This is a genomic window from Anaerobacillus sp. MEB173 (assembly GCF_052119505.1).
Classification (GTDB): domain Bacteria; phylum Bacillota; class Bacilli; order Bacillales; family JBJMAU01; genus JBJMAU01.
In genome coordinates this window covers 343,667-574,352 of the sequence record NZ_JBJMAU010000002.1, presented here as the reverse complement: position 1 = coordinate 574,352, position 230,686 = coordinate 343,667, and the positions used below count along the sequence as shown (strand labels likewise).

At 36.8% G+C, this 230,686-nt stretch carries 229 protein-coding genes, 1 other RNA gene, 2 pseudogenes, 2 riboswitches and 2 other annotated features (2 of these 236 cut by a window edge); of the genes and pseudogenes, 180 read left to right on the top strand and 52 right to left on the bottom strand.

Annotated features, from left to right (window positions below):
* The 8 genes from ACJ2A9_RS07395 to ACJ2A9_RS07360 form a co-directional block, all read left to right on the top strand.
* Positions 1 to 228, top strand: the end of a protein-coding gene (locus ACJ2A9_RS07395) for a tripartite tricarboxylate transporter TctB family protein (protein WP_441420971.1). 279 nt of this gene lie to the left of the window's left edge; 228 of the gene's 507 nt are visible here — the last part of the coding sequence; the start codon falls outside the window, past its left edge; its stop codon occupies positions 226 to 228.
* A gap of 63 nt (positions 229 to 291) precedes the next feature.
* A complete protein-coding gene (locus ACJ2A9_RS07390) occupies positions 292 to 1,746 on the top strand; it encodes a tripartite tricarboxylate transporter permease (RefSeq protein WP_441421046.1) in 1,455 nt (484 codons plus the stop codon).
* A 65-nt stretch (positions 1,747 to 1,811) separates the two neighbouring features.
* Positions 1,812 to 2,840, top strand: a complete 1,029-nt coding sequence (locus ACJ2A9_RS07385; protein WP_441420970.1) for a tripartite tricarboxylate transporter substrate binding protein — start codon at positions 1,812 to 1,814, stop codon at positions 2,838 to 2,840.
* A gap of 223 nt (positions 2,841 to 3,063) precedes the next feature.
* Positions 3,064 to 4,002, top strand: a complete 939-nt coding sequence (gene kdgD / locus ACJ2A9_RS07380; RefSeq protein ID WP_441420969.1) for a 5-dehydro-4-deoxyglucarate dehydratase — start codon at positions 3,064 to 3,066, stop codon at positions 4,000 to 4,002.
* 88 nt (positions 4,003 to 4,090) lie between these two features.
* Positions 4,091 to 5,554: an alpha-ketoglutaric semialdehyde dehydrogenase GucD gene (gucD, locus tag ACJ2A9_RS07375; protein WP_441420968.1), complete on the top strand. Its 1,464-nt coding sequence runs from the start codon at positions 4,091 to 4,093 to the stop codon at positions 5,552 to 5,554.
* Between the two features lie 101 nt (positions 5,555 to 5,655).
* Positions 5,656 to 7,014 (top strand): glucarate dehydratase, encoded by a 1,359-nt coding sequence (gudD, locus tag ACJ2A9_RS07370; protein WP_441421045.1) that lies wholly within the window; start codon positions 5,656 to 5,658, stop codon positions 7,012 to 7,014.
* 77 nt (positions 7,015 to 7,091) lie between these two features.
* Entirely contained in the window at positions 7,092 to 8,627 is a 1,536-nt protein-coding gene (gene garD / locus ACJ2A9_RS07365; protein WP_441420967.1) for a galactarate dehydratase, read from the top strand.
* A 95-nt stretch (positions 8,628 to 8,722) separates the two neighbouring features.
* On the top strand, positions 8,723 to 10,054 hold the full coding sequence (locus ACJ2A9_RS07360; protein WP_441420966.1) for a hypothetical protein: 1,332 nt from the start codon (positions 8,723 to 8,725) through the stop codon (positions 10,052 to 10,054).
* A gap of 294 nt (positions 10,055 to 10,348) precedes the next feature.
* On the opposite strand, the gene ACJ2A9_RS07355 is transcribed toward ACJ2A9_RS07360, so the two are convergent.
* Together ACJ2A9_RS07355 and dat are read right to left on the bottom strand one after the other, a co-directional pair.
* Positions 10,349 to 11,590 (bottom strand): dicarboxylate/amino acid:cation symporter, encoded by a 1,242-nt coding sequence (locus ACJ2A9_RS07355; RefSeq protein WP_441420965.1) that lies wholly within the window; start codon positions 11,588 to 11,590, stop codon positions 10,349 to 10,351.
* Positions 11,591 to 11,822: 232 nt separating this feature from the next.
* A complete protein-coding gene (gene dat / locus ACJ2A9_RS07350) occupies positions 11,823 to 12,656 on the bottom strand; it encodes a D-amino-acid transaminase (RefSeq protein WP_441420964.1) in 834 nt (277 codons plus the stop codon).
* A gap of 249 nt (positions 12,657 to 12,905) precedes the next feature.
* On the opposite strand from dat, the gene ACJ2A9_RS07345 reads away from it, so the two are divergent.
* From ACJ2A9_RS07345 to ACJ2A9_RS07335, 3 genes are all read left to right on the top strand, one after another.
* Positions 12,906 to 14,156, top strand: coding sequence for an ATP-binding protein (locus ACJ2A9_RS07345; protein WP_441420963.1), 1,251 nt, complete (start codon positions 12,906 to 12,908; stop codon positions 14,154 to 14,156).
* Between the two features lie 163 nt (positions 14,157 to 14,319).
* Positions 14,320 to 15,918, top strand: a complete 1,599-nt coding sequence (locus ACJ2A9_RS07340) for a spore germination protein (RefSeq protein WP_441420962.1) — start codon at positions 14,320 to 14,322, stop codon at positions 15,916 to 15,918.
* A complete protein-coding gene (locus ACJ2A9_RS07335) occupies positions 15,918 to 17,087 on the top strand; it encodes a Ger(x)C family spore germination protein (RefSeq protein ID WP_441420961.1) in 1,170 nt (389 codons plus the stop codon). The genes ACJ2A9_RS07340 and ACJ2A9_RS07335 overlap by 1 nt, the downstream gene beginning before the upstream one ends.
* A gap of 155 nt (positions 17,088 to 17,242) precedes the next feature.
* Here ACJ2A9_RS07335 and ACJ2A9_RS07330 read toward each other — a convergent pair whose 3' ends face one another.
* Both ACJ2A9_RS07330 and ACJ2A9_RS07325 read right to left on the bottom strand, forming a co-directional pair.
* Positions 17,243 to 18,331 carry a GerAB/ArcD/ProY family transporter gene (locus ACJ2A9_RS07330; RefSeq protein WP_441420960.1) on the bottom strand — a complete coding sequence of 363 codons (1,089 nt, stop codon included), beginning with the start codon at positions 18,329 to 18,331 and terminating at the stop codon, positions 17,243 to 17,245.
* Between the two features lie 129 nt (positions 18,332 to 18,460).
* A complete protein-coding gene (locus ACJ2A9_RS07325; protein ID WP_441420959.1) occupies positions 18,461 to 19,549 on the bottom strand; it encodes a GerAB/ArcD/ProY family transporter in 1,089 nt (362 codons plus the stop codon).
* A 349-nt stretch (positions 19,550 to 19,898) separates the two neighbouring features.
* On the opposite strand from ACJ2A9_RS07325, the gene ACJ2A9_RS07320 reads away from it, so the two are divergent.
* The 21 genes from ACJ2A9_RS07320 to ACJ2A9_RS07220 all read left to right on the top strand — a co-directional run bounded on the left by ACJ2A9_RS07320 (position 19,899) and on the right by ACJ2A9_RS07220 (position 42,070).
* On the top strand, positions 19,899 to 20,651 hold the full coding sequence (locus tag ACJ2A9_RS07320) for a DeoR/GlpR family DNA-binding transcription regulator (RefSeq protein WP_441420958.1): 753 nt from the start codon (positions 19,899 to 19,901) through the stop codon (positions 20,649 to 20,651).
* Positions 20,648 to 21,568 carry a 1-phosphofructokinase gene (pfkB, locus tag ACJ2A9_RS07315; protein WP_441420957.1) on the top strand — a complete coding sequence of 307 codons (921 nt, stop codon included), beginning with the start codon at positions 20,648 to 20,650 and terminating at the stop codon, positions 21,566 to 21,568. The genes ACJ2A9_RS07320 and pfkB overlap by 4 nt, the downstream gene beginning before the upstream one ends.
* A gap of 5 nt (positions 21,569 to 21,573) precedes the next feature.
* Entirely contained in the window at positions 21,574 to 23,454 is a 1,881-nt protein-coding gene (locus tag ACJ2A9_RS07310; protein WP_441420956.1) for a PTS fructose transporter subunit IIABC, read from the top strand.
* A 58-nt stretch (positions 23,455 to 23,512) separates the two neighbouring features.
* A complete protein-coding gene (locus tag ACJ2A9_RS07305) occupies positions 23,513 to 23,779 on the top strand; it encodes a phosphocarrier protein HPr (protein WP_441420955.1) in 267 nt (88 codons plus the stop codon).
* A gap of 4 nt (positions 23,780 to 23,783) precedes the next feature.
* Positions 23,784 to 25,502: a phosphoenolpyruvate--protein phosphotransferase gene (gene ptsP / locus ACJ2A9_RS07300; RefSeq protein WP_441420954.1), complete on the top strand. Its 1,719-nt coding sequence runs from the start codon at positions 23,784 to 23,786 to the stop codon at positions 25,500 to 25,502.
* A gap of 244 nt (positions 25,503 to 25,746) precedes the next feature.
* Entirely contained in the window at positions 25,747 to 26,079 is a 333-nt protein-coding gene (locus ACJ2A9_RS07295) for a hypothetical protein (RefSeq protein WP_441420953.1), read from the top strand.
* Positions 26,080 to 26,298: 219 nt separating this feature from the next.
* Positions 26,299 to 26,436 carry a sporulation histidine kinase inhibitor Sda gene (locus ACJ2A9_RS07290; RefSeq protein WP_441420952.1) on the top strand — a complete coding sequence of 46 codons (138 nt, stop codon included), beginning with the start codon at positions 26,299 to 26,301 and terminating at the stop codon, positions 26,434 to 26,436.
* Between the two features lie 115 nt (positions 26,437 to 26,551).
* Positions 26,552 to 27,034, top strand: coding sequence for a YqeG family HAD IIIA-type phosphatase (locus ACJ2A9_RS07285; protein ID WP_441420951.1), 483 nt, complete (start codon positions 26,552 to 26,554; stop codon positions 27,032 to 27,034).
* Positions 27,035 to 27,222: 188 nt separating this feature from the next.
* Positions 27,223 to 27,885 (top strand): HAD family hydrolase, encoded by a 663-nt coding sequence (locus ACJ2A9_RS07280; protein WP_441420950.1) that lies wholly within the window; start codon positions 27,223 to 27,225, stop codon positions 27,883 to 27,885.
* A 13-nt stretch (positions 27,886 to 27,898) separates the two neighbouring features.
* The gene (gene lhgO, locus ACJ2A9_RS07275; protein ID WP_441420949.1) at positions 27,899 to 29,083 is read left to right on the top strand and encodes an L-2-hydroxyglutarate oxidase; all 1,185 of its coding nucleotides are present in this window, start codon (positions 27,899 to 27,901) and stop codon (positions 29,081 to 29,083) included.
* A 240-nt stretch (positions 29,084 to 29,323) separates the two neighbouring features.
* Complete coding sequence (locus ACJ2A9_RS07270) at positions 29,324 to 30,547, top strand: NupC/NupG family nucleoside CNT transporter (RefSeq protein ID WP_441420948.1); 1,224 nt, start codon at positions 29,324 to 29,326, stop codon at positions 30,545 to 30,547.
* Between the two features lie 150 nt (positions 30,548 to 30,697).
* Complete coding sequence (locus tag ACJ2A9_RS07265; RefSeq protein ID WP_441420947.1) at positions 30,698 to 31,396, top strand: DUF2225 domain-containing protein; 699 nt, start codon at positions 30,698 to 30,700, stop codon at positions 31,394 to 31,396.
* Positions 31,397 to 31,534: 138 nt separating this feature from the next.
* Positions 31,535 to 33,073, top strand: coding sequence for a GNAT family N-acetyltransferase (locus ACJ2A9_RS07260; RefSeq protein ID WP_441420946.1), 1,539 nt, complete (start codon positions 31,535 to 31,537; stop codon positions 33,071 to 33,073).
* Positions 33,074 to 33,192: 119 nt separating this feature from the next.
* On the top strand, positions 33,193 to 33,693 hold the full coding sequence (locus tag ACJ2A9_RS07255; protein WP_441420945.1) for a FixH family protein: 501 nt from the start codon (positions 33,193 to 33,195) through the stop codon (positions 33,691 to 33,693).
* A gap of 128 nt (positions 33,694 to 33,821) precedes the next feature.
* The gene (glpK, locus tag ACJ2A9_RS07250; RefSeq protein ID WP_441420944.1) at positions 33,822 to 35,315 is read left to right on the top strand and encodes a glycerol kinase GlpK; all 1,494 of its coding nucleotides are present in this window, start codon (positions 33,822 to 33,824) and stop codon (positions 35,313 to 35,315) included.
* Between the two features lie 180 nt (positions 35,316 to 35,495).
* Positions 35,496 to 37,154 (top strand): glycerol-3-phosphate dehydrogenase/oxidase, encoded by a 1,659-nt coding sequence (locus ACJ2A9_RS07245; protein WP_441420943.1) that lies wholly within the window; start codon positions 35,496 to 35,498, stop codon positions 37,152 to 37,154.
* A 157-nt stretch (positions 37,155 to 37,311) separates the two neighbouring features.
* Positions 37,312 to 39,048, top strand: a complete 1,737-nt coding sequence (locus ACJ2A9_RS07240) for a phospho-sugar mutase (RefSeq protein WP_441420942.1) — start codon at positions 37,312 to 37,314, stop codon at positions 39,046 to 39,048.
* A 210-nt stretch (positions 39,049 to 39,258) separates the two neighbouring features.
* Entirely contained in the window at positions 39,259 to 39,435 is a 177-nt protein-coding gene (locus ACJ2A9_RS07235; RefSeq protein WP_441420941.1) for an aspartyl-phosphate phosphatase Spo0E family protein, read from the top strand.
* A gap of 173 nt (positions 39,436 to 39,608) precedes the next feature.
* Complete coding sequence (locus ACJ2A9_RS07230) at positions 39,609 to 39,758, top strand: hypothetical protein (RefSeq protein ID WP_441420940.1); 150 nt, start codon at positions 39,609 to 39,611, stop codon at positions 39,756 to 39,758.
* 242 nt (positions 39,759 to 40,000) lie between these two features.
* Positions 40,001 to 41,413, top strand: a complete 1,413-nt coding sequence (locus tag ACJ2A9_RS07225) for a SpoVR family protein (RefSeq protein ID WP_441420939.1) — start codon at positions 40,001 to 40,003, stop codon at positions 41,411 to 41,413.
* Positions 41,414 to 41,593: 180 nt separating this feature from the next.
* Entirely contained in the window at positions 41,594 to 42,070 is a 477-nt protein-coding gene (locus tag ACJ2A9_RS07220) for a hypothetical protein (protein ID WP_441420938.1), read from the top strand.
* 157 nt (positions 42,071 to 42,227) lie between these two features.
* Here the strand turns inward: ACJ2A9_RS07220 and ACJ2A9_RS07215 are convergent, their stop codons facing one another.
* Positions 42,228 to 43,019 (bottom strand): enoyl-CoA hydratase, encoded by a 792-nt coding sequence (locus ACJ2A9_RS07215; RefSeq protein ID WP_441420937.1) that lies wholly within the window; start codon positions 43,017 to 43,019, stop codon positions 42,228 to 42,230.
* A gap of 406 nt (positions 43,020 to 43,425) precedes the next feature.
* Here ACJ2A9_RS07215 and ACJ2A9_RS07210 point away from each other — a divergent pair, with 406 nt between their 5' ends.
* From ACJ2A9_RS07210 to ACJ2A9_RS07160, 11 genes are all read left to right on the top strand, one after another.
* A complete protein-coding gene (locus ACJ2A9_RS07210; protein ID WP_441420936.1) occupies positions 43,426 to 44,568 on the top strand; it encodes an acyl-CoA dehydrogenase in 1,143 nt (380 codons plus the stop codon).
* Between the two features lie 96 nt (positions 44,569 to 44,664).
* Positions 44,665 to 46,314 carry an AMP-binding protein gene (locus ACJ2A9_RS07205; protein ID WP_441420935.1) on the top strand — a complete coding sequence of 550 codons (1,650 nt, stop codon included), beginning with the start codon at positions 44,665 to 44,667 and terminating at the stop codon, positions 46,312 to 46,314.
* Between the two features lie 122 nt (positions 46,315 to 46,436).
* Positions 46,437 to 47,792 (top strand): acetyl-CoA carboxylase biotin carboxylase subunit, encoded by a 1,356-nt coding sequence (locus ACJ2A9_RS07200; protein WP_441420934.1) that lies wholly within the window; start codon positions 46,437 to 46,439, stop codon positions 47,790 to 47,792.
* Between the two features lie 37 nt (positions 47,793 to 47,829).
* Positions 47,830 to 48,042 (top strand): acetyl-CoA carboxylase biotin carboxyl carrier protein subunit, encoded by a 213-nt coding sequence (locus ACJ2A9_RS07195; protein WP_441420933.1) that lies wholly within the window; start codon positions 47,830 to 47,832, stop codon positions 48,040 to 48,042.
* Between the two features lie 33 nt (positions 48,043 to 48,075).
* Positions 48,076 to 48,990: a hydroxymethylglutaryl-CoA lyase gene (locus ACJ2A9_RS07190; RefSeq protein WP_441420932.1), complete on the top strand. Its 915-nt coding sequence runs from the start codon at positions 48,076 to 48,078 to the stop codon at positions 48,988 to 48,990.
* A 30-nt stretch (positions 48,991 to 49,020) separates the two neighbouring features.
* Complete coding sequence (locus tag ACJ2A9_RS07185; protein ID WP_441420931.1) at positions 49,021 to 49,806, top strand: enoyl-CoA hydratase; 786 nt, start codon at positions 49,021 to 49,023, stop codon at positions 49,804 to 49,806.
* A 3-nt stretch (positions 49,807 to 49,809) separates the two neighbouring features.
* The gene (locus tag ACJ2A9_RS07180) at positions 49,810 to 51,396 is read left to right on the top strand and encodes an acyl-CoA carboxylase subunit beta (RefSeq protein WP_441420930.1); all 1,587 of its coding nucleotides are present in this window, start codon (positions 49,810 to 49,812) and stop codon (positions 51,394 to 51,396) included.
* 102 nt (positions 51,397 to 51,498) lie between these two features.
* A complete protein-coding gene (locus tag ACJ2A9_RS07175) occupies positions 51,499 to 52,188 on the top strand; it encodes a CoA transferase subunit A (protein ID WP_441420929.1) in 690 nt (229 codons plus the stop codon).
* 61 nt (positions 52,189 to 52,249) lie between these two features.
* Positions 52,250 to 52,897 carry a CoA transferase subunit B gene (locus ACJ2A9_RS07170; RefSeq protein WP_441420928.1) on the top strand — a complete coding sequence of 216 codons (648 nt, stop codon included), beginning with the start codon at positions 52,250 to 52,252 and terminating at the stop codon, positions 52,895 to 52,897.
* A gap of 206 nt (positions 52,898 to 53,103) precedes the next feature.
* Positions 53,104 to 53,301: a small, acid-soluble spore protein, alpha/beta type gene (locus tag ACJ2A9_RS07165; RefSeq protein ID WP_441420927.1), complete on the top strand. Its 198-nt coding sequence runs from the start codon at positions 53,104 to 53,106 to the stop codon at positions 53,299 to 53,301.
* A gap of 116 nt (positions 53,302 to 53,417) precedes the next feature.
* On the top strand, positions 53,418 to 53,663 hold the full coding sequence (locus tag ACJ2A9_RS07160) for a hypothetical protein (protein WP_441420926.1): 246 nt from the start codon (positions 53,418 to 53,420) through the stop codon (positions 53,661 to 53,663).
* 54 nt (positions 53,664 to 53,717) lie between these two features.
* Here ACJ2A9_RS07160 and ACJ2A9_RS07155 read toward each other — a convergent pair whose 3' ends face one another.
* The 7 genes from ACJ2A9_RS07155 to ACJ2A9_RS07125 all read right to left on the bottom strand — a co-directional run bounded on the left by ACJ2A9_RS07155 (position 53,718) and on the right by ACJ2A9_RS07125 (position 59,946).
* Positions 53,718 to 53,906, bottom strand: coding sequence for a hypothetical protein (locus ACJ2A9_RS07155; protein ID WP_441420925.1), 189 nt, complete (start codon positions 53,904 to 53,906; stop codon positions 53,718 to 53,720).
* Positions 53,907 to 54,003: 97 nt separating this feature from the next.
* Positions 54,004 to 54,219 (bottom strand): DUF5342 family protein, encoded by a 216-nt coding sequence (locus tag ACJ2A9_RS07150; RefSeq protein WP_441420924.1) that lies wholly within the window; start codon positions 54,217 to 54,219, stop codon positions 54,004 to 54,006.
* Positions 54,220 to 54,419: 200 nt separating this feature from the next.
* Positions 54,420 to 54,893, bottom strand: coding sequence for a hypothetical protein (locus ACJ2A9_RS07145; RefSeq protein WP_441420923.1), 474 nt, complete (start codon positions 54,891 to 54,893; stop codon positions 54,420 to 54,422).
* A complete protein-coding gene (locus tag ACJ2A9_RS07140; RefSeq protein WP_441420922.1) occupies positions 54,880 to 56,088 on the bottom strand; it encodes a YheC/YheD family endospore coat-associated protein in 1,209 nt (402 codons plus the stop codon). Before ACJ2A9_RS07140 ends, ACJ2A9_RS07145 begins: the two co-directional genes overlap by 14 nt.
* Positions 56,085 to 57,464 (bottom strand): YheC/YheD family endospore coat-associated protein, encoded by a 1,380-nt coding sequence (locus tag ACJ2A9_RS07135; protein WP_441420921.1) that lies wholly within the window; start codon positions 57,462 to 57,464, stop codon positions 56,085 to 56,087. The genes ACJ2A9_RS07140 and ACJ2A9_RS07135 overlap by 4 nt, the downstream gene beginning before the upstream one ends.
* 6 nt (positions 57,465 to 57,470) lie before the next feature.
* Positions 57,471 to 58,541, bottom strand: coding sequence for a YheC/YheD family endospore coat-associated protein (locus ACJ2A9_RS07130; protein ID WP_441420920.1), 1,071 nt, complete (start codon positions 58,539 to 58,541; stop codon positions 57,471 to 57,473).
* Between the two features lie 40 nt (positions 58,542 to 58,581).
* Positions 58,582 to 59,946 (bottom strand): YheC/YheD family endospore coat-associated protein, encoded by a 1,365-nt coding sequence (locus tag ACJ2A9_RS07125; RefSeq protein ID WP_441420919.1) that lies wholly within the window; start codon positions 59,944 to 59,946, stop codon positions 58,582 to 58,584.
* A 211-nt stretch (positions 59,947 to 60,157) separates the two neighbouring features.
* On the opposite strand from ACJ2A9_RS07125, the gene ACJ2A9_RS07120 reads away from it, so the two are divergent.
* The 7 genes from ACJ2A9_RS07120 to ACJ2A9_RS07090 all read left to right on the top strand — a co-directional run bounded on the left by ACJ2A9_RS07120 (position 60,158) and on the right by ACJ2A9_RS07090 (position 67,369).
* Positions 60,158 to 61,297: a DUF445 domain-containing protein gene (locus ACJ2A9_RS07120; protein ID WP_441420918.1), complete on the top strand. Its 1,140-nt coding sequence runs from the start codon at positions 60,158 to 60,160 to the stop codon at positions 61,295 to 61,297.
* Positions 61,298 to 61,397: 100 nt separating this feature from the next.
* Positions 61,398 to 61,745: a YlbF family regulator gene (locus ACJ2A9_RS07115; protein WP_441420917.1), complete on the top strand. Its 348-nt coding sequence runs from the start codon at positions 61,398 to 61,400 to the stop codon at positions 61,743 to 61,745.
* A 197-nt stretch (positions 61,746 to 61,942) separates the two neighbouring features.
* Positions 61,943 to 63,307, top strand: a complete 1,365-nt coding sequence (locus ACJ2A9_RS07110; protein ID WP_441420916.1) for an FAD-binding oxidoreductase — start codon at positions 61,943 to 61,945, stop codon at positions 63,305 to 63,307.
* A gap of 93 nt (positions 63,308 to 63,400) precedes the next feature.
* Positions 63,401 to 64,249: a Cof-type HAD-IIB family hydrolase gene (locus ACJ2A9_RS07105; protein ID WP_441420915.1), complete on the top strand. Its 849-nt coding sequence runs from the start codon at positions 63,401 to 63,403 to the stop codon at positions 64,247 to 64,249.
* A 213-nt stretch (positions 64,250 to 64,462) separates the two neighbouring features.
* Positions 64,463 to 65,503 carry a TRAP transporter substrate-binding protein DctP gene (gene dctP, locus ACJ2A9_RS07100; protein WP_441420914.1) on the top strand — a complete coding sequence of 347 codons (1,041 nt, stop codon included), beginning with the start codon at positions 64,463 to 64,465 and terminating at the stop codon, positions 65,501 to 65,503.
* An 86-nt stretch (positions 65,504 to 65,589) separates the two neighbouring features.
* Entirely contained in the window at positions 65,590 to 66,066 is a 477-nt protein-coding gene (locus tag ACJ2A9_RS07095; RefSeq protein WP_441420913.1) for a TRAP transporter small permease, read from the top strand.
* Between the two features lie 16 nt (positions 66,067 to 66,082).
* Positions 66,083 to 67,369, top strand: a complete 1,287-nt coding sequence (locus ACJ2A9_RS07090) for a TRAP transporter large permease (RefSeq protein WP_441420912.1) — start codon at positions 66,083 to 66,085, stop codon at positions 67,367 to 67,369.
* A 44-nt stretch (positions 67,370 to 67,413) separates the two neighbouring features.
* Here the strand turns inward: ACJ2A9_RS07090 and ACJ2A9_RS07085 are convergent, their stop codons facing one another.
* Positions 67,414 to 67,599 (bottom strand): YhzD family protein, encoded by a 186-nt coding sequence (locus ACJ2A9_RS07085; protein WP_441420911.1) that lies wholly within the window; start codon positions 67,597 to 67,599, stop codon positions 67,414 to 67,416.
* 162 nt (positions 67,600 to 67,761) lie between these two features.
* On the opposite strand from ACJ2A9_RS07085, the gene ACJ2A9_RS07080 reads away from it, so the two are divergent.
* From ACJ2A9_RS07080 to ACJ2A9_RS07050, 7 genes are all read left to right on the top strand, one after another.
* Entirely contained in the window at positions 67,762 to 68,088 is a 327-nt protein-coding gene (locus ACJ2A9_RS07080) for a hypothetical protein (RefSeq protein WP_441420910.1), read from the top strand.
* A 221-nt stretch (positions 68,089 to 68,309) separates the two neighbouring features.
* Complete coding sequence (locus ACJ2A9_RS07075) at positions 68,310 to 69,548, top strand: metallophosphoesterase family protein (RefSeq protein ID WP_441420909.1); 1,239 nt, start codon at positions 68,310 to 68,312, stop codon at positions 69,546 to 69,548.
* Positions 69,545 to 72,550, top strand: a complete 3,006-nt coding sequence (locus ACJ2A9_RS07070) for an AAA family ATPase (protein WP_441420908.1) — start codon at positions 69,545 to 69,547, stop codon at positions 72,548 to 72,550. Before ACJ2A9_RS07075 ends, ACJ2A9_RS07070 begins: the two co-directional genes overlap by 4 nt.
* A gap of 101 nt (positions 72,551 to 72,651) precedes the next feature.
* Positions 72,652 to 73,332: a response regulator transcription factor gene (locus ACJ2A9_RS07065; RefSeq protein WP_441420907.1), complete on the top strand. Its 681-nt coding sequence runs from the start codon at positions 72,652 to 72,654 to the stop codon at positions 73,330 to 73,332.
* Positions 73,329 to 74,675, top strand: coding sequence for a sensor histidine kinase (locus ACJ2A9_RS07060; RefSeq protein WP_441420906.1), 1,347 nt, complete (start codon positions 73,329 to 73,331; stop codon positions 74,673 to 74,675). The genes ACJ2A9_RS07065 and ACJ2A9_RS07060 overlap by 4 nt, the downstream gene beginning before the upstream one ends.
* A gap of 124 nt (positions 74,676 to 74,799) precedes the next feature.
* A complete protein-coding gene (yhaM, locus tag ACJ2A9_RS07055) occupies positions 74,800 to 75,759 on the top strand; it encodes a 3'-5' exoribonuclease YhaM (RefSeq protein WP_441420905.1) in 960 nt (319 codons plus the stop codon).
* A 267-nt stretch (positions 75,760 to 76,026) separates the two neighbouring features.
* Positions 76,027 to 76,209, top strand: coding sequence for a sporulation YhaL family protein (locus ACJ2A9_RS07050; RefSeq protein WP_441421044.1), 183 nt, complete (start codon positions 76,027 to 76,029; stop codon positions 76,207 to 76,209).
* Positions 76,210 to 76,250: 41 nt separating this feature from the next.
* Here ACJ2A9_RS07050 and ACJ2A9_RS07045 read toward each other — a convergent pair.
* A pseudogene (locus ACJ2A9_RS07045) lies at positions 76,251 to 76,340 on the bottom strand (YjcZ family sporulation protein); the annotation flags it as partial.
* A 141-nt stretch (positions 76,341 to 76,481) separates the two neighbouring features.
* Positions 76,482 to 77,366 carry a peptidylprolyl isomerase gene (locus tag ACJ2A9_RS07040; RefSeq protein ID WP_441420904.1) on the bottom strand — a complete coding sequence of 295 codons (885 nt, stop codon included), beginning with the start codon at positions 77,364 to 77,366 and terminating at the stop codon, positions 76,482 to 76,484.
* 298 nt (positions 77,367 to 77,664) lie between these two features.
* Between ACJ2A9_RS07040 and ACJ2A9_RS07035 the strand changes: the two genes are divergently transcribed.
* Together ACJ2A9_RS07035 and ACJ2A9_RS07030 are read left to right on the top strand one after the other, a co-directional pair.
* Complete coding sequence (locus ACJ2A9_RS07035) at positions 77,665 to 77,748, top strand: YjcZ family sporulation protein (RefSeq protein ID WP_441421043.1); 84 nt, start codon at positions 77,665 to 77,667, stop codon at positions 77,746 to 77,748.
* 47 nt (positions 77,749 to 77,795) lie between these two features.
* Positions 77,796 to 77,882, top strand: coding sequence for a YjcZ family sporulation protein (locus ACJ2A9_RS07030; RefSeq protein ID WP_441421042.1), 87 nt, complete (start codon positions 77,796 to 77,798; stop codon positions 77,880 to 77,882).
* A 41-nt stretch (positions 77,883 to 77,923) separates the two neighbouring features.
* On the opposite strand, the gene ACJ2A9_RS07025 is transcribed toward ACJ2A9_RS07030, so the two are convergent.
* Positions 77,924 to 78,106 carry a hypothetical protein gene (locus ACJ2A9_RS07025; protein ID WP_441420903.1) on the bottom strand — a complete coding sequence of 61 codons (183 nt, stop codon included), beginning with the start codon at positions 78,104 to 78,106 and terminating at the stop codon, positions 77,924 to 77,926.
* Positions 78,107 to 78,280: 174 nt separating this feature from the next.
* On the opposite strand from ACJ2A9_RS07025, the gene ACJ2A9_RS07020 reads away from it, so the two are divergent.
* Together ACJ2A9_RS07020 and ACJ2A9_RS07015 are read left to right on the top strand one after the other, a co-directional pair.
* Positions 78,281 to 78,880: a YpmS family protein gene (locus tag ACJ2A9_RS07020; protein ID WP_441420902.1), complete on the top strand. Its 600-nt coding sequence runs from the start codon at positions 78,281 to 78,283 to the stop codon at positions 78,878 to 78,880.
* A 33-nt stretch (positions 78,881 to 78,913) separates the two neighbouring features.
* Positions 78,914 to 79,741, top strand: coding sequence for a CPBP family intramembrane glutamic endopeptidase (locus tag ACJ2A9_RS07015; RefSeq protein ID WP_441420901.1), 828 nt, complete (start codon positions 78,914 to 78,916; stop codon positions 79,739 to 79,741).
* A gap of 40 nt (positions 79,742 to 79,781) precedes the next feature.
* Here the strand turns inward: ACJ2A9_RS07015 and ACJ2A9_RS07010 are convergent, their stop codons facing one another.
* Positions 79,782 to 80,324, bottom strand: coding sequence for a DUF3267 domain-containing protein (locus ACJ2A9_RS07010; RefSeq protein WP_441420900.1), 543 nt, complete (start codon positions 80,322 to 80,324; stop codon positions 79,782 to 79,784).
* Between the two features lie 261 nt (positions 80,325 to 80,585).
* On the opposite strand from ACJ2A9_RS07010, the gene ACJ2A9_RS07005 reads away from it, so the two are divergent.
* The gene (locus ACJ2A9_RS07005) at positions 80,586 to 82,244 is read left to right on the top strand and encodes a response regulator (RefSeq protein WP_441420899.1); all 1,659 of its coding nucleotides are present in this window, start codon (positions 80,586 to 80,588) and stop codon (positions 82,242 to 82,244) included.
* 60 nt (positions 82,245 to 82,304) lie between these two features.
* Entirely contained in the window at positions 82,305 to 82,652 is a 348-nt protein-coding gene (locus tag ACJ2A9_RS07000; RefSeq protein ID WP_441420898.1) for a DUF1878 family protein, read from the top strand.
* Positions 82,653 to 82,662: 10 nt separating this feature from the next.
* On the opposite strand, the gene ACJ2A9_RS06995 is transcribed toward ACJ2A9_RS07000, so the two are convergent.
* From ACJ2A9_RS06995 to serC, 3 genes are all read right to left on the bottom strand, one after another.
* On the bottom strand, positions 82,663 to 83,238 hold the full coding sequence (locus ACJ2A9_RS06995; RefSeq protein WP_441420897.1) for an HTH-type transcriptional regulator Hpr: 576 nt from the start codon (positions 83,236 to 83,238) through the stop codon (positions 82,663 to 82,665).
* A 151-nt stretch (positions 83,239 to 83,389) separates the two neighbouring features.
* Entirely contained in the window at positions 83,390 to 83,749 is a 360-nt protein-coding gene (locus tag ACJ2A9_RS06990; RefSeq protein ID WP_441420896.1) for a YtxH domain-containing protein, read from the bottom strand.
* 241 nt (positions 83,750 to 83,990) lie between these two features.
* Entirely contained in the window at positions 83,991 to 85,073 is a 1,083-nt protein-coding gene (gene serC, locus ACJ2A9_RS06985; RefSeq protein WP_441420895.1) for a 3-phosphoserine/phosphohydroxythreonine transaminase, read from the bottom strand.
* A 636-nt stretch (positions 85,074 to 85,709) separates the two neighbouring features.
* On the opposite strand from serC, the gene ACJ2A9_RS06980 reads away from it, so the two are divergent.
* From ACJ2A9_RS06980 to ACJ2A9_RS06960, 5 genes are all read left to right on the top strand, one after another.
* On the top strand, positions 85,710 to 87,296 hold the full coding sequence (locus tag ACJ2A9_RS06980) for a fatty acid--CoA ligase (protein WP_441420894.1): 1,587 nt from the start codon (positions 85,710 to 85,712) through the stop codon (positions 87,294 to 87,296).
* Between the two features lie 139 nt (positions 87,297 to 87,435).
* Complete coding sequence (locus ACJ2A9_RS06975; RefSeq protein ID WP_441420893.1) at positions 87,436 to 87,963, top strand: PCYCGC motif-containing (lipo)protein; 528 nt, start codon at positions 87,436 to 87,438, stop codon at positions 87,961 to 87,963.
* Between the two features lie 148 nt (positions 87,964 to 88,111).
* Complete coding sequence (locus ACJ2A9_RS06970) at positions 88,112 to 88,855, top strand: ABC transporter ATP-binding protein (RefSeq protein ID WP_441420892.1); 744 nt, start codon at positions 88,112 to 88,114, stop codon at positions 88,853 to 88,855.
* Positions 88,852 to 90,078, top strand: a complete 1,227-nt coding sequence (locus tag ACJ2A9_RS06965) for an ABC transporter permease (protein WP_441420891.1) — start codon at positions 88,852 to 88,854, stop codon at positions 90,076 to 90,078. The genes ACJ2A9_RS06970 and ACJ2A9_RS06965 overlap by 4 nt, the downstream gene beginning before the upstream one ends.
* A gap of 19 nt (positions 90,079 to 90,097) precedes the next feature.
* A complete protein-coding gene (locus tag ACJ2A9_RS06960) occupies positions 90,098 to 90,835 on the top strand; it encodes an EcsC family protein (RefSeq protein WP_441420890.1) in 738 nt (245 codons plus the stop codon).
* Positions 90,836 to 90,838: 3 nt separating this feature from the next.
* On the opposite strand, the gene ACJ2A9_RS06955 is transcribed toward ACJ2A9_RS06960, so the two are convergent.
* Positions 90,839 to 92,020 (bottom strand): M20 family metallopeptidase, encoded by a 1,182-nt coding sequence (locus tag ACJ2A9_RS06955; protein WP_441420889.1) that lies wholly within the window; start codon positions 92,018 to 92,020, stop codon positions 90,839 to 90,841.
* 27 nt (positions 92,021 to 92,047) lie between these two features.
* Positions 92,048 to 92,761, bottom strand: a complete 714-nt coding sequence (locus ACJ2A9_RS06950) for a cytochrome c biogenesis CcdA family protein (RefSeq protein WP_441420888.1) — start codon at positions 92,759 to 92,761, stop codon at positions 92,048 to 92,050.
* Between the two features lie 226 nt (positions 92,762 to 92,987).
* On the opposite strand from ACJ2A9_RS06950, the gene ACJ2A9_RS06945 reads away from it, so the two are divergent.
* Positions 92,988 to 95,138 (top strand): transglycosylase domain-containing protein, encoded by a 2,151-nt coding sequence (locus ACJ2A9_RS06945; RefSeq protein ID WP_441421041.1) that lies wholly within the window; start codon positions 92,988 to 92,990, stop codon positions 95,136 to 95,138.
* Positions 95,139 to 95,212: 74 nt separating this feature from the next.
* The gene (locus ACJ2A9_RS06940; RefSeq protein ID WP_441420887.1) at positions 95,213 to 96,196 is read left to right on the top strand and encodes a 2-hydroxyacid dehydrogenase; all 984 of its coding nucleotides are present in this window, start codon (positions 95,213 to 95,215) and stop codon (positions 96,194 to 96,196) included.
* Between the two features lie 84 nt (positions 96,197 to 96,280).
* Here ACJ2A9_RS06940 and ACJ2A9_RS06935 read toward each other — a convergent pair whose 3' ends face one another.
* Both ACJ2A9_RS06935 and ACJ2A9_RS06930 read right to left on the bottom strand, forming a co-directional pair.
* Positions 96,281 to 97,813, bottom strand: coding sequence for a gluconokinase (locus tag ACJ2A9_RS06935; protein WP_441420886.1), 1,533 nt, complete (start codon positions 97,811 to 97,813; stop codon positions 96,281 to 96,283).
* A 22-nt stretch (positions 97,814 to 97,835) separates the two neighbouring features.
* On the bottom strand, positions 97,836 to 98,693 hold the full coding sequence (locus ACJ2A9_RS06930) for a MurR/RpiR family transcriptional regulator (protein ID WP_441420885.1): 858 nt from the start codon (positions 98,691 to 98,693) through the stop codon (positions 97,836 to 97,838).
* Between the two features lie 263 nt (positions 98,694 to 98,956).
* On the opposite strand from ACJ2A9_RS06930, the gene ACJ2A9_RS06925 reads away from it, so the two are divergent.
* From ACJ2A9_RS06925 to ACJ2A9_RS06910, 4 genes are all read left to right on the top strand, one after another.
* Complete coding sequence (locus ACJ2A9_RS06925; protein ID WP_441420884.1) at positions 98,957 to 100,033, top strand: TRAP transporter substrate-binding protein; 1,077 nt, start codon at positions 98,957 to 98,959, stop codon at positions 100,031 to 100,033.
* A 210-nt stretch (positions 100,034 to 100,243) separates the two neighbouring features.
* Positions 100,244 to 100,768, top strand: coding sequence for a TRAP transporter small permease (locus ACJ2A9_RS06920; protein WP_441420883.1), 525 nt, complete (start codon positions 100,244 to 100,246; stop codon positions 100,766 to 100,768).
* A 12-nt stretch (positions 100,769 to 100,780) separates the two neighbouring features.
* Complete coding sequence (locus ACJ2A9_RS06915; protein WP_441420882.1) at positions 100,781 to 102,064, top strand: TRAP transporter large permease; 1,284 nt, start codon at positions 100,781 to 100,783, stop codon at positions 102,062 to 102,064.
* 50 nt (positions 102,065 to 102,114) lie between these two features.
* Positions 102,115 to 102,375: an HPr family phosphocarrier protein gene (locus ACJ2A9_RS06910; RefSeq protein ID WP_441420881.1), complete on the top strand. Its 261-nt coding sequence runs from the start codon at positions 102,115 to 102,117 to the stop codon at positions 102,373 to 102,375.
* 38 nt (positions 102,376 to 102,413) lie between these two features.
* On the opposite strand, the gene ACJ2A9_RS06905 is transcribed toward ACJ2A9_RS06910, so the two are convergent.
* Positions 102,414 to 103,283, bottom strand: a complete 870-nt coding sequence (locus tag ACJ2A9_RS06905; protein WP_441420880.1) for a 6-phosphofructokinase — start codon at positions 103,281 to 103,283, stop codon at positions 102,414 to 102,416.
* Positions 103,284 to 103,439: 156 nt separating this feature from the next.
* Between ACJ2A9_RS06905 and gnd the strand changes: the two genes are divergently transcribed.
* The 9 genes from gnd to ACJ2A9_RS06860 all read left to right on the top strand — a co-directional run bounded on the left by gnd (position 103,440) and on the right by ACJ2A9_RS06860 (position 112,793).
* Positions 103,440 to 104,336 carry a phosphogluconate dehydrogenase (NAD(+)-dependent, decarboxylating) gene (gene gnd, locus ACJ2A9_RS06900; protein WP_441420879.1) on the top strand — a complete coding sequence of 299 codons (897 nt, stop codon included), beginning with the start codon at positions 103,440 to 103,442 and terminating at the stop codon, positions 104,334 to 104,336.
* A gap of 154 nt (positions 104,337 to 104,490) precedes the next feature.
* Entirely contained in the window at positions 104,491 to 105,639 is a 1,149-nt protein-coding gene (dgoD, locus tag ACJ2A9_RS06895; protein ID WP_441420878.1) for a galactonate dehydratase, read from the top strand.
* Between the two features lie 143 nt (positions 105,640 to 105,782).
* Complete coding sequence (locus ACJ2A9_RS06890) at positions 105,783 to 106,430, top strand: bifunctional 4-hydroxy-2-oxoglutarate aldolase/2-dehydro-3-deoxy-phosphogluconate aldolase (RefSeq protein ID WP_441420877.1); 648 nt, start codon at positions 105,783 to 105,785, stop codon at positions 106,428 to 106,430.
* 43 nt (positions 106,431 to 106,473) lie between these two features.
* Positions 106,474 to 107,379: a dihydrodipicolinate synthase family protein gene (locus tag ACJ2A9_RS06885; protein WP_441420876.1), complete on the top strand. Its 906-nt coding sequence runs from the start codon at positions 106,474 to 106,476 to the stop codon at positions 107,377 to 107,379.
* 149 nt (positions 107,380 to 107,528) lie between these two features.
* The gene (locus tag ACJ2A9_RS06880; RefSeq protein WP_441420875.1) at positions 107,529 to 108,494 is read left to right on the top strand and encodes a DMT family transporter; all 966 of its coding nucleotides are present in this window, start codon (positions 107,529 to 107,531) and stop codon (positions 108,492 to 108,494) included.
* A 134-nt stretch (positions 108,495 to 108,628) separates the two neighbouring features.
* Positions 108,629 to 108,838, top strand: coding sequence for a hypothetical protein (locus ACJ2A9_RS06875; RefSeq protein WP_441420874.1), 210 nt, complete (start codon positions 108,629 to 108,631; stop codon positions 108,836 to 108,838).
* A gap of 34 nt (positions 108,839 to 108,872) precedes the next feature.
* Positions 108,873 to 110,003 (top strand): GerAB/ArcD/ProY family transporter, encoded by a 1,131-nt coding sequence (locus tag ACJ2A9_RS06870; protein ID WP_441420873.1) that lies wholly within the window; start codon positions 108,873 to 108,875, stop codon positions 110,001 to 110,003.
* 1 nt (position 110,004) lies between these two features.
* On the top strand, positions 110,005 to 111,237 hold the full coding sequence (locus ACJ2A9_RS06865; protein WP_441420872.1) for a Ger(x)C family spore germination protein: 1,233 nt from the start codon (positions 110,005 to 110,007) through the stop codon (positions 111,235 to 111,237).
* A 23-nt stretch (positions 111,238 to 111,260) separates the two neighbouring features.
* Positions 111,261 to 112,793: a spore germination protein gene (locus tag ACJ2A9_RS06860; RefSeq protein ID WP_441420871.1), complete on the top strand. Its 1,533-nt coding sequence runs from the start codon at positions 111,261 to 111,263 to the stop codon at positions 112,791 to 112,793.
* Positions 112,794 to 112,825: 32 nt separating this feature from the next.
* Here the strand turns inward: ACJ2A9_RS06860 and ACJ2A9_RS06855 are convergent, their stop codons facing one another.
* The gene (locus ACJ2A9_RS06855) at positions 112,826 to 114,040 is read right to left on the bottom strand and encodes an EAL domain-containing protein (protein ID WP_441420870.1); all 1,215 of its coding nucleotides are present in this window, start codon (positions 114,038 to 114,040) and stop codon (positions 112,826 to 112,828) included.
* 368 nt (positions 114,041 to 114,408) lie between these two features.
* On the opposite strand from ACJ2A9_RS06855, the gene hemE reads away from it, so the two are divergent.
* The 3 genes from hemE to hemY are packed head-to-tail and all read left to right on the top strand — an operon-like array spanning position 114,409 to position 117,833.
* The gene (gene hemE / locus ACJ2A9_RS06850; protein ID WP_441420869.1) at positions 114,409 to 115,446 is read left to right on the top strand and encodes a uroporphyrinogen decarboxylase; all 1,038 of its coding nucleotides are present in this window, start codon (positions 114,409 to 114,411) and stop codon (positions 115,444 to 115,446) included.
* Positions 115,447 to 115,465: 19 nt separating this feature from the next.
* Positions 115,466 to 116,410, top strand: coding sequence for a ferrochelatase (hemH, locus tag ACJ2A9_RS06845; protein WP_441420868.1), 945 nt, complete (start codon positions 115,466 to 115,468; stop codon positions 116,408 to 116,410).
* Position 116,411: 1 nt separating this feature from the next.
* Complete coding sequence (hemY, locus tag ACJ2A9_RS06840; RefSeq protein WP_441420867.1) at positions 116,412 to 117,833, top strand: protoporphyrinogen oxidase; 1,422 nt, start codon at positions 116,412 to 116,414, stop codon at positions 117,831 to 117,833.
* 36 nt (positions 117,834 to 117,869) lie between these two features.
* Here hemY and ACJ2A9_RS06835 read toward each other — a convergent pair whose 3' ends face one another.
* Positions 117,870 to 118,808: a selenium metabolism-associated LysR family transcriptional regulator gene (locus ACJ2A9_RS06835; protein WP_441420866.1), complete on the bottom strand. Its 939-nt coding sequence runs from the start codon at positions 118,806 to 118,808 to the stop codon at positions 117,870 to 117,872.
* A 212-nt stretch (positions 118,809 to 119,020) separates the two neighbouring features.
* Positions 119,021 to 120,202: a YeiH family protein gene (locus ACJ2A9_RS06830; RefSeq protein ID WP_441420865.1), complete on the bottom strand. Its 1,182-nt coding sequence runs from the start codon at positions 120,200 to 120,202 to the stop codon at positions 119,021 to 119,023.
* A 239-nt stretch (positions 120,203 to 120,441) separates the two neighbouring features.
* Between ACJ2A9_RS06830 and ACJ2A9_RS06825 the strand changes: the two genes are divergently transcribed.
* From ACJ2A9_RS06825 to ACJ2A9_RS06760, 14 genes are all read left to right on the top strand, one after another.
* Positions 120,442 to 120,765, top strand: a complete 324-nt coding sequence (locus tag ACJ2A9_RS06825) for a UxaA family hydrolase (RefSeq protein WP_441420864.1) — start codon at positions 120,442 to 120,444, stop codon at positions 120,763 to 120,765.
* 2 nt (positions 120,766 to 120,767) lie between these two features.
* Positions 120,768 to 121,943, top strand: coding sequence for a UxaA family hydrolase (locus ACJ2A9_RS06820; RefSeq protein ID WP_441420863.1), 1,176 nt, complete (start codon positions 120,768 to 120,770; stop codon positions 121,941 to 121,943).
* Between the two features lie 99 nt (positions 121,944 to 122,042).
* Positions 122,043 to 122,990 carry a hydroxyacid dehydrogenase gene (locus ACJ2A9_RS06815; protein ID WP_441420862.1) on the top strand — a complete coding sequence of 316 codons (948 nt, stop codon included), beginning with the start codon at positions 122,043 to 122,045 and terminating at the stop codon, positions 122,988 to 122,990.
* An 18-nt stretch (positions 122,991 to 123,008) separates the two neighbouring features.
* Entirely contained in the window at positions 123,009 to 123,737 is a 729-nt protein-coding gene (locus ACJ2A9_RS06810; RefSeq protein ID WP_441420861.1) for a FadR/GntR family transcriptional regulator, read from the top strand.
* The gene (locus tag ACJ2A9_RS06805) at positions 123,724 to 124,779 is read left to right on the top strand and encodes an Ldh family oxidoreductase (protein WP_441420860.1); all 1,056 of its coding nucleotides are present in this window, start codon (positions 123,724 to 123,726) and stop codon (positions 124,777 to 124,779) included. Before ACJ2A9_RS06810 ends, ACJ2A9_RS06805 begins: the two co-directional genes overlap by 14 nt.
* Before the next feature lie 52 nt (positions 124,780 to 124,831).
* Positions 124,832 to 125,554 carry a succinate dehydrogenase/fumarate reductase iron-sulfur subunit gene (locus tag ACJ2A9_RS06800; RefSeq protein ID WP_441420859.1) on the top strand — a complete coding sequence of 241 codons (723 nt, stop codon included), beginning with the start codon at positions 124,832 to 124,834 and terminating at the stop codon, positions 125,552 to 125,554.
* Positions 125,555 to 125,598: 44 nt separating this feature from the next.
* The gene (locus ACJ2A9_RS06795; protein WP_441420858.1) at positions 125,599 to 125,973 is read left to right on the top strand and encodes a hypothetical protein; all 375 of its coding nucleotides are present in this window, start codon (positions 125,599 to 125,601) and stop codon (positions 125,971 to 125,973) included.
* Positions 125,974 to 126,000: 27 nt separating this feature from the next.
* Complete coding sequence (locus tag ACJ2A9_RS06790; protein ID WP_441420857.1) at positions 126,001 to 127,737, top strand: FAD-binding protein; 1,737 nt, start codon at positions 126,001 to 126,003, stop codon at positions 127,735 to 127,737.
* Between the two features lie 33 nt (positions 127,738 to 127,770).
* Positions 127,771 to 128,691: a fumarate hydratase gene (locus ACJ2A9_RS06785; protein ID WP_441420856.1), complete on the top strand. Its 921-nt coding sequence runs from the start codon at positions 127,771 to 127,773 to the stop codon at positions 128,689 to 128,691.
* Between the two features lie 18 nt (positions 128,692 to 128,709).
* Positions 128,710 to 129,318 carry a FumA C-terminus/TtdB family hydratase beta subunit gene (locus ACJ2A9_RS06780; protein ID WP_441420855.1) on the top strand — a complete coding sequence of 203 codons (609 nt, stop codon included), beginning with the start codon at positions 128,710 to 128,712 and terminating at the stop codon, positions 129,316 to 129,318.
* Between the two features lie 35 nt (positions 129,319 to 129,353).
* On the top strand, positions 129,354 to 130,355 hold the full coding sequence (locus tag ACJ2A9_RS06775) for a tripartite tricarboxylate transporter substrate binding protein (RefSeq protein WP_441420854.1): 1,002 nt from the start codon (positions 129,354 to 129,356) through the stop codon (positions 130,353 to 130,355).
* 135 nt (positions 130,356 to 130,490) lie between these two features.
* Entirely contained in the window at positions 130,491 to 132,008 is a 1,518-nt protein-coding gene (locus ACJ2A9_RS06770; RefSeq protein WP_441420853.1) for a tripartite tricarboxylate transporter permease, read from the top strand.
* A gap of 54 nt (positions 132,009 to 132,062) precedes the next feature.
* On the top strand, positions 132,063 to 132,539 hold the full coding sequence (locus ACJ2A9_RS06765; RefSeq protein ID WP_441420852.1) for a tripartite tricarboxylate transporter TctB family protein: 477 nt from the start codon (positions 132,063 to 132,065) through the stop codon (positions 132,537 to 132,539).
* Positions 132,540 to 132,627: 88 nt separating this feature from the next.
* Positions 132,628 to 133,395: a sulfite exporter TauE/SafE family protein gene (locus ACJ2A9_RS06760; RefSeq protein WP_441420851.1), complete on the top strand. Its 768-nt coding sequence runs from the start codon at positions 132,628 to 132,630 to the stop codon at positions 133,393 to 133,395.
* Between the two features lie 118 nt (positions 133,396 to 133,513).
* Here the strand turns inward: ACJ2A9_RS06760 and ACJ2A9_RS06755 are convergent, their stop codons facing one another.
* The 4 genes from ACJ2A9_RS06755 to ACJ2A9_RS06740 form a co-directional block, all read right to left on the bottom strand.
* Positions 133,514 to 134,512, bottom strand: coding sequence for an aliphatic sulfonate ABC transporter substrate-binding protein (locus ACJ2A9_RS06755; protein ID WP_441420850.1), 999 nt, complete (start codon positions 134,510 to 134,512; stop codon positions 133,514 to 133,516).
* Positions 134,513 to 134,655: 143 nt separating this feature from the next.
* Entirely contained in the window at positions 134,656 to 135,426 is a 771-nt protein-coding gene (locus ACJ2A9_RS06750) for an ABC transporter permease (protein ID WP_441420849.1), read from the bottom strand.
* The gene (locus ACJ2A9_RS06745; protein WP_441420848.1) at positions 135,359 to 136,204 is read right to left on the bottom strand and encodes an ABC transporter ATP-binding protein; all 846 of its coding nucleotides are present in this window, start codon (positions 136,202 to 136,204) and stop codon (positions 135,359 to 135,361) included. Before ACJ2A9_RS06745 ends, ACJ2A9_RS06750 begins: the two co-directional genes overlap by 68 nt.
* A gap of 221 nt (positions 136,205 to 136,425) precedes the next feature.
* Positions 136,426 to 136,680, bottom strand: coding sequence for a hypothetical protein (locus ACJ2A9_RS06740; protein ID WP_441420847.1), 255 nt, complete (start codon positions 136,678 to 136,680; stop codon positions 136,426 to 136,428).
* 275 nt (positions 136,681 to 136,955) lie between these two features.
* Between ACJ2A9_RS06740 and ACJ2A9_RS06735 the strand changes: the two genes are divergently transcribed.
* From ACJ2A9_RS06735 to pheA, 5 genes are all read left to right on the top strand, one after another.
* On the top strand, positions 136,956 to 138,095 hold the full coding sequence (locus ACJ2A9_RS06735; RefSeq protein ID WP_441420846.1) for an ATP-binding protein: 1,140 nt from the start codon (positions 136,956 to 136,958) through the stop codon (positions 138,093 to 138,095).
* Positions 138,096 to 138,233: 138 nt separating this feature from the next.
* A complete protein-coding gene (locus tag ACJ2A9_RS06730; protein WP_441420845.1) occupies positions 138,234 to 138,773 on the top strand; it encodes a Spo0B C-terminal domain-containing protein in 540 nt (179 codons plus the stop codon).
* Between the two features lie 75 nt (positions 138,774 to 138,848).
* Positions 138,849 to 140,132 carry a GTPase ObgE gene (gene obgE, locus ACJ2A9_RS06725; RefSeq protein ID WP_441420844.1) on the top strand — a complete coding sequence of 428 codons (1,284 nt, stop codon included), beginning with the start codon at positions 138,849 to 138,851 and terminating at the stop codon, positions 140,130 to 140,132.
* 136 nt (positions 140,133 to 140,268) lie between these two features.
* A complete protein-coding gene (locus ACJ2A9_RS06720) occupies positions 140,269 to 140,721 on the top strand; it encodes an ACT domain-containing protein (RefSeq protein WP_441420843.1) in 453 nt (150 codons plus the stop codon).
* Between the two features lie 21 nt (positions 140,722 to 140,742).
* On the top strand, positions 140,743 to 141,639 hold the full coding sequence (pheA, locus tag ACJ2A9_RS06715; protein WP_441420842.1) for a prephenate dehydratase: 897 nt from the start codon (positions 140,743 to 140,745) through the stop codon (positions 141,637 to 141,639).
* 170 nt (positions 141,640 to 141,809) lie between these two features.
* On the opposite strand, the gene ACJ2A9_RS06710 is transcribed toward pheA, so the two are convergent.
* Both ACJ2A9_RS06710 and ACJ2A9_RS06705 read right to left on the bottom strand, forming a co-directional pair.
* Entirely contained in the window at positions 141,810 to 142,361 is a 552-nt protein-coding gene (locus ACJ2A9_RS06710) for a transcription repressor NadR (protein WP_441420841.1), read from the bottom strand.
* A 135-nt stretch (positions 142,362 to 142,496) separates the two neighbouring features.
* Entirely contained in the window at positions 142,497 to 143,627 is a 1,131-nt protein-coding gene (locus ACJ2A9_RS06705) for an IscS subfamily cysteine desulfurase (RefSeq protein ID WP_441420840.1), read from the bottom strand.
* 258 nt (positions 143,628 to 143,885) lie between these two features.
* Here ACJ2A9_RS06705 and nadB point away from each other — a divergent pair, with 258 nt between their 5' ends.
* The 12 genes from nadB (at position 143,886) to yajC (ending at position 155,823) form a co-directional block, all read left to right on the top strand.
* On the top strand, positions 143,886 to 145,478 hold the full coding sequence (gene nadB / locus ACJ2A9_RS06700; RefSeq protein WP_441420839.1) for an L-aspartate oxidase: 1,593 nt from the start codon (positions 143,886 to 143,888) through the stop codon (positions 145,476 to 145,478).
* Positions 145,475 to 146,317, top strand: a complete 843-nt coding sequence (gene nadC, locus ACJ2A9_RS06695) for a carboxylating nicotinate-nucleotide diphosphorylase (RefSeq protein WP_441420838.1) — start codon at positions 145,475 to 145,477, stop codon at positions 146,315 to 146,317. Before nadB ends, nadC begins: the two co-directional genes overlap by 4 nt.
* 1 nt (position 146,318) lies before the next feature.
* Positions 146,319 to 147,422, top strand: coding sequence for a quinolinate synthase NadA (nadA, locus tag ACJ2A9_RS06690; RefSeq protein ID WP_441420837.1), 1,104 nt, complete (start codon positions 146,319 to 146,321; stop codon positions 147,420 to 147,422).
* A gap of 367 nt (positions 147,423 to 147,789) precedes the next feature.
* Positions 147,790 to 149,157, top strand: a complete 1,368-nt coding sequence (safA, locus tag ACJ2A9_RS06685) for a SafA/ExsA family spore coat assembly protein (protein WP_441420836.1) — start codon at positions 147,790 to 147,792, stop codon at positions 149,155 to 149,157.
* A 153-nt stretch (positions 149,158 to 149,310) separates the two neighbouring features.
* On the top strand, positions 149,311 to 150,459 hold the full coding sequence (locus ACJ2A9_RS06680; RefSeq protein ID WP_441420835.1) for a YhcN/YlaJ family sporulation lipoprotein: 1,149 nt from the start codon (positions 149,311 to 149,313) through the stop codon (positions 150,457 to 150,459).
* A 176-nt stretch (positions 150,460 to 150,635) separates the two neighbouring features.
* Complete coding sequence (locus tag ACJ2A9_RS06675) at positions 150,636 to 151,205, top strand: BofC C-terminal domain-containing protein (protein ID WP_441420834.1); 570 nt, start codon at positions 150,636 to 150,638, stop codon at positions 151,203 to 151,205.
* Between the two features lie 137 nt (positions 151,206 to 151,342).
* Positions 151,343 to 151,966 carry a Holliday junction branch migration protein RuvA gene (ruvA, locus tag ACJ2A9_RS06670; protein WP_441420833.1) on the top strand — a complete coding sequence of 208 codons (624 nt, stop codon included), beginning with the start codon at positions 151,343 to 151,345 and terminating at the stop codon, positions 151,964 to 151,966.
* Positions 151,967 to 151,990: 24 nt separating this feature from the next.
* Positions 151,991 to 152,992, top strand: coding sequence for a Holliday junction branch migration DNA helicase RuvB (gene ruvB, locus ACJ2A9_RS06665; protein WP_441420832.1), 1,002 nt, complete (start codon positions 151,991 to 151,993; stop codon positions 152,990 to 152,992).
* Positions 152,993 to 152,997: 5 nt separating this feature from the next.
* Positions 152,998 to 153,207, top strand: a complete 210-nt coding sequence (locus ACJ2A9_RS06660) for a DUF2905 domain-containing protein (RefSeq protein ID WP_441421040.1) — start codon at positions 152,998 to 153,000, stop codon at positions 153,205 to 153,207.
* Between the two features lie 93 nt (positions 153,208 to 153,300).
* Entirely contained in the window at positions 153,301 to 154,347 is a 1,047-nt protein-coding gene (queA, locus tag ACJ2A9_RS06655) for a tRNA preQ1(34) S-adenosylmethionine ribosyltransferase-isomerase QueA (RefSeq protein WP_441420831.1), read from the top strand.
* Positions 154,348 to 154,380: 33 nt separating this feature from the next.
* Complete coding sequence (gene tgt / locus ACJ2A9_RS06650; protein ID WP_441420830.1) at positions 154,381 to 155,523, top strand: tRNA guanosine(34) transglycosylase Tgt; 1,143 nt, start codon at positions 154,381 to 154,383, stop codon at positions 155,521 to 155,523.
* Between the two features lie 45 nt (positions 155,524 to 155,568).
* A complete protein-coding gene (yajC, locus tag ACJ2A9_RS06645; RefSeq protein ID WP_441420829.1) occupies positions 155,569 to 155,823 on the top strand; it encodes a preprotein translocase subunit YajC in 255 nt (84 codons plus the stop codon).
* A gap of 44 nt (positions 155,824 to 155,867) precedes the next feature.
* Here the strand turns inward: yajC and ACJ2A9_RS06640 are convergent, their stop codons facing one another.
* Positions 155,868 to 156,257, bottom strand: a complete 390-nt coding sequence (locus ACJ2A9_RS06640) for a TIGR04086 family membrane protein (RefSeq protein ID WP_441420828.1) — start codon at positions 156,255 to 156,257, stop codon at positions 155,868 to 155,870.
* 249 nt (positions 156,258 to 156,506) lie between these two features.
* On the opposite strand from ACJ2A9_RS06640, the gene ACJ2A9_RS06635 reads away from it, so the two are divergent.
* Both ACJ2A9_RS06635 and ACJ2A9_RS06630 read left to right on the top strand, forming a co-directional pair.
* Complete coding sequence (locus tag ACJ2A9_RS06635; protein WP_441420827.1) at positions 156,507 to 157,793, top strand: ArsB/NhaD family transporter; 1,287 nt, start codon at positions 156,507 to 156,509, stop codon at positions 157,791 to 157,793.
* Between the two features lie 122 nt (positions 157,794 to 157,915).
* Positions 157,916 to 158,584 carry a DUF421 domain-containing protein gene (locus ACJ2A9_RS06630; RefSeq protein ID WP_441420826.1) on the top strand — a complete coding sequence of 223 codons (669 nt, stop codon included), beginning with the start codon at positions 157,916 to 157,918 and terminating at the stop codon, positions 158,582 to 158,584.
* 20 nt (positions 158,585 to 158,604) lie between these two features.
* On the opposite strand, the gene spoVB is transcribed toward ACJ2A9_RS06630, so the two are convergent.
* Positions 158,605 to 160,182, bottom strand: coding sequence for a stage V sporulation protein B (gene spoVB / locus ACJ2A9_RS06625; RefSeq protein WP_441420825.1), 1,578 nt, complete (start codon positions 160,180 to 160,182; stop codon positions 158,605 to 158,607).
* 183 nt (positions 160,183 to 160,365) lie between these two features.
* On the opposite strand from spoVB, the gene ACJ2A9_RS06620 reads away from it, so the two are divergent.
* The 14 genes from ACJ2A9_RS06620 to ACJ2A9_RS06555 all read left to right on the top strand — a co-directional run bounded on the left by ACJ2A9_RS06620 (position 160,366) and on the right by ACJ2A9_RS06555 (position 176,336).
* Positions 160,366 to 160,851, top strand: coding sequence for a COG2426 family protein (locus tag ACJ2A9_RS06620; RefSeq protein WP_441420824.1), 486 nt, complete (start codon positions 160,366 to 160,368; stop codon positions 160,849 to 160,851).
* 31 nt (positions 160,852 to 160,882) lie between these two features.
* Complete coding sequence (locus tag ACJ2A9_RS06615; RefSeq protein ID WP_441420823.1) at positions 160,883 to 161,167, top strand: post-transcriptional regulator; 285 nt, start codon at positions 160,883 to 160,885, stop codon at positions 161,165 to 161,167.
* A 127-nt stretch (positions 161,168 to 161,294) separates the two neighbouring features.
* The gene (secD, locus tag ACJ2A9_RS06610) at positions 161,295 to 162,578 is read left to right on the top strand and encodes a protein translocase subunit SecD (RefSeq protein WP_441420822.1); all 1,284 of its coding nucleotides are present in this window, start codon (positions 161,295 to 161,297) and stop codon (positions 162,576 to 162,578) included.
* A complete protein-coding gene (gene secF, locus ACJ2A9_RS06605; protein WP_441420821.1) occupies positions 162,568 to 163,485 on the top strand; it encodes a protein translocase subunit SecF in 918 nt (305 codons plus the stop codon). Before secD ends, secF begins: the two co-directional genes overlap by 11 nt.
* Positions 163,486 to 163,674: 189 nt before the next feature.
* A complete protein-coding gene (locus tag ACJ2A9_RS06600; protein WP_441420820.1) occupies positions 163,675 to 164,574 on the top strand; it encodes a cation diffusion facilitator family transporter in 900 nt (299 codons plus the stop codon).
* Between the two features lie 5 nt (positions 164,575 to 164,579).
* Positions 164,580 to 164,918 carry a LapA family protein gene (locus ACJ2A9_RS06595; RefSeq protein ID WP_441420819.1) on the top strand — a complete coding sequence of 113 codons (339 nt, stop codon included), beginning with the start codon at positions 164,580 to 164,582 and terminating at the stop codon, positions 164,916 to 164,918.
* A gap of 168 nt (positions 164,919 to 165,086) precedes the next feature.
* Entirely contained in the window at positions 165,087 to 167,447 is a 2,361-nt protein-coding gene (gene recJ / locus ACJ2A9_RS06590) for a single-stranded-DNA-specific exonuclease RecJ (RefSeq protein WP_441420818.1), read from the top strand.
* Positions 167,448 to 167,468: 21 nt separating this feature from the next.
* Positions 167,469 to 167,981, top strand: a complete 513-nt coding sequence (locus tag ACJ2A9_RS06585; protein WP_441420817.1) for an adenine phosphoribosyltransferase — start codon at positions 167,469 to 167,471, stop codon at positions 167,979 to 167,981.
* A 240-nt stretch (positions 167,982 to 168,221) separates the two neighbouring features.
* A complete protein-coding gene (locus ACJ2A9_RS06580) occupies positions 168,222 to 170,405 on the top strand; it encodes a RelA/SpoT family protein (RefSeq protein ID WP_441420816.1) in 2,184 nt (727 codons plus the stop codon).
* A gap of 32 nt (positions 170,406 to 170,437) precedes the next feature.
* Positions 170,438 to 170,875, top strand: coding sequence for a D-aminoacyl-tRNA deacylase (gene dtd, locus ACJ2A9_RS06575; RefSeq protein WP_441420815.1), 438 nt, complete (start codon positions 170,438 to 170,440; stop codon positions 170,873 to 170,875).
* Positions 170,876 to 171,062: 187 nt separating this feature from the next.
* A complete protein-coding gene (locus tag ACJ2A9_RS06570) occupies positions 171,063 to 171,239 on the top strand; it encodes an RNA polymerase subunit sigma-70 (protein ID WP_441420814.1) in 177 nt (58 codons plus the stop codon).
* Positions 171,240 to 171,328: 89 nt separating this feature from the next.
* Positions 171,329 to 171,575, top strand: a binding site (T-box leader).
* Between the two features lie 98 nt (positions 171,576 to 171,673).
* Positions 171,674 to 172,942, top strand: a complete 1,269-nt coding sequence (hisS, locus tag ACJ2A9_RS06565) for a histidine--tRNA ligase (RefSeq protein WP_441420813.1) — start codon at positions 171,674 to 171,676, stop codon at positions 172,940 to 172,942.
* 16 nt (positions 172,943 to 172,958) lie between these two features.
* Positions 172,959 to 174,749 (top strand): aspartate--tRNA ligase, encoded by a 1,791-nt coding sequence (gene aspS / locus ACJ2A9_RS06560; protein WP_441420812.1) that lies wholly within the window; start codon positions 172,959 to 172,961, stop codon positions 174,747 to 174,749.
* A 183-nt stretch (positions 174,750 to 174,932) separates the two neighbouring features.
* A riboswitch (SAM riboswitch) is annotated at positions 174,933 to 175,040 on the top strand.
* A 66-nt stretch (positions 175,041 to 175,106) separates the two neighbouring features.
* Positions 175,107 to 176,336, top strand: a complete 1,230-nt coding sequence (locus tag ACJ2A9_RS06555) for a homoserine dehydrogenase (protein ID WP_441420811.1) — start codon at positions 175,107 to 175,109, stop codon at positions 176,334 to 176,336.
* Here ACJ2A9_RS06555 and ACJ2A9_RS06550 read toward each other — a convergent pair.
* Entirely contained in the window at positions 176,333 to 176,614 is a 282-nt protein-coding gene (locus tag ACJ2A9_RS06550) for a hypothetical protein (protein ID WP_441420810.1), read from the bottom strand. The two genes, ACJ2A9_RS06555 and ACJ2A9_RS06550, sit on opposite strands and share 4 nt — an antisense overlap.
* Positions 176,615 to 176,773: 159 nt before the next feature.
* On the opposite strand from ACJ2A9_RS06550, the gene ssrS reads away from it, so the two are divergent.
* A non-coding RNA gene (gene ssrS / locus ACJ2A9_RS06545) (6S RNA) lies at positions 176,774 to 176,958 on the top strand.
* A gap of 135 nt (positions 176,959 to 177,093) precedes the next feature.
* Positions 177,094 to 177,864 (top strand): tRNA threonylcarbamoyladenosine dehydratase, encoded by a 771-nt coding sequence (locus tag ACJ2A9_RS06540; protein WP_441420809.1) that lies wholly within the window; start codon positions 177,094 to 177,096, stop codon positions 177,862 to 177,864.
* Between the two features lie 40 nt (positions 177,865 to 177,904).
* On the opposite strand, the gene ACJ2A9_RS06535 is transcribed toward ACJ2A9_RS06540, so the two are convergent.
* Both ACJ2A9_RS06535 and ACJ2A9_RS06530 read right to left on the bottom strand, forming a co-directional pair.
* Positions 177,905 to 178,579 carry an RsfA family transcriptional regulator gene (locus ACJ2A9_RS06535; protein ID WP_441420808.1) on the bottom strand — a complete coding sequence of 225 codons (675 nt, stop codon included), beginning with the start codon at positions 178,577 to 178,579 and terminating at the stop codon, positions 177,905 to 177,907.
* 210 nt (positions 178,580 to 178,789) lie between these two features.
* On the bottom strand, positions 178,790 to 180,124 hold the full coding sequence (locus tag ACJ2A9_RS06530; RefSeq protein WP_441420807.1) for an AAA family ATPase: 1,335 nt from the start codon (positions 180,122 to 180,124) through the stop codon (positions 178,790 to 178,792).
* 203 nt (positions 180,125 to 180,327) lie between these two features.
* Between ACJ2A9_RS06530 and ACJ2A9_RS06525 the strand changes: the two genes are divergently transcribed.
* The 22 genes from ACJ2A9_RS06525 to ACJ2A9_RS06420 all read left to right on the top strand — a co-directional run bounded on the left by ACJ2A9_RS06525 (position 180,328) and on the right by ACJ2A9_RS06420 (position 201,667).
* Positions 180,328 to 181,023: a YczE/YyaS/YitT family protein gene (locus ACJ2A9_RS06525; RefSeq protein ID WP_441420806.1), complete on the top strand. Its 696-nt coding sequence runs from the start codon at positions 180,328 to 180,330 to the stop codon at positions 181,021 to 181,023.
* The gene (gene cymR, locus ACJ2A9_RS06520; protein WP_441420805.1) at positions 180,956 to 181,375 is read left to right on the top strand and encodes a cysteine metabolism transcriptional regulator CymR; all 420 of its coding nucleotides are present in this window, start codon (positions 180,956 to 180,958) and stop codon (positions 181,373 to 181,375) included. The genes ACJ2A9_RS06525 and cymR overlap by 68 nt, the downstream gene beginning before the upstream one ends.
* Positions 181,376 to 181,523: 148 nt before the next feature.
* Entirely contained in the window at positions 181,524 to 182,666 is a 1,143-nt protein-coding gene (locus tag ACJ2A9_RS06515; RefSeq protein WP_441420804.1) for a cysteine desulfurase family protein, read from the top strand.
* 12 nt (positions 182,667 to 182,678) lie between these two features.
* Positions 182,679 to 183,803: a tRNA 2-thiouridine(34) synthase MnmA gene (mnmA, locus tag ACJ2A9_RS06510; RefSeq protein WP_441420803.1), complete on the top strand. Its 1,125-nt coding sequence runs from the start codon at positions 182,679 to 182,681 to the stop codon at positions 183,801 to 183,803.
* Positions 183,804 to 183,893: 90 nt separating this feature from the next.
* The gene (locus ACJ2A9_RS06505; protein WP_441420802.1) at positions 183,894 to 184,556 is read left to right on the top strand and encodes a tetratricopeptide repeat protein; all 663 of its coding nucleotides are present in this window, start codon (positions 183,894 to 183,896) and stop codon (positions 184,554 to 184,556) included.
* Between the two features lie 14 nt (positions 184,557 to 184,570).
* A complete protein-coding gene (recD2, locus tag ACJ2A9_RS06500) occupies positions 184,571 to 186,847 on the top strand; it encodes an SF1B family DNA helicase RecD2 (RefSeq protein WP_441420801.1) in 2,277 nt (758 codons plus the stop codon).
* 84 nt (positions 186,848 to 186,931) lie between these two features.
* Complete coding sequence (locus tag ACJ2A9_RS06495; protein WP_441420800.1) at positions 186,932 to 187,411, top strand: PRC-barrel domain-containing protein; 480 nt, start codon at positions 186,932 to 186,934, stop codon at positions 187,409 to 187,411.
* Between the two features lie 14 nt (positions 187,412 to 187,425).
* On the top strand, positions 187,426 to 187,614 hold the full coding sequence (locus ACJ2A9_RS06490) for a hypothetical protein (protein WP_441420799.1): 189 nt from the start codon (positions 187,426 to 187,428) through the stop codon (positions 187,612 to 187,614).
* 42 nt (positions 187,615 to 187,656) lie between these two features.
* Positions 187,657 to 187,842, top strand: a complete 186-nt coding sequence (locus ACJ2A9_RS06485) for a DUF3918 family protein (protein ID WP_441420798.1) — start codon at positions 187,657 to 187,659, stop codon at positions 187,840 to 187,842.
* A 191-nt stretch (positions 187,843 to 188,033) separates the two neighbouring features.
* Complete coding sequence (locus ACJ2A9_RS06480; protein ID WP_441420797.1) at positions 188,034 to 189,101, top strand: AI-2E family transporter; 1,068 nt, start codon at positions 188,034 to 188,036, stop codon at positions 189,099 to 189,101.
* 43 nt (positions 189,102 to 189,144) lie between these two features.
* Positions 189,145 to 189,371: a binding site (T-box leader), on the top strand.
* Positions 189,372 to 189,541: 170 nt separating this feature from the next.
* Positions 189,542 to 192,172 (top strand): alanine--tRNA ligase, encoded by a 2,631-nt coding sequence (gene alaS, locus ACJ2A9_RS06475; RefSeq protein WP_441420796.1) that lies wholly within the window; start codon positions 189,542 to 189,544, stop codon positions 192,170 to 192,172.
* Positions 192,173 to 192,378: 206 nt separating this feature from the next.
* Positions 192,379 to 192,648, top strand: a complete 270-nt coding sequence (locus tag ACJ2A9_RS06470) for an IreB family regulatory phosphoprotein (protein WP_441421039.1) — start codon at positions 192,379 to 192,381, stop codon at positions 192,646 to 192,648.
* Positions 192,648 to 193,064, top strand: coding sequence for a Holliday junction resolvase RuvX (gene ruvX, locus ACJ2A9_RS06465; RefSeq protein WP_441420795.1), 417 nt, complete (start codon positions 192,648 to 192,650; stop codon positions 193,062 to 193,064). The genes ACJ2A9_RS06470 and ruvX overlap by 1 nt, the downstream gene beginning before the upstream one ends.
* Before the next feature lie 22 nt (positions 193,065 to 193,086).
* A complete protein-coding gene (locus tag ACJ2A9_RS06460) occupies positions 193,087 to 193,374 on the top strand; it encodes a DUF1292 domain-containing protein (protein WP_441420794.1) in 288 nt (95 codons plus the stop codon).
* 157 nt (positions 193,375 to 193,531) lie between these two features.
* The gene (gene mltG / locus ACJ2A9_RS06455) at positions 193,532 to 194,692 is read left to right on the top strand and encodes an endolytic transglycosylase MltG (RefSeq protein WP_441420793.1); all 1,161 of its coding nucleotides are present in this window, start codon (positions 193,532 to 193,534) and stop codon (positions 194,690 to 194,692) included.
* Positions 194,693 to 194,913: 221 nt separating this feature from the next.
* On the top strand, positions 194,914 to 195,561 hold the full coding sequence (locus ACJ2A9_RS06450; protein ID WP_441420792.1) for an O-methyltransferase: 648 nt from the start codon (positions 194,914 to 194,916) through the stop codon (positions 195,559 to 195,561).
* A 42-nt stretch (positions 195,562 to 195,603) separates the two neighbouring features.
* A complete protein-coding gene (locus ACJ2A9_RS06445) occupies positions 195,604 to 196,539 on the top strand; it encodes a peptidase U32 family protein (RefSeq protein WP_441420791.1) in 936 nt (311 codons plus the stop codon).
* A gap of 12 nt (positions 196,540 to 196,551) precedes the next feature.
* Positions 196,552 to 197,814: a peptidase U32 family protein gene (locus ACJ2A9_RS06440; RefSeq protein ID WP_441420790.1), complete on the top strand. Its 1,263-nt coding sequence runs from the start codon at positions 196,552 to 196,554 to the stop codon at positions 197,812 to 197,814.
* Entirely contained in the window at positions 197,814 to 198,449 is a 636-nt protein-coding gene (udk, locus tag ACJ2A9_RS06435; protein WP_441420789.1) for a uridine kinase, read from the top strand. Before ACJ2A9_RS06440 ends, udk begins: the two co-directional genes overlap by 1 nt.
* 159 nt (positions 198,450 to 198,608) lie before the next feature.
* Positions 198,609 to 199,085 carry a transcription elongation factor GreA gene (gene greA / locus ACJ2A9_RS06430; protein ID WP_441420788.1) on the top strand — a complete coding sequence of 159 codons (477 nt, stop codon included), beginning with the start codon at positions 198,609 to 198,611 and terminating at the stop codon, positions 199,083 to 199,085.
* A gap of 103 nt (positions 199,086 to 199,188) precedes the next feature.
* The gene (locus ACJ2A9_RS06425; protein ID WP_441420787.1) at positions 199,189 to 200,946 is read left to right on the top strand and encodes a peptidoglycan D,D-transpeptidase FtsI family protein; all 1,758 of its coding nucleotides are present in this window, start codon (positions 199,189 to 199,191) and stop codon (positions 200,944 to 200,946) included.
* 103 nt (positions 200,947 to 201,049) lie between these two features.
* Positions 201,050 to 201,667, top strand: coding sequence for a YrrS family protein (locus ACJ2A9_RS06420; protein ID WP_441420786.1), 618 nt, complete (start codon positions 201,050 to 201,052; stop codon positions 201,665 to 201,667).
* Positions 201,668 to 201,717: 50 nt separating this feature from the next.
* Here ACJ2A9_RS06420 and ACJ2A9_RS06415 read toward each other — a convergent pair whose 3' ends face one another.
* Together ACJ2A9_RS06415 and ACJ2A9_RS06410 are read right to left on the bottom strand one after the other, a co-directional pair.
* Positions 201,718 to 202,110 (bottom strand): hypothetical protein, encoded by a 393-nt coding sequence (locus ACJ2A9_RS06415; RefSeq protein WP_441420785.1) that lies wholly within the window; start codon positions 202,108 to 202,110, stop codon positions 201,718 to 201,720.
* A gap of 9 nt (positions 202,111 to 202,119) precedes the next feature.
* Entirely contained in the window at positions 202,120 to 202,329 is a 210-nt protein-coding gene (locus ACJ2A9_RS06410) for a YrzA family protein (RefSeq protein ID WP_441420784.1), read from the bottom strand.
* A gap of 177 nt (positions 202,330 to 202,506) precedes the next feature.
* Here ACJ2A9_RS06410 and mtnN point away from each other — a divergent pair, with 177 nt between their 5' ends.
* The 3 genes from mtnN to ACJ2A9_RS06395 all read left to right on the top strand — a co-directional run bounded on the left by mtnN (position 202,507) and on the right by ACJ2A9_RS06395 (position 204,079).
* The gene (mtnN, locus tag ACJ2A9_RS06405; protein ID WP_441420783.1) at positions 202,507 to 203,208 is read left to right on the top strand and encodes a 5'-methylthioadenosine/S-adenosylhomocysteine nucleosidase; all 702 of its coding nucleotides are present in this window, start codon (positions 202,507 to 202,509) and stop codon (positions 203,206 to 203,208) included.
* Positions 203,201 to 203,671 carry an S-ribosylhomocysteine lyase gene (locus ACJ2A9_RS06400; RefSeq protein ID WP_441420782.1) on the top strand — a complete coding sequence of 157 codons (471 nt, stop codon included), beginning with the start codon at positions 203,201 to 203,203 and terminating at the stop codon, positions 203,669 to 203,671. The genes mtnN and ACJ2A9_RS06400 overlap by 8 nt, the downstream gene beginning before the upstream one ends.
* Before the next feature lie 177 nt (positions 203,672 to 203,848).
* The gene (locus ACJ2A9_RS06395; protein WP_441420781.1) at positions 203,849 to 204,079 is read left to right on the top strand and encodes a YrhC family protein; all 231 of its coding nucleotides are present in this window, start codon (positions 203,849 to 203,851) and stop codon (positions 204,077 to 204,079) included.
* A 71-nt stretch (positions 204,080 to 204,150) separates the two neighbouring features.
* Here ACJ2A9_RS06395 and ACJ2A9_RS06390 read toward each other — a convergent pair whose 3' ends face one another.
* The 3 genes from ACJ2A9_RS06390 to ACJ2A9_RS06380 form a co-directional block, all read right to left on the bottom strand.
* On the bottom strand, positions 204,151 to 204,726 hold the full coding sequence (locus ACJ2A9_RS06390; RefSeq protein ID WP_441420780.1) for a YIP1 family protein: 576 nt from the start codon (positions 204,724 to 204,726) through the stop codon (positions 204,151 to 204,153).
* Between the two features lie 107 nt (positions 204,727 to 204,833).
* A complete protein-coding gene (locus ACJ2A9_RS06385) occupies positions 204,834 to 206,483 on the bottom strand; it encodes a sodium:solute symporter family transporter (RefSeq protein WP_441420779.1) in 1,650 nt (549 codons plus the stop codon).
* A complete protein-coding gene (locus ACJ2A9_RS06380; protein WP_441420778.1) occupies positions 206,484 to 206,762 on the bottom strand; it encodes a hypothetical protein in 279 nt (92 codons plus the stop codon). It lies immediately after the preceding gene.
* 613 nt (positions 206,763 to 207,375) lie between these two features.
* Between ACJ2A9_RS06380 and ACJ2A9_RS06375 the strand changes: the two genes are divergently transcribed.
* Positions 207,376 to 208,872 (top strand): MDR family MFS transporter, encoded by a 1,497-nt coding sequence (locus ACJ2A9_RS06375; protein WP_441420777.1) that lies wholly within the window; start codon positions 207,376 to 207,378, stop codon positions 208,870 to 208,872.
* A 52-nt stretch (positions 208,873 to 208,924) separates the two neighbouring features.
* Here ACJ2A9_RS06375 and ACJ2A9_RS06370 read toward each other — a convergent pair whose 3' ends face one another.
* Positions 208,925 to 209,569: an NUDIX hydrolase gene (locus ACJ2A9_RS06370; RefSeq protein WP_441420776.1), complete on the bottom strand. Its 645-nt coding sequence runs from the start codon at positions 209,567 to 209,569 to the stop codon at positions 208,925 to 208,927.
* A 220-nt stretch (positions 209,570 to 209,789) separates the two neighbouring features.
* On the opposite strand from ACJ2A9_RS06370, the gene trxB reads away from it, so the two are divergent.
* The 3 genes from trxB (at position 209,790) to ACJ2A9_RS06355 (ending at position 211,694) form a co-directional block, all read left to right on the top strand.
* Positions 209,790 to 210,740 (top strand): thioredoxin-disulfide reductase, encoded by a 951-nt coding sequence (gene trxB / locus ACJ2A9_RS06365; RefSeq protein ID WP_441420775.1) that lies wholly within the window; start codon positions 209,790 to 209,792, stop codon positions 210,738 to 210,740.
* A 130-nt stretch (positions 210,741 to 210,870) separates the two neighbouring features.
* On the top strand, positions 210,871 to 211,152 hold the full coding sequence (locus tag ACJ2A9_RS06360) for a HesB-like (seleno)protein (RefSeq protein WP_441420774.1): 282 nt from the start codon (positions 210,871 to 210,873) through the stop codon (positions 211,150 to 211,152).
* Positions 211,153 to 211,274: 122 nt separating this feature from the next.
* A complete protein-coding gene (locus ACJ2A9_RS06355) occupies positions 211,275 to 211,694 on the top strand; it encodes a universal stress protein (protein ID WP_441420773.1) in 420 nt (139 codons plus the stop codon).
* Between the two features lie 76 nt (positions 211,695 to 211,770).
* Here ACJ2A9_RS06355 and mgtE read toward each other — a convergent pair whose 3' ends face one another.
* Positions 211,771 to 213,141 carry a magnesium transporter gene (mgtE, locus tag ACJ2A9_RS06350; RefSeq protein ID WP_441420772.1) on the bottom strand — a complete coding sequence of 457 codons (1,371 nt, stop codon included), beginning with the start codon at positions 213,139 to 213,141 and terminating at the stop codon, positions 211,771 to 211,773.
* A 207-nt stretch (positions 213,142 to 213,348) separates the two neighbouring features.
* Positions 213,349 to 213,515, bottom strand: a riboswitch (M-box (ykoK) riboswitch).
* Positions 213,516 to 213,677: 162 nt separating this feature from the next.
* Positions 213,678 to 213,833, bottom strand: a complete 156-nt coding sequence (locus ACJ2A9_RS06345; RefSeq protein ID WP_441420771.1) for a DUF1540 domain-containing protein — start codon at positions 213,831 to 213,833, stop codon at positions 213,678 to 213,680.
* A gap of 247 nt (positions 213,834 to 214,080) precedes the next feature.
* Here ACJ2A9_RS06345 and ACJ2A9_RS06340 point away from each other — a divergent pair, with 247 nt between their 5' ends.
* The 9 genes and pseudogenes from ACJ2A9_RS06340 to ACJ2A9_RS06300 all read left to right on the top strand — a co-directional run bounded on the left by ACJ2A9_RS06340 (position 214,081) and on the right by ACJ2A9_RS06300 (position 221,736).
* Entirely contained in the window at positions 214,081 to 214,242 is a 162-nt protein-coding gene (locus ACJ2A9_RS06340) for a nitroreductase family protein (RefSeq protein WP_441421038.1), read from the top strand.
* Positions 214,243 to 214,831: 589 nt separating this feature from the next.
* A pseudogene (locus tag ACJ2A9_RS06335) lies at positions 214,832 to 215,283 on the top strand (ABC transporter ATP-binding protein); the annotation flags it as partial.
* A gap of 22 nt (positions 215,284 to 215,305) precedes the next feature.
* Positions 215,306 to 216,568, top strand: coding sequence for an MFS transporter (locus ACJ2A9_RS06330; RefSeq protein WP_441420770.1), 1,263 nt, complete (start codon positions 215,306 to 215,308; stop codon positions 216,566 to 216,568).
* A gap of 99 nt (positions 216,569 to 216,667) precedes the next feature.
* On the top strand, positions 216,668 to 217,249 hold the full coding sequence (locus tag ACJ2A9_RS06325) for a nitroreductase family protein (protein WP_441420769.1): 582 nt from the start codon (positions 216,668 to 216,670) through the stop codon (positions 217,247 to 217,249).
* Between the two features lie 186 nt (positions 217,250 to 217,435).
* On the top strand, positions 217,436 to 217,765 hold the full coding sequence (locus ACJ2A9_RS06320) for a DUF2325 domain-containing protein (protein ID WP_441420768.1): 330 nt from the start codon (positions 217,436 to 217,438) through the stop codon (positions 217,763 to 217,765).
* Positions 217,766 to 217,992: 227 nt separating this feature from the next.
* Positions 217,993 to 218,472, top strand: coding sequence for a flavodoxin (locus tag ACJ2A9_RS06315; RefSeq protein ID WP_441420767.1), 480 nt, complete (start codon positions 217,993 to 217,995; stop codon positions 218,470 to 218,472).
* Between the two features lie 75 nt (positions 218,473 to 218,547).
* Entirely contained in the window at positions 218,548 to 219,612 is a 1,065-nt protein-coding gene (locus tag ACJ2A9_RS06310) for an ABC transporter substrate-binding protein (RefSeq protein ID WP_441420766.1), read from the top strand.
* Positions 219,613 to 219,689: 77 nt separating this feature from the next.
* Positions 219,690 to 220,706, top strand: a complete 1,017-nt coding sequence (locus tag ACJ2A9_RS06305) for a FecCD family ABC transporter permease (protein WP_441420765.1) — start codon at positions 219,690 to 219,692, stop codon at positions 220,704 to 220,706.
* Complete coding sequence (locus ACJ2A9_RS06300) at positions 220,699 to 221,736, top strand: FecCD family ABC transporter permease (RefSeq protein ID WP_441420764.1); 1,038 nt, start codon at positions 220,699 to 220,701, stop codon at positions 221,734 to 221,736. The genes ACJ2A9_RS06305 and ACJ2A9_RS06300 overlap by 8 nt, the downstream gene beginning before the upstream one ends.
* Before the next feature lie 139 nt (positions 221,737 to 221,875).
* Here ACJ2A9_RS06300 and ACJ2A9_RS06295 read toward each other — a convergent pair whose 3' ends face one another.
* The 3 genes from ACJ2A9_RS06295 to ACJ2A9_RS06285 are packed head-to-tail and all read right to left on the bottom strand — an operon-like array spanning position 221,876 to position 224,782.
* Complete coding sequence (locus tag ACJ2A9_RS06295) at positions 221,876 to 222,700, bottom strand: ABC transporter ATP-binding protein (RefSeq protein WP_441420763.1); 825 nt, start codon at positions 222,698 to 222,700, stop codon at positions 221,876 to 221,878.
* Positions 222,701 to 222,719: 19 nt separating this feature from the next.
* Positions 222,720 to 223,775 carry a FecCD family ABC transporter permease gene (locus ACJ2A9_RS06290; protein ID WP_441421037.1) on the bottom strand — a complete coding sequence of 352 codons (1,056 nt, stop codon included), beginning with the start codon at positions 223,773 to 223,775 and terminating at the stop codon, positions 222,720 to 222,722.
* A gap of 5 nt (positions 223,776 to 223,780) precedes the next feature.
* The gene (locus ACJ2A9_RS06285; protein ID WP_441420762.1) at positions 223,781 to 224,782 is read right to left on the bottom strand and encodes a FecCD family ABC transporter permease; all 1,002 of its coding nucleotides are present in this window, start codon (positions 224,780 to 224,782) and stop codon (positions 223,781 to 223,783) included.
* A 214-nt stretch (positions 224,783 to 224,996) separates the two neighbouring features.
* On the opposite strand from ACJ2A9_RS06285, the gene ACJ2A9_RS06280 reads away from it, so the two are divergent.
* From ACJ2A9_RS06280 to ACJ2A9_RS06260, 5 genes are all read left to right on the top strand, one after another.
* Positions 224,997 to 225,992, top strand: a complete 996-nt coding sequence (locus tag ACJ2A9_RS06280; protein ID WP_441420761.1) for an ABC transporter substrate-binding protein — start codon at positions 224,997 to 224,999, stop codon at positions 225,990 to 225,992.
* Positions 225,993 to 226,154: 162 nt separating this feature from the next.
* Entirely contained in the window at positions 226,155 to 226,922 is a 768-nt protein-coding gene (locus ACJ2A9_RS06275; protein ID WP_441420760.1) for an IucA/IucC family C-terminal-domain containing protein, read from the top strand.
* A gap of 115 nt (positions 226,923 to 227,037) precedes the next feature.
* The gene (locus tag ACJ2A9_RS06270) at positions 227,038 to 227,433 is read left to right on the top strand and encodes a 2Fe-2S iron-sulfur cluster-binding protein (RefSeq protein WP_441420759.1); all 396 of its coding nucleotides are present in this window, start codon (positions 227,038 to 227,040) and stop codon (positions 227,431 to 227,433) included.
* 2 nt (positions 227,434 to 227,435) lie between these two features.
* A complete protein-coding gene (locus ACJ2A9_RS06265) occupies positions 227,436 to 227,717 on the top strand; it encodes a DUF1507 family protein (protein WP_441420758.1) in 282 nt (93 codons plus the stop codon).
* Between the two features lie 135 nt (positions 227,718 to 227,852).
* Complete coding sequence (locus ACJ2A9_RS06260) at positions 227,853 to 228,323, top strand: hypothetical protein (RefSeq protein ID WP_441420757.1); 471 nt, start codon at positions 227,853 to 227,855, stop codon at positions 228,321 to 228,323.
* A gap of 51 nt (positions 228,324 to 228,374) precedes the next feature.
* Here the strand turns inward: ACJ2A9_RS06260 and ACJ2A9_RS06255 are convergent, their stop codons facing one another.
* Both ACJ2A9_RS06255 and ACJ2A9_RS06250 read right to left on the bottom strand, forming a co-directional pair.
* Entirely contained in the window at positions 228,375 to 229,217 is an 843-nt protein-coding gene (locus ACJ2A9_RS06255) for a family 1 encapsulin nanocompartment shell protein (protein WP_441420756.1), read from the bottom strand.
* On the bottom strand, positions 229,214 to 229,834 hold the full coding sequence (locus ACJ2A9_RS06250) for an IMEF encapsulin system ferritin-like cargo protein (RefSeq protein WP_441420755.1): 621 nt from the start codon (positions 229,832 to 229,834) through the stop codon (positions 229,214 to 229,216). Before ACJ2A9_RS06250 ends, ACJ2A9_RS06255 begins: the two co-directional genes overlap by 4 nt.
* A gap of 102 nt (positions 229,835 to 229,936) precedes the next feature.
* On the opposite strand from ACJ2A9_RS06250, the gene ACJ2A9_RS06245 reads away from it, so the two are divergent.
* Positions 229,937 to 230,344: a hypothetical protein gene (locus ACJ2A9_RS06245; protein WP_441420754.1), complete on the top strand. Its 408-nt coding sequence runs from the start codon at positions 229,937 to 229,939 to the stop codon at positions 230,342 to 230,344.
* A gap of 151 nt (positions 230,345 to 230,495) precedes the next feature.
* Positions 230,496 to 230,686, top strand: the beginning of a protein-coding gene (locus ACJ2A9_RS06240; RefSeq protein WP_441420753.1) for an ABC transporter substrate-binding protein. Its footprint extends 853 nt past the window's final position; 191 of the gene's 1,044 nt are visible here — the first part of the coding sequence; its start codon is at positions 230,496 to 230,498; its stop codon lies beyond the right edge, outside the window.

Here is a 230,686-nt window from a genome sequence, read left to right as displayed (position 1 = left end):
GTTGTTGCAACGATAGGCTTAATGATTGGGTATGTCTATTTATTACCGACAATCGGTTTTCTGATCATGACAACAGTTTATTTATTTCTTCAAATGATTGTCCTAGCTGATAAGGCTTACAGGAGAATTACTCTATTTATAGTGATCTCGATTATCTCTTCAGCGGCAATTTACTTTTTATTTAAGTCAGTATTCTATTTAAGATTACCAGCTGGGATTTTAGGATAGGGGGGTGTTCTTTTGTTTGAATTGTTTCTTGACGGTTTTGGAGCAGTACTAAACTTCAAAACGATGGGTTTCATACTAATAGGGGTAGCCTTAGGACTTGTGTTTGGGTCAGTCCCAGGGTTAACAGCTACAATGGCGATTGCGATCTGTCTTCCGATGACATTTGGAATGGCACCAATCGATGCGATGTCATTATTAATGGGATTATATATTGGTGGTGTATCAGGAGGTTTAATTCCTGCTATCTTGTTAAACCTTCCAGGAACACCTTCTTCAATAGCTACAACATTTGACGGGTATCCGATGGCCAAAAATGGACAACCTGGCGCAGCATTTGGTTATGCGATTTTGTTCTCATTTTTGGGAGGTCTGCTTAGTATTATCATTTTAATGTTATTGGCTCCGCCATTAGCAAAAGTGGCTCTTAAATTTGGACCATTCGAATACTTTGCAATAACTGTATTTGCGCTAACAATGATTTCAAGCTTAGCAGGGGGATCATTAGTCAAGGGGTTAATAAGTGGAATCATTGGTATTTCACTAGCAATGGTTGGTTCTGCTCCAATCGATGCTTTTCCAAGATTCACATTTGGGATGAATGCTCTTGATGCCGGATTTCAACTGTTACCAGTATTAATTGGTTTGTTTGCAGTATCTGAGATTATTAGAATTTCAGAATCAAAGATAAAAAAAGGAAAATCGATCAATTACGCAATGAAAGGGTTTGGGTTTTCGGTCAAAGACTTTTTTAAGCAAGGGTGGAATGGCCTAAGATCTAGTTTTATCGGAACTGGAATTGGAATTCTTCCAGGTATTGGTGGAGGAACAGCCAACATCATTGCTTATGTAACAGCAAAAAACCGATCAAAGAACCCTGAGTCGTTTGGAAAGGGTAACCCAGATGGGGTTGTTGCTTCAGAATCTGCGAACAATGCCGCAGTTGGTGGTGCACTTGTCCCTTTAATCTCACTTGGAATTCCTGGTGACACAGTTACAGCGTTACTTCTTGGAGGATTAGTTATTCACGGACTAACTCCAGGGCCATTACTTTTCCAAAATAATGGAGATGTTGTTTACGGGATTTTTGCAGCATTAATTATTGCAAACATTGCCATGATTGCATTCCTTTATTGGGGAATGAGAGTGTTTACAAGAGTACTAAGTATTCCTCAGTATATCCTGTTGCCGATTATTATCGTATTGTGTGTCGTTGGGGCGATCGGCGTTAACAACCGTATGTTTGATGCAGGAGCATTATTATTCTTTGGTATCCTTGGCTATATGCTATTAAAGTTTAAGTTTCCAGTTGCACCAATTATTTTAGGATTTATTCTTGGACCACTTTTGGAAACAAATTTACGACGAGGTTTGATGTACACAAAAGGAGAGTTTCTCCCATTTTTAACACAACCAATTGCAGCAGTTTTCTTAAGCCTTGCTGTCTTATCAATTATCTTAAAGATTCGAGACAATTATAAGAAAAAGAAAAAGGCTGATTCTAACACAATAGGTGCGTAAATTCATGAGCCATTTTAATAGGAAGTTTCCTATTAGAATATATAAAAAAACTAGGAGGGTTAATTATGAAAAAGACGTTAAAACCATTACTTTTACTTGTAGCTATGCTGTTCTTAGCAGCAGTTATTGTCGGCTGTTCAAGTGAGCAAGGATCGAGTGAACCAAGCAACGAAGAGGCAAACAATGGAAGTGCTGAGGAAAATGGCGCAAGTTCAGAAGGTTCCGCGGATTACCCTAAAGAGCCTATCACTCTTATTGTTCCAGCTGGAGCGGGTGGAGACACTGATGCAAATGCAAGATTACTAGGTAAGTATCTAGAAGCAGAACTTGGACAACCCGTTGTTATTTCAAACGTAACTGGTGCAGGCGGTACCGTTGGTGCCAGAGAAGTGTTAGATTCTGAAGCAGATGGATATACAGCTTTATTCTTCCATAACTCATTACTATTAAACCGTATTATGGGGTTAGTTGATTTTAGCTATGACACATTTAAATTAGCGGGGATTGCTGTGTTAGATGAAGGAAACACTTTTATGGTAAGTGGTGACTCTCAGTTCGAAGATTTACAAGACATGGTTGAATATGCTCGTGCAAACCCAGGTGAAGTTTCTATCGCTACTGAAGTTGGTGGATTCACACACTTACAATTATTAGCACTTGAAAAAGACCAAGGGATTGAACTTAATATCGTTGACGTTGGTGGAGCATCTGACAAAATTGCTGCTCTACTTGGGGGACATATTGATATCGTTCCAACATCTTTAGGATTAGTTAAAGATTATGTTGAATCTGGTGACATGAGAACATTAGGAATTATGGCGAAAGAAAGAGTAGATCTTATGCCAGATGTACCAACGTTCTTAGAGCAAGGCGTAAATAGTAGTTTTGAGAAGTTCTTCTTCCTTGGATTTAATCCAGATACACCAGATGAGATTGTTGAAGTATTCTCTAATGCAGTTGAAACTGTAGTTAACAATCCTGAGTATGTAGAAGAAGCAGCAAAATTCCTTGTTTCTCCTACGTATATGAATGCAGAAGAATCACTTAACTACATGAAAGAAGCAGAAGAGTATTACATCGAATTAAACCAATAATTAATAAGAAGCTATATGGATGCTCATTACTTGAGCATCCATATATTATGAAATAGAGCAAAAAGTAGTGTACTTGACAATTTAAAATTATCTTAATTTTTTGAGTTGACATCATTGTTTATTTGTCTTACAATTCAGTTATAAGATTTAATTGTAAGACAAATAAACAAATAAAATAAAAAATAATAAAAGCAAACTTTTGAAAAGAAAGGGATTGATGATAATGACAATCGAAAGAAAATCACCTACAGGAATTTTAGGTTTCCCAACAGCTCCTTATGATGAGAGTGGAACGATTGATGAAAAAGCATTAGCAACGAATATTGAGTTTTTAATTAGTGAAGGTCTTACTTCAATTTTTATCGCTTGTGGATCTGGAGAGTTCCATGCAATTAACAGAAAAGAATACCGAACGATGATAGAAGTAGCAATTTCCGTTGCTAAAGGCAAGGTTCCAGTTTATACAGGTGTTGGAGGAAACATTACAGATGCATTGGAATTAGTGAAACTATCTGAAGAATTAGGTGCAGAAGGTTACTTAATTTTACCTCCTTACTTAATCGAAGGTGAGCAAGAAGGATTATATAACTATTACAAAACGATTGTTGAGAGCAGTCATTTAAATGCCATCCTTTACCAAAGAGATAATGCCATTCTTCAATTAAAAACATTACAACGTTTAGTTGATGAATTACCACAAATCGTTGGATTAAAAGATGGACATGGAGATATGGAACTGAATCTTGCGATGACACAAACAATTGGTGATCGACTTGAATGGTTAAATGGAATGCCATTTGCAGAAATTACAATGCCAGCTTATGCAGGAATCGGTTATAATTCATATTCTTCAGCAATGTCTAACTATGTACCACACATCTCAAGAATGTACTACAATGCATTGTTAGAAGGAAATGATCAACTTGTGAAAGAGATTTACACTGAAGTTCTTTTACCAATCAATGAAATTCGTAAGTCGAAAAAAGGATATGCTGTTTCATTAATAAAAGCTGGAATGAAAATCGTAGGATTACCAGTAGAGAATACAGTTCGTCCACCAGTAGTTCCAGTATCTGAGGAAGACTATGCAAAGCTGGAAAACATTGTGAAATCAGCATTAGAAAAATACCCAGCAGAAAATAAAGAAGTTAGTAATTCATAATAGAAAGCTTTACAACATCTGAAAACGTTTACTAGACTTTAAGGCTAATTGTGTCTAAGATTATGATATTTAGGTCAGGAGGATTATAATGACGACAAAAACAGAAGTAAAACAATATTTAAACTACATTAATGGTGAGTGGGTTGCTAGTTCGAATGAAGAAGTAACTGAAAGCATCAGTCCTGCCAATAAAAATGAGATCGTAGGTTATGTTCAAAAGTCTACGAAGGAAGATTTAGATCAAGCTGTTGCAGCAGCAAAAATAGCACAGGTAGCTTGGAGAAAATTATCAGGTGCAGCAAGAGGAGATTTCCTTTATAAAGTTGCTAACATTTTAGAAAGCAAGCTTGATGCAGTTGCAGAAACGATGACACGAGAAATGGGAAAAACTCTTCCAGAAGCAAAAGGAGAAACAGCTCGAGGTGTAGCAATTCTACGTTATTATGCTGGGGAAGGGATGAGAAAGGTTGGGGATGTCATTCCATCAACTGACAGCGATGCGCTAATGTTTACTACGCGCACTCCATTAGGGGTTGTTGGTGTGATCACACCTTGGAACTTCCCAGTGGCGATTCCAATTTGGAAAATAGCTCCTGCTCTTATATACGGAAACACTGTTGTATTGAAGCCAGCTGGTGAAACATCAGTAACGGCGGCGAAAGTCATTGAGTGTTTTGCTGAAGCAGGCTTACCTGCTGGTGTAATTAACATGGTAACTGGTTCTGGATCGGTAATTGGTCAAGGATTAATTGATCACGAAGATATTAATGGTATTACATTTACTGGATCAGACCAAGTTGGGAAAACAGTAGGTCAAGGTGCATTAGCTCGTGGTGCAAAATATCAACTTGAGATGGGGGGTAAGAACCCTGTAATCGTAACTGATGATGCTGATCTTGATCTAGCAGTTGAAGCAACAATTAGTGGTGGTCTACGTTCAACAGGTCAGAAATGTACAGCGACAAGCCGTGTCATTGTTCAAAGTGGTGTCTATGAAGAGTTCAAAGAGAAGCTAGTTGCTAAAGTAAAAGAAATTAAAGTTGGTGATGGCTTACAGGAAGGCACATGGATGGGGCCTTGCGCAAGTGAAAGTCAACTAAATACAGTACTTTCTTACGTTGAAAAAGGACAAGAAGAAGGGGCAACACTTCTATATGGTGGAAAGAAACATGAAGAAGAAGGCCTTGAAAATGGTTTCTATGTACAGCCAGCTGTATTTGATAATGTTACAAACGACATGATCATTGCACAAGAAGAGATCTTTGGTCCAGTACTTGCTTTAATTAAAGTTGACACAGTTGAAGAAGCACTTGATGTTGCCAACGACTCGAAATTTGGCTTAAGTGCATCGATCTTTACAACAAACGTGTCAAATATGCTTTCTTTCATTAAAGATATGGATGCTGGATTAGTTCGTATCAATGCCGAAAGTGCGGGAGTTGAACTTCAAGCACCATTCGGAGGAATGAAGCTTTCTAGCTCAGGTTCCCGTGAACAAGGGGAAGCTGCAAAAGAATTCTTCACTTCAATTAAGACAGTATTTGTAAAATAAGATGAATTAAGTTATCCCTCATTATAACTGGGGGATAACTTTCCTAGTTTCTATTATTATTTCTGAATATAATGACAGAGGTGAATACATTGAATCCACAAATGACAAATGAAACATTAGCAGCAGAGCGCAAATCGAATACACCAGTGATAACAGAAATGCAAGTGATCCCGGTTGCTGGTCATGACAGTATGTTATTTAATTTAAGTGGTGCACACGGTCCTTTCTTTACACGAAATATTGTTATTTTAAAAGACAACGCAGGTAACACAGGTGTTGGTGAAGTTCCAGGCGGAGAAGGCATTCGTAAAACATTAGAGGATGCCAAGTCGTTGGTTGTCGGACAATCAATCGGGACATATAACAACATTCTCAATTCTGTAAGAAAGCAGTTTGCTGATCGAGATGCAGGCGGGCGTGGTTTGCAAACCTTTGATCTTCGTATCACAATCCATGCAGTTACAGCTTTAGAAGCAGCGTTACTGGACCTTGTCGGAAAATTTCTAAATGTACCGGTTGCGGCTTTGCTTGGAGAAGGTCAACAACGAGATGCGGTCGAAATGCTTGGATATTTATTCTATATTGGTGACCGCAACAAAACCGATTTAGCTTATTTAAGTGATTCAAATGCCAAGAATGACTGGTTCCGTTTGCGTCATGAGGAAGCATTAACTCCTGAAGCGGTTGTTCGTTTAGCAGAAGCAGCACATGAGCGCTATGGCTTTAACGACTTTAAGTTAAAAGGCGGAGTATTACGAGGAGAAGAAGAAATCGAAGCAGTGACAGCGATTGCTAAGAGATTCCCTGAAGCAAGAGTCACCCTAGATCCAAATGGAGCATGGTCTTTAGAAGAAGCAATTAGATTGTGTCGTGACAAGCATGATGTTCTAGCTTATGCGGAAGATCCATGTGGTGCTGAAAATGGTTATTCTGCTAGAGAAGTAATGGCAGAATTCCGTAGAGCAACTGGATTACCGACAGCGACAAATATGATTGCGACTGATTGGAGACAAATGGGTCACTCGATCCAATTACAATCTGTTGATATTCCATTGGCTGATCCTCATTTCTGGACAATGCAAGGCTCAGTGCGAGTAGCTCAAATGTGTCATGAATGGGGATTAACATGGGGATCACACTCAAACAACCATTTTGATATTTCATTAGCGATGTTTACTCACGTAGCAGCAGCTGCACCGGGTAAAATTACGGCGATTGATACGCACTGGATTTGGCAGGATGGTCAAAATCTAACGAAAGAACCTTTCCAAATTGTCAATGGTATGGTTGATGTTCCTCAAAAATCAGGATTAGGAATTGAACTGGACATGGATCAAATTGAAAAAGCACATCAGCTTTATAAAAAAGAAGGACTAGGTGCTCGTGATGATTCGATTGCGATGCAATATTATATTCCTGGATGGAAATTTGATAATAAACGTCCATGTCTTGTTAGATAAAGTCGAGGTATCAAAATTGATCAATGGCTCTCCTCTAGGTTGATTAGAGTTATGCTATTATGGAAAGGAGTTTAACTATGTCACTGAATGAAACAGAAAAGGAAATTCCTCTCTACATCAAAGTGAATGAGCAAGATAATGTTGCCATTATTGTAAATTCAGGAGGATTAGAAGAAGGTACAGCTTTTTCTTGTGGACTAGTATTGCAAGAAAAAGTTCCACAAGGGCACAAAGTAGCACTGACTGATTTGGATCAAGGTCAATCAGTCGTGCGTTATGGCGAAATCATTGGTTATGCGGCTACCCCAATAAAAAAGGGTAGTTGGATAACTGAAAATTTAGTAGAGCTGCCGACACCTCCTGAATTGGATGAGTTACCAATTGCAAATAAAGTTCCTAATGAGCAGCAACCTCTTGAAGGCTATACCTTTGAAGGCTATCGAAATGCTGATGGCAGTGTAGGTATAAAGAATATACTCGGAATTACAACAAGTGTTCAATGCGTTGTAGGTGTTCTCGATTATACAGTTAATAAAATTAAGCAGGAACTTTTACCGAAGTATCCAAATGTACATGATGTTGTAGCGATTAATCATACGTATGGTTGTGGTGTGGCGATTAATGCACCTGAGGCAAAAGTTCCGATTCGGACGATTCAAAGTATGGCAACACATCCTAATTTTGGTGGAGAAGTGATGGTCATCGGATTAGGCTGTGAAAAATTATTGCCAGAAAGAATTGCCCCTGATGGAAGCTCAGAAGATATTCTATCTTTACAAGATCAGCAAGGGTTTACAGTAATGGTTCAATCGATTATGGCAATGGCAGAAGAACGATTGAAGAAGTTAAATCAGAGGGAGAGGGTAACATGCCCAGCATCCGATTTAGTGATCGGACTGCAATGCGGTGGGAGCGATGCTTTCTCAGGTGTTACAGCGAATCCTGCTGTAGGCTACGCTGCTGATTTACTTGTCCGTGCTGGAGCAACAGTATTATTTTCAGAGGTGACTGAGGTTCGTGATGCTGTTCATTTATTAACACCACGTGCAGTTAATAAAGAAGTTGGTCAAGCGCTAATTGATGAAATGAAGTGGTATGATAATTACTTACAAAAAGGTGATGCTGACCGAAGTGCCAATCCATCACCTGGCAATAAAAAAGGCGGATTAGCTAACGTCGTCGAGAAGTCACTCGGTTCAATTGCTAAATCTGGAACGAGCCCAATCTTTGGTGTATTATCCCCAGGTGAAAAGGTGAAACAAAAGGGGTTAATTTTTGCAGCTACTCCTGCAAGTGATTTCGTTTGTGGAACATTACAATTCGCTTCAGGAATGCATCTTCAAGTGTTTACAACAGGGCGAGGAACCCCTTATGGTTTAGCGATGGCACCGGTCGTTAAGGTTTCCACTCGGAATTCTTTGGCAGAACAGTGGAATGACTTAATTGACATCAATGCTGGACGAATTGCAACTGGTGAGGCAACGATTGAAGATGTAGGCTGGGAGCTTTTCCATTTTATCTTAGATGTTGCAAGTGGGAAAAAGCAGACATGGTCAGAACATTGGGGATTACACAATGATTTAAGCCTATTCAATCCAGCCCCAATCACATAATAGCCATAAACTTTTCATAATGATTTAAGGTACCGTATCAAATGGTGCCTTTTCCCTTTTTGGTTGAGAGTTAAAATTTGGAGATGAGAATCACGATGCGAAGTTATCTCATTTTATTAATGTGTATTGTGTTTTTAGTTCAATATTTTTTGCAACTGATTTGGTTGGAATATCTTGTTGTTGTTTTGGCATTAATAGCATTTGTAGCTAGTGCAACAAATGCAAACCCGTTCCCGCGAATTGTTGGAATCATCATGCTAGGAACAGGAATTATATTGGAATTTTACAAAGGACCAGGGCTAGCAGGGATTGCTGAAGGGATTATGCTTATCCTTCCTTTGCTTTGTCTTGTCACGTTAGCACCACTGCTTTCACTCCCGTTGAAACAGGGAGGATACTTTGAAGCTGTTGAATCGTTATTACGAAACTTATTACATCATCCAAAAAGGTTATTTGCTGGAATTACAACATCATTATTTGTCTTAAGCCCGATCTTAAGTTTGGGCTCCGTTCGAATTATTAATGAATTTCTAGCTGACTTAAAACTCCCTTCATTTATGTCGGCGAAAAGTTATTTAATTGGTTTTTCAACTGCAGTGATGTGGTCACCCTATTTTGCTTCAGTCTCGTTAGTTCTTTATTATTTAGACATGCCAGTTGGTAATTATATTTTATATGGAATTGGCTTATCCTTTCTTTCTTTATTAATTGGTAATTTTCTATTTGTCCTTTGGGAAAAAAGGCATCCTCTGGGTCAGAATATAAGGCCGGAAATGCCAATAGAGAAAAAGGATCGAAATCGGCTAGTTTTACTTGGAGTATTTGTCATCTCACTGTTGTCGATGTCATTAACGATTGAGTATATAACAAAATGGTCAATGATTGTCATTGTTTCATTAATTTCCATCCTATTACCGTTAGTTTGGGGAACGGTAACGAACAGCTGGAAAGCGCTGTACCCACATTTTAAAGTATATCGTGATCAATCTGTTCCGATGCTGAATAATGAAATTACCCTATTTACGAGTGCAGGTTTATTTGCTCATGCGATTCAAGGGACGAGTTTGGCTAATACAGTTAGTGAGTTTCTAGTAGTTGTAGCGTCTCAATCCTTTTTATTATTCGCATTAGCAGTTATGATAATTGTCTTAGTTTTTACGTATATTGGACTACATCAAATTGCGGTTATTGCGGCTTTAGCAATGCAGTTGAACCCTCAGGATTTAGGGATTAGCACTCTTTCATTAGCGATGCTTTTATTACTTTCTTGGTCGATTTCTGCTTCATTAAGCCCTTTTTCTGGCCTGAATTTGATGGTTAGCAGAATTGTAGGGATTTCTGGAGTACAGGTTGGTCTTCGCGCAAATGGGTTGCATTTATTAATGTTAGCTATTTTAGGAATTGGAATAATCATGTTTATACGATAATGAAAAGGTAGAAGTATGGATATCAATGCTTCTACCTTTTGTTAGTTTGATAGATCATTAGCTAAACGAATAGAAATTAGAACATTTAAACTTTGAGTAAGTTTTATGCTTCTAGACTTTTCTCGTATCATTTTTCAGAAAATTTATAGAGGAAGCGTTTAATAGCCTCTTGGTATTTAGGTTTCAAGGGGATAATCACTTTACAAAACTATTACAACAAGAATTTTTTAAGATAACATAAACGGAAAAGCACTAAGTAAGTAAAGTTTACTTACTCAGTGCTTTTTCTTCAATTTAAGCTGATTTCGTTTGATTCTCTTCATTGCCGTTATTTTTATCTTCCGAACTAGAAATAACAACTGCACATGAAGCATCACCAGTAATATTAACAGCTGTACGTAACATGTCTAAAATACGGTCAACAGCTAGGACTAGGGTAATTCCTTCCACAGGAAGACCAACAGATGTTAGTACCATTGCAAGCATAATTAAGCCTACACCAGGAACTCCTGCCGTTCCGATACTTGCTAATACAGCGGTTAAGATCACAGTAATCAAATCTCCAAATGACAAGTCAATCATATAGACTTGAGCAATAAAAACAGTTGCAACCGCTTGCATAATTGCTGTGCCGTCCATATTAATTGTTGCACCTAACGGTTGGACAAAACTACTTACAGATTTAGAAACTTTTAAATTTTCCTGAGCAGTTTTCATCGATATAGGTAATGTTGCACTACTACTTGACGTACTAAAAGCAACAATCATCGCCGGTGAAAACTTTTTGAAGAATTCAATTGGGTTTTGTTTTGCCAAAAAGGCAACTGCTGAACCGTAAGTGATGAGTGCATGAATAATTAACGCAGCAACGACAGAAATCATATATAAGAACATTGCTTGTAATGCAGGTAAACCAAGTTTACCAATCGCTGATGCAATTAAGGCAAATGCTCCATATGGCGCTAAATACATGACAATTTTTACAAGGTACATCATCACTTCGTTACCTTGTTCGACTAAATTTAAAATTCCTTTAGTTTTATCACCTAGTCTTGCTAAAGCAAATCCAATTAAAACAGCAAATGTAATTATTTGTAACATGGTTCCTTGAGCCATTGAATCAATTGGATTTGTAGGAATAATATTGAGTAGTGTTTCCATCACCGGTGGTGCTTCTTTTGCTTCAAATTGACTAGCTTCAGTTTCGAATGCACCTCCTGCACCTGGTTGAATAACATAGGCAATCGAAAGCCCAATTACAAGGGCTATTGCCGTAGTAATTAAATAATAACTAATTGTTTTTCCGCCAATTCGACCAAGTTTTTTAGGATCACTGATACCTGCAGTTCCTAAAATAATCGAAAATAATACAAGTGGTACCACAAGCATTTTAATAGAATTAAGGAATAAAGTACCCATGGGATCAAAGATATAATAATCAATAATTCCAAAGGCATTTGGCGCAAATAGGTTAAATCCTAAGCCAGTAAAGAGACCTAGAATTAATGCGATAATAATATGTTTTGTTAGTTTCATAACATCCTCCTATCTATATATTTAAATATAATTTTCTAATATAATTAATATTGTGTCAATGGTAACTGCTTACATTTAATAATACTAGTATTTAATGTAAATAATCAAAAAAGAGTGAATTAATTGAGTGATCTGTAAATTCAAAAAATATTATATTGGAATAAATTTAAAAAGATGAAAAATTAAAAACTCCTCTACTGATTTTAGTAATAATTAGTAGAGGAGTTATAGATTAATAAGTATACAGTTTCTTATACTCTTCATAAAGTTTATTTGTTTTTGGACGGTCAATAGGTAGTCGTGCATCGTTAATTTTCTTTACTGGTAATAGTTCCACCGAGGTACTTGTGATAAATACTTCATTAGCACTCTGTAAAAATTGCACATCGAATTCCTGTTCTTTAACATTAATATTCTGTTGCTTGGCAAGCTGGATTACTTTTGCTCTAGTAATTCCATGCAAAATACGGTTAGTTGCAGGGTGAGTATAGAGAATACCATTCTTAAAAACAAATACATTGCTGCTCGAACCTTCTGTGACGATACCATTTCTTACTAATATCGCCTCCCTGCACTGATTAGCGATTGCTTTTTGTTTCGCCATCACATTAGGTAATAAGTTTAACGATTTAATGTAGCAATTGAGCCAGCGGACATCATCGAGTAATAATACATTAATACCTTCTTTTCGCTCTTGGTCATCTACTTTTTTAGCAGAGCGAATCGTCATTGAAAAAGTAGAAGAGATATTTGGAAAATGATGTTGTCTAGGAGCAATGCCTCTCGTAATTTGGAAATAAATCTCTGCTTCTGAAATGTTAGAACGTTTCAAGCCCTCCTCAATAATTTCTATTATTTTTGTTCTGGGAAAGGGGAGTTTTAATTCAATAGCACTTGCACTTCGCTCCAAGCGATCAAGATGTTCTTTAAGCAGAAATGGTTTACCATAATATACACGGATCACTTCATAAACCCCATCACCAAATTGATGTCCTCGTTCTTGAATTGGAATGACATTATCGTTAATATCTACAAAATTATCATTATAAAAGGCCACTTCTTTCATCTTTATCATGCCCTTTCTATTCAACTTATTATTCTTTAGTCCTTACACGTATTATAACTTATCATTTGACCGACAAAAGGGAAAAATATGTGTAATAAGGTAACAGTTAATTCGTAGTTTTGTAAATTCATAGGGCTGTTACTTTTTTTAAAAATTAATTATATTCCTAAAGCTTATTTTTGATGTAAAATGTAAAAATGGTAAAAGATATATCTTAGTATTGTTAGTCTTAGGAAGGGGTACTACAAATTGAAAAATACAAAGATCCTGTTTCTATATATCCTTCTAGGTTTCTTTTGGATGGTAGTGACGGATTATATAGTTGAACAATATGCTTCTATTGAATGGATCATGACGTTTCAAAGAATTAAAGGAGTAATTTACGTACTACTCACTACCTGTTTCTTTTACTTTGTCCTCAAAAAAATTGAGGAATTAAATGATACAAAAGAACAGGAACAAAAGTTATCAACACTTATTAACTCCATGGTTGATTTCGTTAATTTTAAGGATGGCGAGGGCAGATGGCTCGAGATCAATGATTTTGGTTTGAAATTGTTTCAACTAGAGAATGTTGATTACCGTGGGAAAACGGATTCAGAACTAGCTGAATACACATCCTTCTATAAGGAAGCGTTAATCTATTGTGAAAATTCAGATGAAATAGCGTGGCAAAATGGGAAAATTACCCGGTGTGAAGAGGTTATTCCTATGCCGAATGGTACAAGCAAGTTTTTTGATACAATTAAAGTTCCGCTGTTTCATGAAGACGGGAGTAGAAAAGGTTTAGTAGTCATTGGACGTGATATTACCGATCGAGTCCAAGCTGAGGAGCAGCTGAGGAAAAGAGAGAAACTGTCAATTGTCGGTGAGTTAGCCGCGAGTGTGGGGCATGAAATTAGAAATCCGTTAACATCAATTAAAGGTTTTCTACAATTATTACAAAAGAAGGAAAACAATAACAAAACATATTATGACCTGATGTTAAATGAGCTCGAACGAATCGACCATATTGTTGGGGAACTCTTAATGCTCGCAAAACCGCAAAAAATACATTTTTCAACATTCGATGTGAAGGAGATTTTGAAAGATGTAGTTTCATTATTACAAACACAAGCAAATATGAACAACATCATTTTATATTATGATTTTGATGTGAACGAGGAATTTTTCATTAAATGTGAAAAAAATATGTTAAAGCAATTATTCATTAATCTTGTCAAAAATGCGATTGAGGCTTCTAGTGATAAAGGAAAAGTGTGGATAAATCTTAAGAAGAAACCAGAAAAGATCATTATTACCGTTGAGGATGAAGGGACAGGAATTCCTGAGCATTTTCTAAAACGATTGGGTGAACCTTTCTACTCTTCAAAGGAGAAAGGAACGGGATTAGGCTTAACAGTCAGTCACAAAATAGTTGAACAACATAAAGGAAATATCCATTTTCAGAGTCGTGAAGGTGTTGGAACTAAAGTTGAAGTTGAGCTCCCTGTAAATTAAGCAAAACCTAGTCTCTTTTTCTTAGATTTATACTGTAACTAAAAAAATGCTGTTTAATTAAGTGCAGATTATTAATCTGTACTTTTGTTTATTTTCACTAGTATGATTTTCTTGTTTTTACAGATAATATGGAGAATAACGTTTAGCTGAAAGAGGAATATTTGTGATTAAGAAATTCCGAAGTAAAAAAAAAATTCAACCAAATAAATGTGCTAAATCTCAAGGAAATCCCCAATTTGATACGTTCAAAATTGAAAAGGATTTAGTGAAAAATTCAGATCACTTAAAAGGCGTTTTAGGAAAAAGTGCTGATATGAAGTTTAGAGAAATCGAATTATACTTCGGCACCCCTATCAATGTGTTTATTTGCTTTTTAGATGGTCTAGTTAATGAAGACTATATGAATCTACATATAATCAAGCCATTAATGGAACCTAATTTTGCAATTCCTAACAATATAGGATCAGAGGATTTTTTAGCAATTGTTCAAAAGCGAATTTTAAGCACATCAAGTATTAATAAAGAAACATCGATGAATAATGTCATAGAAAGTATTTTATCAGGACAAACAGTTATTTTTATTGATGGCCATGATTCAGCTTTACTTGTAAGTACCCAAGGATTTGAGTCAAGAAATGTAGAAGAACCAGATACTGAATCCAACGTAAGAGGGGCACGGGAAGGATTTAATGAAGTTTTAAAAGTAAATACGTCTTTAATTCGCAGAAAAATTAATAATCCCAACTTAATATTTGAGAGTATGAAAATAGGTAAGCAAACAAAAACAAACATTCGAATCGGATATATCGCTGGAATTGCGAATCCAAAAATAGTAGATGAAGTAAAACAACGAATTCAACGAATTGACACAGATACGATCTTAGAATCTGGTTATATTGAACAGTACATTGAAGATCACCCTTATTCAATTTTTCCAACCATTGCAAATAGTGAAAAGCCTGATAAAGTTGCAGCAAAAATATTAGAAGGCAGAGTTGCGATCTTTTGTGATGGGTCCCCTTTCGTATTAACGGTACCACATTTGTTTGTTGAAACGTTACAAGTTCCGGAAGACTATTATTCGCGTCCCTATTTAGCTTCACTTATGAGGTTTTTTAGAATTTTATCTTTATTTTTAACTGTTGGTACCCCAGCCTTATTTGTTGCAGTAGCTACTTATCATCATGAAATGGTACCATCTCTACTTCTTACAACAATGGCTGCTGCTGAAGAAAAAGTCCCTTTTCCAGTTTTTATAGAAGCTTTACTTATGTCAATTGTTTTCGAGTTACTTAGGGAAGCCGGGGTTCGGATGCCACGGCCCGTTGGTTCTGCGATTAGTATTGTAGGAGCATTAGTGATTGGTGAAGCCGCCGTTCAAGCAGGATTGGTAAGTGCACCAATGGTTATTGTTGTCGCCCTTACAGCAATTACAGGGTTTGTTGTGACTGCTTTAAATGATGCTGTTGTTTTATCTAGGTTTTTCCTTTTATTCCTGGCGGCTACCCTGGGTTTTTATGGTATTTTAATGGGGAGTCTTATCATCGTTGGACATATGTGTTCATTACGTTCTTTTGGTACGCCTTATCTAGCTCCAGTAGCTCCAATAATATTGAATGGGTTTAAAGACTCTTTTGTACGTATGCCGCTATGGACGCTAAACACTAGGCCCCAGTCGGTCGTCTGGAAAAAGTCAACTAGGCAAGGACACACCAACAAACCAAATCCCTCTGATTCGGACGATGGAAGGGGGCAAAGTTGATGCGAATTATCATTGTTATCTTCTGCTTTTTATTTGTTACAGGGTGCTGGGATCGGCAGGAATTAACCGAAATTGGAATCGTTTCTGCAGTAGCAATTGATAAAAATCCCGATACCGGAGAATATGAAATTACAGCTCAATTTTTAAGACCCGCTGCAGAAAGTACGCAAACGCCAAGTCCGGAACGCCCTTTTTTACTCGTGACAACTACGGGAAAAACAATATTTGAAGCGGTTCGAAAGACGAACCAAACTACAGATCGAAGAAGCTTCTTAGCCCATAACAAAGTGATTATTATTAGTGAAGAGGTCGCAAAAGAAGGGCTAGTTCCAGTGTTGGACCCTTTTCAAAGAGGTAAAGAAATAAGAGGCTATGTTTGGCTTTGTATTTCTAAAGGGATAAACGGGAAAGAAATATTAGGAATTAAATCAGATAATATTGCACGAATACCGGCAAACTATTTAAATAGTTTAATTGATAATGTAGAGAACAATGCTGCTACGATTAATATGCTTACTTATTTTAAAGAAGTATTAGGCGAAGGCAAAGACCCTGTTGCAGGGGTTCTAAGTATTGAAAAAACAAAGACAGAGCCTTTTCAACGTGTAAAACTTTCAGGGGGAGCTGTTTTTCAAAAAGATAAATTAAAAGGTTTTTTGAATGAAATGGAAACAGAGGGCTATCATTGGGTGACTGGAAATGGGAATGCGGATACAGGAGTGATAACACTTTCACTTGGCGAAGAGGAAGGCCAATTTGTAACAGTTGAAATCCTAAATGTTAGTGCAAAGACTATACCGGAAGTAAATGGAGAAAATCAAATCTCGTTTACGATTGATATAGATGAAGAGGGTAGACTAACCGACCAGGAAATGATTGGCCAATTTAAAGAACGGAAGGAACAACTAGATTTTTTGAAGGAAGTTGAAGAAGAAAACAGAAAAACGATTGAAGAAGAAATTAATGCAGTTTTAAAAAAAGCACAACAAGATTATCAAGCCGACATCTTTGGCTTTGGAGAGACATTAAGTAAAGAGTATCCTGATGTTTGGAACAAGGTCAAGGACAATTGGGATGAACGTTTTCCAGAAGTTGCGGTTACTGTTAATGTAAATATAGAAATAACAAGTACTGTGCTCTTGCAAGGTCCGATGGAACCAAAATTTTAAAATCAAATTATCGTTTAAACAGGATTGTAACTGCATAATAGAACATGATAACTAAGAGGACTACAATGTAAAGTGATCCCCCTATAAGGAGGATACCAGATAGTAAGTCCTCTTTTATGAGGACCTGAACTGGAGGCATGTTGATTCTACTCCTTTCACAATGAAGACTTTTTTCTTTTTTTCATAAACATAATTGCTATCAGTAAAATTGGAATGAAAGAAAAGATTAAAATAGTGTATATCCCCATCTCCATTCCTATCCACCTTTGATGAATAAATCCCGGAAATCGATAAATCGAAAAAAACGGAAGAAGTAAGCCAAAAATGATCATAATCCATTTTGGACTCTCAATCTTAAACACCCAAGTCATCACCAGTGAAAAGCCCCAAAAGTGAATCGCAGTTTTATAAAACCCTCCAATAAACATAATAAAGACTGCAATACTATCAAGGTTTGTTATAATTTGCGCTATATTGATTGCTAATATCATTTCTAATAAAGGAACTTCTGTATATGAAGCCAATTCAACCCCTAAAGTAGACACGATTAACACTAACGAAATCATTAATAGAAACCCCGATAAACCAACAGCCAGAAAAGCTGTTTTGAGGATCAATTTTTGATTTTCGATATAATGCCAAAACATTAAAAAGACCACCATTTCACCAAATGGAAAAGCGATCACCGTATGTAATTCTCCTAGAATTGGCTTTAGTCCATTACCTAAAATGGGCCTAATTGTACTAAAATCAGCGAGCCCCGCAAATAAAGTTAAAATATAAATGATGACCAGAAAACCCAATAAATAAGGCAAAAAGATTTCGCAGGTTCTTGCAAAAACTTCAAAGCCTAAGCTAAGTATATAAATCATGACTAAGATAAAAAAATATAAAATGACGTATAGAGGAGTAATTTCCAATGCGGTCATATTAATTAAGAAACCAAACTCATAAAAATTATGGCTTGCTTGACTATAAAAATATAAACCATATAGGAATAACAGCGGGGCTGCAACTTTTCTTCCTACTACATCATTAATTATCTCAGAAAAGTTTTGATTAGGATAATATTTGGGAAATTGAGAATAAATCCATACTAACCCCAATCCAACTATAGCTGCTAATAAGATAACGATCCACGCATCTTGTTTCGCTCCTATACCTAAGGCAAATAATGTAGTACTACCAAGTTCAAATACCAAAATCAGTATAAATAATTGAATGTTTGAAATATTACGAGTCATTTCATTATATCCCCTTACAAATTAGAGTCATAATGACAATCCTGCTATAAAACAATCCCTATATAATTACCGTTTAAGAAAAGTAGATAATCGGTATCCATTCTTTGAGTACGAACTAGCTAATTTTAGTTATGAAACGTCACCTTCCATTTTCTTTTTTATGTAAATGATAATTAATAGGACAATCGGGATGAACATAAATAGCGGAATGATGTACGTGGAATTGGAAGACCCTATCCATCTATGATAATTGATACTTGGAAATCGAATCACAGACACTATTGGTAGGAGAATCCCGAAAATTATCATTATCCACTTTGGATTCTTCAAGTTGAACAGCCAACTTATCACTATAGAAAAACCATAAAAGTGCAAGGCTGTTTTATAGAATCCGCCAATAAACATAATAAATACAGCGATACTGTCCAGATTGGTAATGATTTCCGCTATATTAATCGCCAAAATCACTTCTAATAAAGGGATTTCAGAATTCGCAGTAAGTTCTGGCCCAAGCATAGAGAGCATCACAATCAATGAAATCATCAGTAGTAATCCTGATAGAGCTACTGCAAATAATGATGTTTTTCGTAAAAGTTTCTGATTCTCTATATAATGCCAAAACATCAGAAAGACAACCATTTCACCAAATGGGAATCCAACCTCAACGATGGCTTCTGCTAAAACAGGCTTTAAACCATTCCCTAAAACCGGTTGTAGAGCACTTATATCGAATAGACCTGAGAATAAGGTTAAAACATAAATCATTATTAGAAATAATAAGAAATAAGGCAAAAATATTTCCGCGGTTCGTGCTAATACCTCAAACCCTAAAATGAGGATATAAGCCATCACAATGATAAAAACATACAAAATAACTAGTAAGGGTGTTTTTTCTAACGAAGTCATTTTAATCAAAAAGCCAAACTCAAAAAAATTGTAGGTCGTTTGATTGAAAAAATAGAGACTAAAAAGGAAAAGCAAAGGTAAAGCTAATTTTTTTCCTAAAATATTATATAAGATTTCAGCAAAGTTTTGGTACGGATAAATTTTTGGAAATTGAGTATAAAAGAGTAGCAGACATAGTCCGATAAGCGTTTTGAATACCACAACAATCCATGCATCCTGGTTTGCTCCTATCCCTATTGCAAATAAGGTCGTGCTACCTATTTCAAATACTAAAATAAGGATAAATAATTGTATGTTTGAAATACGGGTCATTTTTTTAATATCCCCTAAGATTAAACTACTTACTTGATTCATTCATTCTTACTTGAGGTTTTAATGTTTTATTTTTAATACATACTTTAGCATTTTAGCCATGATTCTTTCGTTTTATAATCCTTTACGAAAGTCGAGTATTATTACTGGATTCATAAAAAAACGATAACACTGAGAGAATAATGATTAATAGTATAAGCATAGTAAAGTCGGAAAAAAGATTCGTGATTACTTTTGAAAATAAAATTGATTGTTTCTGAGTGTTTTTGAAAGAAAATGATTGAAAAATGTAAGTGCTTACGATATGATTATTTATGTTAAATCCTCATGATTATAGGAGGGTATTATTTTGTTGACACCTGAAAGACACCAAATCATTTTAGAATTACTAAAACAAAAGCATGTCGTAAAGATTCAGGAACTTGTTGATGCTACAGCGTCTTCTGAATCAACAATCCGCAGGGATTTAAGTCAGCTAGAAAATGAAAGGAAATTAAAGCGTGTTCATGGCGGTGCTTCGCTTTTGCACCAAAAGGGTGAGGAATTAAGTGTTATTGAAAAATCGGAAATTAACTTAGAAGAGAAGGAGTTAATTGCAAGATATGCTGCTAAGTTAATCTGTGCTGGTGACTGTATCTATCTTGATGCAGGAACGACTTTATACCAAATGATTACTCATATTGATGCAAAGGGTATAAAAGTGGTGACAAATGGGTTAACACACTTAGAAGCGCTTTTGGAACAAAATATTGAAACCTATGTAATTGGTGGCTATGTGAAGCAAAAAACAAGAGCTTTAATTGGAAGAGGAGCCATTGATGGTATAAGCCAGTACCGTTTTGATAAGTGTTTTATAGGTGTTAATGGAATCCATTATGACTATGGTTTTACTACACCTGATCCAGAGGAAGCATTAGTGAAAGAGAAGGCAATGAAATTATCTCAAGAGTCATTCGTTTTAGCAGATGAAACGAAGTTCTATGAGGTGACTTTTGCAAAAATCACGGATATTAATAATGCAACGATAATTACAAATCAAATAGAGAGAGATCTTCATAAAGAGTTTTTTGAAAAGACAACAATAAAGGTCGTGACATCATGATTTACACATGCACATTAAATCCATCAATTGATTATCTCGTAGAAATTGATCAAGTGAGATTGGGGTCATTAAACAGGGCAAATAGCGTTAGATTCTTTCCGGGTGGGAAGGGAATTAATGTTTCACGGGTATTAAAAAGCTTAGGGATCGAAAGTACAGCTTTAGGGTATTTAGGTGGATTCACAGGTGAATTTATTCGAACTGAGCTTAGTAAAGAAGAAATTGCTCATGACTTCATTCAGCTTAATGACACTACGAGGATCAATATTAAATTAAAAACAGAAACTGAAACAGAGATTAATGGACATGGTTCAACGATACCGGTAGATAAACAAGAAGAAATGATTAATAAATTATCAACATTTACAAAGGAAGACTTTGTTGTTCTGGCAGGAAGTTTACCTCCTTCAGTTTCGCCTGCTTTTTATGAAAGGCTTGCAAAATACTGTAGTGAACAAAGTATACCTTTTATTTTAGATACGTCAGGTGAATCATTGGAGAAACTCCTGCAATATCAACCGTTCTTAATAAAACCTAATCACCATGAGTTGGGGGAGTTGTTAGGTGTAGAGATTTCTTCGGCGAATGATGCGATTCGATATGGGCAAGAACTGTTGAAATGCGGTCCACGGAACATCATCGTATCAATGGGTGGTAAAGGAGCTGTATTTATTAACAGTAACATGATTGCTCGTGCGATTGTTCCAAAAGGAGAAGTGAAAAGCACTGTTGGTGCAGGTGATTCTTCAGTTGCGGGATTCATTGCTGAATTTGTTCAAAGCGGGGATTACCTAAAAGCATTTCAGTATGGAGTTGCTTCTGGAAGTGCAACAGCATTTTCTAATGACCTTTGTAAAAAGGAAGATGTAGAGAAGCTTCTTTCAAATATAAACGTTGAAATTATAAGTGAGGAGTAGACATTATGAGAATAACAGAATTGTTAAAAGCAGAAACAGTTATCGTTGATTTGCAATCGTCTACTAAAGCTGATGTCATTAATGAGTTGGTTGAAAAGTTAGATACTGCAGGAAGGTTAAATGATAAAGAAGGTTTTCGAGAAGCGATTTTGGCTCGTGAAGCACAAAGCACAACTGGGATTGGTGAAGGAATTGCCATTCCACATGCCAAAACGAAAGCTGTGAAAACCCCTGCAATTGCATTTGGAAAATCAGCCGCAGGAATTGATTATGAAGCGTTGGATGGGCAACCGAGTCATTTGTTTTTCATGATAGCAGCAAGTGAAGGTGCCAATAATACTCATTTAGAAACGTTATCTCGATTGTCAACGTTTTTAATGGACGAGCAATTTCGAGAAAAGTTAAAAACAGCAACAGACGTTGAGGAGATTATTCGAATTATCGATGATAAGGAGTCAGCTGAAGTAGAGAAAGCTGAAGAAGTGGAGACTGATTCAGAGCAAGGGCTTGTTCTAGCTGTAACTGGATGTCCAACAGGTATTGCACATACGTATATGGCTGCGGATGCCTTAAAAGCGAAAGCGAAGGAAATGGACGTTAATATCAAAGTACAGACAAATGGTTCAACAGGTGTGAAAAATAGATTAACTACGGAAGAAATTGAAAAAGCTACAGCAATCATTGTTGCTGCTGATACGAAAGTAGACATGGATGTGTTTGAAGGAAAGCATGTGATTGAAGTTCCTGTAGCTCAGGCAATTAAGCAGCCTAGAGAGTTAATTGAAAAGGCATTAAAACAAGATGCACCAGTCTATAGAGGGTCTGGTGGCAATAAAGAAAAAGAGCGAGAAGGAAACGCAAGTGGAGAACGAAAGGGCTTTTACAAGCATCTAATGAATGGTGTTTCGAACATGCTGCCATTTGTTGTTGGTGGCGGGATATTAATTGCCATCTCCTTTATTTTTGGAATTGAGGCATTTGATCCAAATAGTCCAGATTATCATCCTATTGCAGCGGCTTTAATGACCATTGGTGGTGGAACTGCGTTCGGGCTGATGATTCCTGTATTAGCCGGTTTTATTGCTTCTAGTATTGCTGACCGTCCAGGATTTGCTCCGGGTATGATTGGAGGAATGCTAGCTGCAAATGGTGATGCCGGATTTCTGGGTGGACTTATTGCAGGTTTCTTAGCAGGGTATATCGTTTTAGGGTTGAAATGGATCTTTAAAGGATTACCACAGTCATTGGAAGGGATTAAACCAGTTCTCCTATTTCCATTGTTTGGTATCCTCATTACTGGATTTATTATGCTGGAAATCATTATTGAACCCGTTCAAGCGATTAACAGAGGTCTTGAATCTTGGTTAGGTGGAATGGGCACAGGAAATTTAGTGTTACTTGGATTAATTTTGGGTGGAATGATGGCCGTCGATATGGGTGGACCGATCAACAAAGCCGCCTTTACATTTGGTATTGCGATGATTGATGCTGGAAATTTTGCACCACATGCAGCGATTATGGCCGGGGGGATGGTTCCTCCATTGGGAATTGCACTTGCAACAACATTCTTCAAGCGAAAATTTACAGAACAAGAACGAGATGCTGGAAAGACAAACTATGTTATGGGAGCAACATTTATTACCGAGGGAGCGATTCCGTTTGCAGCAGCTGACCCTGGAAGAGTAATTCCTTCAATTATTGTTGGATCATCAGTTGCTGGGGCATTAGCGATGTTATTTGGTATTGGGTTACCAGCTCCTCATGGTGGACTATTTGTTATTCCTTTCGTTTACGGAAATCCATTAATGTATATTTTAGCTATTATTGCAGGAGCCATTGTCACAGCCTTAATGCTCGGGTTCTGGAAAAAAGACGTAAAAGAATAAGGTATTACTTTTTTAATAAAACTAAAACCAATCTAACTAGTAAAGGGGTAAAAGAAAAATGGCAGAAAAAACATTTACAATTATTAGTGATTCAGGAATTCATGCTCGACCAGCAACGGTACTTGTCCAATCAGTAGCAAATGTGGCGAGTGATGTAAATATTGAATACAATGGAAAGTCTGTAAATTTAAAGTCAATAATGGGTGTTATGTCACTTGGCGTTCCAAAAGGGGCAGAAATAAAAATTACCGCTTCTGGAAGCGATGAGAATGAAGCGATCTCTAAGGTAGAAGATGTTATTAAAAAGGAAGGTTTAGGAGAATAATATTATGACTGTAACAATTAAAGGGATAGCAGCTTCCAGTGGTATTGCTATTGCTAAGGCATTTCGTCTTGTTCATCCTAATCTTACTGTTGAGAAACAAACAATTGCTGATATTGACAGCGAAATTCAACGGTTAAATGTAGCAATAGACAAATCACAACAAGAATTGGAATTAATAAAGGACCATGCAAATAAAGAACTTGGTGAAGATAAGGCCGCAATTTTTGCGGCACATCTTCTTGTACTCAGTGATCCGGAATTAATTGGCCCGATTAAAGAAAAAATCACCAATGAAAAGCTGAATGCTGAAGCTGCTCTTGATGAGACAGCACAAATGTTTATTACGATGTTTGAACAAATGGATAATGAATATATGCAAGAGCGTGCTGCCGATATTCGTGATGTTACAAAACGGGTGTTAGCGCATTTACTTGGTGTGATAATTCCAAACCCTAGTATGGTTATGGAAGAGGTCATCATAGTATCAGAGGATTTGACTCCATCGGATACAGCTCAATTAAATCGTCAGTATGTTAAAGGTTTTACGACAGATATCGGTGGACGTACGTCACATTCAGCTATCATGGCAAGATCAATGGAAATACCAGCAGTTGTCGGTACAAAAACAGTGACAGAAGAAATTCAAAATGGTGATCTAATCATTGTTGACGGATTGGATGGGCAAATTATTATAAACCCAACAGAACAACAACTTACAGCATATCAACAAAAACAAAGTGAATATGCTGACAAAAGAGCAGAATGGGCAAAGCTCAAAAATGAAGCAACTTCTTCCAGTGATGGAATACATGTCGAATTAGCCGCGAATATTGGGACACCCGATGATGTGCAAGGTGTGTTAGAAAATGGTGGTGAAGGAGTTGGGCTATACCGGACCGAGTTTTTATATATGGGAAGAGATAAGCTCCCAACTGAAGAAGAGCAATTTGCAGCTTACAAGAAAGTCCTGGAACGAATGGAAGGAAAACCGGTTGTTGTTCGGACATTAGATATCGGCGGCGATAAAGAGCTACCTTATTTACAGCTCCCAAAAGAAATGAATCCGTTTTTAGGATTTAGAGCGATCCGCCTTTGTTTAGAAGAACAAGAGATGTTTCGAACTCAATTAAGAGCATTGCTTAGAGCCAGTCAGTTTGGAAATTTAAAAATTATGTTTCCGATGATTGCAACATTAGAGGAGTTTCGCCAAGCAAAAAGTATTCTATTAGAAGAAAAAGAAAAGCTTCAGTCTGAGGCGATTCCATTCGCTGATCAAATTGAAATAGGAATGATGGTTGAAATTCCTTCTTCCGCACTAATTGCTGACCAATTTGCAAAAGAAGTTGATTTTTTCAGCATTGGAACGAATGATTTAATTCAATATACGATGGCAGCAGATCGAATGAATGAACAGGTTTCATATCTCTATCAGCCATACCACCCCTCTATTTTACGATTGGTGAATATGGTTATAGAGGCAGCTCATAAAGAAGGGAAATGGGCAGGGATGTGTGGAGAGATGGCAGGAGATACAACAGCCATTCCTATTTTATTGGGATTTGGCTTAGATGAATTTAGTATGAGTGCCAGCTCCATCTTGCCTGCTCGTTCATTAATTAAGGACCTATCCAAACAAGAAATGAGTAAGCATAAAGAGAATCTGCTTATGCTTTCGACTGCTGAAGAAGTAGCGTCTTATGTAAAAGATAAAATGTTAAAGTAATTTTCAAAGGCTCATGCATAAATAAATGCAACTATGAGCCTTTTTTGTTTTGTCTTTGTTCTTTGTTATAGATTGATTGGTGATTTTTGACTAAGGTATTTTTGAATAAATCTTTTAAAAGAGTCATGAGAGAAAACATGCTGCATAAACTATTATGGTTATTGGATTTCCAATGACTCTATTTACTAGAAAGTTGTGGTAGGTCATTAAAAATTGAATATGAAAAGTGAAAGGATGAAGGTTGTTGCTTATTCAAAAATCAAATGTACCAGTAAGTGAAGAAGGAAATGGTGAACGAAAGGAATTTATCGTAACAGAGCTGGTAGAGTCATGGGAAGTTAAACAAGATCATGTAAATTCGAAGTATTGCCTAGTTTATGAGAAGGTGGAATGGAGAAAGGTTTCGCTTCTGTACAGTTCGAATAGTGTTGTAGAATCAAGAAATCATACAGAGGAATGCCTAAAAATGCTGGAGTTTAGCAGTAACACTTTAACACCTAAATGTATTAGAACCATTTTCTTGGATGAAGATCATGTAATTGAGGCAGTCATCCAAGAAATAAAAGACCTTTATTGAATGGGATGACCTGAGTTCTATGTATACGAATACAGCAGCCATCAGTATGATGAGTGGCCTACCGAAATAAAAGAATAATGTATCTAATGAAAAACAACCCTTTACACATGGCAAATGCTATATGTAAGGGGTTTTTTATATAATGTCACAGTGAACAGTTTTATCCCCGATAAATTTGGATAATATAGTATTAGTTTCTGTTAAAGGAAGTGATATATTATGCATAGCTTAAGTGATCAATTACTTATTCAAGCATATAATAGAGCGGTGGAATTGAACCTTGATAACCATTTTATTTCATTATTGCAGAAAGAGATGACAAAACGGAATATCACAAATTCAATTGGAGAAAATTAAACATATCTATAAAATAAACACTGCAATGTAGTAAAATACTAGAAGGTTACTTTTTCCTGTCAGCAGGAAAAAGTTTGTACATAACTAAACAATAATAGAAAAGGCAGTGGTTTTTGTGAAGTTTTTCCGACCAGATGTAGAAATAGAACATTATACTGAGTTAACTGCAGATTGGCTCGTAACAAATCAGATTAAAACAATATTTTCCGATTTGGATAGTACACTTGCAGCCCATAACCATGTTGGAGATCAACAATTTGAAGTATGGCATGAAAAAGTGAAGTCTGCTGGAGTAACATTAGTGATTGTATCAAATAACAATCAAGGACGTGTTGACCGGTTTACGAAACCTTATAATATCATCGGTTTTGGACATTGTAATAAGCCTGGGGTAGGTACGATAAAAAAACATATGAAAAGTGTCCAAGCAAAGTCAGAGACGAGTATCTTTCTTGGTGACCAAATCTTAACGGATGTTTGGTGTGGAAAAAGACTAGGTATGAAAACTGTATTGGTTCACCCAATAGGTCCTGAACATGAGCCTTGGAATATAGTGTTGAAACGAAAGTTAGAAAAGATCATTAGAAAGGGCTGGTAATAATAACCACGACATTAATTTTGCCAAATTGTGTCAAATACATATGACGAAACTTGTTTTCCCGGGAAATGTTGTGTCGAAGGGGAAAAGTGTTAAAATGGTTCGGTGCTAACTAGTCGTTACATTGTTCGAAATTATACAATACATATATGTAGTATAAAGACATTTACTGTGAAGTTGGTGATGTATTGAAACTAGCAATCTTTGATTTTGACGGTACATTATTTCCGGAGGAAACATTTAAAATATTAATGAACCATCTTAAAAAGCATGATCGATACAAAACAAAATATAAGCACTTCATATTGAGAATTGTTCCGATCTATATTGCCTATAAGTTAAAACTCTATCCTGAACAGAAGATGAAAGAAAAATCGATGCAAGAATTTCTGTCTGCTTTTCATCAAGTAACTGAATTAGAGGTAAGACAATTTTTCTCTGAAGTGTCGAGTGTTATGGCAGGGAAATATAATCATAGTGTACTAGATGCAATAGAAAAGCATCGATTAAAAGGCGACCACCTCATACTTGTGTCAGGTGCATTTTTACCATTATTAGAAGAAATTAATAAAGATCTTCACTTTGATTCTATTATTGGGACGGACATTCAATCAAGTAACTGTGTAATAAACCGGAGAAATCCAATCAACCATATACAAGGTGAACGAAAAAAACAAAGACTATATGAGTATTTTTCAAACGAAAATATTGATTGGCGAAATAGTACTGCATATGGTGATAGTTATTCAGATCTTTCTATACTCAACCTAGTTGGTCATCCTGTTGCAGTTCAACCAGACCCAAGATTGCGTAGAGAAGCAGTCAAAAGAAAATGGAAAATAATAGAGTGAGGTTGATGAGGTTATGTATGATGTTGCTATTATAGGGGGCGGAATTGTCGGTTTATCGACGGGAATGGCGATACTGAAGGGAAATCCAGACTCTCGGATCATTATTATTGAAAAAGAAAAAGAATTAGCCATGCACCAAACCGGTCATAATAGTGGGGTTATTCATTCGGGGATTTATTATAAACCAGGAAGCTTAAAGGCGAAATTGGCAAAACAAGGGAATGAAGAAATCATATCCTTTTGTAAACAATACGGCATACAATACGAGCAATGTGGCAAAGTGATTGTAGCAACCAAAAGCGATGAATTGCCTTTATTAGAAACATTGTTTCAAAGAGGGGTACAAAATCAATTATCGATTGAAAAATTAACGAGTGAACAAATTAAAGAAATTGAACCCTATGTAGAAGGATTAGCTGGTATTCGTGTTCCAAGTACCGGTATTGTAAATTTCAAACAAGTTGCAAAAATGTTTGCTCAGATTATCCAAGAAAATGGTGGCGATATCTTGTGCTTTACCGAAGTGCAAAATATTGAAGAATATGCATGGGGCGTTGAAGTAGAAACATCACATGGAAGTGTCCAAGCAAAAAAAATAATCAATTGTGCAGGCCTTCATAGTGATCGTGTCGCTAAAATGGCAAAGATTCTTACTGATGTCAAAGTTGTCCCATTTCGTGGAGAATATTTCGAATTAGTTGAGGAAAAAAGACACCTTGTAAAAAATTTAATTTACCCAGTACCTAATCCGGAATTTCCATTCTTAGGTGTCCATTTTAGCCGGATGATTGATGGTCGTGTTCTAATTGGTCCAAACGCAGTATTAAGCTTAAAGCGTGAAGGTTATAAAAAAGTCGATTTTGAAATGAAAGACTTTTTGGAAATCATCGGTTATCAAGGCTTTTGGAATGTGGCGCGTTCAAATATTAAAGAAGGGATGAAAGAGTTAACGCGATCATTCAGTAAGAAAATACTTGTAAAAGAGTTAAATCGTTTTATTCCTCAAATTAATGAAGCTGATTTAATCCCTGCCCAGGCCGGAGTTCGTGCACAAGCTCTAGAGTATAATGGGAAAATGGTTGACGATTTTTATTTAATAAAAACAAATCGTGCTATTCATGTATGCAATGCCCCCTCACCAGCAGCAACTGCATCAATTGAAATTGGAAGACATATTGCCAAACAAATTATCAATTAACGTAAATAGTAAAGTAGCCAATAACTTTGTGAACCGCTTCTACAAAGTTGTTGGCTTTTTGTATTTATACTCTTAAGCAGTGTTATTGTTTGATATTGTTTTGAATTCGATAAAAATATCCCCACATAAAAATTTACCTAGTAACAAATGCTAATTCTGTAGGAGTTAACCCTTCGAAATGGATCCATTTTTCAAAATTACATAACAAATGGTTTAAAACTTACAGTGAGGTGAAAAGTTGTGAATATTATTTGGGGGATTTTTGGAATTATTGTTATTTTTGCAATAGCGTATCTTTTATCAACAAAGAGAAGTGCGATTCGACCACGTACGATTTTAGGCGGATTAGCCATTCAAATTGCTTTTGCGTTCATCGTCCTTAAATGGGAAGCAGGTAGAGCAGCGCTGCAATGGCTAACTATGGGAGTTCAAAAAATCATTGACTATGCCTTTGAAGGCGTTGACTTTTTATTTGGTGGACTTTTAATCCCTGAGGCTGGAAACGGATTTATCTTTGCTTTTCAAGTGCTAACGATTATTATTTTCTTTTCTTCATTGATTGCTGTTCTTTATTATTTAGGGATTATGCAGTGGGTTATTGTTCTAATCGGTGGCGGTCTTTCTAAATTGTTAGGAACTAGTAAGGCAGAATCGATGTCGGCTACAGCAAATATTTTCGTTGGTCAAACTGAAGCGCCTCTTGTTGTTCGACCCTATTTAAATAAAATGACTGATTCAGAATTGTTTGCCGTTATGACGGGTGGACTTGCGTCAGTTGCTGGTTCAGTACTGGTTGGCTATTCTTTAATGGGGATTCCGCTTGAATACTTGTTAGCAGCTAGCTTTATGGCTGCGCCAGCAGGTTTAATCATGGCAAAAACGGTCATTCCTGAGACAAATACAGAGAATACAACAGATGAAGTAAAGATTGAGGGCGACACCGAATCGGCAAATGTCATTGATGCAGCAGCAAGAGGTGCTGGAGTCGGTTTGCAATTAGCCCTTAATGTAGGGGCTATGCTCTTAGCATTTATTGCTTTAATTGCGTTACTTAATGGTATTCTTGGTGGAATCGGCGGATTGTTTGGCTTTCCGCAATTATCATTACAAGCCATTTTAGGATATGTGTTTTCACCGATTGCTTTTGCTATAGGTGTACCTTGGTCAGAAGCAATTACAGCTGGTGGATTAATTGGACAAAAGATCGTACTAAATGAATTTGTTGCCTATGCTGATTTTGCCCCTTATATTGAATCCGGGACTTTATCACCAAAAACAATTGCTGTTCTTAGTTTTGCTCTTTGCGGATTTGCGAACTTTTCATCACTGGCCATTCTACTTGGGGGACTTGGTGGTCTTGCGCCAGAACGCCGAAATGACATTGCTCGATTAGGCATGAGAGCGGTTATTGCCGGGACATTAGCTTCTATGTTAAGTGGGGCAATTGCCGGTATTATGTTTTAATTAAACTGTAAAAAGCCGTCCTTTTATCATTAGGAGGGCTTTTTTTTATAGGTAAAAGGAGATGAATTTTGGAGTTTTTTGTGAGATGTTAGCAAAAACCACCTTCTTGTACTACAATAGAACTAGAAGTATTAAGGGGGTTATATAGCTATGACTAAAGAAGTGCATCCATATTATGATAAAAGCATTCGTTGTCAGGCGTGTAATGAAACATATACAACGAAAAGATTGCGTTCACGGTTTGTAAAAGTAGAAAAGATTGATACTGATTTTTTTACTGTTTATAAAGACGGCCGATATAACCCTCTTTTTTATGAGGTATGCGTTTGCCCTCATTGCGGCTATTCTTTTGCTGAAACGTTTTCAAATAAGTTCCCATCAGGAACATTAGATCGAATTAAGTCTCAAATTAGTGGTAACTGGAAAACACAGGACTTTGGTGGAGTGAGAAACATTGATGAGGCAATTAGTACATATAAATTGGGGATACTGTCCGGAAAACTGAAAGATGAGAAGAGTATTGTGATCGCTGGACTTTGTTTACGTTTGGCCTGGCTCTATCGGATGAAAGAAAATGAGGAGCAAGAGAGGAGGTTTTTACGCTTTGCGGTTAAGGAGTATGAGCAGGCGAATCTCCTTTCAGAATATATAGGCACTACTTTATCAGAAATGAAGATCTTCTATTTAATTGGTGAACTGTATCGGCGCTTAAAAAACTATGAAACTTCGATTCAGTTTTTTTCAAAGGTAATCAGTCATAAAAATCGGGCACTAGAACCGAAAACTGTTGAAATGGCAAGGGAACAATGGTATATGACAAGAGAAGAAGGGAAAAAGGAAATAGTCTAGAAATGTTATAAAGATTTTGGGTCGATTCAGCTTTGTTGTGGAATACAATCATTATTAGTAAAATAATTCATAGTTGTAATTAGATTTACAAAAACTAATATATAAGAATAATTAAATCGTTATAAAGGGAATGATTGTATGCCAAAGATTGATGTATCAAAATTTGAAAAACCAATTGAACTCAGACAAATAGAAAGAGAAGATTTTCAGGAAATTATTGAGTTGCAACGACTGTGTTTTCCTTATATGGAACCATGGAAGCTGGAGCATTTAGAGAGCCATATCGATCATTTTCCTGAGGGACAATTTTGTGTAGAGTATGATGGAAAAATTATCGGTTCATGCTCAAGCTTAATTATCAATTTTGATGAGTATGATGACCAGCATACATGGGATGAAATTACAGATAATGGATATATTACGAATCATGATCCTGAAGGGTATAATCTTTACGGGATGGAAGTGATGGTTCATCCAAAATATCGAAGAATGAAAATTGGTCACAGGCTTTATGAAGCCAGAAAGCAATTAGCAAGGGAGCTTAATTTAAAAAGTATTATTATTGGCGGAAGAATACCAAACTATTATCAATATCAAAAGGAAATGAACCCTAGGCAATATGTTGAAGAGGTAACAAAGCACAATATTTACGATCCTGTCTTAACTTTTCAAATCATGAATGGGTTCACTCTTAAACGGGTCAATAAAAATTATTTGCCTGATGACGCAGCATCAATGCAATTTGCCACATTAATGGAATGGAACAATATTGACTATCAAACAAAGACGAAGCGTCATTTCAAGACATCTTTCCCTGTTCGTATTTGTGTGATCCAATACAAAATGAAAAAGATCGATTCATTTTCTGATTTTGCCAAGCAGTGTGAGTATTATACCGATGTTGCAGCAAGCTATGGATCTGATTTTGCTGTGTTCCCAGAGATCTTTACAACTCAGCTTTTATCTTTTCTTGATGAAAAGAGTCCAAGTCAAGCGATCCGTAAACTAACTAAATTTACTGAGGAGTATATTACTTTATTTACGGAGCTGGCAGTAAAATATAATATTAATATTATCGGCGGTTCACATTTTGTGGAAGAAGGTCATGAAATCTATAATATTGCCTACTTATTCAGACGTGACGGAACGATTGAAAAACAATACAAAATCCACATAACGCCTAATGAACGCAAATGGTGGGGGATTAGTGGTGGCGATAAAGTAGAAGTATTTGATACCGATTGCGGAAAAATAGCGATTCAAATTTGCTATGATATTGAGTTTCCGGAATTGGGTAGAATTGCAACGGAAAAAGGAGCGAATATTATTTTTACACCATTCTGTACGGATGACAGACAAGGTTACTTACGCGTAAGATATTGTGCCCAAGCGAGAGCGATTGAAAATCAAGTGTATGTCGTACTTGCTGGAACAGTTGGTAACTTACCTGAGGTGGCAAATATGGATATTCAATATGCTCAATCAGCCATCTTTACACCTTCTGATTTTACTTTCCCTCGCGAAGGAATTGAAGCTGAATGTAATGCCAATATCGAAACCGTGGCCGTCGGTGATGTTGACTTAGAAATTTTACGAAGACACCGTAAATCAGGCAATGTAACACAGTTAAAAGATCGCCGTAAAGATATATTTGAAATCATCGAAAAGAATAAATAAAAAATGAGCAAAAGCACTTATTAGTAAAGCAATACTAATGAGTGCTTTTTATTATATTCAAGGTTTATCTTCCACCTTTTGTGACAATGATAGATGTTATGAAAAAGGGGTAGATAAATATGTATCTTGAAAGAAAACAAGTACTGAATAATCGTTATATTTTGGTTTTATTGCTCATTTACTTTGCTACAGTTATTTCATTAAACATCTATACACGAGAATCTATTGTTACAAATTGGACGATGAATGTTGTAGAAATGGAACAAGTAGTTAACTCTGGTGAAACGACGGTGATTCAGTTGTTTTTAACGGATGAATTAGGAGAGCCAATACATGATGCTAATGTTAGTTTGATTCTCGATATGCCTGAAATGGTTCACCACATTGAAAAGAAGCTGTCTTATGTTGAAGATGGTTTATATCAAACCGAAACGGTACTCTCAATGGGGGGAACTTGGATTGGAATGATCGAAGCAAAACAAGGAAGTAATGTATATTATAATCAATTTGTCTTGCATGCAAATGGTCCATTGGTTTCGAAAAATCTGCGTGATCCAACCGATCATATTCATCTGGATCAAAATTTACCAGCATGGGTGCAAATGCAGTATGCGTATTAGTTAATTAAAGTTAATAGTTAAAAGTGTAGGCGACATGATTTGTTGTCTACTTTTTTTATTTTTGAATAGGATTTTATCAGTTGGAATTGAATAGTAACAGTAAAACAAATGAATGCGGGGGAGTTTGTATGGGACAAAAATATATTCTATCTTTAGACCAGGGGACAACGAGTTCAAGAGCGATTCTTTTTAATAAAAATGGGGAGATTGTTGACATTGCACAAAAAGAATTCAATCAAATCTTCCCTCAGCCTGGCTGGGTTGAGCATAATGCCAATGAAATATGGGGAACGATACAAGCTGTAATTGCAGAATTACTTACTAAAATAAATGTATCTGCGAAAGAAATTGCAGGAATTGGGATCACCAATCAGCGGGAAACAACGGTTGTTTGGGATAAGAACACTGGAAATCCGGTATATCATGCAATTGTTTGGCAATCAAGGCAAACAGCGGCAATCTGTGAGGAGTTAAAAGCAAGCGGATATGAAGAGACCGTTCGTAATAAAACAGGGTTATTAATAGATGCGTATTTCTCAGGAACAAAGGTAAAATGGATTTTGGACAATGTAGAAGGGGCCAGGGAAAAAGCTGAAAAAGGTGATTTGCTGTTTGGAACAATTGATACTTGGATAATTTGGAAGCTTTCTGGCGGTAAGGTCCATATTACCGATTATTCCAATGCTTCAAGGACATTACTGTACAATATTTATGAGTTGAAGTGGGATGATGAACTGCTTCAAATGTTGCAAATCCCTAAAGCGATGCTTCCAGAAGTCAGGCCTTCCTCAGAAGTATACGGAACCACTGCTTCACAATTTTTCTTTGGAGAAGAAATTCCGATTGCTGGAGCTGCCGGTGACCAACAGGCTGCATTGTTTGGGCAGGCTTGCTTTCAAGAAGGTATGGCCAAGAACACATATGGAACAGGGTGCTTTATGTTAATGAATACAGGGAAGACACCGGTGAGGTCACGACATGGTTTGTTAACGACAATTGCTTGGGGGATTGACGGAGAGGTTATGTATGCTCTTGAGGGGAGTATTTTTGTAGCCGGCTCAGCCATTCAATGGCTAAGAGACGGACTACGGATGTTTAAATCAGCGGGTGATAGTGAAGTCTATGCGAACAGGGTAGAGTCTACTGAAGGTGTATATGTTGTTCCCGCGTTTGTAGGTTTAGGTACACCTTATTGGGATAGTGAAGTTCGAGGAGCGATGTTTGGTCTTACGAGGGGTACGACGAAAGAACATCTGATTCGTGCCACACTTGAATCGCTTGCATATCAGACGAAGGATGTTGTGAAAGCAATGGAAGCAGATGCAAAGATCGACCTAAAAAGGCTGCGCGTAGATGGCGGTGCTGTAGAAAATAACTTTCTGATGCAATTTCAAAGCGATATGTTAGGCGCAACTGTTGACAGGCCTCTTATTAATGAAACAACGGCTTTAGGTGCTGCGTATTTAGCTGGGTTAGCGGTTGGATTTTGGAGCAATAAGGAGACCATCTCAAAACAATGGAAAATTGACCAAAGCTTTACTGTTATGATGAATGAGGAAAAACGAAAGGAATTATATACTGGATGGAAAAAAGCGGTGGAGGCGGCAATGAATTTTAAGTAGGGAAGTAAGATTGATACGAAGCTTTCATAAATTCGTAGTTGCTGCATACAATGATTAAAAAATAATTTTAGAACGGATATAGAAAAGACGACAACGTAGTATAAATCTTGTTTTTTGATTTATAAAGATGTTGTCGTCTTTTTTGTCTTTCTTTCCCAAACTAGAACGGGATGTGATATTGTGGCAAAGCCATTTTCAAGCTTATACCGCTTTATTACCTTAGAGCAAATGACGCAGGGACAGGTAGACGTATTAGTGATCGGCGGCGGGATTACTGGAGCAGGGATTGCATTAGATGCCCAAGTCCGTGGGTTAAATACGGCTCTTGTAGAAATGCAAGATTTTGGTGCAGGTACTTCAAGTCGTTCCACGAAGTTAATTCATGGTGGTTTGCGATATTTAAAGCAGCTTGAATTAAAATTGGTAGCAGAGGTCGGAAAAGAAAGAGCAATTGTCTATGAAAATGCCCCTCATGTAACAACTCCATTATGGATGTTGCTGCCAATTATTGAGGGAGGTACATTTGGGAGACTTGCGACGTCACTGGGACTTAAAGTGTATGATTATTTAGCAGGTGTCAAAAAGAACGAGCGACGCAAAATGCTGAATACTTATGAAACAATAGTAAAAGAACCGTTGCTTCGTAAGGAAGGGATAAAAGGTGCTGGATTTTATGTGGAATACCGTACTGATGATGCGAGGTTAACGATTGAAACAATCAAGGAGGCAGTTGCAAGAGGAGCCAAAGCGGTGAACTATGCCAAAGTAGAAGGATTACTATATAAAAATGGCCAAGTGATTGGAGCGAAGGTTGTTGATCAATTGACGAAAAAAGAATATAAAATTAAGGCAAAAAAAATTGTTAATGCTGCCGGCCCTTGGGTTGATACATTTCGTGAAATGGATGGCTCAAAAAAAGGGAAATATCTTCATCTGACAAAAGGAGTTCACCTTGTTGTCGATCAAGATCGATTCCCATTAAAACAGGCGGTATATTTTGATACCCATGATGGTCGCATGGTGTTTGCCATACCGCGAGATGGTAAAACTTATATAGGGACAACAGATACATTTTATGAAGATGATCTTGTTTACCCTCGAATGACAACGGATGATCGTGATTATATTATTACTGCAGTCAATCATATGTTTCCTTCAGTAAAATTAACTGTATTTGACATTGAGTCAAGCTGGTCTGGGCTAAGACCATTAATCCATGAGGAAGGAAAGAGCGCTTCAGAAATTTCACGAAAGGATGAAATCTTTCATTCCGACTCAGGGCTGCTTTCAATTGCTGGCGGGAAATTAACAGGATATCGAAAAATGGCTGAGCGGGTTGTTAATGTTGTTGCCAAAGAATTGGGAAATTCAATACCATGTACAACTGAAAAAATACGACTTTCAGGTGGAACTATCGGTGATTCAAGAAATTTAGGAGCATTTGTGAAAGAGAAAGCAAATGAAGGTGTAGATCTTGGCTTAACACAACAAGAAGCGGAAAAGGTAGCAAAGCTTTACGGTACAAATGTAAACCGTATCTATGAAATTATTCGCAGCAAAGGGAATGAGGCAGAGCGTTATCAGCTTTCAAAGGCAGTCTATGCGATGCTAGTTTATGGCATTGAATCAGAAATGGTGGCAACCCCGAGTGATTTCTTTCATCGACGTACTGGGGCAACATTTTTCAATATACAATGGGTGAGGCTATGGAAAGAACCAGTCATCACTTTTATGAAGAACAAAATGAATTGGAGTGATCGAGAAACAAGGACACACCGTCAAATGTTAGAAGCTGAGATACAGTATGCAACCGTTCCTTTAGATGAAGCTGAGTTGTGAAAAGAAGATTTTTGTCGAAGAATCGATAAATGCACTTGAATGAAAATAAAACAGTGTTGAGTGAAAATAAAACAGGCTTGAGTGAAAAAAATGGTGGGTTTATCGAAAATATATGAATGTTCAATGAAAATAAACCCGTTTCTAGGGAGTGAAAACGATGAATTGGAAAAATAAATATGAGCGTTGGAACACTTTTGCCGGGTTAGATCCTGAATTAAGGGATATGCTCAACCGAATGAAAAATGATGAACGAGCAATCGAAGACTGTTTTTATAAAAATTTGGAATTTGGTACAGGCGGAATGCGTGGTGAACTAGGACCAGGGACAAACCGTATGAATAGATACACAATCAGAAAAGCGACTGAAGGACTGGCAAACTACATTGCTGCCAATGGAGAAGAAGCGAAACAGAGAGGTGTTGTCATTGCTTACGATCCTCGTCATAAGTCACCACAATTTGCATTAGAGGCTGCGTTAACATTAGGAAAGCATGGGATTAAAACCTATGTATTTAACGAATTGCGGCCTACTCCAGTATTATCGTTTGCTGTTCGCTATTTAAACACCTTTAGTGGTATTGTTATCACCGCTAGTCACAATCCGCCTGAGTATAATGGCTATAAAGTTTATGGCTCTGATGGTGGACAAATGCCACCGGGGGTTGCTAATAAAGTAATTACAAAGGTAAATAAAATCGATGATGAGTTAACGATTAAAATCTCAAACCAAAAGGAGCTTGAAAAGAAGGGACTGCTGCAATTTATCGGGGAGGAAGTTGACAGAGCTTATCAGGAGCAATTAAAAACGATCATCGAAAACCCCGGAATCATTCATAAGCTCGCTGATAAAGTGAACATTGTATTTACTCCGTTACATGGGACAGCTAGTGATCCGCTAAGAAAAGGTTTACAGGGGGTTGGATTTAAGCACATTGAAATCGTCAAGGAACAAGAGAAGCCAGATCCCAATTTTTCGACAGTTGCATCCCCTAATCCAGAAGAGCATGCAGCCTTTTCGTTAGCTATCAAGTATGGAAAGAAAGTTGATGCGGATCTTCTTATTGGAACAGATCCTGATGCAGATCGTGTTGGTATCGCTGTGAAAAATAGACAAGGCGAGTATATTGTTCTTTCAGGGAACCAAACTGGAGCACTTTTATTAGAGTACATATTGTCGCAAAAGAGTAAAAAGGGTACTCTTCCTAAAAATGGTGTTGTCATGAAAACAATTGTAACTTCAGAGCTTGGAAGAGAAATTGCGGGATCGTATGGGATTGAAACGATCAACACGTTAACAGGGTTTAAATTTATTGGAGAGAAAATAAATGAATTTGAAGCCAGTGGTCAATATACATTCTTGTTTGGTTACGAAGAAAGTTATGGTTATTTAATAGGTGATTTTGTTCGTGATAAAGATGCGATCCAAGCAAGTCTTATCGCATCAGAATTAGCTGCATTCTATAAGTCTAAAGGATTAACGATATATGATGGTTTATTAAATGTTTTCAAAAAGTATGGGTACTATCAGGAAGGCCTTGAATCGCTTACATTAAAAGGAAAAGCAGGGATTGAGAAAATAGATTCGATATTAACACAGTTTCGAAAAACTCCACTTACCGAGCTTTGCGGGAAAAAAGTGGAACTGATGGAAGACTATCAACAAAGGCTAAGGCTGAATGTAACAAATGGAAAGGAAGAAGTAATTCAGCTCCCAAAGGCTAATGTGATTAAGTATATACTTGAAGATGGAACGTGGTTTTGTATTCGGCCGTCAGGAACGGAACCAAAAGTGAAGTTTTACTTTGGAGTGAAAAGAGACTCATTGGAAGCTAGTCATCACTTTCTGGAAAAAGTAACGAATGAACTGATGGATAAGGTGAAGAAGATGATGTAATCATTTAACAGCTGGTTAGCTACCGGTTGTTTTTTTCTGGGAAAAATGAATCATAAAAAACTGTGTCTATAATCACAGCAATACGACTTGCTAATTGATAAAATTTAGGAGAATTTACTGAATTAAGTAATTGCAAGAGGAGTTGTTTTTTTGTAACATAGATATAAGAGATTAGTAATCTATTAAATTATATTCAAGTGAGTGTGAAGGATGATAACTGTAAATCGTGAAGAAATAGAAAGTAAAAGGCTTGAAATGATGGAAGTAGCCAAAGTACATGGTTTTACGTCTGAAAAAACAATTAAATGCAGTCAAGAGTTAGACATTCTGTTAAACCATTATAATAACCTGATCTTAATTGAAACAAGAAAATATGGAAATAGCTAAGTTAGCCATTTGTTAAATTAAGCCAATGGTTAATTTTTTTTTTTTTTTTTTTTTGTGTGTGTGAAAAGAAAAATATATTTAAATTTTATTAACACAAAAACCCAAAACTGTTATATAATAAATTTAATAATAACGAACTGTTATAAAACAATGTGGTGAAGGGGAGAGTAGGGATGAGTTTAATGGATAAGTATAAAACGGCATGGAAATATTATTTAAACGGTTGTGAAAAGCATGGGATTGATTGTAAAATTGATTTCTTGCAATTTATTAAAAGCATGACAGATGAGCAAGTTGATATGATGTTGCAAAATATAAAATAAGAGAATGAAGGTGTTTTAGAAATGAATGATGATGCTGGTGTCCTAGTTTGAAAGCGTCTGTTGTCCTCGTGAAGGAAACAGACGCTTTTTTGATGCCTTTCATCATTTCTTTAGATGTTTCATAATTCGTTAATGTCCCAGTTTTTTGCAGTGAAAAGATTGAAAAGTATATTTTCCTCTCATCATTTGTCTATGTCCTTCATAAATTTAATAATAAGAACAGATATGAAGGGTGATGAACAATGAATATCGAGGAACAGAAGCAGATTGAGTATGCGATAGAAGAAATTACGGAAATAGCCGTCGGTTTTGGACTTGACTTTTACCCAATGAGATATGAAATTTGCCCTGCAGAAATCATTTATACATTTGGTGCATATGGAATGCCGACCCGCTTTTCCCATTGGAGCTTTGGAAAACAATTTCATAAGATGAAACTCCAATATGATTTAGGCTTGAGCAAAATTTATGAATTAGTGATTAACTCTGATCCTTGCTATGCTTTTCTCTTGGATAGTAACAGTCTTATTCAAAACAAATTAATTATTGCCCATGTTCTCGCGCATTGTGATTTCTTCAAAAATAATGTCCGTTTTTCGAATACAAGGCGTGATATGGTTGAAAGCATGACTGCTACTGCTGAACGTATTTCTAAATACGAACTAATATATGGTAAGGAAGAGGTTGAAGAGTTCCTTGATGCCGTATTATCTATCCAGGAACATATTGATCCTAGTCTAGTTCGGCCTAAATTAACGTGGAGTATAACGGAAGAGGAAGAAGAGGAGTTACGTAAAAGAGCAACTCCATATGATGATTTATGGAAGCTCGACGAAAAGAAAACAGAAGAAACGAAAATGAAAAAGAAAAAGAAGTTCCCGCCTCAACCCGAAAAGGATATTCTTCTATTTATTGAAGAGTATAGCCGTGAGCTAGAACCTTGGCAACGTGATATTTTGACAATGATGCGTGAGGAAATGTTGTATTTTTGGCCGCAATTAGAAACAAAGATCATGAACGAGGGTTGGGCAAGTTATTGGCATCAGCGTATTCTTAGAGAAATGGATTTAACATCGGATGAAACGATTGAATTTGCCAAGCTGAATGCAGGTGTTGTTCAACCATCAAAAACATCGATTAATCCGTATTATCTAGGTTTAAAAATATTTGAGGATATTGAAGAGCGTTATAATAATCCAACAAAGGAAATGCAAGAACGCCAAGGTGTTCAACCGAATAGCGGCCGTGAAAAAATCTTTGAAGTTCGAGAAATAGAATCAGATATTTCCTTCTTACGCAATTATTTAACAAAAGACCTAGTAATGAGAGAAGACATGTATTTGTTCCAAAAGCAAGGACGCGATTATAAAATCGTCGATAAGGAATGGGAGAATGTCCGTGATCAATTAGTAAGTATGCGTGTAAATGGAGGATTTCCATACATTTATGTAACTGATGGTGACTACCTAAAGAATGGAGAACTGTATCTGACACATTCTTTTGAAGGAATTGAATTAGATGTCCAATATTTAGAAAAGGTTCTTCCATATATTTATCAGCTTTGGGGAAGATCTGTTCATTTAGAATCAATGATTGGCGATAAGAAAGTTGTCTTTATTTATGATGGGAAAAAAGTACATCGAAGATATTTATAAAAAATAGGAAAAAGGAAGCGAACATCATTTTGGTGTTTGCTTCTTTTTTCTTTATTTTAGAGCTAGTTTATCTATCTTTTTGAAAAACTAAAATTGTAAATAAAATGGAAATTGAGTGGTATACTAATTTGGAAAATAACAGAACAATGGTGATCGATGTTTGTACAGTAGGTGGAAATGATGAAGAAAAATAAGATCGAGGTATTATTATGGAGTATAGCATTACCAGGTTTCGGACAAATGTTAAACGGGCATGTAGTGAAAGGGGGCGTATTAATTTTACTGGAAATTATCATTAATGTTTGTGCGAATTTTAACGCTGTAATTATGTTGAGCTTTCTTGGAGAGATTGATAAAGCGATTGAATTGACTAATTTTCAATGGCTTATGTTCTATCCATGTCTTTATATGTTTTCGATTTGGGATGCTTATAAAGAGGCTTCTGACGATACAAAACCGTATTTATTTTTACCTTTTGTTTTTGCGGCTTACTTCATTACAGTAGGCCTCGTCTATTCAAGTACAGTTAAAATATTTGGTGTTCTATTAGGACCTGTTTGGCTTCCAATGTTAATGGTAATTCCCGGTTTAATTACAGGTTTTGTGATTCGTTCGATCTTAGTTAGGTTTCAACCAACATTAACTGAAAACTCATAAAAAGTCCTGAAGCAAGAATAGGTCTTCAGGAAAGCAACTGCTTGTGAAGCTCCCTTGAGCTTTGCGACGAGGAATTTCGCTACGAAGCATTTCGTGTAGACACAGGAGCAAGGTCGCTGCTCCTGCGATTACTCGTCGCTTGCGCTTTTCGAGAGTATTAACAACCTTTCCATTCAGGTTTACGTTTTTCTATAAATGCACACATTCCTTCAGATGCATCAACGGCTGCAGCATTCATTGACATGACCTGTTTTGTATAGGCGTACGCTAAGTTTTGTTGCATTTCAATCTGTTGATAAAATGATTGTTTTCCAACTCCTACTGTATACGAGCTTGCTTGAGATATTTTAGTTGCAAGAAGCTTTGTCTCTTCTTCAAGCTGGTTTGCCGGAACCGCTTTATTAATGAGACCTGCAGCAACTGCGTCTTCAGCAGACAGGGAATCCCCAGTTAAGAGCATCTCCATTGCTTTTTTGCGTCCGACAGCTCTACTTAAAGCGACCATTGGTGTTGAACAGAACAGACCAATTTTTACTCCTGGAGTAGCAAATGTTGATTCTTCACTAGCGATGGCCAAGTCACAAGTTGCTACGAGTTGACAGCCGGCTGCAGTAGCAATTCCATGAACTTGGGCAATGACTGGCTGTGGGATCGATTGTATGGTTTCCATCATTTTAATACATGTATCAAATAGTTGTTGATAGAAGACAGGTGTTTCATTAAGCATCTCTTTAAGATCATGACCTGCACAGAAAGCAGGACCATTTCCTCGTAAGATGACCACTGAGATTTCTTTGCTCTTCCCTATTGTAAAGAAGCACTCAGTAAGCTCCTCCATATGTTCTTGCGATAATGCATTTCGCTTGTTTGGGCGATTCATGGTAACGTAGGCGATCGGGGTCTCAACCTCTAATGTAATATGTTTAAATTGCAGTACTTTTGTATCCACTTTGTTACTCCTCCTTATTATTTGAAAGAATAGTCAGTCTATTTAGCATATTTCGAGGTTAATTCAGAAAACTCCTTTAAATATTTTTTGTATAGGCTTTCGACACAACTCTATTAAACTAAATAGATTTCATCAAAAGAATTGCATCATTTTGATGTTAAAGAATGAAATAGAGGGAAAAATGTAGATAGTTGTCATTGAATTCTAAATTATCTAAATTTTTATAAAAAACCTTTGCATTTTTGAATTTTTTTACTATAATGGTAAAAGAGAATATTTTAAAAAATCTGAGCGGTAGTTCAGAGTTATTTCAATAATAAAAAAACTAGAATTGTGATATTGAATGGCGTTTAAAATGAAAACCCTTTCATGCACATTTCCAAATATCGTTAAGGGGGAAGGGAAAATGAATTTTGAATTAACAAAAGAACAACAAATGATTAAGGAAATGGTAAGAGATTTTGCGCAAAATGAGATTGCACCTCGCGCGGAGGAGTTAGATCGTACCGGTGAATTTCCAACTGATATATTTAAGAAAATGGGCGAGTTAGGGCTAATGGGAATTCCATTTCCTGAAGAATACGGTGGGTCTGGCGGAGACACAATTTCCTACGCTTTAGCTGTAGAGGAAATTGGCCGTGCGTGCGGTGGTACAGGGTTAAGTTATGCGGCTGCAGTTTCACTGGGAGCAAGCCCGATTTATAATTTTGGTACTGAAGAACAAAAACAAGAATACTTAGTTCCTATGGCGTCAGGAAAGACGTTAGGTGCTTTTGGTTTGACAGAACCGAACGCTGGTTCAGATGCAGCTGGAACACAAACAAAGGCAGTATTAGATGGTGATGAGTGGGTTATCAATGGCGAGAAATGCTGGATTACAAATGCTGAGTATTCAAAACAGGTTGTTTGTACAGCGGTGACGGGAAAAGATGAGCGCGGCAAAAATAACATCTCTGCAATCATTGTTCCAACAAATACGCCTGGTTTTACGATTAATAGTAACTATGAAAAAATGGGTTTAAATGCTTCTAATACTTGTGAGTTAATTTTAGAAGATGTTAGAGTTCCGAAAGAAAACCTGCTTGGAGATCCGCAAAAGGGATTTGGTCAATTTTTACATACTCTTGATGGGGGAAGAATTTCAATTGCTGCTTTGGCAGTAGGAATTGCACAATCCGCTTTTGACAAAGCATTAGCTTATTCGAAAGAACGTAAGCAGTTTGGACAATCGATTTCAAAATTCCAGGCTATTCAATTTAAATTAGCTGATATGGCAATGGAAATTGAATTAGCGAGAAATATGGTGCATAAGGCAGCTTGGTTGAAGGATAATAATAAGCCTTTTAAGAAAGAAGCGGCATTTGCAAAATTATTTGCATCTGAAAGAGGTATGCAAATTTGTAATCAGGCGATTCAAATCCATGGTGGCTATGGATATATGAAAGAGTATCATGTAGAGCGTCATTTGCGTGATGCAAAATTACTAGAAATTGGTGAAGGTACTTCTGAAGTACAACGTATTGTAATTGCTAGACAATTAGGTTGTTAATAAAATAGATAGATAGAGAGAAATAAAGTATATGGATGAGTGGGGTTGTAACCGTGTAACGCTTTTTTAAAAAATTGATCAAGGGGGATTTTTTTAATGGCAGAAGCAATGAATATTTCTGTGGGAAAACTACTTGAGGATGTTGCGGCAAAACAACCAAACGCAGATGCACTTGTCTATCCTGATCGAGGACTGCGATACTCATATAAGGAATTTAACGAATTGTGTCGAAATGTTGCAAAAGGATTTATGAGCTTAGGTGTTGAAGTAGGAGAACATATGGCAATATGGGCAACGAATCGTCCAGAGTGGGTTACTTCTCAATTTGCTACAGGAAAGATGGGAGCCGTACTTGTAACAGTCAACACAAACTATCGAACTGCAGAGCTCGAATATCTATTAAAACAATCTGATACAACGACATTAATCTTAATGGAAGAGTTCCGTGGTGCTTCGTACATTGAAATGCTTTATGAAATTGTTCCGGAATTAAAAACATCACAACCTGGAAATTTAAAGTCAGAAAAGCTGCCGTACTTGAAAAATGTCATTGTTCTTGGCGAAAACCGCTATCCAGGCATGTATCATTGGTCAGATATTCTAGCGTTAAAAGATAATGTTTCTGATGTAGAACTAGATCAGCGGCTGAATTCTCTAAACCCTGATGATCCAATAAATATGCAATATACATCTGGAACAACTGGATTTCCAAAAGGTGTTATGCTTACACATAACAACCTTGTAAATAATGCTATCAATATTGCAGAATGTATGGAATTAACTGCAAATGATCGTATGTGTATCCCAGTTCCATTTTTCCATTGTTTTGGGTGTGTAATTGGAACACTCACAGCTGTTTCGGTTGGAGCGGCAATGGTTCCAGTACAAGAATTTAATGTTAAGCAAGTTCTTGAAGCGGTTGCTCAAGAAAAATGCACAGTTCTGCATGGTGTACCGACAATGTTTATTGCTGAATTAAATGATCCAAATTTTGATAGTTATGATTTATCTTCATTAAGAACAGGGGTAATGGCTGGATCGAATTGTCCGATTGAGGTTATGAAAGCGGTTGTAGAAAAGATGGGAATGACCGAGATTACCATTTGTTATGGTCAAACAGAATCGTCTCCTGTTATTACGCAATCAAGAACAAATGACCCAATCGAATTACGAGTATCGACGGTTGGAAGAGCTCTTCCGAACGTTGAAGTGAAAATTGTTGATCCTGCGACGAATGAAGAAGTGGCTAATGGTGTTCAAGGGGAATTATGTACTCGTGGTTATCATGTTATGAAAGGCTATTATAAAAACCCTGAGGCGACAGCTAAAGCCATTGATCAAGATGGCTGGCTGCATACAGGTGACCTTGCTGTTATGGATGAAAACGGTTATTGTCGTATCACTGGAAGATTAAAAGATATGATCATTCGCGGTGGGGAAAATGTCTATCCACGTGAAATCGAAGAATTCCTCTACCAGCATCCAAAGGTTTTAGATGTACAGGTCGTTGGAATTCCAGATGAGAAGTTCGGTGAGGAAGTAATGGCTTGGATTCAGTTGAAGGAAGGACAGACTGCTACAACTGAAGAAATCAGAGAATTTTGCTTAGGCAAAATAGCGAGGTATAAAGTACCGCGTTATATTGAATTCTGTGAGGGGTATCCAATGACTGCATCCGGGAAGATTCAGAAGTTTAAGCTTAGAGAATTGGCAGTGGAAAAAATTCAATCCTCAAATGTAAATTAAGCAGGAAGTGATGATCCGTATAATGTGAACTTCACTTATACGGATCACATACTACTTTTTTAATAAAGCTAGAACGAATCTCTTGTATTACAACATTAACTCATTGGATAGGAGTGTAGCATATGTTTAAAAAGATTTTAATTGCTAACCGAGGAGAAATTGCTTCTAGAGTCATCCGAACGTGTAAATTAATGGGAATTCAAACTGTAGCGATTTATTCAGAAGCTGATGCCGAGGCGCCACATGTCAAATTAGCTGATGAATCGTTTCTTGTAGGTGGACCGCGTGTAAATGAGAGTTATTTAAATATCGACAAAATAATAGAAGTTGCAAAGGAAACGGGTGCGGAAGCCGTTCACCCAGGATATGGGCTTTTATCAGAAAATACGACGTTCGGTAATAAGTGTGAAGAAGCAGGGATTGTATTTATTGGTCCTTCTGCTGATGTTATTGCGCGTATGGGAAGCAAAATTGAATCGCGTAAGGCAATGGAAGAAGCTGGAGTTCCTGTTGTTCCAGGTATAGCTTATCCATTAGCAGATGCACAAGAAGCAATCAAAATTGCGAATGAGATGGGATACCCTGTCATGTTAAAAGCATCTGCTGGCGGCGGTGGGATTGGTATGCAGGTCGTTCACAGTGATGAAGAACTTGAAAAGGCATTTGTTGGAAACTCGAAGCGTGCAACAGACTTCTTTGGTGATGGAGCTATGTACGTAGAAAAGTTCGTTGAGGATCCACGCCATATTGAGATTCAAATTTTAGCAGATCAAAAAGGGAATACAGTTTACTTATGGGAGCGAGAGTGTTCAATCCAACGAAGACACCAGAAGGTATTTGAAGAGGCACCTTCACCATTCATAGATGAAGAAACAAGAAGAAAAATGGGTGAGACAGCTGTAAAAGCTGCAAAAGCGATCGGCTATAGTAATGCAGGAACAATTGAGTTTCTTGTAGACAAGGATAAGAATTTCTATTTCTTGGAAATGAACACCCGTCTTCAAGTTGAGCACCCGATCACCGAAGAAATCACTGGTCTTGACTTAGTAGAACAACAACTAAGAATTGCTAGTGGTGAGGAGTTAAGCTTTACACAAGATGAGGTAAAACGAGAAGGGCATGCGATTGAAGTAAGAATTTATGCTGAGGATCCAAAGACATTTTTCCCGTCACCCGGAAAAATTACTAAATTTGAGATTCCAGAAGGCCCGTCTATTCGTCACGAATTAGCGGTAGCTGAAGGTTCAACTGTAACCCCATTCTATGATCCTATGATTGCAAAGCTAGTCGTCAAAGGAAATAACCGTGATGAAGCGATCGCTCAGCTTGAAAAAGCATTGGAGCATTATATTGTTGAAGGTATTAAAACAAATATCCCAATGCTCCGTGAAGTAGCTGCTCATTCAGCATTTAAAAGTGGTGATACTACAACAAATTTTGTAGCAAAATATTTACAAGGAAAAGTAAAAGCAAATTAACTGATAAAAAACAACAATGACTTAGGAGGAATATAAAATGAGTAAAGTAGTTACAAATATGGCAGGGAACGTATGGAAGATTTTAGTTCAAGTTGGAGATCAAGTAGAAGAAGGGCAAGATGTTGCGATTCTAGAATCAATGAAAATGGAAATCCCAGTGGCTGCTGAAGAGAGCGGAACTGTTAAAGAATTAAAAACAAGCGAAGGTGAGTTTGTTAACGAAGGTGATGTCATTCTTGAGCTAGAATAGTAGCAAGTAAAGTAGTACGGGGGGATTGCTGAAATGAAGTGGCCAGAGGCGGTAACGATCAAAGAAGTAGGGCCAAGAGATGGGCTGCAAAATGAACAATCATTTATTGCCACCGAAGATAAGATCTCTTGGATTAATCAATTATCACATACAGGATTAAAATATATTGAATTAACATCATTCGTTAATCCGAAATGGATTCCGGCATTGGCAGATGCGGTTGATGTTGTAAAGGGAATTGAGAGAGTAGAAGGCGTTACATATGCTGCTCTCGTACCTAATCAAAGAGGCTTAGAGCGAGCTTTAGAAGCCAATATTGATGAAGCTGCTGTATTTATGTCTGCAAGTGAAACGCATAATCAGAAAAACATTAATAAGTCGATTGAAGAAACGTTCCCGATTTTAAAACAGGTTGTCGAAGATGCACGTGCATCCGGGAAAACAGTTCGTGGATATGTATCAACTGTCTTTGGATGTCCTTATGAAGGAAATGTATCGATTGATTCTATTATAAGAGTTTCAGAGCAATTGTTTGAAATGGGAATCAATGAGCTATCTTTAGGGGATACAATCGGTGTTGCCAATCCAAAGCAAGTTCAAGAGGTATTAGAGAAATTGTTAGAGAGATTCTCATCTGAACAATTAGCCATGCATTTTCATGACACAAGAGGGACGGCATTAGCGAACATCTTAGCATCTCTCGATATGGGGATAACAACCTTTGACGGTGCACTAGGTGGACTTGGAGGTTGTCCTTATGCACCGGGTGCCTCAGGTAATCTAGCGACGGATGATCTTCTTTATATGTTGGATGGAATGGGAATTCACACTGGGGTAAATCAAGAAAAATTACTTCAAGCGGCCTTTTTTATTCAGGATAAAATTGGTCGTCCGTTGTTAAGCCATAATTTACAAGCGAACCAAGATCAGGCTTGTTCAAAGATATAAATTCCATTGTGTAGGTAAAGGAGAGTAGTCATGGAAAATAATCAAGTACTGGTTTCAAAGAATGAGGATGGCATTGCAGTCATAACACTTAATCGACCTGAAGCAGCAAACGCTCTTTCTACACAAATGCTGTTTGATTTACATCAAGCTATCTATTCGATCAAATTTGACCGTTCCGTTCGTTGTGTCATTGTTACCGGTGCCGGTGAAAAGGTGTTTTGTGCCGGAGCAGATTTAAAGGAACGTGCTGGAATGGACCAGACGGAAGTAAGGAAGACCGTTTCCCTTATTCGTGGGAACATTAATGATTTAGAAATGCTGCCACAACCAGTTATTGCAGCTGTAAACGGGATGGCTTTTGGGGGAGGAACAGAACTAGCATTAGCGTGTGATATTCGAGTTGCTTCAGAGACAGCGAAGTTTGGATTAACCGAAACATCGTTAGGAATTATTCCAGGTGCTGGTGGAACACAAAGGCTGCCTCGTCTGATTGGAAAAGGCCGTGCAAAGGAAATGATTTTTACTGCAAAACGAATTGATGCAAAAGAGGCTGAACAAATCGGACTCGTTGAACATGTTGTTTCACAGGAATCGTTAATGGATAAAGCAATGGAAATTGCCAAACAAATTGTTCGAAATGGTCCAGTGGCCGTTGCACAAGCAAAGTTGGCGATTGATAAAGGATATGACGTTGATCTTAATACAGGACTTGCAATTGAACAAAATGCTTATGAGGTTACCATTCCTACAAAAGACCGAATGGAAGGACTTCAGGCCTTTAAAGAAAAGCGATCACCAGTGTTCAAAGGAGAGTAACGTATGTCAAAAGTCTATGAATCTACTAGCAATCGAAGCAATCTAGAGGAGGGAACGGCGTTGTCATTGGAAAAAACTTTACAAGAACGTGTCGAACAAATAAAAAAAGGTGGAGCAGCTAAATACCACGAAAAAAATGCCGAACAAGGAAAAATGTTTGTTCGTGAACGACTAGAGTTGTTATTTGATGAAGGTATTCAAGTAGAGGATGCTCTATTTGCAAATTGTAATGCTGAAGATTTACCAGCTGATGGTGTTGTAACAGGGATTGGTAAAATCAATGGTCAAACAGTTTGTGTCATGGCAAATGATTCCACAATTAAAGCGGGCTCTTGGGGAGCAAGAACGGTTGAAAAAATTATCCGTATTCAAGAAAATGCAGAAAAGCTAAAGGTACCAATGCTTTATCTTGTGGACTCTGCTGGAGCAAGAATTACCGATCAAATTGAAATGTTCCCTGGTCGCCGAGGTGCAGGAAGAATCTTTTATAACCAAGTAAAACTATCAGGTAAAATTCCGCAAATCTGTTTATTATTTGGTCCTTCTGCTGCTGGTGGAGCCTATATTCCAGCCTTCTGTGACATTGTCATTATGGTTGATGGTAATGCTTCAATGTACTTAGGTTCTCCAAGAATGGCTGAAATGGTTATCGGTGAAAAAGTTACCCTTGAGGAAATGGGCGGAGCACGCATGCATTGCTCGGTTTCTGGTTGTGGTGATATTTTAGCGAAATCTGAGGAGGAAGCGATTAATCTTGCTAGAAATTATTTATCGTATTTCCCTGCGAATTACTCAGAAAAGCCACCTGTAAAAGAGGCACTAGCACCAAAGCAGTTTGAAAAATCACTAGAAGAAATCATTCCTAAAAACCAAAATGCACCGTTCAATATGATTGATTTAATTCAGAGAATTATTGATGAAGGATCATTTTTCGAGATTAAGAAGCTATTTGCTCCAGAGTTAATTACAGGCTTTGCAAGAATGAATGGACAGTCAGTTGGTATTGTTGCTAACCAACCTAGAATGAAGGGTGGAGTACTATTCCATGATTCTGCCGATAAAGCAGCGAAATTCATTACATTATGTGATGCCTTCAATATTCCATTATTATTCTTAGCTGATATTCCTGGATTTATGATTGGAACAAAAGTAGAACGAGCGGGAATTATTCGCCATGGTGCAAAGATGATTTCAGCAATGTCAGAAGCATCAGTTCCAAAAATTTCAATTGTCGTTCGCAAAGCTTATGGTGCAGGATTATATGCAATGGCGGGTCCGGCGTTTGAACCAGATTGCTGCTTAGCGTTACCAAGTGCGTCTATTGCAGTAATGGGACCAGAGGCAGCTGTTAATGCGGTATATGCAAATAAAATTGCCCAATTACCGGAAGAAGAGCGCCCTGCGTTTATTGAACAAAAACGTGAGGAGTACCGTCAAGACATTGATATTTACCGACTAGCTTCAGAAATGATTATTGATGGCATTGTCCAGCCTAATTCATTGAGAGAAGAACTAATCACTCGCTTTGAAGCATATACATCAAAACAGCTCATCTTCTCAGAACGAAAACACCCTGTATACCCTGTATAACAATCAATAAGTAAATATTTGTTCACACCCTTCTTAATTTAGGAAGGTGTGTGAACACCACCTTCAGTTTTACATAGAAGAATATAAAAGGAGTGAACCATTGTGAAGCCAATATTAACTTCGTTTGAAGAAGCAGTAAGTCAAATTAAAGACGGTGCAACAATTATGGTTGGAGGTTTCGGTCTAGTCGGAATTCCTGAAAACTTAATTAAAGCTCTAAGCGAAACAGGAGTAAAAGACCTCACAGTCATTTCAAATAACTGTGGTGTAGATGATTGGGGCCTTGGTTTACTATTAAGAAATAAGCAAATTAAAAAAATGATTTCTTCATATGTAGGTGAAAATAAAGAGTTTGAAAGACAAGTGCTAAGTGGGGAATTAGAAGTTGAATTAACACCACAAGGTTCTTTATCTGAAAAAATACGTGCTGGAGGAGCAGGTATTCCTGCATTTTATACACCAGCAGGAGTAGGAACACCGATTGCTGAAGGGCGAGAAACGAGAACGTTTAACGGAAAAGAATACTTATTAGAAGAAGCATTAACTGCTGATTTCAGTTTAATTCGCGCTTGGAAAGGTGATAAGGCGGGAAATCTTATTTATAATAAAACAGCTCGCAATTTTAATCCAATGATGGCTGCTGCAGGTCGTGTGACAATTGCAGAAGTAGAAGAATTGGTTGAAGTTGGTGAATTGCCTCCGGATCAAATTCATACGCCGAGTATTTATGTTCAAAAGCTAATTGTTGGAAAACAAGAAAAACGTATTGAACGTCTAACTGTAAGAGACTAAGAATGAAAGTTGAAAACAATTGCATGGATCATATAAATAAGGCTAAGGAGGAGAAACAATCATGGCAGTAAATAATCGTGAAAAGATTGCAAGAAAAGCAGAACGTGAAATAAAGGACGGTTTCTATGTGAATTTAGGAATCGGTATGCCGACAATGGTAGCTAATTATATTTCTGACAATAAACAAGTGGTATTACAATCAGAAAATGGCTTGTTAGGAATTGGACCTTACCCAACAAAAGACGAGGTTGATCCAGATCTAATCAATGCCGGTAAAGAAACGGTAACAGCGGCTGAAGGAGCAAGTTATTTTAGTAATGCTGAATCATTTGCGATGATTCGCGGAGGACACATTGATCTTGCGATTTTGGGTGCAATGGAAGTTGCTGAAAATGGCGACTTAGCGAACTGGATGATTCCCGGAAAAATGATTAAAGGTATGGGTGGCGCGATGGATTTAGTTCATGGTGCGAAGAGAATTGTTATAATTATGGATCATGTGAACCGTAATGGTGAGCCAAAAATCCTTAAACAATGTACTCTGCCTTTGACAGGGAAAGGTGTAGTTGATCGAATCATTACAGAACGGGCAGTTATCGACGTGACGCCTGAAGGCTTGGTTTTAGTTGAAGTAGAAGAAGGCTATACGGTTGAAGATATCCAAAGTGTGACTGAACCAACATTAATTATTGCAGATCATTTAAAATGATTTAGTAATGAGTTAAAATGGTGAAAGTTAAAGAAAGCATTGATTTCATTTGCGAAATCAATGCTTTCTTTTTTTTTGCCCTTAACTTTTAACCAAAAAGCCTATAACATTTTCCGAAAAGCTCTTTTAACAATTATTACTAATAAAAAAATCACATACGATTTGCAATTTCACACAAACTATGCTTACAAGAGGAGGTGATACAAATGGCCAACAACAATAACTCGAATCAATTAGTAGTACCTGGAGTTCAGCAAGCATTAGACCAAATGAAGTATGAAATTGCTCAGGAATTTGGTGTTCAGCTTGGACCTGATTCAACATCTCGTGCCAATGGTTCAGTAGGAGGCGAAATCACCAAACGATTAGTGCAGCAAGCACAACAACAATTAAAAGGTTTTTAATAACTAGTAACATATACAATTGCATAACATGGCTGTTAGGGATGGTTTTATCCATCCCTTTTTTAAAGTCTTGTGAAACGCGAACGTTAACATGAAGGGAAAGGGAGGAGAAAACGGTGAGTGTTTGCCCACTATGTAATGGATTAACAACAATAAATTATACGTGCGAACAGTGTAGTAAAGTATTAAATGATAATGGGAAGATTATTGATTATTTTGATGATTACAGTGCCTATCTTGATACAGATGGAATGAAAAAAATAGATGGCTACCCTAATGATTTACAACAGCACCAATGTCCTCATTTGTTCTATTGTGATGATTGTCATAAAGAAGCGATTGTCTTTATCCAAGAGGTGTAATTCATCAAAGGTACATAAAATAAAAAAAACTCGGCACAGTAGCCGAGTTTTTCTCTAGTTCTTTTTTGTATTGTCCTGCGGGCGGGCTTCTTTTTCAAAATCAATGGTTTCCTCTATTTGTGAGGAATCGAATTCCATACTTACAGTTCCGCCTGCCATTCCTTCATTAACCATTCGGTCTTCATCCATAAAAAATTTATCTCGTCCTTCAAATTGCGAATCATCTTGCTTCTTTTTATCCATGACAAACCCTCCCTTTTACTAAAGGTATTGTTTGTTGAATAGTTTCTTCTTATGCAGTTAATTTGAAGAATGAACATTTAACTTTTCAATGTTGTTGTTAATGTTTCTCGTAAACATGGTAAAGCATGAGATCATGAATATGCAGTTCAATATCTTTTAAAACTTTCTCATCCGGTTTGAGACCCTGCCATTCTATTGATCCATCTTTAAAGTATGTACCTTTGTAATAGCTCCCTGAATAAAAAAAGGAAAAAGCCCATTCACTACGAACAAGGTTATCTTTTATTACTTTCCACTGAAAATGGGATATCAAATTGTTGCCCCCTTACAATATATTTATTCTAGCTCGATCGTACCATAAAATCATTAGAAAATAGAAATAAAATCAAAAAAGCGCTATAACTATGAAAAGTCATAACGCTCATTAGATCTATGCGTGAAGAAACTTCAAAGAAAAAGCATTCAAAGCTTTTAATTCTAAATGATAAATTTTACATTCTACATTATGTTTTATTATAGTACTTCTTTCTCGTCAATATCAGATGAGTGCCAGTGACCGCTGCCAAACCATAGAGCGATTTGCCCGGTTGTTGTTTTTTCATAAGTGAAAGAAACAAGTCCTGCTTTTAATGCCATCATGATTTTATCGATATCTTTATAATCGATTTTCGTATAGTAAACTCCAACCCTTGAAGAAATTTCTTTATATAACATAATAATAACATCAGTTTTACGGTACTGGGGTGAAACGATAAATATTGAGAACTGTAAGCCGTATTGCTCTAATGCTGCAATTGCAATAATTTTCCCATCCCACAGAACAATGTGAAGGATTGTACCAGGTTCATCTAAGTCATCTTTTTTTAATTGAAACAGCCATGCATATGATTCAGAAGTATGTTCGAACTCACCATGACATTTAACAAATTGCAAGATAGAGGTACGGTATTTACTCCAATTGTTTTTATCAATCTTAATAAATTGCATTTGTAGCACTTCCTTCCCTAATAAAACCAGTATCGGTATAGAAAGTTTGTAAAAGATTGTGGATCCCTTTTTGTTGGATGTCTACTTCATCAAAAACCATGGGCTTGGAATTGATCTCGAAAATCCAATAATTACCATCTGTATCACGGCCAACGTCCATAGAAAATTCGCCAAGTTTTCCATATTCATTTTCTAACTGTTCAGCTACTTCTTTCGCTAAGAATTGCAATAAAATGTCATTTACAGGAGGCTCAATATCATCTACTGTTAAAATCGAGCCTCCTTTAGGAACATGAGTAGTGATTCCATCGATGGCTGAACAACGAATCCCTACACCTGTTAAGACCCAATCAGTATAGTGGCGTTGGACATGAAGGCGAAAATCATACGGACGGCCTTCAAAGCAGTTAAGGTGTATTTGGGTTTGCAAAATATAAAGATCCTTCTCAAGTAATGGAAAGATTTCATCCCACAATTGATTAAATGTTGAGAATGACCTTATTTTATTATGATCTTTTACAATGTAGTGATTTTTCTTTTCGCATTCAATCGTAAAGATTCCATCCCCTTTTAAACCATTATTGGGCTTAGCATAATAGCGGCAATTCGGTTGTAATAATTGTTTCAACTGAATCTTTGATTGTAACTTAAATGTTGTCGGAAGAAAGGGCTTTAGCTTTTTATTTTTGTAAAGAAGCTGGTAACACTCGAATTTAGTGAAAAAATGAGGATTAAAAAATGGGATTGAATGATTTTGTAGCCACTGAAATGTCTGCTTCATTTGTGAGGTTTGTTCATCTTTTCGATAAGGAATACGATTGTAGACGAGATCAGGGAATGGAAATACACATTCTAACCATTTCCGATTCGTTTCGTCAAAGAGATAACCATTTATTTGGTTCGGCTTTATCCCTTCTGGAGTGAAAACGAAGGATATTCCCCCATTTTCTTTAAGTGCATAGTGAATTCGGCGGAATGTCTTTCGGTTACCGGCGAATGTTTTTTTACATCGTTTGCTTGTCAATATTCCTATTAACGGTCCTGCCTTTTTGTGATTCATCCGTACTGGAAAGGAAAGGCTGTTTTCGGGTGTTTCAATTTTGGGGATTGCAATATTCTGCAATCCCCATACATATGATTGATTAGGTTGATGATGACCCCAAGTTTTTGTTTGTCGATTGTAATACAAAATCATGATGAATAGATACGCCCTGGTTGAGTAATTGATTGTTTAAATAAATAGACAGCATAAGCGAGAGGGAGACGTCTAGAAAGGAGGTCATCATGCTTTAATTTAGGGTGATAAAAAATCGTTCTGCCCGGTTTGGAATTTGCCTCGAACATCCATATCTCACCACTTTTATCAATACCTAAATCAAATCCTATTTCACCAACAAATCCTTCCATTGTATGATCAATTCTTTCACTCAATAATAGAGCTGCTTCTTTAAGTTTCGTCAATAGGTTTGAATGAGTACCGGTTTCTTTGAAGATTTCATGAACCGTCTTTACTTCTCCACCACTTTTTACATGTGTTGTCACACTACCTGGACCAGCAATTTTTGCCGCTAAAGCACTAACTTGCCACTTTCCATTTTCGTCCTTGTTCGTATGAAGACGAAAATCAATAGGGTTGTTTTGCCATCTAATCAAATGTATGCCTTGCTGAGCAATCATATTCTTGAACCCGTTAGGAAACTGCTGATGAAGGAGTCGTTTTAAGGATGAATACCTCCGTAATCGATTTTGTCCTTTCTCACGGAAGCGGCAGTAATAAAATGGATCATCATTTAACTTAATGACTTGTTGAATCCCTATACCTAAACTTCCTTTTGCAGGTTTGAAATACACATGATTGTATTCATCGAGTAGTTCTTCTACTTGTTGTTGTGTTGGATTTAAGTAGTTTTTTGGCAATAGGTGTTCAGTAACTTGATCAGAAACTAATTTTTGGTTAATTTCCCACTTATCAAAAAAGCTAGGGTTAAACCAAGGAATGAGATAGTCATTTTGCAGTCTTTCTCTCACATTCTTTGAGGCTTGCAGCTTCTCGGTCCGACGGTTCGGCAGGCGATCATAAACAACGTTTGGAAATGGAACAACGATTTGCTTCCAACCGTCTTTTTTATAAAAATAACCATTTATTGTACCGTTTTCCCAGTCAATATGGTTGGCTCCGAATATGAAATAAAATGCGCCTACTTTTCTATCTGTAGACAGCAATTTAGCAAATAGTAAGGAACGATCACCAATGGGACGAATTAAGTTATTGGTGAAGCCAGCTGTAAATATCCCTACTAATGGACCTAAGTATACGACTTGCTCATGTTCAAAAAGATGAACAGGTCCATCATAAGGAATCATGAGTTCTTCCCATAAATCTTCAGATACTAAATATTCATTTTTTTTGTCATAATGAGGAGCTACCTGACATGAAACTGTTTTTGCTCCAAGAGATATTTTGTTGGGAAAAGTATGATGCTCTACCCACTTTTTGAATAATGATTCAGGAACATAAAGTGTTTTCTGATGTCCCTGTTCCTTTTTTATAAATAGTGGTTTGTTACCCATATTTACTCAGCTCCTTAATGTATTTTCAAGATATTTACAATAACGAAGCGGTGCTTCATATAATTGGTCAACATATTTTTGAGTATGAACGATGACCTTTCTGCCGGGCTTCGAATTCGCCTCTAATAACCATAGACGACCATCTTGATCCAAGCTAATATCGAGACCGATTTCAAATAATCTCCCGAATGAAGTTTCTAATCTATTCGGGATAAGAGCCATTAACTTAAGAAGATGAAATTCTAAGTCCCGTTGTTGATCAGGCAGCAATTGTTTTATCCAATTTTGATAGGAAAGAGTTTTCCCGCCACCATGGAGATTTGAGATAATATGGTTTTGCTTTCCAATACGTATTCCTCTGCCTTGCTCTACCCAGCGTCCTTGCTCATTCTTTTGAATTAGGATTCGGATATCAAATGGGCAATTGTTTTGGTCTTGGATTGAACAAAAAGGTTGAAGTAAATAATTTGTTGATGTTATCAAATGATTAAGCCATCTCTCGCATTCTTTTTTATGTTTAAACGTCTTTTTTATTTGTTTTAAGTTTCTTTGTGTTTGAATCAGAATTTCATCATTTTCTGTTTGAAAAAGCGCGACAATTCCTTTTCCCTGTGAACCGCTAGCCGGTTTAAGAATAACGGGTTCATTTCTATTTAAATTGTTTAACACATCCAATCCCGATGTCACTTGAGTTGTCTTCGGAAGATAAGGGAATAATTGTTCATCTTCTTTTAACGCATTATACACTTTCCACTTATTCGGCAACCCATAACCAAGGAACGATACCTTTGGATGAGATTTAAGCCAATGTACAATCGGATAGTTATATTTAAAGATTTTTTCATTGGAATAAAAGCAACGATCATATAAAAATGTCGGAAGAGGAAATGCTTCCTTTATCCACTTTTGCTCCTTGACACAATATTTCTCACCATTAACAAGTTCTGTTCGTGGATCAATAAAAGATGGCATAAAACGATATACTGTTACTTGCAGCAATGTAGAACAAGCACCTAATTTACTGAAGTAATCTTTTTCTTGATCCATATTAAGAACAAGTATGCCAAGTGCAGTCAATGGAGAACACTCCTTTCCTCAATTAGTTGAAAGTAAAAAGTTAAAAGTCTGCTAAGTAATGACAGTACGTAATAATTGATTTTGCTGAAGGACGAATCGTCTCTTTATCCTTTTCCGGGTCTTGATTTTTAGAAGGTTTTGTATTCACTTCAATTAACCATGGATGGCTTGCTTTATCCAAGCCAATATCAACACCAAATTCACCATATTGACCATCGACCTCTTGGCAAATGAGTGTAACAATTTCAATCGCTAACTCTTGTAAAAATTTCTTGTAATGCCTCACATTTTTATCATCATGAATCGGTGAAAGGACTTCTTCTACTTTCAGTAATTCCCCACCTTGAGCAAGGTTTGATACGATTTTATCCTTTGCGGAAACTCTAGCGACCGAGGAAATGACCTTCCAAGCTCCAGAATAGCTTCGAGTACATAGAATCCGGAAATCTAATGAACGCTCTTGAAAGTCCATAAGATGAATCCCTTGTTGAATAAGAAATTGCTGTTTTTGAAAACGAGGGCGAAGTTGCTTAAACATTTGTTGAATAGTAGAAAAAGTTTGCACTGTATCCCCAGTAAGAGTTGAATAATCGACTTGAAATTTATCGTTATGCTTCGTGATCCGAAAGATGCTTCTTCCTTGACTTCCGTGTATAGGCTTCAAAAATACAGTAGGGTGGTTTTGAAGCATATATTCAAGAGAATCACTATTCGTTAATAAAGTCGTTTCTGGTATATATGGTAATAGTTCCTCATATGGCAGCAAGGCTTCAAATACTTCCCACTTATTGAGGAAGTGATCATTAAAGTAATGGATATTTAATTCTTTACATTTCTCAAAAAACTGTTGATAGGTACGTGATCTTTCTAATTTCCTTGATCCAATCCGGTTATAGATTACGGTTGGCGAGGGAACAATGGTTTCTATCCATTGATTGTTCATCCAAACGTATCCGGTTACCTCTTCTTTATTCCATTGCTTTAGGCAAAATACATAAAATAGTGAATGCTGATCATGTGCATAACGAGCCATTTCTTCACAAAACTGTGTTAATGGTCCAAAAAGAGAATTGGGGTCCCGATCTTGTTTTATAGTTGTTAACGTTGCGATGATTGGACCTATTTCAAACACGTTATTTTCATGATGATAGAACATTTTTATGGGAAGTGGATGTACAGGTAAAGAGAGTTGTTCAACTAATGTTTTCGAACAATGGACCTCATAACTTGTTCCACTTTCTAAAGGTACACATTCAATGGTGACTTCTTTATTACTGCACAGCAATGTTGCTGACTGATGAAGGTTAAGTTGTAAATTTTGATATATTTTTTTATTTATACGTACTTCATACGGATGTTGAAATTGTTCATCATCGAAAGGTTGAAGGATAATTTTATTTAACATATTACGTTCCCTCATTTACATACGACAAAAGTAAAATTCTCTAGTTTCTTATTTGTATTGGGGACTTGCGCTTTTTAGCGGAATCATAGACAATAAGTAACGTATTTAGAACTAGATGTAGGCAAGTGCTGATATCGTATACTATGATCAAAGGTAGATGAATGTGATAAGAAAACAATAGAGTGCTTAGTAAATAAGGGGAGGAATGATGATGGAAGCACTGTTAGTCATTTTCATGATGATAGCTATTGGTGCCATAATAGGTGGATTTACAAATTCATTAGCAATAAAAATGCTTTTTCGGCCATATAAAGCTTTGTATATAGGAAAATGGCGTGTTCCATTTACACCTGGTTTGATTCCGAAAAGGCGAGGGGAGTTAGCGAATCAAATGGGGCAAATGGTTGTTAATCATTTATTAACACCGGAAGGTCTTGAAAAGAAATTGAATGATTCTTCTTTCAAAAAGGAAATGGTCAACTGGGTGCAGCAGGAAACGAGGCAATTATTACATAGTAAAGAATCCGTTGAGACAATTGTTCAACAATATTTTCACATAGAAGATTTACAGCGAAAGGTTGAAAATAAAGCAGAGACATTGATTGAACAAAAATTTGAGCAGCTTCTAAGTGAATATGGTCAACAACAAATTGATCAAGTGTTGCCAGTAAGTTGGATTAAAAAGGGAGATGATCTCGTTCCTAAGCTGACTGCTCAAATCTTAGATAAAGCAAAAAACTATTTTAATAGTCCTGAAGGAAAGGAACAACTAAGTGTTATGATTGATCGCTTCCTAATGGGAAGGGGAACATTAGGGAATATGATTTCGATGTTTTTAGGTAATGATCGTTTAGTAGATAAAGTGCAACCAGAAGTCATTAAGCTTCTAAATGACTATGCGACTTACGACTTTCTGGAAAAATTAATTGCAAAAGAGTGGACAAGTATTAAATCTTGGAAGATAGCTGATGTTGTCAAAAAAATTGATCAAAATGAGTTGCTGAATATAATAAAGGCAGGAGTGCTGAAACAATTACAGCTGGAAAAATGGCTGAAAACGCCTCTTGTTGAATGGACCGGTCAATATGAAAAGGCTATTGTTGATGAATGGGTTCCGAAGATAACAGAAAATATTGTTCAAGTTCTTTCGAAAAGGCTAGGTCAGATGATGAAAAAAATGCGATTGGCTGATGTGGTTAAAGAACAGGTTGAAACGTTTTCTGTTGATCGATTAGAAACAATGGTGTTATCGATTTCAAGGCGTGAATTTAAAATGATTACGTACTTAGGAGCAGTATTAGGTGGCTGTATTGGTTTTATCCAAGGGATCATTGTTCTTTTTATCAAGTGATACTTTTTCAATTTTATGAATTCGTTGGTTGGGATGAAATCCTTTCCATTACATGGTATAGTCGGTTAGAAATAAAATTTAAGGAGGCTATATATCCCAAATGGCAAATGTTTATGACAAAGCACACGAATTAGCTGGTGTATTAAGAGAAAGTGATGAATTTAAAAGCTTAAAAAGCTTACATGAGCAGATCAATAGTGATGAAGTTTCAAAAAAAATGCTTGATAACTTTCGTAATATGCAATTAGAACTGCAGCAAAAACAAATGCAAGGTTTAGAAATTACAGAAGAAGAAGTAACAAAAGCACAACAGCAATTTGAACTTGTTCAACAGCATGCAACAATCTCTAAATTAATGGAAGCTGAGCAACGCTTGAGTGTTGTGATTGGCGATATTAATAAAATTGTAACTGAACCATTAGAAGATCTTTATGGTGTTGGTAAGTAAAAAATAAATATTATCGAAAGAACCTCTGTTTTCATATGCGGAGGTTCTTTTTGTTATATGGATTAGCAGTAATAAAAAGCTCGACACCGTTCAACAACAATTGACTAAATAATTGAACAATAATAAAATTAAAATAATTTATTAATTTTGCCAAGTGACAGGTAAGTGTTTGATCAATAGAAAAACGGAGGGCTTTTATGAATCTTATTACTGAATTGAAGAAAATCGTAGCTGAGGACCAAGTGACAACAAATGAAACGATTTTGGAACAGCATAGTAAGGATGAATCGTATCACACGCCATGCCTTCCTGATGTCGTTGTTTTTCCGAAAACGACTAATGAAGTGAGTCGCATTTTGAAGTTTGCCAATGAAAATGAGTTGCCAGTTGTCCCCTTTGGATTAGGGTCCAGTGTTGAAGGGCATGTCATTCCATACCATGGTGGAATTTCACTGGATATGTCTTTAATGGATAAGGTGCTAGAAGTACGGCCTGAGGACTTTTTAGTAAAAGTACAGCCAGGTGTTACAAGGGATCAGCTTAATAAGGAACTTAAAAAATATGGTTTGTTTTTCTCGGTTGATCCAGGAGCGAATGCAACGTTAGGAGGAATGGCAGCGACGAATGCGAGTGGGACAACTTCAGTAAAATATGGAATTATGCGTGATCAAGTCCGTGACTTAGAAGTTGTTTTGGCCAATGGAGAAGTTATCCATACAGGAAATTTAGCGGCTAAATCTTCATCAGGCTATCACTTAAACAGTCTATTTGTCGGATCAGAGGGTACGCTCGGTATTTTCACAGAGTTAACGCTGAAAGTTTATGGTATTCCTGAAGTGATTATGGCTGCTAGAGCATCATTTCCAACGACAAATGATGCTATTCAGGCAGTTGTTGGTATCTTGTCTGCCGGAATACCAATCGCAAGGGTTGAGTTGATTGATGCAAGATCGATGAAGCAAGTGAATCTTCATAGCGGTACTTCTTACCCTGAGAAACCGACGTTGTTTATCGAATTCCATGGTAATGATGCGGGCTTAAAGCAAGATGCTGACTTTACGAAAGAGATTGTCCATGAAGCCGGGAGCCGTGATTTTACCTTTGAAAAAGACTCTAACGCCAGAAAACAATTGTGGGATGCTAGACATAATTTAGCCTATGCTTTTATTCATGGTTCACCAGGGAAAAAACTGATCGGAACAGATGTATGTTTACCTATTTCTGAATTAGCTGGAGCTCTGGAACACGCAAGGCAAGTAATGGACCGCATAGGGATTGATGGTGCATTGCAAGGTCATGTAGGTGATGGGAATTATCATTCAATCGTGATGATTGATATTAATAATGATGATGAGCTGGCTAAAGCAAACGAGTTTAATTCTGAGATCGTTACCTATGCATTAGCTAGAGGGGGAACATGCACAGGTGAGCATGGTGTTGGTGTTGGTAAAGCAAAGTATCAACGAAAAGAACACGGCAATGCCTTTGATGTCATGTTGTCAATTAAAAAATCACTTGATCCGAGAGGAATTCTAAATCCCGGAAAAGTCATCGTTGAATAAGCTTATTTCATTCTAAATTCTAAATTATACATTCTAAATTCGCAATTGCCCTCATACGTTTTATCATAAATAGATTGAACTTCGAAGAGGGGGATGAATGTGACTTATCGCTTACTAGCTCTAGATGTAGATGGAACACTTCTTCGGTCAAACCATCGCCTTAGCCGCCAAACAAAGGAAGCCATTGAATTTGTCAAAAGAAAAGGTGTGTACGTGACTCTCGCAACAGGAAGAGCTTTTCCTTCGGCGCAGAAGATTGCCAAAGAATTGAAATTAGAGACGGACCTTATTACTCATGGTGGGGCATTCATAGGTTCTTCCATTGATGAGCCTATATATGAAAGAAGGTTAAATCCTGAAAAGGCATATCATATTGTAGAAATTTTAGAGAAATATAAGAGTCATATTCGGATTCTGCATGAACGTTACTCGATTGGGAATAAAATTCGCCAAAAAAATTACATCATTGCAAAGATGACGATTGGAGTTGGTGATCCGTTATTTTATCCGATGACGTTTGTTGATTCCCTAAGTAATTATCTCATTGATAATCCAATTGCGGCACCGAAAATATGTGCTCACTTCAGGGATGAATCTGAGCGGTTAGATGCGATAGAGGCAATTCATGAACAAATACCAAATGTACGGATTACCTCATCTAGTGAGGGAAGCCTGGAGATTGTATCTGCCGGGGTATCCAAGGCTCGTGGTCTGCAAATTCTTGGAGCGAAATTAGGGATTAACCTCGATCAAATGGTAGCCATTGGTGCATATGAAAATGATAAGGAAATGATCACACAAGTTGGTTTGGGTGTAGCGATGGGCAATGCACCAAAAGATGTCAAGGATCTTGCAGATTGGGTGACAAGAACGAATGATCAACAGGGTGTTGCTTATATGGTAAAAGAAGTCTTCAGAAAACAACTTCGAGTAGAATTATAAATGATATCTCCCCTAAAATAGGGGGGATTTTTCGTTTTATTAGGATATGTGAACTAGTTTACTGCCTTATTCTACTTAAATGGACAAAATTTAAAACAATTTTAGACAAAATTAACTGATAATATTGACTATTTTAACTGTTTACCGTATAGTTTTTTGTTATAGACAATAAAATTTATCGCTTTAAAGCGTTTTAAGGGAGAGGGAATGACTATGCAGAAAACGAAGCAAATCCTTTTATTCGCAGCACTTTTACTAGTATCAGTTATTGTTACAGCTTGTGGTGGTGGAGCTAATGAAACGAATTCAGATTCAGAATCATCAGCTTCAGAATCAAATGAAGAAACGATTACTTTAGAATTAGGACATATTGCTCCAGCTGATCATGGTTACCAATTAGGACTTGAACAATTTGTACAAGCTGTTGAGGAAGAATCAAATGGCAAAGTTAAAATTGAAATTTATGGAGCTGGTCAACTTGGTGGCGAGCGCGATATGTCTGAACAAGTTCAGTTAGGTACGCTGGATATGGCATTAATGACAACTGGACCATTAGGTAACTTTGTTCCAAATTTAGCGGTACTTGAAATGCCTTTTTTATTTGAAGATGTAGATCATGCATACCGTGTACTTGATGGAGAAATTGGTGAAGAATTATTGAAAGAACTAGAAGAATCAGGATTTAAAGGGTTTGCTTATTGGGAAAACGGAATTAGAGGAATTAGTAACTCTAAGCACGAGATTCGCACACCGGAAGATATGGCAGGATTAAAGATGCGTACATTAGAAAATGACGTTTTTGTTGAAACATTCCGTGCATTAGGTTCTGACCCGACACCGATTGCTTGGCCAGAAACATATACATCTTTACAACAAGGTGTTGCTGACGGTTTCGATTCACCATATGCTCAATTTGGAACAGCGAAAATGTATGAAGTGCAAGATTACTATACAGAAGCAGGAATCTATTACGCATCAGCTATTCTTATGATGAATATGGATAAATATAATGGTTTACCAGCTGATGTACAAGAGTTACTAGAACGTTTAGGTAAAGAATTTGCTCCAATTCAAAGAGATATTAACAAACAATTAGCAGATGAAAATAAGCAACTTATTCTTGATAATGGTGTAGAGATTGTTGAGGTAGATGAAGTTGATACTGAAGCATTCCGAGCGGCGGTTCAACCAGTCTATGAACGTTTTGCTGATCAATTTGGTGATTATGTAGAACGAATTCAAGCATTGAAATAATAGAGAAAATAGTTACAAGGAGAAAGTGAGAGTAATCTCACTTTCTTTACTATCATTATAAGAGAGTAAAACTAGAGGTGTTTCCGATGTGGACGAAAGGAATTAAATTTATTAATCGGATTGTAGAAAATATATCTGCACTATTTTTAGCAACAATGGTTATTTTGATTTTTATTCAAGTCATTTCAAGGCAATTTATAGGTTCATCATTTGCATGGACAGAGGAAGTATCTAGATATTTAATGATATGGGTAACGTTTTTAGGTGCCAGTGTGGCCTTTCAATATGGTGCACATATTGGAATCGAGTATTTTAAGGAAAAATCCCCTGTTTTCATTCAAAGAGCGTTTGAGATACTGACACTTATTGCTTGTACAGTATTTTTCTATTTCATGATTACAAAAGGGATTGACATTATGAACCGTCAAATGGGACAAACCTCTGCGGCTTTAAAAATTCCAATGGGTTATATCTATTTGGTTATTCCAATTAGTGGGGTCTTAATGTTCCTTAATTTACTTGACATAACTTTTAATAAAAATAAGCAACAGGCAAAGATGTAAGAGAGGACGAAAAGTTATGACGGCCTTATTATTTTTTATACTTATTATTTTATTCATTATTAGCGTACCCATTGCCATTTCTTTAGGATTAGCATCAGTACTTTACTTATTATTCACTGCCGGTGACAATGCTTTAATTCAGCTGCCGCAGAGGATGTTCGCCTCACTTGATTCATTTCCATTAATGGCTGCACCGTTTTTTATCTTAGCAGGGAAGTTGATGGAGCATGGCGGCATTTCAGAACGTCTTGTTGACTTTGCCAAAAGTTTAGTCAGTCAAATGAAAGGTGGACTAGGCCATGTAGCCGTTGTTGCTTGTATGTTCTTTGCTGCTTTGTCAGGGTCAGCGGCAGCAACAACTGCTGCCATAGGTGCCATTTTAATTCCTTCAATGGTAAAAGCGGGATATGATCGTAATTTTGCCACAGCTGTTCATGCGGCAGGTGGAACAACAGGGATTGTTATACCTCCAAGTGTACCGCTTGTACTCTATGGTGTGACTGCTGGTGCCTCAGTAAGTGGTTTGTTTATTGCAGGTATTATTCCTGGTATCATGATCGGTATATCATTAATGATTGTTGTGTATATTATTTCTTCTCTCCGTGGATATGGAGCCGGTTCGACCAAAACAACGTTGAAGGAAATTATCTATACATTTAAGAGAGCCATTCTAGCTTTGATTATGCCGTTTATTATTTTAGGTGGTATATATGGTGGTATTTTTACACCGACAGAAGCGTCAGTTGTCGCTGTTGTTTACGGTTTTATTATCGGAGCTTTTGTTTATAAACAAATTAAATTGAAAGAGCTTAGGGAGATTCTTGTTTCTTCGGTAATCACAACATCCGTTATTTTGTTTATAATTGCAACAGCAGGTTTATTTGGGACAATTTTAACAAGAGAACAAGTGCCACAAAGTGTAGCAAACTTCATCATTGGAGCCGATCTATCACCAGTTATGATCTTGTTGTTTATTAACTTATTTTTATTACTAGTTGGTACATTCATGGAGACAATAGCATCCGTTATTATTTTAACCCCTATTCTGTTGCCTGTTGTCACGAGTATAGGGATGGATCCAATCCACTTTGGAATTATTATGATAGTTAACCTTTCAATTGGTTTAATAACGCCTCCTGTTGGGGTCTCTCTCTTTGTCGGTGCCCGAGTTGGGAACACAAGGTTTGAGCCGCTAGTTAGAGCGATTATTCCATTTTTACTAATGATGTTTGTGAATGTATTGATTATTACGTTTGTTCCGCAGCTGAGTGTGGGAATATTGGAGTTTTTGGGGAAGAAGTAGTTGAAAGTTAAAAGTTGAAAACCGCTCCGGATGGAGCGGTTTTTTTAGTGATGGAAATGTACGAGACCACCTGATGAGCGGGTAACTCGACTCGTATGTTCACTATAATTTTCTTCTGCAAGTCGACGTTGGCCGATTTCTTTTGCTTCTTTATCGTCCTTCGCTTCAAAGCTCTCTTCAAATAATTTTTCTCCTGACTTATCAAAAACTGTAATCACGTATGTTTTCATTGAATCCCCCATCCTTTCCTTCATATATGAAGAAATAAGTAAGTGTAGTATAGTTATATTATTAATATTCTAAATTGATTTTCAATTATGTTCAAGTGTTGTCTTTTGTAACCAGTTTTGCTCTAGGTGAATAACATAGCTGATGTAAGGAGGAGATTCGAGATGAATAAGACCGAAATGCATGAGTTATGTAAAAATCATCTTCATCGCTATGTTCTTGTACGTACGTATGATAATCATGAATATGATGGAATTATTGAAAATGTTGATAATGATAATCTCTACTTAGCTGTACCAGTCGGAGGAATGGATAGAGGCGAAAATCTAGACAATGAAGAACGCTTTTTTGGACCTGGTTGGTATGGAGGATTTCCTTATTACGGATCCCCATATTATGGTTATCCTTTTTATCCTAGACCTGTACGATTTAGAAGTTTAGTGTTACCTTTGGCAGCACTAACAGCATTAGCATTACTACCTTATTATTAATTTATTTTTTTCAATTAGATAGAACTTTCATATATTATTATTCTTTAGAAAGGTAAGGTATAGCTCCCTTACCTTATTTGTTTTTCTATAAAAATTATCAGCAAATTTTAACTAAGATTTACAAAATATACATGGTTTTCGATAGAACGTTTGATCGGTATGGGTATGATTCGTTATAATACTAGGTAAGTGAGTAGTTTAGGGGAAAGGGACGAAGTGAAATGGAACAAATACGGTTTATCCATACAGCAGATTTGCATCTTGATAGTCCATTCAAAGGCTTAAATCAGCTTCCGGCAAAGATTTTAAAACGGGTTCAAGAAAGTACGTTTGTTGCTTTACAAAAATTAGTTGATCTTGCGATAGATGAAAACATAGATTTTTTGCTTATAGCGGGTGATCTTTATGATGGTGAGGATCGGAGCTTGCGTGCGCAATCTCGTTTTAAAAAAGAAATGGAACGGTTACAAGAGCATAACATACAAGTGTACATTATTCATGGAAATCATGATCATTTAAGCGGGAAGTGGGCGAAGCTCCAATGGCCTGATAATGTCCATTTTTTCGGAGAGAATGTAGAGGGCATACCATTTAGAAAGAATGGGGAAATCATAGCTTACATATATGGCTTTAGCTATCCAAAACAAGCGGTTTATGAACAAATGATAACACAGTATGAGAAACATAAAGAAGACGTATACCATATTGGATTGCTTCACGGACAGATTGAGGGAAATCAAGACCATGATCCCTATGCCCCTTTTTCACTTAAAGACTTGATTGATAAAGGATTTGATTACTGGGCATTAGGACATATCCATAAGTATCAGCAACTTTATGATGAGCCGTTAGTAATCTACCCCGGAAATATCCAAGGTCGTCATATAAAAGAAACTGGTGAAAAAGGGTGCGTTCTTATCCAATTAGATCAAGATAGCGCAAAGTCAACCTTTCATTGTACCTCAGATATTATTTGGAATGAGGTACTGCTTTCTATTGATGGTGTAACAACTGTTCAACAGCTCATTAGCAAATGTGAAGATGTAATAGAGTCATATAGAAATAACGGTCAAGGAGTTTTCTTACGACTAATTTTTGAGGGGAGTGGACCATTACACTCATATTTAATGGATCAAGAACGGTTACAAGAGCTCCTTTTAACGGTGACTGATGAAGAAGAAAACGAACAGGACTTTGTTTGGATTATTTCTCACAGGGTGCATACAACGGCTAGCTGGAACCGTCAAAACCTTCGTGAAGAAGAGCATCTGGTAGGGGACATCGTGCGGTTAGTTGATGAGAAAGAAGAGGAATTTGTCCAAGGAGCGATTTCTGAATTATATTCTCACCACCGTACAAGAAGATATTTAGAGCAATTGTCAGAAGAAGATTATCAAGCCATTCTGAGAGAGGCTGAAGCTTTACTTCTAACAGATCTGTTGAGGGAGAGAGTTGAATGAGGATAACGAGTCTGCATATTTATGGATTTGGAAAATTAGAAGATGTTTATATTCAATCATTATCTCCGAAGTTGCAAATTTTTTATGGGGAAAATGAAGCAGGCAAATCAACGATAATGGCCTTTATTCGTTGCATATTATTTGGGTTTCCGACTAGACAGCAAAGCGAGCTGCGTTATGAGCCAAAACGAGGGAGTAAGTATGGTGGAAAAATCACGCTAGTAATGAAGGATGGCGAAACTATTTCAATTGAACGTATTGCCGGCAAAGCAACAGGAAAAGTGACGGTTTATTATGAAAATGGATCTGTAGCGGGGGAAGAGGCACTTCCATCAATTTATGCAGGAATGGATCGGTCACTGTTTCAAGGGATTTTTGCGTTTGATCTAGACGGTCTTCAAGGGATGGAGCAATTAAAGTCTGATGATCTAGGACATTACTTGTATGGTGTCGGCTTGACCGGAGATGTTTCCTTAGTAGAGATTGAAAAAAAGCTTGAAAGAGTACAAGGAGAATTATACAAACCGAACGGGAAGAAACCGGTTCTTAATCAGCAAGTACAGAAGCTTCGACAGATTGAAGAGGAGCTAAAGCAAAAACAGCAAAACAACAGTTCATATCAACAACTAATAAATGAAAAGGCAAATGCAATATCAGAGATGAATAGGATTGATAGGGATATATCCCGCTTAAAACAGGAGGTGCGTTGTTTTGAACAATTACAAAGTCTTGAGCCATTAGTGAAGGAAAAGAATGTATTACAATTGCAATTAAGTCAATTACCGGTCTGCGAGCCATTTCCTGAAGATGGACTGGACCGTTTAGAACAGTTTAAATCCCATTTATTAAATTTGGAAGAGGAACTGTTAGAAGTTGAAAAGATGATGAGTCAATTGTCAGTCGAAATGGATAATATCATTTTCAACGATGAATGGTTATCATTAGAATATGAGGTTAAAAAAATAAGAGAAAATCTTCGCTATTATAAGGCAAAGAAAGAAGAAATTAATCAAAAGAAAAAGGCAATCATTGATCAAAATGAAGAAATATCTGCTTTGATGGATCGAATAGGGACTACTCTCAGCGAAGAAACAATAATGGATTGTGATACGGGATATATAGCAAAAGAGAAACTGAAAGTAATCATTCATGAAAGAAACAGTTTGATACAACGGCTTGAAATAGTACAGGCTGAAGTTGAGAAATTTGAGCTTGAAATAAACAGTACGGAAAATAAGTTGTATAGTTTGCAACAAAAAATTATACCTGAATCTTTGAAAGAAGAGATGATAAATAGACAACAGGTCAGTGAACGGGATCGAAAACTTGATCAATCTATCGAACAATTAAGTAAGCAATTAGAGCAGTTAAAGCAAAGTGAGGAAAGCACAAAGTCACCTCTGATACTGCTATCTACTGCTATTATCTTGTTACTTGGAATCTGGCAGTTAGTAAATCAACAATGGGTTATCGCAGTGATGATGCTTATCATTGGAACAATTTTGTTTCTTCTGCAACAAGGGAGGAAAAGAAATTCTTCGCTAACGAATCTGATATCAAAGTTGGAGAAAGAAAAACAGCAATTGCAAGAAGAAAAAGGGACGAATAGAGGACATGTTTCAATAGATGAACATGTAATTTTAAAAGAACGCCAAATGTTAGAGGAGAATGTGTCTGTCGAACAACAGGTGGCTTACTATCAATTGAAGGCAAAAGATCACAGACAATCATATGCATTAGCATCTACACAAGAAGATCAGTATAAATATCAGTTGCGCGAGAGTGATGAATTGTTCTTCAAATGGTGTAATGACTATCACTTCCCGCCACTGTTTTCTCTGGATCATGCTTTAGATTTGGTTGAAATGATTGAACAGCTAAAGGCGAGATATAGAATGAGAAACAGGATTGAAACAGAAATTCTACAATTAGAAGAGGAGTTAGAGACAGCAGAATCAGATATTAGACATCTATGTAATGTCTTTCAGTTACCTTATGAGCAGGAACATTTTCGTTTAGTTGAAAAGATGACTTCAATGATTGAAGATGATAAGCAGCAAAAGGAAAAACAGAGGACATTACGAGAGAAAATAAAAGAATGGAATCAACGTCATATCGTCATTAAAGAAAAAATCATTCAGTATGAACAACGTTGTGACGAGCTTTTTGGTCAAGGAGAATGTTCTGATGAAAATTCATTTCGGGTGAAAGCAAAGGCCTGGAAAGAGAGTAGAATGCTATTAGAAAAAATAGCTTTGATGACTCATCAAATGGTCATTGTGCTAAAAGAAGAAAAGCAAATGGAGCAAGTAGAACAACAGATAATGGACAATAAAGAGAATTATGGTGATCAGATCGCAAAACATGAGAGTTTGATTAACAAATTAGAAGAAGAATATAAACAATATGCTTTCCAAAAATCCAAACTCGATTTTACTCTGCAGGAGTTAGAGAAAGGAACTTCCTATTCAGAGAAATTGCATGAATTTGCTAACTTAAAAGGCCAGTTTCAGGAAGGTGCAAGATCTTGGGCGGTATATAGTGTAGCAAAAAAATTATTAAAAGATGCGAAAGCGATTTATGAAAATGAAAGACAACCGAAGGTGATCCAGGAAGCGGTTAAATACTTTCAAATCATGACGAATCATCAATATGTTAAATTGTATGCTCCAGTTGGTGAGGAACGATTTATTGTCGAGAGGTATGATGGGGTAAGATTTAATCCTAATGAACTTAGTAAAGGAACTGCCGAGCAGTTATATTTATGTTTACGTTTAGCACTTGCAAACGTTTATCCATCATCCTCTCCGTTTCCAATCATCATGGATGATGTCCTCGTGAATTTTGATGAAGAAAGAAGAAATCGAGCCATTGTCGTTATTGAAGAAATCGCTCACCATCACCAAATTCTGTTTTTTACTTGTCACGACCATATTGTTCAAGCCTTCAAAGAAAAAGAAGGACACGTGTTGGATCTAGAAAAGGAATTTAGCCAATCTTAACTTTTCAATCGTTGAAGAATGATAACTTTATGTTGTTACGTTAAAATAGAAATTAGATTGAAAGACAGAGTAGTGACTTGAATAAGAGAGGGGCCACTAGGATGGAACAGAAACAATTTGTTATTCACTTAGTTGAAGACGAAAAAAACTTATCTCACGTATTGAAAGCCTACTTGGAGAAGGAAGGCTGGAATATCCGTGTATTTGATGATGGTGATTCGGCAAATGAGGCAATAAAAGAAGAACCTCACCTTTGGATTTTAGATATTATGTTACCTGGAATGGATGGTTATCAACTATTAAAAGCCATTAAGGAACATGGCGATACTCCAGTCATTTTTATTTCTGCAAGAGACCAAGATTTAGACCGGATACTCGGACTTGAAATGGGAAGTGATGACTATTTAGCCAAACCTTTTCTACCTCAAGAGTTAGTGATCCGTGCGAAAAAACTACTCCAGCGTATTTATGGCAGTCAAATGAGTCATGAAACAAAGAAAATAGAATTGAATGGCTATGTAATTGATCCGCTATCACGCACGGTGTTTGATGGGGATGAAAAGGTAGAATTAACAACCAAGGAAATGGATCTCATCATTCTACTTACAACTAACTTAGGGCAGGCTCTATCAAGAGAAAGTATTATTGAACATGTATGGGGAGCCAATTACTTTGGTTCTGAACGCGCAGTTGACGATGTCGTCCGTCGAGTCCGAAAGAAAATGTCACGGATACATTTAGAAACATTATATGGTTATGGATATAGGGTATTGTCTTCATGAAATTGAAAGTTAATTTGACACAACGAATTTGGTTGTCGTTTATTTTACTTATTGCTCTTGTTGGTCTACTGCTAGTTATTATATATCCGATTTCAATAAAAGGTACGTTAACCGAAGAAACGTATCGAATTATTGAGCAGGAGCAAGCGCGTTTTACGAATCCATTTAGTGACTATATTCCGCCGCCAAAGACAGAATTAGATTTTATTGAGCGCCGTGATGCCGAAAGATCGGTAGGCCATTTATTTGTCTTAAATCAATTTGGAAAGCTGCAAGGTGACCCAGTCCCTAAAGATGTTTTGCAAGAAATGGGGGAGAACGCCTATAATCAACAAGGGGAACGCGGCAGATATGAGTTAACGTACAGGGGGGCAACGCTTTTTTATGTTGTGACAAGAATTCAAACGTTGCAAGGAGAAGCCTTCCAAATCTCTTATATGTGGGATACGTACCGTGATCAAATGGTTAATCGATTATGGGGAAGATTACTGTATATTTTATTATTTGCCAGTATTCTAAGCTTGCTCCCGGCCATATGGCTAAAGCGATATTTACGACAGCCACTTATTATTCTGGGGGATCATTTTGAAAAAATTTCCGAACGAAATTGGCAGGAACCTTTCAAATGGAAAGGTGATGAAGATTTCCAAAAGCTTTCAAATCAATTTGAGAAGATGAGACAAAATTTAATACGCTATGATCGTGCTCAAAAAACATTTATTCAGCATGCTTCCCATGAGTTAAAAACACCAATTATGGTTGTAAAAAGCTATGCTCAATCAGTAAAAGACGGGATCCTTCCTTGTGAAAATATTGAACAAACAATGGATGTTATTTTAGAGGAATCAAACCGCATGGAAAAGCGTGTGAAGGATATGCTGTATTTTACAAAGCTAGATACGCTAAAAGATAAGAAATTAGTCCGGGAGACGTTTGTTTTTGGAGCGATTGCTTTTCAAATCGAAGAACGTTTTCGGGTTCAGCGAGAAGATGTTTCGTTTATTATCGAAGGAGCAAGTGTGAAGCTAAGTGGAGATAAAGAGCAATTAGTCGTTCTAATAGAAAATTTAGTGGAAAATGCCCTTCGTTATGCTGAAAGTGAAATTATCATAAAAGCTGAAGAGGCAGATAACGATGTGATCATATCTGTACAAAACAATGGTGAGCCAATACCACAATCAGAATTGGAACATATTTTTAATCCGTTTTATAAAGGTAATAAAGGTCAGTTTGGTTTAGGCTTAGCTATTGTAAAAAGAATTGCTGAAATTCATGATGGAAAGCCATCTGTAAAAAATGTTGATACTGGTGTTGAATTTTCAATTGTATTACCTAAATCATAAAAAAATAGGATAAAACCTTCCTGCGTAAATGCTTAAGGAAGGTTTTTTTCTGATACAACAGAGATGAACAATATTGTATGCTATACTATTTGAAAGAATGTTCGTTGAATGGGGGAAGAGTATAGTGAGCAAAGGAATAATCCATCACAATATAGGTGACAAAGTAGAATGTTACTTGCTGATTAAATCAGCAATAAAAGCGACGGCCAGTAATGGGAAACCGTTTTTAACTTTAATTTTATGCGATCATACAGGGGAAATTGAAGCGAAGTTATGGGGATGTTCTCCAGAGGATGAAGCTGTTTTTATCGGACAAGCCATTGTAAATGTAATTGGAGACATCAATGATTATCGTGGAAAAAAACAATTAAAAATAAAAAGCATCCGTCCTACTACAGCCATGGACCATGTTAAAGTTTCTGATTTTCTCAAATCCGCCCCAATCGATCCCGAAGAAATGTATGAAAGAATTACTCAATACATATTCGAAATGAAAAACTCAAATATACAAAGGATTACTAGACAGCTGTTGAAAAATCATCGTGACGCATTTTTACAATCGCCTGCAGCAACAAAGAATCATCATGAATTTGTTTCAGGCCTAGCTTACCATGTTGTTTCGATGTTAGATGTGGCAAGAGCGATTGCGAATTTATACCCGAGCCTTGATACAGATTTGTTATATGCAGGTGTTATTCTTCATGACTTAGGTAAGGTAAGGGAGCTCTCGGGACCTATATCAACGGCGTATACAATTGAAGGGAAGTTGCTCGGTCATATTTCAATTATGGTTAATGAAATTGGACAGACGGCAAAAGATTTAGGGATAGAAGGGGAAGAAGTGCTGATCTTACAGCACCTCGTTTTGAGTCATCACTCCAAAGGAGAATGGGGGAGTCCTAAACCACCGTTAGTTCGTGAAGCAGAGATATTGCATATGATTGATAATATAGATGCAAAGATGAACATGTTGGATCGTGCGTTAGAGCGTGTTCAGCCTGGAGAGTTCTCAGAACGAGTAATGTCACTCGATAACCGCTCTTTCTACAAGCCAACATTCCACGAACCACCGTTGGATATTTAAAAAGCGAATGTAGAATTTAGAGTTAAAAGATTTTTAAGCTTTATCAATGAAGAACAACATTGAATTACTCAAATAATTCTACATTCTAAATTATAAATTAAATTTAGTATATTCCCTTATCTTAGAGCATATTTTGTTAACAGAAGGCTTGTCTAAGAAAGGGGAATCATTATGAAAATTAGTAAATTAGGATTTATTATGATTGGATTAATAGTAGCCTTTTTTCTGATTGGATCAATAAGTACACTAGGACCGCTTTGGAGTACAATAATGGCTAGTCCTTGGTGGACGTATATTATCATTGCTGGAATCATTCTAAGTGGTTATATGTTTACTAAACATTCGAGAGAAGAATATCGTGACGAACAGCAATTTATTGAACAAGAAGGAGAAGTTTATATGAAAAGACTAGCAGAAGAGAAAAAACGGCGTGAGAAAGCATCATCATAAGAAAAAAGGACTGCCAACACAGTCCTTTTTTTCTCTAATTATTAGTACCCTACGTAAGCAGCCCCTACAATGATTAATAGGATAAATAATACAACAATTAATGTGAATCCCCCGTAACCTGTTGTGCATCCAGACATGTTCATCATCCTTTCAAAGTAATTGAGGGAGGACGTATCCCCACTAACTACTGTATGAAATGACATACAAACGTGTACTAGGCAAACGCGGAAAAAATAAATGAGCGATTGAATCGCCATTAGAGTAAATATTGATTATCTATCAAATAGTGTCTTATATCGGCTATCATGAACTTTAATATTTGCTTCACCAAAAAGCTCTTTTTCAATTTCTTGGGTGGTTTTTGCTTGTTGTTGAGCTAAGCGGTTTTGAATACGATCTTTTACATCTTCATAACTAAATTCTTGCTGCCCTGTTACTTCGATAATATGAAATCCAAATTGTGATTCTACGGGCTCGCTAATTTCACCAATATCAAGTGAAAATGCAGCTTCTTCAAACGGTGCTACCATCATTCCTTTACTAAAGTAGCCTAGGTCACCGCCCTTAGCTCCTGATCCAGTATCAATCGAGTGTTCTTTTGCTAATTCAGCAAAATCTTCCCCAGCATTAATTTTAGCGATAATGTCATTTGCTGTTTCTTCATCCTCAACTAAAATGTGTCGAGCTTCTACTTCAGAAAACTCCTCGAGATTTTCCTCATAATACTCTCTGATTTCTTCCTCGGAAATTTCTACACCGGCTGTTTGTAAACGTGTAAAGACGATTTGAGCCGGGACAAAATTTTCACGGAATTCTTCAATGCTGTTCACACCTAATTGCATTTGAATAGTCATTAGAAATTGCTCGTCATTTTCAAAATCAGCTTTCATTCTTTCTAACTCTGCATCGATTTCTTCATCGGTAATGCCCATCTCTTTTGCTTTTGCTTCGATAATTTTGGCTTGTACGATTTCAGTTAATACTTGTTCTCCGTGCTTTTCTTGCAGCCTCTCCAAAAACTCTGCTTCTGTTACATTTCCAACACTTGTCTCCACGAGAATCTCATTCGAACCAGCCTCAGGTGCAGTACTATTATTACATGCTGATAAAACTAAAACCCCAGCTATAGCAATTGAAAGAAATATTTGTTTTTTCATGTGTGGCCATCTCCCTTATCATCTACCTTATTTGTTATTTGTTAGGCATCTGGTTATTTACTTTAAAAAGAAAAATTTTTTATTCCACTGCTTACTATAGCATAAAAATAATCATATTTAAAAATGGTTTATGTCATTATTTGAAAAATGACATAGATAAGTCAAATTTATGACGATGTTACAAACAAATTAATGAGGGATAGGCAGTTAAATTACATGTAAACAATGATACTCGCCCATTCGTTTAAGTTAGACGCTGCATAGGATAACGTAGAAAAGTCAAAGGAGGTGTTTGTTAATGTCTCACGGATATCACGGTGGATTTGCGTTAATCGTTGTGCTGTTTATTTTATTAATTATTGTAGGTGCTGCTTGGCTGTAAGAGAGGTAGAAAAGCCTGAAAAAAACAAATTGAAAGGATGAATATTCATGAGTCACGCATACTACGGTGGATTTGCGTTAATCGTTGTGCTGTTCATTCTATTAGTAATTGTTGGTGCAGCCTGGGTGTACTAAAATATCAAAAAAAAGGGTAAAGCTAACGATGCTTTACCCTTTTATGTGAAAAAGATTTTTAAATACGATGATGTTAATAAAATGGTGATTAAAATATTAATTGTGCGAAAGACTTTCGGTTGACGTTCCTCAGGAATTTCTTTTTGCAAACAAAGGGAATTTGTCATGGTATTTATCATAAATAAAATAAAGAGTGCGAAAAAAATGTAAAAGGTAACAACCATGTGGTAACCTCCAATATACGTATATCATAGATAACTTTATCAAAATTCTTTCAAAAAAGATAGAGTTAACATCTAGAAATTAATATTAATATAGTGGTTAAACGTCAAAGAACCTATTCAATTCAAAAAAAAACAATAGTCTTGAAATTTTTGAGACTTTTTATGGAGGAAAAAATGAAAGAATTTAGAAGTAAGATATGGATGTATTCTTTCTTCTCGTTAGTATTCTTAATTGTTGTGGCGTTTGTTGTGATTATTGTGATGTTAAATCGTTATGCGCCAGCTGTTGAGGAAAGTAAAGATCCACCTGTAGAATCGATAATTGAAAAAACAGCTACCTTTCAGGTAACAACAACAAAAGATCAATTAAATATCTTAATAACAGAGTGGTTCAAGCAACAGAACGATCTACCTTACACTGTAATATTAGAGGACACCGTTAAGTTTCAAAGTTCTATTGTTTTACTTGGGAGGATTGTTCCAATTACACTGGATTTTGACCCAGAGGTTACAAAGGGTGGGAATATTATTCTTCACTTGCAGTCTTTTAGTATTGGTGGCTTTCAACTGCCAGGTGATATTGTTTTACAGGCTGTAAGAAACGCTGTTGAGCTTCCGAAATGGGTGGAAATTTATGCAGATCAGCAATATGTATATGTTACTATATCAGAAGTGAAATTTAGTGAGTCTATGTCTATCAATGTAATCTCTTTTGATTTAGAAGGAGATGTCATTGAATTTGAATTATATTATCTCCATATGACCGAAAGATAAAAATGAAGCAAATGATCACTTGGGGGCTAGGCGATGAAGATAGGAATAGGACTAGCAAAGACTACAATGATCGTAATAATAGCATATGTACTTATATTGATCGTTTTGGGTATCAGTTATCATTTTGTGCAGTTGTTAGGCATTTCTATGTCGATGACCAGCAGTGGTATTGTACAGACTGTACCTTTTATAATCATTACATGGTTTATCTGGAAGTATATCGGGTACAAGAAATGGAGTATAGGTTTTAAAGAGAAGTATTGGAAAAAAGAACTATGTATCGGGCTTATTGTTGGTTTTTGTTTAATGTCGTTAATCGTCTTGCTCATTTTGACTGCCGATGATGTATCAATCAGATATTATATGGTAAATAAAGAGGTTTTATTGTCATTGGTCCCATTGTTTTTTTTGTTTTTAATGGTTGGTTTTAGTGAAGAATTATTTTCTCGAGGTTTGATAATGGGTGCTGCAAAATATTATGCAGGCAAATGGTTTGCAATTGCTTTTTCAGCAATTGGTTTTTCTTTATTACATGCAGGGAATAATCACTTTTCGTTTGGGCTGCCCTTCATTAACTTAATATTAGCAGGGCTCATGTTTGCTTTATTTAGAGAATGGAGGGGGAGTATTTGGCTTGCTGTAGGACTTCACATTACATGGAATTTCTTTCAAGGCCCAGTGTACGGATTTCGTGTTTCGGGAATCAGTTTGCCATCAATCATTACAATTGATTATATGAGTTACGGATCTCCCTATATTAATGGCGGGGAATTCGGGCCTGAGGGCAGTATGATAACTTCAGTAATTCTAGTAAGTGTTTCTTGTTATCTACTATATAAGCTAGTTCAGAAGGAGTCCTAACGTAAAATAGAAGCGAGTGTTATGTTAGTTGGCTTCTATTTTACGCTGAACGACGTAATAATATATGAAATCCGGTCGAGAAATCTTCTACATATGAATGTTTTGGAGCTTTTATTAATTGTTTCAGGTAAATAAAGTCAGTAACACTAAGTCCGATATTTACTGCTGAAAAGATGGCAAAATAATGTAAATAATAGGGCATAAAGTATGTGCCAATGATACAAAAGCCGGTTATTGTGACGGCCGGAGCTACGACAGATAGAATTGATAAATTCCTCGGGATGGTCCCGTATATACGATAATAAACAAGTGGGATACAGTTTCTGATTATACGTATGCTTAATGTTGCTTTTCGCCTTGTTAACCATATAGGTATACAATGCAAAAGTTTATGCAAAGGTATAATTAATAGAATTCCTACAAAAAAAGCAAGAAAGCCGTATTCAATTAATTCTGTTGTCATTAAAACACTGAATGAAAGATAAAAAATATTAAAATAAGCTAACATAGCAGTTAAGGCGATCATTATCAGACGCCCAGTACTATATTCACGTGATATGTGGATTGACTTCCAGCAGTTCATGATAATGTTCACCCCTAACGTTACAACAACTTTATAAAACGAAAACTATGACTAATTTACGATGTTTTTTAATAGAAATCAATAGGTAAATAAAAATTAGTATAAAATAATAGGAAAGAAACGTGATTAAATTTACTTACTTTCAATGATTATCTATTATAAAATACGATATAATAAAAGGAAACTAGTTTCGAAATAATAATCATACAAACAAAACTTAAATAAAATTGAGTACATAACTGTTTATTGGGGGAGCTTCAAGTGTCAAAGATAATGGGGAAGGATTTATTTATCAAAGAAACAAAACAAAGCCTAGAGAAAATGCTTGTGACGTTAAGAAAGAATGCCTCATTAGAAGGAGAAGAAGCTGCAGCAATACGAAAGCAATTCTTCCAGATGGAAAGAGAAGCACTTCGATATGGCTTTAAGGAGCTTTCACATTTATCACGTGTGTCAAAATCAGTGTTTATATGTGACATGAATAAGTATCTTCTTCCCCAATATCTAGAGGGGGTCTTACTTAGCTTAATTGCAGAAATGATGACTTTAGTAGAGCACCCTAATGAAATAAAGCACCGTTTACCAAAGGTTCATGATGAAAGTATTATAAGTTTATTGCGTTCATTTAACGTTGAATCCGGGACAAAAACAGTCTTAATTATCGATAGCGATTTATTGTTTTTAAATAAGGTTTCAAAAGTTCTTTCGGAAGCAGGATTTCATGTAGAAAAAGCCAATCGTGGCAGAGATGGATTGGAAAAGATCGCTAAATATTGTCCGGACTGTATTGTGATAAATACAGTAATGACTGACATTGATGGACATGCTTTTATTGCAGAACTTCAGAAAGAAACATGTTATTCATTTGTACCAATTATCGTAATCTCAAATAATCAAAAGTTAAGTGGAAAGTTAGAAGGGGCCAAACTAGGGGCCGATGATTTTTTAACCAAACCATTTGTTATGGATGAATTATTAATTCGATTACATCGATTAATAGAAAGAAATGAGCGCATAAAAAAACAAACACTTCTCGATGAGCTAACGGGTTTATATACAAGAAAATATTTTCTCGAGAAATTGAATTATTACTTTCAAGATAGCAATGAAAGCGAGTTTAATCATTCTGTTATTATTTTTGATTTAGATTATTTTAAACAAGTAAATGATCGATTTGGACATGCGATGGGAGACAAGGTTTTGGTCACATTTGCTAATTTTATCTCCAGCCATATCCGTGAGTCAGATGTGTTTGCACGTTATGGCGGCGAGGAGTTTATTTTGTTATTTCCAAGAACAACAAGTGAACAAGCATTAGTAAGATTAGACTCGATAAGAGAAAAATTTAGTAAGATAAATATTAATGTTGGACAAGAGACGATCAACCAAACATTTAGCGGGGGGATTGCTTCAAAGGATGACATGAACATAGAGCGGCCTGAAGACCTTATTAAATTTGCCGATATAGCTCTATACGAAGCCAAAAACTCTGGACGAAATCAGCTCCTTATATATAAAAACTATATGAAGAGTAAAAAACGCTCTTTAAAGATCTTAATCGCTGATGATGACGCGTTTATTCGCAAAGTATTAGAAAATGAACTTGCTGAAGATGGCTGGGAGTTACTTTTTGCTTGTGATGGGAAAGAAGCTCTAGAAAGTGCTAAAGAAAACAGTCCACAGCTTATTTTATTAGATGTTTGGATGCCTATTTTTAATGGATACGAAATATTGGAAAAGCTACGGAGTGATATTCAGTTTAAACAAACTGCGGTAATTATGTTAACGGGAAATAACTCTGAAAAAGATGTAGCAAATGCATTAAATATGGGGGCTGATGATTATATTACTAAGCCGGTTTCTATGGATGAGCTAAAGGCCCGGATTAAAAGATTACTTCGATATCAATACCAACGTTAATTTTTAAACAGGTGAAAAAATGACTTTGTTCGAATTTTAATAAAAGGGAGGTGATAAAGATTGGAAACATTAGAGGAGCGAATTGAACGACTTGAATTTTATCAACGAATACTTATGAAAATGGTAAAGTCAAATGAATTTCCCTTTTTTCAGATTGTCATAGAAAAAGCATTAACTGAACAAGAAATGATAGAGGTCTTTTCCTTATGTGAAGAGTTAGAAAAGCAATTAGAGGAGCAAAGAGAGGACGGTTTTATTCATTATACTTCGCTCCTCGTACATTTTGTGGGAATGTTAAATAGTAAGTTAGATCCATTAAGAACGATCAAAGCTCTTTCTCAACAAAATTTATATAATTCTTTAATGGAGAAGTTAGAGGAATTAATACAAAAAGAAGATCATATTTGATAACGATGAATTATGCGTTAGCCTTTGTCTTCGATTTAATCGTTAATTTTCCATCTTCTTCAATAAAATCATTTTCAATATTTTCTAATGATTTTTCAAAAATATTCATAAAGTCTGGGCCGTATACGTGACGTACGATGCTCATTATCTCTGAAAATTCAGGGAATTTCCCGTATAATTCTTTAATAGGTAATGCACCGCCATAGACACTGTACGTAGTAGGATTATAATCTTCTAATGTTTTTAATAGAAGTTCCTCTCCTGCATCTGTTAGAAAAACATACGTATTTCTTTTATCATTCTCTTTCTTTGAAAATGATAATAGTCCGCGTTCCTCTAATTTTTTCGAAAAGTTAAATGCAGTTGAAACGTGCATGACTCCAAATTGTGCAATATCTGAGATCGATGCGCCTTCTAAATGATAAGCAATCCATAAAATATGGTGTTCATTAATGTTTAAGTTGTAGGGCTTTATCCACAATTGCCAATCTTTTTCTACTGACTTCCATAAAGCTTTACTTAATTGTGCGACTTTATGGCTGAACATAATCGATTGCTTTAGGGAATAAGGTGTATGCTTATCCATAAGCTCCCCTCCGTTGTTGTTAACATATTTTTTCTTTCTTTCTTTCATTATGACAATAAATTACTCAATAATAAAGATTCTAAAAAAAGGTTTTCAAAAAATTCATTATTTTATCGGTAAAATAATTTCAATTCCCATCAATTTCCAATTATTACTTAGAGTTTGCTAATTTCTCTTCCAATTCTAGTATCGTATTCTGTATTTCTGTAATATTTTCATAAATATTTTTTACATTTGGTTCAACATCAGATTTCCATTCCTGAACAGAATCCTTTATTTCATTTGAGAAAGTACGTACTGCAGTAACCCCTTCCTTTGCAGTGTCTTTAACTTGATCTTTTAATTGTAAACTGTTGTTTTTTACATTTGTTAACGTACTTTTCATCTGCTTCCCATTCTCTTTCAATGTTTTTTGCAGGTCACTTCCAGACTTAGGTGATGTTAAAAGAGCAATTGTTCCACCAATTAAACTTCCAGTAATAATTCCAGCTAAGAATGACTTTCCATTCATTGGATAATCACCATCCTAAAATAGTATGTTGTTATTATTTTTGAATAGTAAAGTTCTTTTGATTCTATTTTACATGATGTTAAATGGAATACAAGTGGACATCATGAAGAAATAATGAACTTGGTTATTTTTCCACAATATTGCAACAGTTTTTAGGTGTTACTTGAACAAATAATTCTCTTTTTTTAGAAAGGAAGCTAAGATTTAGACTATGAAAAGTCATTAATCTTAGCTTAAAAGATTACTGTTTATTTTTAAAGTCGATCATAAACTTACGTAAAGCTTCGCATGCTTCTAAAGTCACAGCATTATATGTGGAAGCACGGCAGCCGCCAACAGAGCGGTGACCATTTAACCCAACAAACCCTGCTTCTTTTGCTTCAGCTAAAAACTTTTTATTTAACTCATCGGTAGCTAAGTTAAATGTGATGTTCATTAGTGAACGACTTTCTTTCTCGGCGTGTCCACGATAAAAATCGTTGCTCTCATCGATGATATCATAGATGATTCCTGCCTTCTCTTTGTTACGAGCATAAATCCCTTCGGCACCGCCTTGTTCTTTGACCCAGCCAAGTACTTCTGAAAGCATATAGATAGCAAATGTAGGTGGTGTGTTATAGAGAGAATTATTATTAGCAAATGTATTGTAACGTAACATTGTTGGAATTGTTTCCTTTGATTCAGCGACCAAGTCTTTGCGAATAATAACAACCGTAATACCTGAAGGACCAAGGTTTTTCTGTGCACCTGCATAAATCATTGCAAAATCTTCTACAGGAATAGGTTTTGACAAAATATCACTCGACATATCAGCGATAAGACGACCATTTCCTAACTTAGGATAATTGTTCCATTGTGTACCGAAGATTGTATTATTTGATGTTATATGAAGATAAGCATCGTCTTCATTCATTGTAATTTCATCCAATGCAGGGATGCGGTCAAAATTTGTTTCTTTACTGCTTGCACCTATTGTTGTGTTTCCTAAAAGTTTAGCTTCTTTAAGAGCTTTTTCAGACCACGAACCCGTTAGGACATAGTTTCCTACTTTGTTTTCTGAAAGGAAATTCATAGGAATCATTGAAAATTGTAAGCTTGCTCCACCTTGGATAAATAAGACCTCATAGTTTTCTGGGATATTAAGAAGTTCTCTTAGTCTATTTTGTGCATTATTATGAACTTCTTCATACTCTTTACTACGATGACTTAGTTCCATTACGGACATGCCTGTATTATTAAAGTTCACAAGCTCAGATTGCGCTTTAATTAGAACTTCTTCTGGTAATGCAGAAGGACCTGCATTAAAGTTATACGCTCGTTTCATGAAACTCCACTCCCAAAATATAATTTTTTCAACTGCCATCCCATTGTCACTTTAAATGATTAAAATAATAGTATTATCCTAACATGATTTTGTGTAAATAATCTATTATTTTTCGTTTTATTCACAAAATTTTTTCAATAATATGAAAGAAAGCGATGTCATAGAAAAGTCAAACAAGAATATTTTATAGAGGAATAGTTTATGGGATAATTTTCTTGTAGGGAATAGTAAAGTTAGCTGTGTTATCGTTTGATGTTGATTTTTGGCTCGTTATTGAATGTTAGAATGAAACTGGAAAAGAAAATGCATTTTCTTTTCCAGTTTCATTCTAACATTCTAACCTTTCAGTACCTGAAAGGCGTGTGAATTTAGTAATTCACACGAACGAGCCAAAAATCAACATCAAACGATAACTGAGCCTAAAAGTTAAAAAAGTCGAATGGTGGGGGATGGTGCTGAAGGAGGTTCGACATAATCCGTCAATACAGAGATGGAAAGTTGTAATATAACAGCGTGAAAAAAATTGAAAATTTTGATTACGGTTGAAGGAATCTGTGTTATAATAATTTCAAAAGTTTAAATTATTAAACAATTTAGAGAAAATAGGATTTCTCATAGGAGAGGGGCTATCGCACAATGTATGTACCATTATTATTAACTCACTTTTTAGACAGAGCTGTTACATTGTATGGAGAGAAAACAGCAGTTATTGATGATTCAAAGACTGTAACGTATGCGCAATTAAATGACAGAGTTAATCAATTATCGCATGGGCTGAAAGCGCTTAATATTACAAAAGGTGACAAAGTTGCCTATTTAGCACCAAATACGCTTGAAATGCTAGAAGGTTTCTATGGTATTTTCCAGCTCGGAGCAGTAATGACAGCATTAAATACAAGACTAAAGCCAGCTGATTATGTATTTATCTTAAATCATAGTGAAAGTAAAGTATTATTTGTTGATGAAGATTTATATGAGTTAATTGAGCCAATTCGTGGGGAACTTACAACGGTTAAACAAATCATCGTTCATAATGCTTCGAAAGAATATAACGACTGCACAAATTATGATCAATGGCTCAGTCAGTACCCGACAACACCGTTTGAACGTGCTGAACTGGATGAGAACGATGTTTGCAGTCTTTTATATACAAGTGGGACAACAGGAAATCCAAAAGGCGTAATGCTTACACATCGTAATAACTACTTGCATGCAATGAGTGTTATGCATCACTTACGAGTGTCAGATCAAGATACATTGATTCACATTTTACCAATGTTCCATGTAAATGGATGGGGTTCACCGTTCTACTATACAGCGAATGGAGCAACACAAGTCATGCTTCGTAAAGTAGATGCTGAAATCATCATGAATAAGATAAAAAATCATGGTGTAACTGTTGCTCACATGGCACCAACTGTACTCAATACGTTACTGGAGTATGCTGATCAAAACAAACCTCAAATTGAGCAAGATATGCGTGTTGTGATTGCTGGTTCTGCACCGCCTCCAGCATTCGTAAGACGTGTTGAAGAAGATTTAGGTTGGGAGTTTATCCAAGTATATGGGATGACAGAAACATCGCCGTTAATGACAATCTCTTCGCCGCGTTCGCAGCATCGTTCTCTTTCAAAGGATGATCAATATCGTCTGAAATCAAGAACAGGATATTCAATGATTGGCTGTGAAGTAAAAGTAGTCAATGAAAATGGAGAAGAAGTTGTCCATAATGACCAAGAGGTTGGGGAAGTTGTTACTCGTTCAAATGGAGTTATGGAAGGTTATTGGAAAAATCCAGAAGCAACAATGGAAACGATCCGTAATGGTTGGCTTCATACTGGGGATATGGCTACAGTTGATGAAAATGGATATATCTTCATTTGTGACCGCAAGAAAGATGTCATTATTAGTGGAGGGGAAAACATTTCATCTATCGAGGTAGAGGGTGTACTGTATGACCATCCAGCAGTTTTAGAAGCTGCAGTTATTGCTGTTCCACATGAAAAGTGGGGGGAAGTTCCACATGCAGTTGTTGTTCTTCGCCAAGGATCTAGCCTGACTGAAGATGAGCTAATTGCGTTCTCAAGAACAAAACTAGCAAACTTCAAAGCTCCTAAAGGAGTTACATTTGCCGATGCATTACCAAAAACAGCCTCAGGTAAAATTCAAAAGGTACAAATTCGTAAAGAGTTCTGGGAAGGTAAAGAACGTCTCGTAAACTAATATAAGAGAAGCCACTCCACATGGGGTGGTTTTTTACTGGTTTACAAAAATAATTATCTATTAATTTATCGTCATTGAAATGAAATAGATTTATTGTCACCGAAAAGTTATAATGAGACGGTAAGGAGATGATCATTCTATGAAAAAAGTTTTATTAAGTATAGTATTGTGTACTTTTGCGATGATCTTGGCTGCTTGTGGTGGACAGAGTGCTAACCAGGAGAATCAGGAAAATTCAGCTGATACAGTTGAGCATAACGAGGCTCATGATTCTACTAAAATAGAAGTGCTGGGCGATATTCGTGAAACAACAGACGCAATTGAAATACTGCCGACGTTTTTAAATGGTTTGCATGAGGATATTGTCTATATTTATGAAGATGTTCCGCATCATCAAGAATTATTGGAGCATATTCCATGTTATTGTGGTTGTGAACCATTTGGTCACCAACATGTATACAACTGTTACATTCATGAGAATAAAGAGGACGGTACAGTCGTCTGGGATGATCATGGTACGAAATGTGGTGTTTGTTTAGAAATAGCCTATGTATCAATGAAATACGCAGATGAAGGGTACTCACCAACTGAAATTCGTGAAGTGATTGATCAAGCATATAGAGAAGGCTATGCAGATCCAACACCGACACCAAAGCCAGCTGAATAAATACAGTAAGAACAGTTTCTATAGAAATAGGGGCTGTTCTTTATTTTAATTTTGTAACAGTTAAAGTTAGCGGTTATTTCGTTACAACTGCGAATTCTGTTAAAATGTAAGTGTAGTAAATATTAGGTAAATGAGGTAGATCAATTATATGGAAACGATATTGAAAATTAAAGATCTTACTGGTGGATATCAAGTCAGTAAACCCGTCCTGCATAATATAAATTTATCAATACAAAAGAATGAGATTGTTGGTTTGATTGGGTTAAACGGCGCAGGGAAAAGTACAACAATCAAACATATTCTTGGATTAATGGAGCCTTCGTCAGGGGAAATCACAATTAACGGACATACCTTCTTAAAAAATCCGGATACATATCGATCTCATTATACATATATTCCTGAAACGCCAATTCTCTATGATGACCTGACATTATGGGAGCACCTAGAAGTGACAGCAATGGCCTATAGCCTTGATCAACAAACCTTTCAATCAAGGGCTGAAGCACTATTAAAAGAGTTCCGTATGGAAAAAATGGTTAAATGGTTTCCAAGTCATTTTTCAAAAGGGATGCGTCAAAAAGTAATGATCATGTGCGCCTTTCTTGTTCATCCCCCTCTTTATATTGTTGATGAACCTTTTGTTGGTCTGGATCCGATCGGAATTAAATCGATTTTGGACCTTATGGTACAGATGAAAAATGAAGGTGCGGGCATTTTAATGTCTACACACATTTTATCTACTGCAGAAAGATATTGTGACCGTTTTATTATTCTTCATCAAGGGCATATCGTATTAGAAGGGACGATGGAACAATTACGTTCGAAAACAAACCTGCCAAATGCAACGCTAGATGATATATATGTAGAAGTAACAAAGGAAGAAGTCCGATGAGTGAAGTGATTAAGATTTGGAATAAACGTGCAAAAGATTATTGGAATGAGGCGATCAGGTACTTACGGCTGATTGGAAACAGCGGCTTTCTTTTTACGATTTATTTGGCAATTATATTTGGTAGTTATTATTATAGTGTGTTTCTAAAATGGTTGCCGGAAACCTTTCCAACACCGTACATCTTGGCAGTTATTACTGCGTTTATAGTAACAAGAAGTAGAATTAGGACTTTTGTAAAGGAAGCAGATCTTGTCTTTTTAACACCAATAGAAGGGAAGTTAACTGCCTATTTCAGGCGTTCAATTATTTATAGTTTTTTGTTCCAATCCTTTTTTATCATTCTTGTGATGATCGTTTTAGCCCCACTCTATTCACAACGAATAGCAAGTGAAGGAAATGCCCTTCTCTTAACAATACTTATTTTGTTAATCGCAAATTTGTGGAATTTATTATGCAGATGGGAAGAGCAGCGGTTACAAAGTGAAGGTTCAAGGGCAGCGCATATGGTGTTACGTTTTTTTATTAACGTAACCTTAACGTTTTTCTTATTTGCGCAGGCACCTTTCTATTTTCTGCTAGCAATTGGACTTCTTATGCTTCTACTAACGCTGTTCTATTACCGGCATTTAAGTCAAAAACACAGCATAAAATGGGAGAACTTACTGGTAATGGAAGAGAAGATGTTAACAACTTTTTACCGGGTTGCTAATTCATTTACCGATGTACCTAAGTTAAAAGCAAGGGTGAAACAGCGAAGGATAGTAAGTTCAATCACAAATCTGTTTCCTTTTAAGAGGCAATTTACGTATCAATATATTTACAGTAAAACATTTATCCGTTCAGACGATTACTTTGGGATTTATATGAGGCTTCTCATAATAGGAGGAATTCTCTTATTTGTAATTCCAGAAGGATACAGTCGTTTATTTGTTTTTGTGTTGGTTGTTTATATGTCAGGGTTGCAATTATCGACGCTATGGAATCATCATGATACAAAAATCTGGCTTGATTTATATCCGATACCAGTTCAAGAGCGGAAAGCTGCTTTTTCTCAAATTGTGTTTATCCTCTTATTTTTGAAAAGCTTTGTGTTTCTCGTTCTGCTCATTTTTACAGGAGAGGTGCTTATTCAAGCGTTTCTTTTTGCGGGGATTGGTTTTGTCATTAGTTATGTCTATGCATACAAGTTAGTGCATCGACGTAAAAAGAATATGAATTTTTAGGTGAGGATGCGGAGATAGAATGGATACTTATCAAGAAAAAGTGATAAAAGAACTGAAAAGTTGGGAACGTAAAATCCAAAAACGTCCCTCGATGACTGGAAAGTATGTAAAAAAGGTTCAAACGAAAATGAACAGTTTTATTCCTGATAAAGTTCATCATGTGATGACTACAAGTATTAAAAGTATGGTGCAAGCGACATTAGTCGGATCAGAATATACAACAAAAAAAATGCCGCTGCAATCATTGTCGTTAGAAGAAAGAGAGAAGCTTGTGCTGCAAAAATTGAATAGCTATAAAAAGACAGCTGCGGCAGAAGGTGCAGGTACAGGGGCAGGCGGTATTCTTTTAGGCTTGGCTGACTTTCCATTATTATTAGGAATTAAAATGAAATTTCTGTTTGATGTAGCAAGTATATATGGATTTGATGTGACTGACTATCGTGAACGTCTCTATATTTTACACCTCTTTCAATTGGCTTTCTCAAGTGATGAAAAAAGAATCGAAGTTTTTGATACGATTGTAGAGTGGGATGAAATTGTTGGCAGCTTTCCTGAAAAAGAAGTGTATTTAGAAGAAATAAACTGGAAGGCTTTTCAACTAGAGTACCGGGACCATATTGACTTAATTAAAATGCTACAAATGATTCCAGGTTTTGGGGCAGTAGTCGGGGCATTGGCAAACTATCATTTCCTCGATGTATTAGGTGAAACAGCAATGAACGGATATCGTTTACGTCTATTAAAAAACAATCGGTGAATCTTACCGATTGTTTTTTATATATTGTAATGTAGCTGTACCTAACGTTTTGGCCGCAATCAGTAATGCTCTCTCATCAATATCAAATTTCGGATGGTGATGAGGATAAGCAACTGCCCATTCAGGGTTTCTTGCCCCAGTAAAGAAAAATGTTCCTTTTACGTGTTGCAAGTAATAGGCAAAGTCTTCTCCGCCCATTTGAGGAACCATATCTTCGACGATTGATACCCCAGGGACACATTCCGCCACTTTGGCTAGAAATTCAGTTTCTTCTTGATGATTAACGACTGCTGGATAACCACGCGAGTAGGTGAAATTAGCCTGTGCATTTGCGGTGTAACAAGTTCCATCAATGATACGCTTCATTTCCTGTTCAATATTTGTCCGAACATCTTCGTTAAATGTTCGCACTGTACCGGTTAATTTAGCACTATTAGCAATGACATTAAAGGCATTTTTTGCTTCAAATGCTCCGACTGAAACAACAGCTGATTCCATTGGATCGACCCTTCTGCTAACAAGCTGCTGTAAATTAACTACGAGCTGCGAAGCGATAACGATCGCATCTTTTGTGAGATGGGGTTGAGCGCCATGCCCGCCTTGGCCATGAATTTCAATTTCAAATTTATCTGCCGCAGCCATAATATGTCCTGTTCGGTACTGGATCTTTCCTAACGGTTCTGTCGACCATAGATGAGTTCCAAAAATAACGTCGACACCTTCAAGGCAGCCATCCTTAATCATATCAATGGCCCCGCCAGGTGCAATTTCTTCAGCATGCTGATGGATAAAAACGATGGTTCCTTCTAGTTCATCTTTCATCTCATTCAGTACTTTGGCAAGCCCCAGTAAGCTCGCAGTATGTCCATCATGACCACACGCATGCATGACACCTGGCACTTTAGACTTATAAGGTACATTTTTTTCGTCTTGTATTGGTAAACCATCAAAATCTGCTCGAAGTGCAACTGTTTTTCCAGGCTTTGCCCCTTGTAATGTGGCAACTATGCCCCGACCACCTACATTCTTTCGTACGTGATGACCCAGCTTTTGATGGTACTCAGCAATATATGCCGGTGTTTTCTCTTCTTGAAAGGATAGTTCTGGATATTGGTGTAAATAGCGACGAATATTTATAATTTCACTCTCAATGGCGTCTAATTTCTCAAATAATAAATTGTTCATTCTCCATCCCCCAATATAGTATTTAATTTAAAAGTTAAACGGTATAAATCGAGCCAAATAAGCAGAAAGCGTACTGTAGTAACCAGTAAACAATAAGATACCTAGAACAATCATGATCACACCACTAATTTTCTGGATTTTAGGTATGAGACGATTAAGCCGCTTCATTTTGTTTAGTGAACGAGACCATAACAGTGCAACAAGGATAAATGGAATCCCTAAACCGAAAGAATAAACTAGAAGAAGGACCATGCCTTTAATCATCGTGTCACTTTGGCTTGCAAGAGTAAGGATGGCACCAAGAACAAGCCCGATACAAGGTGACCAGCCTGCACCAAAGATGAACCCGAATAATACAGAACGTGCAAAACTAGTTGTTTTCTTGGCAGATACTTTAAATCGTTTTTCACTTAAGAGCATTTGAATTTGCAGAATACCATACATTTGCAATCCAAAGATGACAATAATGATTCCACCTAACTGTTCTAATAGCTTTGTGTTTTTCAGAAAGATCTGCCCTAAGAAAGTAGCACTTGCCCCAAGTAAAAGGAAAATAATGGTAAAACCGAGAATGAAACCAATGCTTCTTGAAATGATTAGTTTTTTCTCTGCTTCAATTTGATTATTGGATATGTTTGTACCAGTTAACTGTGCTAAGTATGCTGGTACTAATGGAAAAATACAGGGTGATAGAAATGAAATGACACCAGCAAAAAAAGCTAGCCAAATTGAAACTTCCATTAGTAAATACCTCCAGTAAATTGACCGATTTCTTTCTATTTCCATATCTATTATAACGTACTTTTAACTATTACATATATAAAGTTGATTTCAATAGGATTAATATTAAATGATTCATTTCCTCAATGACTTAGAATTAAGTGCAAAACAGGTTAGAAATATTCAATTTATGTCGAAAATAATGTATGGTAGTGGTAAATAAATTACAATTGAGGAGGTGGTCAGAATAAAGAAAAAAGTAATAGTGTGTTCGTTTCTTTTTATTACTTCCTTTCTCATTGGAATTGTTATTTATCTTAGTATGATCTTTGCCGGAAATTATGTGATCGATAATAAAAAACTCGTCATGGATTCAGCGACGTCTTTGATTGATAAAAATGGTGAACTGATAACAAAACTTTATATTGAAAACCGGGAAATCATCACGATCTCAGAAGTCCCTGATCATGTAAAACAGGCATTTGTTGCAATAGAGGACGCTAGATTTTATGAACATCAAGGTATTGATTTCCGGGCAATTGGAAGAGCGCTGTATCGAGATATGATTGCAAGATCAAAGGTAGAAGGCGGATCAACGATTACTCAACAACTCGTAAAAAATACATTTCTCACAAATGAAAAGACATGGTTAAGAAAAACAAAGGAAGTATTAATTGCGATTAACCTTGAGAGAAGATATTCAAAAGATAAGCTGTTAGAAATGTATTTAAATCAAAGTTACTTTGGCCATGGCGCATATGGTATTCAAACAGCAGCAAAGCTATTTTTTAGTAAAGGAGTTAGTGAACTTACAGTGGATGAAGGAGCGATGTTGGCAGGGCTTTTGAGGGCACCAAGCTCTTATTCCCCAATCCATCACCCGGAACGGAATAAACAGCGTCGAGATTTGGTATTAACAGTGATGGAACAACGTGGTTATTTATCAGCTGAGGAGGTTGTCCGGTACCACGGGAGAACGATATCCGTCGATTTGAATAAGATTACTCAAAATCCAGCCTTTTTAACCTATGTGGATATGGTTCTTGAAGAGGCCGAGAGTAAATATCATCTGTCATTAAATGAAGTATTAACGGGTGGGTATCAAATTGTAGTGCCTATGGATATAGACGTACAAAAGATTTCATATGATTTATTTCAAGAGGACTACTATTTTCCAAGTCCAACGTCTGAAACAGCAGTTGAAGGAGCCTTTGTTCTCTTTGATGGAGAAACGGGTGGTGTAAAAGCAGTGCAAGGTGGTCGAGAATACGCTAGTAAAGGACTAAATCGTGTTCAAGTGAAACGACAACCTGGTTCGGCATTTAAACCACTAGCGGTATACTTGCCTGCATTAGAGTCAGGAACTTTCCAACCTTATTCGTTATTAAAGGACGAGCCTTTGATCTATGATGGTTATCAACCGCGAAATTATACAAATCGCTATGAAGGCGAACTAACAATGTATGATGCGATAACAATGTCAGCCAACGCACCAGCCGTTTGGCTTTTAAATGAAGTTGGAATTGATTCTGCCAAGAAAACGGTAAGAGAACTTGATATTTCGTTCCCGGATGATGGACTGGCAATTGCCTTAGGTGGGTTAAAGAATGGTGTGACACCGCTTGAATTAGCGAAAGCTTATCGGCCATTTGCCAAGGAAGGAAGAGTAGTGGAACCTTATTTTATTGAAAAGATCTATGATCGACACGGACAATTAATTGGTGAGTCCAAGGTTAGCGAACGAACTGTTTTTTCAGCTCAAACTGCATGGTTTATGACAAGGATGTTAGAATCAGTAGTAACAGAAGGCACTGCTAAACAAGGTGACGTTGATTTTGCCTTAGCAGGGAAAACAGGAACAACGTCTTTTCCTGCAGTCCAGGGTGGAGTTCGTGATGCCTGGTTTGTTGGGTATACCCCAAATGTCGTTGGTGCTTTATGGATGGGATACGATATAACAAATGAAAAGCAATATTTAACTGGTGGCAGTGAATATGCAACGACATTATTTAAAGAGATTCTAAATCAAAGTATTGCTGAGGAGATCCCTTCAAGTTTTGTAAAACCGGCAAATATAAGAGAACTTGAGCCGCCAATTCGTTATATCGAAATTGATGATCTTAAAGCATCATCTCATGGTTTGTTTCATGTTAAACTAACATGGGGACCTTCGAAGGATAAGAGACTTAAATATCGTATTTATGAGGTTACGGAAGCAGGGCTGTTGGAGGTGGGTTCGACAACTGGTAAGGGGGAATTTATACTTGATAAAATAAACATATTTTCACCTCGTGAATATGTTGTCGTCCCATATAATGTGCAAACAAATCGTGAAGGTAGTCCTTCTAACTCAGTTCAAGTTGCCCTGTTTCATCGAGACTCAGCTAACGAAAACTAACCATAGAAATAGAAGGTTGGTAGTCATCTATCAACCTTTTTATGATGAATTTATTGATGAGAGGTTGATACATAGTGAAAATCGTAATAACAAGAAAAATTCCCAATGAAATTGTTCAATTATTAGAACAATATTATGTTATAAAAATGTGGGGAAAAGAGAATGAACCAATGCCTCGCGAATTACTTCTTGAAGAGGTTGCTGATGCAGATGCAGTATTTACAAATGTTGCTGATCAAATTAATCAGGAGTTTTTTGAGCATGCTCCAAAGTTAAAGACGGTTTGTACGATGGCAGTGGGCTTTGACAATATCGATGTGCAAGAAGCGACCAACAGAGGGATTTCGATTGGGCATACCCCTGGAGTGTTAACAGAGGCAACGGCAGATTTAACATTTGCCCTACTTATGGCAACTGCTAGGAGAATTGTTGAAGGAATGGATTATCTTCGTCAAGATCAGTGGACAAGCTGGGGACCAATGCTATTAACAGGTCAAAGTATTTATGGGAAAACAATTGGGATTATCGGAATGGGACGTATCGGTGAAGCTGTTGCTAGAAGAGCCTCAGGCTTTAGCATGGATATCCTCTATCATAATCGAATGAGAAAACATGATGTAGAAGATCAGTTAGGGGTAAAGTACTGTTCGTTAGTTGAGTTATTGAAGCAATCAGATTATGTTGTCCTGCTTACTCCGTCAACCCCTGAAACTGCTAAAATGATTGGTGCAAAGCAGTTTGAACTGATGAAAAAAAGTGCGATATTTATAAATACGTCACGGGGAACAAATGTTGATGAAGAAGCATTGTATCGTGCTTTAAAGGAAGGCGAAATATTTGCAGCAGGGCTAGATGTTTTTGAGAAAGAACCGATTTCCTCTAATCATCCATTAGTGTCATTAGATAATGTAGTACTCATACCGCATATTGGAAGCGCTACAATTGAAACAAGAATGGAAATGGCCATGATTACGGCAAAAAATATTTTGAGAGCATTAAGTGGAGAGAAATTGCTGCATACCGTCAATCCGGAAGTATACGAAAGAATTAATAATTAATAATTAAAAACATCTCCTGAGTTATGCTTTGGAGATGTTTTTGTTTTTGATTTAGTTTTTATAATTCTAAATTCTACATTAAAATCAGTGTTTTTTTTGAAACTCCGCCAGTGCTTCAAACTGCGGCTCTAGTGATTGGTAGAGGTCACGGTAGATTTTGTACAACTCTTGATATGTTTTGTTGTTGTTTGAATCAGGTGTGAATGTTTGTTTCATTGGGATATGATGTTTAATATCAGCTAATGATTGTACTTCATTAATAGCGTACAAACCAACCCATGCTGCACCCCAGGCTGAGCTTTGATGGCTTTCTGGAACGAGAACATCAGTACCAAAGATATCAGCTACGATTTGCAGCCAAAGAGGTGAACGGGCAAATCCTCCACTCGCAAATAATTTAGCATGTGAACCAGCTAATCGCTCCAAGGCTTCTCCGACACTATATAATCCCAAAATGACACCTTCTAATCCAGCCCGAAGCAGGTCTTGTTTAGTGTGTGAAAGTGTTAATCCGACATAGCTCCCTCTTGCATTCGCATTCCAAACTGGTGCTCGTTCCCCATTTAAGAATGGCATAAATAGAAGTCCGTTGGCACCTGCTGGTGATTGTGCAGCTAAACCTGTTAATAAGTCATATGGATTAACTCCCTGCTCTTTTGCATCATGTATCTCCTGCTGTCCTAAAGTATCTTTTAACCATTGCAATACAATGGCTCCATTATTCGTCGGCCCTCCCATAATCCAAAGGTCTTCAGTAAAAGCATAACAAAAAATTTCCTGTAATGAATCTGTTTTTGGCTTTGTTGCCATTTGGCGGATTGCACCGCTAGTTCCAATAGTGAGAGCGACTTCACCAGGGTTAATGGCACCTATACCTAAGTTTGCTAATGGTCCGTCACTAGCACCAATAACAAATGGTGTATCTTTTGAAAGGCCGATTTCGTTCGCTAATTCGGTGGATAGTCCTTGAGAAACCGTAGTCGGTGATACAGGTGTTGAGAGTTGTTCGGCAGTGATACCTGCAAGTATGAGTGCTTCTTTGTCCCACTCAAGTCGATGAATGTTAAACAGACCAGTCGCAGAGGCGACCGAGTAATCAACAATATAGGAACCGAACCATTTTTGGAAGATGAATTCTTTTATAGATATAAACTTTTTTGCCTTTACGTATGGTTTGTATTTTGTTTCTTTCATCCACAACAGTTTAAGAAGAGGTGACATTGGATGAATCGGCGTACCGGTTTTTAAATAGATTTCAGTACCAATGGTGTTTTTCAGATGTTTAGCTTGCTGTACACTTCTACCGTCTGCCCAAGTAATTGAAGGAGAGAGCGGATGATTATTTTCATCCATACAAATAAGGGAGTGCATAGCTGCTGAAATACCAACACATAATATGCTTGAGCCGGGTACATTACTTTTAGTAATAACCTCCCGTAATGATTGGACTGCAGCTCTTTCAATTTCATTAGGGTCTTGCTCTACCCATGAAGGATAGGGGGAATGTACGGGATAAGTTGTTTCACTTTCAGAAATAACGATGCCATCTTTTTGAAAAAGAACGGCTTTCGCACTTGTGGTACCAATATCAAGACCAATTACATACTTACGTTCCATGAATAGTTACTTCCTTTCAATGTTAAATGCGCTTATATGAAATAGCGTTGCGAATCTTTTGAAGCGAAGAAGCCATTAATTCTTTCCGTCCCATCGCAACATTTACATAAAGAGCGTCAATAATACTAAGCTGTGCAAGACGTGATGCCAATGCTTCAAAGCGAAGTTCAGTTTCTTCACTGACTGTATACAGTGGAATATCGACCCCTTGACTTAATGGCGATTTTCCTAGGGCAGTGATACCAATCGTTGTGACACCAATTTCTTTTGCTAATTCTAATGCTTGAAGAAGATCTTTATTTGAACCAGAGTGAGAAATTAGAACAATGACATCATTTTCAGTTAATTGAGATGCAGACATAAGCTGTAAGTGAGAATCAATGTAAGCGATTGTCTGAATTCCGGTACGAAGGAACTTATGGTGAGCATCTTCAGCAACTGTACCTGAACCACCGCTGCCGTAAAATTCAACTCGATTTGCATGTAGGATCGCTTGTACAGCCTTTTTAAAACTTGCTCCATCAATAACTTGGAGCGTTTCTTCTAAAGTTCGAATATTAGATTTAAAAACTTTCTCGGCAACGGTTTTTTCATCGTCATCTATATTAAATTCTTCATGTATTTCTTTAATTGGAGCGGTGCTCTCAGAAGCAAGGGCGATTTTCATTGCTTGAAAACCTTTAAAACCAATTCTTTTACAAAAACGAAACACTGTTGCTTCTGCAACATTTAAGTCTTCGGCAATTTGATTGATTGTTAAATGTATAATTTTATCAGGATTATTCAAAATATAATCAGCAATTATTTTTTCTTTATCACTGAATTGTGGATATGAAGACCGAATTCTTGGTAAGCAGTGAGTTGTATTTCCCATTTTCATAACATCCTTTCAACATTCTAGAACGATTATTTCCATTTTAAACGATAAAAAACAACAAAAAAATATTTTTTCGAAATAAATTACTTGTAAAAGAAATTTTTTGCCATATAATGTTCAGTGTAGGAAAAAAAATTTCACGATTAAATAAGCAAGAAAAGTGGATTGAAAACGGTTACTAAAACTTATATGTATTCGTTGTTTTTTCATGAAATTAGCAATAATTTCATTGAAATTATAAAAAAATTTTCTAAGGGGGTCTTTTGATGAAAAAGAAACTATTGATGTTCTTATTTGCTGTAATGGCAGTATTTCTAGCTGCATGTGGAGGAGGGGCTAATGAGGCACCTGCAGACGACGCGCCAGCTGAAGAGGCACCAGCAGGAGATGAAGCACCTGCTGAAACGACTGGAGAGACAAAAACGATTCGTGCTGGGATTGGCTTAAATGACCAACATCCTCAATACAAAGGTTTACTGCGCTTTAAAGAAATTGTAGAAGAAAAATCTAACGGTCAAATTGTTGTAGAAACATACCACAGTGGACAGCTTGGTGATGATCGTACAATGACCGAAGCATTGCAGTTAGGTTCTCAAGAAGTAACGATTCCTTCAACAGCGCCAATTGCAAACTTCGTACCAGAATATAATGTATTTGATTTCCCGTTTCTTTTCCCAAGTGAGGAAGTAGCGGATAAAGTATTAGATGGTGAAGTTGGACAAGAATTTCTTGATATGTTACCAAACCAAAATTTAGTTGGATTAGCTTATTGGGAAAATGGTTTCCGTGACTTAACAAACAGTAAGAGAGCAGTTGCTACTGCTGAAGATTTCAATGGCTTAAAGATTCGTACAATGGAAAATGAACTTCATTTAGAGGCATTCCGTGCTTTAGGCGCAAACCCAACTCCAATGGCATTTACAGAGCTGTTTGCAGCGATGCAACAAGGAACAGTTGATGGACAAGAAAATCCTTATGCAACAATCTATTTACAAAAGTTCCATGAGGTTCAAGATCACGTGTCCAATACACATCATATCTATAGCCCGTTTGTTTTCTTAATGAGTAAAACATTCTTTGATGGCCTATCTGAAGAGCAACAACAAATTGTGAAAGATGCAGCGATTGAAGCAGGTCAATACCAACGAGAGCTTAACCGTGAGGCTAATTCTGAATATCTTCAAAGCTTACAAGATGAAGGGATGACATATACTGAAATCTCTGATGAAGCTCGTCAAGAAATGATTGAAATTGTTCAACCAGTTCTTGATAAATATGCAGAGCGTGTTGGTCAAGATATTGTTGATCGCGTGTACCAAGCAATCGAGGATGCACAAGAATAATTTGACTTGAAGAGAAGGCTTTGAAGGAAGCTCTTCAGCCTTCTCTTTTTATATTTTATTAATAATGATAAAAGGAAAAACAAAAGTCTGTACCTATAGTTCGTTATTCGTACTTATAAGGGCCAAGTGGTTGTTAACGCTTACATATTGACAGGTATGTAGTTTTGTTTTTCTTTTTAACTAAAGACAATATGAAAGAGAGGTAGCTTAATGAGAGTCTTACGTTTTTTTGATGATCATACAGAGGAAATTTTACTATTTATTTTATCAACCATTATGGTTTCAGTTATATTCTTGCAAGTGTTTATGAGATATGTAATTGGAAGTTCTCTTTCATGGTCGGAAGAGCTTGCAAGGTATTGTTTTATTTGGTTAGTCTACATCGGCATCAGTTATGGTGTGAAGAAGCAACGTCATATTAAAGTTGATTTGGTACTCCTTCTATTTAAGGATAAGGGGAGAATTATTTTTAATATTGTAGCTAATCTTTTGTTTCTGGCATTTGCAATCATTGTTATTTATTATGGCTATGGTATTGCCGAAAGGTTGCTTGAATGGGGCCAAAAGTCACCAGCGAATCAAATTCCAATGGGCTATGTATATATGGCAGCTCCTATAGGAATGGCGTTAACGTCAATACGGATTATTCAAAATTTATTCAGACAATTTAAAGCGTTATTTGGTAACGATAACTTTGAAGTTAAAACGGATCTGGAACGATTAAGTGAAGATTAAGGGGGGAGAGTAATGAGCGGTCCAGTATTACTATTTATAGCATTTGCAGTATTTTTACTACTTAGTGTACCAATCGGGATTGCATTAGGGCTTGCAACGTTAATTACGATTGTATATACAGGTGCATTGCCGATTGATTTTTTAGCAAAAGAGTTAATTACATCAATTGATTCTTTTCCTTTAATGGCCGTCCCATTCTTCATTTTAGCCGGTGAAATTATGGGTAAGGGAGGAATTTCCGATCGCCTCTTCCGCGTAGCAAACTCTATGGTGGGTAACAAAACAGGGGGGTTTGCAATCGCAACAATTATTACATGTATGTTCTTTGCAGCTATTTCAGGTTCAGCACCTGCAACTGTGGCTGCGATCGGTGGGATTATGATTCCTGCTATGGTTCGTCAAGGATATGATAAAAAATTTGCAACAGCTGTTGTAGCAGCTGCAGGTTCACTTGGGGTTATTATTCCTCCTAGTATTCCAATGGTTATCTATGGTGTTGTCGGCAGTGTGTCGATTTCTGATATGTTTATTGCAGGTATTCTGCCTGGTCTGTTAGTCGGTTTTACGCTTATTATTTGGACATATTTTTATTCGAAGAAAAAAGGATTTAGCGGTTCAGATGAACCAACCTCTCTTGCGAATATATGGAAAGCAACGTGGGATGCTAAATGGGCGTTATTGATCCCAATCATTATTTTAGGAGGTATTTATGGCGGTATCTTTACGCCAACAGAAGCCGCCGTTATTGCAGTTGTTTATGGCTTACTGGCGGGGATGCTTTTCTATCGTGAATTAAAAATTAAAGATTTGCCTAGCGTGTTTGCAAACTCGGCCTTAACGACGGCAACGATTTTAATTATTGTTGGTTCAGCTACAGCTTTTGGACGATTATTAACGATTCAACAGGTGCCAAATCAAGTTGCGCAATGGATGCTATCGATATCGGAAAGTCCGATTGTAATCATATTATTAATTACTGTTTTACTTTTAATTGTTGGTTGCTTTATGGATACACTAGCGGCAATCATTATTTTGACCCCTATTTTATTACCAATTGCAGTTAATATCGGTTATGATCCAGTTCATTTTGGAATTATTATGATTGTAAATTTAGCGATTGGATTTATTACGCCACCATTAGGAGTAAATCTATTTGTTGGCTCAGGTATATCCGGTCTTTCGATTGAAACGTTATCAAAGGCGATTATTCCATTTTTCTTCGTTATGCTGTTCACATTATTTCTCATTATCTTCCTGCCACAAATATCGCTCTTCCCTTTAAGTTTTAAAGGGTAAGGTACTGTGATAAAATGGAAAAGTAGCTTGTGAAAAAGGAGCGTATACCGATGCCGAAAGAGAGTATGAAAGAAATCACTGTTCAAATTACTGAAGATCAGACGATTACAGAGTTAAGCAAAGTGATTCAACCATATAAGTCTGAAATCTTTTTAAAAAAAATGGTTCGTGGGAATGTGATTGAAGTTAATTTAAAGAGCTTTTTAGGATTAATTACATTACAGCTCAAGAATGATGATAAAATATTAGTTAGGACAGTTGGTGAGGACAGCGAGGAAGCAATGGAAAAAGTAGTTAAGTTTCTTACGTAAGAAGAGAAAGGTATGGAGAATTGCTCCATACCTTTTTTCTATTTACTGAAAATAATTTGCTGCTCTTTTACGAGTAGTCGTCCTGATTCATGGATGGAATCAACCCAATCAAAAATGTGGTTGGCTAGCTTAACGGATAATACACGATCTATAGCAGTAGGATATGGCCCTAAACATTGTGCTTCATCTATCTTTACTAGTTTAAAATCTGTATCAATTAAATGACTTAGTTTTTCTTTAACTACTTCCGGATTAATTGCTTCATTAATAAGAAGAAATGAATATGTTTCGTTTTTCGCATATTTTGTTTCGATAATCCTCTTCAGATCCAGATAATTATCATCATTCATTTCATTAATAATGCTCATCCCGCTAACGGCAAGGGCTGAGTCTGAAAGTAATGAGTTGGGAGAAGTTCCAGGTACTTGGACACAAAAAACACGTGGTTTTTCATAAATCATAGATTTGGCAGTATCCTTAATTTGTAAAATACTAGTAACTACTGAATTCAAAGCTGAATCATATCCTAATGAAAGTGTCGAACCTGGGATATCATTATAAATTGATGTTGGAACATATAAACGTTTTGCTTTTCCATCATAACGATCAGAACCATCATCACCAATAATTACAATCGCATCGAATGAGGAAGATGTAGCAATATCACTATAGAAATTATTCTCAATCTCAGTGGATGGATATATATGTAAAAGTTGCTCTTCACCAAATTTTTCTGATTTTTTAAGTAATTCTAGTTCAAGTTCCTTTAATGCAACTTCTCTATTTTCACGATCAATTTCAATTCCGATAAACGTATGTTTCTGTTCCGTATTCCTTGAAATTATAGTTCGTAATAATTGATTTACTCCTGATGTAAATGAACCGATATTTATGATCCCAACTTTCATCTTCTCACCTCTTGTGAATGAATTGTTACAAATTGACACATTTTAAGTATATCCTAATATGATTCATTTAAAAAGAAAATTTATTTCTTAACATGGGTTTTAAAAAGAAATTTTTTATCATATAATAAAATAAAGAGTTTGAAAGGAGAAAGAACAATGAATATTGGAATGATAGGTCTTGGCAAGATGGGATATAATTTAGCGTTAAACCTCATAGATCATGGACATACAGTTTATGCGAATGATGTAAATAAGGAACAAGTAGATAAAATTTCAAGTGAAGGTGCGATTGGGGCTTACTCTATTCAAGAACTTGTCGAAAAGTTGCCGAAACGAAGAGTCATTTGGTTAATGGTTCCTGCCGGTGAGATTACAGAGCAAGTGGTGATGACGTTACAAAATGAACTTGATGAAGGAGATATCGTTATTGATGGAGGGAACTCAAATTATAAAGATACACTTCGAAGAGCCGAATTCTTAAAAGAAAAAGGGATCCATTTCTTTGATGTTGGAACAAGTGGCGGAGTTGAAGGAGCAAGACATGGTGCTTGTACGATGATTGGTGGCGATAAAGAGCTATTTGAATCGATTGAGCAAATCTTTAAAGACACTTCGATTGATAACGGGTATTTATATTCAGGACCAGTTGGCAGTGGCCATTACTTAAAGATGGTTCATAACGGAATTGAGTATGGGATGATGCAGGCGATTGCAGAAGGATTTGATATTTTGGAAAAAAGTCAGTTTGACTACGATTATGAGGCTGTCGCAAAAGTTTGGAACCATGGCTCTGTCATTCGTTCGTGGTTAATGGAACTTACACAGAATGCCTTTTCAAAAGATGCTAAGTTAGAAGGAATAAGAGGGGTTATGCATTCATCTGGGGAAGGAAAATGGACGGTTGAGGAATCGCTTGATCTACAAGTTGCCGCACCAGTCATTACTCTGTCGTTACTGATGAGATATCGTTCACTTGAAGATGACACATTCACAGGAAAGGTTGTCGCAGCCCTTCGAAATGAATTTGGTGGACATGCTGTAGTAAAGAAATAGTGAATTGAGGCATTTTTCTCATTTTGTAATGAAGAAGAATGCCTTTTTATATCAAAGTGACCGCCATTAAATTTGAAAAAATTTCTTATTAATTTTTCTGTTTCCTTGAGAAAGATTAATAAGAGTGAATACCTACATAACAAGGAGGATTAACATGAAAATCACAAAGCTAGAGTGTTTTATCGTTCCCCCGCGCTGGTGTTTTTTAAAAATGGAAACGGATGAAGGGATTACTGGCTGGGGTGAGCCGGTTATTGAAGGTAAAGCCTATACGGTAAAAGCTGCTGTCGAAGAATTGTCTGAGTATTTAATCGGAAAAGATCCTTTACGAATTGAGGATCATTGGAATGTCCTTTATCGGGGAGGCTTTTACCGAGGTGGTCCTATTTTGATGAGTGCGATTTCTGGAATTGATCAAGCATTATGGGATATTAAAGGGAAGTATTTTAACACGCCTGTTTATCAATTATTAGGTGGTGCTTGTCGGGACTCGATACGTGTCTACTCATGGATTGGCGGAGACCGGCCGAGTGAAGTTGGACAAGCAGCAAAAGAAGTCGTTGATGCCGGGTTTACTGCAGTGAAAATGAATGGTACAGAAGAGCTTCAGTATGTTGATTCATATGAAAAGATAGATCAAGCTGTAGAAAGAATCGCTGCAGTACGTGAAGCGGTAGGACCTTATGTTGGAATTGGGATTGATTTTCATGGACGGGTTCATAAACCAATGGCAAAATTTTTGGCGAAAGAATTAGAACCGTATCGTCCGATGTTTATTGAAGAACCGGTACTGTCGGAAAACAATGAAGCATTGAAGGAAATTGCAAGGCATACGTCGATTCCAATAGCGACAGGAGAGAGGATGTTTTCAAGATGGGATTTCAAAGAACTACTAGCGGATGGTTATGTTGATATCATACAACCTGACTTATCCCATGCAGGTGGAATTACCGAATGCAAAAAAATTGCATCGATGGCTGAAGCATATGATGTAGCCCTTGCACCCCATTGTCCATTAGGACCGATAGCGTTAGCGTCTTGTTTACATGTCGATGCCACATCACATAATGCGTTTATTCAGGAGCAAAGCTTAGGTATTCATTATAATCAAGGAAGTGATTTGTTAGATTATATTACGGACCCTTCAGTGTTTGCCTATGAGGATGGTTATGTAAAGATTCCAGAGGGACCAGGGTTAGGAATTACAATAAATGAAGAAAAAGTCCGTAAGATGGCTGAAGCGGGACACAACTGGAAGAATCCAATTTGGAGACATAAAGACGGATCAGTGGCAGAATGGTAATAATTAATTTATAATGTAGAATTTAGAATTTAGAATTATTGAGGGTATTTCAGAGAAGCACGAGAAAAACATCTTTGAAAAGCTTACACCAATTCTAAATTATAAATTCTCAATTCTAAATTTATTTAAAGGGGTTTTTGGAAATGGAATTGTTACAACAAATTAAAGATAATGGGATTGTTGCGGTAATTCGGGGGGCAAAACCAGAGCATATCGTTTCAATTGCGAGTGCATTAGCGGAAGGTGGGGTTAAGACGTTAGAAATTACCGTAGAAACGCCAAAAGTGTTGCACTTAATTGAACAAGTTAGTAATGAGCTTGGGGATGAAGTTATTGTCGGTGCTGGAACTGTCCTCGACGCAGAAACAGCTAGAGCATGTATTATGGCTGGGGCAAGGTTCATTTTTTCACCAACAGTGGATGTAGACACAATAAAGATGACAAAACGTTATGGGATTGTAAGTATACCAGGAGCCTTAACGCCAACTGAAATCCTTAAGGCATATGAAAGTGGTGGAGATATTATTAAAGTATTTCCGGCGAGTGCTTTTGGACCAAGATATTTAAAGGATGTTCATGGACCGCTGCCACATATTCCATTAATGCCTACGGGCGGTATCGATATCGACAATGTAGCAGAGTATATTAAAATGGGTGCGGTTGCTGCTGGTGTAGGAAGTACGTTAGTAAATACCCGTCAACCAATCACAGATGGTTCCCTGCGTGAGTTAACTGAGAAGGCAAGGCAATTTACTAACCTAGTGAAAGAAGCAAGAAATACGCAGAAGTAGGAATGAAATAATTTTACAGCATGAGGAAAATGAGGGATGGAAAATGCTAAAGCATAATTTTCGTGGGATTATTCCTCCAGTCTCGACAATCTTTAATGACCAAGGTGAACTTGATCAGGCTGGAATGGGAAAAGTCATTGACTTTTTAATTGAAGCCGGTGTAGATGGACTCTTCTTCTTAGGTACTGGTGGAGAGTTCAGTCAGATGACGGAAGCTGAGCGGAAAGAGGTAGCCTCATTTGCTACTGAATATGTTGCCGGACGTGTTCCCGTGTTAATAGGGACAGGGAGTGCAAATACACGTGAAGTTGTTTCACTTACACAACACGCAAAAGAAGTGAAAGCCGATGGTGCTGTTATTATTAATCCTTATTATTGGCCATTAACTGAGGAGAATTTGTTCAAGCATTATGCTACTGTTGCAGAAGCTGTTGATATTCCTATTCTCCTTTATAATTTTCCGACACTTACCGGTCAGGATTTAAGTCCGGATTTCGTTGCAAAGTTAGTCAAAGCATATCCGAATATCGTTGGTATTAAAGAAACTGTCGATACAGCAGGACATATTCGTGAAATGATTATTAAAGTGAAGGGTGAAAATCCCAATTTTTCAGTGTTGGCCGGATTTGACGACCATTTGCTTAATACTCTATCATTAGGTGGGGATGGGGCGATTTCAGCAAGTGCCAACTATGCGCCTGAATTTCAAATAGAGCTATACAAAGCTTACATGTCTGGTGACATGAAGACAGCTCTTGATATTCAACGGCGATTAGCATATTTACCATTAATGTACAAGCTTGATAGCCCATTTGTAAGTGTCATTAAAGAAGCCATGCGATTACGTGGACAGCAGGTCTCAAATTATGTTCTCCCTCCAGCCAATCTTCTAAGTGAGGCTAAGATTCAAGAGGTGAAAGCAATTCTTGAGAAGGCAGGATTAATGTAGAGTGTGAGTTAAAAATGAAAAATGTGTTTATTGGGGATATTAGGCAAAGTCTAATATCCCCATATTTTTTTGAAAAGTGTTATGATATGAAAATGGCCGTATATTTCATCTGTTGTTATTATAGTGAGCTTTTATGAGAAGGAGAGGAGATGAGGGAGCTGCCAAAACTATTGATTTATGGATTATTAGTAACTGTTATGTTCATATGGGGATTAAATGTAGTTGCCATCAAAATGTTAGTTGAAAGCTTTCCGCCATTAACGATGACATCGATCCGTGTATTTGCAGGGAGTTTGGTTGTGGTAGCAACTGTTTTTCTGCAGCGGAAATTTCGGATGCTAACAAGGCAAGAATGGCTATTTGTAAGTGGAGCGATTGTATTAGGGGTAATTGGTCATCATTTTTTCTTGGCATTAGGGCTAGAAAAGACTTCAGCATCGAATGCAGGAATTATACTCGGGTTAGTTCCACTATCAACATCGATTTTTGCAATGATTTTTTTACATGATCATTTAACAAAATTACGTTTAATTGGTATTATACTTGGATTTACAGGTGTGGTTTTTGTTGTTATGCAAACAAATGGCAGTCTAGGAAATATATCTATAGGTGATCTATTTGTTTTTGGTGCGATGCTGACCCAAGCATTAAGCTTTATCTTTATTAAAAAAGCAACAGATACTCTTGATTCATTACAAGTGACTGCGGTTATGCTTTTTGTCGGGTCTATTCTTATGTTTTCGATTAGCCTGTTCTTTGTAGAACCAGGAAGGACGACCGAGATGACAACAGGTTCGGCATTACTATGGGTTGTATTTTTTTGGTCAGCTATTATCGCGACCGGATTTGGTCATATGTTATATAATGCTGCAATTCATCGTCTAGGTGCTGGACAAACGGCTATCTTTATTAATTTGTCACCGTTTTTCGCACTTGTAGGTGCCTATTTCTTTTTAGGTGAAATTATTGTCATCAGTCAATTACTTGGCTTTTTGTTAATTGTTGTTGGAGTTATTTTTGGCACGGGCTATATTGATGAGCAAATTGAGAAACGAAATGCAAAACAAAATTCAAGGGATGAATATGATGCAATGATGAAACAAGTAGGAGACTGAAGCCATTTTTGAGGGCTTTGGTCTTTTTTTTGAGGAAATTACACTTTATTTTTCCAATAAAACATAATTTAAACTCTTTGTGAAAAAACTATTAGCGATACTTTTACTAAGAATGAAAAAGTTGGTGATTTTAAATGAGCGGCATGGAAGAAATTATAAGTCGCATCTTAGGATTTATGCCACAAAGATCAGTCTTTTGGACGGCAGTATTAACATCAACAATTATCATTGTTACTCAATATGTACATGGTCTTTTGAATAAACTGGTTATTTTACCTTGGATGAAGCCGGAAAACCAAAAAAAGAGGCAGCAATTATTACAAAAGGACGAGCAAGAACAATAATGAGTTAAAGTTTCACAAAAGGTGGGAACGTCATATGATCACCGATCAGGACCAATATCGGGTTTCTCCGATAGAAATGTCGATATTAATTATTTCCATGATCATCGGGGTAGGCATCTTAACGGTACCGAGAGCATTAACGAGTGCTCAGGAAACTGCAGACGGATGGATTTCAATAGGTATAACTGGAATAGTAGTAATGATTAATGTGTTTATTTATGTACAATTGCAAAAAAACTTCCCCGGAAAAAACTTACTGCAATATTTTGCTGAGGGTAAAAAGGGGAAATGGTTAGCTAAAATTTTAAGTGTTTCGTTTATTCTTTATTTCCTCTTCCTACTTGGTTATGAAGCTAGAGTGCTAGGAGTGGTAGTTAAGCTGTATCTTTTGGATCAGACGCCATCAGAAGTGATTGTTTTAATCATGCTATTATTAATTGTTTATGCTGTTAATAAGGGTGCCCAAGGGGTTATCCACCTTAGCCTTATGTTTATTCCAATCGTTATTTTCGTCTCTTTTTTAATCTTTCCGTTTAATATAATGAATATTAGTTTTGAGCGTGTATTACCAATAATGCCTGAAGGTATTTTACCAGTACTTCTTGGTGTAAAAGAAATGATATTATCGTACCTTGGCGTTGAAATTATTTTTTTCTTTATGGCTTATATGAAAGTAGAAAACCTCAGATCAAGACCATTAAATCTAGCTATTCTATTTATTACAATGCTATATGCTTCCGTTTATTTTTTTACAGTCGCAGTTTTTGGTGTTGAAATGACGAAGTATACGACGTTTCCCACTGTTGATTTAGCGAAGGAAGTTGAAATTCCCGGGGGATTTATAGAGCGGATTGAATCGCTGGTGATCACTGTTTGGATCATGACGATTTTTAACACGATGAGTATTGCTTTTTTCTTACTAGTTCAAACAGCCAAACAGCAATTTCTTGTAAAGAAAAAAGCAACCTATCTCCCTGCAGCAGTTGCTTTTGTTGTCTTTATTTTAGCCTTTGTTCCATTATCACTTTCGGAAACTTTTGAATTTGGAGATTATATTGGTTGGTTTGGTTTAAGTTTGTACATAACTTCAATCATTAGTGGTTTTCTTACGGTGTGGTTACGAAAGCGAAGAGCACAATCAAACCAAGAAGTAAGGGGGATGTAAGGTGACAAAGAAATTAATATTTCTTTTCTTATGTGTATCATCTCTTCTAATGTCTGGATGTTGGGATCGAACTGAGATTGAGGAGATTGGTTTTTTGACAGCAGTAGCGATTGATCCACTTACAGAGGAAGAAGAAAAAATAGAAAATGAAAAATTCGAAAAAGAAACCGGAATAAAACTAAATCGGAAAAGTGTAAAAAGATTCAAATCAACTTTTCAAGTCGCTGTACCTGGAGCTTTAGCCAGTAGTGATGGTGGCGGAGCAAGTGGAAAGCCGTTTTTTAATATTACTTCAACCGATATGACGAACTTTAAAATGGGCCGAAATGTTGGTATGAGAAGAAGTCGGATGTTAAATTTTGAGCATCTTAAAGTCATTATTATTAATTATAAAATGCTTGAACAACCAGAATTTATGGAAAAGCTACTTGATTTTTATATTCGAGATCACGAAATGAGGAGACAAACGTATGTTCTTGTTTCAGAAATGCCAGCTTCTGCTACGTTGGAGCATAAGTTACCATTAGAAACCATGCCGGCAATCAGTATTCGTGATATACGTGAAAATTTTCATCGGGAATTGCCGATGCCAACAACAGTAACGATTGGAAAAATAGCTGAAAATATTGTCGCTGAAAATAGTTTTATTGTTCCGCGTATCGTCCATAACCAAACGACTCACGGGATAAAAATTGCCGGAGCGGCAGTGTTTCAAGGAAAAGAAAACCGAATGCTTGGCTGGTTAGGGGAAGAGGACGTCATGGGATATCACTGGATTATGGGGGAAGGATTAAATGGAATTCTTCAGGTTCCGTTTGAGGAAGAGGACGACGCATTTTTTGTTTATGAAAATTTAATGGATGCTTCCAAGGTTACCTATAAAAGAGAAAATGATCAACTGAAGTTTCAGGTCGAGATTCGTGCGGAGGGGATTTTTGGTGAAAGCTGGTTTCGCGGGGTAGAAATTAGTGATCCGAAAATTCAAGATCAGCTGTCTGACGCTGTTGCGAAAAGGATTGAACAACAAGCAACAATGATCATTGATAAGATGCAAAATGAATTTCATGTTGATCCATTTGAATTCTGGCGTGAAGTTAGAAAGAAAGACTATAAATATTGGAAGAAAATTGAGGATAAATGGGACGGAGCAGATGGTGAGTTTGCAAAAGCAGACATTACAGTCAATGCGAATGTGAAAATTCGTCATTATATGTTAAATGAGCGCTTGGATTAACGGCTAATGGGGTGGAAGGTAGGATGTTCAAGAAATTACTCAAAAAACTAAATGAGAATAAAGTTCGTAAAACAAAAGAATATCATTTAGAGCTTTCAACAGAGCTAACCAAAACAGTTGAGTCAATCAAAAATATCGTCGGTGAAAGCGATGATATTATTCAACGTGACTTTATGATTGCTAAGCAGGTCAATGCGACGATTTTCTTTATTGATGGTTTAAATAACCAGGATCGAATTGAAGGTGAAATTGTTAGGCCTCTGTTGTACTTTACAAAAGAGGAAGTAGCTGAACTGAAGGATGATAAGCAATTACTAGAGAAGTGGCTTAATAAAAATGTCCTCGTTTCCGATTATAAGGTCTATGAAACGTTTGATGAAGCAATTCTACCCTTTATGTCAGGGGAATCTTTGTTAGTCATTGATGGCATTGCCAAGTTGATTGTATTCGAAACACGTCGCTTTGAACAACGAGGAATTGATGAGCCGCAAAGTGAAGTTGTGATTCGTGGTCCGAGAGACGGCTTTATCGAAACGATGCTCGTCAATGTAGCTCTTATGAGACGCCGCCTTCGTGATCCGAATTTAATTGTGCAATTTGGATCACTTGGGCAACGCTCGAAGAAAGATTTTGCGCTCCTCTATTTGAAGGGGGTTGTGAATCAAGATCTTGTTGATGAAATTCGTTATCGGATATCTTGTATTGATGTAGACCATGTTGCTGAAACAGGGACGATTGAACAGTTAATTGAGGATAATGTTTTATCGCCCTTTCCGCAAATGTTACAGACAGAACGACCTGATAAAGCAGTCGGTCATATTACAAATGGTCATGTTATTGTTGTTGTTGATGGAACCCCGTTCGTCTTAATCGCACCAATTACGTTTCAACAATTGTTTAAATCACCTGAAGATTATTACGACCGCTGGCACATTGGTACATTGATCCGGGTTCTTCGTTATTTAGCCGCATTTATCGCGCTGTTTTTACCTGCGCTTTATATAGCGATGGTCTCCTATCATCAAGGTATGATTCCTACGACATTGGCCTTATCGATAGCAGGGTCGAGGGAGGGTGTTCCCTTTCCTGCCTTTGTTGAAGCATTGATGATGGAGTTTACGCTTGAGCTGCTTCGGGAGGCTGGAATTCGCCTGCCGCGACCTGTTGGGTCAACAATCGGTATTGTCGGTGGTCTAGTAATTGGTGATGCTGCTGTTCGTGCTGGAATTGTAAGTCCGATCATGGTAATTGTTGTTGCGATTACAGCGATCGCTTCCTTTGCTATTCCGTCTTACAATGTAAGTATTACACTAAGGGTTCTACGTTTTATGTTAATGATTTCGGCAGCGATTTTTGGACTGTTCGGCATTGTCGTTATCTATATTTTAATTAATATTCATTTAGTAGGTTTACGTAGCTTTGGTAGCTACTATACGTCTCCGTTTGCCCCTTATCGATTTGCTGATTGGGTAGATATGGTTATCCGGGCGCCACTATCTGTACATAAAATGAGAACGGATGAACCGCGAACAATCGATGATAAACGCCAAGGGTGAAGTTCTAAAAGGTCGCTCATACCTCTTAGCAGTTAAGACATCATATGGGCTTGAAGTTGATTTACTCTGCTTATCATTGTCTTTTTGATATCAAGAAATAAGTAGAGGTTTTTATGAACGGGATAAGAAAACGTAACGATCGGTTCATTTGTCTCTAAATCGATGTAAATTTCGGATAGAATACCTCGTTTGTTTAGTTGCATTTTGACAATGTTTTGCAAAAAGTAGGGCCGCCAGCTCCAATTTTTGTTTCGGTATTCTTTGTGAAAACACCAAAAACCTAATGAGTTATTCGTAACATTAGAAGAGACTTGGATGCCGTTTTCATCGCATAAATAAAGACGAAAGCATTGGTCAGGAATAAAAGGAAGAAATTGACGAATATATTGATCACCATCTGATTTCACACGAACATCATTGAAAGATTGCTTAAAAAGCTCATTTAATTGTGCCTCAAAGAGAAAACGGTTCTTAAGCTCATAAATGTGCTTTTTAATAATCTTCTCCATTTCATGAATGTAGAAATTTGAGCTGTTCATTTGAAGTATCGGATGCTCACTAGGTTTTGCAAATAAATACCCTTGATAATATTGACCGCCATATTTCCAGGCATTTTTCATTTGTTCGATTGTTTCAATTCCTTCAAATAGTAATATTGCCCCTATTTTTTGGGACAAGATAGATAGTGAATAGAGAACATCCCGAAATGGTTGGGAATGGATACTTTGCTTAATGAGGTTCAAATCTACTTTAAGAATGTCAGGGCCTAGTGCTGCAATTCGATCTAGATTACTGAAACCAGTACCAACGTCATCAACCGCAATTTTGCAACCAAGTTTACGAAATTTTGAAAGAAGAATACTTAACTTAAGTTCTGATTTTGAGAAGTTTTTTTCGGTTACTTCCAGGACGATTTGTTGTGGGGCAATCCCCATCTGTTCGTATTGTTGAATCATCGTATATAAGTTGCATTTTTCATTATCGACTAACCACTCCGGGTGAATATTGAGGAATAATAGCCGTTTACGATGGTTTACTCGTAAAAAAGATTCTAGTGCCTTTTTTCTTATGTGAGTGTCAACTTCAATTATTTTGTTCTGTTGCACATTAGGATTATGGAAAAAAGGACCTAGGCTTTGGTATCCTTGTTTTGTCTGGATTCGTCCCAATACTTCATAACCAATTATATTCCGATCATCCATACTTATAATTGGTTGAAAAAAAGGGACTATTTTTTGCATGTTCATAGGCTGCCCCCCACTTGTCACAGGATTTAAAACAAATTTTACCATTTTGTTATTGTTTATACGCGATGGGAGAGAGATTTTCTGACATAAAATGATCGGCTGCTAATGAAAACCATTAGACATCAACAATTTTATGACTTTTTTGTTGTTAATCTGTACATCATTGCGCTCAATCGCTATAGTAGAAAAGATGAGTGTAATTATTTACTATTTTAATATTGTTTATGGATGAGGAAGGTGTAAATAAGCTATTACCATAGATAAAAGTTTATTTCAATAGCCTAAGTCATTGTAAAGTTTGGATATTATTCGTATAATTTTTCATGATTGTATGAAAAGATTGTCTAAAAGAAAGGTGTGGGGTTTTAATGAGTAACCAACCGTTTAATGATAATTTCTTACGTGCCTGTAGAGGTGAAAAAACAGATCATGTTCCAGTTTGGTATATGAGACAAGCTGGTCGGTCGCAGCCTGAGTATCGTGCCATAAAAGAAAAGTATTCGTTATTTGAAATCACTCATCAGCCTGAGCTTTGTGCTTATGTTACAAAGCTGCCTGTTGATCAATATAATAATGATGCAGCGATTCTTTACAAAGATATAATGACACCACTACCTGGTATTGGTGTTGATGTTGAAATCAAATCGGGGATTGGTCCAGTCATTGAAAACCCGGTTCGTTCAAAAGCTGATGTTGAAAGGCTTGGTGAACTTAATCCAACAGAGGCAATCCCTTATGTGCTAGACACAATTAAATTGTTGCGTGAGCAGCTGAGTGTTCCGTTAATTGGATTCAGTGGTGCACCATTTACACTTGCTAGTTATATGATTGAAGGAGGACCTTCAAGAAACTATCATAAAACCAAAGCATTTATGTATTCTGAGCCAGAAGCTTGGTTTATGTTAATGGACAAACTTGGTGAAATGACAATTACATATGTGAAATCACAAATAGAGGCTGGTGCCCAAGCTATCCAAATTTTTGATTCGTGGGTGGGCACATTAAATGTTGCAGATTACAGAATGTTTATTAAGCCAATTATGAATCGAATTTTTACCGAATTGAAGAAAGAAAATGTTCCGTTAATTATGTTTGGAGTTGGCGCAAGTCATTTAGCAAATGAGTGGCATGATTTACCACTTGATGTTGTCGGTCTTGACTGGAGATTACCAATTCAAGAAGCAAGAAATCGCGGGATTACGAAAGCAGTTCAAGGTAACTTAGAACCTGCCCTACTGCTTGCTCCATGGTCGGAAATTGAAAAGAGAGCAACAGAAATTCTAGATCAGGGTATGAAAGATCCAGGCTATATTTTTAATCTTGGACATGGTGTTTTCCCTGATGTTAAGCCAGATACATTAAGACGTTTAACAGCATTTGTTCATGAATATAGTGCAAAAAAATAAATAATTATGAGGTGTTTACATGTCTAAGAAAACAATTGGACTGCTAGTAATGGCGTACGGAACACCAAGAAGTGTTGAACAAATTGAGCCATATTATACACATATTCGTCGTGGGAGAAAACCATCTCCAGAAATGCTAGCGGAGTTAACTGAGCGGTACGAAGCAATTGGGGGGATTTCTCCATTAGCAAAAATTACAGATGAACAAGCAGCGAATCTTGAGAAGCGATTAAATGAATTCGTTGATGACGTTCAATTTAAAGCATATATCGGTTTAAAGCATATCGATCCTTTCATTGAAGATGCAGTAATACAAATGAAAGAAGATGGCATAGAGGAGGCAATTACCCTCGTATTAGCACCTCATTACTCCACGATGAGTGTGAAATCTTACAATGACCGGGCGAAAGAGGCAGGTGCAAATCTTGGTGGACCAAAATTGACTTGCATTGATAGCTGGTATAATGAGCCGAAGTATATCCAATATTGGGTGAAGAAAATAAACGAAATAATGTCTCAAATTGCGGAAAGTGAAAGAGATAAGACAGTTGTTATTTTTTCTGCACACAGTTTACCTGAACGTATTTTAAAAATGAATGATCCTTATCCTGAGCAGTTAAAAGAAACTGCAAGGCTTATTGCTGAAAAAGCAGGCGTGAAGCATTATACGATAGGTTGGCAAAGTGAAGGAAAGTCCCCAGAGCCATGGCTAGGTCCTGATGTACAAGATTTAACGAGAGAGTTACACGAAAAAGATGGATACACAACAATGATCTATTGTCCAGTTGGATTTGTTGCTGAACATTTAGAAGTTCTCTATGACAATGATATTGAATGTAAAGCCGTCACTGATGAACTGGGTCTGAACTATTATCGACCTGAGATGCCAAATGCAAAACCAGAATTCATCGAGAGCTTAGCTACTGTTGTGATGAATACGTACAATAAGAAAGAAAGTGAATAGAGTGGGACAAAGGAAACAAAAAGTAGCAATTATAGGTGGAGGAATTACTGGGCTGACCGTTGCTTACTATTTACAAAAGGAAATTCGCTCTAATCAGCTTCCAATAGAATTTGCGTTAATCGAAGCAAAAGATCAACTCGGCGGTAAAATAGAAACTGATTATACGGATGGGTTTGTCATTGAAAAAGGTCCTGATTCATTTCTCGCAAGAAAACAGAGTGCTGCAAGGTTAGCAAAGGAAGTAGGGATGGAGAGCGATCTGCTTTCAAATGATACAGGAAAATCTTATATTTTAAAGGGAGGAAAGCTTTTTCCAATTCCCGGGGGTTCGATTATGGGAATCCCAACAAAGTTAGCTCCCTTTGCAACAACAAAATTGTTTTCTCCCATTGGGAAAATAAGAGCTGCCGGTGATTTAATTCTTCCCCGAGTAACAGAAAAGGGAGCAGATCAATCTTTAGGAACGTTTTTTAGAAAACGCTTAGGTAATGAAGTTGTTGATAACCTTATTGAACCGCTGCTTTCTGGAATTTATGCCGGGGACATCGATAAATTAAGTTTAATGGCCACGTTTCCTCAATTTTATCAAGTTGAACAGAAGCATCGCAGCTTAATTCTTGGTATGGGGAATACAACACCAAAGCCTAAGGCGACAGAACACAAGAAAAGTAAGCCGCAAGGGATGTTCCTAACGTTAAGGGGCGGTCTGCAATCCTTTGTGGATGCAATTGAGAATTCATTACAAGCAGGTTCGGTTGTTAAAGGTGTTGGAATTGAAAGTGTGATCAAGCAAGGTGATCAATACGAGCTTCTATTCTCAAATGGAAGAAAAGAAATATATGATATTGTTATAATGGCAACACCTCATTTTGTAACGAGAAAAGCTTTTTCCAATTTCTCTTTTGTTCAGAGTCTGGATGAAATCCCGGCGACTTCTGTTGCGACAGTTGCTCTCGCTTATCCGGCATCTGCCATCAAGCAAGACATTGAAGGAACGGGTTTTGTTGTTGCCAAAAGCAGTCAGCACACGATTACAGCCTGTACATGGACACATAAAAAATGGCGTCACTCCACTCCTGAAGGGAAAGTGCTTTTACGCTGTTATGTAGGACGTGCCGGCGATGATGATATTGTCTATAAAAGCGACGATGAAATCATTCAGGCTGTTCTTCAAGATTTAAACAGTATTATGAAAATTGATCAAGATCCAGAGTTTCATATTATTAAGCGCTGGAAAAAGGCAATGCCACAATATGTTGTTGGCCATAAAGAGCGGATTCATCAAATAATGAGTGAAGCAGAGAAAGAAGTACCAGGTGTCTTTTTAGCTGGTGGATCATATGAAGGTGTTGGGTTACCGGATTGCATTGATCAAGGCGAGGAAGCTGTAAAAAAAATTATTGAGTATAACAAAAGACGCTAGGAATCCTAGCGTCTTTTGTTCTGTGATTCATTATTCTTATAGACTCATTTCTTTATTTGTGTTAAAGGGTTCGTCGAGAAACTTTTCGATTGTAAATTTAAGAAAAGATTCTGTTTGAAGAGTCAAGATCTTATCTTTATCATGAACGATATAAAAGTTACGTTTAAGAGTAAGACCTGGAATTTTTAGAATACGTAAAGTGCCTAATTGTAATTCCTTTTGAATCGCTGATAGTGAAATAATCGAGATCCCCATTCCTGATTCAACGGTGGCTTTAATTGATTCTGTGTTTTCGAGTTCCAGAACTACATTTAACTTTGCCGGATCAAGTTGATTTTTTCTTAATGTTTCTTCCATAACTTGACGTGTCCCAGATCCTTCCTCACGTAATATGATCGGTAGCGAGAATAAGTCATCTGTTGTCATAGTTTCTTGAGAGGGTACAAGAGGATCATCATTTGTGGCTGATGCAATGATGACAAGTTCATCCTCCAAAAAAGGTTTACAGATTAATGATGGGTGAAACATGGGTGCTTCAATAAATCCCAGATCAATTTCTTCATCAATGATTTTTTCGATAATTTGTTTTGAATTGTATATTTTCATAATGATATTAACGAGAGGATATTCTTTTTTAAATCTCCCCAGTTTGTACGGTAATAGATGTTCACCAATGGTCAGACTTGCACCGATATAGAGATCGCCATGAATTGATTCAGATAAGATTGACATGTCTTTTTCCACTTTATTCACAATTTCAATAATTCTTTTTACATAATCATAAAGTAATTTCCCAGAATCAGTTAACTCAATCTTTTTTGTTGTTCTTTCAAATAATTTAACATTAAGAGACTCCTCGAGGCTTTTAATTTGTAAACTTACTGAAGGCTGCGAAAGATGGTGTATTTTTGCAGTTTCAGAAAAGTTCTTTTTAGTAGCCGCTGTAAAAAAAACTCTTAAATGATCTAAATTCATAGCATTCTCCTTTGAAAGCATAAATTTCTACTGAAAAGTTATACCATGAAAGAGCTGGTTAGCCTCTATAAACTATTTTAAATCTTCTGACAATATTAGAGGTTAATAAGTCATTTCTAGTAGAAGCATACAAAAATCATTATATCACTATCTTTTCAAATAAATTGTTGAAGGGTGGTGATCTTTCTGTCGAATTATCATTTTTTGGAAGTTTATAAGGTGATGAAACCTCCTAATAAGGAAACCATAATAATACTTACGATACCTACTGAACAGGCAGCAACCATTCCAATAAAAAATGGTTTCATACCTAGCCCTTTAAATACACCAAAGCTAGTAGAGAGACCAACAGCAGCCATTGCAATTCCTAACATATAGTGAGAGCCGAAATTATTGAGAGAGGTCCAAGTCGATTTCCACTGCTCCGCATTTAACATTCCAAACGCCGCACCATTACTAGTTATTCCGGCATCACCGATAGTTCGAACAATCGCCATTGCCATAAAACCAATAACGAATAATGGAATGAGTTTATACCATTTTGTACGAGCAACAGGTTCACCGTTATTTCGATCTCTGACCTTATTTAAGTAGTAAAATGACAAAATTGGTACAACAGCCAGGATCATGACATTTCTAGTAAGCTTTGTGATTGTTGCAGCATCAACAACTTTTGCTGAATCAAACACCTGATCATAAATAAGTGATGCACCAGCCACTTGAGCAGTTTCATGAATGGCTGTACCTAGAAATAAACCAGTTTTGATAGGATCATCTTGGAATAAATAATACGCCAAGTATGGATAAACGAACATTGCAATAACACCAAATAATGTAATATTTGCAATTGCGTAGGCAACTTCTTCATCATTTGCTTTAATTCCTGGAGAAATGGCAACAATCGCAGTGACCCCGCAAATGCCTGTTCCACAGGCGACCAATGTTCCTAAACGATGAGACTGTTTCATCTTATTTGTAATCCATAATGTAACAAGTAACCCCGCCGTGACACAAGCTAAGATGATTGGAATCCCCCAAGCCCCTAATTTTACGACATCAATAAAGCTTAAACGAATCCCTAATAAAATAATTCCAAATTTTAAGATGAACTTAATGGAAAAGGTAACACCATCTTTAAATACTTCTTGCAAACCAATGATATTTCGTACCAAAAGCCCCAAAATAATGGCTACAAATATACTTGAAATTGGACTTGAACTCGTACTAGGTAAGCCTTGTAATTGATTGACCCATTTACCTAAATAATCAGCCAAGAATGTACCAATGATCATGATAACTAAACATAGGAGAACGCCAGGTATTAGTTTGATTAGATTTCTTCTTTTAGAAGTAGGTTGATCTTTTGTATCATCTTTTTTAATAGGTATAGCCATAATTTTTCATCTCCTTTTTCTCTAATATAGTAACAACGATAGCACAAATACCATCGTTTCATTTATTTCAGTTTTCTATTTTATTTATTAATAATTCTAATAAATCTAAATATTCAAAAAATATTGTAAATTTAAATGTTTAATGTTTTAATAGCCTTATCAGCAAATTGGTTGGAGCATTTAACCAAAATGCTTAGTTGATAAATATTAAAATAACTAAATAATAGGGAGGAATTATAATGGCAAGAGAAATTCATTTAGTAGAGCCTCAAGATAATACAGCTACTGTAATTAGTAGAGAAATGACAAAAGGTAGAGTAGTATCGATTGAAATTGATGGTGATGAAAAAAATATTGAAATCTTAAATGATATTCCATATGGACATAAAATTGCAGTGAGACCGATTAAGAAAGGCGATGCAATTTTAAAATATGGATTAAGCATTGGAACTGCATTAGTGGATATCGAAGTGGGAGATCATGTCCACATTCATAATATTGAAAGTAACCGTGGCCGTGGAGATTTATATATTCAAAACGTAAATGAAAAGGAGCGTGTTTAATTATGGCAGATACATTCATGGGGTATGTTCGTCCGGATGGGCAGGTAGGAATTCGTAACCATATTCTAATTCTCTCAGGAACAATCTATGCTAACTCAACAGCGGAACGAGTAGCAGATACAATTGAAGGCGCTGTAGCAATCACTCATCCACTGGGACGTTGCCAAGTTAGACCGGACCTTCGTCAAACATTCAATACATTAGTAGGAACAGCGAAAAATCCTAATGTCGGTGGGGTTGTTGTTATCGATCATTTCCGTGAAGAAGGTTGTACGGCAGAGGACATTGCCAATGAAGTTGCAAAAACAGGAAAGCCAGTTGAGGTCGTAAATATCCGTAATTCTCATGGAGCGATTGAGGCAACTGCCGAAGCAACACGTAAGGCAATGAATATGAAACGTGAACTTTCAAAAATGGTTCGTGAACCTGTTAGTGTTTCAAATTTATTGTTTGGCTTAAACTGTGGAACTTCAGATACAAGTTCTGGAATTGGCTCAAACGTTGCTCTAGGTGTATGTTCTGACAAAATTGTCGGACAAGGTGGACGTTCCATTTTAGCGGAAGTAATGGAATTAATGGGAGCAGAGGATTTCATTAAAGAACGTTCGATTACTCCAGAGGTTGGAGACAAAATCGTCGGCTATATTAATGACATGGAACGTCGTGCTTTAGCTAGTGGAGAAGATATTCGTGGATCTCAACCGACAGGTGACAACATTGTTGGAGGCTTAAGTACAATTGAAGAAAAATCGTTAGGTGCATACATGAAATCAGGAAGAGCACCAATTGTTAACGGTTTGGATTGTGCTGAAGTTTGTGAGCAAAAGGACCCGGGGGTTTATGTTATGTATACACCAGGTCATGGTAGTGAATCAATTTCGGCAATTGCTGCTTCTGGTGCTCAAGTACTTGTATTTAGTACTGGTGGAGGTCATACGATTTCTCATCCAATTATGCCTACAATCAAAATCACAGGTAACAATGAATCATTTGAATTCATGAAAGATACAGTTGAGCTGGATTTAAGTGGCATCTTCCGTGATGAAATTACAATTGATGAGGCGGGAGAGATTGTTTATAACGAAGTACTTGAAACATGTAATGGAAAGTTAACAAAAGCAGAAGTATTAAAAGAAAAAACTGGTTTTGCTATTCACCGTGTAGGTGTTAGTATCTAATAGGGAATAAGCGGAAAATCATAAATAGATCAGTTTACAAAAATACTTATATGGGTAAGGGTTATTCCCTTACCCTAATTAAGAGGAGGTGTACGATAAATGAAAGTACTAATTACAGAATTAATTTGGTCTGTAGGTGTTGAAAGGCTAAAACAATTTGCTGATGTAGAGTATGATCCATCGTTATGGAGTAACCGTGAATTGCTGCTTGAAAAAGTAAAAGATGTTGATGCAATCATTGTACGTAATCAAACTAAGGTTGATCATGAGCTCTTACACTCTGCTAAGAAGCTGCAGGCAGTAGGACGATTAGGTGTCGGTCTTGATAATATTGATCTTAGCATTGCCAAAAATTTAAATATAAAAGTTGTCTTCGCGAGAAATGCGAATGCGATTTCTGTAGCTGAATACGTAATGTCTGCAATACTAGAAGCAAACCGCCCTTTATATTTGGCAAACCAGGATGTTCGCCAGGGGAATTGGGATCGCAAGCGGTTTACTGGCGGTGAGTTATATGGGAAAACCATTGGTTTAGTAGGGGCTGGAGAAATTGCCCACCGAGTAGCGAAAAGAGCGTTAGCATTTGGAATGAGGGTTATTGGATATGATCCGTTTTTAACAGAATATGATTTTGCTATTGCAGAAACAGGAGTTGAGCTCGTAACTTTCGAGGAAGTGTTATTATATTCTGACTATGTGAGTATTCATGTGCCTTTAACACCAGCTACAAAGGGATTGTTTTCAACTCAAGAATTTAAATACATGAAGAATAATGCATATATCATTAATACGTCCAGAGGTGGAATTATTGATGAGATTGCATTATTTGAAGCAGCAACGAATCATGATATTGCTGGAGCGTTTCTAGACGTATTGGAAGAGGAGCCTGTGAATCAATCGAACCCTCTCTTACGTTGTGACAATGTTGTATTAACACCACATGTTGCAGGATTAACAGAAGAATCACAATTTAGAACTTCCATCTTAGTTGCTGAAGAGGTAAAAAAAGTTCTCCAAGGGGAGAATGCCCTATGTGTTGTTAAATAAAGATGTGGTGGCGATCTTATGTTTAATACGTTTAAGGTAGATCGAAAAAGTATTTCAAATACCGTTGCCGATTATATTAAAGGCTTAATAGATGAAGGAAAGTTTCGAGAGGGAGACAGACTCCCTAGTGAGAGAGAAATGGCAAAAACATTAAATGTTTCTAGAAATACAATTCGTGAAGCTTATAAGATTTTAGCTGCTATGGGTTATTTAAAAATTAAACATGGTAACGGCGTTTTTGTAGCCAATTACGAGGATAATATTCAGAATATTACAAATAATATTGTTATAAAAGAAAATAAGATCGTCGAACTTTTTACGATTCGCAAGGTATTGGAAGTAACGGCTATTAAGTTAGCGATGAATCGTTTAGATGATAAGCAAATAGCAGAATTGAAGTATCTTTTGGAATACAAAAAGCAAGCGTTAAAAGAAAAAACATCGTATGAGGAATTATCTAGTTTAGATCAAAAATTTCACCTTACGATAACAAAAATTTCTGGAAATACAATCTTACTAAAAATAATGATGAGTTTAATTGATTTACTGGGTGAGGCACGATTTGAAACGCTGCAAATACCAGGAAGGGTTGAACTTTCCTTAAAGCAACATATCAAAATACTTAAAGCGATGATTAATCACGATGTTGAATTAGCTGAAAAGTATATGCTAGAACATTTGGATAGTGTAGAAGAATCAATACTCTCTAACTACAAAAATGGAGGTACAGAAAATGCCCCTTTATGAGACAAGTGAACTAAAAAACTTTTGTAGAGATGTGTTAGTTAACATTGGTGCCGAAAGTGAAGACGCTACGAATGCAGCTGATGCATTAATTCGTGCCAATTTAGAGGGTGTCGACAGTCATGGAATAAGCCGGCTGGCTATTTATGCGAAAAGAATGATGGAGAGCAGGATCAATCCGAAACCGAGCATCAAGGTCGAAAAAAGGGGCGAATCTGTTCTAATTGTTGATGGTGACAACGGTCTAGGTCAAGTTGTTGCAGCCCGTGCGATGAAAGAAGGCATCTCTCTTGCAAAAAAAGCCGGGAGTGTCGCCATCGGTATTCGAAATAGTAATCATTTTGGAACAGCATCCTATTTTTGCCAAATGGCAGCAAAAGAAGGTATCGTTGCATTGGCATTCACAAACTCGCCTCCTGGAATTCCGCCATGGGGTGGAACAAAAGCATTTTTTGGTACAAATCCAATTGCATTTGGATTTCCGACAGGAACAAATGCACCGATCATCATTGATATGTCAACAAGTGTAGTGGCAAGAGGAAAGATTATTTTGGCAGCAAAGCAAAATCAAGCGATTCCAAAGGGTTGGGCCATTAATGAAAAAGGTGAGGAGACTGAAAATCCTCATGAAGCTCTAAATGGCGCCGTGTTACCAGTTGGGGGAGCCAAAGGATATGCCCTTGCTTTAGCAGTAGAAGTGTTAACCGGTATTTTATCTGGTGCAGCTTTCGGTCCACATGTAAACAATATTTATAGTGACAGTGCTGAAAAAGCAAATGTTGGGCATTTCTTTATGCTATTAGATGTGGAAAAATTTATGCCGATTGATGTTTTTCAACATCTTGTCAAAGGGTTTATTGAAGAGATCAAAGCGATTCCAACGAAAGATGGCGTAGATGAAATTCTCTATCCAGGTGAGAGAAGAGAGCGGGAATATCAAAAGAGATTAAACGAAGGGATAACAATATCAGAAGAGGTGGAAAATGAGCTGTCCACTCTTGCAAAAGAATTAAATATCCCCTTTGTACAGCCGATTACTGTGTAAGTGGGTAAGGATTTGTATTTTACAGTAGTGATTAACGATGGAGGTGTTTCAGATGGGAGATGTAAGAGTTAGAGTTATGCGGTATAACCCTGATGAAGAAAATTCAGAGCCTCATTATGACTCTTTTATAATAGATGCCAAGAAAAATATGACAGTTCTCGATTCGCTTTTCTTAATCGTTGAAGACCAGGATCCTTCATTATCTTTTCGATGTGCTTGTCGCTTAGGGATGTGCGGGTCATGTGGAATGATGATTAATGGACGTGGACGGTTAGCCTGTCGAACAAAAATTGAGCATCTAGGTGATGAGATTGTCGTCCAACCAATGAAAAATCAGCCGGTTCTTAAAGATTTAACTGTAAATATGGATACGTTTTTTGAGAATTGGCAAAAGGTAAAGCCTTATTTTGTCCCAAAAGAAGATACGGATGAATTTAGTGTCATTCCGCCTGCTTCAGGCAGACGTGAAATTATTGATGAAAATCAGGATTGTATTACATGTGGATTATGCTTCCAGTCATGTGATGCGGTTGCAATAAGAGGCGATGACTATATTGGTCCAGCTGCTTTAAGTAGAGCGTATAACTTAATTGCTGATGAAAGGGATGGGGCAAGAGAGGAAAGATTGGACTTAGTAGCAAATGAAGAAGGCGTATTTGGCTGTCATTCATTTGGGGCGTGTGTAGAAGTATGTCCAAAAGGAATTAAACCAATGGTAACCATCCAAAAGATTAAAGGTAAAAAAGTCCGTCGTTCTCTTGGATTAAAATGGTAGGCCTTTTTATGATAAATCTAGTTTGTTAAAGGAGTGAAATTAGAATGGCTACACCTAGTATACAAACGAATAATCAGACACCAAAGCTAGAGATTAAACAGAAACCATTTGTTGGCTACATTGCTTGGCTTGTCCAACGAATTACTGCAATCCTACTTGTTATTTTACTACCGTTAAAGATTTATAGTGGCTATGCAATGATAGGGAAATTACCTGGTGCAGGTGTGATTTCGGCCCTGCATTTAAATGCAGGCTTAGATGCACTATTATTATTTGCTGTAATATTCCACGCCTTGTATGGAGTTCGGGTGATTTTAATTGATGTCGGTGTTGTAAAGGACAATCGCAGCATTTTTACACTATTTACAATTATCGGTGCTGTATTATTTTCAATTAGTTTCTTTTTTATCGTGTCTTAATGAGGAATACGAAATGAGGTGGGCATAGTGGAACATGTCGAAGCAGATATTCTTATTTTAGGTAGTGGTGGTGCAGGATTGTTTGCTGCTCATCATGCTGCAGATCTTGATCCGAATCTGAAAATTATTGTTGCTGCGAAAGGTTTGGTTGGAAAAAGTGGTTGTACGAGAATGGTGCAAGGTGGTTACAATGTCGTTCTCCATCCGGATGATTCGATCGAAAAGCACTTTAAAGATACGATCAAGGGTGGCGGAGGAATTAATGACCAAGATATGGCCTGGGCACTAGTTAATGATTGTCCAAAGCGAATTCGTGAATTAGAAACGAAAATGGGCGTATTTTTTGACAGAAATGAAGATGGAACGATCCACCAAAAGGCTTTTGCCGGTCAGTCGTTTGACCGAACAGTTCACCGTGGAGATTTGACTGGGATTGAGATTATTTCCCGAATGCGTGATCAACTTTTTGCCAAGCCAAATGTAGAAACTTGGGACGAAGTGAGGGCTGTAGATTTATTAATTGATGAAGAAGCAGGCCGTGTATCTGGCTGTTTACTATTAAGTGTAAGAACAGGCACATTTATCGTTGTTCATTGTAAAGCAGTGATTGTTGGCACTGGTGGGGCGGCAACAATGTATAAGATTGCTACACCAAGCTTGGAAAAATCCGGAGATGGTATGGCACTCTGTTACCGTGCCGGGACGGAATTTCTAGATATGGAAATGATGCAGTTTCATCCTACGGGTCTATTAGCTGAAAACTCCCGTTTAAATGGTGGGGTATTGGAAGAAGGGCTTCGTGGAGCCGGTGGGTATCTAATCAACTCATTAGGTGAAAGATTTATGAAGAACTATGATCCAGAACGTATGGAACGCTCAACAAGGGACCGTGTTTCGAGGGCAGCTTATATGGAAATTATGGCTGGAAGAGGAACAGCATTAGGCGGAGTCTATGTTGATGTGTCTCATCTCGGTAAGGAAAATGTCCGAAAAATGTTCCCAGGGATGGTGGAACGCTGTCGTGACGTAGGGCGAGACTTAAGTGTTGAACCTGTCGAAATTTCACCAGCAGCACACTTCCAAATGGGCGGTGTGAAAGTTTCCATCGATTGTGAGAGTAATATACCGGGATTATTCGTCGCAGGTGAAGACGCAGGCGGAGTTCACGGAGCAAACCGATTGGGTGGAAATGGTGTTGCTGATTCAACTGTGTTTGGGGCAAGAGCTGGGGATGCAGCAGCAGCGTATGTAAGAAATGTAAGTAACCTTGCTAAGATTAGCAATTCTCAGGTTCAAATGCTGACAGATGATGTCCTTGTTCCATTCCAAAGAGCTGAAGGGGAAAACCCATTCTACATTAAGAGTGATTTGAAAGATTTAATGTGGGAAAAAGTAGGGCTAGTTCGTAATAAAACAGACTTAGAGAGTGCAGTAATTGAACTTACTAGACTGGAAGAAAGAATTGAAAACGTTTCTGTCAAGGGTCCAAAAGCATTTAACTTAACATGGCAGGAATATTTAAATGTTCGAAATCTAGTTACGATTGCCAAGATGGTCACAGCAAGTTCGTTATTGCGTACTGAAAGTAGAGGATCACATTATCGTGAAGATTTCCCAGAAATTGATGATAAGAATTGGTTAAATAATATTATCGTTACGAAAGGGCAAGATGGTCAACCGATCTATCGGACAAAAGATGTCATACAAAATCGTATCAATGTTGCTGAAGTTGCAGGATATAAAACAATTGGGGCTTCAAAATAATCGTGAAGATGAATTCAATGAGGAGGATGTTTAATGTCTTTAGCTTATACAGCAAAGTATGAAAAGGTTTGGGAGTTAGATGACTTATTTTACCAGAGGGTTGAAGAAGCATGTAAGACGTTGTATATCGAATCATTAAAAGACCTACCTCCAGATGTAAGAACAGCTTTAAAAAATGCCTTAGAAAATGAGGAATTGGAAAGCGGTAAAGATATCCTTGCGACATTAATTAAAACGGTAGAAACAGCAGATGATGAGAAACTATTAATCTGTCAAGATACAGGGATCCCAGTATATTGGGTAAAGGTTGGAAATCAAGTAAGATTTGATGGATTACTTTTAGAACAAGCCATTCGTAAGGGGACAGAAAGAGCGACATTAGAGCATCCGTTACGAAGCAGTATTGTGAATACATTAACGCGGAAAAACCATGGTACATCGACTGGAAATCAAGTACCCGTTCTCCATTTTGAGTTTGTTGAAGGGAATGAAATTGAAATTATGATCATTCCTAAAGGTTCTGGCTCAGAAAACATGAGCTACTTAAAGATGCTAACTCCAGCAGCCGGTATTGAGGGTATAAAGAAATATGTACTTGAATGTGTGTTCGAATCTGGAGCTAATCCATGTCCACCAACAATCGTCGGAATCGGTATCGGAGGATCGTCTGATCTCTGTGCAACATTAGCAAAGAAAGCTGCTGCACGACCAGTTGGCTCTCCAAATCCAGATCCAGATGTAAGGAAGTTGGAAGTAGAGTTATATGAAATGATTAACAAAATGGGTATTGGTGCACATGGATTAGGTGGAAGTACTACAGCATTAGCAGTACATATTGAAGCTGCTGATACTCATATGACTATGAATCCTGTAGCAGTGAATATGATGTGCTGGCCAGCAAGAAGAATGAGAGCAACCTTTACTGAAAATAATGACGCTGAGATCACGTATTAATAGAGAGGATGATCATAAATGGCACATTATCGATTACAAGCACCGCTGACAGATGATGATATTAAACAATTGAAAGCAGGCGATACGGTTGTACTTGATGGTCATATCTTTGGAATCCGGGATGCAAACCTCATTCGCCTATTTGATAAAAAAGTAGAATTGCCTGAGGACTTAATTCCTCAATTAAAAGGGGCAATTGGTCTTCATACAGCACCAAATGTAAAGAAACTGGAAAATGGGAAATATGAAAAAGTGAGTATTGGAACAACTACAAGCTATCGAATGGATCGTTTTACTAGAGGATTAATGGACAAATACGGAATGAAGGTGATTATTGGAAAGGGGGGATTGCTTGAGGAAGGAAGTCAAGCACTGGTTGATTTAAATGGCTGTTATTTTACGATTCTAGGGGGAACTGCTGCATTAGAAACATTACAAGTTGAGGAAATTGAAGATGTATGGTGGGAAGACTTAATGCCAGAAGCGATATGGAAGTTTCGAGTTAAAGACTTTGGGCCATTAATTGTTTCGATTGATTCTCATGGTAACAGCATGTATAGGGATGTCAAAGATAAAGCAAAGGAAAGACTCGATGCTTTAGTTAATGGAATGAAGGCACCAAGTTAATAAAATGCTAACGATAAAAAGGGGGATGTAAAATAATGAAAAAAATCCTAACTTCTTTCTTGTTCCTAGTAGTGATGGCAATTGTAGCAGCGTGTGGAAGTGATAGTAGCTCAACAGATTCCAGTGGTGAAAATGGTGAAGCAGCAGCTAGTAACTATCCTGAACGGAATATCACGAATATTGTTCCTTTCTCTGCAGGTGGGACAACAGATGTTAACCAACGACTCATTGAAAAGCACTGGAAAGACTATTTTGATACAAATATGGTCATTGAGTACAGAACCGGTGCAGGTGGGGAAGTAGGGTTTACCGAGTTAAATAATGCAGATCCAAATGGATATACAATGGGTTCAATTAACACTCCTCATATCATTTTACAGCCATTAGGACGTCCTACTGAATTTGACTATAATACTTTTGAAGTCATTGCTCGTCTTGTAAATGATCCTCAAGTATTAGCAGTTAGACATGATAGTCGTTTTAATAGTTTAGAAGAATTTATCGCCGAGCTTAAGGAGAAGCCAGGTAGTTTAACAGTAGGTTTAACTGGAACGCTAACAGGTGACCACTTAACGATTTTAAAATTCATGAGTATCGCTGGAGTAAAGGTAACTGAAGTACCATTACCTGGTGCCGCTGACCAGGTTGCTCAATTAATGGGTGGTCATATTGATGCGATTATGGGAAATGTTGGGGACGTTGCAAAAGATCCTGATAATTATAAAGTACTTGGTGTTGCAACAGAAGAGCGTCATGAATGGCTTCCTGATGCACCAACATTTAAAGAACAAGGAATTGATTTAGTTGCAGCGATTGAACGAGGATTAGCATTCCCGAAAGGAACGCCAAAAGAAGCAGTTGATATGGTTTATGAAGCATTAGAACAGATCGTTGCTCTACCTGAATATCAAGAGGGTATGAAGAATGCCGGACTTGTTGATGGTTTCATGCATGGTGATGAATGGGCAGAAAGCATTGAACAACAGCATGAAGAAGCGAAAGTAATTCTTGAGGAATTCGGTTTATTAGACCAATAATTGAGTGTTTTGAAGTAATAGAATAGATCTCTACCTACCAGTAGAGATCTATTCTAAAAATTTGATTCTAAAGAGAAAAGTTTCATGTAAAAGTAGAGGTTTAAGAGGGATAGCTCTTCAAAAAGGAGGAAAGGTATGATCGAGAATATTTTATATGGTTTACTCCATAGTATGTCCCCAACAAACTTACTCATCATGACCCTTGCTGTAATTGGAGGAATAATAGTAGGTACATTACCAGGGCTATCCGCCACAATGGGGGTTGCACTATTAGTCCCGATAACGTTTGGAATGGATCCTGCGACAGGATTATTAGCATTAGGTGCACTATATATCGGTGCGATGTTTGGAGGGGCTAACTCAGCAATTTTAATTAATACCCCAGGAACACCGGCAGCAGTAGCGACGACTTTTGACGGATACCCGCTAACGTTGAAAGGTCATCCCGATAAAGCGCTAATTACAGCTCTCGTATCCTCAGTTATTGGTGGGATCATAGGAACTTTCTTTTTACTTTTTTTAGCCCAATCTTTAGCTAACCTTGCCTTAAAGTTTGGACATCCGGAGAACTTTTGGCTTGCTATTTTCGGTTTGACAATTATTGGTAGTTTGGCGGGTAAATCTTTAATAAAAGGTTTAATTGGTGGAGCATTTGGTTTATTAATTGCCTTAATTGGGATGGATCCTGTATCAGGTTACCCAAGATTTACGTTTGGATTTCGAAGTTTAATAGAAGGTATTAATCTGCTTCCAGCAATGATCGGTTTCTTTTCAATTCCACAAGTCATTCGTATGATTGAGCGTGATGAGAAATTTATTGCTACCTATAAGGAGAAAAAAGGAATCTATAAGAAAACAATCATCCAAACAGTCAAAAAGCCAGTTGTCTGGTTACGAAGTTCTCTTATTGGGACATTTATTGGTATGTTGCCAGGAGCTGGTGGAAATGTTGCCGGATTTGTTGCTTATAACGAGACAAAGCGTTTCTCAAAAGATCAGAAATCATTTGGTAAAGGGAATATAGATGGCGTTGTTACAAGTGAATCTGCAAATAGTGCGACAGTAAGTTCTTCACTTATTCCACTATTAACACTTGGAATTCCAGGAAGCCCAGTTGCAGCTGTTCTTCTAGGTGGCTTGCTTATTCACGGATTACGACCGGGTGCTCAGCTATTTAATGAGTCAGCGGGCATTGCCTATACATTTATTATGGGTTTAATTGTTGCCAATGTCATCATGTTAATTGTCGGTTTATGGGGAACACGTTATTTTGTGAAAGCGATTTCAATTCCAATACACTATTTAGCACCAATTATTGCTGTATTTGCTGTTATCGGCTCTTTCTCAATTAGAAACAGTGTATTAGATGTATATGTTATGCTTGCATGTGGAATTATCGGATATTTTGCCTTAAAGGTTGATATCTTACCAGGCCCAATCGTTCTGGGTTTAATCCTAGGGGTGATTGCAGAAAACGGTTTTGTATTATCAAGCTTAATTGCAAGCTCTGGGGTTGGGATGTTTGCTCTATTCTTTACAAGACCAATTTGTATCATTCTAATTGTCATGACTTTCTTATCAATCTTGTTACCAATCTGGGTGAAGAGAATGGAAAGGAAAGCAAGGGGAGATGACGATGAACGAGCAGCATAAGATTTACTTTGAAAATTGAGGTTGAAAGTACAATTGGAGAAAGAGGTGTACTTGATGGTTTCTGAGAGGAAAAAAGATATTGTTGTTTCCATACTAATATTGTTCATTAGTTTAATTTTCTATATGAATACAACATCATTACGACCGCCGGCAGATATCTTCCCTAAGGTAGTCATCTCGCTGTTTGCATTACTAGGCACTTTCCTATTAATCAAGGCGATCTTCTTAAAGAAAGAGTATTTGAACCAAGCTGAGGATGAGGAAGAGGAAGACAATGTAGAGATCAATGTGAAAAGAAAATGGATCAGTATTTTTGGTTTGCTTGTCTATATCCTCGTCATGCCGATCGTCGGTTTCTACATTACTAGCGCTATTTTTGTAACGTTGCTTAGCTGGTACTTAATTGGAATGAAATTAGAATTTAAGGCTACCGTCTTTCCGGTGATAGTTTCTAGTATTGTGATGGGGATACTATATGCTACATTTAGTGTTTTCCTAAAGGTCCCAGTTCCGAGCGGCTTTTTATTTTAACAACTAAATATCGTAATGAGTAGGGGAATTGTTATAGTTCCCCTTTTCATTAGTTCTATCCCTGTCATAAACCGAAAGGAGAATCTGAATGCTTATTACAATGTTTGTCATCGGTTTGATTAGCGGGATGATTACAGGGTTGTTGTCGGTCGGAGGGGGAATTATTTTAATCTTCGCATTAATTTTTATTCCACCTCTTGTAGCCCAGACTTACTTTCCTATGCAAACAATAGCCGGTTTTTCAATTATGCAGGCATTTTTCGCTACCTTTTCAGGAGCAATCTATTATTTTCGTGAAAAATTAATTGATAAAGGGGTTGTCATCTATTTAGGTATCCCTGCTTTTTTTGGAGGAATTGTTGGAGTTATCATTGCTCATAATACATCGGATATGTTTTTACGGATTGTATTTGCTGTCATGGCGATGTTAGCTGCCATTGTGATGCAACTACCTAATAAGACGAATGAAGATAAACCGTATGAATTTACAAAGAAGTCTTATGTGTATTCGATCATTGGTGGAATTACGATAGGAATAGTAGGGGGATTAATAGGATTAGGTGCTGGATTTATTTTTGTTCCAGTTATGATCTATTTCTATCATTTAAATGTAAAAAAAGCGATTGGGTCAAGTTTGATCACTTGTTTTCTATTAGCGACCGGTAGTTTACTAACTAAGCTGGCGTTTATTGAATCAACATCGATACAGCTAGGTATAGCCATTATTGTAGGAGGAATTATTGGTGCGCAACTAGGGGGGAGATTGGGGAAGAGACTTTCTCCAGTCATGCTGAAGAGAATTGCGGCTTACTCGATTCTGATCATTAGTATTAAAGTAGTTTTTGATTTGTTTTAATAGCATTTGCAATTGAATTAAACCAATGTTTAATGTATTGGAAAACAATACATTAAAAAAGCGATAGTAATAGGTGCCTATTACTACCGCTTTTTTAGTACAATAAATAATTTTAGGATTACTCTGCTAATAAAGCATCTAAGCGCTCAGTGTTAACAAAACCTGTTAAATCTGGTTCTTCTTGGATGAAGTCTAATTGATAAGAAGCATCTGCCCAGCCTTGTAGTGCTTCTGCATGAGTGTCAGTCGTTACAACTAAACGATTCCAAGCATTTTCAAGTACAGATTCAGGTAAACGATTTTGAGTTAGGTTATAAAGAACATCGTTAATAGTCGTTAATGTATCGTCAGTATTCTCTTTCGTGAAGTTTACAGCTTCGATGTGTCCGCGTAATACACTGTCAACGATTTCCGGGTGTTCTTCTAAGAACGCGTTTGACGTAACAAGAACAACACTTGGTAGTTCTTCGCCTAAGAAGACATCATTCCACTCTGTTACAACTTTAGCGCCTAATTCTTCAACTAAAAATGTTCCCCAAGGCTCTGGAGCAGCAGCAGCATCAATTTCTCCCATTTCAAAACGAGCAATCATATCAGATGGAGCTACACGTGCATAATGTTCTACAGTACCGCCAAGACGGTCAGATTTTAAGCCTAATTCTTGAAGCATAATTTCTAACTGAACATTGTGGGTACATCCATTACCAGGTGTACAGAATGATTTTCCATCAAAGTCTTCTAAGCTTTCAATACCAGAACCGTCACGTGCGACAATTAATGTTGCACCATTAGCAGCTGCACTTAAAACAACAACATCTCCGCCACGCAGGAAGTAGTTAATTGCTGGACCAGGTCCAACATAACCGATATCAATTGCACCAGTGTCCAGGGCATCAATGAAGTCATTTCCATTCGGAAAATTCATGAATTCTGCCTGAACATCACCTAAGTTATCTTGAAAGAATCCCTTTTCCATCCCAACAATTCCAGCGGCATGATCAAGGTTTGGAAAATAACCAATCTTCACATCTTCTCCTGAAGAAGAGGAAGATGAACCACATGCTGCTAATACACCTGCAGTTACAAACAATAAAACTAAACTGAGTATTTTTTTCATTTTTTCTCCTCCTAAATTTTATATACCATGTATTTATTTATAGTTTAATCTTTTCATTAATGTTTAGTTTCAGTAAATGTGTGGGTTAGCCGGAAAATTGATTAGTAGTTAGCTTTTACAACTAACTTTCAACTCCCTAATCCTTAGGCGGCTTTTGAATAACCCCAACGAGCCATAACACGCTTTTCAATCTTATTAAAAATTAAGTACTCAACAATAAGTCCAATTACTGAAATGATGACCATAATAGCAATAACAAGGTCCATGTTATACATGTCACGTGCATTCAATAGTGTTCTTCCTAATCCACCTGAGCCAAGTAATTCCCCAGCCATTAAAGCACGCCAGCCAAATGCCCATGCGAGTCTTGCACCAGTAAGTGCTGAAGGAATTGATGCTGGAATCATTACTTTCCATACAAGTTCAGATCCTTTATAGCCCATTGTTCTAGCAGCTCTGATTAATAGAGGCTGAACATTTTTAATTCCCATTCGCATGTTCATCGTCATTGCCCACGTACCACCAAGAACAATAATAAAGATAATAGCTGCATTACCTGGCAATGTGATTAGAGCGATCGGTAACCAAACAATACTTGGTACAGATTGGAGTGCAATAACGAGTGATCCTAATGTTTCATCAGCAATTTTTGAACGAGCCAGTAGGATACCTAACCCTGTTCCGATCGCCACTGCTAAGACAAACCCTAGTAATATTCTTTGTATACTAGTTGTTAATGCGTGGAATAAGATCCCAGTCTCGAAGAAGCCGCGATAAAGCTGTTCAAATGTTCCTGATGGCGACGGGAATAAAATTGTTGACGTAAACTCGAACTGTAAATTTAATCTATATATGATCTCCCAAATTACGATTAGTGCCGTAAAGAAGAGCAGCCTTCTGAGAGTTGTAATCATCACCCATTTCCTCCCTCATTACTTTTTCAATTTCTCCAGCTAGCATGCCCATGATTTCTTCTTCAATCTTTGTAAATTCCGGACTTGCTGGTTTTCTCGGCCTTGGAAGGTCTACCGGAAAAACATTAATGATTCCACCTGGTCTAGTTCCCATTAAAACAATTCGATCAGAAAGTAATACTGATTCGCGAATATTATGAGTGACAAAGATGATTGTTTTTCCTGTTTTTTCCCAAATGTAATTTACTTCTTTATGAAGCATTGTTCTCGTTTGTTCATCTAGAGCTCCGAATGGTTCATCCATCAATAGAATCTTTGGATCCATCGCTAACGCTCTTGCAATCGAAACACGTTGCTTCATCCCACCCGACAATTCGTGGGGATAAGAATGAACAAATTTACTTAAATGAACGAGCTTTAAGTACTCAAGAGCATGATTTTCAGCCTCTTGTTTACTCATTTTCTTTTTTAGGCCAAACATGACATTTTCAATAACGGTTAACCATGGCATAAGAGCAGCCTCTTGGAAAACAACACCGCGATCTGTTCCAGGGCCGCTAACTTCTTGATCCCCTACGATAACTGCTCCCTTAGATGCCTCATCAAGGCCGGCAATGATATTTAACAATGTTGATTTTCCACATCCAGATGGGCCTAATAATGAAACAAACTCACCTGGTTTTATATTTAAGTCAATATTTTCAAATACTGTAAAAGAGGTATTTTCATCCTTATTTTGAAAGGTTTTACCTACATCTTTTATTAAGACACCTTCCATTGTAATTCCTCCTAAATCATGTAAATTTTATAATTCCTATAAAACTAATCGGCTTTTAGTAGCTTTAGTATATGATGTTTCAGAAAAGCTGTCAACGATTTTAATTGTGGAAAAATGATACTAATTCTAATTGGTAAAGAAGATAGTTTATTTGTCGGTTTAAAACAGTAAAGCACAAAGGCAACCGATGTGTAACACAGTTACCTTTGTGCTTTGGCAAGTTATTGTTGTTGGTTAGTTTGTTGTTGAACTTGGTTAATTTGTTGAGTTACTTGTTGAAGCTGCTGCTGTGCTTGTTGAATTTGCTGTTGTTGCTGTGGGTTCGCTTGAGCAGTTACTTGTTGCAATTGTTGCTGTGCTTGTTGTAATTGCTGTTGGGCCTGTTGTAGTTGCTGCGGGTTCGCTTGTGCTTGTGAGAGAGCTTGTTGAGCTTGTTGTACCGCCATTTGAGCCTGCTGGATTTGTTGATTTTGCATCAAAAAAACCTCCAAATTAATATTTTATTTATAGATGTTCCATAGGAAACGTTTATTAGCATGTGCATTGAAAAAAAGACTATGCGTAAAATTTTTGTAAATCGATTACGTTGATTCGATCAGTCCATCGATTTCCTAATGTCTTATAAAGATGAAAATCGACATATTACTGCAACTATTCTAGATATTTGTCGGGAACTCATTCAACACAAAGGGATGAAAATCTACTATACTATTACTGACGATTCATTTATAGTAGAGTGGTGAAATTTTAAATGGTAGTTTACAAAAAACAGTATGAAGAAATATGTCAGCTATTCCTAGATAATGAAGTTGAAATACTTTCTCATGTTCTTGCGAATATGAAGAGCGCATCAGATGGAAAATTGACTAACGAAGTTCAGGGAATCATCCAGCATTTTTTTGATCTGATTATTATGTATATTCAAACAGAAGATACAACAAATCTGGAGAGTTTTGCATATGAGGTAGCTGAGTTTAAACTGAATAGAGAGATAGAAATTGATCAAACAATGGATTTTGTGAATGACTCTAGAAACATATTTCTTGAGTGGGTAATAAAAACAGAAATGGATCATCTTTTAAAAATTAAAGCGTTATCTTTAATTAATGATTTCTATTCATTGTTTACAAAGCATACGTGTGTTCACTACACTAGTTTAAAAAATCGTGAAATTGAAAAACAAAGTCGATTTATTGATTCTATGCATAATGATAGACTAACAATACTTGGTAAAATTTCTACTAGTTTTGCTCATGAATTTCGTAATCCATTAACGTCAATAAAAGGTTTTGTTCAGTTACTTGAACATCGTTTCTCAGAGGTCAAAGAAACGAAAAAGTATTTTCAAACGATAAATCATGAAATTGATAGTTTACAAGCACATGTGAATCAATTTTTGTTATTATCACAAAAGCAAAATCATGAAGACTTTTACCGCACACACATTAGCATTAATAATCTAATTAATGAAGTGCTTGATTTCTTATATCCCTCGATTACTGACAAAAATATTCAAGTGAGAGTCGACAGTAAAGATGAGCTTTATTTTATCGGAATGAAAAGTCAAATTAAACAAGTGATTATAAACATTATTAATAATGCAATTGATGCACTTGAAAATCGTGAGAATGAAAGAAAAGTAAGGATCCATGTAACAAGTGAACAAGAAAATATTTTTGTAAGTGTCGAAAATAACGGGCCAATGATTCCAAAACATTTGGTCGATAATATTTTTGAGCCATTTATCACAACGAAAGAGCTTGGAACAGGATTAGGCTTATCAGTATGTAAGCAGATTATTGAGAAGCATAATGGAACGCTATCATGTGTTTCGGAAATTGAGAAAACAGTGTTTATTTTGATGTTAAAAAGGCAAAGCAATACTCCATAAAGTGCTTCTATTTTTAGGAGTGCTTTTTTATATTATTTTCATAAGTAATTGCCTTATGTTTAAACTTTAGAATTATGGTAAGATTAACGTTGTACAACTTTGGGAAAATGGGATTAAATTGTAAAGTAGGAGTGTAAAATGATAAAGGAATGGAATGCAGTGGAGTTATTGAAGCATTCGAGGCATGATTGGTTAAATCAAATCCAGTTAATAAAAGGAAATTTAGCCTTAAATCGGATAGACCGTGTTAATGATCTCATAGAGCAAATTATTGTTCAGGCACGTAACGAGAGTAAATTATCCAATCTCGGTATGCCGCAATTAGCTAGTCAGTTATTAACGTTTAATTGGGAACCTCACTCTTTTATTCTAGAGTATGAAGTCATTGGTAATGTATGTAATTTATCAGAGTATGAAGAATTACTAATGAAATGGTGGGGTGACTTTTATACTCAATTGGAAGAATGTTTAACTGCCGGTAGTGAGAACCATTTAATTGTTACGATTCAAACGATTGATAATGAAACGAAAATAACATTTGATTTCAGTGGAAATTTACATTCAGGTAAGAGTTTAATGGAATTTATTCAGATGAATGAAAAGTCGAATGATAAACTTATATTCTTGGAATCCTATATAACTGATCATGAATTAGTCGTTACAATTCAACTGAAATAAACGGGGACTCCTTTTTTATCCAGGGAATGCCTTAAATGCGTTAGAAGTAAGGGTAAATTAAATAGAGGTGAAGGTATGTTTGTAGATGTAGTTAAGATTTATGTTAAAGGTGGCGACGGTGGTAATGGAATGGTTGCCTATCGTCGTGAAAAATATGTACCAAAAGGTGGACCGGCTGGTGGAGACGGAGGAAAAGGCTCTGATGTAGTCTTTGAAGTTGATGAAGGATTAAGAACGTTAATGGACTTTCGTTATCAACGACATTTCAAAGGTGCACGTGGTGAGCATGGACGGCCAAAGAATCAGCATGGAAAAAATGGTGAAGATATGGTTGTAAAAGTTCCACCTGGAACTACAGTCATTGATGATGATACGAAGGAAGTTATTGCGGATCTTGTTCATCACGGTCAACGAGCGGTGATTGCGAAAGGCGGTCGTGGGGGTCGAGGGAATTCCCGTTTTGCAACGCCAACTAATCCTGCACCAGAGATTGCTGAAAATGGTGAGCCGGGGATTGAACGGTATGTGGTGCTGGAATTGAAAGTTCTTGCTGATGTAGGACTAGTAGGATTTCCGAGTGTAGGAAAGTCAACATTACTGTCGGTCGTTTCCGCAGCAAAACCGAAAATTGCTGATTATCATTTTACGACAATCACGCCCAATTTAGGGGTTGTAGAAACTGAAGATAATCGCAGCTTTGTTATGGCTGACCTTCCAGGTTTAATTGAAGGAGCACATCAAGGTGTAGGTCTTGGTCATCAATTTTTACGCCATATTGAAAGAACGAAGGTTATTGTTCATGTCATCGATATGTCAGGATTAGAAGGTCGTGATCCTTACGATGATTACGTAAAAATTAACGAGGAGCTCAAACAGTATAATTTACGATTAACTGAGCGTCCGCAGATCATTGTTGCAAACAAAATGGACATGCCAAATTCTGAAGAGAATTTAATCGAATTTAAAAATAAGTTAACTGATGACGTCCCGATTTTTCCGATATCAGCAATTACAAAAAAAGGGTTGCGAGAACTGCTGTTGGCTGTTGTTGATAAAGTGGAGCAGACACCAGAATTTCCGCTGCATGAAGAAAAAGAGGTACAAACGAGAGTTATGTATCGACATGAAGAGAAGCAAGATCCATTTAAGGTCACGAGAGATGATGATGGAGCGTATGTCATCAGCGGCGTAGAGATTGAAAAGTTATTTAAAATGACTGATTTTTCTCGGGATGAGTCTGTAAGGCGGTTTTCTCGTCAAATGCGTGGTATGGGAATTGATGAAGCATTACGCGAGCGTGGAGCACAAGACGGAGATATTGTTCGATTACTTAATTTTGAGTTTGAATTTATTGAATAGTAAAAGAGGTGTCTATTGAGGACACCTCTTCGTTCGTTTTTTCACTAACATTTTCACAGTGATCAGTTGTCAAAAAGTTCTTACAACTTTATAATGTAACAATAGTGTTAGTTTCGACAGTATGGTGGTGAATGTGATGGCAACAGAGAAAAGTGACCGTTATTATTTAGTCCGAGAGGATATGCTCTCAGAAGCAATGCAAAAGACCTTAGAAGCAAAGGAATTACTAGAGAGAGGCAAAGCAAAAACCGTCTTTGAGGCTGTAAATGCTGTAGATTTAAGTCGAAGCGCATTTTATAAGTACCGTGATGGAATTTTTCCTTTTCATACAATGGTTAAAGAAAAAATTATTACATTATCAATTAATTTAGAGGACCGTTCTGGTAACCTCTCAAGACTACTTTCAATTATTGCTTCTGCACAAGCGAATGTATTGACGATTAACCAAACAATCCCATTACAAGGCAGAGCAAATATTACAATTTCCATCGAAACAGCTTCCATTAACATTGATATTGACGAATTAGTTAAGAAGCTTGAAAAAATGGAAGGTGTAGAAAGAGTTGATTTAGTCGGGTCAGGATTTTAACGAAAAGAAAGGATGTCTTACATGAGTAGCATCGGTTATTTAGGTCCAAAAGGAACATTTACTGAGGTGGCGGCAACGGCCATATTTCCTAATGAAGAAAAGAAGGCATACTCTACAATTCCTGCATGTATAGACGGAATTTCAGCAGGAGAAGTTGATTATGCTGTTGTACCGTTAGAGAATACAATCGAAGGATCGGTTAATCTTACATTAGATTATTTAATTCATAAGCATGATTTGCCAATTATTGGTGAAGTTGTCGTCCCAATTGAGCAACATTTAATGGTCCATGAAAATAATGAACAAATTTGGACAAAGGTGAATACAGTTTATTCACATCCGCATGCAATTGCACAGTGTCATCAGTTTTTACGAAATGTACTTCCCAATACGGAGACACGCTATGCAAATTCAACGGGTTCAGCAGCAGAATGGGTGAAAAATAACCCTGACCAAATTGCTGGTGCAATAGGAAACGAGCTTGCTGCAAAACAATATGGATTGAAGATCGTTCAGCACAATATTCATGACTATGTGAATAATCATACTCGCTTTGTCATTTTACAAAAGGAACAAACTCCGACGGTTATTACCTCACCTTATTATACGAGTGACAAAACAACAATGGTGATTACATTACCATCTGATTATCCTGGGGCACTCCACCAAGTTTTATCTGCATTTGCTTGGCGTAAAATGAACTTATTGAAAATAGAATCACGCCCAATGAAAACAGGTCTAGGAAATTATTTCTTTGTCATTGACATTGAAATGAAAATGGATGATGTATTAATCCCGGGGGTGAAAGCTGAGCTTGAAGCGTTAAATTGCGGAGTTAGAATTCTAGGAAGCTATCCATGCTTTTCACTTAGTAAAGCAAATGAACAAATAGTAAAAAAAACGATACCTGATGCATAGAAAAAAGCCGATTCCTTGAATTTTTTTCACAGGAAGCGGCTTTTTTTTAGTTTAGAGTTTAGAGTGTAGAGTTTAGAGTTGCACTATGAGTTACTCACAGAAGCTTTTCAGAACTTCCTTGAGGCATCCAAAAAGTAACTCTAAATTCTATACTCTAAACTTTTAACTAGTTATACGTTTTGTTTTAAAAGGTAACCTGCTTTTTCGAGTGCGGAGCAGACGTCATCTAATTGTTCTGTTGTGTCTGCTTCAATTGTATGCAGGTGGGTTCCATCAGTGAGTATGGATAGTAGGGGTGCTTTCGTCATGTCTACTTTTTTTAAAAAGTCTTCCACATCGCGTCTGCTTCGTAACATTAATGAAGCGGTCAGGTCACCATAAATGGGATGCTCAACGATTACATTTTTGACGGTTGCCCCGTGATCAACAATTATCGTTAATTCTTCTTTTGTGCTTTCTGGTTTATGATGACATGCAATCACGCGGCTAACGCGCATATCCTCTTGTTTGTTTTTTACATAAATATATCCTTGTGAGGTCGCTAGTATTGGTAAGTTTCTCGCTTTTAAGATGGAAATATCCTGAACGATCACTTGTCGACTGACATTTGTTCGCTTGGCCAAATCACTGCCCGTTAAAGGAGCTGATTCGTTTTTCAGCCATTCTAATATCAGTTCCCGTCTTTCCTCACCTAAAACTTTTTTGTTCATTGTATTTTTCATATCGGTATTCACTCCTAGAAAACAAAACAACAATCTTATTTAATTAATAATAGACATGCAAGGTTGGAATTTTTTATTATTACACATATTATGACCAAAATCAAAAAACATTTTAGAATTGAATAAACGACAATTCTAAAAATAATTAACGATAATTTTCCTTATCTGACAAAGTGCTTCGTTGATATCCTCTTCAGTTGTAAAACGACCTAGGGAAATTCGAATAAATTCAATTGCTTCTTGTTTTGAACGCCCTAGAGCAAGTAGCGCTTTAGAAGGTGAGGTTTGGCCGATTTGACAAGCCGTTCCAGTTGAAATAGCAAGTCCATAACGGTTACATTCAAGCATCGCGTATTGTCCTTCCATCCCAGAAATTCTTAATCCTAAATGATGTGGTAAACGATTCGTTGGATGTCCTTCAAGAATGACTCTTGGAAATTCCTTGCTTAAGGTTTCGTATAATTGTTCACGTAGTCCTACTAGACGTAGGCTTTCCTTGTCTAAATGATTACAGATTTCTTGTGCTGCAGTCACAAAAGAAGCGATACCAGGGACATTAACAGTACCAGGTACAAATCCTTTTTCATGGGTTGTATTAGGAATGACGGATTGCCATGAAACAGAAGGGGAGATATAACAAGCTCCGACTCCCTTTGGACCATAAAGTTTGTGACTTGAAATAGATAGAGCAGAAAGTTTTGCCTTCTTTACATCAAGCGGTATTTTTCCAAATGATTGGACACAGTCGCTATGAAAGAGGATGTCTTTCTCTGCCAAATAGCAACCTATTTGTTCGATATTTTGGATTGTGCCAATTTCAGAACTAGCATGACTGATCGAAACAAGGATTGTATCTTCACTAAGTGCCTTATCCAAGGTATCAATGGTTACCTCTCCGTACTCATTTACAGGTACATAGGTGATGTCATATCCTTCTGACTCTAGCATTTCAAAAGTGTTTAATAAAGAGGAATGCTCAATTTTTGTAGTAATAAGATGGCGTCCTTTTTTTTGATTTCCCTTAAGCAGCGATCGAATGGCTAAGTTATTAGCTTCAGAACCGCCACCTGTAAAGTATACACCTCTAGCCTCTCCATTAAAACATTTTGCTAATTCCTCCCGGGAAGCATCGAGAATTTGTTTAGAGGTTGTCCCTATATCATGTAAACTACTGGGATTTCCATAAAAATCTTTCGCCACTTTATTGTACATTTCTAAAGCAGTTTCTGACATTGGAGTTGTTGCACAATAATCTAAGTAAATCATCGATATCACTTCTTTCTTTTAATGTAAAATGTAAAATTTAAAATGTGAAATTGGTGAATGCATTACAAGAGGCTCTTTTAAAAACTTCAATGAATCAGCCTAATAGTATTTTACATTTTACATTTTTAATTTTAAATTTACATAAAATTTGTCATTTTCGTGAACTTGATAGAAAAAAAGTCTTGTCACTAGTTTAAATTTATGTAAATATAGGTGTCAAGACACATGTAAAGTAAATACGGTTTGGAGGTCATCATCGTGAATTGTAGGCAAGCAGATATAATCATTATTGGTAGTGGTTTGGCGGGATTAATGGTTGCTGAAATGCTTTCTCCGCATAAGAATGTGATTGTTATCACAAAGTCTAGTATGAAACATAGTAATTCAATGATGGCTCAGGGAGGAATAGCGGCAGCAGTCGATCGCGACGACAATTGGAGTGATCATTTTTTTGATACGGTTGTTGCGGGTGGATTCCATAATGTAGAAGAAGTAACGAAGAAATTAGTAAAGAAGGGACCAATACTCATTGATAAGTTAATAGAGTTAGGGGTTCCGTTCGATAAAAATGAACATGGTGATTTTGCTCTAGGTCAGGAAGGAGCCCATGGAAGAAGAAGAATTCTCCATTCGGGTGGTGATGCAACCGGAAAAGCGCTTGTCGAATGTTTATTGAAACGAGTCTTAAAAAAAGTCTCAATTATTGAATATGAAATGGCGATTGATTTGATCCTTGATGATAACGGAAATTGTATCGGTGTAAATACACGGAATACTGAAGGGATATCATTTTGTAATTATGCAAACCATACGATACTTGCAACGGGTGGCGTAGGACAATTATATCCGATAACTTCCAACGATGAATCAGTAAATGGTGATGGAATGGCGATGGCATATCGTTCAGGAGCTGAATTAACGGATTTGGAATTTATTCAATTTCATCCGACGATGCTTGCAAAGGATGGCATGGCATATGGATTAGTTTCAGAAGCCGTACGTGGTGAGGGTGCTAAATTGATTACAGGAACCGGTCAACGGTTAATGGATGATGTTCATGAATTAAAAGAATTAGCTCCCAGGGATATCGTTGCCAGAGAGATTCATAGAGCATTAGAGAGAAACGAGCAATTGTTTTTAGATATTACATCAATTCAAGATTTTGAAACTCACTTTCCAACTATTACAAGTTTATGTAAAAGTTCATCTGTTGATCTTGTGAAAGGTCTCATTCCGATCGCACCGGGTGCACATTTTATAATGGGCGGTGTCTGTACAGACCAGTATGGTCAAACCACTGTTCCAAGGTTATATGCGGTAGGGGAAGTGGCACATACAGGAGTTCATGGTGCCAACAGGCTTGCAAGTAACTCATTATTGGAAGCAATCGTCTTTGCCAATGAGGTTGCGCAAAATATAATGAGTAAATTAGACCGTCCGCTTTTTAAAAAGGCAATAAAAGTACAAAAACACAGGTTGAATTTTGAACTGCCAACGATTGAAGAGATTCAACATATGATGATGACGAATGTTGGGATCATTCGCAGTCAGGAAAGCCTTGAAAAAGCAGTAGACTGGTTTTCTCGTTATAAAGATATTGTGGATCATAATCATCTGCTTGAACTAAAAATTGAAGAGAAAATCATTTGCAATATGTTAACGATAGGTTATCTTATTGCAACATCTGCACTGCTGAGAACAGAGAGCAGAGGTGGGCATTACCGTTCCGATTATCCTGTAACAAAGCCTGATCAATGGTATAAAAAACAAATTATTCGCAGTTTAAATCGAACAGAAATAAAACGAGCTGATCAAGAGTGTGAGCAGAGAAAGGAAGGAATTGTTTCATGAATCAAGTGAAGCTAACTCAATTGTTACAGCAATTTTTTCTTGAAGATCTAGGTGAAGGAGATATAACGGTACAAACAATCTTCTCAAATGAAGAGCGGAGTATTGGTAAATTTCTAATGAAGGATCAAGGGATTATTGCGGGCTTAGCTATTATTAAAAAAGGGTATGAGATCCTTGATCCCTCAATAAAAGTGGATTGCCATGTAAAAGATGGTGATAGCGTTCAAAAAGGAGAAGTCATTGCCACTGTGGAAGGGCCTACAGCTCCATTGTTAAGTGGTGAACGTGTGATATTGAATTTGTTACAACGGATGAGTGGGATTGCCACGTTAACACGTAAGGCAGTTGTAACATTAAATAGCGACCATACGAGAGTTTGTGATACAAGAAAAACCACACCTGGATTAAGAATGTTGGAAAAATATGCTGTGCGCTGTGGTGGGGGATTTAATCATCGCAATGGCTTGTATGACGGTGTCATGATTAAAGATAATCATATTGCATCAGCTGGGAGTATTCAGGCGGCTGTTCAAAAGGTAAGAAGTCAAATTGGTCATATGGTAAAAATTGAAGTTGAAACAGAATCTAGACATGAAGTGATAGAAGCAATAGAAGCTGGGGCGGATATTATTATGTTTGATAATCGATCACCTGAAGAGGTCATTGAGTTTATAAAGCTCGTTCCTAAATCAATAACGACAGAAATATCAGGTGGGATTGATTTAACAAACATTGCTGGCTATTCAGATACAGGGGTAGATTACATCTCTTTAGGTATGCTCACGCATTCAGTTTCAGGTTTAGATATTAGCTTTAATTTACAAGGAGGGAAAAAATAATATGGGTTTACTTGATGTCGTGAATACACCAACAACATTACCTGATAAATACAAAAAGATGACTATAGAAGAAATGGAACAACGTGTACGTGAAATTAAGGAACACTTTGGTGAACGGCTATATCTGCCATGTCACCATTACCAAAAGGATGAAGTAGTTCAATTTGCGGATGCAACTGGTGACTCATTAAAATTGGCACAACTCTCAGCGCAAAATAAAAAGGCAGACTATATTGTCTTTTGCGGCGTTCATTTTATGGCAGAGACAGCTGATATTCTAACAAGTCCAGATCAAAAGGTCATTTTGCCTGATATGCGAGCAGGCTGTACGATGGCAGATATGGCAGATATGGACCAAACTGATCGTGCCTGGAAAGTAATGCAAGAGACATTTGGGGATACGATTTTACCACTTACGTATGTGAACAGCACAGCTGCAATAAAGGCATTTTGCGGACGAAATGGCGGTGCGACGGTTACCTCCTCAAATGCAAAAGAAATGCTGAAGTGGGCTTTTACAGAAAAAGAAAGAATTTTATTTTTACCAGATCAACATTTAGGCAGGAATACAGCTTATGATTTAGGGATTCCACTTGAGCAAATGGCAATTTGGGATCCAATTAAAGAAAAATTCGAATATGATGGTGATTTACAGCAAGTAAGGATTATTTTATGGAAAGGTCATTGCTCTGTTCATGAGAAGTTTACAGTTGAAAATATTAACGAACTTCGTGAGAATGACCCTGAAGTAAATATTATCGTTCACCCAGAATGTACATTTGATGTTGTTCAGCTTTCGGACTTAGCAGGTTCAACCTCGTTTATTATTAAAACAATTGAACAAGCACCTGCAGGCAGCAAATGGGCAGTTGGAACGGAAATGAACCTTGTTAATCGTCTAACGGATACGCATAAGGACAAAGAGGTATTTTCATTAAATCCGAATATGTGCCCATGTCTTACAATGAACAGAATTGATTTACCTCACCTCCTTTGGGCTTTAGAAACAATTGAGCAAGGAGAGACAATAAATCAAATTTCAGTTGATCAAGACATCGCTATTGATGCGACAAAAGCGTTAGAGAGAATGCTTGAAAGAGCGTAAAAAGCGAATTAATAATTAATAATTAATAATTTAGAATTGTTGAATGTAATACCAATGAAGAATTTCATGTAATTCTTTGAATTACTAACAATTTAATTTTATATTTAACATTAGAAACGTTGTCATTCTGATAACGTTTCTTTTTCATATTAATTATTAATTATTAATTATTAATTCTAAAACTCTAAACTCTAAACTCTAAACTCTAAACTCTTCTCATCTTTAAAGTGGTATATCCAGCCATTTCTCCGCATAGATTTGTGCTGAGGGCTCTTATTTTAAGTCATATTAGGTTTATGGATATTAGTGGCGATTTGCCTACAACTGCATAGGATGTAAAGAATTTGTTTAGGGAGGGAGAAAAGACGTGAAAATCCATATTGTCCAAAAAGGGGAAACGCTTTGGAACTTATCTAAAAAGTATGGGGTTGATTTTGAACAGTTAAAAGCCGTCAATAGTCAGTTAAGTAACCCCGATATGCTAATGCCAGGAATGAAAATTAAAGTCCCGACTGGCGGTGTTCCAGTAAAAAAACAAGCAGTAAAAAAAGAGGCGCAAGTTTCACCGGCACCAGCTCCACCTGTTAAGGAAAAACCGATTGAGCACGTAGCTCCAAAAGTAAAGGAGAAGCCGAAAGTCGAGATGCCACCTCCGCCGAAAATGAAAGCACCTTCTCCACCGAAGGTAAAAATACCGGTTCAGCCTAAAATTAATATGCCGATTACGCAAAAACAACAACAAATGGAAATGAATTTTAATATTTATAAACAAGCACAGCCAAAGCCAAAGGAAGAAAAATTACCTGTTTCACCTATTGCAGAGGTGAAACCTGAAAAACCTGTAGCGAAACCGATAAAGGAGCATGTTGAAGTGAAAAAACCTATGCATGTATCACCACAGATGATGCCATCAGTCCAACCACAGATGATGCCATTTCCACCGTGTCCACCGCTTGTACCTATTTCACCAGTGATGCCTGGATGTGCTTATCCTCCGTCAGCAATAGCACCGACTATGATGCCATGCACACCTTGTGGAACTGGAGCAGCACCGCAAATGATGGGACCGGGAATGATGCCGTATGGAGCAGCACCGCAAATGATGGGACCGGGAATGATGCCGTATGGAGCAGCACCGCAAATGATGGGACCGGGAATGATGCCGTATGGAGCACCACCACAAATGATGGGACCAGGGATGCCGTATGAAGCAGCGCCACAAATGATGGGACCAGGGATGCCGTATGAAGCAGCGCCACAAATGATGGGGCCAGGAATGCCGTATGGATCACCACATATGCAAGGACCCGATCCATCACAAATGATGCCACCAACACAGCCAGGAATGCCCCCGCAGATGATGGCCCCTGGTCTTGATGATGATCTTGATTTAGATGATCAAGATTTTATAGATGAAGACTTTGACTTTGATATGGATACTCCAGCTGTGCCACAACTTCCTTATCCGGGCGACAGTGGTATGCCTCCAAGTGGAATGGCGCAAACAGGAGTACCACAGCCAGGAATGTCTCCATATATGAATTATGGTCCTATGCCAGGAGGAATGATGTCAGGGTTTGGCGGTGCACCAGCTGGATATCCATCTGGAATGCCAATGCCACAACATTATAGTCAACAGTTCATGCCTAGAGCGATGTATGAAGAACAACAAAATGTTACTGGCAGTAATCAAGAAAGTGTTAATATTGAGCAAAATAAGGATGAAAATGCTTAATTAAAAAAAGAGGCGATCTTACAAGGATCGTCTCTTTTTAGGTTGGAAGTAATACTGGAAGATAACTAAATTTTAGTGTTAACTTCCTAGAAGTAACAGAGTATTTTAGGCGTCCTCTTGCCATCATAATTGGTGAAAGGGGGTTTTCAAAATATGAAGAAGCTTGCTATATCAATTTCGGCGGCAACATTAATTATGGGTACTCTTGTAGGGTGTGGTGCAGGTCAGCAAGGATATGGTACAGATAATAACCGACATGGTGGAACCGTAGGGTTGCAAACTACACAACAGCAAGATAGAGGTTATTTTGGGTGGAACCGTGCTGGTGAGGGTCCAATTACCGATATGGTAACACGTGATGACCGACCTGGCAGAGGCTTTAATAATGTGACTGATCGTAACCGTACCGGTATGACCGGTTTTAGAGGTAATCGAACAGGAACATTCGCACCATATGGAACAACAAGACAAAGTCCTGGAGTACAGAGTCCTCATGTAACTGGTCGTACGAACCAAGGTGCTGGGACTGGATTATTTGGTGAACGTCGTGGTGATACAAATATGTTCGGCGGACGTCAAGGTACAACAGGATTTGGTACAAACCGTGGCAACACAAACTTTGGAGCAAACCATGGGTTTGGTCGTAATGAAACGACTGGATGGTTTGGTACAAACCGTGGTAATCAAGGATTAGGAACTAACCGTGGTGCTACAGGTTTTGGAACAAACCGAGGAGGAACTGGTATTACTGGTGACAGACCAGGAATGGTTGATAATGCAGGGACTCTTCGTGGTGCACGTACAAATATGACTGGTTCAGGAATTCAGCGTCATGAGGATAATTACTGGCCACAGGGCAATGAAACAGCACGTCAAGGAAACAGAGCATTAGGAAACCGCGGTACAACTGGCTTACAACAAGGTACAACAGGTCAGCGTGGAATGAACTATCATAAAGATTATGATGGTCAAACTGCTCAACGTATCGCAAGTCGTGTTAACAACATTGAAAATGTTAATGACGCACGTGTTATTGTTAATGATGATACAATTCTAGTTGGTGTCGATACTGACGGAAGAAATTCACAAAATGTTGAACAAAAAATTCGTCAAACAGTTCAAGGAATGGCTGATGGCAAGCAAGTTCGTGTCGTAACTGACCGTGATGAAGTAAACCAAATTCGTACAGCCGATGATCGATTACGTGGAGGAACAGCTTTTGAAGAAGTTGGAGCTACACTAGGTGATATGGTTGGTGACCTTGGTCGAATGTTCCAACGCCCATTTGAGCGATCTCGATAATGTATGATCTAAAAAGGAGCAGGACTACCTGTTCCTTTTTTTTGATCGTTTATAAACTAAAATCTGAGGAAAAATGGATAATAATTAAGAATTTGGGCAAACTGATAATGTAAAATATATGTAATACATGCCTCTTCTTTATTGCAGAGAGCAGAGTAGAAATGGTGGTGATTTATATGAATATTCGATTTGGTTATGGAATCGTAAGTGTAATGACGATTTTATTTGTAATTTTTCTTTTGCTTATTATTAGTGTAGTTAACAATGAAGTTATTGCAATTACTGAGGAAAATCATCCACCAACAGAAAAGAATGAAAATGCTTTTGAAGTGATGGGGCCTAAGTCTGTTGAAGTAATTTTGCAACGGGTATACTTAGACGGTGAAGTAAGTGAAGAAATTGTGGAAGAAGTCATTTGGTCAATGGAAGATTTTTGGGCATTTTATGAGAACTGGAATTTAGTAGACCAATCAGAATCTCAAGTGATATTCCAACAGGAAGTTGATGATATCTCTCCGTTATTAAAAATTAATGGTTATTTTGGGATTTCACCAGAAGGAGTTTTAAGAATTTATGAAGGAAAGCCTAATGAAGAAAAGGTCATTCATTCATTTTTTCAAATAAATACAAAAAAATTAAAGAGCCACCAGCAGAGTGAGTTGCAGGAAGGCATTCCGGTTTTATCAAGAGACCATTATGAAAAGGTTATTCAAACGATGAAAAAATATGCAGTAAACGAATTATAAATGGATGAAGAAGTGAGCTGACTAAAAAATCTTAGCAGCTCATTTCTTTTTTTACATCTATTGTTTCAACTGTGTCAAATAACGGGGACTATGATAAAATAGGTAGAAATAAGTGTTCGCATAAGGAGCAGAGAATAGTGATTGAGTTTATTGTTGGAAAATTAGAGTATATTGATCCACAATCAATTGTAGTGGAAAATAACGGAATTGGGTATCAGGTTTTTTGTCCGAATCCTTTTGCATTTCAAGGAGAAATGGACAAGATAATGAAAGTATTTACATATCATTATGTTAGGGAAGATATCCAACGATTATATGGATTTAAAACTAGAAATGAGCGGGCTTTATTTGAAAAATTATTAAATGTTTCAGGGATTGGTCCAAAAGGCGCGCTAGCGATCCTTGCATCAGGACAACCGGAACAAGTGGTAAGTGCAATTGAAGAGGAAGATGAGAAATTTTTAGTGAAATTTCCTGGTGTAGGAAAGAAAACAGCAAGACAAATTATCCTTGATTTAAAAGGGAAATTAACTGACTTTTTGCCAACGACACTCGAAATGAGTGGATTATTTGCTAATCAAAATAATGAAGTCGCTGAGCCTCAGACTAACCAGGCATTATCGGAAGCGATTGAAGCGTTGCGGACTCTTGGCTATGTTGAGAAAGAAATCAAGAAAATTACACCTAAGCTAGAAGATGAAAAAGGATTATCAACTGATCAGTATATTAAAAAAGCACTGCAATTGTTATTAAACGGGTAATTTTCTCGTAAAGTAGGTGAGAACATGGATGATCGAATGGTTTCTGCCCAATCGCAGTTTGATGATGACTCTGTCGAAGGAAGTTTACGACCACAGTATCTTTGTGAATATATTGGGCAAGAAAAAGTTAAACAAAATTTGCAAGTATTCATAGAAGCAGCAAAAATGCGTGAAGAATCTCTCGACCATGTGTTGCTATACGGTCCCCCTGGTCTTGGAAAAACAACGTTATCTACCATCATTGCCAATGAAATGAATGTTCAGATTCGTACAACATCAGGGCCGGCAATTGAACGTCCGGGAGATTTAGCTGCAATTCTGACCTCTCTTGAACCGGGAGATGTTCTATTTATAGATGAAATTCACCGGCTTAATCGGGTAGTCGAAGAAGTATTGTACCCGGCTATGGAAGATTTTTGTTTGGATATTGTGATAGGAAAGGGGCCGACTGCCCGTTCAGTACGAGTGGATTTACCACCATTTACATTAGTAGGAGCAACGACAAGGGCTGGTCTCTTATCTGCACCGTTGAGAGATCGATTTGGAGTTTTAAGTCGATTAGAATATTATACAATTGATGATTTGGCCAAGATTATTATGAGGACTTCTGAAATCTTTCAAGTAGAGTTAGAACAATCGGCAAGTTATGAACTTGCAAGAAGATCCAGAGGAACACCTCGAATCGCAAATCGTTTATTACGTCGGGTTCGTGATTTTGCCCAAGTGGAAGGAAATGGGAAGATTACACAGCAATTAACAGAAGTAGCCTTAGAAAAGTTACAGGTAGATCGTTTAGGATTAGATGATATTGATCATAAATTATTAATAGGAATTATAGAGAGGTTTAGAGGAGGTCCGGTTGGATTAGAAACAATTGCTGCAACAATTGGTGAAGAAGCCCACACAATTGAGGATGTGTATGAACCTTACTTATTACAAATAGGTTTTTTACAAAGGACCTCGCGCGGGAGAGTTGTCACTCCGAAAGCGTATGAACATTTTCAGTTGGAGGTGCCGAAGTCGTGAACAATATGCCAAAGGTTCTCATTGCGATAGGAATCTTATTAATTGTCGTCGGCTTATTATGGCAAGTTGGAGGGAAATATTTCAATTTAGGGAAGTTGCCTGGGGACATACTTTTTAAAAAAGGAAACACGACGGTATACTTCCCGATTGTCACTTCTATTGTCATTAGTATTGTTCTGTCATTAATTTTTTATTTAATTGGCAGATTTCGTTAAAATGTACTTGTCTTCATGTATGCTGTTTTGTATGCTATATAAGATTGTTTTTTAAAAGAAAGAGTAAACTAAGAATAAAAAGGTGACTACATCATGAGAGTAAGTGATTTTGATTTTAACTTGCCAGAGAGTTTGATTGCACAAACGCCTTTATTGGACCGTAGTGCATCGAGACTTATGGTTTTGGATCGTCAAACTGGGAAAGTGATTCACGAGAATTTCACAGCAATTATTGATTATTTAAATAAGGGAGATTGCCTTGTATTAAATGACACCCGAGTATTGCCTGCACGACTGTTCGGAGAAAAGAAAGAGACAGGGGCAAAGATTGAAGTTCTATTATTGAAACAATTGGAAAATGATCAGTGGGAAACATTAGTCAAGCCGGCAAAACGTGTAAGAAAAGGAACCGTATTATCTTTTGGTAATGGACTTCTAGAAGGGGAATGTATTGAAGAATTAGAGCATGGGGGGCGCATTATTCATTTTAAATATAGCGGTATTTTTCATGAAATCCTAGATCAATTAGGAGAGATGCCCTTACCACCATATATACATGAACAACTTGAAGATCAAGAAAGATACCAAACGGTTTTTGCAAAACACCGTGGTTCTGCAGCAGCACCTACAGCAGGGTTACACTTTACGGAAGAATTGCTGCAGAAGATTGAGGAGAAGGGTGTCCATATTGCCTACATTACTCTTCATGTCGGTTTAGGTACCTTCCGACCAGTATCTGTTGAAAGTGTTGATGAACACGAAATGCATGCTGAATTTTACCAAATGACGGCAGGAACCGCTCAGTTGTTAAATAAGGTTAAAGATGAAGGTGGGAGAATTCTGTCTGTTGGAACGACATCGACGCGAACACTTGAAACAATTGCGAATGAAGGTAATGGACGCTTTCTTGAATCATCAGGCTGGACTGATATTTTCATCTATCCTGGTTACCAATTTACAGCCATTGATGGGATGATTACAAATTTCCACTTGCCTAAATCAACATTGGTTATGCTAGTAAGTGCGCTTGCAGGAAGAGATCATATATTACATGCATATAATGAAGCCGTTAAGCAACAATACCGTTTCTTTAGTTTTGGTGATGCTATGTTTATAACGAATTTGGATGATAATAGTTAGTGTTTGTGTTTTTTTTAGAAGGGAGTTCAATTCATGACAGCAGCAGTTCGATATGAACTTATAAAAACATGTAAACAATCAGGGGCAAGGCTTGGAAAGTTACATACTCCACATGGTGTGATTGAAACGCCGATTTTTATGCCGGTCGGTACACTTGCTACCGTGAAAACGATGAGTCCTGAGGAGCTAAAAGAGATCGGTTCTCAAATTATTTTGAGCAATACTTATCATTTATGGTTACGACCTGGTCATGATATAGTTAAAGAGGCTGGTGGATTACATAAATTTATGAATTGGGATAAACCAATTTTAACCGATTCCGGAGGATTTCAGGTCTTTAGTTTAAGTGACTTGCGTAAAATAACAGAAGAGGGTGTGCATTTTCGTAATCATTTAAGTGGAGAAAAGCTATTCCTAACTCCAGAAGGGGCAATGGAAATTCAAAATGCTCTCGGGTCAGACATAATGATGGCATTTGATGAGTGTCCTCCATACCCTGCTGAATATGAATATATGAAGCAATCTGTAGAGAGAACGAGCAGATGGGCAGAACGATGCTTGAAAGGTCATAAGCGCCCTCATGATCAGGCGTTATTTGGAATTGTTCAAGGTGGAGAATTTGAGGATTTACGCAGACAAAGTGCAAAAGACTTGATTGAACTTGACTTTCCGGGTTATGCTGTAGGGGGACTATCTGTTGGTGAACCAAAGGATGTGATGAATCGAGTGTTAGAATTTACGACTCCTCATCTTCCTGCAAATAAGCCGCGTTACTTAATGGGTGTTGGTTCTCCGGACTCTTTAATTGATGGAGCCATTCGAGGAATAGATATGTTTGATTGTGTATTGCCTACTCGGATAGCAAGAAATGGGACTTGTATGACAAGTACAGGACGACTCGTTGTTCGAAATGCAAAATTTGCCCGTGATTTTTCACCATTAGATGAAAATTGTGATTGTCATGTTTGTAAGAATTATTCAAGAGCATATATAAGACACCTTGTGAAATGTGAGGAAACATTTGGTTTTCGTTTAACCTCTTACCATAACCTCTATTTCTTGTTAAAATTAATGGAGCGTGTAAGACAAGCAATACGCGAAGATCGTCTTCTTGATTTTAGGGAGGAATTTTTCGAACAATATGGTTTTAACAAACCTAACGCAAAAAATTTCTAAATGATTAAGAGCATTTTAATTAATGAAAGGGGGGAAATTAAGAACATGGAAGCGATATTACCTTTGATATTAATGTTTGTAATTTTTTATTTCCTATTAATTCGACCGCAACAAAAACGACAAAAGCAAGTTCGTGAAATGCATGCGGCATTGCAAAAAGGGGATAAAATCATTACGATTGGTGGATTACATGGAACAATTGATGCGATTGACGAGGATACAGTTGTTATTCTTGTTGATGACAACCGTAAACTTACGTATGACCGTAATGCAGTTCGTGAAGTAGTAAACCCAGACTAAGATACATAAAGCCGACTTTATTAATAATAAAGTCGGCTGTTTTTTTATCGTGCTTCTGATTTATTCCCTAGCAGGTTTACTCCGATAATTCCTCCTAGAATGGCAAATAGAATGTAACCTCCATGATATAAATATTGTTCAGTTGTAAATGTACGGTTATAGCCTAAGAATTGTGCTAGGAAAATAACGATTGAATAGAATATACCAGTTGATGCGCCAACGAGCCACCCTTTTTCTCCTGCTTTACCACCTGAAATCATTCCCCCAATAAATAATGCCAAAAACGATGTTATCAGTAGAAACCATGAGAATGATGATTCAGATAACGAAGTGAATTTTAAAAGGATTGAAACGAGAAAGCTTATAGAAACACCAATAATTAATATTGCAAGAACACCAAAAAGCATTGCAGGTAAAATTCCTCGATATGACAATCTGCATACTCCCCTTCATTTATTTTTTCAAATGGAGCAATTGATATTCCATTTAATCGGCACCAGTTGCTTCCCATTACTAATCTTATTCAGGCCTGTTTAATTATAGAAGGACTTGTTTCAATTAAATCTAATTTTGAGTATGAAAGTTAATGATATAAACTCGGCTAATGTTTTCTTATGTATTTCTTCATGTTTGGGACGACCCGGTCATATTATGATAGAAATGGACTGGAGAGGAGATCTTGAATGGAGCTTACCTTTGCCTTTGTCATTTTTATCATAAGCTACATCGTTATCATTACCGAAAAGTTAAATCGGGCACTTGTCGCCTGTTTTGGTGGGGTCCTTATGCTTTTTGCAGGGGTATTGGATTTAGATGCAGCCTTTATCCACCATATAGATTGGCATACGATTGCTTTATTGCTATCGATGATGATATTAGTGGCCATTACTAGTCAAAGTGGATTTTTTGAGTTTATCGCCATTTCGTTAGCGAAACTTGTTCAAGGCAAACCGATTCCGCTTTTAATTGCGATTTCCTTACTGACCGGTATTGGCTCAGCATTTTTGAATAATGTAACAACGGTATTACTAGTAGTACCAATTGTTCTAACATTAACTAAGCTGTTAAGTATACCGGCTGTACCATACTTATTGGCAGCGGTACTTACATCAAATATAGGGGGAACAGCGACCTTAATTGGTGATCCTCCTAATCTTATGATTGGTCAAGCAGTGGATCATTTAGATTTTAATGCTTTTTTGTTTAATCTTGGACCAGTGGTATTAATTATTTTCATCGTTGTAATTGCTGGATTGGCGCTATTTTATGGAAAACAATTAAAAGTAACAAAAGAAAACCAGCAGAAATTATTAGCTGTAAATGCAAATGACTATTTGCAACAGGGTCCACTATTATTAAAATCGGTGATAGTTTTACTGATGACAATAGGTGGATTTATTCTACAGCCATTATTGCAAGTAGAGCTTACGAGTATTGCAATGGCTGGGGCATTATTATTAATGTTGTTAACGCACAATGAGCAGGAGACAGAAGAGGTATTCAAATCAATTGAATGGGTAACATTATTCTTCTTCATTGGTTTATTTATGCTTGTTGGTGGATTAAAGGATGTTGGGATTATTGATGAAATTGCTAAATCAATCATCTATTATACAGAAGGGGATTTATCAAAGACGGCTTTTTTGATTCTTTGGGTATCGGGCATATTATCAGGTTTTGTTGATAATATTCCATTTGTAGCTGCAATGATCCCAGTTATCCTGGAATTTCAAAATTATGGAATGATTGATATTGACCCATTATGGTGGGCCTTGGCATTAGGAGCATGCTTAGGAGGAAATGCAACAATTATCGGTTCAACTGCCAATGTGATTGTAGCAGGTATTGCCATGAAAGCAAAACAACCGTTTAGCTATTTGGAGTTTCTAAAAGTTGGGGCTCCCGTGGCCCTTGTTTCCTTTATTATATCTACAATTTACATTTACATTCGCTATTTAATGTTTTATTAATTAACAACAACACCGTTCATGAGGACGGTGTTGTTAATTATTTCTATAGCTTTCTCCTAATTTTCTTTTCCTCCTTGGTCAAAATAAAAAAGATGAACTGTAAGACAAGGGAGGAAACAGGATTGGTATATACTACAATTATCTTAAGGACCTTAATGATTTATCTTGTTATACTTCTTGTACTTCGTTTTATGGGAAAACGGGAAATTGGACAATTATCAGTCCTGGATTTTGTTGTCTCTATTATGATTGCGGAATTAGCGGTTATTTCGATTGAAAATACAACGGTACCAATGTTACATACAATTGTTCCAATAGTAGTACTTTCATTTATTCAAATTGTCCTTGCGTACCTGTCATTAAAAAGTGCCAACATGAGGGACTGGGTTGATGGTAAGCCATCTGTTTTAATTAATGAGGGGAAAATAGATGAACATGAAATGCGTAAACAACGTTATAATTTTGATGATTTACTTGTACAATTGAGACAAAACAAAATTAGTCGCTTATCTGATGTTGAATTTGCTATTCTCGAGCCTTCAGGAAAATTATCGGTTATTGAAAAAAAGAATGATGAGAACAATAAGGAAATTGAAGGGAAATACTTAATGCCATTACCTTTAATTCTTGATGGGAAGGTTCAACATGATCATCTTGAGAAGATAAACCAGACACCATTGTGGCTACGGCAAGAAATGAGGAAACTGGGGATTAAAGATATTAAGAATATATCTTATTGTGCTTTAAATGATAATCAGTCATTTTACGTTGATTTTAAAGATGAAAAGTAAAGTAACCAGATAGATTCTGGTTACTTTTTTTGGGGCCACATGAGTTTTGATATTGGTTTGCCGATAAAAGGTACCCGTTTCATTTCATCTTTTTGAATTAAACCGAGGAAAATAATGATAATACAGTATACAAAGGTAGTAATCATAATGGAAACAATGGTTTTGTAAACCATGCTATTCTCCAAAAATGCATGGTCATATAAGAAGCTGGCAACCCAGCCGGTTATAAAAATAGCGAGTACTGCTTTCAGAATCTCACGCAGGTCAAAAGTAAAGCTAATTGTTTTAATAACAGTAGCAAAATGAAGTAATGTAACTAAGATAATTCCCATGACAATGGCTAAAGCAGCACCCATGATCCCTAAATCAGGCCGACTCGCCAGTACAAAAATAGCTGATATTTTCACTACAGCTCCAATTAAACTGTTAATCATTGCAGCTCGTGCCAGATTCAATGCCTGTAAAGTAGCCTGAAGTGGGCCTTGGAAATAGAGAAAAATACTAAAAGGTACCATAACTTTTAAATAAGTAGCGACAGTTGGAGCATTGTACATTAGGTCCATGATTGGAACGGCATATACATAAAGAACAACAACAGAAATTCCACCTGATATTAATGCTAAGCGTAATGCCTGTCTAAGTCGAAGGTGAATAAGAGAATAATGTTTTTTTGCGCTTGCTTCACTTATTGCAGGTACAAGTGAAACTGATAAAGCGTAAGTAATAAATGTAGGTAACGTAAGGAGTGGAATAGCAAATCCGGCTAATTCCCCATACTGTTGAGTAGCAATTACTGTCGTTACACCTGCAATTGCCAAACTTTGAGCGACGACAATTGGCTCAAAGAAAAACGCAACAGAACCAATTAGTCGACTTCCTGTTGTAGGGAGGGCAATCGCCATTAAATCATTAAATGTATCCTTTCCTTCTTTTAAATAACGCCAAAATCCTCGTCGGATCCGAATACGCTTTTTTAACTTGAACATAAACATCATATAAAGCAGTGAAGCTAGTTCCCCAAATACAACAGAAACCATTGCACCAGCAGCAGCAAATTCCACTCCGTATGGGAGGAGTGAACTTGTACAAATCGCTACAAGTGTGATTCGCACTATTTGTTCAATTACTTGTGAATAAGCCGTTGGCCGCATGTTTTGTCTGCCTTGGAAATAACCCCGCATGACCGATGAGAGAGCAACAATTGGAACAATAGGAGAAATGGCAACTAATGGATAGTATGCTCGAGAATCTGTTAATAATGTTTCAGCAATAATGGGAGCAAAAGCAATCATCCCGATGGTAAAAAGTATACTTAGAGATCCGGTTGTAGCAATGGAGACAATTAGAATCCGTTTGATCTTCTTTTTATCTTGATTGGCCTCGGCTTCGGCAACTAGTTTTGATATAGCTACAGGTAAACCGAGTTGTGTTAATGTAATAATAAGAAGTAAGGTAGGAACTGCCATTGCATATAGGCCAACCCCTTCCGCCCCCATAATCCGGGCAACAACGATTTTGTTTATAAAGCCGAGGATGCGCGTAATGAGTCCAGCTAGTATTAGAATAAATGCTCCTTGGAGAAAGGTTTGTTTTGACATGTTTGCCCCTACTTTCTAAAAAATGATGGATATTTTCCATGATTATTTATATGCTTAATAGGGGGTCAAGCATGACAAGGATTTAGTAGTTAGCGGTTGAAAGATAGTAGTTGAAAGTTAAAAGTTAAGAGTTAAAAGTGATATGATGTAAATTAGTTTATTTGTGATGAAAGGAAGTTGAGTGTGAAAGAAAGTATTCGAGATTTTCTAGTTGAAACCTTACATTTTTTGCCTCCGGAAATGATTGTAATTATCATTTCAGCAATGCCCATATTAGAGCTTCGGGGTGGGATACCATTAGCAAGTATTTATGGCTTTCCTTTTTGGGAAGCATTTGTATTAAGTGTAATCGGGAATGTTTTACCGGTCATCCCGCTATTAATTTTGTTTAAGCCATTTAGTAATTGGTTACTGCGGTTTGTTTGGTATCGACGCTTTTATAATTGGTTATACAATCGCACGATGAGAAAGAGTGATAAGGTGGAAAAATATGGGGCAATTGGGCTCATATTATTTACAGCTGTTCCATTGCCAACAACGGGTGCGTACTCAGCATGTGTTGCCGCTGCATTGTTTTCTATTCGTTTTAAATATGCATTTACCGCTATCGTTATTGGTATTGTCATTGCCGCTTTTGTAGTTGGTGGATTAACCTATTCTATTTTCTAGAATGAATCTTTATTAGAGGAAGGTGAAATCGATGGAGGATCGTCAGCAATTTGATGTTTGGAGAGAAGATGTGAAACCGGCAATCGTTAGTAAATTAGAAGAATTTCGTTTGTTAGGGTATGCCCATGTTTCTGAGCAAGAGGTATGGGATTGTCTACTACATAAATTAAGAAAAGAGAAGAACTACATTCATCTGCACCAATTTGTCAATACATTATTAACATTAAAAATCAATGAATATATGAATTGGTTAACGATTAATGCCTATCAAGGACCGAATTGGTTTGAGGAGAATAAGCCTGTAAATCTGGATTAACCTAGTAATAATATGTGGAGTTATTTACATGAATTATTTGTTGAAGTACGTTTGACAGGTAATATATAGAAGAGCATAATAGAAATATTGGTGAAAAAGGGTGTTTTTAAGGAGGCATTATAGAGAAATGGTGAAAAAAGGACGTTTAATAGCTTTTTTTCTCATCGTTGTGTTACTTGCTGGGGCAATTTTTTCAACAGTAACTGGAATTGCGAAGGAAATTAAGCTAGGTCTGGACCTTCAAGGCGGGTTTGAAATCCTGTACGAGGTGTTACCTGCTGAAGAAGGCGATGTTATTAATAATGAAGCATTAACAAGCACCGTTAGTGCGTTGAATCAACGTATTGACGTTTTTGGTGTGGCTGAACCCAACATCCAAATTGAAGGTGAGAATCGAATTCGTGTGCAATTAGCTGGTGTAGAAGATCAGCAAACTGTTCGTGAATTATTAGCAACAGAAGCTCAGCTTAGTTTTCGTGATGTAAATGACAAATTAATGTTAGATGGTGCAGACCTGCAGGAAGGTGGAGCAAGTGTTACCTTTGGTGATGCAAATCAGCCATGGGTTGCAGTAACTTTAAAAGATGCGAATCAATTTGCCGAAGTAACACGAGAAGTTCGTGGCAGCCAATTGGTTATTTGGCTTGATTATGAAGAGGGGGACTCTTTCCAGGAAGAAGCATTTAAAGAGAATCCTAAGTTTATATCAGCTCCAATGGTAAGTCGCGTCCTAAACACGAGAAATGTAGTGATTGAAGGTCAGTTTACGATGGAAGAAGCTCAGTTTCTGGCTGATGTCCTAAATGCAGGAGCACTTCCAGTAAAGCTGGAAGAGATGTATTCTAACTCAGTCGGTGCAGCTCTTGGTGAGCAAGCAATGCAAAAAACGATCTATGCTGGTTTTATCGGGATTGGTCTTATAATGGTATACATGCTTCTTTACTATCGTTTTATGGGAATTATTGCAGCTATATCTTTAAGTGCATACATTTATATCGTTTTACTGATCTTTAACTGGATGAATGCTGTCCTTACTTTACCGGGAATTGCAGCTTTAATTCTTGGGGTCGGTATGGCTGTGGATGCAAATATAATTACGTACGAGCGGATTAAAGAGGAAATACGGTCTGGCAAGTCAATCATGTCAGCATTTAAAGCTGGTAGTCGACGCTCACTCTCAACGATTCTTGACGCAAACATTACAACAATTCTTGCTGCATCTGTGCTTTTCTATTTTGGGACAAGCTCAGTCAGAGGGTTTGCAATTATGTTAATCGTGAGTATTTTGACAAGCTTTGTAACTTCAGTATATGGCTCAAGACTATTACTTGGTCTATGGGTGAACAGTCGTATATTGAACAAGAAGCCTAAGCTGTTTGGTGTGAAGGAGAGTGAGATTAATGAACTTTAAAGATCGTCATATAGATTTTGTTAAACATCGTAAGAAGTTCTTTATGTTTTCAGCTCTCTTTATGTTAGTCGGGATTATTGTCCTCTCAACAATAGGATTAAACCTGGGCATTGATTTTGAAAGTGGATCAAGGGTAGAAATATTGTCTGAAGAGTCTTTAACTGCTGAACAAATAAGAGCAGATTTTGAAGAAATAGGATATGAGCCGGCCGATGTTATTTTGGCGGGTGACCGCAGTGAAATGGGGATTGCTCGTTTTCTAGTTGTTCTTACCAAAGAAGAGATTGCTGAAATTCAAAGTCATATGGTGGAAAAATACGGTACAGAGCCAAATGTGAGTACTGTATCACCAACAGTCGGTAAGGAACTGGCACGTAACGCCTTAATTTCAGTAGCGATTGCATCGGTTGGAATCGTTATTTACGTAGCCATTCGATTTGAATTTTTGTATGGGATAGCAGCAATAGTGGCACTGCTTCATGATGCATTCTTTATTATTGCGGTTTTCAGTATTTTACAAATTGAAATTAACGTTACTTTTATTGCGGCAGTTTTAACGATTGTTGGTTATTCGATCAATGATACGATCGTTACGTTTGACCGGATTCGTGAAAATATGAAGTTAGCGAAACGAATAAAGGATTTTAATGATTTAGCTGATATCGTTAACAAAAGTTTAGTCCAAACATTAGCACGTTCAATTAACACAGTGTTAACGGTTATTTTCGCAGCTGCAGCTATTTTTCTATTCGGAGGAGAAGCGATTCGACCGTTTGCATTTGCTCTTTTAGTAGGGTTAATTGCCGGAACATACTCATCTATGTTCTTAGCCGCTCAATTATGGTTGGTATGGAAATCAAAACAATTAAAGAAAAACCGCTTTAAAACAGCAGAAAATGAAGCATAATAGAAAAGACCGTGGAGACACGGTCTTTTTTAATTAAAAAGTAATAAGTTTAGAGTTTAGAGTGTAGAGTTTAGAAGTGTAAAAAGTAAACTAAAGCTTTGTTATTAAAAAACATCATTGAAATACATAAAACAACTCTACACTCTACACTCTAAACTTTAAACTCGATAAGGTGAGGGATTTATTTTGTTGGAAAAAGATGAGCGATTTCAAAAAGTGCAATTTGCTGCTTGGGTTGGTATAATAGGAAACATTATTTTAGCAATTATAAAAGGGATTGTTGGTTTTATTGCAAACAGCCAGGCGTTAATCGCTGATGCAGTCCATTCTGCATCAGATGTCGTTGGTTCTGTGGCTGTTTTAATAGGAGTTAGAGCAGCGAAGCGACCACCTGACCGTGATCATCCGTACGGGCATGGTAAAGCAGAGTTAATCGCAGCAATTATCGTCGCTGTCCTTCTTTTTGTTGTTGGCTTTGAAATTGCGATGACCGCTGTAAAATCTTTTTTTGAGCCAATTGAGGTACCGGGGTTAGTTGCGATTTATGCAGTTGTTTTTTCAATCATCGTAAAAGAACTCATGTTTCGATATAAATATCATTTAGGTAAGAAATACAGAAGTGAAGCGTTAATTACCGATGCATGGCACCACCGTTCAGATGTATTTTCTTCAGTTGCTGCACTTATAGGTATTGGAGCTTCAATTATTGGTGGGTATATAGGTGTGCCATGGTTAGTTTATGCTGATCCAATTGCTGGGTTATTTGTGGCTGTATTGATTGTGAAAATGGCGTGGTCGCTTGGAAAGACATCGATACATAATACACTGGATCATGTAATGCATGATGAGGATACCGTTGAGATGAGAGAAATTATTTCTTCTGTACATGGTGTTTTAAATATTGATGAATTTCTTGCTCGTGAGCATGGACATTATGTCATCATTGATATAAAAATCGCTGTTGATCCAGAGATCACAGTTGCAGAGGGGCATGCGATTGGAAAAGAAGTGAAGAAAAAATTATTAGAAATCGATCATGTTCAAGATGTTCTTGTCCATATAAATCCATACTCAGCTAGAAAGGTGTGATCATATTGAAAGGTCAGTGGACCCTCATTTTTGGCTTTATTTTTGCTTTAATTATTTCAGTGTTTGCAGTTATCAACGTTAATTCGGTAACGGTCAATTATGTTTTCGGTACAGCACAATGGCCCTTAATTATCGTCATCCTAACTTCAGTTTTAATGGGCGGATTGATTGTTGGTTCTGTAGGTCTCTATAAAGTATTCCGTTTACAACAACAATTGAAAAAAGTAACAAAAGAAAAGGAACAGCTTAAAATTGATTTAGAAAAGTGTCAACAAGGAGAAACTGTAACTGAAATAGAAGCAGAGGAGGTAATAGAGGAGGACGGGACGAAAAGTGAAGGATAAATGTAAAATTTAAAATGTAAAATGTAAAAATGATTGAAAGTAGTGCTATGCAAGTTTTCTAGAAAAACAACATAACTCTTAAAGTAATTATTAATTATAAATTCTACATTTTACATTTTACATTTAAGATGCCTCTTGTATAATAGATAGGTCAAGGGGTGTTTTTTTATGTTGAGAGCAAAAACGAGATGGAAAGTGAATGCGGTTGATGAACAGAAAGCAGCACTATTGGCAGATGAGTTAGGAATAAAACTGTTAGTAGCACAACTATTAGTAAATCGCGGTATAACGACAGTTGAAGCTGCAAGACGATTTTTATATAAAGAGGAAGTTCAGTTTCATGATCCATTTTTATTAGATGGAATGAAGGAAACTGTTGAACGAATTGAACGAGCGATACAGGAACAAGAAAAAATTCTCGTATTTGGTGATTATGATGCTGATGGTGTGAGTAGTACATCAGTTATGATCTTTACGCTGCGGGAAAAGGGAGCTATTTTTGACTTTTATATCCCTAATCGGTTTACAGAAGGATATGGACCTAATGAACCCGCACTAAGATGGGCGAAAGAAGAAGGATATCAGTTAGTTGTTACAGTTGATACAGGTATTTCTGCTGTCCATGAAGCAAAAGTGGCTAAAGAAATTGGCCTTGACTTTATCATTACTGATCACCATGAGCCACCGCCAATATTGCCTGATGCATATAGCATTGTAAATCCCAAAAAGCCTGGTTGCCCTTATCCATTCAAAGGTCTAGCTGGTGTAGGAGTAGCGTTAAAGCTTTCTCAAGCAATTCTGCAACGAGTACCGAAAGAAGTGTTAGATATTGCAGCAGTTGGTACAATTGCTGATTTAGTACCTCTGGTAGATGAAAATCGGTTAATTGCAAAACAAGGAATCGAGCAAATTCAATTTTCGAATAAGCCAGGGATTAAAGCATTAAAAAAAATATGTGGACTAGAGGATAAAACAATTACATCCGAACATATTGGTTTTGCAATTGGCCCTAGAATTAATGCTGCAGGAAGATTGGATTCAGCTGACCCTGCTGTACAATTGTTTATTACAGAAGATCAGGAAGAAGCGGATCATCTTGCCGAAGAGCTCGATGACTTAAATAAAAGCAGAAAAGATTTAGTCAATGATATGGCAAAAGAAGCGATTGATCAAGTTGAACAGCATTATGCTACTGATGACCATCGTGTTTTAATTGTAGCCAAAGAGAATTGGAATGCTGGAGTCATTGGAATCGTTGCTTCGAGGTTAGTTGAAAAATACTACCGTCCAACAATAGTGATGAGTATTGATCCTGAAAAAGGTTTGGCGAAAGGATCGGCACGAAGCATTGAAGGATTTGATATGTTTGAAAATCTCTCAGAGAGTCGAGATATTCTTCCGCATTTTGGAGGACATCCAATGGCCGCTGGACTCACGATGAAAGTTGAGCATATTGATGAACTTCGAAATCGCTTAAATAACATAGCATTTGAAAAACTGACGGCAGAAGATTTCATTCCGGTTACTAATGTAGATTTAGTAACGAGTGTCGATGAAATCTCAATTGATGTAATTGAACAAATTGATCAGCTAGCACCGTTTGGAGTGAGTAATCCTACTCCAAAAATTATGATAGAAAACACAAATATTTCTCAAATTAAGAGAATAGGCAGCGATGAAAATCATCTCAAAATGATTCTTGAAAATTCAGGTTATACAATTGACTGTGTAGGTTTTGGGTTAGGTGAAATTTTTGAACATGTTGTTTCTACAGCTAAAGTATCTGCAATCGGTAAACTTGCCATTAATGAATGGAATGGTCATTGCAAACCACAGTTTTTTCTGGATGATGTAGCGGTAAACGAATGGCAATTGTTTGATTATCGTGGCCGGAGAGATATCACGAAAAGACTAGAAAAGTTACCAAAAGAGAAGCTGACACTTTTATCATTTCAAGAAGAAACGAAAACGAAATTACAATTGACTGCTTTTGAAAATGAGTTTGTCTTAATGAATGAGCTCAATCCAACTCCTGAGCTTACATTGGAAGGTTCATATTTAGTGTTGTTGGACCTACCGGTTGAAATGAAACAATTAGAGCTATTGTTACAGCAGAGTGCTCAGCCAGAACGAATTTATGCAATATTTAACCACGCGGAGGATCACTTTTTTACAACAATACCTGAAAGAGAGCACTTTAAATGGTTCTATGCTTTTTTATTGAAGCAAAAACAGTTAGATCTAAAAAAACATGCAGATCAATTGGCTAAACACAAAGGGTGGACAAGAGATACAATAAAATTTATGACGAAGGTGTTTTTGGAACTGGAATTTGTTACAATAGACAATGGAATTATTTTTGTTGTACAAAATCCAGCTAAAAAGGATCTAGTTCATTCGAGAACATTTAAAATGAAGCAAGAACAAGCAAGATTAGAAAATGAGTTATTTTATTCCTCATATCATGAATTAAAGAACCTGTTTAATAACATAATGTTTACAAATGATAATGTGAAAATAGGATTGTAGTTATATCTAGGAGGAAAATAAATGGATTTTAAAGAGTATATTACAATTGTTCCCGACTATCCAAAAGAAGGGATTAAATTCAAAGATATTACAACATTAATGCAAAACGGTGACGTATATAAAAAAGCAATTGATGAGATGACATCATTTGCAAAAGAAAAGCAAATTGATGTTGTTGTAGGACCTGAAGCGAGAGGGTTTGTCATTGGGTGTCCAATTGCATATTCATTAGGAATTGGATTTGTACCTGTAAGAAAAGAAGGAAAACTGCCTCGTGAGGTTGTGAAAGTTGACTACGGATTAGAGTATGGCAAAGATACACTCACACTCCATAAAGATGCGATTAAACCAGGACAACGAGTATTAATTACTGATGACTTATTAGCTACAGGTGGAACGATTGAAGCAACGATTCAATTGGTAGAAAAATTAGGTGGAGAAGTTGTGGGCATCGCCTTTATGATTGAATTAACCTATTTAGATGGACGAGATAAATTAAAAGATTATGATGTGTACACATTAACGAAATACTAATCTTAAAACGAACAAAGAGTGCTCAATCACAGTGAGTGCTCTTTGTTTTATAATTAAAAATTCAGTCAATTTTTTTGGCTTCTTTTATATAAACATGGTATTTTATTTTTATAAAACTTTTTTATTAGACTCAGTTAAAGAAAATAATAAAGTTCGACAAAATTCGTTTAATTCTCTTTACATGTTGCATAATCTTCATGATAATAAAAAGAAATACAGAAATGGGTATAAGGTGATTCCATGACGATTGATCAATTAATTGCAAAAGCAAGTGAATATCTTTCAAAGGAGCATGTTGCTTTTTTAGAAAGAGCATATAAGTTTGCAGAAGAAGCACATAGTGAACAGTACCGTAAATCGGGGGAGCCGTATATTCTGCACCCTATTCAAGTAGCCGGCATTCTTGTTGAGCTAGAAATGGACCCTAATACTATTGCTGCAGCCTTCCTTCATGATGTAGTGGAAGATACAACAGTTACGCTTGATGAATTGAGAGAAGCATTTAATGAAGAAGTTGCGATGTTAGTAGATGGAGTCACCAAGCTAGGGAAAATAAAATATAAATCAAAAGAAGAACAACAGGCGGAAAATCATCGCAAAATGTTTGTAGCAATGGCGAAAGATATCCGTGTCATTCTCATTAAATTGGCAGACCGCCTTCATAATATGCGCACATTAAAGCATTTACCACCTGAGAAACAAAGACGCATTTCAAACGAAACGTTGGAAATATTTGCGCCCCTTGCTCACCGGCTAGGGATCTCAACAATAAAGTGGGAATTAGAAGATACCGCATTAAGATATCTAAACCCTCAGCAATATTACCGCATTGTTAACTTAATGAAGAAGAAGAGAACAGAGCGTGAGCAATATATTGTTGAAGTTCAAGAAAAAATCCGTGAACGTTTAAATGACGTCGGTATAGAAGCGGAAATTTCCGGCCGTCCAAAACATATCTATAGTATTTATCGTAAAATGGCGCTGCAAAATAAACAATTTAATGAGATCTATGATTTATTAGCAGTACGAATTATTGTTAAAAATATAAAAGATTGCTACGCCTCCCTGGGAATTATTCATACTTGCTGGAAACCGATGCCTGGTCGTTTTAAAGATTATATTGCAATGCCTAAAGCGAATATGTATCAGTCGCTCCATACAACGGTCATAGGACCTAAAGGGGACCCACTTGAAGTTCAAATTCGTTCCGAAGAAATGCACCGTATTGCAGAATTCGGGGTTGCTGCACACTGGGCTTATAAAGAAGGGAAAAGTTACACCCCGAATACGCAGACGCTTGAAAATAAAATGTCATGGTTTCGTGAAATTCTTGAATGGCAAAATGATGCAAATGATGCCCAGGAATTTATGGAGTCGCTCAAAATCGATCTGTTCTCAGATATGGTGTTTGTCTTTACTCCAAAAGGCGATGTAATTGAACTGCCAAGAGGATCAGTTCCTTTGGATTTTGCCTATCGAATTCACTCAGAGATCGGAAATCGCTGCATCGGTGCGAAAGTAAACGGGAAAATGGTCCCGCTCGATCATCAGTTAAAAACAGGTGATATCATTGAAGTAATGACATCGAAGCATTCTTACGGACCTAGCCAGGATTGGATAAAGATTACCCAAAGTTCTCATGCAAAAAATAAAATCCGTCAATGGTTTAAAAAGGAACGCAGAGAAGAAAATGTAGCAAAAGGGAAGGATCTCGTTGAGAAGGAAATAAAAAACCAAGGATTTGAACCGAAAGAAATTCTTATTCCTGAGAACATAGAAACAGTTGTTGATAAATTTAATTTCTCAGGTGAAGAAGATATGTATGCTGCTGTTGGTTATAACGGAATTACTGCAGCACAAATTGCAACACGACTTACAGAAAAACTTCGTAAAAAACGTGGTCAAGAACAGCAGGATCAAAACCTGCTTGAGGCAGTTGCTGACGTTAAGACATATACTCCAAAGAAGAAAACAAGTGTCGGCGTTAGGGTAAAAGGGATCGACAATTTACTAATCCGTTTATCGAAATGCTGTAATCCTGTTCCGGGTGATGATATTGTCGGCTTTATAACAAAGGGCCGCGGTGTATCCATTCACAGGGGGGATTGTCCGAACGTGTTAACCGAAGAAGCTAAACCGCGTCTTTTAGAAGTAGAGTGGGAAGGTAGTAAACAGGAAAGCAAAAACTATAATGTTGATATTGAAATATCAGGTTATGATCGTCGTGGTCTTTTAAATGAAGTATTACAAGCTGTTACAGAGACGAAGACAAATATGAACGCGGTCTCAGGCCGTTCTGACCGGAATAAAATGGCAACGATACTGATGACAATTTCGATTCATAATATCGATCACTTGCATCGTGTCGTTGAACGGATTAAACGAATACCTGATATCTATGCAGTACGAAGAATTATGCAATAAAACTAGATCATAGTCATTGTAGGTGTTTAGGAATGAGAGTAGTTGTACAACGTGCAAAGAATGCCTCAGTAACAGTCAATAAAGAAACTGTTGGACAGATTGAACACGGACTTATGCTGTTAGTTGGTGTTACACATGACGACCAAATGGATGATGTGAAGTTCATTGCTGATAAAGTAGCGAATTTACGAATCTTTGAAGATGAATCTGAGAAGATGAATTTATCGTTATTAGATGTTGGTGGTCAGATTTTATCTGTTTCTCAATTTACTTTATATGGTGATTGTCGCAAAGGAAGAAGACCAAATTTCATGGCAGCTGCAAAGCCCGATTTAGCTCAGGAATTGTATGAAGCGTTTAATCAGGAGCTTCGTGATAAAGGCATCGTCGTTGAAACAGGTGTCTTTGGTGCCATGATGGATGTTAACTTTACGAATGATGGTCCGGTTACTTTGATTGTTGAGAGTTAGTTAGAAGTTAGAAATTGAAAGTTGAAAGTGAAAAGCCTGCCTGTTTGGTGGGTTTTTTCACTGTCTAGCTCGGGCACCAGCGCTTTTCTTGTTTTTTTGTGTTTATTGCAAAAATGTTTCTTTATAGGGAAAGAAATCGTTCATTTTGGTAATCCTAGTAAAAAAGGATGAAAGGTGGAAACGTATTTTGAGGAACAGCAGTAAACAAGAAGGAACAGGGAATGGACATAATCAAGTATTTGGAGTAGATTTTCATGACTTTATTCAAAAGCAAGAAAATAATTCGAATTTCGAGCTTGCTGATGAATTTGGACTATCATTAAGAGGTGTAAAAGAGTTAAAACAACGTCTTGGACGCAACTAACGACAAAATTTTTATCTGGTTATTGACATTGCGTGATTTCACTCGTATGATAGAATACAATTGGAAATAGACAATTTTACATAGTACCGGAAAAACCAATGATAGAGAATAGTAATTAAGATCAAACATGAAAAGAGAGGAAATGTCTTAGGCTGAAAACATTTCTGCATGTTCCTTAATGAAAGAACACTCTTTAGGTTTCACCTCGAACGAGGCTTTTGCTTACTAGTAGGGGATGGACGTATGCAGGCGTTAACTGTTTAAAGTGGAGACAGAATCTTTTGGTTACTCTGTCTCAATTAGGGTGGCACCACGGGTTATTCTCTCGTCCCTGACATTGTTCAGGGGTGGGAGTTTTTTTTATTTCCAGCTCATGTCCCTTGGCGCTTTCGCTTTTCTTTTTTGTTTATTTTTCGTTAAGGAGGTTGATATAAATGAGTATTAATATCCCACGTGGAACACAGGATATTTTACCTGGACAAGTGGAACTATGGCAATTTATTGAGAAGAAAGCTCAAGATATTTGCAGAAGGTATAACTATCATGAAATACGTACTCCGATTTTTGAACACACGGAATTGTTTGCCCGCGGTGTAGGAGATACAACAGATATCGTCCAAAAAGAAATGTATACTTTTGAGGATCGAGGCGGACGCAGTCTTACGTTAAGACCAGAAGGTACAGCTTCGACGGTTCGGGCTTATGTACAAAATAAGCTATTTGGAAGTCCCAATCAGCCAACAAAATTATACTATATAGGACCAATGTTTCGTTATGAACGTCCGCAATCAGGGAGAATGCGTCAATTTGTACAGTTCGGGGTAGAAGCATTGGGTAGTAATGATCCAGCAATTGATGCTGAGGTGATTGCACTGGCAATGGAGTTTTACCGCGAGCTAGGGTTGAAAAACCTGAAACTAGTGATTAATAGCCTCGGTGATAAAGCAAGCCGTCAAGCACATAAAGATGCACTCATTGCTCATTTTCAGCCGAAAATTGAGGAATTTTGTGGGGATTGCCAAACACGTTTAGAAAAAAATCCACTTCGAATCTTGGATTGTAAAAAGGACCATGATCATGAACTAATGAGCAGTGCGCCTTCCATCCTTGATTATTTAAATGTGGAGTCCGAAGCCTATTTTAACAAAGTGAAACAATACTTAAGTGACATGAATATAAGCTTTGATGTTGATGCAAACCTTGTTCGAGGTCTCGATTATTATAACAATACAGCCTTTGAAATTATGATCGATGGCGAAGGCTTTGGTGCGATCACTACGTTAAGTGGTGGCGGCAGATATAACGGACTAGTTGAGGAAATTGGTGGCCCAGAAACACCAGGTATCGGATTTGCCTTAAGTATTGAGCGGTTATTAATGGCCCTGCAGGTGCAAAATATTTCCTTGTCACTCGATGAGGAACTTGATTGTTATGTTGTTGCGATTGGTGAAGAGGCAAAAGATAAAGCTGCCAATTTACTTTTCAAGTTAAGACAAGCAGGAATTACTGCTGATAAAGATTATTTGGACAAAAAGATAAAAGCACAATTTAAAGCAGCTGATAGATTAAAAGCAAAATATACAGCTGTGCTAGGTGAAGATGAGTTAGCAAGCAATAAAATTATTGTGAAAGAAATGGAAACTGGAAGCCAAGAAGAGGTTGCACTTGACCAGTTTATCGTCTACATGAAAGATAAGATCTAAGGGAGGAATAAGAAAAATGATGGGAAGAACACATACTTGTGGAGAAATCGTTGAAAGTACGATTGGAGAAAAAGTTCAGTTAAAAGGTTGGGTACAAACTCGCCGTGATTTAGGACAAGTTATCTTTATTGATCTGCGCGATCGTTCTGGGATTGTTCAAATTGTCTTTAGTCCAGAGGATTCTGAGGAAGCATTAAAAATCGCTGATAAAGTTCGCAGCGAATATGTATTAGATGTAGAAGGTACTGTAGTTGCAAGAGATGCTGAAACAGTTAACGAAAAGATCCCGACAGGAAAAGTAGAGGTACGCGTAAATAAAATTACAATTTTAAACGCTGCAAAAGCATTGCCGTTTCAAATTGAAGATAATACAGGTGTCGCTGAAGATATCCGCTTGAAGTATCGTTACCTTGACCTGCGACGTCCTGAAATGCAAGAAACGTTCAAGCTACGTCACCGTACAACAAAGCTAATCCGTGATTTCTTAGATGAAGCTACATTCTATGAAATCGAAACACCGATGTTAACAAAGAGTACTCCAGAAGGTGCCCGTGATTATTTAGTACCAAGTCGTGTCCATCATGGAGAATTCTATGCTTTACCACAATCACCGCAATTATTTAAACAATTATTAATGGTTTCTGGCTTTGAGCGTTATTATCAAATTGTTCGTTGTTTCCGTGATGAGGATTTACGAGCAGATCGTCAACCAGAATTTACTCAAGTTGATATTGAGACTTCATTTATGGATAAAGAAGATTTACTAGCGATGATGGAAGAAATGATGGCAAAAATCATGAAAGAGACAAAAGGAATCGATATTCAAGTTCCATTTGAGCGTCTTACTTATCATGATGCAATGAACCGTTTTGGTTCTGACAAGCCTGACACACGCTTTGGTTTAGAGCTTGTAGAACTTTCCCATATCGTGAAAGATTGCAAATTAAAAGTATTTACCAATGCTCTTGAAAATGGCGGTATTGTTAAAGGATTAAACGTGAAAGGTGTAGCTGATAAGCTTTCACGTAAAGAAATTGATGATTTAGCTGATTTTGTAGCGATTTATGGAGCAAAAGGCTTAGCATGGCTCAAAGTTGAAGAAGATGCCCTTCGTGGACCGATTGCTAAGTTCTTTACAGAAGAAGAAGTTGCTGCACTAAGAGAAGCATTCAATGCTGAAGTTGGCGATCTATTATTCTTTGGTGCCGATAAAAAATCAATTGTCTTTGATAGTCTTGGTGCTCTTCGTCTTAAATTTGGAAAAGAACTAGGCTTAATCGATCAAGGTAAATTCAACTTCCTATGGGTAACTGATTTCCCACTAGTTGAGTATGATGAGGATGCAAAGCGTTATGTTGCTCTTCACCATCCATTCACAAGCCCTAAGAAAGAAGATTTGGAGCTGTTAGCAACAGACCCAGGAAAAGTACGTGCTGAAGCATATGACCTTGTTTTAAACGGTTATGAGCTTGGTGGTGGTTCACAACGTATTTACCAACGAAACATTCAAGAACAAATGTTTAAAGCATTAGGCTTTTCAGAAGAAGAAGCGCGCGAGCAATTTGGTTTCTTAATGGATGCATTCGAATACGGAACACCTCCACACGGTGGTATTGCCTTAGGTTTAGACCGACTAGTGATGCTTCTGGCCGGCAGAACAAACTTACGTGATACAATTGCATTCCCGAAAACAGCAAGTGCCAGTGACCTACTGACAAACGCACCAAGCGAAGTAAGCGAAGCACAGTTAAAAGAACTAAACCTGCAAATTGTACCAAAGAAGGAAGAGACGAAGGTAACGAATTAATTAGTGTAGAGTTTAGAGTTGTTTGAATGGATTTGCTTCGAAGTTTTTTTAAGAAACATCTTTGTAGTTACAATCGCTAACTCTAAACTCTAAACTCTAAACTATTAACTCTAAACTTTCTGAACTTTCTTCTTGAACTATCTCCAGAAGTGGTGTATAGTTACAATCAATATAAATAAATAGGACTTATCAAGAGTGGTGGAGGGACTGACCCTTTGAAGCCCGGCAACCAGTTTGTTTTTCAAACTAAAGGTGCTAATTTCTGCAGAGCAATGCTCTGAAAGATAAGTGATCGGTGTGAAGAACCCTTTCCTTATCGGAGAGGGTTTTTTTAATAGAATAAAGGAGTGGGGAATTTTGATAGAGATAGGCTTAATTGGACTTGGTACGGTAGGTTTAGGAGTTTTTGAAGGAGTTGCGCAAACAGAAAAAGAGCTGGAACACTCTCTGGGCGATAAAGTCAGAATAAAAAAAATTTTAGTGAAAAATAAATCGAAGAAACGGAACATACATGTTGATGAGTCTATCCTTACCGAAGAAGCAAATGAATTTCTTTCGAACGACTATCATGTTATTTTTGAAGCAATCGGGGGAATTGAACCTGCAAAAAGCTATATTCAATATTATTTACAAAAAGGAATTCCGGTCATTACTGCAAATAAAGAATTAGTCGCTAAGCATGGACAACAACTAGAGCAGGTGGCGATTCAAAACAATACGTTTTTTGGTTACGAAGCAGCTGTAGCAGGAGGCATTCCAATCGTTAATGTGCTAAGGAGTAATTTGCAGTGGGGTACAGTAGAAAAGGTATCAGGAATCATTAATGGCACGACAAATTATATTCTTACTGAGATGAATGAAAAAGGAAGAGATTTTCCAGATGTATTAAAAGAAACTCAGCAGTTAGGCTACGCTGAGGCTGATCCAACTGATGATATCCATGGTTACGATGCTTGGTACAAAATTCGAATACTAGGTCGTTTGTGTTTTGGCTATTGGCCACAGGAAAACAATATTACCGTTAAAGGAATTTCAGAAGTGAAAGCTTGGCAGGTGGAAATGGCAAAAGAGTTAGGTCTTACACTAAAACTAGTGGCAGAAGCATCTTTTAATGGGGAGAATATTGTAGGTTCTGTTAAACCAAGCTTTTTAACAAGTGAGCATCCATTACATCAGATTAATGGTGTCACAAATGCTGTTTCACTTACAATTAATCCAATCGGGGAGCTCTTAGTAGCGGGGCCTGGTGCTGGAAAAGGGCCAACTTCTGCAAGTATGATTGAAGATTATCTTCATCATTTCCAAAAAAAGCAGTATCAATCTTTGAAAAAGAGAACTTTACCGATTGCTTCTGAGATGAGCCAAGTTCTAATCTTTGTACAGGATCATATCCAGCGTAATGAATTGGAAGCAGTACTGGATAGTAGTTCTGTTGCTGATTCCTATATCTATGAATACAAAGGAGTATCCTGTTGGCTCGTCACGGTATCAGAATTGGAATTGGAAAAACTAGAAGATGCAAATCAAATTCATTACTATCCTGTTTATGGAAATTGGGAACCTAGTAAAGTGGCAGTCATAAATTAGATCTTAAGCTGCTTAAAGCTTTCGATGAGGTCTGTAGGTGCTTCTTTCACACATAAGGAACGAACACCCTGATTTGTATGTAAATAGAGGAAACCAAATTCAGTTGCAATTGGCCGATAAGACATATCATAGACATGGTTAATAGAGTATTGTGCATCTTTAAGTAAAATTGCATGTTCATATAATTTAATGTGATACCAATCTTCAATTGTTTGTTTGGAAGTCCAGCCAATTTCCTGGCGTATTTCAACATAAGGATGAGCCATAATGAATTTCATTGATTTTCACCTCCTTATTAGTAAGGATAAAAAGTTTTAATAAAAAAAGCAATGAAACCTATTTTTTATAAGCTTATTTTTTGAAAAAAATGTGATTTTCATCCAAAGAAGAGTATTGCTATGAAAGGGCTTTCATGCTATTATTTACTTAATACTTTAAGAGTCCTAAGATGTACGTAGGATACTGTACGTTTTGAGCCAACAGTATAAACTTAGGGAGTTGGATGTTTCGATATCGGATTACAAGCCTTGAAAGCGGGAGGAAGTAAGAAAGATTGAACCTGGCACCCACCTGCTCATGCAGGTTCAAAACAAAAGTTTGTACGGCATGAATTGGGACTCTTACCCCATACATAGACAAAGCTTTGCACGGGAAGTGCAGGCTTTTTTTTTCTTTTTGTATATGCTATAGTCAAAATCATGTGAAAAGGACATCCTAGAACTAACAATAGGATGATTGGAAGGGGTAAGAGAAAAAAATGCTACATCAATTTTCAAGAAATGAATTAGCAATTGGTCATGATGGACTGGAAGTATTAAAAAATAGTACTGTAGCTGTTTTAGGAATTGGAGGAGTGGGATCTTTTTCAGCAGAAGCTCTGGCACGGTCAGGAGTTGGACGTTTAATTCTAGTTGATAAGGATGATGTTGATATTACAAATGTAAACAGACAAATTCATGCCTTATTATCAACAGTTGGTCAGCCAAAAGTTGATCTTATGAAAGAACGAATTGCTGATATTAATCCAAATTGTGAAGTTGTTGCTCTAAAGATGTTTTATACAGAGGAAACATACGAAAAATTCTTTGAATATAACCTTGATTTTGTTGTCGATGCTTCGGATACGATCATATATAAGATACATTTAATGAAGGAGTGCTTAAAAAGGAAAATTCCGATTATTTCTAGTATGGGAGTGGCGAATAAGCTAGATCCGACTCGTTTAAGAATTGCCGATATTTCTAAAACGAGTTACGATCCAATTGCTAAAGTTATTCGTACAAAATTAAGAAAACAAGGGATTCATAAAGGAATTCCGGTTGTATTCTCGGATGAACAACCAGTTAAAATCAGAGAGGATATCCGTAAAGAAATTGTACCGGACGCTTCAGAAGACTCACCAATACGCAAGGCAAAAATGCCACCGTCATCAAATGCATTTGTTCCCTCTGTATCGGGTTTAATAATGGCAGGTCACGTCGTAACTACTTTATTGAAGGATATTAAAATTGAACGAATACGTAGCTAGAAGCAAAAAATAAGCAACAGAAAATGAAAATTTCTGTTGCTTATTTTGCTAACTTTTCCAGATTGCCGTTTTTATCCATTCTGAATTTTGGTGGTGTAAATTCTTCATCTTCTTGAAGAATGGCCATTCTACGGGCACGATTCATAATTTGAATAAGTGATTGATAATCTTCTTCGATAACACTATGATCTTTCTCGAGTTGCTGCAGTTGAGTTTCTAGTTCTTTATTTTTTGTTAAGAGCTCAAGGTTTTCTTTTAATAATTTCTCATTTTCTTTTTTAAGATTTTGAGGTGAATGTTGACCATTGTTTAAGTTTTGTAAAAAACGGATTACATCTTGCATTGTAATAGTTGACTCGCTTTTTGTAATAACTTCTGGTATCTGCATAGTAGAATTATTTACAGGATTCACATTGGGCTCTTCACTATATGAACTTTGAAATTGATTCGTTTGTTTTGGTACTGTTACAGCTGAGTAAGACATGTTTCTTTTTAGTTCTTTGCGCTGTTTTTTTGCTAGTTTAATCGCATCCTCATATCTGTTACGAACAACAGCATTCCAACGGAATCCACAAGCTGCAGAGGTTCGATTTAATGCATCACCTACCTCATCAAAAGCTTTTAATTGCGTTCCACCCTCACGGATATGACGAAGTACAGTTTCAGCAAGCAGTAAATCATCCTCATGTGACCAAGCATCTTGTCTCACTTTCATAGTTTTGCTTCACTCCTTTAGTAAATGTATGTTTAAGATTACTATTTCCAAAAAAAAAACATAATATACCAGTGTGATAGGAAAAATAATAGAAACAATGTAAAAAATGGGTTAAAAGTTAATAGTGAATTTAGAATTTAGAATTTAGAATTGGTGTGGTGGGGATTAAAAAAAAAACAAGCACTTCCGTTTTTTGGAAGTGCTTGTTTTTTATTCTTCTCTTTTTTTTCTTTCGTTAAAATAGTCCAGGCGTTTTTGGATCGTTTTTTCGTAGCCGTATGTTGTTGGATTATAGAATGTTTTCTTTGTTAAGTGATCAGGTAAATATTGTTGCGGGACATAACCATTTTCATAATTATGTGGATATTTATAATCAATACCATGGCCTAATTCCTTTGCTCCTTTATAATGAGCATCTCTTAAATGTAGGGGAACTTGTCCGCTTTTTTCTTTTTTTACAGTAGCTAATGCTTCGTCAATCCCTGTAATTACCGCATTACTTTTTGGTGCTGTTGCGAGATAGAGAGCGGCTTCAGCAAGTGGCAGTCTTGCTTCAGGCATCCCGATTAAATCAACTGCATAAGCAGCTGCCTGTGCTATCAAAAGAGCGTTAGGATCAGCTAAACCGATATCTTCAGCAGCATGGACATACAGTCTTCTAGCAATAAAGCGTGGGTCTTCGCCGGCATAGATCATTTTTGCAAGCCAGTATAGGGTTGCATCAGGGTCAGAACCACGAATACTTTTAATGAAAGCAGAGATCGTATCGTAGTGATTATCTCCTTTTTTATCATATTGGAGTACTCGTTTCTGGATGGATTGCTCTGCAACATCCAGCGTAATGTCAATAATGCCTTCTTTATTTTTATTTGTTGTTAATACTGCAAGTTCAATCGCATTTAAAGCTGTTCTTGCATCACCATTAGCGATATTTACAAGATGATCAAGTGCTTTATCATGGATTTTTATTGAATAATTTCCGAAGCCACGTTCTTTATCTGAAATAGCAGTAAGGATAATTTTGCGAATACTTTCATCACTAAGTGGCTCCAATTTAAAAAGACGTGAGCGAGAAAGAAGGGCGGGATTAATTTCAAACATTGGACTTTCTGTTGTAGCTCCGATTAAAATAATTGTTCCATCTTCAACATAAGGGAGGAGAGCGTCCTGTTGCCCTTTATTAAATCGATGAATTTCATCTATAAATAAGACGGTTCTTTTGTCATAAAGATTAAGAAGTTCCTTCGCTTCCTGTGTTACCTTTCTTATATCATTTACACCTGAAGTAACAGCATTTAGTTGTTCGAAATGAGCAGATGTTGAGTTTGCAATCACTTTTGCTAATGTTGTTTTCCCAGTTCCAGGCGGTCCAAAGAAAATCATTGGTGTCAATCTGTCTGCTTCGATCGCTCTCCGTAACAATGTACCTTCACCTATAATATGCTCCTGGCCAATTACTTGATCAATGGTTTGGGGTCTCATCCGATTTGCAAGTGGTCCAATATGTGCTTTTTTTTCATTGGTCGAATAATTAAATAAATCCATTCATAACCAGTCCTTTAATCGTCGTAAATTACTTGCAGAATACAATAGCGTAGTTGAAAATGCAAGAATGATTGATTTCATGGTATAATAGCACAGACTTACAATAATAGACTAGTTTAGAAGTTGAATTCCAGGTACAGATAGAGGATTAGTATTTGAATATAGAGAATAGTCTAGTATGATGAGATGAGAGAAGGGAAAATATGGATAATGTAAAGCTTTTGCTTTATCGTTGGTTCTTTTTTGTGGTTGGTTTGATGTTCATGTCCTTTGGTGTTGTGCTTATGATTAAAGCTGATATCGGAAGTGCTCCTTGGGATGTTCTTCATATTGGTTTATACAAACAACTAGGTTTAACAATTGGTACATGGTCAATCATAGTAGGATTTTGTATAATTGCTGTAACAACCATGTTATCAAAAAAGAGACCACAATTAGGTGCGTTTTTAAATATGCTACTAGTTGGTATATTTATTGATTTATATATGCTGATTCCATGGTTAGTTACACCTGAACTATTTTTATGGAAATTGATCATGCTTTTGGCTGGAATTATCATTTGTGGATATGGAATTGGTTTATATATTGCCCCGCAGTGTGGTGCGGGACCACGAGATAGTCTCATGTTAGCCTTAACAGAGAAAACTGGCTGGAAAGTCCAGTGGGTTCGAGGTGTTATGGAAATTTTTGTTTTGGCTGCCGGTTGGCTTTTAGGTGGCCCGGTATTTATCGGTACGATTATATTTTGTGTAAGCATAGGGTCAGTTGTTGGGTATACATTACCACGCTGTCAAAAACTTGTAGACCGAATAATCGAAAGAGGTGTTGGAGTTGAAAATATCAACAAAGGGACGCTACGGATTAACGATCATGATGGCGTTAGCAAAGAAATACGGTGAAGGACCAGTTTCATTAAAATCAATTGCAAAAGATCATGATTTGTCTGAACATTATTTGGAGCAACTCATTGCCCCACTTCGAAATGCTAGTCTTGTGAAAAGTGTCCGAGGAGCATATGGGGGATATATGTTAACGAAGGAACCTGATCAGATTACTGCTGGAGATATTATCCGAGTGTTAGAAGGACCAATTAGTCCTGTTGAAGTGATGGATGATGAAGAACCGGCAAAACGAGATTTATGGATTAAAATTAGAGATGCTGTTAAGGACGTGTTAGATAGTACGACACTATCAGACTTAGCCAATTATGAAGATACAGGAGATCAAGAGTACTTTATGTTTTACATTTAAAAATTTATAATGTAAAATGTAAAATTTAAAATTAAGAATGATTGTAAGATTCTCGGGGAAGAAATAGATTTGTATATCTTTAAAGAAATTTTACATTTTACATTTTTAATTTTACATTTAAATTTTACATTTTATTGAAGGTGAAGGAATGGAACGAATTTATTTGGATCATGCGGCAACATCTCCTGTTCATCCGCAGGTCGTTGAAGTAATGCTTCCTTATTTAACTGAACACTTTGGAAATCCATCTAGCATTCATCAGTTTGGCAGGAGGGCACGCCAAGCTGTAGATGAGGCTAGGAGAACGATTGCTAATAGCATAAATGCCAGTGATAGTGAGATTATCTTTACAAGTGGCGGGACGGAAGCAGATAATATGGCAATTATTGGTTACATGCATGCCAATCAAGATCGCGGGAAACATCTCATTACCTCTGCTGTTGAACATCATGCTGTTTTGCATACTTGTAAACACCTGGAAGAGACTGGATTTGAGGTTACGTATTTACCAGTAGATGAAACTGGGAAGATTTCAATAGAGGATCTAGAGCAATCTGTCCGTGAAGATACAATTCTTGTCTCAATTATGTATGGAAATAATGAGGTTGGGACACTTCAACCGATTAAAGAAATTGGCTCTTATCTGAAGGATAAAAACATTGTCTTCCATACTGATGCTGTTCAAGCCTATGGAACGGTCGAGATTGATGTGCAAGATCTCAATGTACAATTTTTATCTGTGTCAGCTCATAAAATTAATGGGCCAAAAGGTATCGGGTTCTTGTATGCCTCCAAAAATAGTAAACTAGCCCCTACTCTTTTTGGTGGGGAGCAAGAACGAAAACGACGTGCAGGTACAGAAAATGTGGCGGCAATTGTTGGCTTTCAAGAAGCGGTTAAGCTCGTGCAGGAAAAAATGACCGAGAAAAGATCAGAGTATGAAGTTTTTCGAAAACGGATCCTAGACATTTTTGGTGAGGAAAATATCGATTGTATTGTTAATGGGAATGAAATTGAACATTTACCGCATGTTTTAAACATTAGTTTTCCAGGGGTACAAACGGAATCGCTGTTAGTGAATCTTGATTTGGCTGGAATTGCTGTATCGAGTGGATCGGCATGTACAGCAGGAACAGTTCAACTATCCCATGTGCTAAGTGCCATGTTTGAAGATAAAAATCGGATCTCCTCTTCAATACGATTTAGCTTTGGATATGGAAATACGATGGAACAAATAGAAAAAGCGGCAAATGAAACAGTCAAAGTAGTAAAGCGAATTAAGGAAATGTAAGGAGGTGTAGACATGAATAACAGTCATCATGAAAAGGCACCGAAGGATACAAGAGTCGTAGTTGGCATGTCCGGAGGAGTTGACTCCTCTGTTGCTGCATATTTACTAAAGCAGCAAGGCTATGATGTGATCGGTATCTTTATGAAAAACTGGGATGATACAGATGAATTTGGTGTTTGTACAGCAACTGAGGATTACAATGATGTAATCGCTGTCTGCAATCAAATCGGTATTCCCTATTATGCCGTTAACTTTGAAAAAGAATATTGGGACAAAGTTTTTACGTATTTTCTTGAGGAGTACAAAGCAGGAAGAACGCCTAATCCTGATGTCATGTGCAACAAAGAAATTAAATTTAAAGCATTCTTGAAGCATGCGCTCTCTTTAGGTGCTGACTATTTAGCAACTGGTCATTATGCACGCGTGGAATTCCAGAATGGTGAATACAAAATGCTTCGAGGTGTAGATTCGAATAAAGATCAAACGTATTTTTTAAATGCATTAGGTCAAGAACAACTATCAAAGACGATGTTTCCAATTGGTGATCTGCCCAAGGCAGATGTGCGGAAAATTGCCGAGGAAGCAGGCCTTGCTACTGCGAAAAAGAAAGACAGTACAGGAATCTGCTTTATCGGAGAGCGGAACTTCAAAGAATTTTTAAGCTCTTATTTGCCAGCTCAACCTGGAGAAATGCAAACTCTTGAAGGTGTTGTGAAAGGGAAGCATGATGGTTTAATGTATTACACGATTGGTCAGCGTCATGGCTTAGGCATTGGCGGTTCTGGTGAGCCCTGGTTTGTCGTTGGAAAAAACCTTGAAGAGAATGTACTTTATGTAGAGCAGGGTTACCATCATCCTAGTCTATATTCAGAAGGATTAATTGCTACAGATGTTAACTGGGTCAGTGATCAGCCTGTTGAAAAAGTATTTACATGTACTGCAAAGTTCAGGTATCGGCAACCAGACCAAGGTGTAACCGTTTATTTGAAGGAAGATAATCAAGTAGAAGTCATATTTGATGAGCCGGTTCGAGCAGTAACACCTGGACAAGCTGTTGTGTTCTATGACGGGGAAGCGTGCCTTGGTGGGGGAACCATCGATATCATTATGAAAGATAAGAATAACCGAAACACCTGATACATTTTGTATGAGGTGTTTTCCTTTTTGGACCATTCTTTTGGTATACTCTAGAGAGGTAAATGTTAAGAGATAGGGAGTGTAATAAGTATGACTGATAAAAACCAATTAGGTGTGAAATACATGCAAGAAGGTAAGCTTGAAGAAGCAGCAAAATTATTTAATGAAGCGATAGAAGAAAACCCGAAAGATGCGATCGCTTATACAAATTTCGGAAATCTATTAGCGATGGTTGGGGAGTTAGAAAAAGCGATTACCTTTTTTGAGAAGGCAATTGGACTTGATGAGAAAATAGCAACAGCCTATTATGGCGCTGGAAATGCGTTTTATAATTTAGGTCAGTTCAAAGATGCCATAGATATGTATCGAAACGCACAAAGTAATGGATTAGAAGAAGGAGATCTCTTTTTTATGTTAGGGATGTCTTTCTATCAACTTGGCGATCTTGTACGTTCATTACCGAATTTACAACGTGCAGTAGAAATAAATGGTGAGGATGTCGATGCGAAATTTCAATATGGCCTATGCTTAGCTCAATTAGAACACATTGATGAAGCGATTACTCAACTAACTGACGTGATCAAGCGAGATGATCAGCATGCGGATGCTTATTTTAACTTAGGTGTTGCCTATGTTTATAAAGATAAGCCAGAGGAAGCTTTACAAATGTTCACAAAAGCAACCGAAATTCAACCAGATCATCTATTAGCAGGGAATGGAAAGAAACAAATCGAAGAAGCGCTCTCGAAGTAATGGAGTGATACATGATGGAAACGGTTGAAGAAAATCAAAAGTATATAAAAGGTGAGCTTATTCACCTTATTTTTTATAATGATGAAAATTTTTATACCGTTGCAAAAATAAAGATCATTGATACGACCGAAACGTTTACAGAGAAAGAAGTTATTGTAGTAGGTGCTATGCCTCGTCTTGAGGAGCATGAAGTGTACTTATTCTTTGGCCATTTTAAGGACCATCCTAAGTTTGGCAAGCAGTATCAAGTCGAGCAGTTTCGCAAGGATGTTCCTCAAACAACACAAGGGATTATCCAATATTTATCAAGCGACCGGTTTCAAGGTGTTGGAAAAAGAACAGCTGAAAATATTGTGAAAGCCTTAGGGGAAAGAGCGATCTCAAAAATTCTCGAAAACCCGGATGTGTTAGAGGAAGTTCCGAAACTATCTAAAGAAAAAGCAAAGCATATCTATGATAAGTTAGTTGAGCAGCAAGGGATTGAACAAGTGTTAATTGCCCTTTCTGAATACGGTTTTGGTTTGCAATTATCGATGAAAATATATCAAGTATACAAAGAGCAAACATTAAGTGTCATCCAATCCAATCCATACAAACTGATTGAGGATGTTGAGGGAATTGGTTTTCGTAAAGCTGATACATTAGGAGCAGCCCTGGGGATTTCAGGAAGTCATCCTGATCGTATTAATGCTGCCTGCTTATATGTTCTTAACGAAACAGCTCATCAAGAAGGTCATATCTTCCTTGAGACAAAAGAATTAATTACCTCAGTTGTAGAATTACTGAATTCCAATAGTCATGCAATTATTGAAACGGATATTGCTGAACAAATAATTATTCTTGGTGAAGAAGGAAAAATTCTCGTTGAAGAAGATCGAACATATTTACCCTCACTCTATTATGCTGAAAAAGGGCTTGTTACGAATATTAAACGCGTGATGGATCAAACATTTGAGAATGGAATTCCAGAATCCGAATTTCTAAAAGCGCTCGGTGAATTAGAGGAAAGGCTTCAAATTGAATATGCAGAATCACAAAAGGATGCCATTAAGCAGGCCTTGTATTCTCCTATGATGGTCCTTACAGGAGGCCCAGGGACAGGTAAAACAACTGTCATAAAGGGAATTGTGGAAACGTATGCGAACCTCGAAGGAATTTCACTTGACGTCAATCAATATAATCGGGACAACCCTTTTCCAATCCTACTTGTTGCACCGACTGGGAGAGCAGCAAAACGAATGAGTGAAGCGACAGGTTTGCCTGCTTATACGATTCATCGTTTGTTAGGCTGGAAGGGTGGTCAAGGTGGGTTTGAAAAGGATGAAGAGAATAAGCTGGATGGTTCACTGATTATTGTCGATGAGGTTTCAATGGTCGATATTTGGTTAGCAAATCAATTATTTAAATCATTACCTGACACCATTCAAGTTATCTTAGTTGGTGACCAGGATCAGCTGCCATCAGTAGGGCCAGGGCAAGTGTTAAGTGATTTATTACGTTCAAAAGTTGTTCCAACGGTTGAATTAACCGATATTTACCGTCAGGCAGAAGGTTCATCGATTATTCAATTCGCTCACGATATAAAAAATGGTCAACTGCCAGAGGATTTGAAAGGTGCTAAGACGGACCGGCGCTTTTTCCCATGTCATCAAGATCAAGTGCTTGATGTCGTTGAGCAGGTTTGTGCAAACGCATTTGCCAAAGGTTACTTAGCCAAAGATATACAAGTGTTAGCTCCGATGTATCGGGGAAGCGCTGGAATTGAGCGCTTAAATACAATGCTTCAGCAGCTGTTTAATCCACCATCAGAACAAAAGCGGCAAATTGAGTTTGGTGATCTCGTGTATCGTGTCGGGGATGTTGTGTTACAGCTAGTTAACAATCCTGAAGAACAAGTATTTAATGGTGATCGAGGTGAAATTGTTGCGATTTTTACTGCGAAAGAAAATGTAGATAAAGAAGACCTCCTTGTTATTTCGTATGATGGAATAGAAGTAAGTTATCGAAAGCATGAATTAAATCAAATTACACATGCTTATTGCTGCTCGATTCATAAGTCCCAAGGAAGTGAATTTCCTATCGTCATCATGCCGATTGTCAAAGGATATTATCGGATGCTAAAGCGGAACTTAATCTATACTGGTGTAACAAGAGCAAAACAATATTTAATTATTTGCGGTGAAATTGAAGCCCTTCAAACTGCTGTAGGGAGGCAGGATGAGTCGTTACGAAACTCTATGCTGACTATTAAGCTACAGGAAGTATTGGTTTTACCTGTAAATAAGAACTAATGGAAAAATACCACTAGCATGGCTTTGATTGAATCGTTAACACTATTAATGTTCGGAAAGTTACCTCTAAAGGGGCGATGACCTTTGCGAACATATTCATTAATTCATGAACTAGCTGTTTTCGATATTTCGAATGGTGAAGAAATTGGAAAAATTATCGATTTGTTTTTTGATGAAAACAGTCGTGTAACAGGTTTATTAATGGATAAAAAAGGCTGGTTAAACAGTGATATGTTTGTTCCTTTACATGCGATACAATCAATCGGACAAGATGGAGTGATGGTAAAAGAGAAATGTTTACTTGAAAACTTCAGCAAAAGTAAGCATGTATTTCATTCACTAAAGCACAAAGATGGAATCGTTGGAAAACCGTTGGTAACTGCTGAGGGCGAGAAACTCGGATTGGTAGAAGATGTATATTTTCTTGAAGAAAAGGGGACAATTATAGGGTATGAAGTAACAGATGGATTATTTGCCGATTTAATTGAGGGAAGAAAGGTTGTAAAAACCGATGATCCTCTATTAATTGGTGAAGATATCCTAGTCGTTAATATCAACCCTTAGGAGGAGGAGCCCTTTTGCGTTGTCCGAATTGTAAAGCGAAAGATATCGGAAAGATAGGAACAAACCAGTATTATTGTTGGCACTGTTTTATCGAGTTATCCATTGTAAACGGAAAGTTTTCTCTCCATCAAGTAGAAGAGGACGGCAGTTTAAGTTCTTTGGATGATTTATTTGAAGGCGAAGACATGAGTGTAGAAATGTAAACAGCCTGAATGTACAATTGATGAATGGTGGTGAAATAGCACATGCGTAGAGCAATCACATCTTTACTGACTATGGGGATTGGTGCTGCAGCATATTCATTAAGGGATCGTCGTAACCGAAAACGGTTTATGCAAACGATGCAACCGATCATGAACAATGTTGAAGAGATGATTCCAAAGAGAAGAATTAGAAAAATGCGTAAACGTTTAGTTCGAGCTATTTCATAATATCGGGGATGTCTCATAAGTGACAGCTCTCCTCGAACGCTTACAAAATATTGAGGTTCCATCACGAATTAACTTCTATATTTTGTGGTCGAGGTGACTGTTACTTTTTTTGTGACATCTCTTTTATGTAATATAAGTTTTTCTTTATAGAATTAATTTCCTCTGTACAAACTAATGATGGAGGGTTATCTATGATGAAAAAATCAAGTTTACAATGGCTTATCCAATTAGGTATTATTCTTATGATATTTTTATGTGGATATGTGTTGATGTTATTAGCTCCATTATGGCAACCAATCCTACATGTAGCAATTAAGGTAGCTGTTCCTTTTTTAATTGCCGGGTTAATTACATATATTCTTCATCCGATCGTTGAACAATTGCACAATATGGGGTTGAAAAGGCCAGTAGCCGTTCTCCTTATTTTTCTCCTTTTTATTGCAGCTTGTAGCTTTTTATTGGTAAAAGGAACACCCTATTTTGTTGCCCAAGTACGAGATTTAGGTGACAACATTCCAATTTTCATTGAAACATACCGTACATGGGTAGGTGAATTTAATGAACAGACCGCTTCACTGCCTGAAGGGTTCCACCAACGGGCTGATGAATGGTTAGCAGGTGTTGAAACGGCAGTTGCAGAATGGTTATTATTGGCTGTTACGGCCCTTAAAGGGATTTTTGATTACTTTTTGATTTTAATCATTGTCCCGTTTCTTGTGTTTTATTTGTTAAAAGACTTTCAATTGCTAAAAAAAATAAGCTGGTATCTTACACCTAGAAAATGGCGTGAATCAGGGCGTTTGCTTATTCGTGATATTGATACGTCATTAGGCAATTATATCCGTGGACAGATTCTAGTATGTCTTACTGTTGGAATCATCGCATCCATTGGGATGTTAATAATCGGGATGCCTTATCCAATTTTATTAGGGGTATTTATAGGAATGACTAATATTATTCCTTATTTTGGCCCAATTATTGGAGCAATTCCTGTATTAATTATTGCTCTTACTGTCTCTTTTCAAATGGTTTTAATGGCGTTAGCGGTAAATTTTACGATTCAATTAATTGAAGGTAATATTTTATCACCTTTAATTGTTGGGAAAAGCCTACATATGCACCCGGTTATTATCATGTTTGCTCTCATTTTAGGTGCAGAGGTGGCAGGCGTGATTGGATTAATCTTATCAGTTCCGATTATAGCGATTATCAAAGTCATATTTGTTCATGTGAAAATGCATGTGATGAGCGAATATTGACATTGTTTGTCGTAATTACTATAATTACTATTAATTGAAAAAAGAAAAATTAATGATGGAAAGAGTATGTTAAAGCCCATCTTGCATGAAAGTGCTTACACAGAGAGGAATTTCCAAGGCTGGAAGAAATTCTAGATGAAGATTAACAGAAAGCTACTCCAGAAAGCAGTTAATACCTGCCGTTTTCGCCACGTTACGGTGTTTAAGTGATGGACGCATATACACGTTCATAACTAGGGTGGTACCGCGTGAGATACTCTCGTCCCTTTTTTGGGAGGGAGTTTTTTTGTGTGGGAAAACACAGAGAAGTAATTAATGTAGAATTTAGAATTTAGAATTAATTAATTGATTGCTTCTCAGCGGTGTTCTAAAAACCACCCAGTTCAACCCCAAAAAATAATTCTAAATTCTAAATTCTAAATTTAATTGGAGGTTTTAGTATGAAGCAGTTAACATCAGCGCAAGTGAGACAAATGTTTCTAGACTTTTTTAAGGAAAAAGGACATGATGTAGAGCCATCAGCATCACTTGTTCCTCATGAGGATCCGTCGTTATTATGGATTAATAGTGGTGTTGCTACACTAAAAAAATATTTCGATGGACGAGTAATTCCGGATAATCCAAGAATTACAAATGCTCAAAAATCAATTCGTACAAATGATATTGAAAATGTAGGAAAAACGGCAAGACATCATACATTCTTTGAAATGTTAGGAAATTTCTCAATCGGTGATTATTTTAAAGAAGAGGCAATTGAATTTGCCTGGGAATTCTTAACGAGTGACCGTTGGATTGGGTTTGACCAAGAACGACTAACTGTTACCGTTCATCCTGAGGATGATGAAGCGTATGACTACTGGCATAAAAAAATTGGGTTAGAAAAAGACCGTATTATTCGTTTGGAAGGAAACTTCTGGGATATCGGTGAGGGACCAAGTGGACCGAATACGGAAATTTTCTATGATCGTGGTGAAGCATATGGAAATGATTCGAATGATCCGGAATTATATCCTGGTGGTGAGAATGATCGTTATTTAGAAGTTTGGAACCTAGTATTTTCTCAATTTAATCATAATTCAGATGGTACATACACACCGCTTCCTAAGAAGAATATAGATACAGGTGCAGGATTAGAACGCTTAGTGTCTATTCTTCAAGACGCACCAACAAACTTTGATACTGACCTATTTTTGCCAATCATTCGTGCAACAGAAGAGATTTCAAATGTACAATACGGTGAAAATAAAGATATAGATGTATCATTCAAAGTGATTGCCGATCATGTGCGTACAGTAAGCTTTGCGGTAGGTGATGGAGCACTTCCATCGAATGAAGGTCGTGGTTATGTATTACGTCGATTACTTCGTCGGGCGGTTCGATATGCAAAATTAATTAACATTCATCGACCGTTCATGTATGAACTTGTTCCCGTTGTTGGTGAAATTATGGTTGATTACTATCCGGAAGTCAAAGAGAAGACGGATTTTATCCAAAAGGTGATCAAAAACGAAGAAGAGCGATTCCATGAAACATTAAATGAAGGACTAGCTATTTTGACAAAGGTTATTGAGCAAGTAAAAGAAGAAGGAAATAAAGTAATTCCTGGTCGTGATGTGTTCCGTTTATATGATACGTATGGATTCCCGGTAGACCTTACTGAAGAATATGTGGAAGAGCACGGCTTTACGATTGATCGTGAAGGATTTGAGCAAGAAATGGAAGTACAGCGTGAACGTGCACGATCAGCAAGACAAGAAGTCGATTCGATGCAAGTCCAAGATAGTGTTCTAGGCGAAATTAAGGTAAGTAGTGAGTTCGTCGGTTACGAGGGATTAGAAGCGACATCAACAGTCCTAACAATGATGAAGGATAAGCAAGTAGCCAACGAAGTTCAAAAGGGAGAAAAAGCTCAAATCATCCTAGATGTGACTCCATTCTATGCTGAAAGTGGGGGACAAGTTGCTGACCAAGGTGAGCTAATTGGTAATGGGGTGAAGGCAAGAGTAGAAGACGTTCAAAAAGCACCAAATGGTCAAAACCTCCACACTATTGAGGTAATTGAAGGTATACTAACAACTGGGGCGAAACTTGAAGCAAAGATTGACCAAAACAGCCGTTTAGGAATTATCAAAAACCATACAGCTACCCACTTATTACACCGAGCTTTAAAAGATGTACTTGGTGAACATGTAAACCAAGCGGGATCATTAGTTGCACCTAATCGTTTACGCTTTGACTTCTCTCATTTTGGTCAAATTTCGCAAGAGGAATTGGCAAAAATTGAGGAGATTGTAAATGATAAAATTTGGAAAGCTATATCAGTCAATATTGAACATAAAGGAATTGATGAAGCAAAACAAATGGGCGCAATGGCTTTATTTGGAGAGAAATATGGTGATGTAGTTCGTGTCGTCCAGGTTGGCGGCTACAGTCTGGAGCTTTGTGGTGGATGTCATGTGAAAAACACTGCTGAAATCGGCTTGTTTAAAATTGTCTCAGAAGGTGGAATTGGTGCGGGTATACGCCGTATCGAGGCAGTTACTGGTCAAGGGGCGTATCAGTTTATGAACAGTCAATTAGATCTACTAAAAGAGGTGGCTACTTCACTTAAGGCAAATATTAAAGATGTACCAGCCAGAGTTGAGGCATTAAAAGGACAAATTCAACAATTAGAACGTGAAAATGAATCTTTAGCAGCAAAAATGGGCAACATTGAAGCTGGGAGTCTAATTGATTCAGCAATCACTGTAAATAATGTATCAGTTATTGCAAAAAAGGTAAGTCTGTCTGATATGGATAGTATAAGAAACCTTGTTGATACGTTAAAAACAAAGTTAGGTACAGGTATTGTTATCCTTGGCGGTGCTAACAATGGTAAGGTAAATCTTGTAGCGGGTGTAACGAAGGATCTTGTAGAACAAGGGTATCATGCTGGAAAGCTTGTTAAGGAAGTTGCCAGCCGATGCGGCGGTGGCGGTGGCGGCCGACCTGATATGGCTCAAGCAGGAGGAAAGAATCCTGAGCAATTAGATGCTGCACTTGAGGCAGTTCCAGAAATATTACAAAAGTAAAGAAGTGCATTTTACTTTTCAAATAGAGCGAGAATTGAATGGATGCCTAAAGAAGTCAGCGAATGAAAGTTCTAAATTAGTTTCCTAATTCAACTTTAAATAGTGTACAATGAAAGGAAGGAATAGTTGGAAATAATTCCTGAACCTTTCAGGAATAAAGTTAAATAAGGCTCAATTTTGCAGTCTAAGAAAGAGGTGTGTGTGTGATGAGTTCTATGGACAATACGATGAAGTTCAATTTCCAAGATGATTCAGTGGAAACAGATGTACAAGAAGTATTGTTAACAGTTTATAAAGCTCTTGATGAAAAAGGATACAATCCAATTAATCAAATTGTAGGTTATTTACTTTCTGGAGATCCTGCTTATATTCCTAGGCACAAGGATGCAAGATCATTAATAAGGAAATTGGAACGAGATGAGTTAATTGAAGAATTAGTGAAGTCCTATTTATCACAGCACAAAGAGGAAAAGTAATGAGAGTGTTAGGATTAGATGTAGGTACGAAAACAGTCGGGATTGCTGTTAGTGATGAATTAGGCTGGACGGCTCAAGGTGTTGAAACATTAAAGCGTGATCCTGATAATCCAGACGATATTTGGGAACAATTAAAAAGAATTGTTCAAGAATATCAGGTTGATTCATTCGTTGTAGGTCTCCCGAAAAACATGAACGGTACAATTGGGCCCAGTGGTGAAGCATGTCAGGACTTTGCTAAAGAATTAGAGCAACGTTTTCAATTACCAACCGTTTTATGGGACGAGCGGCTGACAACAATGGCTGCTGAACGGATGTTAATTTCAGCAGATGTAAGCAGAAAAAAAAGAAAAAAAGTAATTGATAAAATGGCTGCTGTTATGATTCTGCAAGGATATCTTGATAGTAAGCGATAGAAGCTGTAAAGGAGCTGCTAACATGGCACAAGAAGAAAGAGAACGTATTATTATTCCAGATGAAAACGGTGATGAGCATTTATTTGAAGTGTTATTCACTTTTGATAATGAACAAAATGGTAACTCATACATGGTGTTAATTGCAGCTGGAGATGAAGAAGGTGAAGGGGAAGAGGTTGACGTACATGCATTCCGTTATGAAGATAAAGCGGAAGATGATTTAAACCTTTTTCCAATCGAAACAGACGAAGAATGGGATATGGTTGAAGAAATGTTAAATACTTTCTCTGAGCAAGAGGAAAATGAATAAAATTGGTAAAAAAGCAGATCGTAAATGATCTGCTTTTTTTTCTTGGATGAATGTGTATTAAAAAGAAATGATTAGGTGCAGACAATTAATTTCGACAAGATTGCTGAAAAATTGACGGTATGTAGTATAATAGAACAGGTGAAAGGGGGAGGGAAGCTTGTCCGAACCAACAAAGGACCAAGATAAACAAAAAAAAGATTTCAAACAACTTAGGAATGAGAAACTCGTTCGGGAGCAGGAAGAAGCAAGTATTGTCAGAAAAATTGTTTTTAGTTTATTTATTTTAATCATAATAGTTGTTGGAGCTGTAGGGGTTTCCGGCTTTGTCTTTGTAAAAGGTGCACTGGGGCCAATGGATGAAGAAAGCGCAGAAATGGTTGAGGTTCATATACCGATAGGCTCGTCTTCGTCAAAAATCGGAGTGATTTTGGAAGAGAATGGACTTATAAAAAATGCTACTTTTTTCCGTTATTATGTACGCTACAAAAATGAAACAGGATTTCAGGCTGGTGATTATCAATTATCAACTGCAATGAATTTGAACGAGATCATTGACGAATTAAAAGAAGGAACGGTTTTTGAAGAAGCAGCATTATCCTTTACGATTCCTGAAGGTAGATGGCTTGAAGATATTGTTGCCATTATAGCCGAGGATTCAGATTTTACGACCGAGGAAATTGAGGAGAAAATGAAAGACCGTGAATATATTTCATCCCTTATTGAGAAGTTCTCCATTTTAGATGAGGAAATATTACAAGATGATATTAGATGGCCTCTTGAAGGTTACTTATTCCCGGCACGCTATGACTTTGTAGAAGAAGATGTCGTACTTGAAACAATAATCGAAACGATGATTGAACGTACAAGTACAATACTAGGTAAATATACTGAACAACTTAATAATCAAGAGTATTCGATTCATGAGCTTATGACATTGGCTTCTATTGTTGAAAGAGAAGCGAAAACAGAGGAAGACCGCTATCTTATTGCTGGTGTTCTGTATAACCGTTTAGACAAAGGAATGCCTCTGCAGGTTGATCCAACTGTAGCGTATGCTCTTGGAGAACACCGTTATATGACAACTTATGCTGATTTAGAAGTGGATTCACCATATAACACTTATAAGTATGCCGGAATTCCAATTGGACCGATTGCGAACCCTGGAGAAAATGCTATTCGAGCAACGCTAGAACCAAAAGATACAGATTATATTTATTTTTATGCAAGACGTAATGGGGAAGTTATTTATAACGAAACGTATACAGAACATAATAAAGTTGTTCAACAATACAGAAATGAATGGGTAGAAGGACGATAAGTTATATAACTCTATTCTTTATCAACGATAGTCATGTTCATGTTTAGCCGCAACTTAAAAAACATAAACACTTTTCGAAAGGGAATGCAAAAATTAGCATTCCCTTTCGCTATGTGATAAAATATACCGGGTTAATGGGTATAATAGTATCATTCATTAAAATGATGTTAGTCAACTGAGAAATCTAAGAGGATAGAACAAGATAAGAGGAGGCACGAATTGTGGTCGTCCCTAATGAGATAAATTATTATTTGGAAACGTTAATTTCTGAACGTGATCCATTATTGCAGGAAATGGAACAATATGCAAAAACACACAATGTTCCGATCATGGAGTTAGTAGGAATTGAATGCATGCTGCAACTGCTGCGAATAGTCCAACCAAAGCGCATTTTAGAAATCGGTACTGCGATTGGTTATTCTGCGATTCGAATGGCTAACGCAGTTCCTAATGCAGAGATTATTACGATTGAAAGAGACAAAGAGCGATATGAGAAAGCATTGGAATATATTACAAAGGCAAATTTATTAGAGCGCATAACTGTTATTTATGGTGATGCATTGGAATGTATAGAAAAGATTAATGAAATGAAAGCTTTTGAAGTACTGTTTATTGATGCAGCGAAAGGTCAATATGAAAGGTTCTTTGAGTTATATGGACCTTTAGTTAAAAGCCAAGGGGCAATCATTTCTGATAATGTTTTATTTCGTGGTTTAGTAGCTCAAGAAACGTCTTCAATTGAGAAAAAACGATTGCAATCAATGGTTACTAAATTAAAACATTATAATCAATGGCTTATCGGTCATCCTGATTATAGGACAACCATATTTCCTGTTGGTGACGGTATGGCGTTAAGTATAAAAAAATAAACGGTCTGGAATGAACGATTGGATGAAAGGAGTAATATATTGATGTCACAAAAACCAGAATTACTCGTAACACCGAATAAAGTTGAAGATATAGAACGGCTTATTCATGCTGGTGCAACGGCAATTATGATCGGTGAACAAAAGTTTGGGCTCCGCCTTGCCGGAGAATTTTCTCCGGAAGATGTAAAAGAAGCAACAACAATTGCCCATCAATTAGGGGCAAAAGTATATGTAGCCATGAATGCTATTTTTCATAATGATAAATTACCGCTTCTACCGGAATATTTATCTTTTTTAGCTGAAACAGGGGTAGATGCTGTTGTATTTGGTGATCCTGCTGTTCTTATGGCAGCACGTGAAGTAGCACCTAATATGCAGCTGCATTGGAATACTGAAACAACAGCAACGAATTATTTTACTGCTAATTATTGGGGACAAAAAGGGGCAAAACGAGCGGTATTAGCAAGAGAAATCAATATGGATGCGATTGTTGAAATTAAGGAAAATGCCGAGGTGGAAATTGAGGTTCAAGTTCATGGAATGACGGCAATGTTTCAGTCAAAGCGTTTTTTAGTTGGAAACTATATGGAGTTTCAAGGCAAAGATTTAAAAGTTGAAGGTGAGAGGGGTAAGGATCGTAACCTGTTCTTATTAGATCCTGAACGAAATGCAAAATACCCTATCTATGAAGATGAAAATGGGACACATATTATGAGTCCGAAAGATATTTGTATTATTGATGAATTAGAGGATATGCTTGATGTTGGGATCGACAGTTTTAAGATAGACGGTATTTTAAAAACAGTCGAATATATGGAAGAAGTTACAAAAATGTATCGTGAGGCTATCGACTTGTATTTTGAAGATCCGGATAGCTATGAAGAAAAAAAGGAAGAATATATTGAACGAATAAAAGCGATTCAACCAAAAAATCGTGATATCGATACAGGGTTCTTCTTTAAAGAAACAGTATATTAAGGAGGGATCAAAGTGGAAACCATTGCAACTATTACAGAAGAAGGAAAAAGAGTTATTATTAAAAAACCTGAACTACTTGCTCCTGCGGGCAGCTTAGAAAAGTTGAAAATTGCTGTACACTATGGAGCAGATGCTGTTTTTATCGGAGGTCAAGAGTTCGGGCTTCGTTCAAATGCGGACAACTTCTCAATTGAAGAAATGCGTGAGGGTGTAGAGTTTGCCAAGCGTTACGGTGCAAAAATATATGTGACGACAAATATTTTTGCGCATAACGAAAATATGGATGGGTTAGAAGAGTATCTGCAGGATTTACAAGATGTTGGTGTTGCCGGAATTATTGTTGCAGATCCATTAATTATTGAAACCTGTAAAAAAGTTGCTCCTAATGTTGAGGTGCACCTAAGTACCCAGCAATCATTATCTAACTGGCAAGCCGTGAAGTTTTGGAAAGAAGAAGGTCTTCATCGAGTTGTATTAGCTCGTGAAGTTGGGCTTGAAGAAATGCTTGAAATGAAAAAGCATGTCGATATTGAGATTGAGACATTTGTTCATGGTGCTATGTGTATCGCTTATTCAGGCAGATGTGTATTAAGTAATCATATGACAGCCAGAGATTCCAATCGCGGTGGCTGTTGTCAATCTTGTCGATGGGATTATCACCTATTCGAGACGAATAATGATGATGAAAAAGGGCTTTACAGTGAGGAAGACCCCGCTTTTACGATGAGTCCAAAAGATCTTAACTTAATTCAATCAATTCCAAAGCTGATTGAAGCAGGAATTGACAGTCTTAAAGTAGAAGGAAGAATGAAGTCGATACACTATGTAGCAACAGTTACGTCTGTGTACCGTAAAGTAATTGATGCCTATTGTGCTGATCCTGAAAACTTTACAATTCAACAAGAATGGTTAGAAGAGTTAGACAAATGTGCGAACCGTGACACTGCACCGGCATTTTTTGAGAATGTCCCAACATATAAAGAACAGATGTATGGTAACCACGGTAAAAAGACGACGTATGATTTTGCTGGATTGGTGTTAGATTATGATGAAGAAACAAAAATTGTTACCTTACAGCAAAGAAATCATTTTAAACAAGGAGATGAAGTTGAATTTTTTGGTCCGGAAATTGAAAACTTCACGCAAAAGGTAGAAACAATTTGGGATGAGGAAGGTAACGAGCTCGATGCGGCAAGGCATCCTCTGCAAATTGTTAAGTTTAAAGTAGATCAACCTCTATTTCCATATAACATGATGAGAAAAGGGGCGTTTTAATGGAAAGAAAACCCGTAATAATCGGTGTAGCCGGTGGAACGGGATCAGGTAAAACAACGGTTGCAAAACAAATCTATAGTCAATTTAAAGATCAATCAGTTGTCATGATTGAACAGGATGCCTATTATAAAGATCAAAGTCACCTCTCTTTTGAAGAGCGGCTCAAAACAAACTATGATCACCCTGATGCCTTTGACCATGAATTATTAATCAAACATTTGAGCAGGCTACTAGAAAAGAAGCCGATTAAAAAACCAATATATGATTATGCCGCTCATACTAGGTCGCAGGAAACAATTCTCATTGAACCAAAAGATGTAATCATTGTCGAAGGGATTCTTATACTTGAGGATTGTATAATCCGCGAACTTATGGATATCAAAGTTTTTGTCGATACTGATGCTGATATCAGGATAATAAGACGGATGGTTCGTGATATAAACGAACGCGGAAGAACGATTGATTCAGTAATTGAGCAATATACAAATGTAGTAAGGCCAATGCATTTGCAGTTTATTGAACCAACGAAACGTTATGCTGATTTAATCATCCCAGAAGGCGGACAAAATCAAGTAGCGATTGATTTAATGGTAACAAAAATAAGAACGGTTCTTGAAGAAAATGCAATTTTGTAATAGCATAAGAAAAGCGAGGTATTTACGTACCTGGCTTTTCTTTCAATATATGAGATTATTTAATCAAGTATCCATGGACTTATACATACACTAAGGTTACAAAACCAAAAAATTGTAAAAGACTTGGGAATTATATTTGTTAAAGGAGTAGATGAGATAATGGCTGCAGAAAAAAAGTTTTATATGACAGCGGATGGGAAAGCAAAGTTAAATGAAGAGTTAGAATATTTAAAGACGGAGAAACGTAAGGAAGTAGTTGAACGTATTAAAATTGCCCGAAGCTTTGGTGATCTTTCAGAGAACTCTGAGTATGATTCTGCAAAGGAAGAACAAGCTTTTGTAGAGGGACGAATTTCAACATTAGAAAAAATGATTCGTAATGCTGTTATCATTCAAGATGATGAAACAAACACGAATACTGTGGCAATCGGAAAGGCTGTTAAGTTTATCGAATTACCAGATGGAGAAGAAGAAGAGTATACGATTGTCGGTAGTGCCGAAGCAGATCCATCTCAAGGGAAAATTTCAAATGATTCACCAATGGCCCAAAGTTTACTTGGGAAGTCAGTAGGAGACCAAGTATCTGTCCAAACACCAGGTGGAGAAATGAAAGTACAAATTTTAGAAGTGAAATAATTACTAAACAAGCTATTGAGATACTCAATAGCTTGTTTTTTTGTTTTAAAATACCATAAAATGACGAAAATAAATATAAATATAGTTTAGAGTGGTGTCTTTTATGGAAAAGCGAGTGTTATCGATTGGACTGATTTTCTTGTTAATAAGTGTTATTTTAATCGCTCGCATAGCTCAGATTCAGCTTATTCATACAGAAAGTTTTACAAAACATAATATCAATTTAATAGAGGAAAGTGTTAAGCAAAGAACACAAAACTTTATCCTACATAAAGGACGTGGATATTTTACTGATCGCCATGGTGTGGCATTAAATCATTCATATCAGATTGGCCTTATTCTATTTCCGTTTTTAAAAGATTTATCATGGCCTGTAAACGAGATTGCAGAGATTATTGGAGTGGACCCTAGGCAAATAGAAAGTAGGATTACTAATGAGAAGGAACCATTTGTTTTCAGTGATGGAGACTTCCTTCAATTAACCGAACATCAAATGAAGAAAATTAATGAACTGAAAATCCCTGGTGTTTACGCACAGTATCTGGATACTTATCAACAAGAGAAAGTCGCTGAACATTTAATAGGCCTAACGGGTGAAAATCAAGCAGAAGTCTTAAAAAGGTATCCAGAAAAGGTAGAAAAAGGTCTGATATCAAAGCATGCGGAAATCGGTGTATCAGGTTTAGAAAGAGCCTTTGATCCATTTCTATTATCTGCTGGAGAATCAAAATTATCCTACCATGTAGACGGTAAAGGAAACCCTTTACTAGGTTTTGAAGTCAAGTATACTTCGCCGGCGAATCCATATTATCCAACCGAAGTAGAGACGACTCTTGATAAAGAAATCCAAGAAATAGCAGAACAAGTTATGAACAATTATGGTATTACAAAAGGGGGCGTTGTGTTACTAGATGTGAAAACAAGTGAGTTACTAGCGCTAGTCAGTCGCCCAAGGATAAACGTTAATGATCCGTTTGGTGCAGGTGGAAGAAATGAGATGGTTACGGCCCATTTCCCTGGTTCAATTTTTAAAGTAATTATTGCAGCAGCAGCGATCGAAAACAATATAGTCGAATATAATCAACAATTCAATTGTGACCAAAATTTATATGATGATGGAGAAGAGAAGCGTCATTTGGGCTTGCTTTCATTTAAGGAAAGCTTTTCGCAAAGCTGCAATTATACTTTTGCTCTGTTAGCTCAGCAATTAATGGAAAAAGATCGAGCAGTGATAGAAACGTATGCCAAACGTCTAGGAATTGGATATCACGTTGGCTGGGAAGGTACTGTTTATCATCTTCAATCAATCAAGCATTTTCCTGAGGAAGAAGCCGGACAAATATGGCTAAATGAAGACGAAAAATATAATGATCGATCAATTGCTCAAACAGCGATTGGTCAGTTAAATGTACAATTAAGCCCACTTTCAATAGCAAATATGATGGCGACCATTGCCAGGGGTGGAGAGAAACTAAAAGTACGGGCTGCTAGGAAAGTTAATTATGAAAATGGGACAACGTTGGTCGACTTTGAAAAACAACAGCTAGTTGGTGATAATTTAGCACCATATACAATAATGAAGTTGCAGGAGCTTTTAAATGGAGTTGTTCAAGATGAAAAAGGAACTGCTTATACATTTTTAAATGGATTACCTTACACTGTTGCAGGGAAATCTGGCACGGCTGAGACCATTGATAAAAGAACGATGAATCACTGGTTTGCAGGCTATTTTCCTGCAAATAAACCAAAGTATGCCATGGTTGTCGTTGATTTAAGCAGAAAAGAAGGGGAAGTAAAGATTTATAATGCATTTAAAGAGCTAGTTGAAAAACTGTATGAATTTGATAATAATCACGAGTGAATGAAGTTATAATGACAAATAGAGACATGAATTACTCTCGAAGGAAAGATAAAAATCAGGTATAATTATTATAGGGTCAGTAAAAAAAGGCAGGGGAAACAGGATGGAAAATTCGCGTATAGAATATCGTAAACGAAAAAAAATGAATAAGGCATTAAATATTTCGATAGCTCTCGTTGTTCTTGTCATTCTCTATGTAGGTGGTAAGTTAATCTTTGGAGGGTCAACGGCTGAAGAAGTGGCTGTAGATGATATTAATCAACAAGAAGAGAATATAGATAACGTCCATGAAGAGGAAGAAGCAGAAGAGACAAATGAGACACTTGAGACTGAGACATCAGTAGATAACGACCATGAAATGAGAGAGGATTCTTTTGAGAATGTTGAAGAGCCTGATAATAATGAAGTAGTTTTTGGTCCTGCAGATGCTGAGATTATTGAAGGACCATGGGAGCCAATAGGTACGGTTCAATCGGAGCCATTTGTTGCAGTCTATGATAAAGAACATCAGAATTGGGTAGAAATGAGACAAGCACTTCAATATGCAACAAGACTTGGTGAAGATATGGTTATTTGGAGGCTTGGTAATGGAGGAAGCCCTCAAAGTGCTGAAGGCATTGTAAGTACGTATGAGAATAGAAATACACCATATAAAGTTAGGCTTGAATGGGTGGAGCACCAAGGTTGGAAGCCGGTCAGTGTAGAAGTCATTCAAAATTAATTTGGAAATATGACGAAATAGAAACGAAAGTCTATGATAGACTTTCGTTTCTATTTCATTTTACTAATTTCATGATCGTTTGATAATTCTCCTGAAGCCTCGAAATCAAAACGCTCAGTTACAACTTCATTGCCATTTATAACTCTAACGATCGCATACCATTGTCCAGCCATAGATATTGGAAGCTCAATGGTATATGTAAAGGGATTCTCTTCTTTCATTGTTCCTTCCATAGGATGATCCATTCCCTCCATATTTAAATATATCGTTACTTTTTCAGCTTCTAAATCATTAGGTAATGTAACGGTAAATAATTCAAATTCCCCTGCTTGTGGCAATTCTGGACTGATCTGTAGTGAAAAGGCAGAAGAGTCATTTTGCTCGTTAGTACATCCTAGCAATACACTGGCAATGATCATAAACAGAACGTATATTTTTTTCATAGCCTCTCCTTATTTTTTCGCTTTAAAATGAACAACGGCACTATAATACTTTTGCGAAGTTGAAGGATCTAACTGGACTTGATGAGAAACATGAAATACTTCTAGAAGGAGAACTTTATTATTTTCAATTTGTTGATTAATTTGTTTTTCTAGATCATTCAGTCTCTTTGCTTCGAAAAATTCAACTTTATCGTCAATTCGCTCTAATTTAAATTCCAATCATATTCACCCTTTCCAATTAACTCACTTACTAATCAACATAAGTGGAATGTTTGACTATATTATAATCATAATTGATTAACAAAGTAAGATATGGTAGTTTAATTTTAAATGGTCAAACAATTCAATACAATTTTTAGATGTTATTTATAAATTTACATAGGAAAGGGTAATGAAATGAGAATTGGAATTATTGGCGCAATGGATGAAGAAGTAGAACTTTTGAAAAGTAAACTTGAGCAGTGTGAAGAGAAAACAATTGCGGGTTGTGAATTTTATAGTGGAATGATGAATGGCCAGGAAGTGATCTTATTAAAATCGGGTATCGGTAAAGTTAATGCCGCGATTGGGACAACATTGTTAATACAATTATATGCTCCAGAATGCATCATAAATACTGGATCTGCTGGCGGGTTTAAGGAAGATCTTAATGTTGGTGATATTGTTATTTCCACAGAAGTTCGCTACAACGATGTCGATGCAACAGTCTTTGGTTATGAATTTGGTCAAGTACCGAGGATGCCAGCCTATTATGAGCCCAACCAAAATTTGATGAGTGTAGCTGAGAAGAGCGCAGAAAAAGTGGGGGTACATTCTGTTAAAGGCTTGATATTGTCGGGAGACTCTTTTATGAGTGATCATGAGCGCGTACTAGATTTAAAAAATCGTTTTGATACACCGTATTGTGCTGAAATGGAAGCAGGAGCAATTGCACAAGTATGTCATCAATTTGGATGTCCATTTGTAATTATCCGTTCACTTTCTGATATTGCAGGATCAGACGCAAAAGTATCTTATGATCAATTTTTAGAAACAGCATCTGTCAACTCTGCCAACTTAGTAATATTAATGATAGAGGAGCTGAAGAACAATGGTTAAAAAAATGAATGTTGAAAGCTTTAATTTGGATCATACGAAAGTAAGTGCACCGTATGTTCGTCTTGTAGGAATAACAACTGGAGAGAAAGGTGATCAAATTTATAAATATGATTTACGCTTCTGCCAGCCGAATAAAGAGCATTTGGAAATGCCTTCATTACATTCTTTGGAACACATGATGGCTGAATTTATCCGTAATCACCTAAATAATGTGATTGATTTGGGGCCAATGGGATGTCAAACTGGATTTTACCTTGCAAAACTAAACCATTCTGAAATCGATGATATTATCGTAGCACTTGAAAAAACATTACAAGATGTACTTGAAGCGACAGAAGTACCGGCATGTAATGAAATACAATGTGGATGGGCAGCGAGTCATAGCCTGGAAGGTGCGCAAGCTGTAGCAAGAAAAATGCTTGAGAAAAAGGATGAGTGGAAGGAAGTATTTCAACAACAATAATAATTTAGAATTGTTGTGATTCAAAGAAGTCATAGATAGAAGATGTTAATCCCCTGTAGTTCTATTTCTATATAGACTGCAGGGTTTTTTTTGGTTTTATAGGTTGGATTTACATCATAGATTGATAGAGGATCAATGGTAAAATGGAGGTGTACAGATTTACGAGGAGGATTCCCAATGAATGAGGATAGAGTTAAACAGTTAACAGAGAAAGTTAATGATTATAAACGGTTTAGTTATATTTTAATAGCATTAAGTGTGTTTCTATTTCTTGGATTGATTATTCCTGCTGAAGGAAATATGGGAAATGACATAACATTAATAGGTGGAAGTCTATTACTTCTAGGTTTTGCTTTTGCTTGTCATCGCATAGCGATGAAATCGAGAGAACAGCTAGAAGAGGAGTAAGCATAGCTTCTACCGTCGAATTTCCTCGGAAATAAACAAAGAGAAGCGAATCAAGGTTCGCTTCTCTTTGTTTATTTTGCCGGTGGTGGTGTAACCATATAAAATACACTGATAAAAAAGATGAATACAAAGACAACAGCTATATAAGCTTTTGTTGTAGAAATTTTTTGGCTTACTTCCAATACTTTTACACAAAAGAGGTACATCCATGCTAGTCCAATGACCAATGTTAAAATACCTAAGGTTGATATTGAGTCACCAGCATTGATATTCATAAAAGCTGGGAGAGCAATGATGAGTGGGATTAATGCAAAAGCGGTTAAACGGTTGAGTATCGCCATATAGCCTGGGCCGCCAGCACCCTTTGCTCCCGCCCATAGCAGCAAAGTAAGACCAAATCGTGTGATATAAAGCATTAATAATCCACCTAGTATGAAAAATCCTGGGACAAGGATATTTCTTAGGAAGTCGGTTTCAAAGCTCATAATAAGTTCACGGTTGTGTAAGATATTTAAATATCCATAAAACAAACCTAATAGAAGTGTAATAAAATGAGACCACTTGTTCCATTTTGGAGATTCTATTATTTCTTTTATAGAATGTTTGTCAAATATAAGTGTGCGTAGAATTGTTGTAATTGATGTCATAATAACCTCCGTATTAACTAGGGTAATAAAAATGGAACAAAGGATCTTAATAGAATATTAGCTCCAGGCACAAGCTATACTGCTAAATGCCTGGAGCTTCATAATTATTATAGATCCCAAGGTAAGATAGACCAAATCATAACTAATGTACAAAGAGCTGTAATAACTGCTGCTCCAAAACTGCTGTTATAACGAGCAGGATTAATATCGCTCCAACCATGAATTCTTTCAACTAACTTATGATCTTCTTCAGTAGTTAATGTAGACTTTAGAGCTGGAATTCGGTTTGTAATATATGATACTACAATTAATAAAATAAAGCTAAGTGGAACAGCAAGCATTGCTCCGGAAATACCCATGCCATCTGTTAGAGCGTGTCCACTAATGACAATTGATGGGAATACAAACGGAGAAACAATGATATAGATTGCCCCAGCGACAACTGATGCTGCAATTGCTCCATATTTGTTCGCTTCTTTCCACCAAACACCCATCATAATGAGTGGTGCATTTGTAACACCAGCTAATCCAAACGCCCATAAAATACTTACAACAAGGAAGTCAGGTGGATTGATTGCGAGCAGGACACTTGCAAGACCCCCACCAGCGATAGCAAAATAACCAAGTTTTACTTTTGCTTTGTTTGATAAATTCGGCTTTAATGTTGCAACAATATCTTGTGAAATTAAAGCACCGATTGCCAGTAAGTTACCGCTTAATGTGGAAAGACCAGCAGAGATCGCTCCAGCAATAACTAGTGCTGTTACCCATTCAGGGTTATAAACTAAGTTTAAAATAATTGTTAATTTATCTGCGTCAGCAGTTGTAATCGCTGTACCTGTTGATTGTGTAAAGTATACGCCTGTGAAACCCATTGCATAAGTTGCTGAGAAAACAAGTCCTAATGCAAAAGCAAACCAAATCATTGCTGAACGTGCACTCTTTAAGCTAGAAGCAGTATAGATACGCATCGCTAAGTGAGGTAAACCTAAAGCTCCGATTGTAAATGCTGGAATAAGAGCAAAGTACCATTTAGTACCATATTGATAATCAAAGAAATTAGGCATTGCTTCTAACATTGCAGGAACCATATCAGCGTAAAATAGTGGTGGGAAGTACCAACCAGAACCACCCATTGCTTTCATAATCGCACCTAATGGAACGATGAACATTAAAGCGATTATGACCATTTGGATTGCGGCATTGTTCGTTGCTCCGCTCATTCCCCCAATAGTTACGTAACCAACAATAATGATACCGCCGGCAATTAGTCCAGTCATATAAGGAATACCTAATAACGTTTCGAATGTTACGGCAATACCAATCATTTGTCCTAATGCATACATAATCGAAACAAGAATCATAAATAATGCTGCAATAATTGAAGCTGATTTCCCGTAACGGTCACGAATAAAGTGTGTTGGTGAGAAAGCCCCCATACGGCGAAGACTTGTACCATAAATGATTGTGATTAACGGAATCGCTAAGATCATTTGAATCCATAGAAGTACGAAAGGTACTTGTAATCTGAGAATTAGACCAGTTACTCCTAAGAAAGTTGCTAAACTCATATAGGTAGATGCCATCGCTAGACCGTTTGTTATTGGTCCAACTCCTCCACCAGCAGCATATAAATCTTCAACTGATTTACTTGCTCTATTTGAAAAGTAACTTACTGCGTAAAATAGTAAAAATGTTAAGACTACAATGATAATCCCGATAATAGGATTAGATAATTGCCATACTTGCTCTTCCATCTATACCGCTCCTTTCCCTTGGTTATCTGATTGTTGTTTGTTGCGTTCGTTTTCTTCCTCAATCGCTACATCTAGGCTGTTACCAATTTTTCCAGCTACAATTGTAAGGAAAAGTACACCAAACCAACCGACAAGGATAGGAACGATATACATAATTGGGAATCCAAATAAGTAACCGTCAATTGGGATAATTGTAAATATAAGTCCCATGTGACCCGAAACTAGAAATAGTAATGACATGATAATGGTAAACCAAACTTCTTTTTTATAAGCGGACATCATCGACACTCCTTTACTACTATTTTGTAAGTGCTTACATTTTTTCTCTAAAAAAATTGTTTTCTTTGCTCGTCAACAATTTCTTTTTGAACCGTCTTTTAACAAAAGAGATCAACGATGTATGGTTCTCTTAGTGAGCGAGCGTTCATTCTGGAACAAAAAAATAAAAAATACTTCAAAAAACTATCTTTGTGATGAATCTAGATGTAAGTACGTAGTTTCTAAGGTGTATGTTCATTCGCGTATGGTTCGACGAATTCGTCCTCCTTTCAACATGAATAAGTATCTCTAGTAAACTACTATAAATAAAATTTACCTCATTTAAACAATTCTTGCAATAGTAAATGTTTAGAAAATTAAAAATATCGGGAAATTTATTAAAAAAAGTCTAATTATAGGTGTTTGACAGGGATTATAGTATTGAAATAATGAAAAACGTATTAATGTAAAATCAAATTATGTGAAAAGATGTCATAATCAAACTAGTTTGTTTAATTTAACCAAATTATAGAGTATGATTATTATTACAGTAATTTATAAAATTTTTTTTGTAGTGTTAGTAATGAAGAAAAGATAATATATTTATTTATAACACCAGTTTGAGGTGGTTAAGATGACAAAAAGACATGCACTATTCATCAACCCAGCTAAAACAAAGCGGCCTTTTGTTCTAATTGCTATAATACTAGCGATATTTATGGCAGCAGTGGAAGCAACAATCGTATCAACGGCTATGCCTGGGATCGTAGCTGATCTTGGCGGATTTTCAATGTTCAGTTGGGTATTTTCAGGTTATTTATTAATGCAAGTCATTATGATTCCTATTTATGGGAAGTTAGCTGACCTGTTTGGTAGAAAACCTGTATTTACATTTGGTATCATCCTTTTTTTGACTGCGTCTATTTTATGTGGTTTAGCAACCTCAATGGAAATGCTGATTATTTCTCGATTTTTGCAAGGTGTTGGAGCAGGTGCTGTTCAACCAATTGCTACTACGATTGTAGGAGATATGTATACGAAAGAAGAAAGAGCAAATATTCAGGGATATTTGGCTAGTATTTGGGGTATTTCTGCTGTTATTGGACCTATTTTGGGTGGGATTTTTGTTGAGTATATTCATTGGTCTTGGGTGTTTTGGATGAATGTGCCCTTTGGCTTGATTGCTTTAGCAGGTGTCTTGTTTTTTCTAAGAGAAGATGTCGATAAGAAAAGACATTCAATTGATTACCTTGGTTCCATCCTGCTATTGATTACTGTAAGTACACTAATGATTGTTTTAATCCAAGGTGGAGTGACATGGTCATGGACATCGACTCCGATTTTATCTTTGCTTTTATTATTCAGTATTAGTTTTATTTTGTTTATTTTTCAAGAAAAACGGGCTCAAGAGCCAGTGATGACCCTTTCAATTTGGAACCATCGACTCATTGCGCTAGCTAATCTTGCTTCTTTAACAACTGGAGCAATTTTACTCGGTGTTTCTAGCTTTCTCCCTACATATGTACAAGGGGTCATGGACCAGCCTGCAATGATAGCCGGGTTTACATTGACGGTCATTTCGATCGGTTGGCCAATATCATCAACAATTGCCGGGAAACTTATTTTGAAGATAGGTTATCGGAAAACGGCTCTAATTGGTGGCGTTGCTCTTGTAATTGGTTCTGCTTTTTATGTCAGTTTACAATGGATAAGCCATCCTGTATGGGCAGGGATTGGATCTTTTTTTATCGGTGTAGGAATGGGTTTTTCGACTACGACCTTTATTGTCTCTATACAAAGCAGTGTCGACTGGAAAACAAGAGGAGTGGCAACAGCCTCAAATATGTTTATGAGACAGCTTGGGGGTGCAATTGGTGTTGCATTACTTGGGGGAATCTTAAATAGTCGACTGAATGGCTATTTAGAACGGTATAAGCAAGAACTAACCATCCCTTTAGATCTAGATGCTGTTAATATTCTTCTTGATCCAAAAGGGAGGCTTTCTGATCGAGAATTAGACTTGCTTCAACAAGGGCTAACCTACTCACTGAATGGAGTTTATATCGGGGTTTTTGTGTTAGCACTAGTTAGTTTGCTGATTATTTTCTTTTTACCGCAACAAGATAATTAAAAAATTACGAATATAAGGTGGCTTAAAAATCATAATTGATTTGGCTGCCTTTTTATATTTTTTTATTCGTTTTTATAAGCTCCAGAAAATGTTGTAAAATTCTTGCTGTCAGACCCCAGATGACATAGTCCTCATAGAAATAAAAGCACTCTGTATATTTTTTTGTGCGCCATTTGTAATTCTTACCATTATTGATCAGGTGGTAAGGAAATCCTTCTTCTGGTTTTACCTCTAAATCAATTGTAAAGCATTCAGGCTCCGTTTCTAATAGGTAGCTTAATGGCACATAGAAGATTTCTTCTACTTCATTACGATTGAGTTTGTTTTTTTCATGTTGCTTAATAAACCCAACAAAGGGGTAAATAACATAGTCAAATGAGGTTCTCATATAATCAAGTTCGGCAATTATTTCTACTTGTTCAGGATTGATGCCTAATTCTTCACATGTTTCCCTAATGGCTGTCTGTTTTTCATTGTCATCTCCACTTTCGATTTTGCCACCTGGAAAACAAATTTCCCCAGGCTGACTTCTTAATTTTGTAGAGCGCAGTTCAAACAGAATGTGGATTTCGTTATTAATTTCAACTAATGGCAACAATACTGCAGAGTTTACAAGTTTCTCATGACCCAAGATTCCTCTAGTTCTATTTTGTAATTGAAGTTTTATTGATTCTACAGAATGTTGATTTCGATTCATGGTATCACCTAACCTCTATGTATTAAAGCTTATGTAATAAAGTTTACTTTAAATTGGGCAAAAATTGAAGGATATGAATTTGTAGAGATTTGCATAACTGTGTAAACGATTTATAAAAAGCTTTAATAATGCTGAGGATTTTGTAAAAACTACAAAGAGTTAACAAAAAATTAGATGGGTAAAATGAACAGGAATTTATTGAACAGAGGAGGAAAAAGTGATGGTACATAAAGCAGTTATTCTTGGAACTGGACCTGCTGGGTATACAGCAGCAATATATTTGGCACGAGCAAATATGAAGCCGATTGTAATAGAAGGACCTGAACCTGGTGGACAATTGACGTTAACGACCGAGGTTGAAAATTTCCCGGGATTTCCTGAAGGAATAATGGGGCCAGAATTAATGGCAAGTATGCGTAAACAGGCAGAACGATTCGGTGCTGAATTTAAACGGGGCTGGGTGACGAGTGTTGATTTTGGAAAACCCCCTTATAAAATAACTGTTGAAGGTATCGGTGAAATAGAAAGTGAATCTATCATTATTTCAACAGGGGCATCTGCAAAGTTATTGGGCATTCCTGGAGAAAAAGAGAATATAGGTCGGGGTGTGAGTACATGTGCTACTTGTGATGGTTTCTTTTTTAGAGGCAAAAAGGTTATCATTATTGGTGGAGGAGATTCTGCAATGGAGGAGGCAAACTTCTTAACTAAGTTTGCTGAAGAAGTACGTGTAGTTCATCGGCGACATGAACTAAGAGCATCTAAGATCATGCAAGAGCGAGCCAAAGCAAATGAGAAAATTTCCTGGAGTTTAAATAAAACACCTGTTGAAGTGCTTGCAAAAGAAAATAAAGTGACTGGTCTTAAAGTAAAAGACAATGAAACAGGTACTGAAGAAGTTATTGAAACAGATGGTATATTTGTTGCCATCGGTCATAAACCGAATACCGACTTTTTAGCAGGAAAAATTGAAACAGATGAAACAGGGTATATTATTGTTAAGCCTGGAACAAGTGAAACAAACGTACCTGGCGTGTTTGCAAGTGGTGATGTACAAGACCATAAGTACCGTCAAGCCATTACAGCAGCAGGTTCTGGCTGTATGGCAGCTTTAGATTGTGAGCGTTTCTTAGAAGGAAGTGCATCACATGATTGGAGTCAGAGTTTATAAGTAGTTTAAAGTTAAAAGTTGAAAGTTAAGGGTTAAGGATGAGCGTATTTATTGACTTGCTTGCAAATTTTGTTGAAAATGAGAGAAGACACATGAGTGATTTATGTGAACAATGATAGGGGGAAAGATAATGAACATTACTGATAGTGCGAAATCATTTATTGAAGAAGTGCTAAAGCAAAACAATGCGAATGGTATTCGTGTTGTATTTAACGGAATGGGCTGAGGTGGTCCAAAATTAGGGTTGGTTCTGGATGAACCACAGGAAAATGATATTATTGAAGAAATTAATGGTATTCGAGTTGCCTTTGAGGAAGCGATTTATTCGCAAACAAAAGAGCTAACACTTGAAATGGAAGAAACACCTGAAGGAAAAGGGTTAGTAATGTTAGGACAAAGTGAATGCTGTTAGGAGAATCAAACGAGCGAAGTGTTTAATTAACATGAGCTCGTTTTTTTAATGAAAAAATAATACCCGTAATTTTACAGTATGATACCATAAGAGTATAAAGATTGATTAGGGGATGTTGAATGATGTTTAATAAAATAATGCTGGCAGCAGACGGGTCTGCACACTCGATAAGAGCAGCAGAAAAAGCAATAGAATTGGCAAAAGCAAGTGTAAATACTCAAGTAACTGTTGTATATATCGTGGATGGTTCTACTTCTAAAGCAGATGTGTTAAGAAGTTGGGATGCACTTGGAATTGCTGGACAAAGAAAGCAAAAGCTCGCAGCAATTGAGCGTCAGGCCAAAGAAGCTAAAATAAATTATGAAGTTAAAATTTTACGTGGAGAACCAGGCCCAACAATAGTGAAATATGCTAATGAAAATGAATTTGATCTTGTTGTTATTGGAAGTCGAGGATTAAACACATTACAGGAGATGGTGCTAGGCAGCGTGAGTCATAAAGTTGCCAAAAGAGTTCATTGCCCCGTAATGATTGTAAAATAAAAGAGATAAAAACAATAAAAGTCTCAAACGAGAACCCCTATATATTTATTAAGAGGTTTTACGTTTGAGACTTTTATTAGTGTTGAGGGATATATTGTAATAATGCAGTAGCGATTGAAAAATAGATTAAGAGACCAAGAATGTCATTAATAGTTGTAATAAAAGGACCGGAAGCAACTGCCGGGTCTATTTTTAATTTATTAATGAGTAAAGGAATGGTCGCCCCTACCATTGTAGCAATACTTAATGTTAAAAATAATGAAACGCCAACAATCCCCGCTAACATAAAGCTTCCATGCATGATTGGAACAATGATAAATAACGTTATCGCGCACATTATTCCTAGCATAATACCAGTGCCGAACTCACGCTTAAGCATTTTTCCAAAGGATGAGCGATCAACCGTTCCTACTGCTAAACCACGAACGACAACAGCTAGCGCTTGTGTTCCTGTATTTCCTGCAGAGTCCATAATTAATGGGATGAACACAGCAAGTAGAATGTAAGCCTCTAATGTTTCCTCAAATTGTCCAATAACTTCTGCTGTAATCAGTCCTAAAAACATAAGCATAATAATCCAAGGAGCACGTTTTTTTGCAGCTGTAAAAGAGGAAATAGTCGTATCTAAAGAACCTCTAGCTGCTGAGATTTCACCAAAATCTTCTTCAGTTTCCTCCTCAACAACATCCATTACATCGTCTACTGTAATAATACCAACTAGTTTGCCATTTACAGTGATGACGGGTGCAGCAAGGAAATCGTATTTTCTAATCATCTTTGTAACTTCTTCTTGGTCATCGGTCACTGAGACTGAAACGACACGGGTACTCATGATATTTTTAATAATTTCTGTTGATGGGGCAATAATTAAATCACGGATGGAAACGACCCCAACCAGTACATGTTCCATATCGATGACATATAAATAATAAATTGTCTCTGCATCTGGACCTTCTTCTCTTAGCTGTTCAATTACGTCTGACGCTGTATCTGTAGCCTTAATAGCAATAAATTCTTTTGTCATAATGGCACCGGCAGTGCCAGGTGAATAAGCCAGTAATTCTTTCACACTTGCTGCATCTTTCGTATCCATTGCGCTAAGAATTTTTTCTGCTTTTATATTTTTTATTTCTCCTAAAAAAGCGGCAACGTCATCAGCATACATGTTATTAAACATTTCAGCTGCGTATGTTTCCTCTAATTCTAATACGCACTGTTTTTGTTCGTTTACTTCAAGACCTTGGAAGATCTCTGCAAACTCTGAAGGTGTAATATATTGATAAATATAAGTTCGCTCTCTCATACCCAAGGAAAGAAAGATTTCTTTCTGATCGGTTGGATGGAGTTCTAAAAAAGTTTCACGAAAGAGCTGTCCGTCTTGGTTATATAATGCTTGCAGGACATTGTTTGTATATTCTTCCCGTGTTTGATCATTAAGCCTTACCATAGTAATTCCTCCTCATGAGGAATCCGATTTTAATCTAGATGATTTGAAAAGGATCCCTGTACAAATTTTGTTAGAATCTTTTTTAGGTTTTATCGAATCCGATTCAGGACTAGTATCCATTTCAAATCACCTCCTTATCGTAATAAAAAAAACACCTTCATCAAATGAAGGTGTTTTTTGCGCATGACAAAAAAACATTTTCGCTACCACTAACCTCCATTCGTAGAGCTTTAGCACTGTGCGGCATAGGATTACATCCAGCTACATTAAGAACCACCTTATGTCGATAGTTCCTGTTGACCCATTGGCGTCTTTGGACATTTTTGGGCAGCAGCGTATCTCCAGCACAGGAGCCTCACCTAACGAGGTATTTAATTCACAATGATGACTTTATCACGAAGGAAAATGGATTGTCAACCGGTAATGAATTTACAATCTTTAATAAAATGAGGAATTTCATGAATAAAAACGATAATTATTCTCAATACTAAAAAAGAAAAAAAGGCAACTACGCAACAGTTGCCTTTTTAACAAAATTACAAGCCAGGATCAAATGTTTTACAGTCTGTTTCTTCTTGTTTATTAGCCTTTTTCCCAGTATGGCTAACTACATAGATTGAATCAGCTGAACACTTGTTTCCGTTTGCCCAAAACTTACAGTTGTTTACTTCGCATAATACATCTTGTGCCATTTGATATCCCTCCCTTCAAACTTTATTATTGACGGTAATGGCAATTGCATACCTATGAAAAAATACTTTTTATAGGAAGAAAAAGTAATTACTGTAGGTGTTGACGTTGAAAATCATTATCATTTATAATATTAAATGATAATGATAATTAATATCACTTATGTGTAATAAAGACCCTATATAAAAAATAAGATCTTCCACTATCCAATTTTAATGGGTCTTAACCAATAAAGGTAAGGAATTTGCCATAGAAGATCTTATTCTAGAACTTTTAAATGATGCTATCTGGGCTCCGAACCATGGTTTAAGAGAGCCTTGGAGATTTGTTGTGTTTCAAGGAGAAGGGAAAAAGAAATTTGCTGATGCTGTTATTCATGAGTCTTTTTCAAGAGAACAGAGAGAGAGATAGGGAGATCAAAAGTATGAATACTAAAAAAAGTGTTAACAATTGTAGACCTGTAATGTTATGAATGAGAGGAGGGAAACCTCTTTTTTTGTCGTTGCATTAATAAAATTGGCTACTCTTAATATTGGAATAAAATCTTTAATATTCTAGGATTGAATTTACTTTAACTTTGACCAATACTTTCCTATTTATTAGCCTGCTCTAGTTCTCAAAAATAGGAGAGTTTAATGTTATTATAGTAAAGTGTGGTATTTTTATAAATCAAGAGAAAAAAATAAATAAGCAGTTCATAGATTACATAGTTGTGAACGATTGTCTTTGGCCACCAGACAATGCTTCCGGACTGCTAAGATCATACTTAACGGCAATAATACCAATATCCACGACAATAGAATTACCGCATCTTCAAAACTTCGGCCCCAAATACTCCCTGTTAACTATGCCAACGCCGCATTTACATCTACTGGGAACTTAACCATAAAGTATTGAATTCCCGCATTACAATTGCTCCAAGGGTAGATTATAAAGTCAAGTTGGATATTTTGAATTTAGGTGACGAGGTTGCTGAGGGGTTGGGAGAAAACGTAGAGCTTTGGTAGAGTGGGCGCTTTCATCTACAAGAATGCAGGAATTTGCTGATCGCCCATTGGAAGGGCTTGGATTGCGATGGCTTTGGAGCAAGGCACGGAATTACTATTATTTGATGAGCCTACAACATACTTAGACCTTGCTCATCAAATTGAGGTATTGGAATTGTTAAGGGAGTTAAACCGTGAGTTTGGCAGAACGGTTGTCATGGTTTTACATGATTTAAATCAAGCTGCCCGTTATGCAGACTATTTAATTAGTATATTTAAAGGAAATATTTATGCAGAGGGAAATCTGAAAGAGATTTTCACAGAGTCCTTTATTCACGATGTCTTTGGATTTCAAGCCCGTGTAATCCAAGATCCTGTCGAAAACACTCCGATGTGTGTGCCAATCGGTATATGCGGCTGTAATGGAAGTTGTGAATGGAAAAAAGGGCTCAGTTCAGTTTTATAATTTGCTCAATGGAGATGGTTAAATGGCACAGCCAAAGTTTATAACTGCAATCCAAGAAAACCGAAGTCTTGCCTTCCATTATAAAAATTATAACTGGTTTCTTGCTGGGAGTTTTCTTTCGAGAACAGGAGAATGGTTTGATCGAGTAGCATTAAATTGGTTTGTGTTTACGATGACAGACTCTGCGCTTTATATTGGCTTAGTGGAATTTTGTCGACTCTTTCCGATTCTCCTTTTTAGTTTTTTTGGAGGTATGGCAGCTGATATATGGGATCGACGAAAGGTTTTACTTGCTACCCAAATAGGATCAATGGTTTCGACATTTGCCCTTGCTTTTGTCCTACTTCAAGGTGTCGATTCTTTTTTTCCTATAGCAGTCGTAATACTAATAAGGGGTGTTTTCCTTTCATTTGAAATCCCTACACGTAACGCTCTAGTCGCTAATCTTATACCAAAGCATGCTCTGACTAGTGGTCTCTCATTTTATAGTGCAACATTAAATACTTCACGAATTATCGGGCCTGCGATTGCTGGTATTTTGTTGGGATTTTGGGCAGCTCCATCTCTTATTTTAATAAACGGTGTGAGTTTCCTGGCGGTTATTCTTACATTATTTTATATAAGACCCGAAAATAATCAATTTTATGAACAAGAAAAAATAGTACGTAAAGAAAATAGCCAAATTAGATTTGTAGAAAGTTTTAAAGAAATGACTGATTATTTAAAGAATCATCCTTTAGTCTTAGGAATCGTAATTTTAGGAATTGTTCCGATGGTCTTTGGCTTTTCTTATATTACATTAATGCCAGTTTTTGCTAAGGAAATCCTTCATGCAGGTTCTCAAGAATTCGGTATGCTACTTTCGGCTGCTGCCATTGGTGCTGTTCTTTGTTCTTTCACATTAGGTTGGGGGAAATATCCACTGCGTAAAGGTGAATTGCTTTTTATTTGTATCCTGGCTTTTGGTATAGGATTAATGTTATTTTCGATGTCTCATAGCTTCGTTCTCTCAATGTTATTGATGTTTATCGTTGGAATCGTAAGTCAGGGGTATAGGGTAATCCATAGGGTAATGATTCAGGAAATTGTCCCGGATCATTTACGGGGACGTATACTTAGTATTGTTACGATGGATGCTGGCTTTTTGCCACTTGGAAGTTTACTGATTGGTTTTCTAGCACAACATTTTGGTGCTGTACCAGCTTTATTTATCATGGGGTTTGTGTGTGTGTTGACTACAGTTATAGTTGTGTTAAAAAACCGGAAGATACTCTTCCTTCAATAATATTAAAAGAACAATCAAATGGTTTGACTGTTTGCGAAAATTAAATAAAGGATAGATAAATAAAATCGTTTAATATAATAGAAGAAAGGTGGTTTTTACATGGATGTTTTTGAGGCAATACGTCAAAGAAGAAGTATCGGAAAGGTGAAACCGGATCCTATTGAGAAGGAAAAGATTGAAAAATTGCTTGAAGCTGCTACATGGGCTCCGAATCATTTTCATACAGAACCGTGGAAATTCTTTGTCTTAACTGGTGAGGGTAGACGTCCATTAGGCCGGACATTAGCTGCAATTGCAAAAGAGAGTATGGATGATCCATCGACAACAGAAAATCAAGCGAAGTTAAAGAAAGCCGAAGAAAAGCCGTTTCGAGCACCTGTTGTTATTGCAGTAGCTGTAATACCATCTGATAATCCGAAAGTCATCAATATTGAAGAAGTAGGAGCAGTAAACGCTGCAATTCAGAATATGCTATTAGCTGCACATGCACTTGGACTTGGTGCTATTTGGCGTACTGGAAAGCCCACCTATCATTCGAAAATGAAACAATTATTTGGATTAAGAGAGCAGGATGAGGTCCTAGGGTTTATTTATCTTGGTTATCCAGACATGTCGCCATTGAAAGGAAAGAGAGTTTCTTTTACAGAAAAGACAAAGTGGATCGAAGTAGATACTATATGATATTTCTAAGAAAAAGATATTAATATTAAAAGTAGAGAGGACTAATGTTAAACATTGGTTCTTTTTTGTAATCATATAGAATTAGAAAAAAAACATTGACAATGATAATCGTTTTCAATTAATCTTTAGATAGACAAAGTTAGACGAATACTAACATTTAAAAACGTTTAGAAAGGAATGAGTAAGGTGGCTTCATTACTAGTAGTCGGGGCGGATCATTTAGGAAAAATTCCTAGTAAGTTAGAAACTATTGGATTTCAGGAAGTTATACACATAACCGGAAGAAAGGTTCAGCAAGTTAAAAGAGAGATACCTGTTCAAGTAGATTTAGTATTAGTGCTAACAGATTATATCAATCATAACTTAACATCGGTATTAAAGAAAAAAGCAACGGATCAAGGCATTCCGATATGCTATGCGAAAAGATCATGGTGTTCGATTTATAAAGCAATAGATAACTGTTATCAGGAAGATTGCAATTTTCGTCAATCATGTATGAAATTTAAAGAATGTTAGATTGAGCTAACAATTGGGGTGCAGTTCATTTTCGTGGCTTTTTTATTGTACAGCTAAAAATGTACGTAATTTATATCCATTCCTAAATCATGATGGAGAAATTTATTTTTTTGCCATTGACAATGAGAATCATTTTCATATACAATCGATATTGATAATCGATATCACTTTGATGCGTTTATAAAGTTTTTAAGTAATATCAATTAAACAAATAAGGAGTGTTTTTTATGAAAAATGTATTGTTAGTATATACCAGTATGAGTGGTAATACTGAAGAAATGGCAGATTTAATTAAAAAAGGTATTGAGTCAGAGGGTGTTCAAGTCGAAGTAAAGGAAGTAATGGATGTAGATGCTATTATTTTAGAAAACTATGAAGCTATTATTTTAGAAAACTATGAAGCTATTGTTTTAGGTGCTTATACATGGGGAGAAGGAGCACTCCCTGACGATTTTATAGATTTTTATGATGACTTGGAGGATCTTGACTTATCGGGTAAAATTTTTGCAGTATTTGGTTCAGGGGATACTTCTTATGAGTACTTTTGCGGCGCTGTTGACTTATTAGAGGAAAGGGTTAAAGAACAAAGTGGAAGCGTAGTATTAGAAGGTTTAAAAGTAGAGCTCAACCCGGAAGGTGAAGATCGAGATTATTGTATTACATTCGGAGTGAATTTCGCAAAAGCAGTTAAAGGGGTTACAGCATAACGAAAAAGATTTAGATTTATTATATTACATTCTTTATTTTTTAATAAACTAGCTATAAAGAAAGAGGGTTAATTTATGTTTGCAATTACATACTTATTTGATAGAAAATATGTATTTTCATTCTTAGTCATTATTTTATCTTTCGTTACTCTTTTAGTTGGATGTGGAAATCAATCAAAGGAAGAGGCTCCTAAAGATAATCAAGGTACAGAACAAGTAGAAGAAACAGAAACAAACGAAGAGGAACAAGCAGCAGAATCAGAAAATGTTCGTGAAATTAGTCATGCCATGGGAACAACGACTATTGAAGGAACTCCTGAGAGAATTGTTTCATTATATCAAGGTGCTACAGATGTGGCTATTGCTTTAGGGGTAACACCAGTAGGTATTGTTGAATCTTGGGTACAACAACCCGTATATGAATACTTAAGAGATGATTTAGGAGATGTTCAACAGGTTGGTTTAGAAACACAGCCAAACATAGAAGAAATTGCTAAACTTAAACCAGACTTAATCATAGCTTCCGAATTGCGTCACGAAAAAGTCTATGATCAACTTTCTGAAATTGCACCAACTGTTACCCATGAGACGGTCTTTAAATTTAAAGAAACAGTTGACTTGATGGGGAAAGCAATGAATAAAGAGGAAGAAGCAAATCAACTTCTATCAGATTGGGAGAATCGTGTAGAAGATTTTAAAGGGAAAATTACTGACAAGTTAGGAGACCAATGGCCGATTGAGGTATCTGTCCTTAACTTTAGAACAGACCATGCACGTATTTATGTTACTGGATTCGCAGGAGATATTTTAAGTGAGCTTGGGTTTGTTCGGCCTGAATCTCAGCAAAAAGCAGCCGAAGAAGGGAATGTAGTTCTAAAGTTAACAACCAAGGAAAGTATTCCTTCGATGAATGCAGATGTTTTCTTCATTTTTAATGCTGATGGTCACAATGCAGACGCAGATGCCATTCAAAAGACTTATGACGAATGGACAAATCATCCGTTATGGAAAAACCTTGATGCTGTTAAAAACGGCAAAACTTACATGATTGATGAGGTTGCATGGAATATGGCGGGTGGTTATATTGGTGCGAACGATATGTTAGATCAAATCTATGATCACTTCGAATTAGAAAAATAGTTGATTATTAGTTTAGGTAGGAGGGGGAATTTTCCCTCCTGCTTTTTATATAAAAACATTTTGAAAAGAGTGAGATTATGCAACCTTTATTTCCTAGAACCTCACTAAAGATTCTTGGACTTTTGATTGGCCTTTGTATTTTGTTTATTTCTTTTGTAATGAGTATTGTCTTTGGTCAAACGCCAACATCAATGAAAACCGCAATTAATGCTTTTGTTAATTTTGATGAATCCTCAACAGAACATATTATTGTTACGACGACTCGTCTTTCGAGAGCAGTCATTGCTTCCGTAATAGGGGCAAGTCTTGCTATAGCTGGTGCACTTATGCAGGCTTTAACTAGGAATCCTCTTGCTTCTCCAAGTATTTTTGGAATAAATGCAGGTGCGTTATTTTTTGTAGTAACTGCTACAGTTTTTTTCTCTTTTAATTCTCTCATTCATTTGATGTGGATCGCATTTTTAGGAGCAGGTCTTGCTGCAATTATGGTTTTTTTACTAGGTTCTCTTGGAAGGGATGGTTTATCTCCAATTAAGATTGTATTAGCGGGGGCAGCATTAACTGCCTTATTTAGTTCTTTTACTCAAGGATTGCTTGTGATAGATGAACAGAGCTTAGAAGGGGTATTATTTTGGATAGGAGGATCAGTTGCAGGAAGAACATTGGATATGTTGGTTCCTGTTTTACCCTTCATGTTAGGGGCAGGTATTTTGTCCTTTCTACTAGGAAACTCCATAAACATTTTAACTACCGGAGAAGATATTGCAAAGGGATTAGGACAAAAAACTATTTTAGTTAAAATTCTAATGGGAATGGTTATCGTATTTTTGGCTGGTGGATCGGTAGCAGTTGGAGGTTCAATTGGGTTTATAGGTTTAATTGTACCTCATATCGTTCGTGGGATAGTTGGTATTGATTACCGGTGGATTATTCCTTACTGTGCAATTTTTGGTGCTAGTTTGTTACTGCTAGCTGATGTATCAGCTAGATTTGTAATTATGCCTGAAGAAATGCCAATAGGTGTGATGACAGCAATGGTTGGTGCACCATTTTTTATTTATATTGCACGGAGGGGGTTTAGAAATAATGAGTAAACATATTACGGTACGGAATCGATCAGGTACGATTTCACTCTTGGTTGATAAAAAAGCTGTTTCTGTAATCGCGTTACTTTTTTGTAGTTCTTTATTGTTATTTGTTATAGGTTTATCAGTAGGGAGTACGATGATAAATCCTTTATTAACCATTCAACATTTACTGGGGATGGGGGATGGAGAACATTCATTTGTTCTTGAAACTCTTAGACTTCCCAGAATGATTCTTTCTTTTCTTGCAGGCATTTGTCTAGGTGTTTCTGGTCTTATTTTGCAAGGAGTAGTTCGAAATCCTTTAGCATCCCCTGATATTATAGGAATTACTGGCGGTGGTGCAGTTGCAGCAGTTTTATTTATTACTTATTTTTCAGAATATAGTATTAAGTTTCTTCCATTTGTAGCCATTATAGGTGCAGGAGTTGTTTCGCTTTTTATATACGTTTTGGCTTGGAAAAAGGGAGTTACACCGATAAGACTTGTTCTCATTGGCATTGGAGTTCAAGCTGCAATGGGAGCTCTTGTAACAATGTTAATGGTACTTAGCCCTACATATTCTACTAGTGAAGCCTATATTTGGTTGACTGGTAGTGTTTACGGGGCAAATTGGACTAATGTTTATTCTTTGCTACCATGGGTGTTAATCTTTGTCCCACTAACATTAATATTATCTCGAAAAGTTAATTTACAGGAATTAGGTGATGATCTGGGACTTGGCTTAGGATCTAAAGTTCAATTCACTCGATTTGGATTAATTTGTATCAGTGTGTCTTTGGCTGGTGCTGCTGTTGCATTTGCCGGAGGAATAGGTTTTGTAGGGTTAATTGCACCTCATATTGCAAGGAAACTCGTCGGAAGATCATTTGGAAGCTTAGTACCAGTGACATCATTAGTAGGTGGAATAATTGTTGTATTGGCAGATATAGTTGCACGAACAGCCTTTTTACCATTAGATTTGCCTGCAGGAGTTTTTGTATCTGGTATGGGTGCACCATTTTTTATTTATTTATTATATAAAAATCGTAACATATAATAGTTAAAATTTTGGAATGAAGTGCTTAGTCTCATCAAATTAATAAAATACTTTTCTAGTAAGTAGATGAATTGTTCGAAACTATAGTTTAAGTTAAAAAGCGCTAGGTATTATCCTAGCGCTTTTTATCAATTATTATTTATACTTTCACTAACAGTTTAGAATGTTTAATTAATTTTCGACCTTTTCCGTATGGAATGCACAATGGTGTTCCAAAAATAGGATCACTAGTGACTTGACATTCCATTTTAAATACATCTCTTACCAGCTCCCGTGTAATCACTTCTTCCGGTTTTCCTTGGTCATGTATTTTTTTATCTTGGACGGCAACAATATGATGAGCATAACGACAAGCTAAATTTATATCGTGAAGAACCATGACGATTGTACGTTTCTCCTTTTCATTTAACTCAAACAATAAATCGAGAATCTCAATCTGGTGTGTCATATCTAAATAAGTTGTTGGCTCATCTAAAAGAATAGTATCTGTATCTTGAGCAAGTGTCATTGCGATCCATGCTCGTTGTCGTTGTCCTCCAGAAAGAGAATCAACCTGTCTTTCTGCTAGGTCAGTCAATTGTGTCGCCTTTAATGCCTCGTAGACCTTATGCTCATCTTCTTCAGACCATTGCTTTAACCAGCTTTGATATGGGTAACGACCTTGCTTAACCAGCTGCAAAACAGATAATCCTTCTGGAGCTTCCGGACCTTGAGGAAGAATGGCTAATTGCTTTGCAATTTCCTTCGTTTGCATGGTGTGAATGGAATTACCATCAAGAATAATCGAACCAGTTTTTGGCTTTAATAATCTTGCAAGTGATCGTAGTAACGTTGATTTACCACAACCATTACCGCCGATAAATACAGTGATCTCCCCTTTAGGAATTTGTAAGTCAAGATCCTTAATGATAACCGATTCACCATAGCCTAATGTTAACGATTTTGTTACAAGTCCATCCCTCATCATGTGAATCTCCTCTCTGTTATAAGTTTCTATTTTTATATAATAAATAAATGAAATAAGGAGCACCGATAGCTGCAGTAAATACGCCAGCAGGTATTTCTGTTGGACCTAGTAAAAGTCTTCCTATCAGATCGGCCACAATAACTAATATTGCCCCAACTAGTGCGGAAACTGGTATTAATGCCCCAAAAGAAGAACCAACTAGTCTTCTAGAAATATGTGGAGCGATTAAACCAACAAAACTTATACCGCCAGCAAAAGCGACACTTCCGGCAGCAAAACCAGTACTTATTAATAAAAGGACGATTCGATAACGTTCCACTACACTTCCAACACTCGTTGCAATCGAATCACCTAACTCTTGAACATTCAATTGTCTAATTACTAAAGTAAGTACGATAAGTAAACCGATAGTCCATGGGAATAAAATCGAGACATTTTGCCAGCTAGCACCATAGATCGATCCTGTAATCCAAATATTTGCTTGGCTTGCTCGATAGATCGGTCCTAATATCATTAGTAAAGTTGTTATTGCTTGTGTTAGTGCAAATAATCCAATTCCAATTAAAACAATCCGAATTGGAGAAGCACCGTCTTTCCATGCTAGTAGATATATAAGTACCGCAATGACCGTTGCACCCATAAAGGCTGCTAAAGGTAACCATTTAATACTTACGGTTAACGCATTATTCTGATCGCTAAAAATCGCTAAAAAAGCAACGACTGCAACGGTTGCTCCACCAGTAATACCGATAATATCTGGGGAGGCTAAGGGATTACGAACAATTCCTTGTAATATGGCACCAGATATTGCGAGTCCTATACCAACTAGAATTGCAGTAATTATTCTCGGCAATCGAAACGAATTAACAACTAAATTTTCCATATCAGATGCTAAACCAAACCATGCCTTTACTACATTTATTGGACTGATGTTCATATCACCAAGTCCAGCACTTAGTAGTGCTAACAAAAATGTTATTCCAAACAGTAAAAAGGTGATTAACAAGCTTTTACGGTCAATTAAAAAGGAAACTTTTTCTTTCCAAAGACGCAATGAAATATACTTTTTCAGTCTCACTATTTAGTCAACCCCTTACGTGCAATATAAATAAAAAATGGAGTTCCAATAATCGCAGTCATTACTCCTACTGGAACTTCTTGTGGCATAATGACGTAACGGGCACTAATATCCGCGAATAATAACAAGATCCCTCCGATAAATGCACAGTAGGGAATCACCCACCGGTAGTCGATCCCAACAAAAAAACGGGCAATATGCGGAACCATAATCCCCAAGAAGCCAATTGGTCCGGCAATCGCTACAGATCCACCTGCTAAGAGTATAATGATTACTGCCATAGATAGTTTAATTAACCAAGTTCGTTGGCCTAACCCTTTTGCAACATCTTCTCCCATCGATAACAAGTTTACGTGACGAGCGATAATTAGGGATCCAATCCAAGCGATAACCATATATGGTAATACACTGTATAAGTACTCTAATTTTCTACCTGATACAGATCCGGCTAACCAAAATAATACTTCTTCTAATGCTTTTTCATTTAACACCAGTATTCCTTGTGTTAAAGAAGAAAACAGGGCCCATATTGCAGCTCCTGCTAATGTGAATTTCATAGGTGTCAATCCTTCTCTTCCCAACGTACCAATGAAATAAACCATAGTTGCTGCAACCGTTGCCCCAGCAAAGGCAATCCAGACAAAAGCTCCTAACGAAGTGATCGAAAAAAAGGAGACTGCGAATACAATAAAAAAGCTGGCCCCGGAATTTATGCCAAATATTTTTGGATCAGCAAGTGGATTTTTTGTCATTGCTTGCATTAAACCTCCTGCAATTCCAAGACTTGCTCCGACTGCTGCTGCTATGAATGCCCTTGGCACTCGTACGGTTTGTATAATAAGATGTTCATTTGATCCATCAAAATTTATATATGAATCTATCACCATACTCCAGGTTGTATTTGTATAACCATAAACAATACTAAAACAAATAGAACCTATAAATAGAATAATTCCGATAATAAGACCCAAAATTTTAGAACTACTTGATTTTAATAACATCTTTTACTCCTCTACTAAATCCCTTTTCTACTTTTTTCCTATCTTTTTCTATACAATAATTTAAATACAAATCAAGTGTATTCCAAATGAAAATCATTGTCAATGACTCTGAAAATCAATTTCATTCATGTATTGACTTTTTAAAAGTTCACTTATATGATATTAATTGCAAATGATATTTAATATCAGTTACATATTTTGGAGGGAAACTAAAATGAAAAACATCAAACTTATTCTATTAACACTTGTGCTTTTGTCTGTATTTGTGTTAGCAGCTTGTGGAAATAATGCTGAACCTGATCAGGCAGAAGAAACAGAAGTAGAAGAAACAGAAACTGAAGCAGCTCCTGAAGAAGTAGCAGAGACATCTTCTTATACAATAGAGCATGCAATGGGAACAACAGAAATTGAAGGAACACCCGAAAGAGTCGTTATTTTAACAAATGAAGGAACAGAAGCCCTACTAACATTAGGAGTTACACCTGTTGGAGCAGTTAAATCATGGACTGGTGATCCTTGGTATGACCACATTAGTGAACAAATGGAAGGTGTTCAAGAAGTTGGAACAGAAAGTGAGCCAAACCTTGAGGCGATTGCGGCTCTTCAACCAGACTTAATCATTGGTAACAAAATGCGTCAAGAAGAGGTGTATGAACAGTTAAATGCCATTGCACCAACAGTATTTGCGGAAACACTTCGTGGAAACTGGAAGATAAATTTTGAGCTTTATGCTGAAACGTTGAACAAACAAGATAAAGGACAGGAAGTTCTTGATTCATATTCAGACCGTATCGCTAGTATAAAGGAGAAAGCTGGAGATAAGTTAGATTTGAAAATATCAATGATTCGTTTTATGGGTGGAGATGTTCGTATTTATCAAAAGGATACGTTCTCAGGAGTTATTCTTGAAGAAATTGGATTTGCCCGTCCTGAATCTCAAGATGTTGATGAGTTTGCCATCAAAGGAGCAACTAAAGAAATGATTCCACAAATGGATGGCGACATTCTCTTCTATTTCACTTACGAAACAGGTGATGGTGAAGGTTCAAAAGTCGAAGAGGAATGGTTAAATGACCCACTATTCCAAAAGCTTCCAGTAGTGGAAAGTGGAAATGCTCATAAAGTAGATGATGCCATCTGGAATACAGCTGGTGGTGTTATTGCAGCAAACTTAATGATTGATGATTTAGAGAAGAGAATTTTAGAATAATTTAAAAAACGTCTCATATTTATTATGTGGGACGTTTTTTATTACTATTTACAGTTATTATTTAAAGCATAGTGTTGGAATTATTTAGGGTTTGAACTCGTAAATATAAAAGAAAAATCGTGATGTCTTTGGACTAGTGTTTCATATTGGAGGTAGAAAAGGATGAAGCAAACTAAGCTAACATTGGCTGAAAAAGACCTCTTAAGTAAATATCGGATTAGTTTCCAGCAAGAAGAGGAAGATGAAGATTTAACTATCTCTATACGTCATTTACTTGAGTATGATCAATTAGATCATTATATCGATAAAGTTCAACAAAAGATTAATGCTCCAAATCAAATGGTTGCATCATCAATGTTTTCAAAACGGTATGTCTATTTGATTGCTGTACCTGCTTTATATTCATTAGCGAAACTAAATAAGCAGTTAAACTATTCTATTGACCAATTAACTTTACAATCTGCTGTATCATCACATGGAACATGGTTACCTATGTTATATTTCCCTACTGATAAGGTTTCATATCCAGATACTCCTATTGAACGAAATGAATGCAGGGAAAAGCTTATTAACAATATTTTTGCTGACCATCTTAATGTTATGTGGGATCATCTTTCAAAAATAGGGAAGATTTCAAAGCAAACACTTTGGGAAAATACAGCTATTTATATTTTTTGGCTGTATGAATCTTTATTGAAAGAAGATTTGACAGAGGAAGTTAGAAGCCGAGTGATCGACGATTTTTATTTTGTTGTTCTTAAAGCTGGTGGTCATTTATTTGGTAACTATAATCGAAATCCACTTACACGATTCTATACTGAGAAGACTTTAAAAAATGGAGTTGAAGTTCGAATTAGAAAAACATGTTGTTTTTATTATGAAATGGCAGCAGGTGGAGAGATGTGTACAGGGTGTCCTAAAGATTGTTAACACCTTTGGTTTGCTACTTTTCTTTAATACTTTCTAAAAATCACCAAAAAAGGTTTCCACATAGCCATAATTGGTAATAGATAAGGATAGTAGCAAATATACTGAGGTGAGTACGATGAATATGAAAAGAACATTAACTGTAGGGTCATTAAAAAAGGATGCAAACATAGTAAGTCATAATGCTCCTAAAAAAGATAAATCATCAACTGAGGAAAGTAAAAAAGAACCACAAAATGTGAATCAGCAGCAAGTAATTAAGGTAATTCAAAATAACGAAGAATATAATATTACACCAACTATAGAAAAAAGATCATTATTAGATACGGCACTCGAGCAAGATCAACAGTTATCGTTTAAGTGTAAGAAAGGCACGTGTGGGAAATGTACGGTAAAGGTTGTAGAAGGTAGTGGTTGTTTAGAAGCATTAACAAATAGTGAAAAAGAAAAATTAAAAGGAAATACTGATTTGGGCTATCGCCTTGCTTGTCAGGCACTCGTCAAATGTAATTAATTATGAAAAGCGGGAGTGTGATATCGTTGGAAAACACCTTAAAGTTGAAAACGCTTGAGTTGTTAAAGAAGGACGCCGAAGAAATAGGGACAATGATTCAAGTACAAAAAGACAATTTGCTACTCCCGAAGTGTCCATTATATCAAGAGGTTCTTGATACGCAAACCTATGGATTATCTTGTTCGATTAACTTTGCCACTAGACTTGGCCTTATAGAAAAAGAAAGCGGGAAAAATATTTTAATACAGTTAGAGGAAAAACTTTTAGAAAACATAAAAATATGAATTTTTAGAATATAAAAATAAGTTTTATAATTAAAGGGATTCGTTATTGACGAAACCTTTTTTTTGTTTTACAATGAGAACTAATATCAGTGAAAATGAGATTTATTCTCATCATTACGAAGTGGGGGTTCCAAAATGATGTATCCAATAAACGGCTATAATGATATTCAGACAGTGATTTCAAATGAACGGAAAATTGGTGGTGTAATCGAAGCGGAACAAATCCAATTACGTTCAGGTGAGGTATATGATTGTCCAGTATTTACGAGTGTAGATGTTGTAGGCGCTAACATTTATTCGATTGGATTTATCTCTAAAGATGGTGTTAGAATGATTGTCCATGTTAATGATATTAGTATGATTAAATCAGCTACACATAAAAAGATCCATGAACTAAATAACGCAGGCTATAAAGAATATAAAGTAAAAGAAAAATTAAAATATTTAAAGCGACTTTGTAAAGCTGATCAAGGTGCATGTACATGTCCTTTTGTAGAGGAAGCAATGTTAATTATAGAAGACATTGGTACTGATGTTCTTAAAGTTGAAAAAGATTTAGATTTAAAATTCCTTTCAAAAGGTAATAAAGTAGTAAAAATTGCATAAAAAGAAAAGTAGGGCTTATAAAGTCCTACTTTTCTTACTACTATATACTGTTTAACTATTTGGGTCTTCTAAAGTACAGATTGCATTAGGGCGTTTTATCCGAGGAACAATACATTCATAAATTCGAAAATAGTGATTCATATTTTCACTATCCATATAAGTAGTATTAATGTCTTCGGCAATAACAAGATCAACATTATGTCTACCTGTAGCAATTAGAACCCCAGAATCCCCCTTAAGAACCGGTGATTGGTATACACCATCTGTTACTAGTTCGCGGACATGTTCAATTTCAAGAACGTTTGTCCCTTGGTGAACACGGTGTAATAGAGCATAAAGCTTAGGTGATAATACTAACGCATATGGTCCACTATGCCCCATTTGTAGCAACTTATTTCGTGCTTCTACAATATCACTAAAGGCATTACCCGATTTCATCCAATCTTCACGGATGTGTGATAGGTGACCTTTGACATTTGTAAGTCCTGGGAGGTCAAACTCAGTTGAACCGTTAAAAATTAGATCGTCTTCTAATAATGCACATTGTGTTACCGCATTTGCTGCAGGTGAAAAGTCAATTGGAATATCCAAAGCCTTTGCTTGCTCTAGATCGCGCCAATAAAGCTCGAAATCTTTATAAAGTAATGGGATTGTCAAATGGACACGTTTTGTTGCTGAAGAAAGATCTAAGTCTTTCCCGTGAAAGCTTAAACTACCATGACCTGGTTGATCGATAATATCATTAACAACAGATTGAATCCCCTGTCCAAGTGGTCCATAAATATCTAAAAAACGTCGACCAATTAAATTTCTGCGTGCATTTTCAATAACAATTTCATCTAACATCGCCCATTCTCTATCATTTAATGGTGCTTCTTCAAAATTTCTATTCATTTAATAACCTCCTTAAACTCTTTAAGACTTCCAACTGTTAACCGCTTAGTTATTCTTTGTGACTTTTTAATTTGATCACTTTCGATATCTATTGATTCTGTTGTAGTGCTGTACTTTTCAACCTTTAAGCTATTGTGAACATCTTCTTTTTCATCAGTTGGTACAGATCCAGGTGCTACTGCAGCACCGTCAAAATTATCATTTAGTGAGTTCAAGATACCTTTGATTGCTTGATAATCTGCATTTGTTTTATTTCGCATTTGAGTTAGACTATCTTCATATTCAGTATCTTTAAACGAAAATAATGAGAGATCCAAATGTTCAAGAAAATTATGTAATCCAAACTTTTCTAAACTAATATCCTGTAATAGGCGGATAAATTCATAATTATTTTCTGTTTGTGCATCACTATGTTCTAAATAATAATCTAATTTCGGGAGTAAAGCGTTTAAACGATCTAATCGTTGCTCTTCCTCTTCATAAATATGATGATAATAAAGACGTTCGTGTTCATCAGATGCATTTTCAATTCGAGGCGTTAATATCGACATAAAATTATGAATACCTTCTTGTGTTCTTAAAAACATATCTTTTAATTCGCCAAAGTGCTCCGACACATTATTCACCCCTTTGTTTTATTTATAGAAAAAAGCACTGTTATATCTATTTCCAATTTACATAATTATTAAACTAATTTTTTACTACCTAAGGAGGAATGGATGGATCGGTTGATGGTACTTTCTTCTAGTAGGTTACAAGTGGAGTGTTTGTATTATGGATATGAAAAAGAAAAGGCAATACGTAAGCAAAGATTTCTTTCACAAGGTGACATCATCGAATTAAAAAACAACTGTAGATTTATTCCTGGCATTGGCTGGTATGTTCAAGTCTTGATTAATAACATCGAAAATGAATATATTCTTTTGAATACGATTGAAGCAGCATTAATGGAAAATAAGCTCGCATTTATCGTTGACCTTGAAATTGAATTAAACGTACTATCTTTTCAACTAAATAAAGCATTAGATGATAAGAACAGTACATTATTTTTTACTACTGTCAAACGACTTAATGAACTAAATAAAATTAAACATAAAGCAGAAACCCATTTGTTAAATATAAAATAGGGTCCTGCTTTTTTATTATTTTTTTTATCCGACTATATTTTTGAACAAAAATATTTTTAATGTGATTATTGTCACTTTAATTGATAATGATTTTCATTATAATTCAATCATTGATAATAGTTTTCATTTAGCGCTATAGGAGGAGAAGAAGTTGAAAAAGCTTAAATTATCTGCATTATTCATGATTTTTGTTATCGCAGTAGCAATGATGGCCGCATGCGGATCAAATTCTGTATCTAAAGAAGAGACAGAATCTGTTCCTGAAGTAACTGAACAAGAAGAAGTTCAAGAAGTGGAAATCTCAGAAGAGGTGACCGAGGGTGAGGGCCAAACTTATAAGTT

What these genes read in the sequence shown, in the direction of transcription:
- glpK (WP_441420944.1), top strand. Translation starts at nt 33,822, where the DNA reads ATGGGACAAAAATATATTCTATCTTTAGACCAGGGGACAACGAGTTCA.
- queA (WP_441420831.1), top strand. Translation starts at nt 153,301, where the DNA reads ATGAGAGTAAGTGATTTTGATTTTAACTTGCCAGAGAGTTTGATTGCA.
- ACJ2A9_RS06530 (WP_441420807.1), bottom strand. Translation starts at nt 180,124, where the DNA reads ATGGATTTATTTAATTATTCGACCAATGAAAAAAAAGCACATATTGGA.
- ACJ2A9_RS06950 (WP_441420888.1), bottom strand. Translation starts at nt 92,761, where the DNA reads ATGGAAGTTTCAATTTGGCTAGCTTTTTTTGCTGGTGTCATTTCATTT.
- ACJ2A9_RS06255 (WP_441420756.1), bottom strand. Translation starts at nt 229,217, where the DNA reads ATGAATAGAAATTTTGAAGAAGCACCATTAAATGATAGAGAATGGGCG.
- garD (WP_441420967.1), top strand. Translation starts at nt 7,092, where the DNA reads ATGTCACTGAATGAAACAGAAAAGGAAATTCCTCTCTACATCAAAGTG.
- ACJ2A9_RS06270 (WP_441420759.1), top strand. Translation starts at nt 227,038, where the DNA reads ATGAATATGAAAAGAACATTAACTGTAGGGTCATTAAAAAAGGATGCA.
- ACJ2A9_RS06395 (WP_441420781.1), top strand. Translation starts at nt 203,849, where the DNA reads ATGAATGAGGATAGAGTTAAACAGTTAACAGAGAAAGTTAATGATTAT.
- ACJ2A9_RS06400 (WP_441420782.1), top strand. Translation starts at nt 203,201, where the DNA reads ATGGTTAAAAAAATGAATGTTGAAAGCTTTAATTTGGATCATACGAAA.
- serC (WP_441420895.1), bottom strand. Translation starts at nt 85,073, where the DNA reads ATGAAACGAGCGTATAACTTTAATGCAGGTCCTTCTGCATTACCAGAA.
- hisS (WP_441420813.1), top strand. Translation starts at nt 171,674, where the DNA reads ATGAGTATTAATATCCCACGTGGAACACAGGATATTTTACCTGGACAA.
- ACJ2A9_RS07020 (WP_441420902.1), top strand. Translation starts at nt 78,281, where the DNA reads ATGAAAGAATTTAGAAGTAAGATATGGATGTATTCTTTCTTCTCGTTA.
- ACJ2A9_RS06995 (WP_441420897.1), bottom strand. Translation starts at nt 83,238, where the DNA reads ATGGATAAGCATACACCTTATTCCCTAAAGCAATCGATTATGTTCAGC.
- ACJ2A9_RS06245 (WP_441420754.1), top strand. Translation starts at nt 229,937, where the DNA reads ATGGATCGGTTGATGGTACTTTCTTCTAGTAGGTTACAAGTGGAGTGT.
- ACJ2A9_RS07060 (WP_441420906.1), top strand. Translation starts at nt 73,329, where the DNA reads ATGAAATTGAAAGTTAATTTGACACAACGAATTTGGTTGTCGTTTATT.
- ACJ2A9_RS06525 (WP_441420806.1), top strand. Translation starts at nt 180,328, where the DNA reads ATGGATAATGTAAAGCTTTTGCTTTATCGTTGGTTCTTTTTTGTGGTT.
- ACJ2A9_RS07095 (WP_441420913.1), top strand. Translation starts at nt 65,590, where the DNA reads ATGTGGACGAAAGGAATTAAATTTATTAATCGGATTGTAGAAAATATA.
- ACJ2A9_RS06910 (WP_441420881.1), top strand. Translation starts at nt 102,115, where the DNA reads ATGCCGAAAGAGAGTATGAAAGAAATCACTGTTCAAATTACTGAAGAT.
- mnmA (WP_441420803.1), top strand. Translation starts at nt 182,679, where the DNA reads ATGAATAACAGTCATCATGAAAAGGCACCGAAGGATACAAGAGTCGTA.
- ACJ2A9_RS07330 (WP_441420960.1), bottom strand. Translation starts at nt 18,331, where the DNA reads ATGACTCGTAATATTTCAAACATTCAATTATTTATACTGATTTTGGTA.
- yajC (WP_441420829.1), top strand. Translation starts at nt 155,569, where the DNA reads ATGGAAGCGATATTACCTTTGATATTAATGTTTGTAATTTTTTATTTC.
- ACJ2A9_RS06550 (WP_441420810.1), bottom strand. Translation starts at nt 176,614, where the DNA reads ATGAAATTCATTATGGCTCATCCTTATGTTGAAATACGCCAGGAAATT.
- ACJ2A9_RS06805 (WP_441420860.1), top strand. Translation starts at nt 123,724, where the DNA reads ATGCCCCTTTATGAGACAAGTGAACTAAAAAACTTTTGTAGAGATGTG.
- ACJ2A9_RS06580 (WP_441420816.1), top strand. Translation starts at nt 168,222, where the DNA reads ATGACGATTGATCAATTAATTGCAAAAGCAAGTGAATATCTTTCAAAG.
- ACJ2A9_RS07235 (WP_441420941.1), top strand. Translation starts at nt 39,259, where the DNA reads ATGATAACTGTAAATCGTGAAGAAATAGAAAGTAAAAGGCTTGAAATG.
- ACJ2A9_RS07390 (WP_441421046.1), top strand. Translation starts at nt 292, where the DNA reads ATGGGTTTCATACTAATAGGGGTAGCCTTAGGACTTGTGTTTGGGTCA.
- ACJ2A9_RS06835 (WP_441420866.1), bottom strand. Translation starts at nt 118,808, where the DNA reads ATGAATTTAGATCATTTAAGAGTTTTTTTTACAGCGGCTACTAAAAAG.
- ACJ2A9_RS06920 (WP_441420883.1), top strand. Translation starts at nt 100,244, where the DNA reads ATGAGAGTCTTACGTTTTTTTGATGATCATACAGAGGAAATTTTACTA.
- greA (WP_441420788.1), top strand. Translation starts at nt 198,609, where the DNA reads ATGGCTGCAGAAAAAAAGTTTTATATGACAGCGGATGGGAAAGCAAAG.
- ACJ2A9_RS07260 (WP_441420946.1), top strand. Translation starts at nt 31,535, where the DNA reads ATGCCAAAGATTGATGTATCAAAATTTGAAAAACCAATTGAACTCAGA.
- ACJ2A9_RS06930 (WP_441420885.1), bottom strand. Translation starts at nt 98,693, where the DNA reads ATGAAAATGGGAAATACAACTCACTGCTTACCAAGAATTCGGTCTTCA.
- ACJ2A9_RS06425 (WP_441420787.1), top strand. Translation starts at nt 199,189, where the DNA reads ATGGAAAAGCGAGTGTTATCGATTGGACTGATTTTCTTGTTAATAAGT.
- ptsP (WP_441420954.1), top strand. Translation starts at nt 23,784, where the DNA reads ATGACTGTAACAATTAAAGGGATAGCAGCTTCCAGTGGTATTGCTATT.
- ruvX (WP_441420795.1), top strand. Translation starts at nt 192,648, where the DNA reads ATGAGAGTGTTAGGATTAGATGTAGGTACGAAAACAGTCGGGATTGCT.
- ACJ2A9_RS06830 (WP_441420865.1), bottom strand. Translation starts at nt 120,202, where the DNA reads ATGGCTATACCTATTAAAAAAGATGATACAAAAGATCAACCTACTTCT.
- ACJ2A9_RS06355 (WP_441420773.1), top strand. Translation starts at nt 211,275, where the DNA reads ATGTTTAATAAAATAATGCTGGCAGCAGACGGGTCTGCACACTCGATA.
- ACJ2A9_RS06885 (WP_441420876.1), top strand. Translation starts at nt 106,474, where the DNA reads ATGCTAAAGCATAATTTTCGTGGGATTATTCCTCCAGTCTCGACAATC.
- pheA (WP_441420842.1), top strand. Translation starts at nt 140,743, where the DNA reads ATGAGTAGCATCGGTTATTTAGGTCCAAAAGGAACATTTACTGAGGTG.
- aspS (WP_441420812.1), top strand. Translation starts at nt 172,959, where the DNA reads ATGATGGGAAGAACACATACTTGTGGAGAAATCGTTGAAAGTACGATT.
- secD (WP_441420822.1), top strand. Translation starts at nt 161,295, where the DNA reads ATGGTGAAAAAAGGACGTTTAATAGCTTTTTTTCTCATCGTTGTGTTA.
- ACJ2A9_RS07225 (WP_441420939.1), top strand. Translation starts at nt 40,001, where the DNA reads ATGAATATCGAGGAACAGAAGCAGATTGAGTATGCGATAGAAGAAATT.
- ACJ2A9_RS06745 (WP_441420848.1), bottom strand. Translation starts at nt 136,204, where the DNA reads ATGGAAGGTGTCTTAATAAAAGATGTAGGTAAAACCTTTCAAAATAAG.
- ACJ2A9_RS06925 (WP_441420884.1), top strand. Translation starts at nt 98,957, where the DNA reads ATGAAAAAGAAACTATTGATGTTCTTATTTGCTGTAATGGCAGTATTT.
- gucD (WP_441420968.1), top strand. Translation starts at nt 4,091, where the DNA reads ATGACGACAAAAACAGAAGTAAAACAATATTTAAACTACATTAATGGT.
- ACJ2A9_RS06280 (WP_441420761.1), top strand. Translation starts at nt 224,997, where the DNA reads ATGAAAAACATCAAACTTATTCTATTAACACTTGTGCTTTTGTCTGTA.
- ACJ2A9_RS06870 (WP_441420873.1), top strand. Translation starts at nt 108,873, where the DNA reads ATGATCACCGATCAGGACCAATATCGGGTTTCTCCGATAGAAATGTCG.
- ACJ2A9_RS06800 (WP_441420859.1), top strand. Translation starts at nt 124,832, where the DNA reads ATGGGAGATGTAAGAGTTAGAGTTATGCGGTATAACCCTGATGAAGAA.
- ACJ2A9_RS07355 (WP_441420965.1), bottom strand. Translation starts at nt 11,590, where the DNA reads ATGAAACTAACAAAACATATTATTATCGCATTAATTCTAGGTCTCTTT.
- ACJ2A9_RS06755 (WP_441420850.1), bottom strand. Translation starts at nt 134,512, where the DNA reads ATGAAAAAAATACTCAGTTTAGTTTTATTGTTTGTAACTGCAGGTGTA.
- ACJ2A9_RS06485 (WP_441420798.1), top strand. Translation starts at nt 187,657, where the DNA reads ATGCGTAGAGCAATCACATCTTTACTGACTATGGGGATTGGTGCTGCA.
- ACJ2A9_RS06390 (WP_441420780.1), bottom strand. Translation starts at nt 204,726, where the DNA reads ATGACATCAATTACAACAATTCTACGCACACTTATATTTGACAAACAT.
- ACJ2A9_RS07220 (WP_441420938.1), top strand. Translation starts at nt 41,594, where the DNA reads ATGAAGAAAAATAAGATCGAGGTATTATTATGGAGTATAGCATTACCA.
- ACJ2A9_RS06285 (WP_441420762.1), bottom strand. Translation starts at nt 224,782, where the DNA reads ATGTTATTAAAATCAAGTAGTTCTAAAATTTTGGGTCTTATTATCGGA.
- ACJ2A9_RS07230 (WP_441420940.1), top strand. Translation starts at nt 39,609, where the DNA reads ATGAGTTTAATGGATAAGTATAAAACGGCATGGAAATATTATTTAAAC.
- nadC (WP_441420838.1), top strand. Translation starts at nt 145,475, where the DNA reads ATGAATCAAGTGAAGCTAACTCAATTGTTACAGCAATTTTTTCTTGAA.
- ACJ2A9_RS06860 (WP_441420871.1), top strand. Translation starts at nt 111,261, where the DNA reads ATGTTCAAGAAATTACTCAAAAAACTAAATGAGAATAAAGTTCGTAAA.
- ACJ2A9_RS06505 (WP_441420802.1), top strand. Translation starts at nt 183,894, where the DNA reads ATGACTGATAAAAACCAATTAGGTGTGAAATACATGCAAGAAGGTAAG.
- obgE (WP_441420844.1), top strand. Translation starts at nt 138,849, where the DNA reads ATGTTTGTAGATGTAGTTAAGATTTATGTTAAAGGTGGCGACGGTGGT.
- ACJ2A9_RS07085 (WP_441420911.1), bottom strand. Translation starts at nt 67,599, where the DNA reads ATGAAAACATACGTGATTACAGTTTTTGATAAGTCAGGAGAAAAATTA.
- ACJ2A9_RS06890 (WP_441420877.1), top strand. Translation starts at nt 105,783, where the DNA reads ATGGAATTGTTACAACAAATTAAAGATAATGGGATTGTTGCGGTAATT.
- ACJ2A9_RS06710 (WP_441420841.1), bottom strand. Translation starts at nt 142,361, where the DNA reads ATGAAAAATACAATGAACAAAAAAGTTTTAGGTGAGGAAAGACGGGAA.
- ACJ2A9_RS06880 (WP_441420875.1), top strand. Translation starts at nt 107,529, where the DNA reads ATGAGGGAGCTGCCAAAACTATTGATTTATGGATTATTAGTAACTGTT.
- ACJ2A9_RS07115 (WP_441420917.1), top strand. Translation starts at nt 61,398, where the DNA reads ATGGCAAATGTTTATGACAAAGCACACGAATTAGCTGGTGTATTAAGA.
- ACJ2A9_RS06935 (WP_441420886.1), bottom strand. Translation starts at nt 97,813, where the DNA reads ATGGAACGTAAGTATGTAATTGGTCTTGATATTGGTACCACAAGTGCG.
- ACJ2A9_RS06825 (WP_441420864.1), top strand. Translation starts at nt 120,442, where the DNA reads ATGGCAAGAGAAATTCATTTAGTAGAGCCTCAAGATAATACAGCTACT.
- ACJ2A9_RS07135 (WP_441420921.1), bottom strand. Translation starts at nt 57,464, where the DNA reads ATGGGTAACAAACCACTATTTATAAAAAAGGAACAGGGACATCAGAAA.
- ACJ2A9_RS06535 (WP_441420808.1), bottom strand. Translation starts at nt 178,579, where the DNA reads ATGAAAGTGAGACAAGATGCTTGGTCACATGAGGATGATTTACTGCTT.
- ACJ2A9_RS06905 (WP_441420880.1), bottom strand. Translation starts at nt 103,283, where the DNA reads ATGAAAGTTGGGATCATAAATATCGGTTCATTTACATCAGGAGTAAAT.
- mtnN (WP_441420783.1), top strand. Translation starts at nt 202,507, where the DNA reads ATGAGAATTGGAATTATTGGCGCAATGGATGAAGAAGTAGAACTTTTG.
- ACJ2A9_RS06980 (WP_441420894.1), top strand. Translation starts at nt 85,710, where the DNA reads ATGTATGTACCATTATTATTAACTCACTTTTTAGACAGAGCTGTTACA.
- ACJ2A9_RS07105 (WP_441420915.1), top strand. Translation starts at nt 63,401, where the DNA reads ATGAATGTGACTTATCGCTTACTAGCTCTAGATGTAGATGGAACACTT.
- ACJ2A9_RS06975 (WP_441420893.1), top strand. Translation starts at nt 87,436, where the DNA reads ATGAAAAAAGTTTTATTAAGTATAGTATTGTGTACTTTTGCGATGATC.
- dgoD (WP_441420878.1), top strand. Translation starts at nt 104,491, where the DNA reads ATGAAAATCACAAAGCTAGAGTGTTTTATCGTTCCCCCGCGCTGGTGT.
- ACJ2A9_RS07165 (WP_441420927.1), top strand. Translation starts at nt 53,104, where the DNA reads ATGGCCAACAACAATAACTCGAATCAATTAGTAGTACCTGGAGTTCAG.
- ACJ2A9_RS06770 (WP_441420853.1), top strand. Translation starts at nt 130,491, where the DNA reads ATGATCGAGAATATTTTATATGGTTTACTCCATAGTATGTCCCCAACA.
- ACJ2A9_RS07205 (WP_441420935.1), top strand. Translation starts at nt 44,665, where the DNA reads ATGGCAGAAGCAATGAATATTTCTGTGGGAAAACTACTTGAGGATGTT.
- ACJ2A9_RS07210 (WP_441420936.1), top strand. Translation starts at nt 43,426, where the DNA reads ATGAATTTTGAATTAACAAAAGAACAACAAATGATTAAGGAAATGGTA.
- ACJ2A9_RS06780 (WP_441420855.1), top strand. Translation starts at nt 128,710, where the DNA reads ATGGCACATTATCGATTACAAGCACCGCTGACAGATGATGATATTAAA.
- ACJ2A9_RS07325 (WP_441420959.1), bottom strand. Translation starts at nt 19,549, where the DNA reads ATGACCCGTATTTCAAACATACAATTATTTATCCTTATTTTAGTATTT.
- ACJ2A9_RS06445 (WP_441420791.1), top strand. Translation starts at nt 195,604, where the DNA reads ATGTCACAAAAACCAGAATTACTCGTAACACCGAATAAAGTTGAAGAT.
- gudD (WP_441421045.1), top strand. Translation starts at nt 5,656, where the DNA reads ATGACAAATGAAACATTAGCAGCAGAGCGCAAATCGAATACACCAGTG.
- ACJ2A9_RS07015 (WP_441420901.1), top strand. Translation starts at nt 78,914, where the DNA reads ATGAAGATAGGAATAGGACTAGCAAAGACTACAATGATCGTAATAATA.
- ACJ2A9_RS06855 (WP_441420870.1), bottom strand. Translation starts at nt 114,040, where the DNA reads ATGAACATGCAAAAAATAGTCCCTTTTTTTCAACCAATTATAAGTATG.
- ACJ2A9_RS06970 (WP_441420892.1), top strand. Translation starts at nt 88,112, where the DNA reads ATGGAAACGATATTGAAAATTAAAGATCTTACTGGTGGATATCAAGTC.
- trxB (WP_441420775.1), top strand. Translation starts at nt 209,790, where the DNA reads ATGGTACATAAAGCAGTTATTCTTGGAACTGGACCTGCTGGGTATACA.
- ACJ2A9_RS07185 (WP_441420931.1), top strand. Translation starts at nt 49,021, where the DNA reads ATGGAAAATAATCAAGTACTGGTTTCAAAGAATGAGGATGGCATTGCA.
- ACJ2A9_RS07040 (WP_441420904.1), bottom strand. Translation starts at nt 77,366, where the DNA reads ATGAAAAAACAAATATTTCTTTCAATTGCTATAGCTGGGGTTTTAGTT.
- ACJ2A9_RS06460 (WP_441420794.1), top strand. Translation starts at nt 193,087, where the DNA reads ATGGCACAAGAAGAAAGAGAACGTATTATTATTCCAGATGAAAACGGT.
- nadA (WP_441420837.1), top strand. Translation starts at nt 146,319, where the DNA reads ATGGGTTTACTTGATGTCGTGAATACACCAACAACATTACCTGATAAA.
- ACJ2A9_RS06810 (WP_441420861.1), top strand. Translation starts at nt 123,009, where the DNA reads ATGTTTAATACGTTTAAGGTAGATCGAAAAAGTATTTCAAATACCGTT.
- mgtE (WP_441420772.1), bottom strand. Translation starts at nt 213,141, where the DNA reads ATGGTAAGGCTTAATGATCAAACACGGGAAGAATATACAAACAATGTC.
- ACJ2A9_RS06375 (WP_441420777.1), top strand. Translation starts at nt 207,376, where the DNA reads ATGACAAAAAGACATGCACTATTCATCAACCCAGCTAAAACAAAGCGG.
- ACJ2A9_RS07010 (WP_441420900.1), bottom strand. Translation starts at nt 80,324, where the DNA reads ATGAACTGCTGGAAGTCAATCCACATATCACGTGAATATAGTACTGGG.
- pfkB (WP_441420957.1), top strand. Translation starts at nt 20,648, where the DNA reads ATGATTTACACATGCACATTAAATCCATCAATTGATTATCTCGTAGAA.
- ACJ2A9_RS06660 (WP_441421040.1), top strand. Translation starts at nt 152,998, where the DNA reads ATGCCAAAGGTTCTCATTGCGATAGGAATCTTATTAATTGTCGTCGGC.
- ACJ2A9_RS06785 (WP_441420856.1), top strand. Translation starts at nt 127,771, where the DNA reads ATGTCTTTAGCTTATACAGCAAAGTATGAAAAGGTTTGGGAGTTAGAT.
- ACJ2A9_RS06480 (WP_441420797.1), top strand. Translation starts at nt 188,034, where the DNA reads ATGATGAAAAAATCAAGTTTACAATGGCTTATCCAATTAGGTATTATT.
- ACJ2A9_RS06730 (WP_441420845.1), top strand. Translation starts at nt 138,234, where the DNA reads ATGATAAAGGAATGGAATGCAGTGGAGTTATTGAAGCATTCGAGGCAT.
- dtd (WP_441420815.1), top strand. Translation starts at nt 170,438, where the DNA reads ATGAGAGTAGTTGTACAACGTGCAAAGAATGCCTCAGTAACAGTCAAT.
- ACJ2A9_RS07360 (WP_441420966.1), top strand. Translation starts at nt 8,723, where the DNA reads ATGCGAAGTTATCTCATTTTATTAATGTGTATTGTGTTTTTAGTTCAA.
- ACJ2A9_RS06305 (WP_441420765.1), top strand. Translation starts at nt 219,690, where the DNA reads ATGCAACCTTTATTTCCTAGAACCTCACTAAAGATTCTTGGACTTTTG.
- ACJ2A9_RS06585 (WP_441420817.1), top strand. Translation starts at nt 167,469, where the DNA reads ATGGATTTTAAAGAGTATATTACAATTGTTCCCGACTATCCAAAAGAA.
- ACJ2A9_RS07070 (WP_441420908.1), top strand. Translation starts at nt 69,545, where the DNA reads ATGAGGATAACGAGTCTGCATATTTATGGATTTGGAAAATTAGAAGAT.
- kdgD (WP_441420969.1), top strand. Translation starts at nt 3,064, where the DNA reads ATGACAATCGAAAGAAAATCACCTACAGGAATTTTAGGTTTCCCAACA.
- hemE (WP_441420869.1), top strand. Translation starts at nt 114,409, where the DNA reads ATGAGTAACCAACCGTTTAATGATAATTTCTTACGTGCCTGTAGAGGT.
- ACJ2A9_RS07035 (WP_441421043.1), top strand. Translation starts at nt 77,665, where the DNA reads ATGTCTCACGGATATCACGGTGGATTTGCGTTAATCGTTGTGCTGTTT.
- ACJ2A9_RS07140 (WP_441420922.1), bottom strand. Translation starts at nt 56,088, where the DNA reads ATGATTTTGTATTACAATCGACAAACAAAAACTTGGGGTCATCATCAA.
- ACJ2A9_RS06815 (WP_441420862.1), top strand. Translation starts at nt 122,043, where the DNA reads ATGAAAGTACTAATTACAGAATTAATTTGGTCTGTAGGTGTTGAAAGG.
- alaS (WP_441420796.1), top strand. Translation starts at nt 189,542, where the DNA reads ATGAAGCAGTTAACATCAGCGCAAGTGAGACAAATGTTTCTAGACTTT.
- tgt (WP_441420830.1), top strand. Translation starts at nt 154,381, where the DNA reads ATGACAGCAGCAGTTCGATATGAACTTATAAAAACATGTAAACAATCA.
- ACJ2A9_RS06310 (WP_441420766.1), top strand. Translation starts at nt 218,548, where the DNA reads ATGTTTGCAATTACATACTTATTTGATAGAAAATATGTATTTTCATTC.
- recD2 (WP_441420801.1), top strand. Translation starts at nt 184,571, where the DNA reads ATGGAAACGGTTGAAGAAAATCAAAAGTATATAAAAGGTGAGCTTATT.
- ACJ2A9_RS06300 (WP_441420764.1), top strand. Translation starts at nt 220,699, where the DNA reads ATGAGTAAACATATTACGGTACGGAATCGATCAGGTACGATTTCACTC.
- ACJ2A9_RS07110 (WP_441420916.1), top strand. Translation starts at nt 61,943, where the DNA reads ATGAATCTTATTACTGAATTGAAGAAAATCGTAGCTGAGGACCAAGTG.
- ACJ2A9_RS06965 (WP_441420891.1), top strand. Translation starts at nt 88,852, where the DNA reads ATGAGTGAAGTGATTAAGATTTGGAATAAACGTGCAAAAGATTATTGG.
- ACJ2A9_RS07075 (WP_441420909.1), top strand. Translation starts at nt 68,310, where the DNA reads ATGGAACAAATACGGTTTATCCATACAGCAGATTTGCATCTTGATAGT.
- ACJ2A9_RS07030 (WP_441421042.1), top strand. Translation starts at nt 77,796, where the DNA reads ATGAGTCACGCATACTACGGTGGATTTGCGTTAATCGTTGTGCTGTTC.
- ACJ2A9_RS06875 (WP_441420874.1), top strand. Translation starts at nt 108,629, where the DNA reads ATGAGCGGCATGGAAGAAATTATAAGTCGCATCTTAGGATTTATGCCA.
- gnd (WP_441420879.1), top strand. Translation starts at nt 103,440, where the DNA reads ATGAATATTGGAATGATAGGTCTTGGCAAGATGGGATATAATTTAGCG.
- ACJ2A9_RS06915 (WP_441420882.1), top strand. Translation starts at nt 100,781, where the DNA reads ATGAGCGGTCCAGTATTACTATTTATAGCATTTGCAGTATTTTTACTA.
- ACJ2A9_RS06635 (WP_441420827.1), top strand. Translation starts at nt 156,507, where the DNA reads ATGGAGCTTACCTTTGCCTTTGTCATTTTTATCATAAGCTACATCGTT.
- ACJ2A9_RS07305 (WP_441420955.1), top strand. Translation starts at nt 23,513, where the DNA reads ATGGCAGAAAAAACATTTACAATTATTAGTGATTCAGGAATTCATGCT.
- dat (WP_441420964.1), bottom strand. Translation starts at nt 12,656, where the DNA reads ATGAAAGAAGTGGCCTTTTATAATGATAATTTTGTAGATATTAACGAT.
- ACJ2A9_RS06380 (WP_441420778.1), bottom strand. Translation starts at nt 206,762, where the DNA reads ATGTCCGCTTATAAAAAAGAAGTTTGGTTTACCATTATCATGTCATTA.
- ACJ2A9_RS06760 (WP_441420851.1), top strand. Translation starts at nt 132,628, where the DNA reads ATGCTTATTACAATGTTTGTCATCGGTTTGATTAGCGGGATGATTACA.
- ACJ2A9_RS07255 (WP_441420945.1), top strand. Translation starts at nt 33,193, where the DNA reads ATGTATCTTGAAAGAAAACAAGTACTGAATAATCGTTATATTTTGGTT.
- ACJ2A9_RS07385 (WP_441420970.1), top strand. Translation starts at nt 1,812, where the DNA reads ATGAAAAAGACGTTAAAACCATTACTTTTACTTGTAGCTATGCTGTTC.
- ACJ2A9_RS06345 (WP_441420771.1), bottom strand. Translation starts at nt 213,833, where the DNA reads ATGGCACAAGATGTATTATGCGAAGTAAACAACTGTAAGTTTTGGGCA.
- ACJ2A9_RS06765 (WP_441420852.1), top strand. Translation starts at nt 132,063, where the DNA reads ATGGTTTCTGAGAGGAAAAAAGATATTGTTGTTTCCATACTAATATTG.
- ACJ2A9_RS07145 (WP_441420923.1), bottom strand. Translation starts at nt 54,893, where the DNA reads ATGCAATTTATTAAGATTGATAAAAACAATTGGAGTAAATACCGTACC.
- ACJ2A9_RS06420 (WP_441420786.1), top strand. Translation starts at nt 201,050, where the DNA reads ATGGAAAATTCGCGTATAGAATATCGTAAACGAAAAAAAATGAATAAG.
- ACJ2A9_RS06675 (WP_441420834.1), top strand. Translation starts at nt 150,636, where the DNA reads ATGAATATTCGATTTGGTTATGGAATCGTAAGTGTAATGACGATTTTA.
- ACJ2A9_RS06615 (WP_441420823.1), top strand. Translation starts at nt 160,883, where the DNA reads ATGGAGGATCGTCAGCAATTTGATGTTTGGAGAGAAGATGTGAAACCG.
- dctP (WP_441420914.1), top strand. Translation starts at nt 64,463, where the DNA reads ATGCAGAAAACGAAGCAAATCCTTTTATTCGCAGCACTTTTACTAGTA.
- ACJ2A9_RS06720 (WP_441420843.1), top strand. Translation starts at nt 140,269, where the DNA reads ATGGCAACAGAGAAAAGTGACCGTTATTATTTAGTCCGAGAGGATATG.
- ACJ2A9_RS06705 (WP_441420840.1), bottom strand. Translation starts at nt 143,627, where the DNA reads ATGATTTACTTAGATTATTGTGCAACAACTCCAATGTCAGAAACTGCT.
- ACJ2A9_RS06265 (WP_441420758.1), top strand. Translation starts at nt 227,436, where the DNA reads ATGAAAAGCGGGAGTGTGATATCGTTGGAAAACACCTTAAAGTTGAAA.
- spoVB (WP_441420825.1), bottom strand. Translation starts at nt 160,182, where the DNA reads ATGTCAAAACAAACCTTTCTCCAAGGAGCATTTATTCTAATACTAGCT.
- ruvB (WP_441420832.1), top strand. Translation starts at nt 151,991, where the DNA reads ATGGATGATCGAATGGTTTCTGCCCAATCGCAGTTTGATGATGACTCT.
- ACJ2A9_RS06750 (WP_441420849.1), bottom strand. Translation starts at nt 135,426, where the DNA reads ATGATTACAACTCTCAGAAGGCTGCTCTTCTTTACGGCACTAATCGTA.
- ACJ2A9_RS06990 (WP_441420896.1), bottom strand. Translation starts at nt 83,749, where the DNA reads ATGAATGGAAAGTCATTCTTAGCTGGAATTATTACTGGAAGTTTAATT.
- hemH (WP_441420868.1), top strand. Translation starts at nt 115,466, where the DNA reads ATGTCTAAGAAAACAATTGGACTGCTAGTAATGGCGTACGGAACACCA.
- ACJ2A9_RS06540 (WP_441420809.1), top strand. Translation starts at nt 177,094, where the DNA reads ATGCTACATCAATTTTCAAGAAATGAATTAGCAATTGGTCATGATGGA.
- secF (WP_441420821.1), top strand. Translation starts at nt 162,568, where the DNA reads ATGAACTTTAAAGATCGTCATATAGATTTTGTTAAACATCGTAAGAAG.
- udk (WP_441420789.1), top strand. Translation starts at nt 197,814, where the DNA reads ATGGAAAGAAAACCCGTAATAATCGGTGTAGCCGGTGGAACGGGATCA.
- ACJ2A9_RS07195 (WP_441420933.1), top strand. Translation starts at nt 47,830, where the DNA reads ATGAGTAAAGTAGTTACAAATATGGCAGGGAACGTATGGAAGATTTTA.
- ACJ2A9_RS07125 (WP_441420919.1), bottom strand. Translation starts at nt 59,946, where the DNA reads ATGTTAAATAAAATTATCCTTCAACCTTTCGATGATGAACAATTTCAA.
- ACJ2A9_RS07080 (WP_441420910.1), top strand. Translation starts at nt 67,762, where the DNA reads ATGAATAAGACCGAAATGCATGAGTTATGTAAAAATCATCTTCATCGC.
- ACJ2A9_RS06680 (WP_441420835.1), top strand. Translation starts at nt 149,311, where the DNA reads ATGAAGAAGCTTGCTATATCAATTTCGGCGGCAACATTAATTATGGGT.
- ACJ2A9_RS06740 (WP_441420847.1), bottom strand. Translation starts at nt 136,680, where the DNA reads ATGCAAAATCAACAAATCCAGCAGGCTCAAATGGCGGTACAACAAGCT.
- ACJ2A9_RS06955 (WP_441420889.1), bottom strand. Translation starts at nt 92,020, where the DNA reads ATGAACAATTTATTATTTGAGAAATTAGACGCCATTGAGAGTGAAATT.
- ACJ2A9_RS06960 (WP_441420890.1), top strand. Translation starts at nt 90,098, where the DNA reads ATGGATACTTATCAAGAAAAAGTGATAAAAGAACTGAAAAGTTGGGAA.
- ACJ2A9_RS06260 (WP_441420757.1), top strand. Translation starts at nt 227,853, where the DNA reads ATGATGTATCCAATAAACGGCTATAATGATATTCAGACAGTGATTTCA.
- ACJ2A9_RS06295 (WP_441420763.1), bottom strand. Translation starts at nt 222,700, where the DNA reads ATGAGGGATGGACTTGTAACAAAATCGTTAACATTAGGCTATGGTGAA.
- ACJ2A9_RS06515 (WP_441420804.1), top strand. Translation starts at nt 181,524, where the DNA reads ATGGAACGAATTTATTTGGATCATGCGGCAACATCTCCTGTTCATCCG.
- ACJ2A9_RS06795 (WP_441420858.1), top strand. Translation starts at nt 125,599, where the DNA reads ATGGCTACACCTAGTATACAAACGAATAATCAGACACCAAAGCTAGAG.
- ACJ2A9_RS07180 (WP_441420930.1), top strand. Translation starts at nt 49,810, where the DNA reads ATGTCAAAAGTCTATGAATCTACTAGCAATCGAAGCAATCTAGAGGAG.
- ACJ2A9_RS06385 (WP_441420779.1), bottom strand. Translation starts at nt 206,483, where the DNA reads ATGGAAGAGCAAGTATGGCAATTATCTAATCCTATTATCGGGATTATC.
- ACJ2A9_RS07265 (WP_441420947.1), top strand. Translation starts at nt 30,698, where the DNA reads ATGACTAAAGAAGTGCATCCATATTATGATAAAAGCATTCGTTGTCAG.
- ACJ2A9_RS07065 (WP_441420907.1), top strand. Translation starts at nt 72,652, where the DNA reads ATGGAACAGAAACAATTTGTTATTCACTTAGTTGAAGACGAAAAAAAC.
- ACJ2A9_RS06315 (WP_441420767.1), top strand. Translation starts at nt 217,993, where the DNA reads ATGAAAAATGTATTGTTAGTATATACCAGTATGAGTGGTAATACTGAA.
- ACJ2A9_RS06330 (WP_441420770.1), top strand. Translation starts at nt 215,306, where the DNA reads ATGGCACAGCCAAAGTTTATAACTGCAATCCAAGAAAACCGAAGTCTT.
- recJ (WP_441420818.1), top strand. Translation starts at nt 165,087, where the DNA reads ATGTTGAGAGCAAAAACGAGATGGAAAGTGAATGCGGTTGATGAACAG.
- ACJ2A9_RS07190 (WP_441420932.1), top strand. Translation starts at nt 48,076, where the DNA reads ATGAAGTGGCCAGAGGCGGTAACGATCAAAGAAGTAGGGCCAAGAGAT.
- ACJ2A9_RS07335 (WP_441420961.1), top strand. Translation starts at nt 15,918, where the DNA reads ATGCGAATTATCATTGTTATCTTCTGCTTTTTATTTGTTACAGGGTGC.
- ACJ2A9_RS07310 (WP_441420956.1), top strand. Translation starts at nt 21,574, where the DNA reads ATGAGAATAACAGAATTGTTAAAAGCAGAAACAGTTATCGTTGATTTG.
- lhgO (WP_441420949.1), top strand. Translation starts at nt 27,899, where the DNA reads ATGTATGATGTTGCTATTATAGGGGGCGGAATTGTCGGTTTATCGACG.
- ACJ2A9_RS06370 (WP_441420776.1), bottom strand. Translation starts at nt 209,569, where the DNA reads ATGAATCGAAATCAACATTCTGTAGAATCAATAAAACTTCAATTACAA.
- ACJ2A9_RS06415 (WP_441420785.1), bottom strand. Translation starts at nt 202,110, where the DNA reads ATGAAAAAAATATACGTTCTGTTTATGATCATTGCCAGTGTATTGCTA.
- ACJ2A9_RS06735 (WP_441420846.1), top strand. Translation starts at nt 136,956, where the DNA reads ATGGTAGTTTACAAAAAACAGTATGAAGAAATATGTCAGCTATTCCTA.
- ACJ2A9_RS07200 (WP_441420934.1), top strand. Translation starts at nt 46,437, where the DNA reads ATGTTTAAAAAGATTTTAATTGCTAACCGAGGAGAAATTGCTTCTAGA.
- ACJ2A9_RS07155 (WP_441420925.1), bottom strand. Translation starts at nt 53,906, where the DNA reads ATGGATAAAAAGAAGCAAGATGATTCGCAATTTGAAGGACGAGATAAA.
- ACJ2A9_RS06820 (WP_441420863.1), top strand. Translation starts at nt 120,768, where the DNA reads ATGGCAGATACATTCATGGGGTATGTTCGTCCGGATGGGCAGGTAGGA.
- ACJ2A9_RS07290 (WP_441420952.1), top strand. Translation starts at nt 26,299, where the DNA reads ATGCATAGCTTAAGTGATCAATTACTTATTCAAGCATATAATAGAGCG.
- ACJ2A9_RS07120 (WP_441420918.1), top strand. Translation starts at nt 60,158, where the DNA reads ATGGAAGCACTGTTAGTCATTTTCATGATGATAGCTATTGGTGCCATA.
- ACJ2A9_RS07025 (WP_441420903.1), bottom strand. Translation starts at nt 78,106, where the DNA reads ATGGTTGTTACCTTTTACATTTTTTTCGCACTCTTTATTTTATTTATG.
- ACJ2A9_RS07090 (WP_441420912.1), top strand. Translation starts at nt 66,083, where the DNA reads ATGACGGCCTTATTATTTTTTATACTTATTATTTTATTCATTATTAGC.
- ACJ2A9_RS06775 (WP_441420854.1), top strand. Translation starts at nt 129,354, where the DNA reads ATGAAAAAAATCCTAACTTCTTTCTTGTTCCTAGTAGTGATGGCAATT.
- ACJ2A9_RS06275 (WP_441420760.1), top strand. Translation starts at nt 226,155, where the DNA reads ATGAAGCAAACTAAGCTAACATTGGCTGAAAAAGACCTCTTAAGTAAA.
- ACJ2A9_RS07240 (WP_441420942.1), top strand. Translation starts at nt 37,312, where the DNA reads ATGAATTGGAAAAATAAATATGAGCGTTGGAACACTTTTGCCGGGTTA.
- ACJ2A9_RS07170 (WP_441420928.1), top strand. Translation starts at nt 52,250, where the DNA reads ATGGCAGTAAATAATCGTGAAAAGATTGCAAGAAAAGCAGAACGTGAA.
- ACJ2A9_RS06470 (WP_441421039.1), top strand. Translation starts at nt 192,379, where the DNA reads ATGAGTTCTATGGACAATACGATGAAGTTCAATTTCCAAGATGATTCA.
- ACJ2A9_RS06325 (WP_441420769.1), top strand. Translation starts at nt 216,668, where the DNA reads ATGGATGTTTTTGAGGCAATACGTCAAAGAAGAAGTATCGGAAAGGTG.